Source organism: Bacteroides salyersiae, assembly GCF_031172035.1.
GTDB lineage: Bacteria > Bacteroidota > Bacteroidia > Bacteroidales > Bacteroidaceae > Bacteroides > Bacteroides salyersiae.
The window spans coordinates 3863986-4094671 of record NZ_CP133452.1 but is presented as its reverse complement, the minus strand read 5'-3'; the positions used below and the strand labels follow the sequence as shown (position 1 = coordinate 4094671).

The 230686-nt window shown below is 43.8% G+C and carries 204 protein-coding genes and 2 tRNA genes (1 of these 206 cut by a window edge); 133 read left to right on the top strand and 73 right to left on the bottom strand.

Annotated elements, in window-relative coordinates; all coding sequences use genetic code 11:
• From RB604_RS15390 to RB604_RS15375, 4 genes are all read left to right on the top strand, one after another.
• Positions 1-486 carry the 3' end of an NAD(P)/FAD-dependent oxidoreductase gene (locus tag RB604_RS15390; protein ID WP_055294486.1) on the top strand. Its footprint begins 819 nt before the window's first position, so 486 of the gene's 1305 nt are visible here — the last part of the coding sequence; its start codon lies beyond the left edge, outside the window; the stop codon is at positions 484-486.
• Positions 487-594: 108 nt separating this feature from the next.
• Complete coding sequence (locus RB604_RS15385) at positions 595-1032, top strand: DoxX family protein (protein WP_007480991.1); 438 nt, start codon at positions 595-597, stop codon at positions 1030-1032.
• Between the two features lie 194 nt (positions 1033-1226).
• On the top strand, positions 1227-1781 hold the full coding sequence (locus RB604_RS15380) for a DUF3332 domain-containing protein (RefSeq protein ID WP_005931878.1): 555 nt from the start codon (positions 1227-1229) through the stop codon (positions 1779-1781).
• Positions 1782-1860: 79 nt separating this feature from the next.
• A complete protein-coding gene (locus tag RB604_RS15375) occupies positions 1861-2310 on the top strand; it encodes a nuclear transport factor 2 family protein (protein WP_055294521.1) in 450 nt (149 codons plus the stop codon).
• Here RB604_RS15375 and tamL read toward each other — a convergent pair.
• From tamL to RB604_RS15360, 3 genes are all read right to left on the bottom strand, one after another.
• The gene (tamL, locus tag RB604_RS15370; RefSeq protein ID WP_005931882.1) at positions 2264-4576 is read right to left on the bottom strand and encodes a translocation and assembly module lipoprotein TamL; all 2313 of its coding nucleotides are present in this window, start codon (positions 4574-4576) and stop codon (positions 2264-2266) included. The two genes, RB604_RS15375 and tamL, sit on opposite strands and share 47 nt — an antisense overlap.
• 153 nt (positions 4577-4729) lie before the next feature.
• Positions 4730-6022 (bottom strand): M56 family metallopeptidase, encoded by a 1293-nt coding sequence (locus RB604_RS15365; RefSeq protein WP_055294489.1) that lies wholly within the window; start codon positions 6020-6022, stop codon positions 4730-4732.
• Between the two features lie 14 nt (positions 6023-6036).
• Positions 6037-6399 (bottom strand): BlaI/MecI/CopY family transcriptional regulator, encoded by a 363-nt coding sequence (locus RB604_RS15360; protein ID WP_309005998.1) that lies wholly within the window; start codon positions 6397-6399, stop codon positions 6037-6039.
• A 186-nt stretch (positions 6400-6585) separates the two neighbouring features.
• Between RB604_RS15360 and RB604_RS15355 the strand changes: the two genes are divergently transcribed.
• Positions 6586-7356, top strand: a complete 771-nt coding sequence (locus RB604_RS15355) for a TrmH family RNA methyltransferase (protein ID WP_055294491.1) — start codon at positions 6586-6588, stop codon at positions 7354-7356.
• Here RB604_RS15355 and RB604_RS15350 read toward each other — a convergent pair.
• The 5 genes from RB604_RS15350 to ileS form a co-directional block, all read right to left on the bottom strand.
• Positions 7301-7552 (bottom strand): hypothetical protein, encoded by a 252-nt coding sequence (locus RB604_RS15350; protein WP_082430606.1) that lies wholly within the window; start codon positions 7550-7552, stop codon positions 7301-7303. The two genes, RB604_RS15355 and RB604_RS15350, sit on opposite strands and share 56 nt — an antisense overlap.
• Complete coding sequence (locus RB604_RS15345) at positions 7549-8616, bottom strand: DUF4296 domain-containing protein (RefSeq protein ID WP_007480980.1); 1068 nt, start codon at positions 8614-8616, stop codon at positions 7549-7551. The genes RB604_RS15350 and RB604_RS15345 overlap by 4 nt, the downstream gene beginning before the upstream one ends.
• A complete protein-coding gene (locus RB604_RS15340) occupies positions 8613-9257 on the bottom strand; it encodes a lipoprotein signal peptidase (protein ID WP_055294493.1) in 645 nt (214 codons plus the stop codon). Before RB604_RS15340 ends, RB604_RS15345 begins: the two co-directional genes overlap by 4 nt.
• A gap of 113 nt (positions 9258-9370) precedes the next feature.
• On the bottom strand, positions 9371-9751 hold the full coding sequence (locus RB604_RS15335) for a TraR/DksA family transcriptional regulator (protein ID WP_005931903.1): 381 nt from the start codon (positions 9749-9751) through the stop codon (positions 9371-9373).
• Positions 9752-9784: 33 nt separating this feature from the next.
• Entirely contained in the window at positions 9785-13210 is a 3426-nt protein-coding gene (gene ileS, locus RB604_RS15330; RefSeq protein WP_055294495.1) for an isoleucine--tRNA ligase, read from the bottom strand.
• Between the two features lie 223 nt (positions 13211-13433).
• Here ileS and RB604_RS15325 point away from each other — a divergent pair, with 223 nt between their 5' ends.
• On the top strand, positions 13434-14483 hold the full coding sequence (locus RB604_RS15325; RefSeq protein WP_055294497.1) for a DUF2776 domain-containing protein: 1050 nt from the start codon (positions 13434-13436) through the stop codon (positions 14481-14483).
• Positions 14484-14562: 79 nt separating this feature from the next.
• Here the strand turns inward: RB604_RS15325 and RB604_RS15320 are convergent, their stop codons facing one another.
• From RB604_RS15320 to RB604_RS15280, 9 genes are all read right to left on the bottom strand, one after another.
• A complete protein-coding gene (locus tag RB604_RS15320; protein ID WP_055294499.1) occupies positions 14563-15645 on the bottom strand; it encodes a linear amide C-N hydrolase in 1083 nt (360 codons plus the stop codon).
• A gap of 165 nt (positions 15646-15810) precedes the next feature.
• On the bottom strand, positions 15811-16056 hold the full coding sequence (gene rbp, locus RB604_RS15315) for an RNA-binding regulator (RefSeq protein ID WP_005931915.1): 246 nt from the start codon (positions 16054-16056) through the stop codon (positions 15811-15813).
• 215 nt (positions 16057-16271) lie between these two features.
• Positions 16272-16904 carry a peroxiredoxin gene (locus RB604_RS15310; RefSeq protein WP_005931918.1) on the bottom strand — a complete coding sequence of 211 codons (633 nt, stop codon included), beginning with the start codon at positions 16902-16904 and terminating at the stop codon, positions 16272-16274.
• Between the two features lie 110 nt (positions 16905-17014).
• The gene (locus tag RB604_RS15305; protein ID WP_005931921.1) at positions 17015-18547 is read right to left on the bottom strand and encodes a carbon-nitrogen hydrolase family protein; all 1533 of its coding nucleotides are present in this window, start codon (positions 18545-18547) and stop codon (positions 17015-17017) included.
• Between the two features lie 218 nt (positions 18548-18765).
• Positions 18766-20220 (bottom strand): D-xylose transporter XylE, encoded by a 1455-nt coding sequence (xylE, locus tag RB604_RS15300; protein ID WP_007480966.1) that lies wholly within the window; start codon positions 20218-20220, stop codon positions 18766-18768.
• A 195-nt stretch (positions 20221-20415) separates the two neighbouring features.
• Positions 20416-21732 carry a xylose isomerase gene (gene xylA / locus RB604_RS15295; protein ID WP_005931926.1) on the bottom strand — a complete coding sequence of 439 codons (1317 nt, stop codon included), beginning with the start codon at positions 21730-21732 and terminating at the stop codon, positions 20416-20418.
• A 79-nt stretch (positions 21733-21811) separates the two neighbouring features.
• On the bottom strand, positions 21812-23302 hold the full coding sequence (locus RB604_RS15290; protein WP_021936081.1) for a xylulokinase: 1491 nt from the start codon (positions 23300-23302) through the stop codon (positions 21812-21814).
• A 64-nt stretch (positions 23303-23366) separates the two neighbouring features.
• A complete protein-coding gene (locus tag RB604_RS15285) occupies positions 23367-24098 on the bottom strand; it encodes an NUDIX hydrolase (RefSeq protein WP_005931931.1) in 732 nt (243 codons plus the stop codon).
• Between the two features lie 453 nt (positions 24099-24551).
• Positions 24552-24797 (bottom strand): hypothetical protein, encoded by a 246-nt coding sequence (locus RB604_RS15280; RefSeq protein WP_005931932.1) that lies wholly within the window; start codon positions 24795-24797, stop codon positions 24552-24554.
• Between the two features lie 503 nt (positions 24798-25300).
• Here RB604_RS15280 and RB604_RS15275 point away from each other — a divergent pair.
• The 3 genes from RB604_RS15275 to RB604_RS15265 all read left to right on the top strand — a co-directional run bounded on the left by RB604_RS15275 (position 25301) and on the right by RB604_RS15265 (position 28796).
• The gene (locus RB604_RS15275) at positions 25301-25864 is read left to right on the top strand and encodes a Crp/Fnr family transcriptional regulator (RefSeq protein ID WP_005931934.1); all 564 of its coding nucleotides are present in this window, start codon (positions 25301-25303) and stop codon (positions 25862-25864) included.
• Positions 25865-25941: 77 nt separating this feature from the next.
• Positions 25942-26982, top strand: a complete 1041-nt coding sequence (locus RB604_RS15270) for an acyltransferase family protein (protein WP_055294501.1) — start codon at positions 25942-25944, stop codon at positions 26980-26982.
• Between the two features lie 1370 nt (positions 26983-28352).
• Positions 28353-28796: a hypothetical protein gene (locus RB604_RS15265; protein WP_055294503.1), complete on the top strand. Its 444-nt coding sequence runs from the start codon at positions 28353-28355 to the stop codon at positions 28794-28796.
• 17 nt (positions 28797-28813) lie between these two features.
• Here RB604_RS15265 and RB604_RS15260 read toward each other — a convergent pair whose 3' ends face one another.
• The gene (locus RB604_RS15260; RefSeq protein WP_025819053.1) at positions 28814-29179 is read right to left on the bottom strand and encodes a winged helix-turn-helix transcriptional regulator; all 366 of its coding nucleotides are present in this window, start codon (positions 29177-29179) and stop codon (positions 28814-28816) included.
• A gap of 259 nt (positions 29180-29438) precedes the next feature.
• Here RB604_RS15260 and RB604_RS15255 point away from each other — a divergent pair, with 259 nt between their 5' ends.
• Complete coding sequence (locus tag RB604_RS15255; protein ID WP_025819052.1) at positions 29439-30311, top strand: arginase family protein; 873 nt, start codon at positions 29439-29441, stop codon at positions 30309-30311.
• A gap of 100 nt (positions 30312-30411) precedes the next feature.
• Here RB604_RS15255 and RB604_RS15250 read toward each other — a convergent pair whose 3' ends face one another.
• Together RB604_RS15250 and RB604_RS15240 are read right to left on the bottom strand one after the other, a co-directional pair.
• Positions 30412-31011 (bottom strand): DUF1062 domain-containing protein, encoded by a 600-nt coding sequence (locus RB604_RS15250; protein WP_055294505.1) that lies wholly within the window; start codon positions 31009-31011, stop codon positions 30412-30414.
• Positions 31012-31543: 532 nt separating this feature from the next.
• Positions 31544-32383 carry an RteC domain-containing protein gene (locus RB604_RS15240; RefSeq protein ID WP_055294508.1) on the bottom strand — a complete coding sequence of 280 codons (840 nt, stop codon included), beginning with the start codon at positions 32381-32383 and terminating at the stop codon, positions 31544-31546.
• A 573-nt stretch (positions 32384-32956) separates the two neighbouring features.
• On the opposite strand from RB604_RS15240, the gene thiD reads away from it, so the two are divergent.
• The 5 genes from thiD (at position 32957) to RB604_RS15215 (ending at position 39054) form a co-directional block, all read left to right on the top strand.
• Positions 32957-33790: a bifunctional hydroxymethylpyrimidine kinase/phosphomethylpyrimidine kinase gene (thiD, locus tag RB604_RS15235; RefSeq protein ID WP_005931950.1), complete on the top strand. Its 834-nt coding sequence runs from the start codon at positions 32957-32959 to the stop codon at positions 33788-33790.
• Positions 33791-33892: 102 nt separating this feature from the next.
• The gene (gene fabD / locus RB604_RS15230) at positions 33893-34780 is read left to right on the top strand and encodes an ACP S-malonyltransferase (RefSeq protein ID WP_005931953.1); all 888 of its coding nucleotides are present in this window, start codon (positions 33893-33895) and stop codon (positions 34778-34780) included.
• Positions 34781-35051: 271 nt separating this feature from the next.
• The gene (locus RB604_RS15225) at positions 35052-35510 is read left to right on the top strand and encodes a cold-shock protein (protein WP_005931956.1); all 459 of its coding nucleotides are present in this window, start codon (positions 35052-35054) and stop codon (positions 35508-35510) included.
• A 446-nt stretch (positions 35511-35956) separates the two neighbouring features.
• The gene (locus RB604_RS15220; RefSeq protein ID WP_309005949.1) at positions 35957-38590 is read left to right on the top strand and encodes an ATP-dependent DNA helicase; all 2634 of its coding nucleotides are present in this window, start codon (positions 35957-35959) and stop codon (positions 38588-38590) included.
• A 281-nt stretch (positions 38591-38871) separates the two neighbouring features.
• Positions 38872-39054 (top strand): zinc ribbon domain-containing protein, encoded by a 183-nt coding sequence (locus tag RB604_RS15215; protein WP_224203064.1) that lies wholly within the window; start codon positions 38872-38874, stop codon positions 39052-39054.
• Here RB604_RS15215 and RB604_RS15210 read toward each other — a convergent pair.
• Both RB604_RS15210 and RB604_RS15205 read right to left on the bottom strand, forming a co-directional pair.
• The gene (locus tag RB604_RS15210; RefSeq protein ID WP_172680677.1) at positions 39031-39603 is read right to left on the bottom strand and encodes a phosphatase PAP2 family protein; all 573 of its coding nucleotides are present in this window, start codon (positions 39601-39603) and stop codon (positions 39031-39033) included. The two genes, RB604_RS15215 and RB604_RS15210, sit on opposite strands and share 24 nt — an antisense overlap.
• Positions 39604-39836: 233 nt before the next feature.
• Complete coding sequence (locus RB604_RS15205) at positions 39837-41339, bottom strand: glutamine synthetase family protein (RefSeq protein ID WP_055294510.1); 1503 nt, start codon at positions 41337-41339, stop codon at positions 39837-39839.
• Between the two features lie 247 nt (positions 41340-41586).
• On the opposite strand from RB604_RS15205, the gene RB604_RS15200 reads away from it, so the two are divergent.
• The 17 genes from RB604_RS15200 to RB604_RS15120 all read left to right on the top strand — a co-directional run bounded on the left by RB604_RS15200 (position 41587) and on the right by RB604_RS15120 (position 59214).
• On the top strand, positions 41587-42306 hold the full coding sequence (locus RB604_RS15200) for a DUF169 domain-containing protein (RefSeq protein ID WP_007480950.1): 720 nt from the start codon (positions 41587-41589) through the stop codon (positions 42304-42306).
• A 183-nt stretch (positions 42307-42489) separates the two neighbouring features.
• Positions 42490-43686 carry an MFS transporter gene (locus tag RB604_RS15195; protein WP_007480949.1) on the top strand — a complete coding sequence of 399 codons (1197 nt, stop codon included), beginning with the start codon at positions 42490-42492 and terminating at the stop codon, positions 43684-43686.
• 11 nt (positions 43687-43697) lie between these two features.
• Positions 43698-44360 carry a SanA/YdcF family protein gene (locus RB604_RS15190; RefSeq protein ID WP_021936710.1) on the top strand — a complete coding sequence of 221 codons (663 nt, stop codon included), beginning with the start codon at positions 43698-43700 and terminating at the stop codon, positions 44358-44360.
• Between the two features lie 175 nt (positions 44361-44535).
• Positions 44536-46068 carry a sensor histidine kinase gene (locus RB604_RS15185; protein WP_007480946.1) on the top strand — a complete coding sequence of 511 codons (1533 nt, stop codon included), beginning with the start codon at positions 44536-44538 and terminating at the stop codon, positions 46066-46068.
• A gap of 183 nt (positions 46069-46251) precedes the next feature.
• Positions 46252-46668 (top strand): DUF3788 family protein, encoded by a 417-nt coding sequence (locus RB604_RS15180; protein ID WP_224203061.1) that lies wholly within the window; start codon positions 46252-46254, stop codon positions 46666-46668.
• A 278-nt stretch (positions 46669-46946) separates the two neighbouring features.
• Entirely contained in the window at positions 46947-47456 is a 510-nt protein-coding gene (locus RB604_RS15175) for a hypothetical protein (RefSeq protein WP_007480942.1), read from the top strand.
• A gap of 5 nt (positions 47457-47461) precedes the next feature.
• Positions 47462-47857 (top strand): phosphoribosyltransferase, encoded by a 396-nt coding sequence (locus RB604_RS15170; protein WP_005931986.1) that lies wholly within the window; start codon positions 47462-47464, stop codon positions 47855-47857.
• Between the two features lie 79 nt (positions 47858-47936).
• Positions 47937-48866, top strand: a complete 930-nt coding sequence (locus RB604_RS15165) for a DUF362 domain-containing protein (protein ID WP_055294736.1) — start codon at positions 47937-47939, stop codon at positions 48864-48866.
• 4 nt (positions 48867-48870) lie between these two features.
• Positions 48871-50388, top strand: coding sequence for a 4Fe-4S dicluster domain-containing protein (locus RB604_RS15160; RefSeq protein ID WP_021936712.1), 1518 nt, complete (start codon positions 48871-48873; stop codon positions 50386-50388).
• A 162-nt stretch (positions 50389-50550) separates the two neighbouring features.
• Positions 50551-51369, top strand: a complete 819-nt coding sequence (locus RB604_RS15155) for a patatin-like phospholipase family protein (protein WP_025819050.1) — start codon at positions 50551-50553, stop codon at positions 51367-51369.
• Positions 51351-52409, top strand: coding sequence for a Gfo/Idh/MocA family oxidoreductase (locus RB604_RS15150; protein WP_005931998.1), 1059 nt, complete (start codon positions 51351-51353; stop codon positions 52407-52409). Before RB604_RS15155 ends, RB604_RS15150 begins: the two co-directional genes overlap by 19 nt.
• A gap of 13 nt (positions 52410-52422) precedes the next feature.
• The gene (locus RB604_RS15145; protein WP_005932002.1) at positions 52423-54120 is read left to right on the top strand and encodes an alpha-amylase family protein; all 1698 of its coding nucleotides are present in this window, start codon (positions 52423-52425) and stop codon (positions 54118-54120) included.
• Positions 54121-54187: 67 nt separating this feature from the next.
• The gene (locus tag RB604_RS15140; protein ID WP_005932004.1) at positions 54188-55174 is read left to right on the top strand and encodes an aminodeoxychorismate synthase component I; all 987 of its coding nucleotides are present in this window, start codon (positions 54188-54190) and stop codon (positions 55172-55174) included.
• Positions 55158-55751, top strand: coding sequence for an aminotransferase class IV family protein (locus RB604_RS15135; protein ID WP_055294734.1), 594 nt, complete (start codon positions 55158-55160; stop codon positions 55749-55751). The genes RB604_RS15140 and RB604_RS15135 overlap by 17 nt, the downstream gene beginning before the upstream one ends.
• A 285-nt stretch (positions 55752-56036) precedes the next feature.
• A complete protein-coding gene (locus RB604_RS15130) occupies positions 56037-56702 on the top strand; it encodes a DUF2461 domain-containing protein (protein ID WP_172680686.1) in 666 nt (221 codons plus the stop codon).
• Between the two features lie 37 nt (positions 56703-56739).
• Positions 56740-57186, top strand: coding sequence for a NanQ anomerase/TabA/YiaL family protein (locus RB604_RS15125; protein ID WP_005932010.1), 447 nt, complete (start codon positions 56740-56742; stop codon positions 57184-57186).
• 15 nt (positions 57187-57201) lie between these two features.
• Positions 57202-59214: an alpha amylase C-terminal domain-containing protein gene (locus RB604_RS15120; protein ID WP_055294732.1), complete on the top strand. Its 2013-nt coding sequence runs from the start codon at positions 57202-57204 to the stop codon at positions 59212-59214.
• Between the two features lie 146 nt (positions 59215-59360).
• On the opposite strand, the gene RB604_RS15115 is transcribed toward RB604_RS15120, so the two are convergent.
• On the bottom strand, positions 59361-60095 hold the full coding sequence (locus tag RB604_RS15115; protein WP_005932016.1) for a hypothetical protein: 735 nt from the start codon (positions 60093-60095) through the stop codon (positions 59361-59363).
• 1153 nt (positions 60096-61248) lie between these two features.
• On the opposite strand from RB604_RS15115, the gene RB604_RS15110 reads away from it, so the two are divergent.
• The 7 genes from RB604_RS15110 to RB604_RS15080 all read left to right on the top strand — a co-directional run bounded on the left by RB604_RS15110 (position 61249) and on the right by RB604_RS15080 (position 72448).
• Entirely contained in the window at positions 61249-61821 is a 573-nt protein-coding gene (locus tag RB604_RS15110) for a DUF3575 domain-containing protein (protein ID WP_005932020.1), read from the top strand.
• Positions 61822-61827: 6 nt separating this feature from the next.
• The gene (locus tag RB604_RS15105) at positions 61828-63354 is read left to right on the top strand and encodes a DUF3868 domain-containing protein (RefSeq protein ID WP_172680681.1); all 1527 of its coding nucleotides are present in this window, start codon (positions 61828-61830) and stop codon (positions 63352-63354) included.
• Positions 63355-63445: 91 nt separating this feature from the next.
• Positions 63446-65137: an Mfa1 family fimbria major subunit gene (locus tag RB604_RS15100; protein ID WP_055294730.1), complete on the top strand. Its 1692-nt coding sequence runs from the start codon at positions 63446-63448 to the stop codon at positions 65135-65137.
• 319 nt (positions 65138-65456) lie between these two features.
• Positions 65457-66440 carry a FimB/Mfa2 family fimbrial subunit gene (locus tag RB604_RS15095; RefSeq protein WP_055294728.1) on the top strand — a complete coding sequence of 328 codons (984 nt, stop codon included), beginning with the start codon at positions 65457-65459 and terminating at the stop codon, positions 66438-66440.
• A gap of 3 nt (positions 66441-66443) precedes the next feature.
• Positions 66444-67496 carry a hypothetical protein gene (locus tag RB604_RS15090; RefSeq protein ID WP_229104143.1) on the top strand — a complete coding sequence of 351 codons (1053 nt, stop codon included), beginning with the start codon at positions 66444-66446 and terminating at the stop codon, positions 67494-67496.
• Positions 67497-67544: 48 nt separating this feature from the next.
• Entirely contained in the window at positions 67545-69185 is a 1641-nt protein-coding gene (locus RB604_RS15085) for a fimbrillin family protein (protein WP_055294726.1), read from the top strand.
• 35 nt (positions 69186-69220) lie between these two features.
• Positions 69221-72448 (top strand): hypothetical protein, encoded by a 3228-nt coding sequence (locus RB604_RS15080; protein ID WP_055294724.1) that lies wholly within the window; start codon positions 69221-69223, stop codon positions 72446-72448.
• Positions 72449-72679: 231 nt separating this feature from the next.
• Here RB604_RS15080 and RB604_RS15075 read toward each other — a convergent pair whose 3' ends face one another.
• Complete coding sequence (locus RB604_RS15075) at positions 72680-72985, bottom strand: helix-turn-helix domain-containing protein (protein WP_004303408.1); 306 nt, start codon at positions 72983-72985, stop codon at positions 72680-72682.
• A gap of 112 nt (positions 72986-73097) precedes the next feature.
• On the opposite strand from RB604_RS15075, the gene RB604_RS15070 reads away from it, so the two are divergent.
• The 48 genes from RB604_RS15070 (at position 73098) to RB604_RS14835 (ending at position 116994) form a co-directional block, all read left to right on the top strand.
• Positions 73098-73331 carry a hypothetical protein gene (locus tag RB604_RS15070; RefSeq protein ID WP_029425873.1) on the top strand — a complete coding sequence of 78 codons (234 nt, stop codon included), beginning with the start codon at positions 73098-73100 and terminating at the stop codon, positions 73329-73331.
• Between the two features lie 11 nt (positions 73332-73342).
• Complete coding sequence (locus RB604_RS15065; protein ID WP_309005915.1) at positions 73343-73894, top strand: hypothetical protein; 552 nt, start codon at positions 73343-73345, stop codon at positions 73892-73894.
• 122 nt (positions 73895-74016) lie between these two features.
• Positions 74017-74295, top strand: coding sequence for an SH2 domain-containing protein (locus tag RB604_RS15060; protein ID WP_004318158.1), 279 nt, complete (start codon positions 74017-74019; stop codon positions 74293-74295).
• Positions 74296-74314: 19 nt separating this feature from the next.
• Positions 74315-74515 carry a hypothetical protein gene (locus RB604_RS15055; RefSeq protein ID WP_004318042.1) on the top strand — a complete coding sequence of 67 codons (201 nt, stop codon included), beginning with the start codon at positions 74315-74317 and terminating at the stop codon, positions 74513-74515.
• A gap of 10 nt (positions 74516-74525) precedes the next feature.
• On the top strand, positions 74526-75008 hold the full coding sequence (locus RB604_RS15050; protein ID WP_029425872.1) for a DNA N-6-adenine-methyltransferase: 483 nt from the start codon (positions 74526-74528) through the stop codon (positions 75006-75008).
• Between the two features lie 17 nt (positions 75009-75025).
• Positions 75026-75274, top strand: coding sequence for a hypothetical protein (locus RB604_RS15045; protein ID WP_004318162.1), 249 nt, complete (start codon positions 75026-75028; stop codon positions 75272-75274).
• 117 nt (positions 75275-75391) lie between these two features.
• Positions 75392-75658: a hypothetical protein gene (locus RB604_RS15040; protein WP_022042327.1), complete on the top strand. Its 267-nt coding sequence runs from the start codon at positions 75392-75394 to the stop codon at positions 75656-75658.
• A 198-nt stretch (positions 75659-75856) separates the two neighbouring features.
• Positions 75857-76039: a hypothetical protein gene (locus tag RB604_RS15035; protein ID WP_004318165.1), complete on the top strand. Its 183-nt coding sequence runs from the start codon at positions 75857-75859 to the stop codon at positions 76037-76039.
• A 22-nt stretch (positions 76040-76061) separates the two neighbouring features.
• Positions 76062-78965: a hypothetical protein gene (locus RB604_RS15030; protein WP_117683867.1), complete on the top strand. Its 2904-nt coding sequence runs from the start codon at positions 76062-76064 to the stop codon at positions 78963-78965.
• On the top strand, positions 78962-79276 hold the full coding sequence (locus RB604_RS15025) for a hypothetical protein (protein ID WP_008640064.1): 315 nt from the start codon (positions 78962-78964) through the stop codon (positions 79274-79276). Before RB604_RS15030 ends, RB604_RS15025 begins: the two co-directional genes overlap by 4 nt.
• A gap of 594 nt (positions 79277-79870) precedes the next feature.
• Positions 79871-80359 carry a hypothetical protein gene (locus tag RB604_RS15020; RefSeq protein ID WP_004303399.1) on the top strand — a complete coding sequence of 163 codons (489 nt, stop codon included), beginning with the start codon at positions 79871-79873 and terminating at the stop codon, positions 80357-80359.
• Between the two features lie 87 nt (positions 80360-80446).
• Positions 80447-80881 carry a hypothetical protein gene (locus RB604_RS15015; protein ID WP_008775579.1) on the top strand — a complete coding sequence of 145 codons (435 nt, stop codon included), beginning with the start codon at positions 80447-80449 and terminating at the stop codon, positions 80879-80881.
• 61 nt (positions 80882-80942) lie between these two features.
• A complete protein-coding gene (locus RB604_RS15010) occupies positions 80943-81809 on the top strand; it encodes a S49 family peptidase (RefSeq protein ID WP_117816299.1) in 867 nt (288 codons plus the stop codon).
• Positions 81810-81833: 24 nt separating this feature from the next.
• Positions 81834-84035 carry a hypothetical protein gene (locus tag RB604_RS15005; protein ID WP_118049956.1) on the top strand — a complete coding sequence of 734 codons (2202 nt, stop codon included), beginning with the start codon at positions 81834-81836 and terminating at the stop codon, positions 84033-84035.
• Positions 84036-84094: 59 nt separating this feature from the next.
• The gene (locus RB604_RS15000; protein WP_004318175.1) at positions 84095-84901 is read left to right on the top strand and encodes a hypothetical protein; all 807 of its coding nucleotides are present in this window, start codon (positions 84095-84097) and stop codon (positions 84899-84901) included.
• Between the two features lie 114 nt (positions 84902-85015).
• The gene (locus tag RB604_RS14995; RefSeq protein ID WP_004318178.1) at positions 85016-85963 is read left to right on the top strand and encodes a hypothetical protein; all 948 of its coding nucleotides are present in this window, start codon (positions 85016-85018) and stop codon (positions 85961-85963) included.
• A gap of 156 nt (positions 85964-86119) precedes the next feature.
• Entirely contained in the window at positions 86120-86794 is a 675-nt protein-coding gene (locus tag RB604_RS14990) for a DNA-methyltransferase (RefSeq protein WP_120070038.1), read from the top strand.
• Positions 86769-87113: a hypothetical protein gene (locus RB604_RS14985; RefSeq protein WP_004318180.1), complete on the top strand. Its 345-nt coding sequence runs from the start codon at positions 86769-86771 to the stop codon at positions 87111-87113. Before RB604_RS14990 ends, RB604_RS14985 begins: the two co-directional genes overlap by 26 nt.
• A complete protein-coding gene (locus tag RB604_RS14980; RefSeq protein ID WP_004318181.1) occupies positions 87094-87774 on the top strand; it encodes a hypothetical protein in 681 nt (226 codons plus the stop codon). The genes RB604_RS14985 and RB604_RS14980 overlap by 20 nt, the downstream gene beginning before the upstream one ends.
• Positions 87734-89455 carry a hypothetical protein gene (locus tag RB604_RS14975; RefSeq protein WP_004318182.1) on the top strand — a complete coding sequence of 574 codons (1722 nt, stop codon included), beginning with the start codon at positions 87734-87736 and terminating at the stop codon, positions 89453-89455. The genes RB604_RS14980 and RB604_RS14975 overlap by 41 nt, the downstream gene beginning before the upstream one ends.
• A gap of 455 nt (positions 89456-89910) precedes the next feature.
• Complete coding sequence (locus tag RB604_RS14970) at positions 89911-90297, top strand: hypothetical protein (RefSeq protein ID WP_118023896.1); 387 nt, start codon at positions 89911-89913, stop codon at positions 90295-90297.
• Between the two features lie 382 nt (positions 90298-90679).
• Positions 90680-90931: a hypothetical protein gene (locus RB604_RS14965; protein WP_008640079.1), complete on the top strand. Its 252-nt coding sequence runs from the start codon at positions 90680-90682 to the stop codon at positions 90929-90931.
• Positions 90928-91278 carry a hypothetical protein gene (locus RB604_RS14960; RefSeq protein ID WP_118023898.1) on the top strand — a complete coding sequence of 117 codons (351 nt, stop codon included), beginning with the start codon at positions 90928-90930 and terminating at the stop codon, positions 91276-91278. Before RB604_RS14965 ends, RB604_RS14960 begins: the two co-directional genes overlap by 4 nt.
• Positions 91275-91631, top strand: coding sequence for a hypothetical protein (locus RB604_RS14955; protein ID WP_008775594.1), 357 nt, complete (start codon positions 91275-91277; stop codon positions 91629-91631). The genes RB604_RS14960 and RB604_RS14955 overlap by 4 nt, the downstream gene beginning before the upstream one ends.
• Positions 91628-92002 carry a hypothetical protein gene (locus RB604_RS14950; protein WP_118023900.1) on the top strand — a complete coding sequence of 125 codons (375 nt, stop codon included), beginning with the start codon at positions 91628-91630 and terminating at the stop codon, positions 92000-92002. The genes RB604_RS14955 and RB604_RS14950 overlap by 4 nt, the downstream gene beginning before the upstream one ends.
• Before the next feature lie 13 nt (positions 92003-92015).
• Positions 92016-92249, top strand: a complete 234-nt coding sequence (locus tag RB604_RS14945; protein WP_022042347.1) for a hypothetical protein — start codon at positions 92016-92018, stop codon at positions 92247-92249.
• Between the two features lie 155 nt (positions 92250-92404).
• Positions 92405-92632 (top strand): YfiM family lipoprotein, encoded by a 228-nt coding sequence (locus RB604_RS14940; RefSeq protein ID WP_120070034.1) that lies wholly within the window; start codon positions 92405-92407, stop codon positions 92630-92632.
• A gap of 19 nt (positions 92633-92651) precedes the next feature.
• The gene (locus tag RB604_RS14935; RefSeq protein WP_007478410.1) at positions 92652-93020 is read left to right on the top strand and encodes a hypothetical protein; all 369 of its coding nucleotides are present in this window, start codon (positions 92652-92654) and stop codon (positions 93018-93020) included.
• A gap of 13 nt (positions 93021-93033) precedes the next feature.
• A complete protein-coding gene (locus RB604_RS14930; RefSeq protein WP_182426360.1) occupies positions 93034-93555 on the top strand; it encodes a hypothetical protein in 522 nt (173 codons plus the stop codon).
• Positions 93543-93821, top strand: a complete 279-nt coding sequence (locus RB604_RS14925; protein WP_004318191.1) for a hypothetical protein — start codon at positions 93543-93545, stop codon at positions 93819-93821. The genes RB604_RS14930 and RB604_RS14925 overlap by 13 nt, the downstream gene beginning before the upstream one ends.
• Positions 93822-93825: 4 nt before the next feature.
• Positions 93826-95190 carry a hypothetical protein gene (locus tag RB604_RS14920; RefSeq protein ID WP_120070027.1) on the top strand — a complete coding sequence of 455 codons (1365 nt, stop codon included), beginning with the start codon at positions 93826-93828 and terminating at the stop codon, positions 95188-95190.
• Positions 95183-95884 (top strand): hypothetical protein, encoded by a 702-nt coding sequence (locus RB604_RS14915; RefSeq protein ID WP_120070024.1) that lies wholly within the window; start codon positions 95183-95185, stop codon positions 95882-95884. The genes RB604_RS14920 and RB604_RS14915 overlap by 8 nt, the downstream gene beginning before the upstream one ends.
• Complete coding sequence (locus RB604_RS14910) at positions 95868-96818, top strand: DUF6712 family protein (protein ID WP_120070021.1); 951 nt, start codon at positions 95868-95870, stop codon at positions 96816-96818. The genes RB604_RS14915 and RB604_RS14910 overlap by 17 nt, the downstream gene beginning before the upstream one ends.
• Positions 96819-96827: 9 nt before the next feature.
• Positions 96828-97640: a hypothetical protein gene (locus RB604_RS14905; protein ID WP_120070017.1), complete on the top strand. Its 813-nt coding sequence runs from the start codon at positions 96828-96830 to the stop codon at positions 97638-97640.
• Positions 97637-98071, top strand: coding sequence for a lysozyme (locus RB604_RS14900; protein ID WP_007478404.1), 435 nt, complete (start codon positions 97637-97639; stop codon positions 98069-98071). Before RB604_RS14905 ends, RB604_RS14900 begins: the two co-directional genes overlap by 4 nt.
• Complete coding sequence (locus tag RB604_RS14895; RefSeq protein WP_120070014.1) at positions 98068-98514, top strand: hypothetical protein; 447 nt, start codon at positions 98068-98070, stop codon at positions 98512-98514. The genes RB604_RS14900 and RB604_RS14895 overlap by 4 nt, the downstream gene beginning before the upstream one ends.
• Positions 98515-98518: 4 nt before the next feature.
• Complete coding sequence (locus RB604_RS14890) at positions 98519-98929, top strand: hypothetical protein (protein WP_117683870.1); 411 nt, start codon at positions 98519-98521, stop codon at positions 98927-98929.
• Positions 98930-98962: 33 nt separating this feature from the next.
• Positions 98963-99268 carry a DUF4160 domain-containing protein gene (locus RB604_RS14885; protein WP_117683871.1) on the top strand — a complete coding sequence of 102 codons (306 nt, stop codon included), beginning with the start codon at positions 98963-98965 and terminating at the stop codon, positions 99266-99268.
• Between the two features lie 6 nt (positions 99269-99274).
• Entirely contained in the window at positions 99275-99514 is a 240-nt protein-coding gene (locus RB604_RS14880) for a DUF2442 domain-containing protein (RefSeq protein ID WP_004318202.1), read from the top strand.
• Between the two features lie 5 nt (positions 99515-99519).
• On the top strand, positions 99520-99747 hold the full coding sequence (locus RB604_RS14875) for a helix-turn-helix domain-containing protein (RefSeq protein ID WP_004303369.1): 228 nt from the start codon (positions 99520-99522) through the stop codon (positions 99745-99747).
• Complete coding sequence (locus RB604_RS14870) at positions 99744-99980, top strand: hypothetical protein (RefSeq protein ID WP_117683872.1); 237 nt, start codon at positions 99744-99746, stop codon at positions 99978-99980. The genes RB604_RS14875 and RB604_RS14870 overlap by 4 nt, the downstream gene beginning before the upstream one ends.
• Before the next feature lie 110 nt (positions 99981-100090).
• Positions 100091-104392, top strand: a complete 4302-nt coding sequence (locus tag RB604_RS14865; RefSeq protein ID WP_117683873.1) for a phage tail tape measure protein — start codon at positions 100091-100093, stop codon at positions 104390-104392.
• Between the two features lie 9 nt (positions 104393-104401).
• Positions 104402-106555 carry a hypothetical protein gene (locus tag RB604_RS14860; RefSeq protein ID WP_008640107.1) on the top strand — a complete coding sequence of 718 codons (2154 nt, stop codon included), beginning with the start codon at positions 104402-104404 and terminating at the stop codon, positions 106553-106555.
• Entirely contained in the window at positions 106500-106808 is a 309-nt protein-coding gene (locus RB604_RS14855) for a hypothetical protein (protein WP_240059978.1), read from the top strand. The genes RB604_RS14860 and RB604_RS14855 overlap by 56 nt, the downstream gene beginning before the upstream one ends.
• A complete protein-coding gene (locus RB604_RS14850) occupies positions 106805-107971 on the top strand; it encodes a hypothetical protein (protein WP_117683874.1) in 1167 nt (388 codons plus the stop codon). The genes RB604_RS14855 and RB604_RS14850 overlap by 4 nt, the downstream gene beginning before the upstream one ends.
• A gap of 9 nt (positions 107972-107980) precedes the next feature.
• Positions 107981-114769, top strand: coding sequence for a leucine-rich repeat domain-containing protein (locus tag RB604_RS14845; RefSeq protein ID WP_309005640.1), 6789 nt, complete (start codon positions 107981-107983; stop codon positions 114767-114769).
• A 433-nt stretch (positions 114770-115202) separates the two neighbouring features.
• The gene (locus RB604_RS14840; RefSeq protein WP_117683889.1) at positions 115203-116498 is read left to right on the top strand and encodes a DUF8468 domain-containing protein; all 1296 of its coding nucleotides are present in this window, start codon (positions 115203-115205) and stop codon (positions 116496-116498) included.
• Position 116499: 1 nt separating this feature from the next.
• The gene (locus tag RB604_RS14835) at positions 116500-116994 is read left to right on the top strand and encodes a DUF4376 domain-containing protein (RefSeq protein WP_117683876.1); all 495 of its coding nucleotides are present in this window, start codon (positions 116500-116502) and stop codon (positions 116992-116994) included.
• 50 nt (positions 116995-117044) lie between these two features.
• On the opposite strand, the gene RB604_RS14830 is transcribed toward RB604_RS14835, so the two are convergent.
• The 5 genes from RB604_RS14830 to RB604_RS14810 form a co-directional block, all read right to left on the bottom strand.
• Entirely contained in the window at positions 117045-118190 is a 1146-nt protein-coding gene (locus RB604_RS14830; RefSeq protein WP_117683877.1) for a site-specific integrase, read from the bottom strand.
• Positions 118191-118348: 158 nt separating this feature from the next.
• Positions 118349-118422: transfer RNA gene (locus tag RB604_RS14825), tRNA-Arg, on the bottom strand.
• 89 nt (positions 118423-118511) lie between these two features.
• Complete coding sequence (locus RB604_RS14820; RefSeq protein WP_044094005.1) at positions 118512-119969, bottom strand: AbgT family transporter; 1458 nt, start codon at positions 119967-119969, stop codon at positions 118512-118514.
• A complete protein-coding gene (locus RB604_RS14815; protein WP_055294721.1) occupies positions 119959-120687 on the bottom strand; it encodes a DUF5932 domain-containing protein in 729 nt (242 codons plus the stop codon). Before RB604_RS14815 ends, RB604_RS14820 begins: the two co-directional genes overlap by 11 nt.
• A 66-nt stretch (positions 120688-120753) precedes the next feature.
• Positions 120754-125076 carry a DUF5113 domain-containing protein gene (locus RB604_RS14810; protein WP_055294717.1) on the bottom strand — a complete coding sequence of 1441 codons (4323 nt, stop codon included), beginning with the start codon at positions 125074-125076 and terminating at the stop codon, positions 120754-120756.
• A 293-nt stretch (positions 125077-125369) separates the two neighbouring features.
• On the opposite strand from RB604_RS14810, the gene RB604_RS14805 reads away from it, so the two are divergent.
• Entirely contained in the window at positions 125370-126308 is a 939-nt protein-coding gene (locus RB604_RS14805) for a ribose-phosphate pyrophosphokinase (protein ID WP_005932052.1), read from the top strand.
• Between the two features lie 304 nt (positions 126309-126612).
• On the opposite strand, the gene RB604_RS14800 is transcribed toward RB604_RS14805, so the two are convergent.
• From RB604_RS14800 to RB604_RS14780, 5 genes are all read right to left on the bottom strand, one after another.
• On the bottom strand, positions 126613-127764 hold the full coding sequence (locus RB604_RS14800; RefSeq protein ID WP_005932053.1) for an MORN repeat-containing protein: 1152 nt from the start codon (positions 127762-127764) through the stop codon (positions 126613-126615).
• Between the two features lie 88 nt (positions 127765-127852).
• A complete protein-coding gene (locus RB604_RS14795) occupies positions 127853-129136 on the bottom strand; it encodes a M16 family metallopeptidase (protein ID WP_025819044.1) in 1284 nt (427 codons plus the stop codon).
• A gap of 10 nt (positions 129137-129146) precedes the next feature.
• Positions 129147-129905, bottom strand: coding sequence for a 3-deoxy-manno-octulosonate cytidylyltransferase (gene kdsB, locus RB604_RS14790; protein WP_055294715.1), 759 nt, complete (start codon positions 129903-129905; stop codon positions 129147-129149).
• A gap of 289 nt (positions 129906-130194) precedes the next feature.
• Positions 130195-130605 carry a 2-amino-4-hydroxy-6-hydroxymethyldihydropteridine diphosphokinase gene (locus RB604_RS14785; protein ID WP_182422689.1) on the bottom strand — a complete coding sequence of 137 codons (411 nt, stop codon included), beginning with the start codon at positions 130603-130605 and terminating at the stop codon, positions 130195-130197.
• A gap of 7 nt (positions 130606-130612) precedes the next feature.
• On the bottom strand, positions 130613-132949 hold the full coding sequence (locus tag RB604_RS14780) for a transglycosylase domain-containing protein (RefSeq protein WP_055294713.1): 2337 nt from the start codon (positions 132947-132949) through the stop codon (positions 130613-130615).
• A 609-nt stretch (positions 132950-133558) separates the two neighbouring features.
• Here RB604_RS14780 and RB604_RS14775 point away from each other — a divergent pair.
• The 6 genes from RB604_RS14775 to glyA all read left to right on the top strand — a co-directional run bounded on the left by RB604_RS14775 (position 133559) and on the right by glyA (position 138271).
• On the top strand, positions 133559-133705 hold the full coding sequence (locus RB604_RS14775; protein WP_153837714.1) for a hypothetical protein: 147 nt from the start codon (positions 133559-133561) through the stop codon (positions 133703-133705).
• Positions 133706-133793: 88 nt separating this feature from the next.
• Complete coding sequence (gene pyrB, locus RB604_RS14770; RefSeq protein ID WP_025819039.1) at positions 133794-134732, top strand: aspartate carbamoyltransferase; 939 nt, start codon at positions 133794-133796, stop codon at positions 134730-134732.
• A gap of 98 nt (positions 134733-134830) precedes the next feature.
• Positions 134831-135292 (top strand): aspartate carbamoyltransferase regulatory subunit, encoded by a 462-nt coding sequence (pyrI, locus tag RB604_RS14765; protein ID WP_005932063.1) that lies wholly within the window; start codon positions 134831-134833, stop codon positions 135290-135292.
• A 142-nt stretch (positions 135293-135434) separates the two neighbouring features.
• Positions 135435-136001 carry a flavin reductase family protein gene (locus RB604_RS14760; protein WP_005932065.1) on the top strand — a complete coding sequence of 189 codons (567 nt, stop codon included), beginning with the start codon at positions 135435-135437 and terminating at the stop codon, positions 135999-136001.
• A gap of 119 nt (positions 136002-136120) precedes the next feature.
• Positions 136121-136885, top strand: a complete 765-nt coding sequence (locus RB604_RS14755; RefSeq protein WP_420921268.1) for a porin family protein — start codon at positions 136121-136123, stop codon at positions 136883-136885.
• 105 nt (positions 136886-136990) lie between these two features.
• Positions 136991-138271: a serine hydroxymethyltransferase gene (gene glyA, locus RB604_RS14750; RefSeq protein WP_055294709.1), complete on the top strand. Its 1281-nt coding sequence runs from the start codon at positions 136991-136993 to the stop codon at positions 138269-138271.
• Between the two features lie 278 nt (positions 138272-138549).
• On the opposite strand, the gene RB604_RS14745 is transcribed toward glyA, so the two are convergent.
• On the bottom strand, positions 138550-140217 hold the full coding sequence (locus RB604_RS14745) for a formate--tetrahydrofolate ligase (protein ID WP_005932071.1): 1668 nt from the start codon (positions 140215-140217) through the stop codon (positions 138550-138552).
• Between the two features lie 186 nt (positions 140218-140403).
• Between RB604_RS14745 and RB604_RS14740 the strand changes: the two genes are divergently transcribed.
• Both RB604_RS14740 and rfbD read left to right on the top strand, forming a co-directional pair.
• Positions 140404-140931: a hypothetical protein gene (locus RB604_RS14740; protein ID WP_055294762.1), complete on the top strand. Its 528-nt coding sequence runs from the start codon at positions 140404-140406 to the stop codon at positions 140929-140931.
• 12 nt (positions 140932-140943) lie between these two features.
• A complete protein-coding gene (gene rfbD, locus RB604_RS14735; RefSeq protein ID WP_005932073.1) occupies positions 140944-141831 on the top strand; it encodes a dTDP-4-dehydrorhamnose reductase in 888 nt (295 codons plus the stop codon).
• A gap of 15 nt (positions 141832-141846) precedes the next feature.
• Here rfbD and RB604_RS14730 read toward each other — a convergent pair whose 3' ends face one another.
• Complete coding sequence (locus tag RB604_RS14730) at positions 141847-142458, bottom strand: TetR/AcrR family transcriptional regulator (protein ID WP_005932074.1); 612 nt, start codon at positions 142456-142458, stop codon at positions 141847-141849.
• Between the two features lie 5 nt (positions 142459-142463).
• Positions 142464-146663, bottom strand: a complete 4200-nt coding sequence (locus RB604_RS14725) for an acyl-CoA dehydratase activase (protein WP_055294707.1) — start codon at positions 146661-146663, stop codon at positions 142464-142466.
• Positions 146664-146918: 255 nt separating this feature from the next.
• On the opposite strand from RB604_RS14725, the gene RB604_RS14720 reads away from it, so the two are divergent.
• Complete coding sequence (locus RB604_RS14720) at positions 146919-147461, top strand: flavodoxin family protein (RefSeq protein ID WP_005932076.1); 543 nt, start codon at positions 146919-146921, stop codon at positions 147459-147461.
• A gap of 362 nt (positions 147462-147823) precedes the next feature.
• Here the strand turns inward: RB604_RS14720 and RB604_RS14715 are convergent, their stop codons facing one another.
• Positions 147824-148738, bottom strand: coding sequence for a helix-turn-helix domain-containing protein (locus RB604_RS14715; protein ID WP_007480885.1), 915 nt, complete (start codon positions 148736-148738; stop codon positions 147824-147826).
• A gap of 546 nt (positions 148739-149284) precedes the next feature.
• Here RB604_RS14715 and RB604_RS14710 point away from each other — a divergent pair.
• Complete coding sequence (locus RB604_RS14710; RefSeq protein WP_055294705.1) at positions 149285-151177, top strand: TonB-dependent receptor plug domain-containing protein; 1893 nt, start codon at positions 149285-149287, stop codon at positions 151175-151177.
• Positions 151178-151507: 330 nt separating this feature from the next.
• On the opposite strand, the gene RB604_RS14705 is transcribed toward RB604_RS14710, so the two are convergent.
• Positions 151508-151581, bottom strand: a tRNA-Asp gene (locus tag RB604_RS14705).
• Positions 151582-151774: 193 nt separating this feature from the next.
• Between RB604_RS14705 and RB604_RS14700 the strand changes: the two genes are divergently transcribed.
• Positions 151775-153091 carry an aminotransferase class I/II-fold pyridoxal phosphate-dependent enzyme gene (locus RB604_RS14700; protein WP_005932080.1) on the top strand — a complete coding sequence of 439 codons (1317 nt, stop codon included), beginning with the start codon at positions 151775-151777 and terminating at the stop codon, positions 153089-153091.
• Positions 153092-153162: 71 nt separating this feature from the next.
• Positions 153163-153756: a YqgE/AlgH family protein gene (locus RB604_RS14695; RefSeq protein WP_005932082.1), complete on the top strand. Its 594-nt coding sequence runs from the start codon at positions 153163-153165 to the stop codon at positions 153754-153756.
• A gap of 26 nt (positions 153757-153782) precedes the next feature.
• On the opposite strand, the gene RB604_RS14690 is transcribed toward RB604_RS14695, so the two are convergent.
• The 4 genes from RB604_RS14690 to recR are packed head-to-tail and all read right to left on the bottom strand — an operon-like array spanning position 153783 to position 156626.
• Entirely contained in the window at positions 153783-154334 is a 552-nt protein-coding gene (locus tag RB604_RS14690; RefSeq protein ID WP_005932084.1) for a GNAT family N-acetyltransferase, read from the bottom strand.
• A 9-nt stretch (positions 154335-154343) separates the two neighbouring features.
• Positions 154344-155537 carry a glycosyltransferase family 2 protein gene (locus RB604_RS14685; RefSeq protein ID WP_055294703.1) on the bottom strand — a complete coding sequence of 398 codons (1194 nt, stop codon included), beginning with the start codon at positions 155535-155537 and terminating at the stop codon, positions 154344-154346.
• A complete protein-coding gene (locus tag RB604_RS14680; RefSeq protein ID WP_021936211.1) occupies positions 155534-155986 on the bottom strand; it encodes a hypothetical protein in 453 nt (150 codons plus the stop codon). Before RB604_RS14680 ends, RB604_RS14685 begins: the two co-directional genes overlap by 4 nt.
• Before the next feature lie 22 nt (positions 155987-156008).
• On the bottom strand, positions 156009-156626 hold the full coding sequence (recR, locus tag RB604_RS14675) for a recombination mediator RecR (protein ID WP_055294760.1): 618 nt from the start codon (positions 156624-156626) through the stop codon (positions 156009-156011).
• 98 nt (positions 156627-156724) lie between these two features.
• Here recR and RB604_RS14670 point away from each other — a divergent pair, with 98 nt between their 5' ends.
• Genes RB604_RS14670 through RB604_RS14660 form a run of 3 tightly spaced genes read left to right on the top strand, consistent with a single transcriptional unit; the run spans position 156725 to position 159397 of the window.
• On the top strand, positions 156725-158200 hold the full coding sequence (locus RB604_RS14670) for a sodium:solute symporter (RefSeq protein ID WP_055294701.1): 1476 nt from the start codon (positions 156725-156727) through the stop codon (positions 158198-158200).
• Positions 158181-158786, top strand: a complete 606-nt coding sequence (yihA, locus tag RB604_RS14665) for a ribosome biogenesis GTP-binding protein YihA/YsxC (RefSeq protein WP_005932094.1) — start codon at positions 158181-158183, stop codon at positions 158784-158786. The genes RB604_RS14670 and yihA overlap by 20 nt, the downstream gene beginning before the upstream one ends.
• Before the next feature lie 14 nt (positions 158787-158800).
• Entirely contained in the window at positions 158801-159397 is a 597-nt protein-coding gene (locus RB604_RS14660) for a DUF4923 family protein (protein ID WP_005932096.1), read from the top strand.
• Between the two features lie 223 nt (positions 159398-159620).
• On the opposite strand, the gene RB604_RS14655 is transcribed toward RB604_RS14660, so the two are convergent.
• Positions 159621-160754, bottom strand: coding sequence for an aldose epimerase family protein (locus RB604_RS14655; protein ID WP_055294699.1), 1134 nt, complete (start codon positions 160752-160754; stop codon positions 159621-159623).
• Between the two features lie 105 nt (positions 160755-160859).
• Here RB604_RS14655 and RB604_RS14650 point away from each other — a divergent pair, with 105 nt between their 5' ends.
• The 5 genes from RB604_RS14650 to RB604_RS14630 all read left to right on the top strand — a co-directional run bounded on the left by RB604_RS14650 (position 160860) and on the right by RB604_RS14630 (position 168280).
• Positions 160860-161252: a DUF1573 domain-containing protein gene (locus RB604_RS14650; RefSeq protein ID WP_025819035.1), complete on the top strand. Its 393-nt coding sequence runs from the start codon at positions 160860-160862 to the stop codon at positions 161250-161252.
• A 114-nt stretch (positions 161253-161366) separates the two neighbouring features.
• Positions 161367-163355: an OPT family oligopeptide transporter gene (locus tag RB604_RS14645; RefSeq protein ID WP_055294697.1), complete on the top strand. Its 1989-nt coding sequence runs from the start codon at positions 161367-161369 to the stop codon at positions 163353-163355.
• Positions 163356-163510: 155 nt separating this feature from the next.
• Positions 163511-166738: a glycoside hydrolase family 2 TIM barrel-domain containing protein gene (locus tag RB604_RS14640; protein ID WP_055294695.1), complete on the top strand. Its 3228-nt coding sequence runs from the start codon at positions 163511-163513 to the stop codon at positions 166736-166738.
• Positions 166739-166740: 2 nt separating this feature from the next.
• On the top strand, positions 166741-167520 hold the full coding sequence (locus RB604_RS14635; RefSeq protein WP_007480868.1) for an N-acetylmuramoyl-L-alanine amidase-like domain-containing protein: 780 nt from the start codon (positions 166741-166743) through the stop codon (positions 167518-167520).
• Positions 167521-167584: 64 nt separating this feature from the next.
• Positions 167585-168280, top strand: coding sequence for an SGNH/GDSL hydrolase family protein (locus RB604_RS14630; RefSeq protein WP_025819033.1), 696 nt, complete (start codon positions 167585-167587; stop codon positions 168278-168280).
• A gap of 5 nt (positions 168281-168285) precedes the next feature.
• Here the strand turns inward: RB604_RS14630 and lipB are convergent, their stop codons facing one another.
• The 5 genes from lipB to RB604_RS14605 all read right to left on the bottom strand — a co-directional run bounded on the left by lipB (position 168286) and on the right by RB604_RS14605 (position 174666).
• Positions 168286-168945: a lipoyl(octanoyl) transferase LipB gene (gene lipB, locus RB604_RS14625; protein WP_007480866.1), complete on the bottom strand. Its 660-nt coding sequence runs from the start codon at positions 168943-168945 to the stop codon at positions 168286-168288.
• A 104-nt stretch (positions 168946-169049) separates the two neighbouring features.
• On the bottom strand, positions 169050-171266 hold the full coding sequence (locus RB604_RS14620) for a heavy metal translocating P-type ATPase (protein ID WP_007480864.1): 2217 nt from the start codon (positions 171264-171266) through the stop codon (positions 169050-169052).
• Positions 171267-171363: 97 nt separating this feature from the next.
• On the bottom strand, positions 171364-171675 hold the full coding sequence (locus RB604_RS14615; protein ID WP_005932120.1) for a heavy-metal-associated domain-containing protein: 312 nt from the start codon (positions 171673-171675) through the stop codon (positions 171364-171366).
• Positions 171676-171718: 43 nt separating this feature from the next.
• Positions 171719-173947 (bottom strand): TonB-dependent receptor, encoded by a 2229-nt coding sequence (locus RB604_RS14610; protein WP_172680683.1) that lies wholly within the window; start codon positions 173945-173947, stop codon positions 171719-171721.
• Between the two features lie 323 nt (positions 173948-174270).
• Positions 174271-174666, bottom strand: a complete 396-nt coding sequence (locus RB604_RS14605; RefSeq protein WP_081504163.1) for a hypothetical protein — start codon at positions 174664-174666, stop codon at positions 174271-174273.
• Between the two features lie 175 nt (positions 174667-174841).
• Between RB604_RS14605 and RB604_RS14600 the strand changes: the two genes are divergently transcribed.
• Together RB604_RS14600 and RB604_RS14595 are read left to right on the top strand one after the other, a co-directional pair.
• Positions 174842-175726, top strand: coding sequence for an FtsZ/tubulin family protein (locus RB604_RS14600; protein ID WP_055294691.1), 885 nt, complete (start codon positions 174842-174844; stop codon positions 175724-175726).
• A 161-nt stretch (positions 175727-175887) separates the two neighbouring features.
• Complete coding sequence (locus RB604_RS14595) at positions 175888-176439, top strand: PD-(D/E)XK nuclease family protein (RefSeq protein ID WP_055294688.1); 552 nt, start codon at positions 175888-175890, stop codon at positions 176437-176439.
• Between the two features lie 242 nt (positions 176440-176681).
• Here RB604_RS14595 and RB604_RS14590 read toward each other — a convergent pair whose 3' ends face one another.
• On the bottom strand, positions 176682-177320 hold the full coding sequence (locus tag RB604_RS14590; RefSeq protein WP_007480856.1) for a hypothetical protein: 639 nt from the start codon (positions 177318-177320) through the stop codon (positions 176682-176684).
• Positions 177321-177669: 349 nt separating this feature from the next.
• On the opposite strand from RB604_RS14590, the gene RB604_RS14585 reads away from it, so the two are divergent.
• The 5 genes from RB604_RS14585 to gcvP all read left to right on the top strand — a co-directional run bounded on the left by RB604_RS14585 (position 177670) and on the right by gcvP (position 184738).
• Positions 177670-179436, top strand: a complete 1767-nt coding sequence (locus tag RB604_RS14585; RefSeq protein WP_055294686.1) for a CotH kinase family protein — start codon at positions 177670-177672, stop codon at positions 179434-179436.
• A gap of 209 nt (positions 179437-179645) precedes the next feature.
• Positions 179646-180497, top strand: a complete 852-nt coding sequence (locus RB604_RS14580) for a DUF3298 and DUF4163 domain-containing protein (protein ID WP_007480853.1) — start codon at positions 179646-179648, stop codon at positions 180495-180497.
• Between the two features lie 33 nt (positions 180498-180530).
• Positions 180531-181151, top strand: coding sequence for a 16S rRNA (guanine(527)-N(7))-methyltransferase RsmG (rsmG, locus tag RB604_RS14575; protein WP_007480852.1), 621 nt, complete (start codon positions 180531-180533; stop codon positions 181149-181151).
• 24 nt (positions 181152-181175) lie between these two features.
• Positions 181176-181814, top strand: coding sequence for an MBL fold metallo-hydrolase (locus RB604_RS14570; RefSeq protein WP_025819030.1), 639 nt, complete (start codon positions 181176-181178; stop codon positions 181812-181814).
• Between the two features lie 74 nt (positions 181815-181888).
• Positions 181889-184738: an aminomethyl-transferring glycine dehydrogenase gene (gene gcvP, locus RB604_RS14565; protein ID WP_055294684.1), complete on the top strand. Its 2850-nt coding sequence runs from the start codon at positions 181889-181891 to the stop codon at positions 184736-184738.
• Positions 184739-184890: 152 nt separating this feature from the next.
• On the opposite strand, the gene RB604_RS14560 is transcribed toward gcvP, so the two are convergent.
• From RB604_RS14560 to RB604_RS14550, 3 genes are all read right to left on the bottom strand, one after another.
• Positions 184891-185460, bottom strand: a complete 570-nt coding sequence (locus tag RB604_RS14560; RefSeq protein WP_007480848.1) for a nitroreductase family protein — start codon at positions 185458-185460, stop codon at positions 184891-184893.
• A gap of 93 nt (positions 185461-185553) precedes the next feature.
• Complete coding sequence (locus RB604_RS14555) at positions 185554-186642, bottom strand: HpaII family restriction endonuclease (RefSeq protein WP_007480847.1); 1089 nt, start codon at positions 186640-186642, stop codon at positions 185554-185556.
• 27 nt (positions 186643-186669) lie between these two features.
• A complete protein-coding gene (locus tag RB604_RS14550; RefSeq protein WP_055294757.1) occupies positions 186670-187458 on the bottom strand; it encodes a C39 family peptidase in 789 nt (262 codons plus the stop codon).
• A gap of 125 nt (positions 187459-187583) precedes the next feature.
• Between RB604_RS14550 and RB604_RS14545 the strand changes: the two genes are divergently transcribed.
• Entirely contained in the window at positions 187584-187790 is a 207-nt protein-coding gene (locus tag RB604_RS14545; protein ID WP_005932150.1) for a CDGSH iron-sulfur domain-containing protein, read from the top strand.
• 110 nt (positions 187791-187900) lie between these two features.
• Here RB604_RS14545 and RB604_RS14540 read toward each other — a convergent pair whose 3' ends face one another.
• The 13 genes from RB604_RS14540 to RB604_RS14480 form a co-directional block, all read right to left on the bottom strand.
• Positions 187901-188509, bottom strand: coding sequence for an IMPACT family protein (locus RB604_RS14540; RefSeq protein ID WP_055294681.1), 609 nt, complete (start codon positions 188507-188509; stop codon positions 187901-187903).
• A gap of 117 nt (positions 188510-188626) precedes the next feature.
• The gene (locus RB604_RS14535) at positions 188627-189874 is read right to left on the bottom strand and encodes a DUF1015 domain-containing protein (RefSeq protein ID WP_055294678.1); all 1248 of its coding nucleotides are present in this window, start codon (positions 189872-189874) and stop codon (positions 188627-188629) included.
• A 66-nt stretch (positions 189875-189940) separates the two neighbouring features.
• Entirely contained in the window at positions 189941-190273 is a 333-nt protein-coding gene (locus RB604_RS14530; protein ID WP_005932158.1) for a four helix bundle protein, read from the bottom strand.
• Between the two features lie 31 nt (positions 190274-190304).
• A complete protein-coding gene (locus RB604_RS14525) occupies positions 190305-191225 on the bottom strand; it encodes an NAD(P)-dependent oxidoreductase (RefSeq protein ID WP_055294676.1) in 921 nt (306 codons plus the stop codon).
• A gap of 125 nt (positions 191226-191350) precedes the next feature.
• Positions 191351-192418 (bottom strand): 3-phosphoserine/phosphohydroxythreonine transaminase, encoded by a 1068-nt coding sequence (serC, locus tag RB604_RS14520; protein WP_005932163.1) that lies wholly within the window; start codon positions 192416-192418, stop codon positions 191351-191353.
• Between the two features lie 397 nt (positions 192419-192815).
• Positions 192816-194150 carry a DEAD/DEAH box helicase gene (locus RB604_RS14515; protein ID WP_007480842.1) on the bottom strand — a complete coding sequence of 445 codons (1335 nt, stop codon included), beginning with the start codon at positions 194148-194150 and terminating at the stop codon, positions 192816-192818.
• Between the two features lie 142 nt (positions 194151-194292).
• Positions 194293-195564, bottom strand: coding sequence for an NADH:ubiquinone reductase (Na(+)-transporting) subunit F (gene nqrF, locus RB604_RS14510; protein ID WP_005932169.1), 1272 nt, complete (start codon positions 195562-195564; stop codon positions 194293-194295).
• Positions 195565-195586: 22 nt separating this feature from the next.
• Positions 195587-196213 (bottom strand): NADH:ubiquinone reductase (Na(+)-transporting) subunit E, encoded by a 627-nt coding sequence (nqrE, locus tag RB604_RS14505; protein ID WP_007480841.1) that lies wholly within the window; start codon positions 196211-196213, stop codon positions 195587-195589.
• A gap of 124 nt (positions 196214-196337) precedes the next feature.
• The gene (locus RB604_RS14500; RefSeq protein ID WP_005932175.1) at positions 196338-196970 is read right to left on the bottom strand and encodes an NADH:ubiquinone reductase (Na(+)-transporting) subunit D; all 633 of its coding nucleotides are present in this window, start codon (positions 196968-196970) and stop codon (positions 196338-196340) included.
• A 16-nt stretch (positions 196971-196986) separates the two neighbouring features.
• Positions 196987-197664: a Na(+)-translocating NADH-quinone reductase subunit C gene (locus tag RB604_RS14495; protein ID WP_055294674.1), complete on the bottom strand. Its 678-nt coding sequence runs from the start codon at positions 197662-197664 to the stop codon at positions 196987-196989.
• 14 nt (positions 197665-197678) lie between these two features.
• Complete coding sequence (locus RB604_RS14490) at positions 197679-198851, bottom strand: NADH:ubiquinone reductase (Na(+)-transporting) subunit B (protein WP_005932181.1); 1173 nt, start codon at positions 198849-198851, stop codon at positions 197679-197681.
• Positions 198852-198904: 53 nt separating this feature from the next.
• Positions 198905-200254 carry a Na(+)-translocating NADH-quinone reductase subunit A gene (locus RB604_RS14485; RefSeq protein ID WP_005932185.1) on the bottom strand — a complete coding sequence of 450 codons (1350 nt, stop codon included), beginning with the start codon at positions 200252-200254 and terminating at the stop codon, positions 198905-198907.
• 326 nt (positions 200255-200580) lie between these two features.
• A complete protein-coding gene (locus RB604_RS14480; RefSeq protein ID WP_055294672.1) occupies positions 200581-201981 on the bottom strand; it encodes a C1 family peptidase in 1401 nt (466 codons plus the stop codon).
• Positions 201982-202311: 330 nt separating this feature from the next.
• Between RB604_RS14480 and RB604_RS14475 the strand changes: the two genes are divergently transcribed.
• The 7 genes from RB604_RS14475 to RB604_RS14445 all read left to right on the top strand — a co-directional run bounded on the left by RB604_RS14475 (position 202312) and on the right by RB604_RS14445 (position 211492).
• Positions 202312-203562, top strand: a complete 1251-nt coding sequence (locus RB604_RS14475) for a BamA/TamA family outer membrane protein (RefSeq protein WP_085930793.1) — start codon at positions 202312-202314, stop codon at positions 203560-203562.
• A gap of 129 nt (positions 203563-203691) precedes the next feature.
• Positions 203692-204441: a TolC family protein gene (locus RB604_RS14470; RefSeq protein WP_025819026.1), complete on the top strand. Its 750-nt coding sequence runs from the start codon at positions 203692-203694 to the stop codon at positions 204439-204441.
• Positions 204442-204449: 8 nt separating this feature from the next.
• On the top strand, positions 204450-206684 hold the full coding sequence (locus tag RB604_RS14465) for a GumC family protein (RefSeq protein ID WP_055294670.1): 2235 nt from the start codon (positions 204450-204452) through the stop codon (positions 206682-206684).
• A complete protein-coding gene (locus tag RB604_RS14460; protein WP_021936190.1) occupies positions 206674-208044 on the top strand; it encodes an O-antigen ligase family protein in 1371 nt (456 codons plus the stop codon). The genes RB604_RS14465 and RB604_RS14460 overlap by 11 nt, the downstream gene beginning before the upstream one ends.
• Positions 208035-208940: a glycosyltransferase family 2 protein gene (locus RB604_RS14455; RefSeq protein ID WP_055294667.1), complete on the top strand. Its 906-nt coding sequence runs from the start codon at positions 208035-208037 to the stop codon at positions 208938-208940. The genes RB604_RS14460 and RB604_RS14455 overlap by 10 nt, the downstream gene beginning before the upstream one ends.
• A gap of 67 nt (positions 208941-209007) precedes the next feature.
• Positions 209008-210276: a glycosyltransferase family 2 protein gene (locus RB604_RS14450; RefSeq protein ID WP_055294665.1), complete on the top strand. Its 1269-nt coding sequence runs from the start codon at positions 209008-209010 to the stop codon at positions 210274-210276.
• A 70-nt stretch (positions 210277-210346) separates the two neighbouring features.
• Positions 210347-211492: a glycosyltransferase family 4 protein gene (locus tag RB604_RS14445; RefSeq protein WP_055294662.1), complete on the top strand. Its 1146-nt coding sequence runs from the start codon at positions 210347-210349 to the stop codon at positions 211490-211492.
• On the opposite strand, the gene RB604_RS14440 is transcribed toward RB604_RS14445, so the two are convergent.
• The 3 genes from RB604_RS14440 to RB604_RS14430 all read right to left on the bottom strand — a co-directional run bounded on the left by RB604_RS14440 (position 211455) and on the right by RB604_RS14430 (position 213050).
• Positions 211455-211892: an N-acetylmuramoyl-L-alanine amidase gene (locus RB604_RS14440; protein ID WP_007480831.1), complete on the bottom strand. Its 438-nt coding sequence runs from the start codon at positions 211890-211892 to the stop codon at positions 211455-211457. The two genes, RB604_RS14445 and RB604_RS14440, sit on opposite strands and share 38 nt — an antisense overlap.
• A gap of 23 nt (positions 211893-211915) precedes the next feature.
• A complete protein-coding gene (locus RB604_RS14435) occupies positions 211916-212161 on the bottom strand; it encodes a hypothetical protein (protein WP_005932210.1) in 246 nt (81 codons plus the stop codon).
• Positions 212162-212558: 397 nt separating this feature from the next.
• Positions 212559-213050, bottom strand: a complete 492-nt coding sequence (locus RB604_RS14430) for an HU family DNA-binding protein (RefSeq protein WP_007480825.1) — start codon at positions 213048-213050, stop codon at positions 212559-212561.
• Positions 213051-213276: 226 nt separating this feature from the next.
• On the opposite strand from RB604_RS14430, the gene RB604_RS14425 reads away from it, so the two are divergent.
• The gene (locus tag RB604_RS14425; protein ID WP_021935383.1) at positions 213277-213534 is read left to right on the top strand and encodes a DUF4248 domain-containing protein; all 258 of its coding nucleotides are present in this window, start codon (positions 213277-213279) and stop codon (positions 213532-213534) included.
• Positions 213535-213565: 31 nt separating this feature from the next.
• Here RB604_RS14425 and RB604_RS14420 read toward each other — a convergent pair whose 3' ends face one another.
• The 4 genes from RB604_RS14420 to RB604_RS14405 form a co-directional block, all read right to left on the bottom strand.
• The gene (locus RB604_RS14420) at positions 213566-215287 is read right to left on the bottom strand and encodes a PD-(D/E)XK nuclease domain-containing ATP-binding protein (protein ID WP_195558432.1); all 1722 of its coding nucleotides are present in this window, start codon (positions 215285-215287) and stop codon (positions 213566-213568) included.
• Positions 215288-215616: 329 nt separating this feature from the next.
• A complete protein-coding gene (locus RB604_RS14415) occupies positions 215617-216543 on the bottom strand; it encodes a PD-(D/E)XK nuclease family transposase (RefSeq protein ID WP_195558438.1) in 927 nt (308 codons plus the stop codon).
• A gap of 133 nt (positions 216544-216676) precedes the next feature.
• The gene (locus RB604_RS14410) at positions 216677-218494 is read right to left on the bottom strand and encodes a DnaB-like helicase C-terminal domain-containing protein (protein WP_055294658.1); all 1818 of its coding nucleotides are present in this window, start codon (positions 218492-218494) and stop codon (positions 216677-216679) included.
• Positions 218495-218685: 191 nt separating this feature from the next.
• A complete protein-coding gene (locus tag RB604_RS14405; protein WP_224203028.1) occupies positions 218686-219567 on the bottom strand; it encodes a DUF7833 domain-containing protein in 882 nt (293 codons plus the stop codon).
• A 114-nt stretch (positions 219568-219681) separates the two neighbouring features.
• On the opposite strand from RB604_RS14405, the gene RB604_RS14400 reads away from it, so the two are divergent.
• From RB604_RS14400 to RB604_RS14360, 9 genes are all read left to right on the top strand, one after another.
• The gene (locus tag RB604_RS14400) at positions 219682-220002 is read left to right on the top strand and encodes a hypothetical protein (protein WP_005932229.1); all 321 of its coding nucleotides are present in this window, start codon (positions 219682-219684) and stop codon (positions 220000-220002) included.
• A gap of 406 nt (positions 220003-220408) precedes the next feature.
• Positions 220409-221473: a glycosyltransferase family protein gene (locus tag RB604_RS14395; RefSeq protein ID WP_055294656.1), complete on the top strand. Its 1065-nt coding sequence runs from the start codon at positions 220409-220411 to the stop codon at positions 221471-221473.
• Positions 221463-222920, top strand: coding sequence for a lipopolysaccharide biosynthesis protein (locus tag RB604_RS14390; protein WP_007480809.1), 1458 nt, complete (start codon positions 221463-221465; stop codon positions 222918-222920). Before RB604_RS14395 ends, RB604_RS14390 begins: the two co-directional genes overlap by 11 nt.
• A 29-nt stretch (positions 222921-222949) precedes the next feature.
• Complete coding sequence (locus RB604_RS14385) at positions 222950-224119, top strand: glycosyltransferase family protein (RefSeq protein ID WP_005932237.1); 1170 nt, start codon at positions 222950-222952, stop codon at positions 224117-224119.
• Positions 224116-224865: a glycosyltransferase family 32 protein gene (locus tag RB604_RS14380; protein ID WP_055294654.1), complete on the top strand. Its 750-nt coding sequence runs from the start codon at positions 224116-224118 to the stop codon at positions 224863-224865. The genes RB604_RS14385 and RB604_RS14380 overlap by 4 nt, the downstream gene beginning before the upstream one ends.
• A gap of 16 nt (positions 224866-224881) precedes the next feature.
• Positions 224882-225733 carry a glycosyltransferase family 2 protein gene (locus RB604_RS14375; RefSeq protein ID WP_055294652.1) on the top strand — a complete coding sequence of 284 codons (852 nt, stop codon included), beginning with the start codon at positions 224882-224884 and terminating at the stop codon, positions 225731-225733.
• Between the two features lie 19 nt (positions 225734-225752).
• A complete protein-coding gene (locus RB604_RS14370; protein WP_005932244.1) occupies positions 225753-226523 on the top strand; it encodes a class I SAM-dependent methyltransferase in 771 nt (256 codons plus the stop codon).
• A 10-nt stretch (positions 226524-226533) separates the two neighbouring features.
• Complete coding sequence (locus RB604_RS14365; RefSeq protein ID WP_055294646.1) at positions 226534-228036, top strand: polysaccharide deacetylase family protein; 1503 nt, start codon at positions 226534-226536, stop codon at positions 228034-228036.
• Between the two features lie 64 nt (positions 228037-228100).
• Positions 228101-229324 (top strand): glycosyltransferase family 2 protein, encoded by a 1224-nt coding sequence (locus RB604_RS14360; protein ID WP_007480804.1) that lies wholly within the window; start codon positions 228101-228103, stop codon positions 229322-229324.
• Positions 229325-230686 lie beyond the last annotated feature (1362 nt).

The following is a 230686-nucleotide window of genomic DNA, read 5'->3' as shown; positions in this document are numbered from 1 at the left end:
AATAGTCTGGAAGGACTGCCCGTAGATGCTTACGGACCGGGAAATCGTTTGAAGGTAGATGCTTTCAACAAAGTATCCGGAAGCGATCATATATTTGCTATTGGCGATACGGCCTTGATGATTTCCGAGGATTATCCGCGTGGGCATCCTCAAGTGGTACAGCCGGCCATTCAGCAGGCAAGGTTGTTAGTACGCAATCTGAATAATATAGAAAAAGGGCTTCCTCTAAAACCGTTTGTCTATCATAATAAAGGATCGATGGCTACCGTAGGCCGCAACAATGCTATTGTCGAGTTAAAGAATATCCGTTTCGGGGGATTCCTTGCTTGGGCGGTCTGGCTTTTTATCCATCTGATGAGTATTGTCGGGGTTAAGAATAAACTTTTCATCTTTACCGATTGGATGTGGAGCTATTTCACTTACGATCCGTCTTTAAGGCTGATAATAAAGCCGGTAAAGAAAGAAAAAGAGGATGAAAACGAATAAAATACTTTGTATCTTTATTTTTGTGTCATATTATTCCACTGAATTTGAAACAATGTGAGACCGGCTGTTGTTTATATATATAAATTACAAACTAATAAATGAAACTTTATGATTTATAAATTCTTATTTCCTTCCAATCCCAATAGTACGGGAGCTTCCCTGTTTTTATTGATATTACGTGTCTTTTTCGGTCTGCTTTTAATGAATCATGGTATACAGAAATGGAGTAATTTTCAGGAATTATCCGCTGCTTTTCCCGATCCGTTGGGAGTAGGAAGTCCTTTGTCTCTGGGGCTGGCCATTTTTGGAGAACTGGTATGTTCTATGGCCTTTATCGTGGGGTTGCTCTATCGTTTGGCGATGCTGCCGATGATTTTTACAATGGGGATGGCTTTCTTTGTTATTCACGGTAACGATGCTTTTGCCACAAAAGAGTTGGCACTTATCTATCTGGTGGTATTTATACTGATGTATATTTCCGGTCCCGGTAAGTTCTCCGTTGATTATTTATTAGGAAAAGAACTGGGCAAACGAAGGAAAAGCTAAGCCTGCTTTAATTTTGCTCCAAATAAACTCATAAATGCTTTCTATAGGAAAATTTAAATAGCCTCTAAAGTAGAAAAACAACAGTCTTTTGCTTCTATTAATTAAAAAGTATATATTTGCATTCTATTAAGGGAGGTTTATGGCTTACATAAATCTTACACGTTTTACAAAATACCAACTAAAAAAACAAAATTATGAAGAAAAACAGATTTACACTGGTTGCTGCTTTTGCTCTTAGCGGTACCATTTTGTTTAGTTCATGTGTAGGTTCATTTGGTTTGTTCAACCGCGTTTCTTCTTGGAACCAGTCAGTTGGAAATAAGTTCGTTAATGAACTTGTATTCCTGGCAATGAATATCATACCGGTGTATGGTGTTGCTTATCTGGCGGATGCGTTAGTGATTAACTCTATTGAATTCTGGAGCGGTTCTAATCCGATGGCCAATGTGGGAGATGTTAAGAAAGTAAAAGGAGAAAACGGTAATTATCTGGTAGAAACTCTTGAGAACGGTTATTCAATCACAAAAGAAGGTGAAAAGGCTACTATGGACTTGATCTACAACAAGGAAGCGAATACTTGGAATGTAGTGGCTGACGGTGAAAGTACTGAAATCCTGAAGATGAACAACGATGGTACGGCTCAGATGTATTTGCCTAACGGTGAAACGATGACTGTTACTCTGGATGCTCAAGGTACCCTTGCTGCACGTCAGATGACAATGAACGGCCTGCTGTTTGCTGCTCGTTAATCTATGTCATAAAGAAACATCCAAAGATGAAACATCCTTTTATACAAGTATGTTTCATCTTTTTTATTTATTATGGATTATGAAAAAAATACGTCTCTTTTACCTTTCTGTTTTTATAAGTTTGACTGCTTGTCAAGATACCCCTCCACCCCATGAAGCTACCGTAAACGCTGTTTCATTCTGCGAAGCCGTCTATGATCTCGATTATATGGCTGCTAAAGATATGGCGACTGCCGCTTCCTTTCCGTATATCAGTTTTATTGCCACCAATACCACACAACAACACGTTGATAAAGTAAAGGCGAGAGGGCCGGTTGCAGTTAGTGTTGTCGATACACAGGTGAATGAAGAAAAAGGGGATGCCACTGTTGTCTGCTCCGTAAAAAACAGCTTGAGCATCAATTTCTTTAACGGTGCATCTGTTATTGTACCGGAAAAGCAGGATACTCTCCATTTGATAAAGGAAAGTGAACGGTGGCTGGTTAAAATGGATAACCCACTGCGAAATGGAATGCAAAGTCCCGACTGAATTTGGGATGAATGATGGGCCAATGGTCCTTTTGGGTTTCATACGCCGGATTGATTGCTTTCATACCTCCGTCGAAACGTAATACAAAGAAATCAAGATCCAGACGCAGGCCTATTCCGTAGGCTACGGCAATCTGCTTGTAGAACTCATTAAACTTAAAGACACCTCCGGGCTGGTTGGCATAGTCGCGAATGGTCCAGATATTACCGGCATCTACAAAGACTGCTCCTTGAAACTTCCAGAACAGTTTACTCCGGTATTCAATACTGGCATCCAGCTTGATATCTCCCGATTGATTCAGGAAGTTTCCATCTCCGGGAAATGAACCGGGGCCTAAATCGCGTACAGACCATCCGCGAACGCTGTTGGCACCTCCCGAGAAATATTGCTTCTCAAAAGGAATCGTTTTTGCATTGCCATACGGAACAGCTATACCGAATCCTGCATGAAATGCCAATGAATTACGATGGTCTATCCGGATATTCTTCGCAAAATCAAAATCTCCCTTTAGATATTGTGCATATGGAATGCCCAAAATGGCATATTCATTATCATCATTCTTCCGTATACCGGTTGCTTTCGAAAAAGCGTATAAAATATTTCCTGCCGATTCTATATTGGCACGGATAGAATATGAATTGGAGCTGATAGTATTGTTGACCAATGAATTTCCCGCGCTATTGAAATTATAACTATATCCCATACGGGCGATGAGACGATTCTTATAATTGTACTCAAAAATATGATTTTGTCCTTTGTTGATATAGTCTTCACGGAATTTATTCGAGATCCAAGGCAGGTAAAGATATCCGATGTCTATCAGGTCGATGCGGTGCTGTGCCCGTTGGCGTTGTGTCCATTTATAGCTCCATGAAGCAGATGCAACGGTGCGTGAGAATTCCGGACGCAACTGATAACTGTATTGTAAACCGAATTCAGTCGTTGCCTTTATCTTACGCTTGAAGTCAGAATTCAGAAAAGGAAATAAGAAACTGGGGAAATTAATACTGGTCTCTACTCCGTATTCCGTATAATTATTGTTACGATAATCTCCTTGCAGACCGGTGATGGCTTCGTATGCACCACGGAATTTCATCATGAATGTTTCCGAGCCATGAAACAGATTCCGGTGTTGGAAAGATACCGAAGCGGCTGCTCCCAAGTCACCCGCCGAGTTGGTGCCTTCCAGCTCAAAGGATATCGACTTGTGTTTGCTCTTGGTAAGCATCACATAGCAATTCAGCATTGTGCTGTCTCCCGCCATTGTTTCAAAAAAACGGATATTGGTATACTTGAGTGCCGGCAGGCGGCCGAAATTAGAATACGTACGTTGCACGTTACGTTCGTTAAATAAATCCCCGGAAAAGAATTGCAGATTGTCAGCCAGTATTTTAGGGCGTAAGTAAAGTTTGTCTTTATAATAGATCGGGTAATTATTATAATGTATCGAGTCATTGATCTCGATACTGCTCAATGCGGAAGATTGAAGTACATCATAATCCGTAATGAAGTTTATTTTATTGATGTGATATTGATTGTGTGGTTTCGGAGTGTCATCCGCATGTGTCGTGTAGGGTTGCAAATGCAAGGTAAGGTCTACAAGATAAGTATTACGTACCGTATCCGCCGTATATGAAATGTAATCTTTGTTGAACTTGTAATATCCGTTTCTCAGCAGGTTGTCTGTAATCCGTTGTCTTTCCGCATCCAATATATTCACATCAAACAACATGCCTTCCTTCAATAAAGTATTGGCAGAGTCTTTCCGCATGTATTCGCCGACCTTTGCATCTTGAATGTCGTAGTTGAGTGAACGGACAGTATACGGTTTTCCGGTGGTCACTTCATAGTAAAGCTTTAGTTTCTTTTTCTTTGTTTTGGTCACTCGCTTTACGGAAGCTCCCATATAGCCTAAATTCTGGACAGCTTTGGTTATCTCTTCTTCTGAACGCCTTGCTTCATTTTCATTATAAATAACAGGAGCATCGCCTATTTTCCGGAGAAATTTATTGTACCATTTACTCGAATCGCGACCGGAAAGATCATATACATACAACTGCATTTTGATCAGGCTGAACCATTTGGCATTGGGATTCTGCCTTACGTACATTCGCAGGCCGGAGGGTTTTACTTCTTTGTTATCAGTGGATATCTTTACTTCGTCCAGCAGATAGGAACCTTCCGGTACAAATTTTGTAGCGGAACACGAAGCCAGCAGCACCAAGATAGCAAAAGACAGTAACGTGTAAAGATATCCTCTCCTCATAGGGTTTTATATAGTTGCCTCAAATAGTCTACAAATATAAACGAATTTTTCTGTATGGGGAAATAATAAATGCTAATTCGCCCTTGCGGAGTTGTTTACAACCTCACAAGGGCGAACTATTGGTAATTTCAATGTTTTATCTCTGTCTGCCGCTTATTTCAGGCGGAACATGATGGGTACGGTATACTTCACACGTACTGTCTTGCCGTCCTGCATTCCCGGTTTCCATTTCGGCATTGTGTTGATTACACGTATGGCTTCCTGGTCCAATAAAGGATTGACTGCACGGACTACTTTGGCATCTTCGATGCTGCCGTCTGTATTAACAACGAATTGTACGACAACACGTCCTTGCATACCTGCATTTTCTGCTTCTTTCGGGTATTCGATGTTTTTTGCCAGATAGCTCATCAATGCCTTAACTCCTCCTGGAAACTCCGGCATTACTTCTACCATATCCAAAACTTCATCTTGAGTGTCGATTGTATCCGATTTCACTTCTGTCGGTACAAATTTCACATCCACTTTTTCTTCTTCCTTCGTTGCTTCCTCGGCAGTATTCGTACAGTTACTGAATAAAACTAATAAAGCGGCTACGGGGATAAACATCAGGTACTTGCTTTTCATGATGTTACGGGTTCTTTTTCTGTTTAACATTTTAATTCGGTTCTTTAAGGGTAATACACTAAAGTTATTATATAAATTTGCTGCAGCCAGTTGAGTATGTTCCAGTCCCAAAAGATGATATTGATAAGTCTTCTTGTCATATCCGTTTGCTATCACCTTTCTGTCTGCCAGATATTCGTGATTGATGCGCATTTCGCTTCGGATAAGCCAGGCGAACGGATTGATCCAGCAAATGATAATGGCAATCTGTGCCAATAAGATATCTGCCGAGTGGAGTTCACGCACATGTGTCTGTTCATGTACCAATATTTCTTTTATCTCTTTCACATTGTGCCTGTCCGGATGGATGTAAATCCATTTGAAGAAAGAATAAGGTTCTTGTTTTGCATCCGCCAGACATACGCGAATACCGTCTATTTCCGTTTTCTTACTGCGATGAAGTGTGATGCTGGTTTTCCAGATTTCCATCAATGTGCGTGTCAATAAGAATATTACTCCCGTTAGGTAAATACCCGCAAGAAGCATCATAGTCCACGAATAGACGGTAGGTTCGGTTGTTACATTGCTGAAGACCGTTATTTCCGGCAATACCTTTTTATATAAAGTACTTACGACTTGTCCCGTGACACTGCCACTATCCGTTATTATCCAGTTGGAAAAATTGAGCAATGGATAAGTGAATGCGGTGATGTAAATCAATATCAGCATCAGCCTGCGTAAACCAAAAAATGTATCTTTACTAAACAGCAGTTTATAAAAGAGGTATAATACGGCTAATGCCACATTTACTTTGATAAAGTATAAAATGAAAAGTGTCATATTGCTGGCTTTATTTAGGATTCTTCATCTTCGATTATGTCAATAAGATCTTCCAGTTCTTTTTTACTGATTTTACGGTCCCGTACGAAGAATGAAACCATTTCCTTGTATGAACCTGTGAAGTAATTGCTGACCACTCCGCTCAGGAAGTATCTTTTGTAATCACTTTCTTTAATAACGGGGTGATACTGGATCGAATTACCGAGTTTGAAAGGAGACAGATATTCTTTCTTCTCCAGATTACGTACTACCGAAGCCACACTGGTATATGGTGGTTTAGGTGTGGGCATCTGATTTAATACATCTCTGATGAAACTGGGGCCTAACTTCCAAAAGTAAAGCATTATTTCTTCTTCCTGTTGTGTAAGTCTTTCCATTATTTTTGTATTTATTGTTGATAATCAATCTACTATTTTTAAACAAATCTACGAAATTTAAATAGATAGTATATATTTATCGTTATAAATATTGTTAATCATAAGAAAATAGTTATAGAAAAAGAAGTAAGAGTAAGAGGAATATTGCGAATATCTTTATAGCTTTGCCGTAAATAAGGAATGCATATGTTATCATTAAGCAAAAATAAGATCAAGTATATCCGTTCATTGGAACAGAAAAAGATTCGCAAGGAAGAGAAAGTTTTCTTGGCCGAGGGTCCTAAGCTGGTCGGTGATTTGTTAGGTTGCTTCTCTTGCCGTTTTTTGGCAGCTACCTCTTCCTGGCTGCGAGAGCATCCGTCGGTTGTGGCAAACGAGGTGGTAGAGGTCAGCCAGGACGATTTATCGCGTGCCAGCCTTTTGAAAACGCCGCAGCAAGTACTTGCCATATTTGAACAGCCCGAATACTCTATAGATAGAACTGTTTTTCAAAATTCCCTTTGTCTTGCTTTGGACGATGTTCAAGATCCGGGTAACTTAGGAACAATTATCCGTTTGGCCGATTGGTTTGGGATAGAGCATATATTCTGTTCGCCCAATACGGTGGATGTATACAATCCTAAGACCGTACAGGCTACTATGGGCGGGATAGCCCGTGTTAAAGTGTCTTATACTCCCCTGCCCGATCTGATTCGTTCACTTGCTGATCTTCCTGTTTATGGTACTTTTCTGGATGGAGAAAACATGTATGAACAGCAATTATCCCGTAACGGACTGATTGTAATGGGAAACGAGGGAAATGGAATCAGCAAAGAAATAGAAACATTGATTAACCGGAAATTGTACATTCCTAACTATCCGCAAGAGCGTGAAACCTCCGAGTCACTTAATGTAGCGATTGCTACGGCAATTGTCTGCGCTGAGTTCCGGCGACAGGCTGCATCGTTTGGAAATTGAAAGGGTATAGAAGATAGGCACGAAATTTTCCTTTTTCCGGAACTAATTCTATAACACCGGGCATCCACTCTACTGATTCTATTTCTTCTGTGAGGGGGAAGAAATTTACGACATATTCTTCTTTCACCTCTATTACGTGTTGTTTCAGAAATCCGGTATCCGGTACATATAAATAATGGGAAGCGAAACGTTTCATTGTTGTACTTGCTTCTGCAAGCGGCGACGTTGGTTCATTTGCCGATCCTGCTTTAATTCTAACTTTTCTGTCTGTATATGCTTCTTTTCTACTTTGAGCTGCTCCGGTTTTACCTCCTCCCGTTGCTGATTACTACGACGGCGGTTCATTTCCTCCGGACTAAGTCTCTGTGGATGTTGCAAATTTGTCTTTACTGCATCTGTGTTCTCTTCGGGAGCTTTTTCTTTTTCCTCTTTGGTGGTATCCGGTTTAGGAGTATCGCTGTTTTGCAATGAATCATTCAATGCTTTCAGGGTGTCGTTAGAGTGATAGCGCATCAATGTTATTTGATCGAGCACTAAAGTCTGAGGAGTTTTTTCTCTTGGGTAATATATGAACCCTTTCACCTCTTTGATAGCTCCTAAGGTATCCGATTGTAAACAGATACTTTGTATACCGGAATTTACTACTTTTTGAGTTCCACTGATAATACTGTCGTTTTCAAATAGGATTTGCATGGCCATCAAAGCGGCTAAAGTCGTATCCGGTCCATTTTCAAGGAACTGATAACGCACTTTCCATATCAATGTGTCACGTTCTTTGAAATTACTGTCCGAAGGCAATACAAAGGTCAGTTTGTCGTCTGTAGGCATCCCCGTCAGTCGTTTCATACGCTGCCATGCCCATACATCGATACTGTCTCCAGGAGCAGATGTCATCGGTTTTTTATCACGTATGGCAATCAACTGGTTTATTGCGTTTTGCTGTGTTTTCAGTCTTTTGCTTACTTTCTCATATACTTTAGCTAAAACTTCCATATTACGTGTATACCATACCATTGATGAATCGAAAACTGCTTTAGTCGTACCGTATTTATTGAATACGGCATCCGTATACAGCACTTTCTTGTAATTTTCATTATATGGCAAGTTGTCTCCCATTGCTTTGGCAATGTGATAATCATACAACAGATTTTCCATTGTTGATTCCGGAAGAACCTCACTGGGTCTTTTCACCTTACAACCTGTTGCAAATATTATCAGCAAGCATAGGATACACCATTGAAACCGGAAGTCTTTTTTCATTTTCTGTCTTCGTCTTTTTTTTCGTGTGAGTGGTAAGACTCGTTCAGATATTTGCTATAAAAAAGAAGCAGCGCAATGATACCACAACTGATGGCGGCATCGGCAAAGTTGAATATAGGGCTGAAGAATATGAAGTGCTCCCCACCTACAAACGGCATCCAAGTGGGCCAGGTGGTGTCGATTATCGGGAAATAGAACATGTCTACCACTTTACCATAAAACCAAGTGGAATATCCTCCTCCTTCGGGCATAAAGCCGGCAATTTGCGAATGGGTGCTTTCATTAAAGATTACCCCATAGAATACACTGTCGATAATGTTCCCTAATGCTCCGGTCAGAATTAATGAAACACAAATGATATAACCGGTTTTGAATCCCTTTTTTACTATTTTATAAAGATACCAGCCAATTAAAGCGACTGCAACAATACGGAAGGTGGTGAGGAATAGTTTCCCGAAAATTTCCATACCGAATGCCATGCCATTGTTTTCAGTGAAATAGATATAAAACCAATCGGTGATGCGGATGCTTTCGTGCCAATACATGTGGGTTTTAATCCAGATTTTGATAATCTGATCTATAATCAGCACTGAAAAGATGACGAGCAGGGCTATCTGTCCTTTCGTAAGTAGTTTTTTCATTTTTGTTGAGTACAAGTTATATAAGTAACGGGCTATAAGTCACAAGCTACAAGTACCCTATCGTTTTATTATATACGGCGACTTGTAGCTTGTAGCTCCTGACTCGTTGCTAATTATTTCTTTCCACTGTTTTTAGCTTCAATGCTCAGTGTAGCATGAGGCACAGCGCGGAGACGTTCTGCCGGAATTAGTTTACCCGTTTCACGGCAAATGCCATAGGTTTTGTTTTCAATACGGACAAGTGCTGCCTGTAAACCTTGGATAAACTTCAACTGACGTTGTGCCAAACGAGTTGTTTCTTCTTTTGATAATGTATTGGCTCCTTCTTCCAATACTTTATATGTGGGCGATGTATCGTCTGTATCGTTGCCATCAAGGCCCATAAGACTCATTTTCAACTGGTCATAGTCACGTTGCGCCAACTCCAGTTTCTCCATAATAATGGCACGGAATTCTTCAAGTTCCGCATCTGAATATCTTGTCTTTTCTGCCATAATCTTGTTTTTTTAAAGTTATTAGTATTAGAGTTATTCTTTCACTACATTGACAAGCAAAGAGAAGTCGTCGAAATTCAACTCCGTACCCTCTTTTACTTCGTCTGCCAAATCAAGGGATGTTCCCAAAACTTGGTTACAAATATAGTCTTTATATTCGTTTACTGCATCATCCGTTTGCAGATTTTTAGATATTGTTATTCTTATCTTATCGGTTATCTCAAAACCGTTTGACTTACGAATATTCTGTATACGGTTCACCAGTTCACGGGCAATGCCCTCACGACGAAGTTCTTCGGTTACGGTAACTTCCAAGGCAACAGTCAGTTTTCCTTCATTGGCAACCAACCATCCCGGAATGTCTTCACTGAAGATTTCTACATCCGACGCTTCGATGATGGCTTCCGCTCCATCCAGATTCAGCGTATATTTGCCGTTCTTTTCCAGTTCGGCGATGGCTTCCTGTGACATTTCCGCTACGGCTGCTGCTACGGCTTTCATCTGTTTTCCAAACTTAGGGCCGAGTTTTTTGAAGTCACATTTCACTTTCTTTATCAGTACACCGGCAGCACCGTCTACGAATTTGACATCTTTTACGTTTACTTCGTTCATGATCAATGCTTTCACGGCTTCTATGTGAGCTTTTTGTTCTTCATCTACTACCGGAATCATGATACATTGTAACGGTTGGCGTACTTTGATATTCACTTTCCGACGTAGTGCCAATACCATGGAAGTTACGTCTTGTGCCATTTGCATACGGGCTTCCAACGCCTTGTCTATCATTTCCTCTTTGTATTCGGGGAATTTGGCAAGATGAATGGAAACAACCGTGTCGCGCCCGGTTGCAGAGATCAGATCGCCATACAAACGGTCGGCATAGAACGGTGCGATAGGCGCCATCAGTTTGGCGACGGTTTCCAGACAGGTATATAATGTCTGATAAGCCGACAGCTTGTCTTGCGTAAACTCGCCGCCCCAGAAACGTTTGCGGTTCAGGCGGACATACCAGTTAGACAAATTGTCGTTTACAAAGTCGGAAATCAGGCGTCCTGCTTTTGTTGGCTCATATTCGTTGTAGCAAGTATCCACTTCTTTGATCAGCGTATTCAATACCGAAAGAATCCAACGGTCGATTTCCGGACGTGACTCCATCGGAACGTCTGCTTCTTTATATTCGAATCCGTCTACATTGGCATACAATGCAAAGAATGAATACGTGTTATACAATGTACCGAAGAACTTACGGCGCACCTCTTCAATGCCATCCATATCGAACTTCAGATTATCCCATGGAGAAGAATTCGTAATCATATACCAACGCAATGGGTCGGAACCGTATTTCTCGATCGTAGAGAACGGATCGACGGCATTGCCCAAACGTTTGGACATTTTATTACCGTTCTTATCCAATACCAGACCGTTGGAAATAACAGCCTTATAAGATACACTGTCGAATACCATTGTCGCAATGGCGTGCAGAGTGAAGAACCACCCGCGTGTCTGATCCACTCCTTCCGCAATGAAATCGGCAGGATATACCTGATGGCTGTCCAGCAATTCTTTGTTTTCGAACGGATAATGAATTTGTGCATACGGCATTGCACCGGAGTCAAACCATACATCGATAAGGTCCGTCTCGCGTTTCATCGGCTTTCCGTCTTTTGACACGAGGATGATGTCGTCTACATAAGGACGGTGCAGGTCGATCTTATCGTAATTTTCATCTGTATAAAGCCCAGGTATGAATCCTTTGTCTTTATAAGGGTTCGATTTCATGAATCCGGCAGCTACCGACTTTTCTATTTCGTTATATAATTCTTCAACAGATTCGATACATATTTCATCACTGTTGTCTTCTGTACGCCAGATCGGAAGTGGAGTCCCCCAATAACGGGAACGACTCAAATTCCAGTCATTCAGATTCTCCAGCCATTTGCCAAAACGTCCGGTACCGGTTGATTCGGGTTTCCAGTTGATCGTTTTGTTCAGTTCTATCATACGCTCTTTGCAAGCGGTAGAACGAATAAACCAGCTATCCAACGGATAGTAAAGTACCGGTTTGTCTGTACGCCAGCAATGCGGATAATTGTGTACATGCTTCTCAATCTTAAATGCCAGATTATTGGCTTTCATCATCATACAGATACTTATATCCAGAGTTTCGTCCTGATCAGTCAGATTCGGATCGTATGCGTTCTTCACGAAGCGTCCTGCATATTCTTTGTATAATTCTACGTTAACACGCTCTTTTACAAATGTTTCATCTATCTCATCTAAAGTATAGAATTTACCGGTAAGGTCCACCATCGGACGGAGTTCACCTTTCTTATTGATCAACTGCAAGGGAGGAACTCCGGCAGCTTTGGCTACTTGAGCATCGTCTGCACCGAATGTCGGGGCGATATGTACGATACCTGTACCGTCTTCAGTCGTTACGTAATCACCCGAGATGACACGGAATGCACCTTCACCCGGATTCACCCATGGGATAAGTTGTTCATATTCCATTCCTACGAGGTCGGGTCCTTTGTATTCGGCAATCACTTTGAATGGAACCAGTTTGTCTCCCTGCTTATAATCTTCCAGTTTCAGATCAGCAGCTTTGGGATTGAAATGGGTATTCAGTAACGCCTTTGCCAATACTACTGTGATGGGTTGCCCTGTATAGGCGTTGTAAGATTGTACGGCTACATAATCGATTTTCGGACCTACACACAATGCTGTGTTTGATGGTAAAGTCCATGGAGTGGTAGTCCACGCGAGGAAGTATGGAGTTCCCCATTCGGTCATTTCCGGCTTCGGGTTTTTCATTTTGAATTGTGCCACGACGGTCGTATCTTTTACATCGCGATAGCAACCCGGTTGGTTCAGCTCGTGCGAACTCAAGCCTGTTCCGGCAGCCGGAGAATAAGGTTGGATAGTATATCCTTTATATAGGAATCCTTTCTTATGCATTTGTTTCAGTAGCCACCACAATGTTTCGATGTAGCGATTATCGTATGTGATATACGGGTGTTTCATATCCACCCAATACCCCATTTGGTGAGTAAGGTCCTCCCACTCTTTCGTGAATTTCATCACGTCCTTGCGGCAGGCAGCATTGTATTCCGCTACAGAAATCTTTTTGCCGATATCCTCTTTGGTGATACCCATTGCTTTTTCCACACCTAACTCTACAGGCAGTCCGTGTGTATCCCATCCGGCTTTACGCTTTACCTGATAGCCTTTCATCGTTTTGTAGCGGCAGAAAATATCTTTTATAGAGCGAGCCATCACGTGGTGAATGCCCGGCATACCATTAGCTGATGGAGGACCTTCGTAGAAAACAAACGAAGGGCAGCCTTCACGTTCTGTCATACTCTTGGCGAAAACCTGGTTTTCGTCCCATTTTTTCAATACGTCCTTGTTTACCTGTGAAAGGTCGAACTGTGAATACTCGGCGAACTTCTTGCTCATGACTATATCTCGATTTTTACTATTTACAATTAAGACTGGAGGTACCCTCCTTATTTTAAGGGTGCAAATGTACAAAAACATTCGTTTTCATACAAGAAAAGGCTTTTTAATTTCAATCGGTAGAAAGGTGTCTCTTGTGAAAAGACCCAAAAAGGAAGAATAATTCAAAAACAAATAACGTTAAACCTTGTTTTACAGGGAAATTTAAAAACTATATAAGGATATGAATTATGGTATAAGTGTACTATTCAGAGCCATTCCGTTGATAATGGCTCTGTTCTGTTTCGGATACGGAACATTTATTTATGTATTGGGAGACGACCCTAACCGCTTGGTGGCAGGTCCTGTTGTATTCTCATTAGGTATGATTTGTATTGCACTTTTTGCAACGGCGGCCACTATCATACGCCAGATTATTCATACGTATGGACGAAACTCCAAATATGCTTTGCCAATTATCGGTTATCTGGCTGCTGTGGTTACCATTATTTCCGGTATAGTTATTTTTTCTTCGGCAAATAATCCTTCTTCTTTCGTTGCCGGACATGTGGTGGCCGGAGTGGGATTAATCACTGTTTGTGTGGCAACTGCCGCTACTTCTTCTACCCGCTTTTCTTTAATTCCTGCCAACGCGAAAGATACCGGACATGATGTTCCGCAAAATGCATTTACTGCCGGACAAGAGCGGGTATTGAAAGGCATAGCGGTTATCGCGTCTGCTGCTGCTTGGATATGGGCATTTGTTTTATTGGGACAAAGTGAAATGCATGTTGCTTATTTTGTTGCCGGGCATGTAATGATAGGACTGGCGTGCATTTGTACCAGTCTTATTGCGTTGGTTGCCACCATTGCCCGCCAAGTACGAAATGTATATTCGGCAACGGAACGTAACAGATGGCCCAAACTGGTATTATTGATGGGGACGGTTTCCCTTGTTTGGGGAGTATTCGTTGTTTTTGCGGATTCCAGTTCAACGAATGGAGTTATCGGTTTCATTATGGTCGGCTTAGGCTTAGTCTGTTATAGTATTTCAAGTAAGGTCATTCTGCTGGCAAAAATATGGAGACATGAATTCAAGTTATCCAATCGTATTCCTATCATTCCCATACTGACTGCATTAACCTGTTTGTTCTTAGCCGCTTTTGCATTTGAACTCGGTACAATTCATGAAGACTATTTTATACCTGCGCGTGTGTTAACCGGTTTGGGAGCCATCTGTTTCACTCTGTTTTCAATAGTCAGTATCCTGGAGAGCGGAACATCGTCTAAATAATGTTGTAGTACAAAAGAAAGGTACGGATGATCGCAAACAACTGAATTGTATTTGCGATCATCCGTGCTGTTACAAACATTTATTTTATTTTTATTGTTTCTACAGGTTGTTGTTTTACGATGTCCATTGGCTTTGCCTGATAATGGACTTTGGTAAAATCGATTGTATTGAGATCGATACTACGGATTGCGCTATTATACATTGTGCGAAAATAGATTATCCGGTTTGTCATATCTGTGGCTGAAGTCCATTGCGTTGCGCTGGGTATGTCACAGGGAACTTCTCCCGGTTTAAACTCTATTCCTATGGGAATGTCGAAATTATTCAGAATTTGAAAACACTGGAGAACTGTTTTCAGAGGAGTGTCTTGTTGTGGAGCCGAAGTTTGATAGAAAGCGGCACGCACAAAACGTGACGGAGGAGTAACATCACCGGGAATACCTAAAAAGCCGCTTCCTGCACCAAAAGAGGATAATTCAATGTTTCCTAAATGTTGTGCGGGAGCTGTACCCGGGAACAGGTTGACATAATTATTAAGATTGGTAAGTTGCCATTCGAAACCGGGAGAGTTTGTAAGTACACCTAACTTGTTCTCGTAAAACTCGGGAACTCCGTTAATGATTTCAAGTACTAATTGATGGCCTGAAGTATCGGTAAATCGCCAATGAACGGTTGATGCACGTGGGTCGATGTTGATAATGCGAACCTTTTTAACGGCTTCTTTTACTTCATCCACCGTCTTGCATTTTCCCAATATCCAGGAAACGAGTTGCAGGTCGGATATGCTTTTCTCTTTTTCTGTAAAATCGTAATCCTGATATTTGCCATAATTGGGAAAATAAAATAATCCGGCAGAAAGCCCCACTTCATTTAGTCCTTCGGCAACAAAATCTTTTTGTTCGACAGCAAATCCTACGTATCCATAGCGGGATGTGAAAGTCATACCATTCATTCCGTCGGGAGTATATGACTGCTCGGTATGTCCTCGGGGTACGATGACGTACTGGCTGTTCAGATTACTTCCGCCCCATTCGATGGTACGGGCTACAATGGTGGTTTCCCCTTTACTTTTTAGAGTTATGCCTGTACAGGCCTTTGTTGGAAGAGAATAAATGAATTGGCCGGCAATGGCCACTAATACAACTGATAGCTTTGTTTTCATGTTTACCTTTTTTTAAATAAACAAATGGGAAAAATATATGTTCGGTTGGATTTATAACTTTTAGTGGAAGACTGGAAAGGGAAAATTAAAGCAGATTCTAAAAAACAGCGAGGGGATGTATTTTCACAAATACATCCCCTCGGCAATTAATTTTATATAAATGGATTAGTTGCGAGGCAAAGCTTCTTTTACTACCATTGCGCGGCCTTCATATTCGGCACCATTCAGTTCTGAAATAACGTTCTTAGCTTCAGCATCGTTCGGCATTTCAACAAATGCGAATCCTTTAGATTTACGAGTGTCGCGGTCGATAATCAGTTTTACTGAATCTACTGTTCCATACTCTTCCATTACTTGTCTCAGATCAGCTTCCTTAACACGATAGCTAAGGTTTCCAATGTACATGTTCATAAAATACAAAAAATAAAAATTGATAAATAAAATTAGAAACAAGAGAAGTTTGAAATTAGATCTGAAATTCGACTGATTAGGTAGAAAGAAAGAGTAAAATAAAACAATCCTTTGTTTTCGGTTACAAATAACGTTATAATATTTGGATTCTCAACTATAAAAGAGCATTTATTTTTCAATAAACGCCCTTTTTCTTACAATTTCTTTTTTATTGGTCAATGCTTGCTTAAATAATCGGCTACTCCGTCTTCGGTGGCTTTCATGGCATCTTTACCTTTTGACCAGTTGGCCGGGCAAACTTCACCATATTCTTCGAAGTGCTGTAAAGCGTCTACCATACGTAAAACTTCATCCACATTACGTCCTAACGGGAGGTCGTTGATGACGCAATGACGTATGACACCTTCTTTGTCGATGAGAAATAATCCACGGAAGGCAACCGGAGCTCCGTCGCATATCCAATTACCGTTTTCATCGGGAGCATAGCTTCCTGCCAATACTCCGTAGCTTTCGGAAATCGATTTGGAGAAATCAGATACGATAGGATATTTCACACCTTGAATGCCACCTTCATTTTTGGGCATTTGCAACCATGAGAAGTGCGAATATTCAGAGTCTACCGAGCAACCGACCAAAGCTACATTACGTTTTTCAAATTCAGCAAGTTTCTCTTGAAAGGCATGCAATTCTGTAGGACATACGAAAGTAAAGTCCATCGGATAAAAGAAAAATACTACATATTTTTTTCCTTTATACCGGTCCAATGAGAAATTCTGAACGATTTCATGCCCATTGATTACAGCCGTGGCATTAAATTTCGGCGCTTGTTTTCCAATTAATGATCTCATAATGATCTATTTTTAGATGTTATTTAATGATTTGTATTGAAAAACAAAGCATCGTCAATCTTTGTTCGTCGGTCAAAGATTAACGATGCATAATATTTTCGTAATAGCTGTTATTTCTTGAACCGCACTTCGTACAAATCACTTCTCCGATCTTTCAAATTGCGTACACTGCCGTATGTATGCAATTCATTCAGTAAGTCGAGATCTACATCCGATACAAGAATCATTTCGGTGTTGGGAGTTGCTTCGGCCCTTTTGCCATCTGTCGGGAAAGCAAAGTCGCAAGGAGTGAAGACTCCTGATTGTGCATATTGGATATCCATGTTGTGAACCCTCGGCAGATTGCCCACACTACCGGCAATAACCACGAAGCATTCGTTTTCTATGGCACGGGCCTGTGCACAAACCCGGACGCGTGAATAGGCATTCTGTGTATCGGTAAGGAAAGGGACGAATAATATTTGCATTCCTTGATCTGCCATCAAGCGGGATAACTCCGGAAATTCAACATCATAACAGATTAATACGCCTATTTTAGCGCAATCCGTATCGAATGTCTGCAATATTTTGCCACCACTCAATCCCCAACTTTTCATTTCATCGGGAGTTACATGCAACTTTTCATACATCTCGTAGCTACCATCGCGGCGGCAGAGATATCCTACATTATAGAGTAAGCCGTCTTCTTTGATTATCGGCATACTACCGGTGATGATGTTAATGTTGTAACTGATTGCCAGTTTGATAAACCGTTCTCGTATTTCTTGAGTATATTCAGCCAATCCACGGATGGCTTGTGATTCTCCTTTGTCATTAAATCTTGCCATTAACGGTGCATTAAAATACTCCGGAAACAATACAAAGTCACTTTTGTAGTCGGATACGGAATCTACAAAAAATTCCACTTGCTCGAATAGGTCGTCCAAACTGTTGTAACTACGCATCTGCCATTGTACAAGCCCGACGCGAACGGTTGTTTTAGGTGATATATACTCTTGTGTAGGAGCTTGATAATAGATATTATCCCATTGTAGAAGGCAGGCAAAGTGTTTGGATTCCTCATCGTTTGGCAGGTAATTTTTCATGACTTTTCGTACGTGGAAGTCATTGGATAACTGAAATGTAAGTACAGGATCGTATATTTCTTTTTGCCGCACCTTATCAATGTATTCTTTCGGCCGTATTTTGTCGGCATATTTGTGATAGTTCGGAATACGTCCGCCGAACATGATGGCCTTCAGATTCAGTGTTTCGCATAGTTCCTTGCGGTATTCGTACATACGGCGTGCCAGTCGCAGTCCCCGGTAATCGGGGTGGATAAACACTTCAATGCCATAAAGGATATTACCATCGGGATTGTGCGTGTCGAAAGTTTCCTTTCCGGTCACTTGTGCATAGGTATGGTCGTTTTTCACTTTATCATAGTCAAGGATGATCGAAAGTGCACAGCCCACTATTTTTTCGTCAACCACTGTCACAATCTGGCCTTCCGGGAAAATTTTGATAAGTTTTTCAATTTGTTTATGTGTCCAGAATACATCACTTCCGTCAGAATATACACGTTTGAATGACTGGGAGAGTTGGGTATAATCTTCTATTTGCAGATTTCGAATTTGTACTTTATTAATTTTAAGAGACTCCATAATAATAAGATTATTTTAAAAAGATGTTGCAAAGGTAAAGTTTATCTATATAAGTTGTTTTAAAAGGATAGGGCTTTTAATTTTTTATGTTGTGTTTGCATATTGTTTATAAACGAAGCAGTCGCCTATCACTGTCAAAAAATACTTTGAACAGAGATAAGCGACCGTTTCATTTATATATTCCTATTTTAGCCGGCCTATGACGGCGTAAAGGATCTTTATTTCCTTTTTTTCCAGAGTTTACTCATGTCTTCCAGTGTTTTACCTTTCGTTTCCGGTACCCAACGCCATACAAAGATGGCAGCAATTACACAGATAACTCCGTAAAGGCTGTATGCGAACATCGGACTGAAATCGTAGAGCGCAGGGAAAGTAGAAGATATAATGTAATTGAATATCCACTGGAATGCTACGGCAATGGCAACCGCTTTGCCGCGAATCGTATTAGGGAATATTTCTGCAATAAGTACCCAGCAGATTGGTCCCCATGACATCATAAAGAATGCAGCATAAACAATTACCGACAATACGGGGAAGATGCCTTTAATGGCCATGCTGTCGCACAAAGCTACTGCAAAGGCACCGAAAGCCATACCGATAGAACCGACGATTAATAACGGTTTACGTCCGAATTTGTCCACTGTAAAGATGGCAACCAATGTAAAGACGATATTTACTATACCCATGATCACTGTCTGCATCATACCACCACCCTCAGCACCGGCATTTTCAAAGATACGCGGAGCATAATAAAGTACGGCATTGATACCAATAGCCTGCTGGAACACAGAGAGTAAGATACCGATTACAATAACCGCCACACCGTAAGTAAACAGTTTCTCTGTTTTTTCCTGGGAAGTAGCTTTGATTTCTGCCAGAATCTCTTTTGCTTTTGTTGCACCGTTTACTTTCTCTAATATAGAGTAGGCTTTTTGATCCTGATCGATCATCACCAGATAGCGGGGAGTCTTAGGAACAAAGAACAGCAGTAAACCGAACATGGCAGCTGGGAAAGCTTCGGAACCGAACATATAGCGCCAACCTTCATATACCGACCACATATCTGATGCGCCATTGACGGAGAGAACACCCGTGACGGCATCTTTGTCGATAATCGGATTCTGATGACCGCCCAAAATCATGTAGTTCACAAAATATACCACCAACATACCGAAGATAATGGCAAACTGGTTGCACGAAACCAACGTTCCGCGAATGTTGGAGGGTGCAATTTCTGCAATATACATCGGACAAACAGCCGAAGCAAGCCCTACTCCGATACCCCCGAGCACACGATACAGATTGAATGCAATGAGCAGATTCATATCGGCTTTTCCATATTCGAAAAACAGGAATTCCGGATAATAAGAACCTAATGCGGAAAGAAAGAAAAGTACGGCAGCCAGTCGCAATGAATTGCGACGTCCCAAACGGGAAGCAAAGATGCCGGAAAGCGCGCCACCAAGAACGCAGCCTATCAGAGCACTTGAAGAAGTGATGCCGTGCATAACCTTGTCATACTGGAAATCGGTTGCCGTGAGGAAGAAGGCTTCGAGCCCTTTCTCTGCACCGGAGATTACTGCGGTGTCGTAACCGAACAGCAATCCACCCAGAATGGCTACTGATGTTATGGAATATAGGTAGAGTTTACTACCGTTGTCTGTATTTGTCATGATAATAAGATTATAATTTTAGTAGTCAAGTAGTAAGTAGTTAAGTAGTAAGTAGTCAAGTAGTTAAGTAGTAAGTAGATAAATGATCAAAGTAATCAAAAGAATAAAACGAAAATTTTACAGTTACAAATCTATCCTACTTAACTACTTACTACTTGACTACTTAACTACTAAAATCACTCACTACTAAAATCACTAACAATACATATTTACAATTGCTTCATACAATTCTTGTTTGCCACTGGTCTGTTTCGGTTCGCCGTTTGCTTTTGCATAAGCAACCAAGTCTTCTAAAGACAATTTGCCTTCTTCGAAATCCTTACCTTTACCGCCATCGAATGAAGCGTAGCGGTCGGCCAGCATCTTTTTGTATGGAGATTCGTTCAGCAGATTGGCTGCACTTTCAAGAGCACGGGCCATTGCATCCATACCAGCGATGTGGGCAATGAAGATGTCTTCCAGATCGGTAGAGTTGCGGCGGGTTTTGGCATCGAAGTTTGTACCGCCGTTACCCAATCCGTCGTTGCGGATAATCTGCATCATAGCCTGTGTCAGTTCATAGTTGTCGATGGGGAACTGGTCTGTATCCCAGCCATTCTGATAGTCACCACGATTGGCGTCGATAGAGCCCAGCATGCCGTTGTCTACAGCTACAGCTAATTCATGTTCGAAAGTATGGCCTGCCAATGTGGCGTGGTTTACTTCGATGTTCACTTTGAAATCTTTGTCCAGTCCGTGAGCTTTCAGGAAGCCGATAACGGTTTCTGTATCTGCATCATACTGGTGTTTGGTCGGTTCCATCGGTTTCGGTTCGATAAGGAATGTACCTTTGAAGCCACGGGCACGAGCATAATCGCGGGCGATAGTCAGCATTTGTGCCAAGTGTTCTTTTTCGCGTTTCTGATCTGTATTCAGCAATGACATATATCCTTCGCGTCCTCCCCAGAACACGTAGTTAGAACCACCTAATTCGATGGTTGCGTCGATTGCATTTTTTATTTGAACAGCAGCGCGTGCCACTACATCGAAATCAGGATTGGTTGCAGCACCGTTCATATAACGTGCATGACCGAATACGTTGGCTGTACCCCACAACAGTTTGATTCCTGTTTCTGCCTGTTTTTGTTTAGCGTAAGCAACGATTTCTTTCAGATTGGCTTCGTATTCTTCAATCGTATCGGCTTCTGTCACCAAGTCTACATCGTGGAAGCAGTAATATTCGATACCCATTTTCTGCATGAATTCGAAACCGGCATCCATTTTGTTTTTTGCAGCCTGCACGGGGTTGTTGTCGCCATTCCAAGGGAATTGTTTAGTACCGCCTCCAAACTGGTCGCCGCCTTCTGCACAGAGAGTGTGCCACCATGCCATAGCGAACTTCAGCCAGTCTTTCATCTTTTTACCATTGATCACCTTCTCAGCATCGTAGTAACGGAATGCCATCGGGTTCTTACTATCTTTACCTTCAAATTTAATCTTTCCTATTCCGGGAAAATACTCTTTTGTTGCCATAATTTAAATAATTGATTTATGTGGTGAGCTTGCTCTGACAAGTAACTCACACACGGGGTTTATACTTTGTTTCTTTAGATTATTTGTTCATTGATTGTTCAAGGCAGAATTTCCAACGTTCATAGGCGTCGGCATATTCCTGTTGTCTGGCGGTATCCGGTTCGATGACTTCCAGTTTCTCCAAAGTGGCAAATGCTTCATTGTTGTCTTTGTAGATACCTGCTCCGATACCTGCTCCTTTGGCAGCACCGACAGAACCGTCTGTGTCGTACAACTCGATAGTAGCTCCTGTCACTCCTGCCAGTGTGGTGCGGAAGATAGGGCTTAAAAACATGTTTGCTTGTCCGGCATGAATCTTTTGTACGGGGATTCCCATTTTTTCCATGATGTCGATGCCGTATTTAAAGGAGAATACGATTCCTTCTTGTGCCGCACGAATGATATGGTGTTTGCCGTGGGTATTAAAATCCAATCCGCGGATGCTACAACCGATTTCTTTATTGCACAACATACGTTCCGCGCCGTTACCAAAGGGCAGAATGCTAAGTCCGGCACTTCCGACGGGCGCTGTTGCTGCGAGCACGTTCATGTCATTGTAAGAGATACCTTCGGGGGCGACATTGCGTTTTACCCATGAATTCAGAATGCCGGTTCCGTTGATGCAGAGCAGTACTCCCAGGCGGGTTTGTTCGGTGCTATGGTTGACATGAGCAAAGGTATTGACGCGTGATTGCGGGTCATAGTTCACTTCACCGTTTACACCATATACTACTCCCGAAGTTCCGGCGGTCGATGCGATTTCTCCCGGATTGAACACATTCAGTGAGAGTGCATTGTTGGGTTGGTCACCTGCGCGGTAAGTGATAGGTGTACCTTCCTTCAATCCTAATTCTTTTGCCGCAGCGGCATTTACGCGTCCTTGCTCTGCGAAAGTCGGTTTGATGTCGGCAATCAGTGATTCATCGAAACCATAATATTTCATTAGAAAATCAGCAATCCGGTTGTTTTTGAAATCCCAGAATATGCCTTCCGAAAGCCCTTCTACGGTCGTGCAGATGTCTCCGCTCAGTTTCATGGCGATGTAATCGCCCGGAAGCATAATCTTGTATATCTGTTCGTAGATGGCCGGTTCGTTTTCTTTGATCCATGCTAATTTGGAGGCAGTGAAATTGCCCGGAGAGTTCAACAGGTGCGAAAGACATTGCTCCTCTCCTATGGTTTCGAATGCTTTTTGTCCGTAGGGAACGGCACGTGAGTCACACCAGATAATAGCCGGACGAAGCACTTTTTGATTCTTGTTTACGCATACCAATCCGTGCATCTGATAAGAGATACCGATTGCTTTGATCTCGGCAGCATCCACTCCCGATTCCGTCATAATAGCTTGGGTGGATAACTTGAGGTTCTCCCACCAATTTTCCGGTTCTTGTTCGGCCCAGCCCGGATGAACAGCAATAATATTTGCTTCGGTTTTCGGGAAGAATGCCGACGATACGCATTTGCCCGTTTCTGCATTTACCAGACTCGCTTTTACAGACGAGCTACCTATGTCATAACCTAATAGATACATGATGTTGATTTATGAATTATAATTTATGAACATGAAAAGAGGAATATGATTTATACAATCCTTTTCATCTTCTTGTTTTATTATATATTTTCTTATCGAATTTGTAATAGCGTGCTGCCCGGTGAGCTACTCCCTGTTGTTTTTCTTCCAAGGGGACGACGTATTCCATCATTGCTATTTTTTTGTGGAAGTTGCGTACGTCTACCGGTTTGTCGTATACCAGTTCAAATAATATACGCAGTTGGGATGCTGTAAATTTGCGTGGCAACAGGTCGAAGAGCATGGAGGGATTAAATTCCACAAACTGCCGGATGTAAGTCAGGGCCTCTTTGATAATCAGGTTATGATCGAAAGCAAGAACCTTTATATCTTTTAAAGCAACCCAACATGCCTGATGTTCGTCAAGGCTTTTATCCAGTGCCCGGTCTATTTTCACCATCGACAGGTAAGCGATGGTAACAATACGCTCCACTCTCGACTGCATGGCTCTTTCCAGCCAATGTACATCTTTCGGGTTACTGGTTCTGTTTTTGGAGCCGAAAGCTTTGAATTGCATCAGATTTACGTTCTTAAGCCCTGTCAACTCGCACAACACACGTTGGGCGGCTTCATCCAGATCTTCATCCATGTAGATCAGACTTCCGGGAAGTTTCATGTCATGATATACTTCGCCGTCTTCCTCTCCTATTCGTTTTACTAACAGTACTTTTAGCTGTTCTCCGTCAAAACCGATCACTACACAGTCTACTGATATGTGATTGTTTGCCAATGGGGGTTGCTTCTGTATGTTCTGCATAATACTTTAATTTTGAACGGTGCAAATATAGAAGCGTTTTTTGTATCTGCAAATAAAAAATAATATGTTCTAAAGCATTGTTTTTCATAGATATACATATCTTCTATTTTACAGTAACTGCAATTCGTCTTATCGTATGCTTTACAATATGTATTTCACGCTTTTGTAAGGGGTACTAATTGTATAAAGTACGAAAACTACGGGAGGCTTTATTATCAATTGGTTTCGTCGATTTATTTCTGTATTTGGCGGGAAGTACTTATTGTACTTTATATGATATATCATTTTGTATTTATAGCGGTACTGGAGAAGCGTTGTGTGAAGATTGTTAAAAAAACAAAAGAACCAAAATGGCTGTTGTTTCTTATTGTTTTAAAGTGAAGACGGGTAAACAGAGACTTTTCCGAAACCGATATGATTTCGGAAAAAATCAGAATTGAAATGATAATTTCTTTATGGTCTGGGATTATCTATTTTATCAAATAGTTCATGCAGACACATTGAATGGATGACGGCTTTCTCTGTCATTTGACGACATTCCATTTTTGATATCTTCATGCGGAGATTTCGAATGGTCTCATCTTGCCTTTCGATATGCATCCACATGGCAGCGATGATAAATAATAATACAATGTATAATAAGATAGCTATTATGCCTATTGTACGAAGTTCATCGGAAGAATAAAAATGGTGTCTCATATATTCATTATATTTAAATGATTATGATCGGGGACACAAAAAAACGCACCCAATCCAATATAGACTACTTGAGGTGCTGCAAACAACCTGGATATCCTAATACTGAACGAGTGCGCATATCGTAGTTCGAGAACATACAAATGGCCGTTCAGTTTAGTGGTATCCATTTAAAAATTGCAGCTTTCAAGTAGACACTAAACTGAATAATTAATGATACTCTCCGAGTATCGATACAAAGATAGTCAAAATAAAATATATTGTAAAAAAGAGATGTAGATATTGTTGCATTTTGTCTGTTTTATAAAATTGAGGAATGACATGATGATACAATATTTCTTATGTATTTAAGATATTCGCAGCGATTGCGGTCTATATATTGTCTTGAAATACAATAGAGTTAATACAAATTAGATTTGTTATATATCATATATGCGTATATCTTTGCAGAATAAAATCACGAGTTTACAAAAAACAGTTTGAGTAAACTCTATTGTAATAAAAATATGCAGAATATAATAGATGGTATTCGCAGATATTATCCTGTGTCCGATAATTCTTTAAATATACTATTCAGTAAAATGAAAAAGTTAGAACTCCCCAAGAAGCATCTTCTTATAAAAGAGGGAGTTATTGACAGGCATGTGTATTTTATTGAAAAAGGATTTACACGATCCTACTGTCTCCATGATGGAAAAGAAATGACGATTTGGTTTTCTCGTGAGGGGGACATAACTTTTGCCATGAAAGATTTATATCATAATGAACCGGGGTATGAATATGTGGAGTTATTAGAGAACTGTACTTTGTATGCAATAGCTATAAATGACTTGAATAATCTGTATGAAACAAACATAGAAATCGCAAATTGGGGTAGAGTCATTCATCAAGAATGTTTGTTGTATATGGATCAACACCATAACGATCAATTATTTCTTTCGGCCAAAGAGCGTTATGCCCAACTATTAAAAGAGTTGCCGGATGTTATCCATCGGGCAAATCAGAACTATATATCTTCTTATTTAGGAATTACTCCACAACATTTAAGTCGGTTACGGGCAGTAAAGTAGTTTTTTAATCTATGTGAATATTTTAGTCGGGCGAAATGTGTACCTTTGTATCCACATTTATTAATTAGCTATATTGTATGATTAATGCACTGACTTCTTTGCGCTTTATATTTGCCTTAATGGTATTTGGAGCCCATTGTTACATCATAGAAGATCTTTTTGATACTCATTTTTTTAAAGAAGGTTTTGTTGGAGTAAGTTTCTTTTTTGTGTTGAGTGGTTTTATTATTTCTTATAACTACCAAAATCGTTTGGCAGAACATATCACGACAAAACGTTCTTTTTGGGTAGCACGTATAGCACGTATTTATCCGTTACATTGGTTCACTTTATTTCTTAGCATTGTATTGGGCGGATATGTTATATATGATGGTGGCTGGGATTGGTGTAAACATTTCCTGGCATCCCTTACGCTCACTCAAGCTTATATTCCCCATGCCGATTATTTCTTTTCATTCAATAGTCCGTCATGGAGCTTATGTTGTGAACAATTGTTTTATTTTTGTTTCCCTTTTTTAGCTGTCTGTTTTAAAAAGAATCAAAAGCTATTGATGCTTTTCATACTGCTTCTTGTATTGACTGTTTGTGGGATGTATTTCACGCCGGAGGAAAATATCAAAGGATATTGGTATGTGAATCCGATAGCGAGGATTCCAGATTTTATAGTGGGCATGCTTCTGTTCAGGTTTTACACGTATCTTATAGATAAAAAGATGACTTATAGGACCGGGACCTTACTCGAAATATCGTCCATAGTGATATTTTTATTCTTTTATTTATATGCTGCTGACGTTCCTAAAGTGTATCGATATACCTGTTACTATTGGTTTCCTGTGGCATTGCTTTTATTGAGCTTCTCTTTGCAAAAAGGTTTTGTTTCACGGCTGTTGTCTAATCGTTTCTTGATTATTGGTGGAGAAATTAGTTACAGCTTCTATCTGATTCACCTTTTTGTATTGTTGTCTTATGCAGAATGGCAAAAAGGAAGTGCTTCCCATATAGATTGGTACATTTCTATTCCGATTCTCTTCAGTGTCACTATTCTCCTCAGTCTGCTTTCTTACTATTATTTTGAGAAACCGATGAATAAACTCGTTAAAACATTGTTAAACAAATAACTCATGAAACTTAATTGATTTAACCGAGTGGGGATGAAATTGCATGTGGTAATCGTAATACATGGGTAGCGCAGAGAAGCGTATGGGTGTATACTAATTTATATATCACATTGTCAAAATGGTATTTCTACTTCGGTAAAATCATTTTTTTAAGGTTGATGGATACAAAAGACCGAAAATCTTCTCTATTTTCATATAGAAAATTTCAGAGAGTCATTTCTGTAGCCGATTAGCTGTTGTCCAGTTTGTTATTTTGTGTGTTTTATGTGCAATTTGTCTTGAAAATCTGTATATATCAAGCCTTATTCTATTATGAAATGATTTTATTTTTTCATCAGTTAGTCTAAAAGGACTACTTTTAAAAGGAAATAAATTTTTCTCGTAGAGTTTCTTATGGTTCCTCGTAGAGTTTTGAGTCGTTGCTCGTAGAGGAACCGGAATTATCTCCTAAGAAAAAGTAAGTTAACATCTTGGAATAAAATGCATATCTATCCTTTTTATATGGAGATATGCAGAAAAAAGCGTATTTTATTTATTTGTTTATACGCTTTTTTCTCTATTTGCTGCCTTTTGATTAAAGTATGTGTTATTAGAAATCGTGATATGAAAGCATTATGTCGGTTTATTCGTATTTCTTGTAGCTTTTGTGCAGATCAGATTTGGTAAAGTAGAAAGTTCTTCCCTACTCTACGTTGTCCGGTTAGTATTTTGGCTATGGATTTTCGTATAAAAGGTTTTATTTTTATCGGTATATCCTTTTCTTTTTATTAAGATTTTTGGGGGAAACTCATAATCTAAAAAAATTAATTATACTTCAAACTTTTCCGTATTTCACGGAAAGTTTTAATTATACTTTAATCATTAGAATACATTAAGCATGTTATTTTTTTGTGCTTTAAACCCAAAAATAGATGATAAAAGAGAGAGGTGGTAATTAACATTGTTAATCGCTTTTTTTATATACTGTTTCCTTCTTTGCAAAACATTAATCTTTTGCAGTTAAGAAATGCATTTCTTAGCTGCAAAGAATACGATTTAACATAGTATTAATATTAATTTCTTGTACGTAGGTATTAGACTATCTTTTTTTGTAAAACAAAACATTTATATTGTTGATATACAATGATTTGTGTGTTTGTAAATCGGTTATTCCAGACAAATGGACTTCATTCGAATAGAAACTGCGTTTTACCTGAACTTGTCAATTTAGCAACTTCAATAGTTGTATTTTTCATTGCGCACAGTTTTCATACCCATCAGTGTATTCAAAAGTATGTAGATATGATTGAGTGACAAAAACAATCATTATCTTTACAGATATTTTTATGTAAATAGAAAACATGGATTTAATAAATTGAATATGAAAGATTATGCCATCTAAGAAAAAAACTCTTAACTACTTCGAACGTCAGCAGAAGAAATTGCATCCGAAGAAATATCGTTTTTATTTCTTCGATTACATGTATTATTGCGGTGAGAAATGGGGTGAAAAAAGTTTTAGAATAAGTGGAATGATTGTGTTCTTTTCATATTGGAGTTTTTGCTTTGTCCTGCCATTGAGCCTTTATCTTTCTTCAATTTCTGTATTGTCACATACGGATGGATGGCACATTGTCGGAGTAATGGCATTTGGAATTATTCCACCTGTTCTTTTCTGTATACTGCGCTATCGGAGTGGACGTCGCTCCGCCCTTATGCGACATTATCGTCAGAGCATATGGCACAAAGGAATTCCGGTATGGTTGATCTGTTCAGCGTGGTTTCCACTTCTTATAGTGGAGTTTTGGGTAATAAAAGAGATGGGATGGATTTAGACATTCCTCCGCCTGTGCTAACTTTGTATCTCGTCCTCCATATCGAGAAGTTTTTTCATGGTCGGTCGGAAGTGATCTCCCCATTCTTCAAGCTGTTCGATAATCGGGAGTAAACTTTTGCCGGTTTCGGTTATGGAATATTCGGAATGAGGGGGAAGTTCCGAGAATATCTTTTTCTTCACTATGCCGTGCATTTCCAATTCTTTGAGTTGTTGATTGATAACTCTCGGGCTGGCTTCTTCAAACAATCGGTGAAGTTCGCTGGGGCGTTTTGCACCTAAGCTTAACTCTTGGATAATGCAACTTTTCCATTTTCCACCCATTACCTCCATCGTAATTTTTATTCCACAGTCTATATCAAAGGGTATTTTCTTTTTGTACATAAGCATTTGTTTTGGAGACAAAAATAACATTAATTGCGGTATTGACAAAAAATAATCTCTGCTGTTGACGCTTCTCTCCGGTATATGGGTGAATTTATCAGTATATGAATAATTTAGCCGTACTTGTATCTTTGTCGGGATCACCCTATTTTTGCACTAAAAATCGGAAGATATGAGAAATGTTTTGTTATCGACGGTGTTGTTTATGGGAATAATCTCTGTACATGCACAGAATAAAGTATCAATTAATAATCAGAATATGGAAAAGAAAACATCTGCAGTCCGCTTGATTTATCCTCAGTGGCAAGGTGGCATTGTTGCTCATTGGATGCCGGACATCCCTGCTGAAGATGCTTCGAGAGGATATTATCTGGGAGCACAATTGTTGAATATGTTAGCTCCGGAAAGTTCCCAGGAGGTAATTGAAGTTCCGGTATCATTGGATATCAATGACAGGGAGACGGAAAAAGGGATCAGTTCGCGGCGGGTCATCTTGAAACAAACGAAGGCGGCCCTCGAAAAGCTGCGTGAAAAAGCACCGGACAGGATAGTAACGTTAGGAGGTGACTGTTCTGTGAGTGTAGTTCCGTTCACTTATCTGGCCGAAAAATATCCTGGTGAGGTGGCTGTTGTCTGGATCGATGCACATCCTGATGTGAATCTGCCTTATGATGAGTATGAGGGGTATCATGCGATGGCGCTTACTGCTTGTCTGGGAATGGGCGATGAAGAGATAATGGGATTGTTGCCCGGTAAATTCGATGCTTCGAAAGCGCTGATTGTCGGGCTGCGTTCGTGGGATACGGGCATGAAGGAGCGACAGGAAAAGTTAGGTATTAAGGGATTGTCTCCCGAAAAAGTAGCCGGCGACAGTTCGGCCATTCTGGAATGGCTGAAAGAGACCGGAGCTTCGAAAGTGGTTATCCATTTTGATCTGGATGTATTGGATCCTGCTGAAATCATTGCCGGCGTAGGCGTCGAACCCGATGGCATGAGGATAGACGAAGTGGTTCGTGTAATAAATGATATTGCTTCCAAGTACGATTTAGTTGGTCTTACAGTGGCGGAACCGATGCCACGTATTGCCATTAAAATCAAAAATATGCTTCACCAACTACCTCTGTTAAAGTAGTATGTGATTTTAAATGTAATCGGGTTGTGATGATTTTTACCGTATGCATGAAGATGTGCTTTCAAACAATCTTCATGCATACGAAAAAGTTAAAGGGACGTTACTTGTTCTCTAAGAAAAAAGATTTTTGTATCAGGATGATATCTCCGTTTTTTATCTTTTGTCTTTGCGGTAATTTATTGTCTGAAACGGAAATAATCTCTTGCTCAAAGATACGTTTTAACTGATTGGCTGACAGAGAAAAATAGCCTCGAAGGAATGAAGACAATCTCAGGTTGAATTCGAAATCGCATTTAATTTGTATTTTTAGTGTTTCTTCCATCGTGTTGGCAATATCCTTTTCGGAGATATTGCTGATCACTTCATACCCGACATTACTGTAATCTAATTTTATATTGTTTTTTCTTTCAAGTTCCGTAGAAAAAGCGTATCTCCAGGCTATATTCCTGTCATTCATTGAAAAACCGTGGAATAGCGCTTTGTCGATCAAGTCCGGTTTACTTCGCGACAATATAGTAAGGTTACAGGTGTTATCACACTTTGTGCATCTATATATTAGCCATACATCGATATTTCTTTTTTGAGCATTCATTCTAAACTTGTCGCTACAATAAAAACGTTCATTGTTACAATGACTGCATCTCTTTATTAATAAAGGACTGTTTTTTACCTTTATTTCCCATGTGAACATTGTATTCATACCAAAGCTGATTTTTTCTTTGCGGATTCTTGATTTTTTCGCAAAGCTGTGTATTAGCTGGTTGTACAATTCACAAGATGTCACAAGATGCTATCAACTTTTTCCTGTTTTTACTTTAGCTTGTCAAGTTTATCATAAGAAATCGTCCCGCCGTTTTCTCTTATTATAAGAGGTATTGGCGGGACGAAAAAAGGTATTTTTCGACTACATAACTTACTGCAAGTAATGCTTTGCGATAGAACATTGATTCATTTAAAATAAAATCGTTCAAATCTACATCACCACAGTCGAACGATTTTATAATTTTTTTTATTTTAAACGACGTACATTATAGCTCTTTTGAAAAGCTTCTTCCGTTAGAATCATATTGAATTATTATTCTTTAAATACGTTCATAACGGCTTTGTACCGTTTCAATCGTTTTTCCCTTTGTTCCGGAGTCTCTTTACGGACTTGCTTCATTCGTTCTTCAAATTTCCGGGCATCTTCTCCGAAAAGTATCGGGTTTTTAGTAGTTCAGTGTGAATATAGTTTATCCATCAAGTTCATCCATCATTTGAGTTATTTTTTCTTTTAGTTTATCCAAAAACTGTGTCCTGTTCTTCTTTCTGTTTCTGATTTCCAGAAATATCCGGTAGAAATCGCCTATTTCGATGTTGAAAAGCGTTTCGCAACAAAAAGCGATATCTTTCAGGCTAATGTCGCCTTTATTGAAACATTTACCGGCATATAGTGCATAGATGAATTCAACCAGCGCAACCTTGCTATCGGTCCATTGTAGTAAATTATTCTCGACAATTGAAATAAGTTTGAGATGCAGTTCATCTGATAACAATTCTATTTCGCCTGCCAGATAATGCATTAATTGGTTGTTTGCGAGAATCTCGGCAACACTCGAATCATGCAGGGTAGAAAAGGACAGATCCCTGTCTGCCGATAGGCAATGAACATCCGAAAGAATATCATAATACTCTCTTGTGAAAAACAAGTGATCCGATTCTGTCTTTCCGGATTGATAATAGTTGTAAAAAACTTCGTCAGGATGGCCTTTCTTCAAATGATCGTATTCGTTTTTTAAATATTTGCATTGGGCTGACGGTGATTTTCCGGTACGGTTGTTTTCTATCCGGTACAAACGTACATAATAAATCAGCAGACTGGAAATTTCCGGTTTCCAGACTTTGAAGAAATGAATCTCTTCTTGTAGGTTTTCAAATCGATATTTGGTAATAGCTGCATGCAGTGACGAGAGAGCGGCTTGTATGCAGCTGACTATCTGCTTTATCTTGTCAAGACGGTCAGTGCGTTGTTGCTCGATCCTGTCAATTTCTGCTTCTATCTTTTGCTTAATGTTCTTTACGAAATTTTTCATCTGTATCCGATGCTTTCATAACTTTCAGAGAGACAGTATAGATATTCTGCCTTGAAAAAGCTGAAAAACAAGTTACAATTGTCTCTGAAAAAGACATTGCTGTGAATAATAAAGTGGTATAATGAAAAACCTGCCTGAGTAGGCCTACTCAGACGAAAGAAATTAGCCTGCGGTTTATAAGGCTAATATTAAGCGATAACAAATTTAAGAATAGTACCCAAAATTATTGCTTTTAGAATTCGTTGGCGAAGATAGGATATCCAGTCCGCCCTTCCAAATAATTTGCTGCTTTTTCTTTTAAGGAGATTCTTTTTATTCTGTTTGGCCGCAAGGGCCTGTTCCTTATTAGTAAATTATCAAAAATAGCCCCTAATTTAAAGTTTTGTGTTACAATACAGGCATCTTTTTATTTCTTCTGAAAATAGCATAAATACAGTTCGTATTTAGAGTCTGTTTAAATTTCGCTCAAAATAAGCTGATAAAAACTTTTAAGAGGAAAATTTAGACGGACTCAAAGAATCAAGCGGGATTTTTATGCTAATTTTGTTTTCTGAAATTATAATAAAGAAGAATATGAAGCATTATCCGGTTATTCTTTCCATTGCAGGTTCCGATTGTTCGGGTGGAGCCGGCATACAGGCAGATATTAAAACCATATCTGCTTTAGGGGGGTATGCGGCATCTGTGATAACGGCGGTGACCGTACAAAATACGATGGGTGTACATGCCGTGCATGCTGTTCCCATCGAAATTATTCGCGGACAAATCGAAGCCGTAATGGAAGATTTGCATCCGGAAGTCGTTAAAATAGGTATGGTCGGTGATGCCGAAACAGTTAGAGCTATCGCCGGCTGTTTGCAAAAGTATCACCCGAAATACATTGTATACGATCCGGTAATGGTATCTACCAGTGGCCGAAAATTAATGAATGACGATGCCATCGAAATTGTAAAAAGGGAGCTTTTTCCATTAGTCAGCCTTATCACACCCAATCTGGACGAAGTGGAGGTGCTGACCGGCAAGACGATAACTGCTCCGGAGGAAATGCAACGGACAGCACAGGAGCTTTCTACTCTTTACCAAACTGCCGTATTGATAAAAGGAGGGCATTTGCAGGGAGAAGAGATGCAGGATATTTTATGCGTGGATGGCAATATTTTTATTTATAAAGGACGCAAAATAAAGAGCCATAACCTACATGGTACGGGGTGTACCCTCTCCTCTTCTATCGCCACTTATCTGGCTCTGGGATACATAATGGATAAAGCGGTAGGTAAAGCGAAAACGTATATTGGTGGAGCTATCAGTGCTGGTAAAGAGGTAGTTGCCGGCCATGGAAATGGGGCATTATGCCACTTCTGGAATCCGGTGAAGGCACAGATTATTGATGATAAGGTAGATAGATAGTGGGAAAAAGAGATTGCCATTGCACAAAATTGCTGATTTTGTGCTACTGTATTATAAAAATATGTAACTTTGCCCCGCAAATTTAAATTTTAGAACGAAAATATGAAAGCATTTGTATTTCCCGGTCAAGGTGCTCAGTTTGTGGGCATGGGTAAAGACCTGTATGACAACTCTGCATTAGCAAAAGAATTGTTTGAAAAAGCAAACGATATTCTCGGATATCGCATTACAGATATTATGTTCAACGGTACTGATGAAGATCTTCGTCAGACAAAGGTAACTCAGCCTGCCGTGTTTTTACACTCGGTAATTTCCGCTCTTTGTATGGGTGACGATTTCAAGCCGGAAATGACCGCCGGTCATTCGCTCGGTGAATTCTCTGCATTGGTAGCTGCCGGTGCTCTTTCATTCGAAGATGGTTTGAAGTTGGTTTATGCACGTGCTATGGCTATGCAGAAGGCTTGTGAGGTGACTCCTTCTACAATGGCTGCCATCATTGCATTGCCCGATGAAAAGGTGGAAGAAATTTGTGCGTCTGTTTCTGCCGGAGGTGAAGTTTGTGTTCCTGCCAATTACAACTGTCCCGGACAGATTGTTATTTCCGGTTCAGTGCCCGGTATCGAAAAGGCTTGCGAATTGATGAAAGCTGCCGGTGCCAAGCGTGCTCTTCCGTTGAAGGTAGGTGGTGCATTCCATTCTCCGTTGATGGATCCTGCAAAGGTAGAACTGGAAGCTGCTATCAATGCCACGGAATTTCATACTCCCAAATGTCCGGTATATCAGAATGTGGATGCTTTGCCTCATACCGATCCTGCTGAAATCAAAAAGAACCTGGTGGCTCAGTTGACTGCTTCCGTACGTTGGACTCAAACAGTAAAGAACATGGTTGCCGATGGTGCTACGGATTTTACAGAATGCGGACCGGGTGCTGTACTTCAAGGATTGATTAAGAAAATAGATTCTACCGTTTCTGCTCATGGAATAGCATAAGCATTTTTCTTATTAAATAAATGGAAATAAGACAGGCCGTCTCAATTGGATAAATTGGGACGGTCTGTTCTTTTTTGCCATTGTTCTAAAACATTCTTTCCATATACCGTTCCGATTCTCACTTTTTTTCGTATCTTTGCTTTAGAGTGTGAGTTACGATACTGTTATCGCATAGTTTCTCCTTCTTTATAGATCAATTATTAAGAACAAGTTTCTTCCTTAGTTATCTCCTTCACTCTGAAATAAATAATTAGTAAAAATAAAAGTTTATATGGCAAAATCCGTAACAACAGACAAACGTGAAAATGAAAAAAAGAAGCTCGCCCGTCGTGCTGAAAAACAAAAAAGAAAAGAAGAAAAGAAATTAGCTCCGAAAGTGAACAGTTTGGATGACATGATTGCTTATGTCGATGAGAATGGTATGATTACCTCCACTCCACCGGAAGAAAGCGTAAAGAGAGAAGAAATCAAGCAGGAAGATATCATGATAGCGACTCCTAAGAAAGAGAAGGAAGCTCCGACTATAATGAGAGGCCGGATTGAGTTCTTCAATACTTCCAAAGGATTTGGTTTTATTAAAGACCTTTCGGGTACTGAAAAGTATTTTTTCCATATAAATAATGTAACGGGAGATATTTCCGAAAATGATATTGTAACGTTTGATCTGGAACGTGGCATGAAAGGTATGAATGCAGTAAACGTTCGCCTTGAAGAGACACCGGAAATTTAATTATAGGAAAATGGAATATCTTTGAATTATAATTATGTGTACAGAAAAAGGATTCTTTTCTACTCGTGTAGCGTAGTGCATTTTTTTAATTCTTATTATATAAAACCTTAAATATCCGATTGAAGATTCTTAATATTAATAGTTTTTTCTCAGTATGAGCTTTATTTAAGCCACATATTGATTAATGGTATGAAAATGAGATCGTGTAAATTAAAACAACTTATTCTGTTTACTTTGTATGTTTGTTGTGAAATTTCATAATTAGGTAAATAATATAGCTAAAGATAGAGATGATATTGATATAGAATGTGAGATTTTTACTATATTTGCATAATATCATATCTTCATTCCATATTTACAATTATGAATTTTGACCAGTATATCATCAATTGCGATATATATATATATGTTCATGTATTGACCAACTTAAGGCAGACCATCGCGGATTGCTTTCACAAAGTATTTTAGGACATCTTAGAAACTTTGTAGAGCATGTCTCCGCCAAGATTTATTTGGCAGCCGGAGGAGTACCGGCTGCAACAGAATACGAGACATTGCGTAAAGCTAATAGTTATGTAATGAAGTGTGGTAATCTTAATTTTATAGCCAAATTTCATGACTTGTTACAAATATCGGCCTCTCATTATACTTTCGACCCAGAGAGTTCCGAACGGTTGATGTTAAAATATTATGAGTATTTGTTAAGGATTAAGCAATATATGAAAGGCCGGTTTGGTATGGAGTTGTTGCATAATCTCTATTTATTTCCCCTTAATCTTGATCCTGCATTCAAAATATATCATGAAGCAATTGCATATCGGATCGAAAATCAAGACTTAAAGAATGCAGTAACACATACCGGTAAATTCTATATCTACAAAACCAAGCCTATATTTGTAAATGATTCCATATATTATGAAGTTTCATTCAGCCGGGCTAACGAACATGCCAGTAAATTTGAGCGTCTTATTGCTTTTACTAAATATGAAATCACGTCTACCTATGCAGTTGATCTTCGTCTTGTTTCCACAGGAATTAGTGTGTTTGGGGTTAAAATGCCTATTTCAATCATAATTGACTGGGAGGTAGCTATACGTGCATGCGAACTGAAAAATTTTGCTAAAATTCTTAATATTTCTCTTCCTCCTAATAAAAATAAAGAGTACACGAATCTTATGGCATTTATTAAACAATCGGGCACATCGCTTCCGAAACTTTTAACACTCCCATTTGATGAGTTTACACAATTTATAGAATATGTCAAAGACGGTGCGGCTGTTCACAATCTCTCAGCTATGTTGACTGAATGTCGTAGCCGAATTGAAAAGGCTGGTGGCAATGTTTTACTTTATCTGCTGTATCGGCTGAATAATAAAATTATCAAAAAGCAATATCACAGTGATGCATGTGATTTGTTGTCAGAATTATATTTAAACATCAAATGTGTGCCATTTGACCGTATGCCTTATAAATTTTCGTTAGTTAGACATAATCCGTCGATAGATGATATCTTGGCATCCATTCCTATTGAAGGACATAAACATGAATTGTTGGCACGCCACATCACAGTCAATACTGAGCATAATGGAATACTTTACACTTCACAAGAAGAATTGATTGCTTACGGGGATATGCAACCATTGGTTGATGCTTATAATGCCAATCTTTATTATAAACACAAACTTGAGAACAACAATCTCCAATTGGAATGTTGGAATGGTTATTATTACATCCAGAAATACGAAGATAATGTGATGAAGATACTCCAACGATTAAAAGAGTTGAGTAGTAAAGGGATATTTAGTTATACTCATACGGTCAATTCTTGGCTTTCCAAGCCAGGAGTCGCCGTAGATTCAGATGAAAAACGAAAAGCACTGAAAGAATTATTCTCCAATTCGAGAGTTGCTTTGGTTTATGGTGCAGCAGGTACAGGAAAATCTACTTTTATTAATTATATCTCACGCATTTTTGGTGATAAAAATAAAATTTACTTAGCCAATACTAATCCAGCTGTTGAGAATCTACGTCGAAAAGTTGATTCATATGATGGAACATTCATGACCATCGCCAAGTTCTTGGCTGGAAAATCCATAAAGCAGGAATGGGATCTTCTGTTTATTGATGAATGCAGTACTGTAAGTAATCAAGACATGAATGATATACTAAAACAGGGGCAATTCAAATTGCTCATTCTTGTAGGAGATATGTATCAGATTGAATCAATTCTCTTCGGAAATTGGTTCAGTATAGCATATTATGCCATTAAAGGTAGCTGCCGTGTAGAATTGAAGCAAACCTATCGTACTTCCCAGAGTGGTTTGCTTGCTGTATGGAATAAAGTAAGAACTCTTTCCTCTGACATTCTTGAATACTTGACAAAACATGGTTATACAAAAAATCTTGATAACTCAATATTTACAAAATCACATGATGACGAGATCATTCTTTGTTTAAATTATGACGGTTTGTATGGAATAAATAATATTAATCGTTTTCTTCAAAGTAATAATCCTAACCCACCTGTCCAATGGGATATATTGACATATAAAGTTGATGATCCGATTTTGTTTAATGAAACCGAACGCTTTTCACCCTGGATATACAACAACTTAAAGGGAAAAATTCTTGGGATTACTAAACACGATGATTTGATTGAGTTTACGCTTGAGGTTAACACTATTCTTAATGAACTTGATCTTGAATATTCGGAATTGGAGTTATGCCCGCCGGTGTCCGAAACGACGTCAGTGATAAAACTTACAGTGGAGAAAAACGATGACGGAGATGAAGATATAGAATCGGATTCTACGGTAGTGCCTTTTCAGGTGGCATATGCAGTTTCAATACATAAGGCTCAAGGTTTGGAATTCCAATCAGTAAAAGTTGTGATAACCCATGATGTTGAAGATATGATAACTCATAATATTTTTTATACAGCTATTACTCGGACATGTGACAGGCTCCAAATTTATTGGAGTCCTGAAACGGAAAAAAAGGTACTTTCGTCACTCTCTCTACAATTCAACTATAAAGATTATGGATTGCTCAAGGCCAAATATTCTAATATTTTGAAATAATAATATAGTTTATGCTAATATCTGTTCATGCTTTTGGAAAGTCTGAATAGGCTCTCCGCAGCCAGATAGATTGGTAAAGAATGCTCCGGAGATATATCAAAGGTGCTATCGGAGAGTTTTTTTATATGCATTTTGGTTGTTTGCTCTTTTTTCTTTAAATTGCCATTGTTTATCAATTGGATGGAATAAATTTCTATTCATAGAAGATTGTCAAAGATCGGGAAAGTAATTATTAATAAATGAACCGGGTCAATCAAAAACTAACTTCTTAACAATAAAAAATGATGAGTGAATCGATTTGCCAAAGTTGTGGAATGGATATGAAATCCGCAGAAGAATTCGGTACTAATGCCGATTTGTCACAAAACGCAGAATATTGCACCTACTGTTTTAAGGATGAGGTGTTCACCAGAAATGTGACGATGGAAGCAAGTGATGATCTATTTCCCTTTTTCTTTGAATAACAAACCGGATAAACAGTATCCCACTTCTACCATCAGAATTCCAATGACAGCGCCGCCTACCACATCACTCAACCAATGCCTGTTGTTCAATTGACGGCTAAGCCCTGTGATGAATGCAGGCAAAAAGGCTGCTACACCTATCCATGAACTCTTAGGACCATACTCTTTGTATAGAAGGCAGGCCGAGGTAAAAGCCGTTGCTGTGTGTCCGGAAGGAAAGGATAGGAAGTCGGAACCATCGGGTCTGAGTACACCTGCCAATGATTTGATAGAGCAGATAGTGATGCCCATAAGTGCAAATGAAAAAACGGTGGATATCAACATCGGCTTCCATTGGCTCCGGCTTTTTATTCCCGCCAATTTCATTCCGAACATGATCACTACCGGAATATAGGGCAAAAAATCATCATAGCGATAGGCAAAGGAGGGAAAATGTGTGTTACGCAAATTATAGATATATTGGTTGGCACATTCTAATATGCCATACCTTAATGCACACAATATTATTATACTAACTAATATCCAAAGAAGTAATTTACGTAAATTCATCATACTTTTATCGGGCATTATTACAACAACAGTTTTTAAAATGTGATAAAGGTATCAAAGATAACGGACATAATGCTGTATATTATTAAACAAAAACATATTCTATATGTTTTTAAGTTCGAAAAGTAGATGACAAATCCGGGACGAATATTTGTAATATGTATAGAATAATATAAAAATATCCCGGTATTGCAAAAGTAGTACCGGGGTATTAGAGTCTATAAATTCTATGACTATCCGCAATGGAAATATTCTTCAACCAACTCCATCATTTCGATGGGTTTATCTTGAATATCGCTGCGTAGAGTGGCATCGTTATAAGTACGTAGTTTGGTAATGATACCATCTATCATGGCCGGACTGAATACATTGTATTTTTCGAAGAACGAGCGCTGCTTTTCAAGGCAATCGGCGGATGCGGCACAGCTATCCGGCAATTGGGCCAAAGTTTTTAGTTTGCCGGCATTTTCCTCCTTGTGTATATTGACATTTACATAAGTTTTTTCGGCTATTGCCAGTGCATCCTGTATCTCAAAACCATGGCGGCAAGCTACGGCCAGTCCGGCTATTAACTGATAGATATCTGCCGAACCGTCCGGTGAGCGCATTTCTACGGTTTGTTTTTGTGTGGTATCATAATTGGCTGGACTTTCCAGCGGATTGGCCAACATACACATATCGGTCTTTGCCGACCACCCTAACGGTACTCTTACTAATACCGAACGATTGCGGTCACCCCAACAAATATTGGTAGGTGCTTCCTGATGTGGCACTAACCGGAAATAAGAAGTCGGATTCGTATTTCCAAAAGCAGTAATGGAAGGTGCCAATTCCATCATACCGGCAATGGCCTTGCGGGCTGTTTCGGACAATACACCGTCCTTTAGCATTTGGTTTTGTCCGTCTTTCATGATGCGCATATGGATATGCAGTCCGGAACCGGCTTTTCCTGTAGTAATTTTCGGTGCGAACGTAATGTTGTATCCATAAGAAAAAGCCAGATTACGAATCACCCATTTGGCAATCATCAATTGGTCGGCTGCTTCTTCGGCACGTACCGGAAGGAATTCTATTTCATTCTGTTCGTAGATCATGCCGTCCAGTGTAAAATTACCTACTTCAGAATGACCGTATTTTATTTGACCGCCTGTTTGTGCGATGTATGCCATACATTCCGTACGGAAATCATTGAATTTGGCATAAGGAGTCGATTCGTGATAGCCGCGCTGGTCGGTCGCCGGAAACATGTCTTCATCCTCTGATATGACATAATATTCCAATTCGCCCATTGCTTGAAACTCCATGCCGGTCACCTCTTTAAATGCTTTACAGGCTTTACGCAAGGTATATTCGGGAGAACTTTCCAATGGTTCGCCATCTTTATTAAAGAAAGAGCAAAGCATGGTTACGGTGGGTAATTCGGCAAACGGATCGACAAAAGCTGTCCGGAAACGGGGGATTACATATAAATCACTGCTGCCAGCTTCGATAAACGGGAACAGGCTGGAACCATCCACACGCTCGCCGCAAGTCAGAATTGCATCCAGATAGGCGGCATTGTTGATTGCAAAATTGAGTGTTTTCAATCGTCCGTCCGCAGCGGGATACATGAAGTTAACCATACGGATGTCGTTTTTTTGAATATACGTGATGATGTCTGCTTTCGTAAATTCGGAAGCCGGTTTTTGGAGAAAAGCCACTAACAAATGCGGGCTCATTACTAATTCCTGATTCATAATACGTCGGTTGTTTTTTATTATTACACGGTTAACGAGTTTATTTTGTACCAAAGATAACAAAAAGTTAGTAAAACAAATGGAATGCCCGGATAATTAAATGTAATTACTATACAAATATTAGTAATATGGCACTTGATTTTCTTTTTTCTTCTATTTAACTCCTGTTTATAAGGAAGTGTCATTCTTTATTTTATCTTTGCAGGAAATGCTTTTCTTTAATGTGGAACTTTTTAAAACTCGACTCATGGAAATAAAGACGTTTATAGCAAATTACAAAGCGGCTTTCGGAGAAAACACGGAGCTTCCTATTGTATTCTGGTACTCTGATACGCTCGAAAATCAAACAGAAAAGATAAACGGTTGCTTTTTCAAAGACATGAGAAAAGTAAGGGAAGGACATACGGTCAGTTTGAATGCCGATGTTATCGGATGTGGCGGCGGTAAATTCTATACAGGTTTTACCGATATGCCGGAACGTGTACCGACTTTTGTTTCTTTAAAAGAAAAATATAAAGAAACGCCGGAAATGGTAATTGAGTATATCGACCGGTTAGGGGTAACAAAAACAGAGAATCGTTATCTGCATTTTGCACGTATGGATAAAGTGGATTCTTTGGATCTTATTGAAGGTGTCTTGTTTCTGGCAACTCCCGATATACTTTCGGGATTGGTGACATGGGCCTGTTATGATAATAATTCGGAAGATGCTGTTGTCACACAATTCGGTTCCGGTTGCAGCGTTACAGTGACACAGACTATTCTGGAGAATCACAGGGGAGGCAGAAGAACTTTTATCGGTTTCTTTGATCCGTCTGTACGTCCTTATTTTGAGCCGGATATTTTAAGTTATACAGTGCCGATGTCCCGATTTAAGGAAATGTATCACACGATGCGTAGTAGTTGCCTGTTCGACACACATGCTTGGGGAAAGATAAAGGAACGGATACAATTATCTGATAAATAATGTTTTATATACTATATTCATTGGAGAGAATAAGCAGATGTTTTTAGGTATCCTGTTTAGTATGAACTATTATGCTTGATCGGAAGAGGAGAAAATAATAGCGTTTTTGTTCGCTTAGACTATCTGTGTTTTGTACATTTGCAGCCGATTTTGCAAAACTAAGAATAACAAAAGGTTGTCAATATGATACAGAATCCGCAACGTCCAGTCAGTTCCATCGCTTTTCCTATACTTGTAGCATTGAGTATCTCTCATTGCCTGAATGATTTATTGCAATCTGTAATAACGGCGGTATATCCTCTGTTTAAAGACGATTTGGGCCTTAGTTTTGCTCAGATCGGACTGATTACACTGGTTTATCAGATGTCAGCTTCTGTTTTTCAACCGATTTTCGGACTTTTTTTTGATAAACGTCCAGTGGCATGGACACTTCCGGCAGGAATGCTTTTTACGATGACCGGTATGCTGAATCTCGCTTTTGCTTCTAATTTGCATTGGGTGCTCTTTTCTGTGTTCCTGATAGGTATCGGTTCTTCTGTGCTTCACCCGGAAGCCTCACGTATCACTTCATTGGCTTCGGGTGGCAGACGGGGACTTGCCCAGTCTTTGTTTCAAGTGGGCGGAAATCTGGGAGGCTCATTAGGACCTTTGTTGGTTGCTTTGTTAGTTGCTCCTTACGGACGTAGCCATATCTCTTTATTTGCCATTCTGTCATTGATTGCTATTTTAGTAATGATTCCTGTGTGCAGATGGTATAAAGGTTACTTAACTCGGATAAAAAGTGCTCCTGCAGCGATGAAACCGCATTTGGCAATGCCGTTGCCTATGAATAAAACAGTACTTTCCATTAGTATCCTGCTTGTTCTGATTTTTTCTAAATATATTTACATGGCAAGTCTCAACAGTTATTATACGTTCTATTTGATTCATAAGTTTGGGGTGAGCGTGCAGCAATCCCAGCTTTTTCTTTTTGTGTTCTTGATTGCTACGGCTGTCGGGACATTAGTCGGTGGCCCCATCGGTGATCGGATCGGACGGAAATATGTAATTTGGGTATCCATTCTCGGGACAGCTCCTTTTAGCATGCTGATGCCGCATGTGGGGCTTGCAGGTACGGTGATACTCAGTTTTTGCGTTGGTCTGATGCTTTCTTCCGCTTTTCCCGCTATCTTGCTATATGCACAAGAGTTGCTTCCTAATAAATTGGGGCTTATATCCGGATTATTCTTTGGTTTTGCTTTTGGAATAGCCGGTATTGCTTCTGCCGTATTGGGAAATATGGCGGATAGGTTCGGGATTGAAGCTGTTTACAATGTTTGTGCATTTATGCCATTGTTAGGATTGGTCACTTGGTTTCTTCCTGATCTGAAAAAAGTATAAAAGAAAATGATATGAGAAGTCCGATAAAATTACTTAAACGGCGGAGAATAATAAAATGGGGTATTCCGAGTGGAATCATTCTGATAGTTGCTATTACGATTATTGCCAATTATACGGTGGAACATAAAACGGATACATTGATATACAAAGATGCCGCTACTATCCCCTGCAATAAAACGGGGCTTTTATTGGGTACTTCCAAAACCCTCCGTTCGGGTGCTCCCAATCAGTACTTTCAAAACAGGATACAGGCTGCTGTTGCTCTTTTTAAAGCCGGAAAGATAGAAACCGTTGTTATCAGTGGCGACAATAGTAGTGAGGGATACAATGAACCCGAAGATATGAAAAATGAACTGGTAAAAAGAGGGGTGGCTGAAGATAAGATTTATCTGGATTATGCCGGATTCAGGACATTGGATTCCGTAGTACGCATGGAAAAGATATTCGGACAACATCGTTTTACGGTTATATCACAGGATTTTCATAACCGCCGGGCCATATACATTGCACAGGCAAAAGGTTTGCAGGCTATTGGTTATAATGCGCAGGATGTGGATGCATATAGCGGATTCAAGACCCAACTTCGGGAGAAGTTTGCAAGAGTTAAACTGTTTATGGATTTATATACGAATAAGAGCCCGAAATTCTTGGGTGATCCTGTTATTATTAAATAAATATCCGAAACTGTTTTTTGTTCCCTGTAATAAAATAATGGGCCGTTTAAGGCAAAATTATCTTCTTAAAAACTTTTTAATCAGAGTTTTGTTCTAATTAATGCTATGCGATAAATAGGCTTTGGCAGTCCTACTATTATCGAGAAGGATAATTGATACAAAAATAAGCAAGATAATGAATAATGTAATTTTTGCAGACGCACATGAACATGCGATAAAAACGGTTCCGGAGATGATTTTAGTGTATAATAAACAAGCCACACTTTTGAATATTGTCAATCCTGGCGGTAACTTACCTTTCAATCCGGAGGGAATGGTCGGTAAGAAAATAGATGCTTTTCTTGATTGGGAAACAGGACGGGTATATATGAAACATTTCCAGACAACAGTTTCGTCCGGGAAATCCGAGATATTCGAACTTAATATGGAAGAGAACGGCAATCAGCATTGCTATGAAATACAGATGTCTCTGATAGACAACGACCGGGTAATCGTTACGGCACGTGATCTTCCGGAAGAAAATGCGTCTCAACTGGAATTAAAAAGGGCACAGCTTTCATTAAGACAGGCAAAGGAAGAACTCGAAACGAGTAATTCGGTGCTTTCATCCGCTCTGAATATTGCCGGCGTACTTCCATGGAGTGCCGATTTTATAACTCATACTTTTTCTACCGACTATAACTTTTATCATCATGAAGATTCGCCGGGTCCTGACGGGCATGGAAGGTATAACATTTCTATAGATGAATACCTGAAAAAAATTCATCCTGATTTTCGTGAACGTATAACAAAGGTGTTTAGTGAGTTACGGGAAGGCAAGCGGACTGAATTTCATGAAATATATCAGATACATTGGTATAATGACCGTGAATATGAATGGGTACACAAACAGGGAACCGTATCCAGATATGATGCGAAAGGGCGTCCGGTTAGTATAATCGGTTCGGGAATGGTGATTACGAAACAGAAAGAAATGGAGCATTTTCTGCGGTTAGCCAAAGAACAGGCGGAGCAAAGCAATATGTTGAAATCTGCTTTTCTGGCTAATATGAGTCATGAAATCCGTACACCGCTTAATGCCATTGTCGGCTTTTCTGAACTACTGACAGAAACGGATGATCCGGAAGAAAAAAAAGAATATGCAGATATTATACTGAATAATAATGCCTTGTTGTTACAGCTTATCAGTGATATTCTCGATTTGTCGAAAATTGAAGCAGGCACGTTAGAGTTTACTTATTCTGAGATCGACTTGAATAGTCTATTGACGGAAGTAGCTCAGACAGCTCATCTAAAAGCAAACAATTCAGAACTGGATATTGCATTTACAGATCGTATATTCGAATGTGTTGTGCACAGTGATCGTAACCGTCTTCTACAAGTAGTACACAACTTTGTGAATAATGCCATTAAATTTACTCCTAAGGGCCATATTCATATAGGTTATAAATTGAAGGATTCCGGTGATCTTTACTTTTATGTGGAAGATACAGGATATGGTATACCGGCCGATAAAGTATCGGATGTCTTTGACCGTTTTGTCAAATTGAACAGTTTCATACAAGGAACCGGACTCGGGCTTTCCATATGTAAAACAATCATATCCCATTTAGGTGGAGAGATAGGTGTCAGTTCTCAAGAGGGTAAAGGTTCTACTTTTTGGTTTACTCTGCCGGCAGGAGGTATTGTAAGAATGCATGAAGACTAAGAAAAATAGCTTCGTATTCTTGATCTCAAAACTTTTTATAATATAGATTACAGATATACATACCATTATTACTGATTTAAGAGTAGTAATGGTACAAACAAAGAAAAAACTGTTATTTTTGTATCGGCATGGGATTGTATGGGATGTTTGCAGAATAAATATAGGGATACAAAACTGACAGATATGGAAATTTTAGCATTAAAAGACAAGCATGTTCTTCCGACACCGGAAGTCTTGAACAGTGTACTTCACGATAGCTATCCGGCTTTTGAAGAATGGGATAATGTACTCTCCGGATTGGATATAAAGCCGGAATGGAATTATTACAAAGATGGTAATGCATGGTTGTGTAAAATGATGTTCAAAAAGAAGAACTTGGGGTGGATCGGTGTTTTTGATGGTTATTTCAAAGTATCGTTCTATTTCACGGAGAAACATTTGAATGCTATTGTTGATTCTGACATCTCTGATATTATAAAGGAGGATTTTTATAATGCAAAACCCAGTGGAAGACTGTTGCCAATGACGGTTGCCGTTACGGATAAGGAAAAGCTGAAAGAGGTTTTGCCGGTATTGTTGTTTAAGAAAAACCTGAAATGATAATGTTTGCCCTTTATTAGTAAATGAAAAGGTGATTTAATGATGAGCCTATCAATATCCTCTCGTTCTTTATAAAAAACGTATCAATCTTATTGACTGATATATATCGGTCGGATTATGAAAGTAAATAATTGATATCTTTGTAATAACTGATTTTATTTTGCTGTGATTTAATGATATATTTGCTACATGATTTAATTCATAATCCGATTAAACCATTCCGGTGGAATGCAATCTTATATTTTATAACGCTACTAACCAAAAAACAAAAAATAAAAATGGAAACAACTGCTAAGCTTTATTCACTGAATTACAGCAATGTGAAAACGTACCTGTTTGCTTTGCTATTTGTGGCAGGCAATATTGTATTACCCCAATTATGTCATTTGATTCCGGCCGGAGGTCCTACCCTATTGCCTATTTACTTTTTTACACTGATAGCTTCTTATAAATATGGTTTTCGGGTCGGTTTGCTGACTGCTGTATTATCTCCGGTTATTAATCATTTATTATTTGCAATGCCTTCTGCTGCTGTACTTCCGATTCTTCTTATTAAATCCGTATTATTTGCCGGATCGTCTGCGTTGGCGGCTCGTTATGCAAAGAAAATTTCATTGCCGGCCATTCTTGTGGCGATACTTGCTTATCAAGTTGTAGGTACAGCTTTTGAATGGGTAATTGAAAGAAATTTTTGGATAGCTATACAAGATTTCCGTATGGGAGTTCCGGGGATGTTGATTCAGTGGCTCGGTGGTTATGCCTTACTAAGAGGAATTGCTAAAATATAACTGATATGGCAAGAACTTTTAATGAAGTGATGGATCGTTTTCGTTCTATCACTTTTGAAGATGAATTCGATATCATAGTAGCTATAGCCAATGGTGGGATTGTGCCGGCAGGTATTATTAATCAACGTCTGCAAAAAGAGGTTCATTTATTGAAGATAAACTTGCGGGATGAGTATCAGCATCCCAAATATGACCGGCCGAAGCTTTTGGCACCTATTGATTTCGATTTTAGAAATAAACGTATTCTTTTGGTTGATGACCGTATAAAAACCGGTTCTACAATAATGCTGGCTAAAGAACTGATGCAAGATGCCCGGATGATAAAGACTTTTGCCGTTAATGGGAATGCGGATTATGCTCTTTTTGATGAAACTTGTTTTAAATTTCCGTGGATAATTTGAATTTGTAAATCTTGAACATACCTATGTGATGCGAGCTTGCATTATTGGTTGTGGGTAATAATCATAGAAAATAAATAAGATGGACAGGAGGGATTTTCTAAAAACTGTAGCAGTTTCCGGTGCGGCAATGACGATACAACGTTCTGAAGCGATGGAGATATTGACGCAAGCTGTAAATAGCACGGGCAAGCCTGATCTTGTGGCTGTGATGGGTGATGAACCGGAGCTTATGTTTCAACGTGCCATTGCCGAATTAGGAGGGATGAAACAGTTTGTGAAGTCCGGTCAAAAGGTAGTTGTGAAACCCAATATTGGATGGGATAAAGTACCGGAATTAGCAGGAAATACGAATCCGAAACTGGTTGCAGAAATTGTAAAACAATGTTTTGCTGCCGGTGCGAAAGAGGTTACCGTATTCGATCATACTTGTGACGATTGGCAGAAGTGCTATAAAAATAGTGGTATCGAATCTGCCGCCAAAGCTGCCGGAGCCAAAGTAATGCCTGCCCATCTGGAGTCATATTATCGTCCGGTAGATTTGTCTGAGGGTAAAAATATGAAAAAGGCCAAAATACACGAAGCGATTCTGAATTGCGATGTATGGATTAATGTGCCTATTCTGAAAAATCATGGCGGTGCTAATCTGACCATTGCAATGAAGAATCACATGGGAATTGTATGGGACCGCGGTTATTTTCATCAGAACGATTTACAGCAATGTATTGCTGATATCTGTACCATGCAGAAGAAAGCGGTTCTGAATGTAGTCGATGCTTACCGTATTATGAAAACTAATGGTCCGCGCGGACGATCGGCTTCGGATGTAGTATTGGCAAAAGGGCTTTTTGTATCGCCGGATATTGTAGCAGTGGATACTGCCGCCGCAAAATTTTTTAATCAAGTGCGCGAAATGCCGCTCGATACGGTAGGTCACCTTGCCAAGGGAGAAGCATTGAAGGTGGGAACAATGAATCTGGATAAACTGAATGTAAAGAGAATCAAGCTATAACACCATGTTGAGAAAGATACGTATAGGTATATCAGTGGTGCTGTTTTCACTGATTACATTCTTTTTTCTGGATTTCGCAGGCATATTGCCTAATAGTTTTCATCGGTTGGCTCACCTGCAATTTATACCGGCACTTCTTTCTTTTAGTGTCGGTATACTTATATTCTTAATTCTATTGACATTGCTTTTCGGACGTTTCTATTGTTCTACCATTTGTCCGATGGGAATTTTTCAGGATATAGTGGCACGTGTATCGAAATCTGTAGGAAAGAAAAGGAAAAGATATGGTTATAGTCCGGCAAAAAATATTCTTCGATGGGTAATTGTAGGTGTTACGGTCCTTGCATTTGCATGTGGCTTTACATTAATACTCGGATTGTTGGATCCTTATAGCGCATATGGTCGGATTGCGGTCAATGTATTTAAACCTGTATACATGTCCGGGAATAATTTGCTGGAATCTGTTTTTTCACGATTTGAAAATTATACTTTTTATCAGACCGATGCCTCTATTCTGAGTATGACCTCTTTTATGATAGCATTGGTCACTCTTGCGATTATAGGAATTCTGGCCTGGAAACATGGGCGCACATGGTGTAATACTATTTGTCCGGTAGGCACTGTCTTAGGGCTTTTGAGCCGTTTTTCTCTCTTCAAGGTTCGTATCGACAAAAATAAGTGCAATGGATGTGGTCTGTGTGCTACCAAATGTAAAGCTGCTTGTATCGACAGTAAAAAACATACAATCGACTATAGCCGTTGTGTAGATTGTTTTGATTGTCTGGAGTCTTGCAGCAAGCATGCGTTGGTTTATTCTCCTATTGTTTCAAAGAAGAAACAGGATACGGATACAGCTAAACGGCGTTTCCTGATGACTGGCGTAATGACAGCTGTTGCCGCTCCTAAAATTTTGGCTCAGATAAAAGAAACGACCGCTACATTGGGTGGTAAAAAGGCATATAAGAAAGAGAATCCGATCACTCCTCCGGGATCTGTCAGTCTTGAACACTTTCAGGCGCATTGTACTTCTTGTCACCTTTGCGTCAGTAAGTGTCCTTCGCATGTACTTAAACCGGCGTTAATGGAATATGGTTTGGAGGGAATGATGCAACCTACGGTTAGTTTTGAAAAAGGATTTTGCAATTTTGATTGTACCGTGTGCGGAGATGTATGTCCCAACGGGGCTATAAAACCTTTGACCGTAGACGAAAAACATCTGACGCAAATGGGCCATGTGATTTTTATCGAAGAAAATTGTATTGTACATACTGATGGTACGAGTTGCGGGGCTTGTTCGGAGCACTGTCCTACGCAGGCGGTGGCAATGGTTCCTTACAAAGACGGACTTACCATTCCACAGGTAAACACGGAAATCTGTGTAGGTTGCGGCGGTTGTGAATATGTATGTCCTGCACGTCCGTTCCGTGCTATTTATATTGAAGGCAATCCGGTACAAAAAGAAGCTAAACCCTTTAAAGAAACGGAAACGGAAAAAATAGAAGTGGACGACTTCGGATTCTGATCGTACGCATTATAACAGATCTTTTCGGTTAGCACAGGCTTTTCTTTAAAAGTAAAGATGATCTGTACTAATCTGTGTAATTTGGGGTGAGTTTTTTGTCTATATCCGGTTCATCTTTGCAGAATTTTACTAATTTCGTGGCGAACAAGTAAAATGAAGTAAATGGAAGATGTAATGACGAATAATTGGGATCATCAAAAGTACCAGATCGGGTATGCACTCAGTGGCGGATTTATTAAAGGTTTTGCGCATCTGGGAGTAATGCAGGCTCTTCTGGAACATGACATCCGGCCGGATATCATTTCCGGTGTCAGTGCAGGAGCACTGGCAGGTGTGTTTTATGCCGACGGTAACGAACCTCATCGGGTTCTGGACTATTTTTCGGGGCATAAATTTCAGGATCTTACAAAAATGGTAATCCCTAAAGTCGGGCTGTTCGAACTGGGAGAATTTATAGATTTTCTGAAAAGTAATCTAAAAGCTCAGAAATTGGAAGAGCTACAAACTCCTCTTATTATTACTGCGACGGATTTGGATCACGGGCGAAGCATGCATTTTCGTAAAGGTAGTATTGCCGAAAGGGTGGCTGCTTCCTGTTGCATGCCTGTCATGTTCACTCCCGTTAAAATAAATGGCGTTCATTATGTAGATGGCGGAATATTAATGAACCTTCCGGTATCTCCTCTGCGGAAAGAGTGTGAGAAGGTTGTTGCAATCAATGTGAGTCCTTTGGAAGCAGAAAAATACAAGATGAATATTGTAAGTATCGCTATGCGTTCTTATCATTTTATGTTCCGTGCGAACACATTTCCGGAACGTGAGATATGTGATTTACTGATAGAACCCTATAATCTGAACGGATATAGTAACCGGGAACTGGAAAAGGCGGAAGAGATATTCGACCAGGGATATAAAACGGCGAATGAAATACTGGATAATCTGTTGCAGGAAAAAGGAAACGTATGGAAAGAATTAAAGTAGGGTTGGCAGCATATGGCATGTCGGGGCAAGTATTTCATGCTCCGTTTATTCATACAAATCCTCATTTCGAATTATCAAAGATAGTGGAACGTAGCAAGGAGCTTTCAAAAGAGCGTTATCCGTATGCTATGATTGTGCGAAGCTTTGAAGAATTGATACAAGATCCTGCTATCGAACTTGTTGTAGTGAACACTCCGGATGCTACGCATTATGAGTACGCCCGCATGGCTCTTGAGGCCGGAAAGCATGTGATTGTGGAGAAACCGTTTACATCTACTACAGCACAAGGTGAAGAACTGATTGCATTGGCGGCCGCAAAAGGATTAATGCTCAGTGTATATCAGAATCGCCGTTGGGATGCAGATTTTCTGACAGTACGGGAAATAATCTCCAATGGGCTGTTGGGCAGGTTGGTGGAATATGAATCGACTTTTGCACGCTACCGTAATTTTATCAAGCCCGATACGTGGAAGGAAACGGGTAACTCCGGCGGAGGACTGACTTATAATCTCGGCTCTCATCTGATAGATCAGGCTGTCCTGTTGTTCGGTATGCCGGAAGCTGTTTTTGCCGATATAGATATTTTGCGTACCGATGGAAAAGTGGATGACTATTTTATGATCCGCTTTATTCGTCCGTCATTGGCGCCGGATGTAAAGGTGACATTGAAAGCCAGTTACTTGATGCGGGAAGCCGAACCACGATTTGTGCTTCATGGTACTCTCGGTTCTTTTGTAAAATGCGGGACCGACAAGCAGGAAGCGGCTTTACTTCGCGGCGAGATGCCTGACCAACCCTGTTGGGGAGAAGAAACGGAGGCTGAATTAGGATGGATACATACGGAGATCGACAGACAGGAGATCAGCCGGAGATATCCCGGTATCCCCGGTAATTATGGTGGATTTTACCAAAATATTTATGAGCATCTTCGTCTTGGAAAGCCATTGCAGACCGGTGCACATGATATATTAAATGTGATTCGCGTGATTGAAGCCGCTTACCGGAGCCAGCAGGAAAGAAAAATAATAGAGTTGAAATAAATTTTATATACACATGAGCGACGAAAAGAAAATGATAATCTATCAGGTGCTCCCCCGCCTGTTTGGAAACAATAATAACCACTGTGTCTATAACGGTGATATCACTGTAAATGGCTGTGGGAAAATGGCTGATTTTACAGCCAAAACATTGGAAGAGATTAAAAAACTGGGGACTACTCATATTTGGTATACCGGTATCATCGAGCATGCTACGCAAACTGATTATCGCCGGTATAACATCAGTCCGGATCATCCGGCTATCGTAAAGGGGAAAGCCGGATCACCTTATGCCATTAAAGATTATTATGATGTGGATCCCGATCTTGCTACGGATGTCCCCGGGCGAATGAAGGAATTTGAGAATCTGGTGAGCCGGACACATCGTGCCGGGCTAAAGGTCATTATCGATTTTGTCCCGAATCACGTAGCCCGTCAGTATCATTCGGACATGCAGCCGGACGGTACTGTGGAATTGGGAGCGAATGATGATCCCAACTACGCTTTCAGTCCATACAATAACTTCTACTATATTCCGCAATCGGAACTTCACGGCCAGTTCGACATGAAAGGAAGTGCTGCAGAGCCTTATCGGGAATCACCGGCCAAAGCTACCGGGAATAATCGTTTTGATGCCTATCCCAATATAAACGATTGGTATGAAACGATAAAGTTAAATTATGGAGTGGACTATCAGAATGGTGGTACTTGTTGTTTCTCTCCCATCCCGGATACTTGGATGAAGATGCTCGACATCCTTCTTTTCTGGGCTTCAAAACGTATAGACGGATTTCGCTGTGATATGGCAGAAATGGTGCCGGTGGAATTTTGGGAATGGGTGATTCCGCAGGTAAAGGAAAAATATCCCGACTTGTTGTTTATAGCGGAAGTTTATAATCCGGCCGAATATCAGAATTACCTGTTCCGTGGGAAATTCGATTATTTATATGATAAAGTGGGATTATATGATACCTTGCGTAATGTAGCGTGCGGTTATGATTCGGCTACTGCCATAACCCGCAGTTGGCAGCGATTGGGGGGTATTGAGAAGCGCATGCTTAATTTCCTTGAAAATCACGACGAACAACGTATCGCTTCGGATTTCTTTGCAAGTAACCCGCGCAAAGGTATTCCTGCTTTGATCGTATCTGCCTGCATGAATACGAATCCGATGATGATCTATTTCGGGCAGGAGTTTGGAGAACTGGGTATGGATACCGAGGGCTTTAGCGGCCGCGACGGACGTACTACCATTTTTGACTACTGGAGTGTTGACACTATACGGCGTTGGCGGAATGGTGGGAAATTTGACGGCAAAATGTTGACGGAAGAACAGAAACAATTGTATGCCGTTTACCGGAAAGTGCTCACTTTATGCAATGAAGAACAGGCTATAGCTCAAGGAGCCTTTTTTGATTTGATGTATGCTAATGAAAACGGATGGCGTTTCAATGAACACAAGCAATACACTTTCTTACGCAAACATGAGAAAGAACTGCTTTTTATAATTGTCAATTTCGACAATCAACCGGTAGATATTGCAATCAATGTACCGTCACATGCATTCGACTTTCTGCAAATCCCTCAGATGGATGTTTATGAGGCTACGGATATACTGACCGGAAAGAAAGAAAATATTTGTTTGCTTCCTTATAAAGCTACTGAAGTGTCATTAAGTGCGCATAGTGGAAAGATTCTGAAAATAACTTTATAAAATCAAGTGTTCAAAGAGTACGTATTTGGCGCCATCGTTAAATACGTACTTTTGTTTTTGATATCTTATGTTACAATCATATAATAAGGAACAAGCCATTCTACGAATAAACCGATTATCGGAACAAGGCAAAGAGTTTGTCTTTATCATTGATTATTTACAAGATTGTTCGTACATAGAAGAAACAAACCGATTGGATTCTTCGTTTGTCTTGTATAATCTGAATGGATTTACCAATCAGGATTCTATTTTCCCTCTTCGTAAAACTGCCGTGCAATGGAATATCGATTTCCCACCTTTTGACCAATATAAGCCATCTTTCGATTATGTTCTGGAAAATATCCGGGGTGGCAACAGCTTTCTCACTAATCTGACTTACCGGACTCCGGTCACGACCAATCTAAGTTTGAAGGAGATTTTTTATCACTCAAAAGCGATGTATAAGCTATGGTTGAAAGATGCTTTTGTGGTATTTTCTCCGGAAATTTTTGTGCGGATAAAAGGGCGGAAAATCTATTCTTATCCGATGAAAGGCACTATAGATGCTTCTCTTCCGTCTGCATACAATCAATTGATGAACGATCCGAAAGAAACGGCGGAACACGCTACGATTGTAGATCTGATACGAAATGATCTGAGCATGGTGGCGGAACAAGTTTCCGTGACGCGTTATCGTTATGCTGATATCCTGCAAACCAACTCCGGTTCTATTTTGCAGACCAGTTCGGAAATCTGCGGTATCCTTCCCGATGATTATCGGACGCGGTTAGGGGATATCATCTTTAAATTGTTGCCGGCCGGTTCTATCACAGGTGCTCCTAAGTTGAAAACAATGGATATTATAGCTCATGCTGAGAACTATAAAAGAGGTTTTTATACAGGAATTTCCGGATATTTTGATGGTAATAATCTTGACAGTGCTGTAATGATACGCTTTATCGAACAGCAAGGAGACAAACTTTATTTTAAAAGTGGTGGAGGAATAACTTGTAGAAGTAATCCGGAAAGTGAATATAATGAAATGAAACAGAAAATTTATGTGCCCATTTATTGAAAGTATACGGATAGAGAACGGAGTAATATATAATCTGCCTTATCACAATGAAAGGCTAAACCGTACCAGAAATGTCTTTTGGAAAGATTGTGCACCGATAAATCTTATTGATTACATCCGGATGCCGCATGAGAAAGGGATAGTGAAGTGCAGAATCGTATACGAGAAAGAGATTAAAGAAATTGTGTATACCCCCTACTCTATGCGTGAGATTGATACACTCCGTATTGTTCACTCTGGTGGGATAAACTATACTTATAAAAGTACTGATCGTGAAGAACTGAATCGGCTATATGTGGGAAGAGGAGATGCCGATGACGTTCTGATTGTCAGAAACGAACTCATTACCGATACTTCCATCGCTAATGTCGCTTTTTATGATGGGTGTGAGTGGCATACTCCTCAGACACCATTGCTCAAAGGGACTCAAAGAGCTTTTTTATTGGACAGACAAATTATAAAGGAAAAAGAGATAACGTTGAAACAACTTTTTACCTATTCGAGAATTACCCTGTTCAATGCTATGATTGAGTTTGGGCAGATTGAATTTCCTGTGAAGAAGCACATTATTGTATAACTATTATTAACAACAAAATAGATTCCGTACCCGAACAAAAGTCTCGGAAGGCGTGTTATATAGATGTGTTTTTCATAGTATTAGATATAAGATTAATTAAAAGAGATTGTACCGGCTTGTGATAAGTAAGTACGTCAGAAACAGAAGAGTCTGTTTTTTTGATAAATGTGTAAAAGCATCGACTTTGAGAAGTCGGTGCTTTTTTGCTGTGTTTTTGTTGCATTCTTTAGTTAGTTACAAATAAAATTCGTACGTTTGTAGAATAAAAAATAGAAAAGAATGACAATGAATATACCTGTTATCTTTCAATTTTTAAAAGATCTTGCTGCTAACAACAACCGGGAGTGGTTTAATGAGCACCGTGATGAGTATGAAACCGCCCGTTTGGAGTTCGACAAACTTTTGGCTGCTGTAATTTCCCGTATTGCCCTTTTTGATGAAAGTATCAGAGGTATACAACCCAAAGATTGTACCTACCGCATTTATAGGGATACCCGTTTTTCATTGGATAAAACTCCGTACAAAGTTCATTTTGGCGGATATATCAATGCCAAGGGGAAAAAGTCTGATCATTGTGGATATTATGTGCACATTCAGAACGATGCATGTATGTTGGCAGGTGGAAGCCTTTGCCTGCCTTCCAATATCTTGAAAGCAGTACGTCAGTCTATTTATGACAATGTAGATGAGTACGTTTCTATTGTGGAAGATCCTGAATTTAAAAAATATTTTCCTGTTGTGGGAGAAGACTTTTTGAAAACCGCTCCCAAAGGTTTTCCAAAAGATTTTAAGTATATCGATTACCTGAAGTGTAAAGAATATACCTGCTCTTATAACGTTTCTGATGATTTCTTTCTGAAGCCTGATTTTTTGGATAAGACAGAAGATGTATTTCGACAGTTCAAACGTTTTGCTGATTTTATTAACTACACAATAGACGATTTCGAATAGTACTTAATCATAAATAATAACTAAAACTTTTTCAATTATGGTAGTAGATACATTAGAAAACTTAGAAAAATACGCGTCACTGAATCCTTTGTTTGCACAAGCTATCGAGTTTTTAAAATCTCATGATCTTCATGCAATGGAGGTAGGTAAAACGGAATTGAATGGTAAAGATCTGGTTATTAATATAGCCCAGACTACTCCGAAAACAAAGGAACAAGCCAAATTGGAAACTCATAATGAATTTATCGATATTCAGGTTCCTCTTTCAGGAACAGAGATAATGGGATATACACCGGGTAAAGATTGTGTGCCGGCTGATGCTCCCTATAGTGCCGAGAAAGATATTACTTTCTTTGAAGGGCTGGCCGAAACATACATTGCTGTCAAACCGGGTATGTTTGCCATCTTCTTTCCGCAGGACGGACATGCTCCGGGTATCAGTCCCGACGGTGTAAAGAAAGTGATTGTTAAAGTGAAAGCATAATCAAATGATCCTGATATGGAAAAGACACTGAATCTTATTAAAAATGACCCTTGGCTGGAACCTTATGCAGAGGCCATCACAGGAAGGCATGAATATGCCATGTATAAAGAGGCCGAACTGACAAATGGTGGAAAACAGACTTTATCGGACTTTGCTTCGGGATATTTGTATTTCGGTTTGCATCGTACAGATAAAGGATGGACTTTCCGCGAATGGGCACCCAATGCAACCCATATTTATATGGTTGGTACATTTAATAATTGGGAAGAAAAAGAGAAGTATAGCCTGAAACGTCTGGAAAATGGCAATTGGGAAATCAATTTGCCTGCAGATGCCATTCAGCACGGTGATCTTTATAAATTGGTTGTATATTGGGAAGGCGGACAAGGAGAACGTATTCCTGCTTGGGCTACGCGAGTGGTTCAAGATGAAAACACAAAGATCTTCAGTGCACAGGTTTGGAATCCGGAAAAGCCTTTTAAGTTTAAGAAAAAAACATTTAAACCTTCTACTAATCCTTTGTTGATTTACGAATGTCATATCGGCATGGCCCAGCAAGAAGAGAAGGTTGGTACTTACAATGAGTTTCGTGAAAAGATACTTCCCCGTATAGCCAAAGCCGGTTATAACTGTATTCAGATCATGGCTATCCAAGAGCATCCGTACTATGGAAGTTTCGGTTATCATGTTTCCAGCTTTTTTGCCGCTTCTTCCCGTTTCGGTACACCTGATGAGCTTAAGCAACTTATCGATACAGCTCATGGTTTGGGGATTGCCGTTATCATGGATATTGTCCATTCTCACGCAGTGAAAAATGAGGTAGAGGGTTTAGGGAATTTTGCCGGTGATCCTAATCAATATTTCTATCCAGGAGCACGCCGGGAACATCCGGCTTGGGATTCTTTATGCTTTGATTATGGCAAGAATGAAGTGATACATTTTTTGTTATCCAACTGTAAGTATTGGCTGGAAGAATATCAGTTTGACGGTTTCCGTTTCGACGGCGTAACTTCCATGTTGTATTATAGCCATGGGCTGGGTGAAGCTTTTATGAATTACGGTGACTATTTCAATGGTCATGAGGATGATAATGCCATTTGTTATCTGACGTTGGCTAACGATCTGATTCATCAGGTGAATCCCAAAGCAATTACCATTGCGGAAGAGGTATCCGGGATGCCGGGATTGGCTGCAAAGGTAGAAGATGGCGGTTATGGCTTTGATTATCGTATGGCCATGAACATTCCAGACTATTGGATTAAGACGATAAAGGAGAAAATTGACGAAGATTGGAAACCATCCAGTATGTTCTGGGAAGTAACAAATCGTCGTCGGGATGAGAAAACGATCTCTTATGCCGAGAGTCACGATCAGGCATTGGTCGGAGATAAGACGATCATTTTCCGTTTGATTGATGCCGACATGTATTGGCATATGCAGAAAGGAGATGAGAATTATACGGTAAATCGCGGTATTGCTCTTCATAAAATGATTCGTATGCTTACTGCTACCACTATCAATGGCGGTTATCTGAACTTTATGGGAAATGAATTCGGGCATCCCGAATGGATTGACTTCCCGCGTGAAGGTAATGGCTGGTCATGTAAATATGCCCGTCGTCAGTGGGATTTGGTAGATAATAAGAATCTGACTTATCATTATATGGCTGACTTCGACGAAAGTATGTTGAAAGTTATCAAAACTGTAAAAGATTTCCAAGCTACCCCGATACAGGAAATTTGGCACAACGATGGTGACCAGATATTAGCATATCAGCGTAAAGACCTTATTTTTGTGTTCAATTTCAATCCTAAACAATCATTTACGGATTACGGTTTTTTGGTTGCACCGGGGGCATATGAGGTTATTTTGAATACAGATGACGTTTTATATGGCGGTAACGGACTTACAGACGATACAATCATTCATTTTACTATATCGGATCCTTTGTATGAGAAAGAGAAGAAAGAGTGGTTGAAACTTTATATTCCGGCACGTACAGCAATGGTGTTGCGGAAGAAGAAATAAAAAAAACATAGTTGGTAACAATTAGGAAGTATGGCAGTAGGAGATTTTTCTATTGCCATATTTTTTATCTTAATGTAAGTGCTATAGTATAAAAAAACCGCCTTCCATTAAAGAAAGCGGTTTCCGTATTTCGATTAATGCTATTTTTAATTCAAGCTCTCCTGAACTTGCGTCAACATTTTTTTGATTTCTGCTCTTTCCGGAGACAAGGTTGCGGCTTCTTGAAGATAATCGGCTGCCTTTTTAAAATCAGCATCGGCAGCAGCTTTTTCTGTTGCGTATTTATCTGCATCCGAGTTGGCTAAAGGAGCAGCTTTTTTTAATACAGTAGCACCATTATTATAAAATAATACACCTAAACTGTAAAGAGCATCCGTCTTCCATTTTTTTCCGCTTAATGTAGTCACCTTCTTATAACTTTCTTCGGCTTTTGCGATATCATTCGCTTTCTGGAATTTTTGTCCTTCTTTCAGATAATGGATTGCATATAATTTTTCCATAGTCTTATTACCCGGAGCTATTTTTAATCCAGCTTCCAGTGTTTCTACCATTTCTGCATTTTTTTTTAAATCCTTCAAGGCACCGGCTTTGCGTGCATACGCATTGGCTACATTATAGTTTTTCTGAATGGCAACATCAAAGTACTTCACAGCATCGGCATATTTCTTTATTTGATCTGCACATACACCACAGTTGTATGCCATTACGGAGTCCGAATTGTTCGTCTGTTTCAGATACGCATCATACTTAGTGAAAGCAACTTGATAATTCTTTGCATTTAAAGCATCATTTCCTTCTTTTTTCAATTGGTTAGGATCGGTTTGAGCAAAAATACTGCCAGTGGCACAGCACATGGCAACTAATAAAATAAATTTTCTCATGGTTTTTATGTGTCTTTTTAATTGTTTATCGTTCAAATGTAACAAGAAATGAAATAAACAGCAAAGCTATTTAATTTTTTATAGGCTCTTTCACACTACGAAACATACAATTTACCGTATATTCAATATGACATTGTTTATTTTATCTTCCAATGAGATAACCTTTTCCATAAATTGAAAACTTTCTCATGAAATTTCAAATGAAATTTCATCCAGCTTTTTATACAGATAGATACATGGGTAATAAAGAGGTTGGATTTTACCTGAATGGAGGTATTGGTAAATGGTAAACAGGTGATGTAGGGCTTTACCGTTTCTAAAATACTTTTTGAATATCTGAAAATCTCTTTTATAATTGGGGCAGATTAAGAAACAGATATCGGTCTTTTTCACTGTTTTCGTAATGCTTTTTGAAATGAATACAAAATTGCATTAGGTGCTTTATGATAAATTGAATTATATTCTGATGTAATTTGTATGAAGTAGAAAGTCTTTTTGCCTTATATGTATTATAATGTGATATTCTGTCATGGAATTATTTCGGGATGAATACTGGAATGTCGAGCGTAATGGGTAAGAAAATGATACGGATAAAAGAATGGTTGTGTTATTACGTTATTTGACGGTTAATTTTAGATTTTCTGTTTGAGTATTTTCGATTATTGAAAATATCCCCTACTGATTTGTTTGAATATTGTAAAGTGCGATTTGATATGCTGTTTCTTTTGTGTATAAAGTAATGTTTATTTTGTGTAGCCCCGTTATTAGTTGCTTCATTATTTTTTTATTATCCATTTCAGAAATTGATATGTTTTATCTTATCTTTTAATACTCCGATCTTTGTAATGTCGAATTAGTGTAATTTTAGATGTCATGTCAAAGGGAAAAAACGAGTATAAATAGTGCATATAACTTTTTGTTAGAGATTGCAGTTTTATGTTCGATGATTGGACAAGTTTGAATACACTACACTAACATTTACTTAGATGTATATCTCGGCAAAGGTAGTGAAAATTTGTAATATTTATCTAATTAAGAAATTTAGTTTATTTCAATGATAATAGAAGATGCTTATAGCAATAGAGTTACAGTTATGTTTGATGGGAAAGGATCTGATCACGGACATAACTTCATAAATATAAAAGCGGTATAGATGAAAAAAGTATTGATGCTTATACTTATTATAGTCGGATGTTCTGTTTCCGAAACGAAAGCCCAGAAGGTGGCACTTAAAAGTAATCTTCTGTATGATGCTACTGCTACCATGAATCTTGGTTTGGAGTTTGGATTGGCACGTAAATGGACATTGGACATTCCGGTGAATTATCATCCATGGAAACCGGCGGATGGTAAACGTTTACGCCATTGGGGAGTACAACCGGAAGTTCGATATTGGTTTTGTGAGCGTTTTAACCGTACCTTCATGGGATTGCACGGACATTATGCCGAATTCAATGTAGGAGGATGGCCGGACTGGTCGTTTATCAGTAAAAATATGCAGAATAACCGTTATCAGGGACATCTATATGGTGGTGGTGTTTCTATTGGACATTCGTGGATATTGAAGAAACGCTGGAGCCTTGAAGCATCTGTCGGAGTGGGTTATGCACGTATTGTTTATGATAAATATCCATGTACGCAATGTGGGACAAAGGAGAAAGAAGATAATAAGAACTATTTTGGCCCTACAAAAGCAAGTGTATCACTTATTTACGTAATTAAATAAAATAGAATGATGAAAAGAAATATACAATTCATCGTATTGGTACTGGCTGCTTTATGCCTGAATACAGAGGAGGCATTTGCTCAAAACCGCTCTTATAGTGGAGATATTGGGATTGAACCTGTACGGTTGGAGCAAAGTGGAGACTTTCTTTATATAGATATGAATTTTATTCTGAAAGATGTGAAAGTAAGGACGGCACATGGGGTAGATTTTATTCCTCAATTGGTTGCCCCGGCGAATACATATAATCTTCCAAAAGTATCGGTTAAAGGAAAAGATGAATATCTGGCTTATGAACGCCGGCTTTCATTGATGAGCCCGAAAGAGAAGAGAAAGCATGTAGCACCTTATCTGGTTAAGAAGAGTAATAAGCGGACAAATGATACGATACGTTACCGGTATGTATTACCGTACGAATCCTGGATGGCCGATGCGAAACTTAATGTGCAGCGTGATGAATGTGGCTGTGGGGAAAGTACATTGATGAGCGTGCAGCCTGTGATTGACCAAGTGACACTCGAACGTATTTTATCTCCTTACATTGTGAATCCTCATTTTGCTTATGTTGAGCCGAAGGTAGAGGTAGTGAAGAGCCGTGAGATACAGGCTGAATGCTTTTTGGATTTTGAGGTGAATAAAATCAATATTCGTCCGGAATATATGAACAATCCCCGGGAATTAGCAAAAATCCGTGTAATGATCGATGATTTGAAATTGGATCCCAGCATAAAAGTAAATAGACTGGATATCATCGGGTATGCCTCTCCGGAAGGAACTTTGGCTACAAATAAACGTCTTTCTGAAGGACGTGCTATGGCTCTTCGCGATTATCTGGCATCTCGTTATGATTTTCCGCGTAACCAATATCATATCATATTTGGTGGTGAAAACTGGGATGGCCTGATAGACGCTCTTGAGACACTCGATATGGACTATAAGAATGAAGTGCTTGACATTATTCAGGATATTCCCATTGAGAAAGGACGGGAAACAAAACTGATGCAGCTTCGTGGAGGAGTGCCATACAGATATTTGCTGAAAAATGTTTTCCCGAGTCTTCGTGTTGCTATTTGTAAAGTGAACTATGACATTAAGAATTTTAATGTGGACGAAGCGAAGGAGGTGATAAAAAGACGTCCGCAAAATCTGAGTTTGAATGAGATGTTTTTGGTGGCTAATACTTATCCGAAAGGTTCGCAAGAATTTATCGATGTGTTTGAAACGGCTGTCCGGATGTATCCCGACAGTGAAATAGCCAATATGAATGCCGCTACTGCTGCACTTTCGCGTAATGATCTGATTTCTGCAGAACGATATTTGAAAAAGATGGAATCTCAAGAGTATTGGCCGGAATATAATAATGCGATGGGAATATTGACCTTGTTGAAGGGAGATTATGAATTAGCAGAAGAATACTTGAATAAAGCCCGGGAGTTGGGGCTGGATGTAGCTACGGATAATCTGGAAGAGTTAGCGAAGAAAAAAGCGAATATGAACGAAATAGAGAAAGCGAATAGAATGAGAATTAAATAAAATGACAACGTATAGAAGAACTTTTTCAGATAAAAGATTCTATGAAAGTGAATGACTAATCTATATTAATTACTAATAATTATTTTGTGTTATGTTGAAAATTAAATCAATTTTTGTGTCATTGCTGGCTGTGGCGGCATTGGCGAGTTGCTCGAACGAGAATGACGACATCACTGATGGCGGCGAAAAAAGAGACTACGATGTGGCTTACATGTCGGTTAGCGTAGCCGTTCCTCAGGGAACGAGAACACGTGCTGCCGGTTCATCTGGTGAAACAGACGCACTGGACTCTGAAACTAAGATCAAGGAGCTTTATTTGGTTCTGTTTGATGACCAAAAAAAGGTGGTAAAGGCTGATGGTGCAACTGCGTATTATACTATATTGGGCGAATCGCAGCTTTCACAAGTTGATAATGCTCCTGTTAGTCCTTTAGAACCAATTAAGGTATCTACGGAGTCTGCATACTTACTTACTATTGCTAATCCGGGCGCTAAGTTGAAAGCTCTTTTAAATGGTATAGTAGCAGGTAATGGATATGCGGATATTAACAAAGAATTTTCTGTAGCAGAAGATCTTGCTGAAGATGATAATTCTTACCTCATTGCGGAGGTTGCAGACCTTGCTGATAAAGGACATGGCTGCACAATGATTAATGCCGGTGCATTTGATGATCTTATTTCTGATGAATGGAATGCCGATTGTTTAGTTGATGTTGCAGCTTCTGTAGTTAAAGCGAGTGATTATAAAACTGATACCGAGGCAAAAGAAGCAGCAAAAGGAAAGAAGGCAACGATTCAGATAGAACGTCTTGCATCCAAACTGGCAGTTACACTTAAAGGTGATGGTCTTACCATAGAAATAGTACCTTCTACTGCCAAATTTGAATTCAAAGAATGGACAATTGATTATGTGAACTCCAGATTCTTCCCATTTGCTACGAAAACAAAGCTGACAGCGACTCATACTGGTGCTGCGTATAAGTCTAATTTCTATACCGAAGATCCAAACTTTGATGCTGATGGTACTGGTAAACATCTTGTTGGTATTATCAGTAACAAAATTGTGGACTATAACCCTAAGGCGAAATGGTATAAGCACAACCTGTTAACTGTAGCAAAAGAAGAGGACAAGAATGTTGCTTATTGTACGGAGAATACAATGGCGGCGGCTGACCAGGATTTTGGTGCTGCTACCCGTTTGGTTCTTAAAGCTGTGTACACACCTTACACTGATTTTGATGACGATTGGTATCAGACTTTTTTCAATGGTACTTATATCAATTACAAAAATCTTGGTGAATTGCAAACTGCTTATAATGATGCTACTGATATCGATGAAGCGGATAGAGATGCTGTAGAAAAGTTATTGGTGGAATCCTGTGACAAATTTATTAATAAGTTAAATAGTGCGTTCCCGACAGCTGGACTTGCTGCTGATTTTAAAGATCTTACCCAACAATCGCTTGACGATCTTACTATTACCAATGGTGGTGAAGTTGCTAAAGAAACAGGTATTCGCTGGTTCCAGAAAAGCTTGAACTACTATTACTATCAAATTCGTCATGATAACACTACTGACATCGGACATATGGCATATGGAAAGTATGGAGTCGTACGTAATAACTATTACACACTCAACTTGACAAAAGTTAATGGTGCAGGTACACCGTGGTATCCCGATGTAGAGGAGCCGGAGGAAGAAATCGATAAAAAAGGTGCGTACCTTCACTTTGAAATTGAGGTGGCTCCGTGGATCTCTTGGGGTACTGATTTCGAAATCTAATAAACAGTTTGTTTGACTAAAAAGTCAGTTTTTGGGAGCTGACTAAAAAGCAAGTATAAAATGCTTTTTGATCAGCTCCTTCAACTTTTTATTTATGTAAGATGTTCTGGTCGATATCGACCGCTCAAGATAAACCAAGCCGTGTGACAGGCTTTTCAAAAACAGCACGAAGATACACTGGCGTACCTTTTCGAGAAAGAAATGAGTGATAAAGCAGCGCCCCTAAAACAGAAATAACCGGAGACCGCTTAAAACAGAGAGGCTCTGACTATATAACCGGTAATCCGGCAATAAGGATACCCCTAAAAATAAAAGAGAGATGTTCGGAAAAACCAAAATGCAGTTCCTTGTCGTTGTTTCGATGTTCTTTATGGCCTCGTGCGACAGTATATACGAAGATTTGCCCCGTTGCGAACTTTGGTTGGAATTTACTTTCGACCACAACATGGAATATGCAGATGCATTTGATCCACAGGTTAATTCAGTGGACGTATTTGTGTTTGGTGATGACGATAAGCTACTTTTGACTAAAAGAGCCGAACCGACTGCATTGGTGGGTGGAAACCGTATGTCATTGGCTGATGAGCTTTCTTTTGGAAGCTACAAAATACTTACCGTGGGCAGTCTGTCCGATAGCCACCGGGTGGCGACTCATACCGGACAATCGCCGATTGTGGGAACTACCACTCTTCAAGAGATGGTTGCCGCTCTTTATCGTGAAGTAGATATGATAGATTTTCAATTTCCACATTTCTACTTTGCTCCGGTAGTGCAATTAGACTATTTCGGCACTAACGATGCCGTATGTCGTGTGAATCTGATGCGTTATACGAACCGGTTCAATATCGCTTTGATGCGTACCAATGGAACTGGTAACACGCGATACTCTTTTGAAATAGAAACACCGGACGATGCCGTTTATTCCTGGATGCAGGATGCGCCTATGGGAGAAGGCCCTGTTACGTACAGAGCCTACCATACTGATTGGACAAGATCCACTGATGTGGAGATGGTCTCGCGTCTGAATACCATGCGTCTGTTTAATATGGCGGGTTATCGGTTTATTATAAAAAATGAAGAAACAGGTGTCGAAGTTTGGGACTACAATCTGATGACTTTACTGAACATCGCTCGTCCTACTCTCCGCCCTGACAATACGTCACTTCCTTTTCAGGAATACCTTGACAGGCAGAGTGATTGGAATCTGGTGTTTACTGTGACCGAAAAGCCCGAAGGAGGATTCCTCCAGATAGGGCTTGTAGTCGGTCCTTGGATATACTGGCTTCATGACATGGAAATATAAGGAATGGTGATAATGAGATGTAAACCATTGTATAGTATTATTTGTCTGTTGTTGGTAGCTTTCTTGTTTTCGTGTAGCAAAAATGCAGTTGAGTTTGATGAGCAGTTGTCCAATACCCGGGCTTTGCTTAGCATCGACTTGACGCAGAATGCAGGCGAAGAACAGGTTGCTATTAAGACTGTACGGTTTGTCATATTCGGCAATGCGTCGAGTAGCATTCCGTATTTGGATGTCAATGAGTTTCACGAAGAAGCCACTCCACTCGAGACTACGGATATTAAAGCCGTTATCGAAGTGAAAGGCAACAGTGATATCATGGCAATTGTTATTGTGAACGAACCGGCCGGGCTTAAAAGCGATCTTGATAATATTGGCAGTTTATCTGATCTGAAAAATATAGAGTTTACTATTGCTCAATTACTGAACAATAGTAAAGAAGAAATTGCTTTAATGCCTATGACGGGAATAAAACAAGGTATATATGTAAAGCCTGGCGAGGCGGTTAATCCGGTAAGCATGACCGTGGAACGTGCCGTATCACGAGTGGATGTCTATCTCCAAGTCACGGATGGCGGAGCGCAGACGGGATATATTAATGGCAGTACTACAGTCACTATGCACAACCTTTCTCATGAGAGTGTTTTGGTGAATGGATTCGGAAATATGAAAGCAAATGCACTTCTGTTGGATAAGACATGGACAGCAGGTTCGAGCGATACATGGATATACTCATCTGCTGCTGATGCGAAAAACCGGAGATTGCTTTGTTCATTCTATACCTCCGAGCGTGCTTTCACCGACTCCAATAAACCTACTATCAGCATGACGAATATCCGGAAAGGTGCACAGCCTACAGATGTCATCGGAGTGACCCGGCAGGAGTTGGGACAGATTACACCTACCGGTGGTGGGCAGTCACAAGATTTTGAGGGATTTCAACGGAACAATGTATACCAGATAACGGCTAAGGTAGGTAAACTGGGCATACAAATAGTGAGAGTATCGGTGGAGCCATGGGGTGATCCGAAAAATATAGACGTGGATGTGGAACTGTAACATACTGGCTGCTGATAGGTAAAGTTTTCATTCGGAAAAAGAAAAAAGATGATAAAGTTAAGAAATGATAGTATCAAAACGATGATGATGGTAATCCTCTTTCCGGTTATTTTCTTTTCGTGCATCGAAGAGGAAATGACGTGTGAAAGGGTGCCAATGGCAGTGCATTATGTGGGCGCTGGCGGAAGTGTCGTGACCAGAGGTACGGAAATTTCTTCGGCAGACGATCTGAAAGGGACTAAATTCGGTTTGTTTGCTTCTTTGACACCGGCTTCTCTCGTTACGGAAACATACTTCAACGCGAGTGCCACAGTAAATGATAATTTGACGGCTACGATATCGCCGGGACAGTTTTGGCCAACCGTGCAGAGCTCCATGAAATTCTTTTCGTGGTATCCTTTTGATGGCGGCAACCACCCGATTGCCAACTTCGACAATCCTGCAGAGATGGTGTTGACATATAGTGCTTCTACTGATGCTGCTGCCCACAAGGATGTGATGGCGGGTGTGACACAGACATCTCAATGGGGTGCCGGTATAAATGTACATTTCTATCATACACTGACTAAAGTCTCCTTTACATTCAAAAAGAAAGATCCGGCACCCGAAGAGTTAATAATCGAAAAGATCCAGTTCCAAGGTGTGGGAGCAGAAGGGAAACTGACCGTACCCAGCATACCGACTGCAACAACAGAGAGTGGCAAACCTGCTTTTGTCTGGAACAATATCACTACGGGGACTGTAACTTCCGATCTGGCTTCTACCCCTACGGCTCAAAAAGCGGTGGGTACAGTTGCTACTCAAATAGGTGACACGTTCTTTATGTTGCCTGCCGTTACCTTTTCGGATGCTGCTAAAATGATAGTCACCACCAATCATGGTATTCGGGAATTTCTGCTTAAGGATATTGCCGAAGCTGTTGGCAGCAAACATTCCTGGCAGTCGGGCGAGCACATTAACTATAATATGACAATGTCTAATGAAGAATATACGATAACCGCTACCCCCTTACCATGGGAATGGGATGAAAACTCGGTAAATGTGATTTTCGACGGGCAGTATTACCTTAAGCTTTCACAAGGCAAAGTACGGTTGGGAGCCAATGGAGCCACAGTAAATATAACTGCTGAAACAAATTATGATGCGGATCCGAATACCGGATATCCGGTAGGTGCATTACTCAATAAGACGGGGATGGCTACGTGGGCTACGGTAACGATGGGTACTCCTACACTCTCGGGGACAGTGCGTACTTATGACATTACGGTTGTAATTCCTTCATACACAGCAGTTGCTACGGAAAAACGGGAGACACAATTTTATATTGATGCAGGTAATCTACACCACAAGATACTGCTGGAACAGTGGGGTGGCACCGGGGTATGGCTCACTTCAAGTGAAACTTTGGATACCAATGATTTGGGAATCGGACTGACGAAACGGCGTGTACTTACCTTTACTTCGGGCAATCCGGGAAATTGGACTTGGGAAGTAACCGGCGTACAAGATCCTGATAAGATTCTGCTCAATTGGGATACGATGTTCGGATCAAAAGGTGGAAATGGCGGAGTAATCTATTTTTATTACAATGCCGGTACCAAGGAAGGCACAACTGCTACGCTGACAGTGAGTAATACGAATGGCGATAATCCGGATATAACGGTGACATTGACCGTTCCGCAGTGGTAAATGATAGGTTACGCTTTAAGAAAAGGAGACGAATTATGATGAAATATATATCTTTAGTACTCAATAGAAGTTTTCTTCTATACACTTTGGTAGCAGCAATTTGGCTCACCGGTTGTGTAGAAGAAGAGTATACGAATTCTCCTAAAGGGACCGGCGTCAATATCCCGTTTGCTCTAACGATTCCCGACGTAGATATCCCCTCTCCCATTTCCCGTTCAATGACGGGAGCGGCCGGAGGATACAGAGAAGACGAGATAAAGAATGTAGACGTTCTGGTGTTCGAAGAGTCGGAAAACACCCCCGGACAGTATTTGTTTATGGAATGGAAGCCCGTCAGCACTAATATTACACAAACATTGGATGGTGGTACCTCTGCGGCAGAATTTTCTGTTGCGCTTACTCCTACTTCCAGGCCCACTTACGTTGTGCTACTTGCTAACAGACCACTCGGCACTGCAGCATATGAAAATATCTTGAAAGGTTTTGTGAAAGGATCAACAACGAAAGCTGCTGCAATGGCGCAGATGATTCATAGCGGTGATCCTACGCAATGGCCGGCCGACGGACCGAATGACAACGGTAAATATCTGCCGATTCCCATGTATGGAGAGGTAAAGGTGTCGAAACTTGCCTATGCTGTCTCTATACCCGATATCAATATGAAACGGATGTTGGCACGTATTGACATTGCCAATTCCGTATCGAATTTCACAGTGGAAGAAGTATATCTTGTCAATTATAATAATGCCGGATATTTGTCTCCGGTATGGGATGCGAACGGAGTGGTAGATATTGCATCAGGTGATCTTAATATTCCTGTTGCCAATGATAAGAAAGTGGGCATCGATCCTGCCAATTATCATCTTGTAGCAGGCAATACGCCCTATGTCGGCAACATCTATACTTTCGAAGCCTCTGCTGCCGTAGATGATGCCGGTGGCAATGACGGAGCTGCGAGCCGTAAAGACGCTGTGTGTCTGATTGTAGGAGGACGGCGTACCGGAGAAACGTCTACAACTTATTATCGGGTGGATTTCACCCAAACAGGAAAGACGGGAGAAGATGTAGAATACCTGCCTTTGTTGCGAAATCATAAATATATCATCAGTATTACAGAAGTGTCGGGCCCCGGTTATGATGATAAACAGAAAGCACTGGAATCTTATACGGTAATGTCCAATCTTAAGATGAGACTGATCACCTATGATCGTGATAAGATAAAAGACGTGGTATACGACGGGCAGTATATGCTCGGAGTGAGTGAATCTGATGTACAACTGACTCAATACCAGATTGATAAATATGTGATAGATGTTTTTACCGATGTTCCTTCGGGATGGAAAGCTACCGTCGCTTCTGATGGCGATTGGCTTAAATTTAATGGTGGTGGGAATACCAGTACCGATGTCATTACAACGACAGGTGGAGCGAATGGCGATACCAGTTTTGCACTGCGTATACCCTATTGGTATCATGGAATAACCGGAGATGCGCGCACGGCCACTATTACGTTGCAGGCAGGGAGACTGACTCATGTTATCACTTTGACACAGACAATGATAGAGCCGGGAGTAATTCGTTTTGTAGACGGCTACGGGAATGAAATAGTGGATGGATATGTTTTTCCACTCAGGAGTGACAACCCCAATAATCCGGAAGAAGCTCTTGAACCGCAGGTTTTGTACGCCGTGTTCTCTACGCCTAAGATTGCCGTACGTCGTGGGGGTGGCACTATTTTTTATCCTAACGGAGGTTTAATCCCGGCTTTGAATACCTCGACTTCCCAGTTTTTTGTAGACAGGGTACAAGCATTCAGTATCCAGCCGGATCCGTTGAGGGCCGGTGATGGAGGAAATCTGTATTGGCGTACGGATGCATTGAATTTTGACCTGTATGATGAAGCAGACAAATACCTCGGTAACAGACCTTTGCCAATTATCCAGCAGGAACGGACTTTTTCATTCCGTTTTCTTGCAAATACGGCAACCCGTACATTTGACGTTGATTTGGGTGCAGAACAATATCTGCAGTTATTTGTGAATCATAATTGGAAGATTGCAGGTATAGAAGAAGTGAGTGGAACTGAATTGATACGTTCTACTGCTGATACAAATGACAATGATATATTTGTAGGTAGAAGTAATGCAGATTCTAAGATGTATCAGTCATCCGTTGTCGGTTCGGATGAAGATGACGGCAAAGGAAATGCTGTGAATGGCCGTGGATACGACTTTAGATTAAAGATTATTCCCGGAAAATGGGCAGAGGGAAAAACAGGAATGATCAAGATTGATTTCGATAACGTATTCTATGCAGGATCGGGTGTTTTAAGTAAGTATCCGTTCCGTCTCATTATGTACCTGAATATGGTGAGCAGGAAATTGTCTTATACGGATGCTTCTTCACAACCTCAATTTTATCTTTATCCGCTTCGGTTTGAGGAACGGAAGTCGTCTGAAACTAATAAAGGACTTCAGTTGAGTGCTGCCAATGCGGCCGCTACGTGCGCAGAGGTTGGTGATGGATGGCGGTTGCCTAATGCCAATGAGTTGATATTATCGTATATTTATCGCGATGTCTTAGGAGGAGTTGCTGCCGGTGAGGACAGCTATACGAGTCAAAATATAGAAGGATGGTATATCAGTGAAACTCCGGCGAGTTACGATTACTATTGGTCTGCATCGACTTATTCAGATGGTTCGGGTTTTCCTTTAAATTTAGCAAGTGCTGCTTCTGGGAAAAAGAGCACCGGTGATAAGGCTAATTTTCGTTGTGTTCGAAACGGACCTGCCAGTGGAACGAAGTATCCTTATCTGAGTGGAAAAACGATTATATCTCGTGATGCGGCAGGGGGAGTTCAGTCTTCAGTATTGTTAGGCTCAGAAAGTCCGTCGCAAAGTAATAAAGTTGCCCCTAAATTGGAAGTAGATCTTACCAGTAGTGTTGGTAATTGGACGACGGCTAATAGCGTTTGTACAGCAAAAGGCTGGCGTCTGCCCACTCAACGGGAAATGTTGCTCATTCTCAGTATGGGCGGTGGAACGATTCCTCTTACACAAGGGACTGGATTTAGTAATACGACAGCTTGGTCAAGTGGATTTCAGGCAATTGCCGGATTTCATTGGACGCAAACTCTCCACAGTGGTAGCAATTATTATGCAATTAATCCCAGTAATGGTACTAATGGATATGAACAAAACGCTTGGGATGTAGCAACGGGTCCGGACTGGATGAATTATAGATGTGTCAGAACAGTGAACTGACCTAAGGTTGTGCAAATGTGTTACGTAAATCCTGTTTTATAGTGATTTTAAATCTCAACTGAGCCGACCTTAATGTTGTGTAATCATAAAAAATAAAACCGCAAGAGCTTTATAATTAGCTGTTTGCGGTTTTATTTCGTGATTCAAGTAACGTTCTTTAATCGCCTGATTATTAATTGTTTGTATAAACGTATGGCCTACAATATGCCTACATTTCTTATCTATTACAGGTTATTTCTTACTTAATAAGACTTGTATTAGACGTTCCTTCTCCTCAATTATCCTTTCTAAATCAGCTATTTTTGCATCTTTATCAAGTTCATTTGATTTTATTCCAGTTATGGGAATATCATCAAAGAATACACCTACAGGAACCTCTAAAACCTTTGCTATTGCCTCAATGGTTTTTGTGTTCGTTGATCCATTTCTAACAATAGCCTGTATGCTACTATCTTCTTTTCCTATACGTGAAGCAAGTTCTCGTATAGTGATTTTCTTTAATTCACATAACTCTCTTATTAACAAAAAATTAGCCATATTACACCTTTGTTATAACTTTTATTAACGTGAATTTTATTCACCTGTGGTAAAAATAATTATACCTTTGCTATGTAAAGTTAACAATAATGAGTATATTTATCACAAAGGTATGACGAAAAAAAAATTAAAAAGGAATGATGACGGCGAGAAACTAAGAATGTACCTTTTGAATTTGCCGGTAAAAGAATCTTCTGAAATGTCCCTTAAATTGGCAGAAGCATGTAAAGTGCCATTACATACCTTTCGTAATTGGCGAGGTAGTCGTTGTCGTATTCCCGAACTTGCAAAGGATAAGATCGAGGAAGTAACAGGCGTAAAAATCTTCCATAGTGAAAACCAATAAATAAAAGAAGAATGAAATCAAAGAAATTAGAAATCGAAATTCCGGAAGGTAAAACAGCTGTCTGGAGAAATGGAATCTTAACCCTTATTGATGAACCAGAAAAAGACGTAAGAAAACGTATTAAGACGTTTGAGGACGCCTGCCATGAAATTGGCATCGATGCAGAAGCATGGAACCGAGATAAAATATCCCTCGGTCTTGAACCTGACGTTTTGGCTTTTCTGAAACTCCGTATCATTGTCAAAGCTTTAAATGAAGGCTGGGAACCTCGATTTACAGAGGATGAATGCCGTTATTATCCTTGGTTTATTCTTTATACAGGGGAAGAATACAATAAGTTGGACGAGGAAGAAAAGTCTCGTGTGGTGTATCGGTCGTACTACTTCGCGAGCGCGTTAGGCGGTGTTTCGTATGGGAGCGCGAATTACGATTCATCGTACACGGGTGCGAGCATCGGTGTTCGGCTTGCCTTCAAAACGTCGGAACTGGCAGCATATTGCGGTCGACAATTCCTTGATATTTGGGCAGACTTTGTTTTTCTTCCGGAAAAGAAAAGTGAATAAATAACCGGGGCGGCTTTTGCCGCTCCATATAATAACCGCCGGAGTGTGGAGATAACCCCGAAGGGCGAAAGCGGGTGTTATTGGTAGTTCGATGCTATCCTCCGGCACAGCTATAAACAACAATGAGCAAAATTTACATAGTAACTAAAAGGGAATCCGGAATATACGAAGAAGACGGCGTTTGGTTTTCTATCCTTGCCGCATTTGATACGAGAAATAAAGCAGAAGAATATTTAAAGGAATATGAAAAAACAGCTCCTAAAGAAGCTTACTACACTTTCTATCGAATAGAACCTGTTCCGTTGTTTCTTTCTTCTCATAAAGTGAAAATAAACAGACCGAAACATACGACCTATCCTATTGGTGAATTGGTAAAATTAAAAATAAGTGGTGAAAAATAATTCAAATCAAGAAAAGATAATGAGCAAAGAAGAAGCTATACAAGCAATGAAAGAGGGTAAGAAGGTTACGCACCGTTTCTTTTCCTCTGACGAATGGATGACTATTGAAAACGGATTTCTTCTTTTAGAAGATGGTGTACGTATCTCTTTGGAAGATTTCTTCAATTTTCGCAGTGATAGTCTTTGGGATAATGGATATGAATTGTATAACCCCTCATAACATGATAGATATGAATACAACCTTTGAAAAATCGGCTAATACCACTGATGAGTGGTATACACCCAAAGAAATTATAGACGCATTAGGAAAGTTTGATTTAGATCCATGTGCTCCGGTTAAACCGCTTTGGCAAACGGCAGAAACCATGTACAACAAAAACCATGACGGATTAACTAAAGATTGGGTAGGTCGTGTCTGGTTAAATCCACCTTATTCCCGTCCGCTTATTGAACAATTTGTTCGTAAACTGGCACAACACGGCAATGGCATTGCGCTGTTGTTCAACCGCTGTGATAGTAAGATGTTCCAGGATATTATATTTGAGAAGGCAACGGCAATTAAATTTCTACGCGGAAGGATTCGTTTTTTCAGGCCGGACGGAATACGGGGGGATTCGCCTGGTTGTGGTGCTGTTTTGATCGCTTTTGGAGAAGAAAACGCAGAGATACTAAAAACTTGTAACATAAGTGGCAAGTATGTAAGAATCAATTAGAGTAAAACAAATTAAATATGAGTGAATATTCATTGAAAGAAAGAGTTCAGATGTTAACATCATCGCTTGTATATGGCGGTCCTATGACATTTGAGCAAATCAAGAAATTAGATTGGTTGAAAAATACATCTGAATACGGAATATTATTTTATCTCCGGGAAGCTGAAAGATATGAATGGATAAAGACTAAATGTTTCAAAGGTGATAAACCGAATATCTATTCGGCAACGGCTAAAGGCCGAAAAATGGCTGATGCAAGAGATTAAATAAAAATGGATAAGAAAAATAAAAGGGTGTATCTTTCTAATACAAAAGAAGAAAGAGCGATAAATATAAATCAGTTTTTTACACTTTATGTGGACTTTTCTAAAAATAATACAGCAATGAAATCAACAATTACCACCCCCGATGAATTAACCACGTTACGAATAGAAGGCAGTAGTGGAACCTATAAAATATTCAGTAGCTTCCGCCCCATGGAATCCCCTGCATTCGTGGATGCAATGGACCGGAAGTATAATCTGGCGGAAATAAAGAATCTTTCCGACGGAAAAGGTTATTTCCTGGTACACCTGAACAAGAAGCAACAGGAAACCATACAGGAGGATTTAAACGCTATCCTTTGTGATAGTGTGCCATGCCTTCTATAAACTAAGACGATCTTAACGAAATGCCATGAAAGAAGACAGACGCCTAAGAAACCTACGTTATCAGATGCGGAAGAAAGGTTACCAGTTCGATACAAAGAACCTGGTGGTCATTATGCCTTCACATGACAAACGTTCCCTTCTCCAGGAAAGGAGATTAAGCAAATTCGGTTTTTCAATTCAGTATAACATGTTTGAACAATGAAAGATAAAAATTTAAAATACATCGCCCACGCTATTATCGTGGTTGCCTTTATGGGACTGATTGCCTTTGTCATTTATTATACGGGTAAAACCGCTTTTCTTTGGCTGTTATTATTCGTTTTCCTGTATCAACCTTGGGGAGACTTGAAAACAAAGCAGGAGGAAAACAACGAAAAATAAGTAACTATGTAACTTTATAACGATGATAAAGGCAGAAGACATCTACAAAGTAACCAACAACGGGCTGGATATTATTCTACATTATTATCCGCAAGCCCGGGATTGTGTCGGAACCAACCGCCATTTCAAACGCCGGCCGTCAGAAGACGACGCGTCGGCCTGTATCAAGCTATTCGGAAAGGAAGGTTCCCAGCAGGTTTATAAGGTAACGGATTTCGGTGATACCGGAACGGCTCAAAGCCCTGTCGATATCTGCATGTATGAGGAAGGCCTCCGGTTTAACGAGGCGATCCTTAAACTTGCATCCATGTACAACGTAACCGATGAACTCAACCGTAACGTAAACAAGCCGGATATCCGTAAGGTTCCGGCCTCCCAGGATCAGAAAGACGGTACTAAAATTTTCGAGCTTGCCGATCATCTCACCCCGGATCAGTTACGCATACTCGGCCCCCGTGTCACCCAGGAGAACGCCGAGGCTCTGCACTGGTATTCGGCCAAATATATAGGGTATGTAAAAAATCGCGAGGTAACCTATAAATACGCGACTGCGACATACCCTATCTTTATGCGCGAATGTCTGGTAAAACCGGCCGAAGGCGACACGCCCGAAGTGAAGTTCTATAAAATATACGAGCCTCTGAATCCGGACAAGCAGTGGCGTTTTTCCTACACCCCGGAAGGTGTCAAGCCGAAGGACTATATAAACGGTCTTTCCGAACTGAAAGCCTTATACTGGGAGTTTAATTCCAGGGAAGAAGCCGCCTTTAAAAAGAATCCGGCCAATGCGGAAAAGCCTTATAAGGAACAGAAGCTGCAGGAGGCGTTTATATGTTCCGGAGAGCGCGACGCCCTGTGCGTTAAATCGCTGGGCTTTTCCCCAATCTGGTTTAATTCGGAAACATATAAACTTTCCGAACAGGACTACAAGGAGATCATGAAATACGTTGAAGTCCTGTATAACATACCCGATATCGACACGACGGGCAGGGTAAAGGGTACGGAACTTGCACTACGTTTTATCGATATCCACACGATCTGGCTACCGGCCTGGCTTACCACTTACCGGGATCAGCGGGGCAAACCCCGTAAGGACTTCCGGGACTTTATGGAATTACGAAGCAAGAACGAGGATTTCCGTAACCTTATGACGCTTGCCATGCCCGCCAAATTCTGGTATTCCAAGTTTAACGAGAAATCCCGGCAATGGGATCACAATATAGACGCGGACTGCCTTCACTACTTTTTACGTCTTAACGGTTTCTATTCGCTTCATGATGAAAATTCCAGTTCAACGAAATACATCCGTATTACCGGCAATATTGTAAAACTGATAAAGGCAAAGGATATCCGGAAGTTTATCCGCGGTTGGGCCCAGGATAGTTTTTTATCCCGCGATATAAGAAACCTTATTCTGAACAGCCCCAAACTGTCAGATACGGCCCTGGACAATTTGCAGGAAATAGAACTGGACTTTACCAATTATACCCATAATACGCAGATGTTCTTCTTTCCCGGTTGCAGCATGGAGGTAAGCGGTACCGGTATAAAGGAACATCCGGCCAACGGCAGCACATTGTCCCACTACGTTTGGGAAGAAAACGTACTGAAACACAAAGTTCGTCTTATGGAAGACATGTTTACCATTTCCCGTAAAAAAGACATAGAGGGCAACGATGTGTTTGATATCCGGATAAATGCCGTACCGTCTAACTTTTTCGGCTATGTAATCAATTCGAGCCGCGTTTACTGGCGTAAGGAACTGGAATACAATTTCGACGACAAGAGCGTGGGGGAAGCGGAATCCTACCGGGAAAAACATAAATTCGATATCGAGGGGGAAGGCCTCACGGAGGAAGAAGTGGTCGAACAGAAAAAGAACCTTATCAATAAGATATTTACTATCGGTTATATGCTGCATCGGTACAAATCCCCTTCGCGTGCCTGGGCACCACAGGCCATGGATAACAAGATCGGTGAAGACGGTGAATGTAACGGACGTTCGGGCAAATCATTCATGTTCAAGGCCCTTTCCTACTTTATGAAGAGCGTCAAGCTTTCCGGCCGTAATCCTAAGTTAATGGATAATCCGCATGTGTTCGACCAGGTGAACCAGCATACCGACTTTATTCTGGTGGATGATTGCGACCGGTATCTTAATACGGGCCTGTTTTACGACATCATCACGTCAGATATGACCGTGAACCCGAAGAACAACCAGTCGTTTACTATACCTTTCGAGGAATCGGCCAAGCTGGGATTTACAACTAATTACGTTCCTATTGATTTTGATCCGTCTACGGAAGCCCGTTTGCTGTACTTGGTATTCTCCGACTACTACCACCAGCGTACGGAAGATAACGACTACCGGGAAACGCGTTCTATCCGGGACGATTTCGGTAAGGATTTGTTTTCCAAGACTTACAGCGAGAACGAGTGGAACGCCGATATAAATTTCTTCTTGCAGTGCTGCCGTTTTTACCTTTCCCTTTGCGAGGAATCTATAAAATTGCTTCCGCCCATGGAAAACATTATCAGGCGTAAATACAAGGCCGATATGGGCAATAACTTTGAGGACTGGGCGAACTCTTATTTCTCTCCGGACAGCGAGCACCTGGACTGTTTTATCGTCCGTGAAAAGGCCTTCGCCGATTACAAAAGCTTTTCCGGTGTGAATAAAATCACGATGCAGCGTTTTACAAAGGCCCTCAAAGGTTTTGTGGCCCTTTGCCCCTACATTGACGAACTCAACCCGAAGGACCTTTGCAACTCCCAGGGGCGTATCGTACGCAAGGATAACGACGGCAAGGCCGCCGACATGATCTATCTGCGTTCATGCGGCACGGCGGAAACGGCTGCCGGTGGTGGAACGGAACCGGCCGATCCGACACTCATGTTTGTACCTGATGAACGACCGGATGAATGAATAACGCGCATTTGAAATTAAACAGCATGTCCGAGTTTACCGCGCTCTGGAACAGCGGCGAGAGGTTCCGGAAATTCGCCGAACAGGTCTACCGCTATCTGGAACGTATGAAACCCGGTACCGTCCTGGCACTGGAACGCTATTCGGGCGAGCAGCTCGAATGGATCATCAAAACGGCCTGTGTTTTTATCCTGGAAGGCGACAACTACCTGGAGTATGAATTTAACGAAGACTATACGGCCGTCGTGCACCGCTATATACCCCCGGATGTAAAGGAATGGATTTTAAGCAGGTGCAAACATCGCGTATAAGACGGATCGGAGCCGGTATAAAATACGAAAAGAGGGACCAGATACGAATGTGTCGGTCCCTCTTTTCGTATGGAAACAGATGCGCCCCGCCCGGCTTCCCTCCCCATACCCCACCTCTATTTCATACAAAATTTTAGTAACCTTGTAACCTTTGTTTGCTTGAAAGAAAAAAGTCTGAAAATCAAATAAATAAATAGGAAATAAAGGTTACGGAGTTGCAGTTACAAAACGGTTACGAATTTTTCCGGTTTGTAACACCGGCCTTTTTATCTTCTACCGGTAAGCCCGGTTACAAACTGTTTTCCTGCCATTTTTTTGTAACGGAAATTAGTAACGTTACTAAGTTGCTAAGATACAGGATTTTATCTTTGCCGGTTGCCCGGTTACGAAATTACAAAAATTTAGTACCGGATTATATCAGCACAGCCTGGCGGAGAAAATTCCGGGCGTGTGGCGGCATGAAAAAGTGTATTATAATTATTCTCCCGGAGTATATTTATCAAAATGGCGGTCGAATGCCTACATTTTCCCGTAAATGGCAGACCAACAGCCGATAAAGGAATATCTTTGCCTTTAAAAAGGAATGTTATTGCTATGATTACCACCCGAATACAGATCGAATCCTACCTGGCCGAATACGTCCGGGGCAAATATTACGACGAAACGGTCGGTACCGTCCGTTTTCCTTCCTCGTCCGATATTTATGTGACCGTTTACGACCTCATGGAGAAACGGCCGGTAAATTGTCCGGCTGACCGTGGCAACCTGGAGTTTATGCTGCCTGACCGCCGGGAGGCCAATTTTGCCGGCGGCAAGTCTCCGGAACAGTTCAATTACATTTCCGTACGCGGTACCGCCATTCTTGAAAAGCGTCTGCGTGCCCTGATGTGGGCCGAGCTGCACGAACTCATGGACGAAAACAAGCACCTGCACGGAATCGAGTTTAAGGAAACCGTTTTTACCTTCCTGAAAAAGTATGATATCTCTTCCATTCAGGAAGACGGACTGCTGAAAAACTACCAGCGGTGGCGGGACAGTTTCAGGCGCAAGAAGAAAAGGGCCTATAACCGAAAAAAAGTGTAAAAAAGCAAGTTATTTTTTACCTACCAACTGTATCTGTTTGTCCTTTTTTGTCCGGTTTTTGGCTGAAAAACGTCCGAAAAATGCTGAATGTTTGATTATCAATACTTTATATCTGTAATTATGTCAAGAAAGTTAATATCCGCCGCCCATAGCCTGCAACTGGTTCCCGTTTACAACATTATCCATTTTGGCGTCGTGCGTTCGAAAGTCGTTATCCGCTCTATCGGAAAACCTGATATTCTTATGATCGTACCGGGAACCTTAAAACCGGGTGACAGCAAAAATGAAGACGTCTATACTAAAAAACATACCTTCAAGCTTGCCGACGTGTCGCAAAATAAGACGCTTTACCTGGAAAATCTGAAAGCGACGCCCTTTGTCGCTCTCTATACTGACGAAACGGGTAATACCCGTGTTTCCGGTTCTCCCGATTACCCGCTTACCTTTTCTTTTGAGATCGGCGGGGGGCTGTATAACTGCACCCTGTCCGGTACGGGGCCGGGTGTTGATGCGTTCCTGTAGGTTCCTTTCAGTCCTTCTCTACCTATGATATAGGCGTTTTCTTTGTCGTAAAAAAGAGAACGTGGACAAAATACAGGAGATTTTTACAGCACCTTGGGCAATCGCTGATAATGATTATTACCGGTTGCTTTCTTTACTTGTGCCGTGTGTTGCAGCCGGCAACCTGGATGCGATCGAAAAACGGCTCGACAATAATAAAATAACCGCCTACGCTACTACGCCTTACCTTGCCAACCGGTGGGAACTGGACGATGAGACGCTGCCGGCTGACAGTGTGGCCGTCATTATCCTGGAGGGCACCTTGTATTCCTGGGAGACTTACCGCCTGGAAAAGCAGCTCCGGGATGTTTTCGATAATCCTAAGATTTGCGGTGCGGTCCTGTGGATCAACGGTCCGGGCGGAATGGTTGCGCATGTGGACCTGGCGGCTAAAATGATTGCCGAATCTTCCAAACCTATAGCTACCTATGTGGCCGGTACCATGGGGAGTGCCCATTTCTGGCTGGGAACCGCCGCCGGCAGAACCTTTATCGCTTCCCCTATGTGTGAAGTCGGTTCCGTCGGTATCATGCTTACTTACCAATCCTTTAAGAAATATTTCAAGAAACAGGGCATTGATTACCGGGAAATCTATCCGGATAGTGCCGATCTGAAAAACTATGAAACCCGCGCGATTGAAGATGACAACAACGAAGAGCCTATAAAGCAACGTCTGGCCGTCATGCACCGCATTTTCTGCGATGCGATCAGTCGGAATCTGGGTATTGCCTACGATCCGGAACTTCCCCTTTTCCGGGGACAGATATTCACCGGCGACGTAGCCGTGGCAAACGGCTATATCGATCAGTTCGGTACGCTGGAAGACGCAGTAAAGTGGGTACTGGCACAGGCTACCGTCAGAAAAGTAAATGCGATGTATAACATATAGTATTAACTTCAAAATTTTGTATATATGAAATTTAAGAGCTTTTCCGCTCACATTCTGGCCCTGTTGGGCCTGTCGGAATGGAGCAAGGTAGAGGACAAAAACTCTATCACGGCCGAGGAAGTGGCAAAACTGAAAAATTACGGTTTTACCGAAAAATTCCTCACGGACTTTAAAGCGTCTCTCGAAAACGATTTCCAGGACGAAGCCGAAGACGGGAACCAGGGAGAGGAAACCGAGGAACCCAGAACTACCGCTTTCCTTCGCGGTTTGTTAGGTGATACTGCCGCCCGTTTGACACAGGCACAGGAACAGCTTGAAGCCTTGCAGACGCAACAGCGTGACGAAAACCGGAACAACACCGCGTTAATTGCCAAGAAGGATGCCGAAATAACGAAGCTTTCCGGTATTATCGCCCAACTTTCGGCCGCTGCGGAAGATGATCCGGGTAAAGGGAAGCAACACAACGCCCAGGCGGACGGTAAGGGAAAATTCAATCTCCAGGATGAAAAGCAGCTGGGAGGCTTGCAGGGTGAAATGTTCTCACTGGACCGCCCGTATAACCTTCGCGCCAAAGCTGCGTTAATGGAGGCTGCCGGTTTTGAAATGATCGCTCTTCCGAAAGCAAGTTCCATTGACTACAGCCGTTTGAAGGAAGACCTCGGTGCCTTTTACCGTATTCCCTGGCAACAGCGTTTGCAGTCGTTTTTAATGGAACTTCCTTCCATTGAAAGTATTTTCCCGCTTGAATCCGGTTATCAGGATTTGGCTACGCTGGTTAATATCTGGCTGGGTGAGTTCTCACAGGCCGGTAATGAGGAATCCGACTTCGACAAGGTGACTAAAGGTTCCTACGAGTTCGACGATGAAACCTTGCGCATGTTCAACGTGATGTTTGCACACCGTTTCAAAAATTTAAAGGCTCTGGAGAAAACCTGGATCGGCACTTTGAACAAGGAAGGTTCAAACCCTATCAAGTGGTCTTTTATCGAGTACATCCTGGCCGAAACCGCCAAGAAGTTGCATAACGAGCGTGAACAACGCCGTATTAACGGAATCCGTAAGGACCCGAATCTGAACGAACCGGGCAAAGCACTTGCTGCAGCTGACGGTCTGTATGAGTTCCTGAACAAGAAGGTGAACGGACATACCGATATCAATAACGGAAAGTTCGTTTACCAGATCAAGCCGTTCGAGCTGGGAGAACTTACCGAAGCAAACATCGGTGAGAAGGTGTACAAGGGTACTTCCATGATCCCGGCGGTTCTTCGTGACAGCGGTAACCTGGCACTTTATATGCCTTCGCACTTTATTGTATTGTATCATAAATACAATGAACTGCATTACGGACAGAACCAGGATTACAAGGCTAATATCATGTATGTAAAGGAATATCCGGCGGTGAAGATTATCCCGGTTCCCAATGCTGACAACCACCACCGTATCTTCTGGACATTTGAAGGCAACATTAAAACCTACGAGGACAAACCAGGCGAAATGACGGCTTTCAACCTGGAACAGGAAGACTGGAGCCTGAAAGTATGGAGTAACTGGCGTGAAAGTATCTGGGCTATTGCCGTGGGCTTCAAGTACACCAAGAAAGAAGATATGGACTATACGCGCCAGATGATCTTCTGTAATGAGTATGACCGCCCGGCGTCTTACTTTGTGGACGCTGACAAGGACAAGAACCCGTCGGCCAAGCTTCATACCTCTATTGTTACCGTAGCCAATACAGCCGAATTTGCTATTACCGATATTGAAGATGCACCGGTAGGTACGGTTATTTCTCTGAAATGCGGAAGCGTGGATAAAGGCGTTAAGATTGAGAAAAGCGGAAAATTTGACCTTATTTCCGCTACCTGGCAGCCGGGTAAGGGGGATGTTATCAAACTGATGAAACGTGCCGACGGTAAATTTATCGAGATCGGCCGCGAAAACGCTTCTTCCGATGCGTTGCAGTTTGCGCCGGATGAAACGGATCCTTCTTTGCTTGACGGTGAAGTATTCGTAACCGGTGAGAATACAAAGGCAACGGCAATCACTAACTTTACCGATGCGGAAGCCGGTGTCGTTTACACGATCTACGGAAGCGGTTCTGAATTTGCTTCCACCATTGCAGCCGGCGGAAACTTTGTCTTAACCGAAGCTATGACGCTTTCCGAAGGCAAGTTTATCAAGCTGGCGAAAGCCGCCGACGGTAAATTCTACGAAGTGGCAAGAGGCTAATTTTTGGCGGAAGGGATACTTTATCCCTTCCATTTTATAACCTTATAAATCATTAAGTTATGACATACGTAAAAGCAAGCGTAAGAAGGCCGGCCGGCAATCCCGGTAACGGTATTCAGCCCAAGGATCAGCTCGTAATTTACGACGTTGACGATATTCTTTCCTTCCCGCAGAGAAACGATGCCGGCGTGGTTATCGAGGATGATATCGTAATGAAGGCGGGACGTTACGCGATCGGTATTTACCTGACACCCGGTACCGCTGAAATCAGTTCCAACAGTGACGGGGAAACGGACGCCGAAGGTTATACGCCTTCCGTTAAGTTCAATCATCCCGGTAACGAACAGGAAATTCGCGAGTTTAAGACAAACTGGCTGTCCAAGAAATGTATCGTTGTGCTCCGTTATTGTAGCGGAAAGCCTGCCGATCTGATCGGAACGCCCTGTAACCCGTGTAAGTTATCCGTTTCTTATACCGGTTCCAATGAATCGAATACGAACGAACTTACTTTCACCCAGATCAGCAAAGGGGATGATATCGCCATTTACCGGGGTACCGACACTCTGGAAGAACCGGTGGCCGTGGTGGAAGCCGGAGCCACGGATATAGATTACCAGACGGACGGGCAGTACCAGCTTTCCGCGGGTGCGGCTAAGATAGCCGGTGTTACCGGTGGAAGTCACGGCTCGGTAATTACCCTTATGGGATGTTCGGGTGTTGCGCCTACGGTGGAAGCGGGCGGTAATTTCCTTCTGAAAGGTGGTAAGACGTTTACCGCTTCCGAAGGTTCCCAACTGACGTTGCGGGCGTTTAACGACGGTTCGGAGGCTATGAAATGGATTGAACAAAGCCGTTATGAGGCGTAAGTAAACGGCTTTCATGTAATTCAAAGGGTGACCGGCAGCACATGCCCGGCCACCCTTTGTCCTTTTTAGGGTAATTGCCCCTTTTTTCCTTTGTATCATCAAATTTTATATAGTATGAAACAGGAAATTATTACCTATCTGGCCGGTCCGCGTAACTTTATTCAGGGCGTGGAACTGTACGAGAAATACGGTATCAACCGTATGTTAAAGAAGTCATTCCGCCGGCAGGGAGAAACGGAAACGATGAAGGCCATTCTTTTAGAGGAACTACGGAAGTTGGCCGGGCTTTCTGAACGTGAATTTAAGACGATCCGGCGAAACTCCAAACAGCTGACCGCGGTAAAAATGGAACCCGCCCGGGAGGAAACATCCAAAACGCCGGTAAAATACAGCGATGATTTGCTGCTGGAACTTGCCGAATCTTTCGGCGTCAGTGTGGAAGAACTCGTTTCGTCCGATTTCCGGGATAAGGTTCTTTCCATGGATGAAAATGCCGACCGTGTGGAAGAGCTGGAAGAGGAACTGGAAGAGGCGGAGAAACGATACAAAGCAGCCCCGGAAACCGTAACCAAAATGATACGTTTCCGCGAGAAATTTACCTTCCTGAATTCTCCGGATTGTCCCGACATTCTGAAAATACTTGTTTCCGACATGTTCACCGCATACGGGAAGTATAAGGAAGCTTTCGCCCGCCTGGAAGCTACGCCGGATGATGTCAGTTCACTTTCTACAGCACAGGAAGCGCAGGCGGTTGTGGAAAACTTCATCGCTAACCGCGAGATGTGGGATGAACTGGAATATTACCGGGAGAACGGAAAGATTCTGGGTAAATGTGAGAAGGTAAAAAGTTTGTCCGTCCGTAAGGGCGTCGAGAACCTTTCGGATATCGACATACAAAAGGCACTGAATAACGCCCGCGCCAACCTTTCAAAGAATAAGGCGAAACTGGAACAGGCCGGGGATGATGAGAAGAAGAAAGCGAGTGCCCTTGCATTGATCCAAAAGTGGGAAACTACACAGAAGGCCATAGAGGAAGAAATTGAGGCGCGAAAAAAAAAGTAATTGAACTTATTGCCAGTCTGACAGGGAAACGGCAACGGATCACAAAGAACCTGGGCCGTTTCTCTCACCCTTGCGACCGCTCGGAGCTGGGGCACCAGCTCAAGACATTAACCCTCCGGATAGAAAAAGAAGAAAGCCGGCTTAAACAACTTTCCAATGATTACAAACCAAATATATAACGAGGATTGCCTGGAGGCGTTGAAACGTGTTCCGGACAATTCCGTAGATTGTATAATAACCGATCCGCCTTATTTCCTGGGAATGACACACAACGGGCAGAAAGGCAGTTTTAAAGATTTGTCTATCTGTAAACCCTTTTACCGGGATTTGTTCCTGGAGTTTAACCGGGTGAAGAAACCCGGTGCTTGTGTGTACTTTTTTACGGACTGGCGCGGGTATGCTTTTTATTATCCGTTGTTTGACTTGTATTTAGGTGCGTCAAACATGATCGTCTGGAACAAACAGTCGGGCCCGGGTAATCATTACGCCTTTATACATGAGCTTATTTTGTTTCATTGCGGAAAGGGTGTTTCTATCGGTGCCACAAACATAATAGATAATATCCGGTCTTTTGCTTCCGGTGCGAAACTGGTAGAAGGTGAAAAGGTTCATCCCACACAGAAACCGGTGGCGTTGATCCGTAAACTGATTGAAGACAGTACAAAGCCCGGCGATCTGATCCTGGACACTTTCGGCGGTTCCGGTACTACGGCCGTGGCAGCCATTGAAAGCGACCGGAACTTTGTATTAATGGAACAGGACGAAATTTATTATTTCACGGCACAGAAACGAATAAAAGATGCGTATGAACGATTTAACGGTGGTGGATAGTATTTACCTGGATGCGCAGCAAAAGGAGGATGTACGGCGTTTGTCTTCTTTAGGGTATTCGCCGAAAGACATAGCCGTTTCCCTGGGGCTTTCTTTGGAGGATGCCGGGCTTTTTGTCCGGGATGCGGAAACGGTAGGAACTTCCGTTAACTTCCTGATCCGGGAAGGGATTCTGGTAGCACGTGCCGCGCCTGAAATAAAACTCCATGAAGCGGCGGAAGGCGGAAACGTGGAAGCTATAAAACAGCTGGAGGCCGTACGGAAAAGACATACTTTTGAACGTTTAATCGAACAAATGGATGACGACGAATTTAATTAAGCCCTCACGAATAGACTTTGACAAGGTGGATATCAACCAGATTCAAAGGATTCTTTCTACCGGTACGCTGGAAGCCCTCGCGCCCGATGAAAGGGAATATTACAGCCTTATGGAAATGGTACGGGGCCTTCGTGCCCGTATGCGTATAAATGGTAAGCTGGTGACAAAGGCCGGCATCATCCGCCTTTTGAAGTCGGAACCTTACGGCCTTTCGGACTGGATGGCCCGCCAGGTGTACGCTGACAGTCTCAATTTCTTTTATACGCAGGATAACGTACGCCCGCAGGCTTTCGCTAACTTGTATGCGGAAAAGGCCGAAAACTGGGCGAATACCGTCTTTCTTATGGGAAATGTGAAGGAGGCTAAGAACCTGCTGAAACTGGCGGCGGAACTTCGCGGATGTTATAAGGATCAACAGGCCGAAATACCGGAGGAACTGCTTTCACAGAAAAGCACGGTTATTTATACTACCAGCCGTAAGGATCTGGGTGTTCCTGAAATCGACCGTAAGGAACTGGAAGAGTTTATCGACGCGATCCCGGAAATTCCTGTTATTGTACGTGATAATATAAAAGAGGACGCGCGTATTAAAGCTTTTGACCTGAAAAAACGTATGTTGTATGATATCAAAGAGTTCGGGGAAGATAACGAAGGTGAGTAACGCCGATGATGTGGAAATCAAATACGGCCATATAATCCAGGTTCTGACGGACTGGATCGATACTACTATCCTTGTATCTGTTGACGGGCGCGGTACGGCCAAATCGACCGTTATACAAGCCAGGCGTTCCGCCCGTTGTGTGGAAGAAATGCCCGGCGGTGCGTTCGCTTTTGTTGCCAATACCTACAGTAACCTGGAAGATAATATAATGCCGGCCGTACAGAAGGGCTGGCAGCTTATGGGCCTGATCGAAGGGGTACACTATGTAAAAGATACCCGCCCGCCTGAATCCTGGCGGCGTAAATGTTCGGTTATCGTGGATGATTACAAGCATGTTTACAGCTTCTGGAACGGATGTGTTATTTTCATGGGATCACTGGATAACCCTTCGCTGCTTGCCGGAAAGTCTGTAATACATCTGTTTTATGATGAAGCGAAGTACGACAAGGAAATGAAAGTAAACCGCGCTATGCCTATTCTTCGCGGTGATGCGATCACTTACGGACATTCCCATTTATTCCTGGGGATAACCATTACTACCGATATGCCGGATATCGACGAAAACGAGTACGACTGGTTTTTCCGGTATGTCAAGCAAATGGACCCGGAACGGATCATTAAAATAGTACAGGCGGCAAGTATGCGTAATGACCTGGTAATTTCTCTATTAAAAGAAGAAAGAAAAAATAAGCCTTCCCCTTTGAAACTGAAACGTTTGAAACGGGATATTGAATATTACGACCGGGCTTTGTTGAAGTTGAGAAAAGGACAAACGTTCTTTCTTAACGCTTCTTCATTCGCTAATGTTGAGATACTTACGATTGATTATTTAAAGCGGTTGTATAATGGTACGCTGGAGCTTCACGAATTTAAAAAGTCGGTGGTGGGTATGCGTCCCGGTCTTCGCAGGGATTTACGTTTCTATGTGTTGTTTGGTGAAGGACATAAGTATTATAACGGTACCATGTCCGGAGAAGCCGCTTACAGCTCGCGGGAGCTCCGGTACCTGCACCATGATAAAGCGATTGAAGGTGGTATGGACTTCGGTAATATGCTTTCTTTGGTGATCGGTCAGCCGGACGGTGCTTATTACCGGGTACATAAGAACTTTTTTGAGATACCGCCGGGCTGGTTCCGGGAGATCGCCGACCAGTTCCTCACTTTCTTCCAGAACCACGAATATAAAGAACTGGATTTGTACTATGACCGTGCAGGTAATAACTTTGAGAAACAGAAGGAGGATTACGCGGGTAAGATCAAAGACGCCATAGAAAAAGACGGTAGCGGAAACCGTACCGGCTGGATCGTAAACCTAAAGAGCCGCAAACAGGCAGTTATCCGGCAGGATACGGAATACGACTTTATGCAGGAGATTATGGGCGGTACCAACAAGAACCTGCCTATCTTGCTGGTTGATGCGATGAACTGTAAAGAAATGGTTAGTTCCGTAGAAAAGGCAAAGGCTGAAATCAAATACCGGGGTAATTCTAAGGTAGTGTTCAAGGTGAAGAAGTCCGAAAAGCTGGCACCGAAAAAACTACCGATGTTATCCACCAATTTCTCCGACGCTTTCAAATACTTACTGATGCGCCCCGGCTGGATAGCTTTGGTACGAGGCAAGCGGACACTGCAGGCCGACTCGTTTGTGGATCAATGGATAGAGAACAGGCATAAAAGGTAATTGCCTTGTAACGCTGGAAAATCGGTTTTCCGGCGTTTTTTGTGTTACCAGGTTACGGGTACCCCTCCGGGAGAGGTCATATTTCACCTTTTAAGGGGAGGGCAACTGCTTTCCGACTTCTGAGCGGCTCGGTCTTCGGAAGGTGTCATTTTTTAAGTTTCTGAAATTTTCTCCGGTTTTTGACTGTTTTTCAGTCGTTTATCTGCATTTAGACCAAAATTTTACGCGAAAAATCGTGTTTTTTATGCGTTTTTGCTCGTTTTTTGCCCGTTTTTGGGTGAATTACCGTGTGTTTTTGGGCGGTTGCCTTCCATTTTTGATTGATTTTGGGGTAATATTTTTTATAAATGTATATATTTAAGTACTTTTGCAATCGTCAAAATTACACTGCATACATACCGTCAGGGCTTACGGGTGGTACAAACTAAAGTACACACTAATTTTAAGTTACTGATATGAAAAGATTTTTTTTAGTTATTGTATTGGCTGTACTAACAATGGCGGCCATTGCACAAGAACCGTATAAGGCTTATTGTGAAATCGTAGGTACTGGAAATATAACCGGTACAAAAGTAAAAATAGAAGTAGATTTCGGGCAAAAGGCAAAATGGGCAGCACCAAATGCTCGTTTTTTAGTAGATGAAAACGGTGAAAAGATGAATTTTAATTCAATGATAGACGCCGTTAACTATTTGGCTAAATTGGGTTGGGAACTAATACTGGCTTATCCGATTACACCTACACAAGGAATGAGCAAAGACCCTGTTTATCATTATATTCTTTGTAAGAAGGTAACTTCTGATGAACAGATAAAAGAGGGAATTAATTTAAAAGACAAATAGAATATTAATTATAGTGTGTAACGCTCACCCTTAATCAGGTGGGCGTTTTTTTGTTACGAAGTAACGAATCGTAGAGTCGATAAATTTTCTTTTCTGATAAACTTTTATTAACGTTTTTTTTTTTTTGTTCAGATTTTAATGCCGACATTTGCCCCTGTCAAAATTGCTACCGCTGGTGCGGTCCGGTGAGTCTCGGTTATTGGCTCGAATAAACAACGGGCTTTTTTTATGCTCGGTATTTATCTATTTTAGATATATAAGGCGGTTGCCTTTCCCTATTACTTTTAACCCGTTCATCGGACGGTTTGCGGTAGTGATTTTGACGAATTAGGGGAAATGGTAGCCGCCTTTCTCTTTTTTAATAGTCAAAATCACTATCATTATGAAAAAAGAATTTCAATCCGGCACAAGCTACGTGCCTTCGTTCCGTACTGGTAGCACGGACGTAAACACGATCCAACATCGTTATTTCCAGGAACCGAAACAGGAATGTACTGTTTGTTCAACTTCTGGGGCTTATTACTTATCTGCTATCGCTTGTTTCTGTCTTACTTTTATCTATCCACCGGCTGTCATTGGTGCAGTTATATGTGTGTGTCGTGCCAAGAAAGCGAGGAAAGGAGGCCGAAAATGACATCTTATTTTATAGAGCTTAACGAGTATAAGCCACAGAATCGAAAATGTGCTGAAATGGCAGAGTTTGCAAACCAGTTTGGTAATACGCTTTGCCCTGATAAAATTTCCTTCGATGCTTTTAAAACTGAACTGGAAGCAAAGGTAAAGGAGCTGAACGAGAAATACCCTAAAACAATGCCGCTGAAGATATCTTCCGGTAGCGGGTTTATTCATATAGACCAGGACACTAAAACACATAATAACGGCTGTGACAAGCCGGTAGCCTATTTTTTTATTTACCGGGTTAAAAGAATATATAGGTTTTCAGAGCGTCCCCAGATAGAAAAGAAAGGAGGTTCCGAATGATATATACTGAATATCAGCAAGTGTTACTTACCCAATTACAAAACAATGATAAAAGAATTGAGGAGATAAAGAAGGAACAGGAAGAAATACAGGGGATGTTTCTACAAGAAAGTAAATTTAAACCGGGTGATCTGGTACAGGTTGATTATAAAATAAGTAATGCTACTTTTAAAGTTCGTGGCTGGATTTTCCGGATTACATTCTGGAGGAATCGCCCGTATTATCACCTGAATTTACCCAAGAAAGACGGTTCCCGCGGATTAAGGGTTAAAAGTATATGCGACGGGGTACTGGAAAGTATAACAAGTATTTCACATATTAAATTAGAAGACTTAAAAGGAGGTGCCAAATGAATACAAATAATCCTGATATCCTATTTTTCGTTAGACGTGAATACGGTGCGCCTTCCATTGAACTAAGGGCTTATAAGGTGGAGAAGGTTAACAATGAGTTTGCTTTCCTCGAACTGGAACGTTTGCGGTTGGTTGTTTTCTCCGGTGATTTTCAGTCTGTATCACTTCATCACGAGTACGGTAAAAACAACTGTATGTATAATAGTGCTAATAATATACCGGATTTGATGAAAGACATGAAGAGGTGGCAGTTATCGCCCATTGACAGACGTAATTATGAACGCTTTAGAAAAGTCGCCCTCGGGATATACCGGCAGGCCGGAATAATTGATTTCACTACCTTAGAGACTACACCGATTAAGAACGTTTAAAGAAAGATTTGTTATGAAAGACATAGAAGTAAACGGCGCACATATCACAGATGAAAGTGCCGAAATATTGAAACAGTGGCAAATTAAGACAGAACCGGTTTCCGCTTGTTACATACGGGTAATAGAGGAAACGATCGACGATTTGACCGATGAAGAGAGCGAACCTCTTTCTCCGGAAAAAATTGTAGGGCGAATCAGGACTTTACGTATGATGAAAAAAGACATCGAAAAGTTGTCTAATCCTTAATATTAATAATTTAGCATACCGGCTGAAAAGGCAGCCGTTGGGTTTAAGTCCCAGGTTAGGGTTTGTTTGTGCCGGGGTGGTTCCCGGCACTTTTTTTATGTCCTTTTCGTCCGTCTCCGTTCTTCCCACCTTTGCAGTAACCAATCATTCAAATTATGAAAATAGGAACGGACAAATGGAAGCATTTCGGGATTAATTACGCTATATGTGCCCTGTTGGGTAATTATGGTGTTCCCTTTGCCCTGGGTGCTTCATTGGGTAAGGAATACGGGGATAAAATGTCACCCGGTAATAAATGGGACTGGAAGGATATTCTGGCAGACCTGGCCGGGATCGTGGCGGGTTATTTGACGCATGTATGTATAGTTTGGACCATAATGTAGAATTTTCAACTTTATCAATATGACGGAAACGATAATTACAGCGATTATTACGGCTCTTTGCACGGGTGGCCTGACCTGGTTATTTACTCTCCGATATACTCGTAAACAGGCAGAAGCTGATGCCATGAAGTCAGTACAAGAGGTTTACCAGGAACTAATAGAAGATATGAAGAATGACCGTAAGGAGCTAAAGAACGCATACCAGGAACAGAAAAAACGGTTTGACGAAGTGGATAACAAGTACAAGGAAGTCCTGCAGAAATGTAACGAAATGGAAAAGGCTATCAAGCAGAACGCTCGTGTAATGGACACTATGAAGCCGTTTCTTTGCGGCGTGAAGAATTGCCCGAACCGTAAATCTATCACTTTTGACACTAATAATAATTAACGACTTAATAAACATGAGACATGGAATCGTACACCTACTTATTTTTATTTGTTTTGCAGCTTGTTTTTACGGTTGTCGTTCTCCTCACTCTGTTACACGAAAAACGGTTACAGAAGCAACTGGAGAAGAAAAACAAACAACTACTGACGGAGCTATTGAACTTGCGCGAAGAGATTCAAGCAATGAGGAGCACGTACTTGACGTTTACCGGGAAGATAGTACGCATATCCGTATCAACTACGACAGCCTCGGAAGAATTAAAGAAATTGATTTCAGCAACCGAAAAACTGAAAAAAGAACTGGAAAGAATCAAAGCAGCTCCTTCCAGGATCATAAGGAAACTACCAGTAAAGCGGAAACAGTCGTTACCCGTAAATCCGACGTTAAGCAACAAAGCCAGGAAAAAGAAAAGGTTACAAACGGGTGTAGCTTATGGACGTTCCTAAAATTCATGTTTCTCTTTCTATCCTTTTGTCTGGTCCATGATAACTGGGGCAGGATTAAAAGTTTTATCCGCCGGCTATGGAAAAAATAAACCTTTATGTAGCGGTAGAACAGATGAAGCGGATTACCATTTCTGGGGGAACCTTTTCTATCAAGTTCCGGAAATGGAACCGGCAGACACGGGACGGCGGCGACATGGTGATACTCACTGCCGCCCGTTTGAGGAAAAAGGCGACGGATGAAAGCATTGAAAATTCAAGCTATAAACTATTTCTGACGGACACCACAACGGGCCGGCCGCTGAATTGCTGGGAATGTCTGGTAATGGAGTTCAACGGGAAAAGAATAACGATTTAAGATTATGGAAATAAGACGAAGTGGCAACTTTGGAATTATAGATACCGGCACTGACAAGGGTTTGATCTCCTTTTCTATCGGTGGCCGCGGTAAAGGTTGGGAACCTTCCAGCATCCAGTTGAACCGGCGGGGTGCTTTCTTTTCGCGGAAGATCAGCGTAAACGGTACCTTTATCGTTCCCATGGGTGACAATAACGACATGCCGGGCGAGGTCATGCGTTTACTGGATAAATTCTATGCCGGTGAAGGTATTATGGGTAAAATAGCCGGTTTGCAGTGGGGAGAAGGCCCGCGGCTGTATGAGGATGCAATCGACGAAGAGAATAACCGTTTTTACCGTCGTTGGAAACTCGATCCGGAAATAACCGCCGACCTGGAGTCGTGGGATTACACGACAGTTCTTCACCGCTCACTCGTAGACTTAACACACATGCAGGGCTTTTTTATAAAGTTTGTCCGGAACCGTGCGCCGCGTGTGGGCAATCCCGGGCGTTTGGTACGGCTGGAACATATTCCCTATCAGAAGGCCCGCCTGGTATATCCTCCCGACGGCGAGGATGAACCGCAGGAAGTACTTGTGGGCGACTTTCCTTATCCTGATCCGGCTTATACTTACCGTTACCCGGTCTTTGATCCGGCCCACCCGTTCAAATATCCGGTTTCTGTGAAATACTATAATATCTATTCCTTTTGCAAGGATTTCATGAGTACGCCACGTTTTCTGGGTGCGCTTGACTGGCTGGAGCTTGCCGGCGGTCTGGCCGCTATCCTAATCGCCTATAACGAAAACGCTTCGGCTATTTCCCTACATATCGAATCGCCGCAGTCTTACTGGGACCGCGCGGAAGCACGTATAAAACAAGTTTGCGACCGTACGGGCGAAAAATACACGGCCCAAATGCTGGAAGATTTTAAGGACGAAGCTATGGAGAAATTCGCTTCCAACATTACCGGAAGGCAGAACGCCGGGAAATACATGCACACGACTAAATTCTGGAATCCGGAAGCGAATAACTTTGAGGGCTGGACGGTGGAGCCGCTGGATAAGAAGATAAAGGATTATGTGGACGCCCAAATTAAGATATCAAATAAGGCGGACGCTGCCGCTACTTCCGGCTTCGGTCTTGATCCGGTACTTTCAAATCTGATTATAGAAAACAAGCTCTCTTCCGGATCGGAGAAATTATATAGTCTGAAAGTGTATAACGCTTCCGAAACGGCTATTCCGGACATGATCCTTTGTAAACCGTTACAGCAGTATATTAATGCCAATTTTCCGGGTACCACTACGAAAGTAGGGCTTTATCGTACCATAGTAGAAGCGGAACAGAACGTTTCACCCTCTAACCGTATGAAAGAAAATGCGTAGTCTGTTTTTCACACCAAAACCGGAAGATGTGCCGGAAGAACCGGTAAACGACCGGCAACCGGAAGAGAACCGGGCCGACAACATCCCGGACAAGCATATAAAGGCCCACCGGACGAAAAACGTTCATTTTGACCGGCGAGTAAAATCGGAGCTGCACCTGGAAGAGTGTTTGCCCTGGCATTTTGAGAAAGGGGCAGCTTATCACTGTATCAGTCATGGGGACGTTGACAGCCTTACTTATCTTCGCGTGATCGTGAAGCAACAACCGGTAGAATATGTTCTAATTTCTACCTGGTGTATGGCAATTACCGATGTTAAGGAGGTGGAGAAATGGCTGGAGAGAAAAGACATAGGGCACGCAGATTTTTATGTAGGTGAAATTTTTCAAGGTTCCTATGCGGATGTTTATTTATACTTAAAGAAGGTGGCGGAACGTTTTGGATCACGTGTCTGTATCTTCCGTAACCATGCTAAAGTAATGGCCGGTTTTGGTAATGCTTTTGATTTTGTAATAGAAAGCTCGGCCAATATAAACACCAATCCGCGCACGGAGCAGACCTGTATAACGATAGATACCGGGCTGGCCCGCTTTTATAAGGAGTTCTACGATGAAATAAATAATTTCACGAAAGATTTTGATAATTGGAAACCATATACACTAAAAAGAGATCGAGCAAATGACGAGGTTATTTAATAAAGGCGGTGACGGTGCCGGTGAAATAGTCCGTGTTCTGGGCCTGATTGATAATGATCTTGATTTTACCAAGTGGGAACCTATCTTACCGCTGGGGATTCGGGATTTACAGGCTATCATCGGTGCGGAACCTATAGACGCGGTAGATAAGTATTACCGTGAAGATCATGCGGATGTTACGGAAACGGATAGCATGGCGGAAACTTTGCGGCTGATGCAGCAGGCGGTGGCGATGTTTACCTGGTTAAAGGTCATTCCCACTTTGGACGCACAACACGGAACGGCCGGACGTGGCAAACACCTTGGAGAGAATGAAACGGGTATGACCGCCTTACAGGAGTTCAAGGATGAAGAGAATATCCGGAACCTGGCTTATGAAGCCGTAGACGCGTTGGTGGAGTTAATGGACCGCGAAAAGTTTGATTTCTGGATGAATGGCATTAAGAAAAAGGCTATAAACCGGCTTCTTATTCAGAATAAGGAAACGTTCGATGAATATTACAATATCGGAAGTCACCGGCTTTTCCTGGTGCTTATTCCTATGATCCGGGAAGTCCAGGACGGGCAGATAATACCTGTTATCACCCGGAACCGTTATAATAAACTGATTGAAGGCGATACCGTTTTAACGGAAAATTTGCTGGAGTATGTACGCCGCCCGCTTGCACTTCTTACCATAAAAAAAGCCGTTGAACGTTTACCGGTGGAAGTTCTGCCTAATGGAATCGTACAGGTACAACAGAGCACAACCGTACGGGATAAATTGCGGGCGGAAAAAGAGGCCCGGCAATCGGTTGCTAACAGTTTGGAGCAGGACGCGGCGGCTTACCTGGATGTATTGCAGGATATCATCAGGGAACTGGATGCGCAGTCGGAAACGGTGGATTACTATATACCGGGCGTTACCGTACAATCTAAGGGAATAACTTTTTAATGTCCGGACATGGAGAAGTTTACATATAATAGTAAGACGGTGGAGGTTCCTTCTTGCCTGGATGAAGTCAGTAGTGATCAGTACCGGCAATTTCTTATATTGTCGGTACTGATGAACCGCGGTACGATCAGCCCCGGACAGTTCCGCGTAAAATGGCTTTCTTTCCTTCTGGGCATGAAAGCGGATTACACCATGTATCGGCGTGAGATCATCCGGGAGCTGGACGGGCAACTGGAAAAGCTGGACGGCTTTTTCTCTTATACAACCGGTAAGGAGGGCGAGCGGATCGTTACGCCCATTCTGAAAACCGGTCGTAACCTGATGCAGGATTTCGGGGGTTGGCATGGTGTCGGTGACATGCTGAACGGTCTTACTTTTGGTAACTTTTGTGATTGCCTGGATTTGTTGCAGCAAAGCAAGCAGGCAGCGGCAGAAAAGGACGAACCGGCTATAAATGAAATCTTCCAGGATATCACGTTAAAGCTTTACCGGTATAAGGACCCGGAGAAGATACCGGCCGTTCCTTCCTTGCTTGCCATTCATGCGGTAAACTTCTTTTCTGCCGTTTGGGAAATGGTTCTTTCCGGACCGGTTTATATCAGCGGTGAAGCTATCGACTTTCGGATATTGTTTCAGAAGCTGGCATCCGAGGACCGGAAGGTGGACGATAAAACCGGCTGGACCGGAATAGTCTTTGAAGTGGCGGCTTCCGGTGTGTTTGGAAATAAGAAGGAGGTGGACGATACGCCCTTTTGGGATGTATTGCTTTACCTGTATAAATGTAAGTTTGAGTATTTGCACCAAAAACGTAACAAGAAATGAGAACGACAACAAGAACAAAAAACAAGATCAAGAAATTTGAAGGGTTACGCCTGAAAGCGTATGTATGTGCCGCGGGAGTATGTACGATCGGTTACGGTCATACGGCCGGCGTAAAACCGGGTGATGTTATCACCGAGGCCCAGGCCGATGCTTTCTTTGAATCGGATATCAGGGCGGTAGAAAACCAGGTAAACGCGCTTCCCCTTGATTTGGGACAGTACCAGTTTGACGCGGTAGTAAGCTTTTGCTTTAATGTAGGTATCGGAAAATTAAAGAAATCAACGCTTTATAAGAAGATCAGAGCAGATGCGTATGATTCATCCATACCGGCAGAGTTTAAAAAGTGGATATACGGAGGCGGTAAGATTCTTCCGGGGCTTGTTACCCGCCGTGAATGGGAGGCAAAACGTTATCAGGGATTGACGATATGATAAATATAAAGGTTTACCGTGAATACTGGGAAGGCGTACAAAAACGTATTCCTGAAATAAAGAAGGTGCTGCCCGTTACCATTGACGAGGAAATGAGTAAGACGATACAGGGACTATCTAAAGAAGAATGTCCGGTGCTCTTTATTCTGATCCCGTCGGGAACGGGCGCCAGCCTTTCGGCTGATAATGTGAGGGAAAATAATTTATGCGTTATTTTCCTTATGAGCAAGTACGATCCCCAACGGAAAGGGGCTTATGAGACTATCGAAGAGGTGCAGCCGGTTATGGAGCGTATCAAACAAATGCTGATAGAAGATTCTGCCACCGGTTGCCCTGTCACTAAGGAACTGGATTTAACCAGCCTTTCCACTCTTCCGGAATCCGGCTTTTACCGGACGTTTGCGGGGTGGAGCCTGGCTTTCTCATTTAAAACAAGATTCTAACTGAATGGCCGAGAATTTTAAAACGGATTTTTTTACCGACCGGATCGGGCGTGGAATACAGGACATATTTCAAGCCCAACTGGATATCGCTACCAAACGGATTTACCAGAAAGGCCGTGAGCGTAGGAAAGTACAGGGAACCGGGGAGATCATACAAGGGCGATCCGGTGCATTAATGGCCGCACTACAGAACCCGAATTATTCGGTCATTCCGGACGGCGAAGGAGTAATCGCACATTCTAACCTTCCATTATATACCCGCTTCCTGGATATGAAGAAACACGGTAATTACCAGATTTATAACCGGCAGATATACGGGATTCTATATCATGACACACTCGGGAAGATTAAATATGAATATCAGGATTATGTAAGGGAAAGGGTAAAAGAAATGTTTGCCAGTTCGCTAAAATAGGTAATAAAATTAATACCTAAATATTTGTAGGTAATGATTTTATTACCTATCTTTGTTTCAGTAACCAATAAAACAAAGTTTATGCCTGAAATTTGTAGATTCTTCGGTATTATTATATTCCTCTATTGGAAAGATCATAATCCGCCACATATTCATTTTACTTATGGTGATTATGAATGTTCTATTAGCGTATTGGATCGGATTGTAGACGGTCGGGCTCCAGCTAAAGTTATTGCAAAAGTAAATGAGTGGATTAACTTGCATGAAGCAGAAATACTTTCTCTTTGGGAAAAGGCCCAAAAAGGGGAAAAAATAGATAAAATTGAACCATTAAAATAAACGCTTATGTTACGAGTTATAGATGTGGATTATATTAGGAATTACGAGCTTCTTGTTACTTTCAGCGACGGGAGTAAAAAGATCGTAAATTTGGAACCTTATCTTACAGGTGAGGTTTTCGGGGAGTTATTGGATAAGGAAAAATTTGTTCAATATGGTTTAACCCGTGCTACTATTGAATGGGCCAACGGTGCCGACCTTGCACCGGAGTTTTTATATGAAATTGGTATAGCTGCATATTTTTAGACCCTATGAATGATTGTTTAGCTATTCAAGATAAGAAGGAAGAAACTTTCTTATATCGGATTTTTATTTCTCACCCGGAACTAAATGCTTCTGCGGTGGCTCGACGTATGGGAATAAGTCAAAGCCTTATGTCTCAATATATAAGTGGAATAAAAAAGCCCTCACAAGAACGGGAGGCCCTAATAGTAAATACTATTAAAGATATCGGTAAAGAACTAACGATGATTGTATGACATACGAAGATATTTTATTTTTGATCGGCTTTTTCCTGGTAATAGTTTTTTTCGTAGGATGTAAGCATAAACCGGCTACTTTATCCGGGTGGCTTGCTTTTGCCTTTCTTTCCTTTATCGTGACGCCTCTTATATCAGTTCCTTTAACCTGGTACGTTTGCCGGATGCTTGATCGGGCAACAATTAAGGATAAAGGATATTTTGATCCTTCGGATTTTACATTTAAGAGATAAAATACTTTCTTCTTAGTATAATAAGCCTGTAGAATGGTTCTACGGGCTTTTTTTATGTCCTTTTCCGCCACTTTACACCAGGATAATTTTGCCTTATAAAATTTACTCTTATGGCAAAATTAAAACCTGACTATATCGAATGGGTGTTAACCCTGAACGCCTCCGATGCGCAGAAGGAAATACATAATCTTTCAGAAAAGAACAAGGAGCTCCGGGATAGCAATAAGGAGATAAAAAAGTCTATGACCGATTTAATCGCCACTGGGAAAGCTGGCGGTAAACAATGGAAAAGGCTTGATGATCAACTGAAAGAAAATAATAAGACGATCGGTGAGAATAACAAGAAGATTGCCGAATGCGAGAAACGGCTGGATAAAACCACCATGAGCGCAAACCAGCTGGCAAGGAAAGCAAACGCCTTGCGAAAAGAGCTTCGCAATACGGTGAAATCCTTGCAGCCGGAAAAATATGCCGCCCTGGAGAAGGAACTGAAAGAAGTTGAAAAAGCATACGGGCAGGCAACGAAGAAGGCGGAAGGTTTCGGCGGTTCCCTTCTTTCCTTGAACAAGATAAAAACGGTTCTGGCCGGTGTGTTTGTCACTATCGGCGCAATGATAACCGGGCAGATTGTCGGCGGGCTAAGGGATGCGATCAGTACTATTATAGAGTTCGAGAAGAAAAACAGTACGTTGGCCGCTATCCTGGGAACTACGAAAAAAAGTATCAAGGATTTAACGGATGAAGCGCGCCGGCTGGGTGCTACTACTTCTTATACGGCCGCACAGGTAACGGCACTTCAGATAGAGCTTGCCAAGCTGGGATTTTTCAAAGAGGATATTAAAGCGATGACGCCTTCCGTGTTGAAATTCGCTAAGGCGGTGGACACGGATCTTGCCTCGGCTGCTACGCTTGCCGGTGCAACATTGCGTATTTTCAATCTTGATGCAGAAGATACGGAACGGGCTGTTTCTACTATGACTATGGGATGTAACGCATCCGCTTTAAGTTTCGAGTACTTAAATACGGCAATGTCTATTGTTGGGCCGGTTGCAAATTCTTTCGGGTTCACGATTGAAGAAACTACCGCCCTTTTGGGTGCTTTGGCAAACAGCGGTTTTGACGCTTCATCGGCAGCGACGGCAACACGTAATATTTTGCTTAACCTGGCTGACAGTAGCGGCAAACTCGCACTTGCTCTCGGTGGTCCGGTGGATAATCTGGAAGACCTGGTAAAAGGACTTAAAAAATTAAACAGTGAAGGAATAGACCTTAATAAGGCACTGGATTTAACGGATAAACGTTCGGTTGCCGCATTTAATACCTTTTTAAATGGTACTGATACCGTTTTAAATCTCCGTGATGCAGTAACCGGAGCCGAAGAGGGATTTAACGCCATGTCCGAAGAAATGGGTGATAACGTTCAAGGTGCATTAAACCGGCTAAGTTCAACTATCGAAGGGGTAGTTTTACGTTTCTATGAATCAAAGGGTATTCTCCGGGATTTAATAGACCTTGTTACGCTTATGGTGGAAGGTGTAGGGGGTATGATTGACATGTTTAATAAATGGGGTGTTGTCACTTATACCGTTACCGCTTATCTGGTTTCTTACTATGGAGGACTGAAAATCACTACCATGTGGCACGCCCGTTTTAAAACGGCGACCCTTGCTTCGGTCGTTGCAGAGAAAGCGCACGCCGTACAGCTTTATATCAGCCGGGCGGCTACTCTGACTTATGCGGCAGCCCAGGCACTATTACACAAGAATACTACCAGATGTACCGCTGCACTCCGGTTAATGAGGATCGAACTTTTGAAGAATCCATATACGGCCCTGCTCGCGTTACTCGTGGCAGCCGGTGTTGCTATCTACCAGCTTGCAAAGAAGACGGAACAGGCTTCGGCGGCGATGAAGGCCCACCAGGAAGTCGTAAAGAAAGTGAATGAAGAATATTCCAGCCAGGAAGCAAAAATAAAAACTCTTGTAGCTGCTATCAATGATGAGAACCTTTCCAACTACACCCGTAAACAAAGGCTTGCGGAATTAAAAGAACTGATACCGGATTATAATGCGGAATTGAATGAAGAAGGCAGGCTCATAAACAACAACAAGGAGGCCATAGATCAATATTTAGTTTCCTTGGAAAAACAAATCAAGTTGAAAGCTTACCAGGAGGAACTGGAAGAATTGTACAAGAAAAAAAGGAATCTTGAAAGCCAGGAATCAGAGCAAAGCGACGCTTATTGGGACACCCGCCAGCAAAATACATTGTCAGGATATAACCGGAACAGTCTTACCGCTAAAATAAGCCGTTTATTTGGTACAGAAAAAGAGGCTAACCAGTTGAAAGCTCTACAAACAACACAGAAGGATTTGGCCGGTATAGAATCAGCAATCGCCCAGATCAATAATGATATCTTAAAAACAGAGGCGACGGCCACTTCATTAACCGGAACCAATAAAGAAAATATAAATACTGAAACATCCCTTATAAAGAAACTGGAGGCCGAAAAGAAAAAGGTTCAGGAACAGTGGGCGGAAGACAGCGAAGCGAATATCGCCAAGAAAAACAAGGAAATAGAACGTATCGACACCGAAATAAAACGTTTAAACGAACTGGGGAAGGTCAAAAAGAAAGCGGAAGCCGGGGAGTATAAAAATACAGAAACGGACGCTACATTAAAACCTCTGGAGATCGAGCACGAAAAACGTATGCTTCTAATCAAAAAGAACCGGGAAAAGGAAAATAAGACGGAAGCCCAATACATTCTCGAAGGAACAGCGGAAAACCTTCGCTATTACCGGGAACGTATCGACGCACTCCAGAAGCTGGAAGCAAAAACGCCGGCCCAGAAGAAGAAGTTACTCGATGAAATCCACAAGCTCGAAACAGAAGCACAGACGGCCATTTTTACGGAAACCGGCAAGCAGGAGGACGCCCGTATAAAACTGGTACAGGAGAAACGGGACGAACGGTTAAAGATTGAAACCGCCTATTACAACGTCCAGAAGGACACCATGGAAAAAGCGGTATTAAACCAAAGTATCACGCAGGAAGCCGCCGACGCCTATATGTTGAAAGTTGAAGCGGAGCACGCTGCAGAACTCCTGGAGATAAACCGTACTTACCTGGATGATGTAAACGCCCTGGAGATCACCAGTAAACAAAAACGTATAGATACTGTTACGGAAGCCGCCGACGCCGTGCGTGAAACCGAGATGCAGCTACTACGTGACCAGGCGGCCATTGCTCAAAAAGTACGTGAAATAACTTCCGTTCCGATAGGAATAACCGGTATGCAGGAGGCACACCGGAAGCAGGTTCAGGATGTAGAAACGACTTATAATGCCATAATTGAGATAGCGAGACAGGCGGGGATTTCTACCGTTGGTTTGGAGAAACAGAAACAGCAGGAAATTAGCCAGCTTGAATTTGATTATCAGAATAGTTTATATCAGATTCAATCCCAGATCGGCGTATCATGGGCACAGGAATACCAGAATGAACTGGCCCTGTTAAAGAATCTGCACGATCAGGAATTAATAGACGAAAAGACATACCAGCGTAAAAAGCTGCAAATGCAGATGAATAACGCTAAAAAATACTTTGACTATTATTCCGGCCTTTCCTCTTCCATGGTGGAAGCTATTCAACAGGCCGAAATCGACCAGGTGGAAGCAAAATACGATGTTCTCATACAGGAAGCCGAGAACAACGGGGAAGATACTGCCGCTCTGGAAGAAGAGAAGGAAAATAAGAAACTGGAAATTCAAAAGAAGTATGCGGATGTAAACTTTGCTATCAAGTGTTCCCAGATCATAGCAGATACGGCCGTTTCGATTATGAAGGCGTACGCGGACCTCGGGCCGATCGCCGGAACCGTTGCTGCAGTAATGCTTGCGGCTACCGGTGTGGCCCAGCTTGCATCGGCCAAAGCAGAACGGGACAGGATTAAAAACATGTCCTTGAAAAACACTACCGGCAGCAAGACTGCCACGGCTGAACGTGTTGTTTCCGGTTCTTCTGGAAGCGGGTATTATGAAGGCGGTTACACCGGTTCCGGTGGACGTTATGAAGTGGCCGGCGTAGTTCATAAGGGGGAATATGTGGTACCACAACCGGAAATGAATAATCCTAAAGTAATCGACGCCGTTAGTACTATCGAAGCGATCAGGCGGCAACGTACCAATGCCAACCCGTTGCCACAGAATCCGGGTGAATATGCGGAAGGCGGTTACGTCACTTCCCCTGCAGGTGATTCTTCCTACCGGGAGTTCCTGGAAGCAGCAAAGGAGCTTCGCGCCTCCTGTGAGGCTATCAAATTGATAAAGGCCTATATCGTTTATCAGGATTTGGAGAAGGCCAAAGAAACTATAGATAACGCCCGCGACACCTTTACACGCGGAAAATAAGTAATCATTATGCTAAAGATAAAGACGAACAAAGGTTATCTGGATTTAGGGGGAGACTTTACCGTACAGATTGATGAAAAATCCCCTGTCATGAACGACCGGGGATCGCAAACCGTACCGGTTACGGTTCCATGTACCGGCAACAATGCTAAAATAACCGGTTTTGCTCACCGTCTCGACATGGGTATAAAGCCGATGAATGAAGATCAGGCATGTACGGTATTGGACGGAGCATATAAACGTACCGGGAAGATAAATATTGTTTCCGCCGGTAAAAAAGAAGGTATTACCCTTAACATCGGCTTTGACAATTCGGAAGCCTACAGCGCATGGAAAGCAAAAAAATTAAATGCTATTACATTACCAGTGAAGGAGTATAGCAGCGTTAATTCTCTTTGCGCACATTTGCAACAAGTTTTAGGAGGTTATCAGACTGATTATGCCGTATTTCAGATTATGACCGGTAACGATTCGAAAGATAATCAGTTTTACCCTAAATACTTGAACTATATCACACCTGTATCAGAAGGAAGCAAAGTTTATCGGTTACGTTATCAAGCAAGAACAGAAACTTTTTTAGTAAATGGAACTCCGACTGCAGTAACACTTCCGGAAGGTTACGGCGTGACAGCCTTTTTATATGTATGGCGTGTACTGGAACTTGTTTTTTCCGAATTTGGATATACAATAATGGAAAATCCTTTTAAAACAGATAAACAACTTTATAACTTGGTAATCCTGAATAATGCGGCCGACTGTTGTGTTAAAGGAAAACTTTCTTACGCGGATTTGATGCCGGATTGTACGGTCGAGGACTTTTTAAACGCCCTTTATGTGCGTTTCGGACTGGTTTATAATGTTTCTTCCGATACGAAAACGGCCACTTTAAGACTGATCCGGGATATTGTGGATGATGTTCCGGACATTGATTTATCCCGTAGCCTGACAGACGAACCTTTAATAACTTATGAAACGGCCCGGCAAATGAAGTTATCGGCCAAAACTTCCTTTACCGGTGCGGCCCCCTCTGTTGAAAGACTTGAAGATTACTTGAAAGATCAGAAAGTCGCAAGGTTAACTAAAGTTGATGTATCTAAAAGGGTGATACATCTAAATTATGAGGAAACAACAGGACGGTGGTTTAAATGGGATGAAGATAATAACCGCCTTACTTATTCTTCATCGAGTTTCTTTTCCTGGGATCGGAAAACCGACAATATCGAAGATAACGAATTAACCAGCGACGACGAATGCGTTCCAATGGATTTTGCCCCGAATGATATTCTTTCCCCTCAATATCTTGCTGATTACGTGCACCGTTACACGTATCTTAAAACTTCCTCTAATAATAACGATGAAGACTCGGAGAAGGTGGAAACACCGTTATCCTTCGTGTTTGCGTTTACGTCTTCCCAAAATAGTAAATATCCTTTCGGTTCTGTGTTACCTTACACCTCTGACGCCGAAGAGGTTATATTAAGAGACGGAAGCAAGCATACAATGTCGCTATTTTTTCAATATGATAATGGCCTGTTTTTTAACTTCTGGAGGAAATACGACGCTATATTAAGACATTCATTCAATAAGATAGAGGCAAACGTTTTGTTACCGGTTCACCGGCTTACGGGTATGGATATCTTAACACCGGTAATACTTCGAGGACAATATTTACTTTTTGACGGGCTTTCTTATTCTCTTCCGGCAAATAAGATTGTACCCGTTGATCTGACATTAAGAACACTCCGGTTGATTGGTCCGTACGATTTGGATAAGGAACAGGAAACACCCGTTTTTGGTTCCAGGCTTTTTACGTGGGAATTTATAAGTTCAAATATAGAAACAGCCAAAGAAAATGAAAGGAACAGGATTTTACAACAGGCGAGGGATGAATGGAACAAAAGGCCGACCGCTGTGAACGAAATGAAATCAATAACTTACTCGCTTGACGGATATACAACTCGTAATGATGATAAATACTTGGTTGAAAACTATCCCCAGGAAGCGGGAATTACATTACAAAGGAACTATAAATGTAAAGCGACAGCAATAATAAGTATTTACTACGAGCCTGGAAGTTTTACTCCCGGTACATATCGGGATGTTACGTATGAATCCGAATTTGAATATACAGATACTTTTGTTTCTGTTGTCTATTCCGGTTAATCCCGTCCTTTATTCTTCCTTTGATAAACCCAACTTTTGCACCATGGAAAAGCAGAATAACATCATCCTTGCCCCGTCTTCTTCACAGGTGACGGAGCTTTATAAGCTTTGGAGGGAAAACCATGCGGGGCGGCTCTCGGACTTTTACAAGTTCCTGACGTCTCCCACGGATCAGCGCGACCGTTTCCTCTCCGGGCTTGAAAATAAGAGTGAGTTTAACGGAATATTCATCGTTAACACCTTTGAATTATGAGTTTGACAGCAAGCATCGACCCGACGGAAAACGCCTTTACCAGAAATCCAGTCTATCTTTCGGTAGAAACTACTTCTATGGTGACGTATAATATTATGCACTGTTTAAACTTTGAATACCGGAGGTCTTTATTTACCGGCAACGGTAACGGAAGTTTCAAGGTAAATATTGCCGAAGTTCTGGAAACAGTGTTTGAGGATATCCCCGTTTTAAGTGGAAGTAGTGATATATTGATAAACCTTTCCTCCGGCTGGTACAACAAGGCTACTATCATGATTATCATGCAGAATGAAGAAGCGGAAACGGAAACCCTGGTTTTAGCCGCCTGGCGTGGAGGTATCGGCAAACGGGCTTTTAAGAAGCTGCATGAAGAGGGTAATAATATCTTTTCCTTGAAGTTTCTGAATGAATCCTGTAATTTCTTCTTTACCACCCGGAGCAACGACTGGCGTATAACGATGCGCGAGACGGAGCTTTACCCGCTCTGTTTCATCTATCCGGAGCATGAGCTGAAAATAACGGAACTTCTTACCGGGCAAAGCCTTGCAGTGCCAGGCCGGGTAGAGAACTTTTGCGCCTTGAACCTGGAGGCCGTAAGACTTAAATTCTTTACCGATTACGGGGTACTGGGCAACCTTTTTGACGTGTATAGCGGTGAAACGTTCGCCTGCCGGATCGGGATCGAGCAAAGCCCGACGGTCCGCGAGCATTACCGGCTCCGGTTCCTGAACAGTTACGGGGTTTACGAGGTGTTTTCCCTGGAAGGCGAGGCGAGCGTAACTCCCGGCATGGATGAAGACGAAGACGCTGTTTTCCGGCGTTACGATGAAATTACCGATGATTATTATTCGGATCGCATACGGACGGAGATACAGGAAGTCGTAACGATTAAGACGGGATTCAAACGCCCGCAGGAAATACGCTTTCTTCTTGACCTGCTTTCCTCCGATGATGTCTACCTGGCAGGTTACGGCCGGGAAGAGATCAAAGTAATTCCTTCGGCGGAAGAGTTTTCTTACCGTGTCCGTCCGGACGCGCCGCAGAACGTGACGTTAAAGCTCACGTTTGCCGACAAGGAGTCCAACTGGACGGGAGAAATCACGGAAAGCGGCTACCGGAAACCGCGGGTTCATTCCAAAGAGTTCAGCAAACAATTTAATTAATGTATCTATATGGCAACACAGGAGTATATCGATGATCTTATTATAGTCATTGAAACCGCGGAGGACGCGGAAAGCGTTACTAACCAAATGGTGGCGGCGGTTCTTGGCTTCTTGAACGAACACCTGAAACTGGTTTCCCAGGGTAAGGAAGTCGAGGCGGAGGAAGCCGCCCGCATTGCCGCCGATGCAGCATTACAGAAGGCTATAGACGCCGTTTCTTTACGTATCGACCGACTTGTCGGTAACAACGCTTCGCAGGCAATCGACAACTTTAACGAGATTCTTAATTTTCTGAACGGGCTTAAAGACAGTGATTCGCTTGCCGCATTGCTGGCTGATATTAACGCCCGTATCGGCAGTGAAGACGGTTCGGAGAGTGAAGACGGTTCCCTTTGGGGAAAACTGAAAAGTTTGTCCCAGGATATAACCAGTTGTTCCGATGACATAAGCACATTGCAGATAGACCGTGACAAAATGAAACAGGGGTTACAGGAAACGGACGGGCGTCTGTCTTCCACCTTTACCAATGTAAACAACCTTTTGAACGCCGGTACCGTTTATAGTGATCTGTCGGGGGTATTTGCAGCATTGAAAACGGCGGGAAAGATTAACAATGTACGGAAAAACGGTGTAATCCTTTCTTTTCTTACTGCCGACGGCTGGGTGACGAAACAATTTAGAGGTAATCCGGACACGGATTTTGAAAATGTCGAAAAGTGGGAGGATTTCGGCAGCGGCGGTTCGGCCGGCGGGAATACTTATAACGTAACCGGTAACATACCACTTGCAGAAGGTTTCTATACTCTTGCTTCCGCCATTGCCGCGGTACCGGAAAAACAACGCGGCCGGGGGCGTGTTATCACCTTTGAAACATCGCTCGGTAAATGGGAGACGTGGCAATTTGCCGGAACCGATCCGGCTGTCTGGGATCAGGAGGCGAGCTGGGAAGAGTTCGGCGGCAAAGGAACGGTAAAGAGTGTAACGGTAAACGGCGAGAAGCAGACGCCGGACGCGGCCGGTAATGTGAATGTAAACGTGGATATCCTGGAAGTGGACGAGACTTTGTCCGCCGATTCTACCAATCCGGTAGAAAACAAGGTAGTAACCGCCCGTTTTAACGAGGTGGACGCTTCCACGCTGTTTAATGTAAATGCGGAAGTAAGCGAGGATGAAACATCCGTCCGTCTGTCTTTCCAGAACAAAAGCGGCGCGGAAATTACCGCCGTGGATATCCCGGCCGGTTCCGGTGGAGGTTCCGGCGAAACGGTGGCTACTAAAATTGCCTTAAATGCGGCTGTAGATAACACCATAATCAAGGAAGGCGGAAACGCCCGTCTTACTTATACGTACGATCACCAGTACACCACGGGGGACGAAAAAGGGGAATCCACCGGGCAAAAGGCAGATATAACCGTTACGATTAGGCGTGGAACAACTACCATGTATTCCCAAACAGTCAGCGATGTTTCTAAAGGTAGTTACGAACTGGACCTTTCAAGTTACTTGCTTGTGGGAAACACGGATATTTACGTAGTGGCAACCACTACCGATCCGACTACTGGCAAGAAACAAACCCGGCAGGCATTTACATCCGTAAAGGTTGTCAGCCTTTCCCTTACCAGCTCTTATAATCTGGCCGGGGCCATAGCCGCTGGCGGTTATACGCTGGCCGATACGATTAATATTCCTTATGCCGTCAACGGTTCCGGAACAAAGGTCGTCACGCTTTATCTGAACGGCCAGCAACAGAACGCGCACACCATTACAAGATCGGGAACGACAAACGGCAGTTTCAGTTTGTCCCCGTCTTCGCTTGTAACCGGTCGGAATACCGTTCAAATGGTTGCCGAAATGGAGGCTTCCGCCGAGCTCGTGTTAAAGTCTGAAAGTATCTACATTGATATCCTGAAATCCGGAGGATCGGCACCGTTCATCGGCACGATGATAAGTTTTCCGGACGGCCGTATTTTTACGGAGGATCATCTTGTTCCGCGCCTGGAAGCGGGGCAGTACGAACAGGTGAAATTTAACTTTGTGGCTTATGATCCCGCCGCGACGCCGGCCAAAGTGGACGTTTACCGGGACGGGGTGAAAACGCAGTCTGTCAGTGTGGCCCGTACTACGCAGACATATACCAACCGTTTTACGGAACAGGGTGAAATCAATATGAAATTTAAGACGGGAGCCACGGAATACCCGTTTTATATCGACGTGACGGAAAGCGGCATCGACTTGCAAGAAACTACTGCCGGGCTTGTACTGAAACTTTCGGCAGCCGGGCGGAGTAACAGTGAATCCGATCCGGGAGCCTGGGATTATGGCGACATACATACAACGTTTGCGGGTTTCGACTGGAACAGCAACGGCTGGACGGGTGACGCCCTGAAACTTACAGGAGGCGCGAAGATTGAAATCGGGTACCAGCCGTTCTCCACAGATGCAACCACTACCGGGGCTACCTATGAAATGGAGATTCTTTGTTCGTCGGTAACGGACCGGCAGGGGGTAATACTGGACTGTATGGCCGGCGATATCGGTTTCCAAATGACAACGGAGCAGGCCCTTATGCGTGTTTCTGGCGGTACGGAAGTAAGTACAAAGTTTGCAAGTGATATGAACCTGAAAATAGCCTTTATTGTCGGGTCCAAGGCTGGCAAACGGTTGCTGGAACTTTATGTAAACGGAATCCGTTGCGGGGCTGTACAGTATGGGGCTACCGAAGGACTACTGCAGGCGGAACCGGTGAACATCCGTTTATTCAGTGATACGGCGGATGTGGAGATCAGGAATTTCCGTATTTATAACCGTGCGCTTACGGATGATGAAGAACTGAACAATTACATGGTAGACCGGACTACGTCGGACGAAATGGTCCTGTTATTTGAAAAGAACGATGTTACGGGGGACAACGGTACGGATATCGACATAGACAAGCTACGCGCCCAAGGAAAGGCGGTTATGCGAATTGTCGGCGATGTGAACCTTGTCAACGCCACCAATAACAAGAAATTCGAGGTCCCGGTCGATATCTATTTTTATAGCCCGTACGGTAAGGAGTATGACTTTGTAGCAAGGAATGTCGGTCTAAGAATACAAGGTACATCATCCACCACTTATCCGCGTAAGAATTACCGTCTTTATTTCTTGCGCTTGGAGAAATACGGTACCACGCTGGAAGTTAACGGCGTGGATGTGCCGTCTCTTGAATACAGTTTCAAACCGGGAGCACGGCCGATCAGTATATTCTGTTTGAAAGCGGACTTTTCCGATTCTTCCGGTACACATAATACCGGTGCGGTGCGTATTGTGAATGACATTTGGAAGAAGTGCGGGTGGTTGACGCCGCCGCAGGCTGCATATAAGGGGGAATATGACGTACGTATAGGTGTAGACGGTTTCCCTATGGACCTGTTTTATGATAACGACGGCACCGGTACGAATACTTATCTGGGAAAATACAATTTCAATAATGAGAAGTCGGAAAGTGCGATCATTTACGGTTTTGAAGGAATTGAAGGATTCAACGACGAAGCGTCCCTGAACGGGCAGCGTAACAAATGTATCTGTCTGGAGTTCCTGAATAACTCCGAGGCCCTTTGTTTGTTCGGGACTACCGACATGTCTTCTTTTGATGATGCGCTGGAATTTCGTTTCAAAGCAGATACTACCTGGGCGGATGCACACGAGGACGACAAGGCGGCAGTTATAAGACTTTGGAACTGGGTAGATTCATGTAAAGGTAATCCCGCCAAGTTCCTGGCGGAATATAACCAGTATTTCGGTAATGACAGCCCGTTTGCATGGTATCTGATTACCGATTACTTTATGGCCGTGGATAACCGGGCAAAAAATATGATGCTGGCGACCTGGGACGGCCTGATCTGGTATTTCCTTCCTTACGATATGGACACGTTGTTCGGTGTGCGTAATGATTCGGTACTGAAATACGAATATACCATTACCCACGAAAGTTTTGACGATAGTATCGGTAGTTATGCTTTTGCCGGCCATGATTCCGTTTTATGGGAACTGGTACGATCTTGTCCGGACAAATTGCGTGAAGTGGCGGAAACCTTGCGTAGCAATATGAGCCTTGAATATGTCCTGCAAGTATTTAACGAGGAACAAATGGGCAACTGGTGCGAGCGGATTTATAACAAGGATTCGGAATATAAATATATCCTTCCGCTTACCGAAGGGGTGACAACCGGCAGCGGAACCAGTTATTATAATTATCTGTATGCCTTGCAGGGAAGCCGTTACGCGCACCGTACTTATACCATTCAGAACCGTTTCGCCCTTCTGGATAGTCAATACGTGGCCGGTACTTATCGTCGTGACAGCTTCGCAGCTTATTTCGGGTATAAGTTCGGCAGCGATAACCGGAAAATTCGGATTACGGCCTCCGAACGGTATTATTACGGGTACGGTTACACGTCCGGAACACCGCACCAAAGCGCGGTACTTGCAGAAACGGCCGGGGCTGTGGTGGAACTGACAATGGACACGGATTTAATAGTAAACGATCCGCAATATTTCTACGGTGCAAGCCGTATTCGCGGGCTTGATCTGACGGATGTAGCCCACGCCATTGTCGGCACGTTGAACCTGAACAACTGTACGGCCTTGCGTGAACTGAATGTTAGCTGTGAGGCCGGACAGATGACACTTAATGCCCTTCTGGTGGGTAATTGCCGTAACCTTCGACAACTCGACATATCCGGGCTTAAATCCTCTTCCTTTACCGGTATGGACCTTTCAAGCAACACCAAACTTGAAACCTTCCTGGCCGGTGATACATCCCTTACCGGTGTGACATTCGCCGGCGGTGCGCCTCTGGCCGTTTGCGTCCTTCCCGCAACTTTGCAGACGCTGGAGCTCCGGTACCTGAACAAACTGACCAATGCAGGGCTGCAGCTGGAAAGCACGGCAAATATCACGCGCCTTGTGATTGATAACTGTAGCCTGATCGACTGGAACACGTTGTTACAGCAATGCAGCGCGACCAGCTATCTACGAATTACCGGTATAGATATGGACGGGGACGGAAGTTTGCTTCGCGGGCTTATGACAATGGGCGGTGTTGATGAAGACGGGGGAAACGTGCAGACGTGCCGCCTGGTGGGTACGTACCGGCTGACCCAGTCCATGTCGGACGAAGAGTACGCCGCCACCTGTGCGCACTTCCCGGAACTGAATATCATTCAGCCGCAGTTTGTCTGCATAAAAATAGACCAGACGGTAGAGGACGGGGAAAAGATTACAAACCTGGATAACTCTACCGGATATGACTATAATACGGAATTTACCCCGTCTTCCCATATCCTGGAGGTGTTGGCGAAAAGACATTGCGTTCTGGCCAAAAAGACGGCGGAGGGTGAAATGACCTGTTATCCGCTTCATGATGAGAGCCGGAACAAATACGCCGACAGTGACAGCGTGGAGAACGCCACGGATGCAGTATTAACCGGATCGGAAGGCGAAGTTTACGTATATGAGCCTCATTACTGGTACAAGGGAGTAACGGACGTGCTGAACCAATGTCTGTACGGTTTTATTTCAAGCAATGAGGATGCGCCGGCAGCGGCAGGGTACACCAGTGTAAAACTTACCCGCGAAGAGCTGGAGGTAACGGAAGGGATCGGGATTCGTAAGAATACGGATTACACGACCCTTGAAGAGGCGAAGAATGAATACGAATCCGGATCGTTCGCCCTGGTGGACGTGCGGGATTACAAGCAGGTCCGTTTCCCCGGTCTGGCTTCCACTCTTTACGGGGCTGCATTTATAGATGATACGGGCAAAATAGTAAGTCGGGTAAGCGTTTCAAACGCGAACGGTTTTATTAATGGTATGTACCTGTTTTGTGCTGTTCCCGCAGGGGCTACTTTCCTGGCCTTTACTTTCCTTAATTCGGCGGCCTTCGATTTCGTTTTACTCACAACGTCGGAAAGTGTGGAAGCGATCGAGCCGGACTGGGTAGAGCATACGGAATGCCTGGGCGGTGCTTATGAAGCCTACCTGATTGATGATGTGCTGCGTTCTGTCAGCGGTGTTTCAAGTGTAGGAACCATTTCACAGAGCCAGGCAGTCAAATACGCCCAGAATCGGGGCAAAGGTTTCCAGCTGTTCGACTGGGAGATGCACAAGGATGTGGGTAATCTGCATTTCTTTAAATACGGTAATACCGATTCGCAGGGAGTTTGCGGATATGGAACAAACAATTACCAGAAAGTGACAGGCCTTACCAATGCGCTGGGGATGCGTGATACGGTTTCTTATTATAAGGAAAAGGGCGGTTCCAATCCACAGGCGGAAGGTGCTTATCGGGACGGTGTAAATTATCAGTCCGTCAATGTGCTGGGATATGAGAATTTCCAGGGAAACAAGGCGGAATGGTTGCAGTATGTCACAGTAAACAAGACGGCGGCGGACGGAAGGTGGTTTATTACCATGCCGGACGGAACGGAACGCATTGTACAGGGAATTACTGTTTATAACGCGGATATTTATCCTACCCACATGGTTTGGGGCCAGTATATGGATTTGATTGCAGCTAAAGAAGGCGGTTCCACTTCCTCACATTGGTTCGATAGGTTCTATGTGGGTACCGGTCTTTCTCGTGTGGTGTGTCGGTCGAGCAGCTACGCGAGCGCGTTGGGCGGTGTTTCGTGTGCGCACGCGTATTACGATTCATCGTTCACGTATGCGGTCATCGGTGTTCGGCTTGCCTTCAGGGGCATAATACGCTGGGCGGGCAGCGTCGCGGCCTTTAAAGCCATAAATCAGGCAGATTAAGAGAAAAAACAGCAACGTAAAACGTTGTGCGGGTAGCGCGGGCGTCCGGAAAGTAAGACGGGCGCCGGTACTTCCGAAAAGTACAAAGGCGGATTTCCTCATATACACTCGTGTGGTGTATCGGTCGAACAACAACGCGAACGCGTTAGGCGGTGTTTCGTATGCGAACGCGAATAACGATTCATCGAACACGAATGCGAACATCGGTGTTCGGCTTGCAAACAATTAGAATAAAGAAAAAGCGCATAAGCCTTGAAAATTGGCGTACAACAGTGGGAACGTGTTCCCGGCGTGGAGCCAAGAGGAATGAGCCTCGCCAACAGCAGCCGTTTACGGTTGGAAAGGGGAAAAATAAAGCGCAGGGCAATGGGGTTTGGTAGGAAGTTTTTTCGAAGAAGCCCGGCCCGGGGAATTGAAGGCTGATTTAATTATCATGTGGAGAGAAGATAATATTATAGAAGAGATTGTCGAGGACGCCAATATAGAGGACGCCATAAAAACGGTATTGCGCAAAAGAAGACGAAAGCGCAGCTTTGCCGGGCGTAGAATACTGGCGGATGTCCCGAAGGCGGTAGAGAGGATCAGGCAGCGGATCAGGAGTGGGCGGTTCAAGCTCGGAGGATATCGGGAAATGACCGTAGACGACGGGCCGAAAGTAAGGATCGTACAATCGGTTTCCCTGGAAGACAGGATCGTTCTTAACGCCGTTATGAATGTGGTGGACCGGCATTTGAAAGTACGTTTTATCCGGACTACTTCCGCATCCATTAAAAACAGGGGAACGCATGACCTTTTACAGTATATCGTTAAAGATATAAAGGATGATCCCGAAGGAACCCTGTTCGGGTACCAGTTCGATATAACGAAATTCTATGAGAGCGTAGACCAGGACGTTTTGCTGGATGCAGTGAAAAAGATGTTCAAGGATAAAATATTGATCGGAATCCTGGAAGAGTGCATCCGCATGATGCCTAAAGGCGTGAGTATCGGACTAAGATCATCGCAGGGGCTTTGTAATTTGCTTCTGTCTATTTATCTGGATCACCGGTTAAAGGATCAGGAGGCAGTAGCACACTATTACCGGTATTGTGACGACGGTCTGGTGCTTTCTGGTAGCAAGAAATACCTTTGGAAGGTTAGGGATATCATTCATGAACAGGCCCGTAAAGCCCGCCTGGAGATTAAAAGTAATGATACCGTTTTCCCGATTACCGAAGGTATCGACTTTCTGGGATATGTAACCCGCCCGGATCATGTGCGGTTAAGGAAGCGTAACAAACAAAAGTTCGCCCGCAAGATGCACAAGGTTAAAAGCAAGAAACGTAGGCAGGAGTTAACCGCTTCATTTTACGGGCTTACAAAACATGCTGATTGCAAGAACTTATTTTATAAACTAACAGGAAAGAAAATGAAAAAATTAAAAGATTTGGGCTACAAGTACAAGCCTAAAGACGGACGGAAACGATTTACCGGGGCAAGGATCAAGTCGCCCGAACTGATGAACAAGGATGTGATCGTACTTGATTATGAAAAGGATGTTCCGACGAAAAACGGAAACCGGACTGTTATAAAGCTGGAACTCGACGGCAAGGAGAGAAAGTATTTTACCAGCCTTGAGGAAACCCTTTTCATTTGTGAATCAGCGGCAAGAGACGGAGAACTGCCTTTTGAAGCACATTGCGAAGGTGAAGTAAGTGAAAAAGGATTGATAATTATACATTTTACTTGAAATGATACGAATTTATGCAGACAGCAAGGCGGAACCGGTAAGATGTACCAACCGCCGCCGGGGAATCTGGCGCATTACGTGGGATTACCAGGAAACAGAGACAGCAGAAGGAGTCCAACGTAGTTACATGGAAGAGACGTTCGATCATCTACCCGCACTGGCAGAAATCAAGGCGGTTATTAATGAATGGTATAACCGGAAGATAACCGACACGATCGAAAGCGGGTACATATGGAACGGTCTGAAAGTCTGGCTTTCCATGGAGAACCAGATGAATTATAAGACGGCGTACGATCTTGCCTTGCAGACAGGCGGGGAAAACCTTCCTGTTACTTTCAAGCTCGGGGAAGAAGACAACCCGACGTTTTACGAGTTTGCAAGTATGCAGCAACTACAAGAGTTTTACACCGGTGCCGTGAAACATATACAGGAGACACAAAAGGAAGGCTGGGAACTTAAAAAGGCGATAGACTGGAGTGTTTATACGTTGGAGTAGAAAAGCGAAAGGGGGAAGCGGGAAATACGGTTCCCCCTTCACTCTTTTAGTTATAACATATCATCAAAGGCGTGTATTCCCGCTTCGCGTTCATCTTCCAGAGCATGTGCGTAAACCATTGTCATAGTTATAGAACTATGTCCCAAAAGGTGGGATAGCGTTACGATATCATGTGTTTTCTTATAATACAAGGTAGCGAATGTATGCCGCCCGGTCTTTGAACTGATATCCTTTGTTATTCCTACTTTACCGGCTATTGTTTTCAATACCCGGTTTATATCCTGATCCGTGGGAAGGTTCATAAACAAGTTACCTTTTGTACGTCCGGCCCGGTAATATTCATAAATATAACGTGCCGGGTCCGATAAGGGTACAGTTACCGGTATTTTGGTCTTACCTCGTGTGTAGTGTAGTTCATTCCCTATGAACTGGTTTATCTGCAATGCTTTTGCATCGCCTATATGCAAAGAAGTAAAACAAAGAAACAGAAAAAAACGGAGTACGTTCTGGGTACATTCTTCCAGGCGGCCGGACCGGTACAAGGCGGTCAGACGGAGGAGTTCTTCTTCCGTCAGGTATATAACTTCACTTTTGGGGCGACGTATCTTTATGGCCGCGAACGGGTCCTGGTCCATATAACCGCCGCGTATGGCGGCACCTACATATATTTTGATAGTAGCCATGTTACGCCATGCCGTAGAATCCATGTTACCTATTTTGCGAAGATATGCAAAGAAAGACAGGAGAAATTCATGGGTAATCTCTGAAAATACAAGGCCGGGGGCGAATGTTTCCAGTTTCTTGATGATAGAAACGTGATGTTTCCAGGTACCGAAAGAAATTGTTTTGCTAATTTGTTTGAGGTAAACCCGTGCAAAATCAAAGAAGGTACCAAAATCGGAAGGATTGTTATACTGGCGGAAGAAACTTTCTTTTGTCAGCGTCTCATTTTTAAGACGGGTACGAACAAATATGTCGCTTACACGTGACCGGATGTTTGAGATGATTAAATTTTTGTCTTTACTCTCTTTGTCCCGGCCTTTTATCACTTCGTTTTGCTCGTCCCATTCTTTGGACGTGACACTTAACCTTACCGCGATCCTTATTTTCTCACGGTTGATATAAAATTCCACATACAGGGGGAGCCGGTCGGTTTTGCCTTTTTTGCCTTGTCTTACAACTCTTATTGCCGTCATTTTTATATGCCTATTTTATGCCTGTAGAGGGGATATGCCTACAAATATGCCTACACAGGCAGGTTATTAAAAGTTAAACGGGGCGAAAGTAAAACGTTTAATATCAGCTATTTAAAAGAAAAATCCGATAACATTTAACTGTTACCGGATGTTAATAGTGATTCCGAAGCGATTCGAACGCTTGACCCACGCCTTAGAAGGGCGTTGCTCTATCCAGCTGAGCTACGGAACCATCCTTAATTGCGGTGCAAAGGTAATGCTTTTTGTGAAATATCAAAAACATTTCTATACTTTTTTTGTATCCATTTGTCCGGGAAAAGGCTATAAACCTAATGGTAAGCCTGTTAAATACCACAGAATAAACAACAAAGTCCAGCTTATCAATATGTAGACAGAATACCGCCATGTATACCTCAAAAGAGAGAGATAAGAGGATTGCTTATCGTATTGCTGCATATAAGTCAATACTAAGGGCATATAAAATAAAAAGGGAGTAATGGCATTGGTGGCACTGTCTCCGATGCGGAAAGCACATTGCACCACATCGGGCGTAACTCCCATTTTGGCAAATATAGGAACAAAGATGAAAGCCATAAATGTCCATTTGGAGGTGGCGGATACCATGATGAGGTTTATCATGGCACTGAACAGGATAAACAGAACAAGGGTAGGCAAATTGCCAAACTCGACAGAAGAGAGCAGATTGGCCCCCATAATGGCGAGGCATTTGTCTAAGTGCGAATATTCGAAACAGGCGAACATTTGTGCCGCAAAGAAGGCGATGACGAAATAAACGCCTAACAATTTCATCGGCTGGGCCAGTCCGTCTATGACATCGGCATCCGTGCGATAACGACCGGAGCTGAAACCGTAAACCGTACCCATCAACCCGGCTCCCAATGACAGGAGGAATAAAATACCCATAATGAAAGGAGATCGCATCAAGTTACCGCTTACTCCGCGTAAAATGCCATAAGAAGAAAAGGTGGACCACAGTACGATAGCCACATAAATCACCCCCACGATCACCGCCATCGTCAAAGCACGGCGTTCTTTGCGGGAGAGTGGCTTATAACCGTCGAAGTGCGTGCTACCTTCATAAGTGCCCATTGCCGGAAGCAGCTTCCGGCGGGTCACCCAATAGGCTACGGCCGTTATGAGAAAGGTAGAAGCAAACATAAAATAATAGTTGCACAACGGCCCTGTATCACCGTGTTCTATCCCGCCGGCCACGGCAGCTTCTTCCGTAGTCCGGGCAAGTAGCGGATCCATGGTGCTCAATACGATATTGGCACTGTATCCACAGGCTACAGAGGCATAAGCCGTTATGATTCCGGCTACCGGATGCAAACCGACGGAATGAAACAAGGTGGCGGCAATGGGAAGCAAAATAATATAACCGGCATCACCCACTACATTCGAAAGCAATCCGAGGAGGATCACCCAGAGAATAATCTTGTCTTTATCCTGCTTGCCACGAATTCCATGACGAATGCATGCATTTATAAATCCGGAATGCTGTGCCACACCGATTCCGAACATGGCTACAATCACCATCCCCAAAGGGGCAAAACCGGTGAAGTTGGTGACCATGTGCCGTAACAGCCAGCGAATCCCTTCCGGACTGAGCAGGCTCTGCACACGGATCTCTTCTCCTGTCTGTGGCAGCGTCACACTCAATCCATAGATTTCGAATATCCATGAAAGAAGTACGACCACCATCGTGAGCACAAAAAACATAGTGGCCGGATGGGGCATGCGCCATTTGCTACTCTTCATCGGCTTCGAGGTTGTCAAGATCGAGAATTCGAAGTTCGAGCGCACGCACTACCAGACGGGTGGCATTCACCCCTACCCGCTCGCCGTTCGGAAACAGCCGGCCTACCAAGTCGTTCTGTCGTTTTTCGAGTGATTTTACTCCAAAAGGCATGCCTTTGAGGTTGGCGATCATCTCTTTGGTGTATCCCAGTGCCAGATGGCGCAGGAAACGTTCGTCGTATTCGTCTATATCATAATTGATAACTGCTTCCTGACGCTTTGCATCGTTGGCAACAGACGCTTTGAAGCGGTCCACAATCTTTTCCAGTATGGGATAATTGAACACCAGCTTTTTGCCATCCATTACGGCCTGCACGTCTGTTTTGGTCAATAGCTCACCTGTTTTGAGGATAATGCCGTCGGCACCGGCATCCAACACATCGACCCAGAGTTTTTCGTTCAATATTTCGCCGGTAAAGATAAGTACACGAACTCCTTTGTATCGTTTGAATATATTGCAGCAGATATCGACTCCGATTGTTGTCGAGCCTCCCAAACCGAGATCGAGCAGTACCAGATCCGGTAGCCGGGCTTCTATCAACGGCCAGAATTCGGCTTCGGTCATGGCGGTTCCGATTACTTCCGCATTGGGTATTTCGTGGCGGAATATCTCCTCCGTGCCTTTCAATTCGAGTTTTACATCTTCTACGATAATTACTTTAAATTTCTTATCTTCCATCGTTTCGTTACATATATTGTTATGACTCATTAGATATATTGTTATGTGGCTTTACATCGGTTGTCATTACCGTTTCGGTAGAGTGAAGTAAACGGTAAAGCCTCCTTTCTGTGCCGGTTCGGCATTGATACGGCATCCGCGGCGTCCGGCAAATTCATCATGGTCCCGGATGATCTGTTTGCATATCAGGTATTCCGTTCCCCTCAGTTCCCCTTTCTCACCGGAGGTCATTCGGGCCAGATTGGGATAGAATAACTTATTGAGTTCGTCCACACTCTTTTCGCGACGCGTATCGGTAAAGAGGAAACGGATGTAATTCCCGTCTTCTGCAGCATGCAATTTTAATATCCCGTCTTCATGGACGGTGAGCGCTTCGTCGATCAGATTTTCAAGAAGAAAACGAAGCTGGTTGATGTCTCCGATGATTCTTTTTTCTATCGGCTCCGTCAGAAATTCGATCCGGCTTGTTTTCCCTTTGCTTGCTTTCCGGAAATATTTCACGGCATATTCGCACAGGTCGGCTACGGAAATCGTGCTGCGGCGGAAGGTTACCTCTTCCAATTGCCGGGCAGCGCACGAACTCAGTATGGTAAAAATACCTTTGTAATATTCTATCAATTCGCTGATGGCTTCTACATTTTCCCGTTCTTCCTCTTCCGAAAGGTTTTGTGTATTCAGGCGTCCTACGATCTGTTTGATTTTGTTGGGGTAGTATATCGTTTCGTGCTTGATCGTCGAAAGGCAATTGTCGAGCACCATATTTTGCACATGCAGCATGCTGTCTTCCCACGAGGCACGTTGCGCTTCTTCGTGTGCCGATTCGATGTCACGGTACTTTATTGCCAGTTTGACTACTGCATTAAACACCACGATGGCCACATAGCGGGCCACCAACTCGAACAGCAGACGGTCTGTTTCCTGCGTTGTCCCTTCCCGGCGTTCCAGATAGAGTACGCCTACACATTGATGTTCTCCACCGGCATCCACCACCAGCGGAATGGCTTGTGAAAGCCCGTCGGACAGATATTGCTGTCCGTTGAAACATTGCTGCATAAGTTCCGGCATCCTTTCAAGTCCGGGATTGGAGGCAAATTCGAGCCGGTGTGTCGTTTCATTGTATACGGCAAGGCTGAGCCGGTCGATTGTAAGCAACTCGTTGATGGAGTCGAAAGCCTCATTGACCAGCCGTTGGGGGATTTCTTTCAAGGTATCCTCTTCGCGTTGCAAGGCTTCGGCAGATTCCTGCGCACGGATCAGGGAAGAAGCAAATACTTTTTTATTGATTTCGAGAATCTGTTCCAGATTGAGCCTGTTGAGCAAACGCTTGCGTATATAGATGAGATAGTAACCGGCCAGCGAGATGACGAATAGCAGAATACAGAGGATAACTCCTACAATCTTATTGGTAGTGGAACGCTCCAGTTCGCGGCAATATCCTTCCAATGACTGGTCTTCGCTCTGCAATTTGTAGAGTGCCGTGAAAGCTGCATTGTTATAGTTGTATCCTTTCAACTGTTTCAGTGCCAGAAAAGCGACGGCTGCTTCATTCCGCACATCCAGGATGGCATGGAAGTCCGAATCGAACATTTCGTTCCACCAAGTCAGTTCGGCGGGTATTTCTTCGCCGACCAGTTTCATATATTTCTGCGGATGGCGGGCATATTTTTCATAATGCCTGTTCAATATCATGATGGCCGAATCGGCATATACCAGCGCATCTTCGTAATACCCGTCTACGTTGGCAAAATAGGCGGCATTGGCATAGTCGGATGCTTCATTGAGCAGAGTTTCATAATCCGGATCCGTTACCGTTGCGATAGAATCGCCTGTCACCGGACCGGTAGCCTGTCCTGTCCCTCCGGTGCAGGAAGAAAACATGTAAGCAGGCAGTAGGATGCACAATAGTACACCTATGGCCTTACGTATTCCCAATGGCAGCCGGAAATAAAACCGGCTTCCATGTCCCGGTTCGCTTTCCACGTTGAACATGCACACCCGGAACAGGTTGTTTGTTTTACGGTATTTCTCAATAATCCCTTTGCAATTCATCAGTCCGAAGCCGCTCCCCTTGCTCAACCGCAGGGCTTCCGCGTCTTCGGCGGTTTTCGTGACGTTCATGCCGATGGCGCGCGAATCGTATACTTTCTCGCCGATGATGCAGGATACGTCTTCGGCCGAAAGGCCGCGTCCGTTATCTTCCACCGATATTTCCACGTATTCCTCTGTCTGACGGGCATAGATTCGCACGACTCCTCCTTCGGGAGTATATTTCCGGGCATTTTCGGCCAGTGTATTTATCATGAAAAGAGTCAGGGCCTTGTCGGCTTTCACTAAAATTGGAGCCGGCTCTATATCGAGTGTCTGTCTTTTCATTTCGAATGCCCTCCGGCCTTTTGACAGGAGTTCGAAAAGCTCGTTCAGGCTGAAAGTCTCGATGTTCAGGCTCAGTGTACCTTGTTTCATTTTGATCCACAAGGCGAGGATGTCATTGTATTCGTTGATGGTGGTTACCAGTTCGTCGATGTACTGGTATTTTTCTTTTTTGATAAGCGGATCATTGATAAATCCTTTGTCCGTCAGTTTGCGTACCTCGTTGAGTATGCGGTCGATATAGGGATTGATGCCGTTGACAATGGCAAGGCATGCCTTTTTTATCAGGTTCTGGCGTTTGTTGGCAGCAATGTGTTGTTCGTAGACATACCGTTGCTTTTCCAATTGGTTGCGTTCGTCGCTCAGCGAAGCGATGGTCTGTTCGTTGTCCATAGCCCAATCCACATAGGGAGTCAGTACATGTATCAGGGCCTGTTCGTCGCGGTTTAACCGGTGTTTGGGGATGAAACTTGCTTTGCCCTCTTCATTGACTTCAAGAATTATCCTGTTCGGCCCGAACAGGCGGTCGATCCCTTCCTGAACAAGAGGAAGATTCATTGGGATGGAAGCCGTTATATCCCGGCATAATGTCAGGGTTTGTTGTAACCGCTCCGTATAGATACGGTTTCTTACTTTAGAACGCTTATTGAAGATCCAGAATAAAATGACAACCAACAGCAATCCCACCGCAACAAAGAAAAGTACGATATTCAGTTGCTTCGATTCCGCTTCCAGATAAGCGTAGCGGCTTTCCAGTTCTTTGTCCTGACGGGTATCGTTCAGGATATCCAGATAGATATTCCGGTTATAATCGGATTCCGGCTTCATACCCAAACCGGCGTAAGAGACGCTGAGTTGTTCGCGGATACGGGATATCCATTCAGGCACGGTCTTCACCCGTTCCTGCCCTATCCACGTCATCTCGGTGAAAATCGTATCTGCCTTTACAAAAGGCTGCAACTTGTCCAGCGTATCCGTAGCGTGGTGGTAATATAGAAGATGATGCTGATTGACACATTTCAGGGCTTTGCTCAGCGAATCGAGGGCTTCGGAATAGCGGCCGTGGGCATTCAGATATTTTCCGATGGAGACGTATGCACCGGCTATCTGATACAGATCGTCATATTCTCTGAATATTTCCAGCGCTTTCTCTGCCAATCTCAACGGCAGTAGGGAATCGACGGGCATACCCAACTGTTTCAGGGCGTGCGGACGTCTGGAAAGAAACAGTTCGAAATTATCTTTTGGGGTCAGCCGGTCGGCCAATCCCTGCATACCGTTTCCGGCAAAATAGAGATACCCTTTCCGGGAAGCCAACCGCCAAGTGGTGTAGAGCTCGTCGAATTCACCGAGTTTACGTTCGTCCGGCGTATCTCCATCGCACAAAGAAGCCGATCCTTTGATGTAATGAAAATACAGGTATTGGCTGGTATCTGCCCGTAAGGATTCGTCCTGGGGGATTTTATCGAGCGAAGCCATTGCTTCGGGGCGTTGCTGGAGATAATAGTAATAGACGGCGGAAACGATGAAAAATTCCGTAAAGGCGAAATTCACACGCAGCATTTCATATTTGTCGGTGAACACGGTGCTGTCTTCACGAATACGTTTCATTCGCCGGACGGCGCTGTTACGGTAGTCATAATATTCTTTATTCATGCCTGTGCGCTGATAGATTTTCATCAGCCCTATATCGGCAATGAGCAGTTCCAGCTCGTTTTTGGTAAGGCCATACACCTCCTTATATATTTTTTCGGCACGTTCAAAGTCCATTTGCATAAAAGCACAAAAACCCAGATTGTTGCATGCCTCCGCTTTCCCCTGTTGGTAAAGGCGTGCCTGTCCGTATGCCTGTTCTGCCGGAAGATAAGACGAATCAAGGTTTTTATAACGGTAAGCATATGCCCGCCGGTTTAAAGAATCGATAAAGCGCACCTCTTTGGTCGGTGCTGTGCCGACGCATGAGAAAAATGCCGTCAACAACAGCACGCATAAGATATACAAAGGAGTACGATGATTCATTATCAATAATTATTCAATGTGCTAATGTGCCAATAAAATAATGTGCCAATATGCCAATGTGATCAATGTGCCAATTGGCTGCGCCGTGGCAATATACCGCACGGCATTGGCACATTGATCACATTGGCATATTGGCACATTATTCACCGGCCCATTATTCTTTTCGCAAATCTACAAATATTTCCTGTGAAATAAGAATGAATATATATTTTTTCTACAATAAGTCTTTTAGATTGTCGGGAGATTTCATACCTTTGCACGCAAATTAACAAATAGGTAACAACTATTATAAAATGAGCGAAAAAGCACCCTTTATGGTATTCTCGGGAACCAATTCGAGATACCTGGCAGAGAAAATCTGCGCCAGCCTCAATTGTCCTTTAGGAAACATGAACATCACCCATTTTGCAGATGGCGAGTTTGCTGTTTCTTATGAAGAATCAATCCGTGGTTCACATGTATTCCTGGTTCAATCCACATTCCCTAACTCAGACAATTTAATGGAACTGCTCTTGATGATAGATGCGGCAAAAAGAGCATCGGCAAAGAGCGTAATTGCGGTTATTCCTTATTTTGGTTGGGCACGTCAAGACAGAAAAGACAAACCTCGTGTCTCTATCGGCGCTAAACTGGTGGCCGATCTGCTTTCGGTGGCCGGCATCGACCGTTTGATAACAATGGACCTTCATGCCGATCAGATTCAGGGATTCTTTAACATACCGGTAGACCACCTGTATGCGTCGGCTGTATTCCTGCCTTATATACAGTCATTACACCTTGAAGATCTGGTTATTGCCACGCCGGACGTGGGTGGTTCCAAACGTGCAAGTACATTCTCTAAATATCTGGGTGTGCCTTTGGTGCTTTGCAATAAATCGCGTGAAAAAGCCAATGAAGTAGCTTCCATGCAGATCATCGGTGATGTGAAGGGTAAGAATGTAGTATTGATTGACGATATTGTAGATACGGCCGGTACCATTACGAAAGCTGCCAACATTATGCTGGAAGCCGGAGCCGCATCTGTCCGTGCTATTGCCAGCCACTGTGTAATGTCAGATCCGGCATCTTTCCGTGTGCAGGAATCCGGTCTTACCGAAATGGTATTTACCGACAGTATCCCCTATGCTAAAAAATGCGCTAAAGTGAAACAGTTAAGTATTGCCGATATGTTTGCCGAAACAATCAAACGTGTGGTAAACAACGAATCAATCAGTTCACAGTATATTATTTAGTAGTTAAGTAGTCAAGTAGTAAGTAGTCAAGTAGTTAAGTAGTAAGTAGTTTAGTAGTTAAGTAGAATGGATTCATTCTGTGACTATTTATTACTTGATTCTTTTTGAGATATATTTGATCTTAAGATATGAGAAAGCCAACTGATCCATTGCGAATTAGTTGGCTTTCATTTTATTTGTAAATTGATTGATCTATCTGACCTATTGACTATTTCTTCTGTACTGCTACCCCATTTACGGAGTATCCCCTACTTACTACTTAACTACTTTACTACTTGACTACTTTCTTGGCTACTTTCTTGACTCATTCCAGCCTTCCGAATTTGTATGTTCCTTTCCGGGTTACTTCTCCTTTGCTGTTTTTTTCTACAAACGGGCCGTGTTTTTTACCTTGTTTGAAAAAGCCTTCATAGCGATTTCCGTCTTTATCTTCCTGGATACCTTTTCCTTCTTCCAGGCCGTTTACAAAGCCGCCTTTGTATTTCATTCCGTTGGTGAGGATTAATATTCCTTCTCCGTTGGGCTGGTTGTTTTCCCATTCTCCCTCATAGCTGTCGCCGTTGCTCCAGGTGTATTTTCCGTGCCCGCTACGTTTGTTTTCTTTCCAGTGACCTTTGTATACAGCTCCGGTAGCCCAAGTGAATGTACCTTCGCCATCCTGCATGCCGTTTCTGAAATTGCCTACGTATTTGTCGCCGTTGGCATGGTAGTAAACACCGGCTCCGGTACGTTCGCCTTGGATATACGCACCTTCGTAGCGGTCGCCTCCTAAATAGAATACGCCCTTGCCATGTTGCAGATCGTCTACCCAGTCGCCTACATATTTTTCTCCGTTGGTATATTCGAATGTACCTTTGCCTTCGCGGACATCATTCTTCCATTCTCCGTCGTATTTGCAGCCGTTGCTCCAAGCCAGCACCCCTTTACCGTCTTTCTTGTCGTTTTTCCAGGTTCCTACATATTTGGAGCCGTCTTTCCAGGTATATGTCCCTTCGCCTTCGCGCTTGTCATTCACCCAGTCGCCTTCATAAACATCCCCGTTGTGATAATACATGATACCCTTTCCGTGCTGGTAGTCTTGAAACCACATACCATCGTAGCGGTTGTTGTTCATGAAGTAGAAAATACCCTTTCCGTGCTGTTGGTCCTGAAACCACTGGCCTTCATATTTCTCTCCGTCCGGGAAGATATAGGTGCCGAAGCCCTCTCTTTTCCCTTTTACGTATTCGCCTTCGTAGACATCGCCATTCTTGAAAACGGTTTTCCCTTTACCGTTAGGCTTTCTGCCTTTCATCTCTCCGGTGTATACGGAACCGTCTTTGAACGTATAGTTTCCGATTTTGATTTCTGTGGAGAAGGTGTCTTTAATTTTACCAAAGAAGCCCCCCTTGCTTTGCGCCACAGCGCCTTCTTGAGAGAGAAAAACCAATATGAGTGCAGTATATAGATATTTCATTGATTTATACAAATTACTGTTTACAGATTACATGTGTTGTGTACAAAGATACGATTTATCAACCAAAACATGCGACTTTGCTACCTTTTTATGATAACTTTTTACCAGCTATGACCTCTTTTAATGTCTCTTTGCACAAATAGCGATTGGCCAGTTCTCTGATCTCTTCGGGTGTGACCTCCTTGACGGCCTGCAGCGAACGGGTGAAATAAGCATCGTCCAGTCCGGAGGTATGGATAAACATCCAGGCATCTGCCAATGAGAAAGGCGATTCGTAGTTGCGGCACATTTCCCCCAACATATAATTGCGGACCATGGACAGCTCGGCTTCCGATACCGTTCCGGTATGCAACTTGTCTATTTCATGGTAGATTTCACGAATCAGAGGTTCGACGTATTCATTGTCCGTTTCCGTGCTGATAAGCAGAATGCCGCTATCGGGATAGAACATGGTACCGGCCGAGATGCCGTAGGTGTATCCCTTGTCTTCCCGGATATTAGACATCAGGCGGCTGCCGAAATATCCGCCGAAGAGAGTCATCAATACCCGTAGTTTCAAGTAATCGGGGTGTTGCCGGGGGATGGTGACGGTTCCTAATTTGACGGCACTTTGCAGGGCATCGTCCTGTTCCGTGAATATCCGTTTTTCTGTAGAAGTGGAGATCGTGTATTCTTTCTTAATAAAAGAATGCTGCCGGTTGCCGAAAGGAGCATCGAAAGCGGATTCTACCCGGCGGATGATTTCATCCGTGATTTTTCCGGATAAGAAAACGGCACAATTGTCCGAATGGTAATATTCATTATAAAATTCGCGGAGCATGTCGGGGGTTACCAGCCGGTAATCCGTCTCTTCAATCAGCCGCCCGCAAGGATGCCCGGGGCCATACAATGTCTTCAGCAGGCTTCTCTGGGCAAGGAAATCCACTTTGGACGAATTGACGAGGAATTGCTGGATATTGGCATCCAGCACGGTATTCAGCTCTTTTTCCGGGAAAGTGGGTTCCTTGAGGATCGATTCTATTATTTCGAGTGTTTCTGCAAAATATTTGTTCAGGGAATACAGGGTGATATAGGCATACTCGGAAGAGCTCGACAACTCCAGCCATGCTCCATAGTAATCCAGTTTTTCCGCAATATCGGCGGCGGTGTATTTCCGTGATCCTTCGCGAAGCATCCGGTTGGTGAAAAGGGCTTGCAGCTTGTGTGCCTGTTGCCATCTGCCACCGGCAAAAAGAATATCCATACGAACCACGTCCTGCTCTCCGGCATCGATTATGGCAAGAGGTATGCCGTTGGAGAGTGTGGTCCGTCGGGGAAGCGGGACAGTCAGATTGTCCAGGTCCTGTATCTCGGGTTGCAGTGATCTGTTTATCATTGGTTTGTCAGATTATTTTCCGGTTTTTCAGGAATGCTTCCGCGCGTGCGAGGTCTTCGGGGGTGTCGATACCGATCGTTTCCACTTCGCTGATGCCTACCTTGATCGTATAGCCATTCTCCAGCCAACGGAGTTGTTCCAAAGATTCCGCCAGTTCCAAAGAGGATTGCGGAAGAGAAGTGATCTCTTTCAATACTTCCGCACGGTAAGCGTAAAGTCCGATATGTTTGTAGAAAGTATGGCGGCGAAGCCATTCCGATTTATCCACGCCACGCAGGTAGGGTATGACGGAACGGCTGAAATACAAGGCATTCCAATTGGCACTGACCACTACTTTCGGGGAGTTGGCATTTTCCAGAGCTTCCAACGGGGCATCCGCACTGAATGGTTTTACCAATGTGGCGATCTGTGTGGCGGCATCGTCAAAACAGGCTTTTATAGCATGCAGTTGCGACGGCTGGATAAAAGGTTCGTCTCCTTGTATGTTGACTATTACATCGAACCCCTGTCCTATCTTTACCATTGCTTCGTAGCAACGGTCTGTTCCGCTTTTGTGGTGCACGGATGTCATCACTACTTTTCCGCCGAATGCTTTTACGGCAGCTTCGATACGTTCATCGTCTGTGGCCATGTATGCATCGTCAAGCACACCGGCCACCTGCTCGTACACACGTTGTATCACGGTTTTCCCTCCAAGCATGGCCAATGGCTTTGCCGGAAACCGCGTAGAGGCATAACGGGCAGGAATGATTCCTAAAAATTTCATATCTTTATGTTATTTAGTAGTCAAGTAGTTAAGTAGTCAGAGTAGTTAAGTAGGATAGATTCATTCTATGAGATATCTATTTAACGGCTTGAATTATTTCAACCATTTGTCTACTTTCTACCGGATTATTTGACTGAAGATCATCTACTTACTGCTTATCTGCTTGACTACTTATTACTATTCATCTACTTACTACTTAACTACTTGACTACTTAACTACTCTCTTGGCTACTTATTACTATTCATCTACTTACTACTTGACTACTTAACTACTTGACTACTCTACTGACTACTCTCTTGGGCACTCTCCTACTTCCTCTCTTGCCAAGAGAGTGCCTAATTCTTCCACTCCTTTCTGGATATACTCCCGTCTCAGATCTTTCGGCTTCAGTATTTCATTGCCATACACCAACAAGTCTATATCCAGAGGAATTTTTTCTGCCGTCTTATCTTCGGGGCGGCGTCCGGCTTTCATTTCGATTTCTTTCAGTGCATTCACGACGGCTTCTTTTTCCATTGCAGTGACAAACAAGGCCACTTGATTGGAGAAGCGCGCGGTATTCTTTAAATATAGCGGCTCTGTCTCCATTTCTGTTGCAAAGTAGATGGAAGGAAACAGAGCATACAAATTTTGACGTGCCAGAAGAAGGTTCTCCTTCCGGTGATCATTACTGCCGATACATATGAGACAAGCACTCAAAGCAGAATCAATTAAAAAGATCGTCAAGTCCCGTATCACCGGAATCGTCATATCCTACTTCCGAACCGGCACATGGATCAAACCCCTCGGGCAGTTGGAATTCCTCTGTCGGATCGTATCCCAAAGTAGGGTCGGCAAATACCTTGTTCATGTATTTGGCCCAAATCGGCAATGCCAAAGAAGCACCCTGTCCGTAGGTCATGGTGTCGAAATGGATATCACGTTCCTCACCTCCTACCCAGCAGCCGGACACCAGAGAGGGAATGAATCCCATAAACCAGCCGTCGGAATTGGAATTGGTAGTTCCCGTCTTACCGCCCATATCGGCTGTGATGCCGTAGCGGCTGCGTACACGTCCACCGGTTCCTTCGTTGATAACGGCACGAAGCATCACCAGCATTTTGTATGCGCTCGATGCACTGATGACCTCTTCCATTTGCGGAGAGAAAGTAGCAAGCACATTACCCTCGCTGTCTTCGATGCGGGTAACGAACAGAGGGGCTACACGGATACCCTTGTTGGCAAATGCGGTGTATGCACTCACCATCTCCCCTACTGAAATTTCGCATGGGCCGAGAGCAAGCGACACGGTCGGCATGATCTCTTTGTTGCGGACACCGAAACTGTGGATCAGACGGACCATTGCATACGGATTCAGTTTACTCATCAGATATGCAGATACCCAGTTGCTGGAATTAGCCAATCCCCATTTCAGTGTGACGAGCTCGCCGTAACGTTTCTTGGTACTGTTGCGCGGCGTCCAGGGAATACCGTTTTCATCCAGTAAGGTCTGTTCCACATGACGGGTTTCGTCGCAGGGTGAGAAACCGTTTTCCATGGCATATGCGTAGAGATACGGCTTGATCGTAGAACCCACCTGGCGACGGCCTACCATGGCCATGTCATATTGGAAATAAGTATAGTTGGGGCCACCGACGTAGGCTTTCACATGCCCGTTGAACGGATTCATCGACATGAAGCCGGCACGTAGGAAATGTTTGTAATATTTAATGGAATCCATCGGAGTCATCAGGGTATCCTTTTCGCCGGTCCAACTGAATACGGACATCTCTTCGGGCGTATCGAATGCCTTTTTGATCTCCGCTTCCGAAGCTCCCGCCTTTTTCATCAAGCGGTAACGGTCTGTTTGCTTTAAGGTCCTTTGCAGGATTTCGTCTACCTGTGCCTGTGTCAGATTGTTGCTGTACGGGGCTTTTGAGCGTCCTTTTTTCTCTTTGAAGAATTGTGCCTGCAACTCTTTCAAGTGCTCCTCCACCGCATCCTCCGCATACTTTTGCATGCGCGAATCGATGGTTGTATAAATCTTCAGTCCGTCTGTGTAGATATTGTAGTTCGAACCGTCTTTTTTCCGGTTTTTGGCACACCATCCATACAGAGGGTTGGTTTCCCAATCAAGCGAATCTTCATAGAATTTTTGCATCTGCCATCCCCGGTAGTTGCTCTTGTCCGGTTTGTTGGCGGTCATCACTCCACGCAGGTATTCGCGGAAGTAAGTGGCAAGGCCCTCTTTGTGATCCACCCGGTTGTAAGTCAGTTTTAATGGCAATGCCTGCAATGAATCACGTTCTGCGGCAGTGATGAATCCGGCCTTTTCTATTTGGCCGAGTACTACGTTTCGGCGTCCCAAGGCATTTTTGCGTATCTTTTCGTTCCGGGATACCGGATTGTATAGAGACGGATTCTGGCACATGCCTACCAGCATGGCGGCTTCTTCGATTTTCAGGTCTTTCGGTTCGCAGCCAAAGTAGGTCTGGGAGGCCGTCTTGATGCCGACCGCATTATTCAGAAAGTCGAACTTGTTGAGATACATGGTCAGGATTTCCTCTTTGGTGTAGTAACGTTCCAGCTTTACGGCAATCACCCATTCGATCGGTTTTTGAAGCAGGCGCTGGAGGGTGTTGCTCGCCACTTTTTCCGTGAAGAGCTGTTTGGCAAGCTGCTGCGAGAGCGTGCTGCCGCCACCGGCGCTTTTCTGCAACAAGATGCCGCGTTTCACCAGCGCGCGGAAAAGTGCTTTGGCATCGATGCCCGAATGCTCGGTGAAGCGCACGTCTTCGGTAGCGATCAGCGCATGGATGATGGCAGGTGACAGATCGGCATAACTGCTGTAAACGCGATTGTTCTTTTGCAATGAGAATGTGCCGAGCACCTTCCCGTCTTCCGAAAATATCTCGGCGGCAAATTTATAATCCGGATTCTCAAGTTCTTCCACGGGAGGCATATAGCCGATCCAGCCGTTGGAGATAGAGGTGAAAATACCCACACAGAGCAAAACTATTATTACAAGAAAAATCCAGAGGAATTTTATTATTTTTTTTATCATTATGTCTGATTACGAATTATCTGGTTATTGAATGTGCAAAGTTAGTCATAATTTAGCGAATGCGCAAAAAAAAGTGATGCTTCCGCACGGAGAAATATACAGGATGGCAGGATACCTTTCGGACGGGAAAACGCAAGGACGGTGCATACTGCTTTCAAGGATGATGCATCGAAGCTCCGGGTACGGTGCATATCGGTTTTAAGGACGGTGCATGATTACTTTAAGCGCTGTGTCCGGAGAGTGCGAATAATGTGCTTATGGAAATACGGCGGATTGCCAAACCGGATGTTGAAGTATGCAAATTTGAGAAGAAAAAAACGATAAATTCCCTACGATTATCAAGCGGAATTCCGGTTGTTTTTACAGTGTTTCTCCTCGCAAGTTCGAGGCATTTGCGAGGAGAAACGCGATCAACGAGGGGGTAGTCTCTAAGGATTTGCCCTCGAGCTGTTTGCATAACTTGCTGACACTCAATGTTGTTTTGGTTCACTAACGCGCTCGCGCGAAACGCGCGTAAAGAAGAGAAGAGAAGAATATAAATAACTCTCTCTCAAGAAAGAGTGCGTGCGAGCCGTTTTTTATTTGTTATCGAAATCAATAACAGCATCGATGAAAAAGCACCCTATATTTGCCGCATCAATCAATGCAGCCAAAAAACAGAAAAGTCATGAAAAGAAGCACGTCGGTCCGGCATGGATCATTACCAATTCCTTGTGGCACGGCCAAGAGACCGTCGCCGGCAGAAAAAAAGCATAACTTTGCTTTTTATTTTGTTGTGGATGCCGCATTTTATCTCTATCTTTACAGTCTGAAAACAAGTTCTATCAATATTAAAGATAACAGAATGGAAAACAGAAGTTTAGTAACCATTGCCGAACATTCGAAAGAGAAAATTCTCTATATGCTCGAAATGGCGAAACAATTTGAACAACATCCCAACCGCCGGCTGCTCGAAGGCAAAGTAGTGGCAACCCTGTTCTTCGAACCCTCCACCCGCACCCGTCTGAGTTTTGAAACAGCGGCCAACCGGCTCGGTGCACGTGTTATCGGTTTCACTGACCCCAAAGCCACCAGCTCGTCTAAAGGGGAAACGCTGAAAGATACCATCAAAATGGTAAGTAATTATGCCGATATCATCGTGATGCGGCACTATCTGGAAGGGGCGGCGCGATATGCCAGCGAGGTGACGGCGATTCCGATCGTAAATGCCGGTGACGGTGCCAACCAGCACCCCTCGCAAACGATGCTCGACCTCTACTCCATCTACAAAACGCAGGGAACGCTCGAGAATCTGAATATTTATCTGGTGGGCGACCTCAAGTACGGACGTACCGTTCATTCACTGCTGATGGCCATGCGCCACTTCAATCCGACTTTCCATTTTATCGCTCCCGATGAACTGAAAATGCCGGAAGAATACAAGATTTATTGCAAAGAGCACGATATAAAATATGTGGAGCATACCGACTTTACGGAAGAGACGATTGCCGAAGCGGATATCTTGTATATGACCCGTGTACAACGCGAACGTTTCACCGATCTCATGGAATACGAACGGGTGAAAAACGTGTATATCCTTCGCGCCCGGATGCTCGAAAACACACGGCCGAACCTCCGTATCCTGCATCCGTTGCCCCGTGTCAACGAGATTGCCTATGATGTGGACGAAAGCCCCAAAGCCTATTATTTCCAGCAGGCGCAAAACGGGTTGTATGCCCGTGAGGCCATTCTTTGCGATGTACTGGGCATCACGCTGGAAGAGGTGATGAACAGTGACAAGTGAATTAGTGACAAGCGATTAGCGACAAGAGAATTAGTGAAAGGTGACTGGCAACGAGGGAGGCCTTGCTGCCATGAATCAAAAAAAAGAAGATATAAGTTATGAACGAGAATAAACAGGCCCTGCAAGTGGCTGCCCTCAGAGACGGGACAGTTATCGACCATATCCCCAGTGAAAAGCTGTTTACGATAGTGCGATTGCTCGGATTGGAACATATGACGAACAATATCACAATCGGCTTTAATCTTGAAAGCAAGAAACTGGGAAGAAAGGGGATCATAAAGATTGCCGGTAAGTTTTTCTGTGACGAAGAGATCAACCGTATCTCGGTAGTGGCTCCGCATGTGAAACTGAACATTATCCGCGACTATGAAGTCGTGGAAAAAAAAGAGGTGCAAATGCCGGATGAACTGAAGGCGATCATCAAATGTGCAAATCCGAAATGCATTACCAACAACGAGCCGATGGCTACCCTTTTTCATGTGGTGGACAAGGACAATTGCATCGTGAAATGCCATTATTGCGAGAAAGAACAGAAAAGAGAAGAGTTTACGATCATTTAAGAGACTTAAGAGATTTACGATTGGACGATTTACGATTGGGATTACTCCTTTTGTCATTTACTCCAATCGTGATAGAGGCATGATCCATCAATCGTAAATCGTAAATCGTCCAATCGTAAATTTCGTAAATCCCATTTAATGTATGCGTGTCGACTGGAAACCGGGAACAATGATTTATCCGTTGCCTGCCGTTATGGTGAGTTGCGGAAACGATGAGAGTGAATACAACATTATTACGGTGGCATGGACGGGAACGATTTGTACGAACCCGCCCATGTGTTATATATCCGTACGCCCGGAACGCCACTCTCATTCTATTATAAAGAAGAATATGGAATTTGTCATTAACCTGACAACGGCGGATATGGCCTTTCCCACCGACTGGTGCGGGGTACGTTCCGGACGCGATTACCATAAGTTTGAAGAGATGGGGCTGACACCGGGCAAATCGACCGTGGTGGGTGCGCCGCTTATTGAAGAATCGCCGCTTTGTATCGAATGCCGGGTGAAAGAAATCCTGTCTTTAGGGTCGCATGATATGTTTATAGCCGATGTGGTGAACGTGCGTGCAGACGAACGGCACCTGAATGCCGAAACCGGCAAGCTTGAACTGGCAGAGGCCAACCCGTTGGTGTATGTCCATGGCGGCTATTACGAACTGGGCAATAAAATAGGAAAGTTCGGCTGGAGTGTAGAGAAAAAGAGATGATTGAATCAAAAAACGGATCATTTAAACTGAATAACCAAACCGGGCAATCAACCGGATTAATTAACTGAATAACCAATACCGATATGCCAATCAGAAAAAAAGAAAACCGTAAAGGCGGCATGCATCTGAAGCGACGCCTGGCTTTGTATCTCTGCAGGGCGGTGGCGATATGGATATGCGGTATTGCCGGCGTGTGGCCTGCCTTTGCACAAAGAAACATGCAGGATATCATCGAGCGTCCCAATAACAGTAAATTCAATATCGGGGTGAAAGCCGGCTTCAATGCCTCTATGTTTCTGGTGTCGGATTTTAAGATTCAAGACGTCACGATCGACGAAATTCAGAACAATTACAGAGTCGGCTATTTCGGCGCGCTTTTCATGCGCATCAATATGAAGAAGCACTTCATACAGCCCGAAGTATCCTACAACGTCAGTAAATGCGAAATAACGTTTGACAAATTAGGGTCGCACCACCCGGATATAGAACCCGACTATGCATCGGTCATTTCGATGATACACAGCGTCGATTTCCCGGTACTATACGGTTATAATGTGGTGAAGAACGGGCCGTACGGCATGTCCATTTTTGCCGGCCCCAAACTGCGCTACATCTGGGGAAAGAAGAACGAAATCACTTTTGAGAACTTTGACCAGAAGGGTATCGATGAACGGCTTTATCCTTTTAACATAAGCGCGGTGATCGGCGTGGGAGTCAACATCTCGCGTATCTTTTTTGATTTCCGATATGAACAGGGGTTGCACAACATTTCCAAATCGGTGACCTACGACAATATCAATTCCGATGGAAGTACAGGAGTAAGCAATATCACCTTCCGGCGGCGCGATCAGGTACTCAGTTTCTCGCTCGGGGTGATATTTTAATAGATAAATCTGGATATTTTTGTCGGATTATCATTCTTTTTCCATAAATTTGTGCGCTTAATAAAGAATCTCGCATTAAGAAACTTATTTTTATTATAAACCAGAATGAAAAGAGACGATTTAATTTTCGATATTATCGAAAAAGAGCATCAACGTCAGCTCAAAGGCATCGAGCTGATCGCATCAGAAAACTTTGTGAGTGACCAGGTAATGGAGGCAATGGGCTCCTGCCTTACCAATAAATATGCCGAAGGCTATCCCGGCAAGCGTTACTACGGCGGTTGCGAGGTGGTAGACCAGAGCGAACAGATCGCTATCGACCGGTTGAAGCAGATTTTTGGCGCCGAATGGGCCAATGTACAGCCACACTCCGGCGCACAGGCCAATGCAGCCGTGTTCCTTGCCGTTTTGAATCCGGGAGATAAATTTATGGGATTGAACCTGGCACACGGCGGACACCTTTCTCACGGTTCGCTGGTAAATACTTCCGGTATCATCTATACTCCATGCGAATATAATCTTAATCAGGAAACCGGCCGTGTAGACTACGATCAGATGGAGGAAGTTGCCCTGCGCGAACGTCCGAAAATGATTATCGGCGGCGGTTCGGCATACTCTCGCGAATGGGATTACAAACGCATGCGTGAAATTGCAGATAAAGTGGGCGCCATCCTTATGATCGACATGGCGCATCCGGCCGGGCTGATTGCCGCCGGGCTCCTCGACAATCCGGTAAAATATGCGCACATCGTCACTTCAACTACACATAAAACACTTCGCGGTCCTCGTGGCGGCGTTATCATGATGGGAAAAGACTTCCCCAACCCATGGGGAAAGACAACCCCGAAAGGAGAGATCAAAATGATGTCTCAATTGCTTGATTCTGCCGTATTCCCCGGCATCCAGGGTGGTCCGTTGGAACACGTTATCGCTGCAAAAGCCGTGGCTTTCGGCGAATGCCTGCAACCGGAATACAAGGAGTATCAGAAACAAGTACAGAAAAATGCCGCCGTATTGGCACAGGCCCTGATTGATCGCGGCTTTACAATCGTTTCCGGTGGTACGGACAATCACTCCATGCTGGTAGACCTGCGCTCCAAATACCCGGACCTGACAGGTAAAGTAGCGGAAAAAGCATTGGTATCTGCCGATATTACAGTGAACAAGAACATGGTTCCGTTCGACAGCCGTTCGGCATTCCAGACTTCGGGTATCCGTCTGGGTACTCCTGCCATCACAACCCGTGGTGCGAAAGAAGATCTGATGCTCGACATTGCCGAGATGATCGAAACAGTGCTTTCCAATGTGGATAATGAAGAAGTGATTGCACAGGTACGTGCACGTGTCAATAAGACCATGGAGAAATATCCGATTTTCGCATACTAAGAAATCAGACGAATAGCAAGGAGGTATCTTGCAAATGGAGGGTGTGTCAAAACTAAAATGACCACTCTAAAAAGTTACAGATTGTAACTAACAATTATAAAAGAGCCATATCATTACTCAAAAACAGAGTTTGATATGGCTCTTTTCATCATTGATTTAGGGAGTCAAGTTTCAGATTAAAAGTTGTCTTTTCATCAAATTACGTTTTGACACACCCTCTTTTTTTATCCGTTTGTGAACCTTAGCTCCCTCTCCCACGGAGAGGGCTGGGGAGAGGCTCAGCTCAACCCGTCTATCTGTCCGTCGACAATATCGATATGTTTGGCTTGCGGCTCTTTAGGAAGCCCCGGCATACGCATGATTTCTCCTGCAATGGCCACGATCATTTCGGCCCCGTTGTTCAGTACGATGTCTTTTATGTGGAACTCGAAATTATTGACCGCACCGTAGATTTTCGGGTCAGCAGAGAAAGAGTATTGTGTTTTTGCTATGCAGACCGGATAACGGGTGATTCCCATCTCTGCGGCCAACTTGATTTTCTTACGGGCTATCGTGCTGTAAGTGATGACACTGGCGCCATAAATGTTGGTAGCCACTTTCTCTATTTTCTGTTCGATGCTGTCATCATCCTTATAGGTGAACGACAAAGGAGCGGACGGCTTTTTCTCGATGGTTTCTACCACAAGGTTGGCCAGATCTATAGCCCCCTCTCCCCCTTCGTTGAAGGCGTTGTTGATGGCAAATCCTACTCCCAATTCTTCGCAATGTTGCCGTAGAAGTTCCATTTCTTCATCCGTGTCACTGGCAAACTTGTTGAATGCCACGATTACCGTCTGCCCGAAGGAATGCAGGTTGCGCACGTGTTTGTCGAGGTTGCGCAGTCCCTCTTTCAGCCCCTCCATATTAGGCTCCTTGATACGGTCGAGACTGACTCCTCCGTGCATTTTCAGTCCTTGTGCAGTAGCCACAATCACAGTCAGACGTGGCTGGATGCCGCTTTTACGGCATTTGATGTTATAGAATTTCTCTGCTCCGAGATCAGCACCGAAACCGGCTTCCGTCACTACATAATCTCCGAAGGTCATTGCCATTTTTGTAGCAAGTATGGAGTTGCATCCGTGTGCGATATTCGCAAACGGGCCGCCATGCACGAAGGCTGCCGTATTTTCCGTTGTCTGCACCAGATTGGGATGGATGGCATCTTTCAGCAACACGGTTATGGCACCGGCCACACCGAGGTCTTTTACCGTAAACGGCTTACCGTCATAAGTGAATCCGAGGAGGATGTTTTCGATGCGTCGGCGGAGGTCTTCCACGTCACTGGCCAGACAAAGGATAGCCATGATTTCCGAAGCGGGAGTGATGTCGAATCCCGACTGCATGGTGATGCCGTCCGTCTTGGCTCCCAGTCCGGTGACAATGTTACGCAACGAACGGTCGTTCACATCGAGAACCCGGCGCCAAAGAATTTCTTTCAATCCGAAACCGTTTGCCTGATTCTGATACAGGTAATTGTCGAGCAACGCGGAAATCATGTTGTGTGCCGAGGTGATCGCGTGAAAATCACCCGTAAAATGGAGGTTGATCTTATCCATAGGAAGCACCTGTGCATATCCTCCTCCGGCAGCTCCCCCCTTCATCCCGAAGCAAGGGCCTAAAGAGGGCTCGCGCAAGGCCACAATCGCCTTCTTGCCAATCCTGTTGAGCCCCAAGGCAAGGCCGATGGAAACGGTAGTCTTGCCGATTCCGGCTTTTGTGGCGGTGATAGCGGTGACGAGTATCAGATTGCTTTGTTTCACTTTCTCCTCATCAATCAGCTGTTCGGGGATTTTGGCGATGTAGCGGCCGTAGTTCTCCACCTCTTCACGAGGGATGCTGATGCTTTCTGCAACTTGTTTTATTTTCTTAAGCTCCGTACTGCGGGCTATTTCTATGTCTGATTTCATACGGGGTTGTTATTAGTTACTTTTAAAGGCTGCAAAATTAACAATTAACTTTGGATAAAAGTTGCATAGGTATAAAAAATGAAACAGGCTTTCATTTTTCTTCGGGTTTGCCGGGAAAGGAAATTTCTTTCATGAATGGATTATCGGCAAATATTTTCTATCTTTGCGTTTATAAAACCTACGGATATGAAAAAGCTGATATTGTCTCTTTCCCTGCTGCTGGCAACGGTTGCAGTGTCCGCACAATCGGAACTGCCGTCGGACAGCATACCGCGCTCTCCCAGTGAAAACTACAAGGAGTTCGGTGGCTTTTTGCTTGATATGGGCTTGATGAGTGTCATGCCCCCTCAATTGCCAAAAATGAATTTCGATATATCCGATGCCGGTAAAGACTACAACCGATTGTTCCGGCTTCATCCGGATGTAACTTATTCTCAGGGATTGTCGGACGTGTTTTCACCTTTTTATTCCGGATTCGGATGGTCGGGTTTCGGTTCGTCACAAAACCTGCAAATGGGCTCGTTCAAGTTGAAAAACGGTATGCGTATCAACACATACGGAGAATACAATGCAGACGGATACAAAGTGCCTGACCGCAGCGCGCTGCCGTGGGAGAAAAACACGTTTAAAGGCGCTTTCGAACTGAAATCGGCCAACGGTGCCTTTGGCATCCGCATTGAAGTGCAACAGGGAAAAAATCCCTATTATCCTTAAAACCAAGAAGTAATGAATATATTGATTATCGGTGCCAATGGCTTTACAGGACGCCGGATGCTGGATGACTTGGTATCGTGTGGAAAATACAACATGACCGCCAGCTCACTGCGCGACGACATAGCACCGGGAGACGGTTATCGGTTTATTCGTGCGGATATACGCCGTGCGGCAGAAGTGCAGGCTCTTTTTAAGGAAGTTTGCCCGGATGTGGTTATCAATACCTCCGCCTTGTCTGTGCCCGATTTTTGTGAAACGCATCACAGTGAGGCCCGTGCAACCAATGTCATAGCCGTAGAGCATCTGGCGCATGCCTGCGAGCAATACGGCAGCCGGTTCATCCATCTTTCTACCGATTTTGTTTTTGACGGTAGAAGCGAATGTCTGTATACCGAAGAGGACGCCCCTAATCCGGTCAATTATTATGGTGTCACCAAGCTGGAAGGTGAGCAACGCGTGAGTGAATATTGCAGTAACTATGCCATCGTCCGCGTAGTAGTGGTGTATGGGAAAGCGTTGCCCGGACAGCACGGTAACATCCTGCAATTGGTGGCCGATAAACTCCGCAACGGTGAAACGGTTCGTGTTGTTTCCGACCAGTGGCGTACTCCTACTTTTGTCGGTGACATATCCGAAGGAGTGGAACGTCTGATGCACCATCCCCGCAACGGCATATATCACATTTGCGGAAGCGATTGCGTTTCCATTGCCGAAATCGCTTATCGGGTGGCGGATGTATTAGGACTGGACAGGTCTCTTATTCAGCCTGTCACCACGGAGGAAATGCAAGAGGCCACTCCCCGGCCCCGTTTCAGCGGATTGGACATAGCAAAAGCCAAACGTGAAATAAACTACCTCCCGCATACTTTGGAAGAGGGAATCAAGGAGATGTTCTCATAAACGGCCATTGTAAGCTCAAGGGCAGAGCAGATGTTCCATTTGTCCGATGATATGTGATTTCCAGGTTTGAAGCATTTCATGGAAGTCTTCATCGCCATTGAGAAAGACCGAAGTGCTTAGTTTTTTTGCCAGGAAAGGAAATACCAGAAGCCCGTAGAAGGTATAAAATACAAAATGTATGGGAACCTGTTTCAGTTTTCCGGAATCCATTTCTTTTTGCAGCTTGACGCCTATCTCATGAAAATAGCGTTCCAGTTCCAATGCACGAGCCGTACTGATCAAATGTGGCATATCCCGTTCTATTTCCCTTACTATGAATATCGGGAGGGAAGGATTATCGGTAAATATTTTGAAATAGGCATCGACTACCCTGCCTATCCGTTCGGATATGGGTTTGTCCTGCACCATAATCCCTTGAATTTCGGGAGCCAAAGAAAGTATGATGTTTCCAAAAACGGCTTGGAACATTTTATCTTTTGTCCGGAAATAATAATGCAATGTAGGGCGGTTTATACCTACGGCTGCTGCAATATCACTCATGTTGGTGTCTGTAAACCCGTTTTTCACAAATAATTGCTGGGCTGTTTCTATTATCTTGTTTTCTATGTTATTGTCATTTGTAGCCATATCCATTATTTTTTTAGATTATCCATAAACAGGAGCATTCGGTTCACTATATTGACTTCGCTGACTCCACTGTCAAAGTCCAAAGATAAGAAATTAATATCCGGATAAAAATTTCTAACACGTTTTTCTATTCCTTTTGCAACAATATGGTTTGCAATACAGCCAAATGGCTGAAGGCTGACCACATTATTTACTCCTTCACGGGCAAATGCAACAATTTCGGCAGGAAGAAGCCAGCCTTCTCCAAATTGTGCATGCAGTGAAACCAGCTTCTTTGTTTCTTCAGCTTCTTCGAATATATCACCGAACGGAACGAAATAACGGAATCGGGCTGCTATCGCATTGATCTTGTTTATCTGCTTTCTTGCTATCCTGTATCCCCCATTCAGAACCAGATCCGATAGCTGCCTGTTCTCCACATGTGCCTCTACATTGACCTTGCGATTGACAAAACTCTGCATGAAGAAGTTTGATAAAATCGGAGGAACCACTTCTACGCCTTTTTCTATCAGCCAATCGATCAGGTTCTTTTGGGCGAAAGGATTAAACTTCAAAAAGATTTCTCCTACCACTCCTATTTTGGGTGCGTCGCAGTCCATGCATGCGGCATTGAATTCATCGGCAGCAGACTGCAACAGCAGAAGCAGTTGCTTCGTGTCCCTTCTGCCGATAGCTTCGGCTGCAAGCTCCAGATATTGATCCCGCAATCTGGCTGAAATGCCTTTTTCTTTTTCACGGACTACCGATCCGTAATAGAATTTGGCGATGCAGTCGCTATACAAGATTGAATAGAAAGCCACCGGAAGTATTTTCAGCCAGTTAACACTAAATCCCGGTTGATTGTTCTCTATCCCACCGCCGAAAGAGATGGAGATAACCGGTACATCCGTATATCCGGCATCAATCAATGCTTTCTTTATCAGAGAAATATAATTGCTGGCACGACATTGCCCGCCTGTTTGAGTGATGGCGACAGCCGTCTTTGCCGGATCGTATTTCTTACTCTTGAATGCCTTTATAATATCACCGACTATCAATGTAGCCGGATAACAGACTTCATTATTGGCGTATTTCAATCCCCACTCGCATGATTCACTGTTACTCAAAGGCAGGTTTTCTACATCATATCCGGCCACTTTCAGAATGGAAGGAATCAAAGGCGACATAAAGGGTGTAAAGAATGGTACCAGTATCTTACGGTTGCGATAAGTCTGATCGTATATCGGGACAGTCACAAAGTCTTTGATATCCGGCGTTTCGGCAGGGTGTTCGTCTATCAGCTTCAAGCTTTCGATCATAGACCTTACCCGCAATTTCATGGAACCGATGTTGCTTATATCGTCCAGCTTCAGTAAAGTCAGTGATTTATTGTGCCGCATCAACACTTCACGCACTTCGTCGACAAGGAAAGCATCCGGCCCGCAACCGAACGAAGTCATTTCAATGAATTGTATCTCTTTGCCTTGGGTAGCACACCATTTGGCGGCTTTCAAAATACGATTGGTATATGCCCATTGCGCAACGAAATGGATGTCGTCGATCCCGACCTCTTTGTCTCTTACCAGATCATCGGTTATGACATGGACTCCCATCTCCGAGATCATGTCGGATATTTTGTGCTGTATCAGTGGGTCGCTGTGATAAGGGCGACCGGCAAGCATCACGGTCAATGTTTTATTTTTCCCGATGTCTTGCAATACTTTTTCGTTATAGGAAACGATTTCCTTCTCAAAAGCGGCTTGTTCGTATTCTGCTTTCTTGAAAGCCGTCCGGATGGTATTTATATCTACGTTCAGGCCGATAAGGAAATCTCTGCATTGCTTGAAGAGCAACTTTCTGTCCTTGAAAGTGATAACCGGAGAGTCTATCGGCACACATCCGGAATCCACGCTTTTGATTACTTCGGAATATCCCGATACGATGGGGCAATTATAGCTGTTCTGTTCTTTATCTTTCTTCTCGAACACGACAAAAGGCATGAATATCCTGTCCACTTTCTTCTGCAGCAAGTTATTGATGTGGCTATGTACCAACTTGGCAGGAAAGCAGATGTTATCCGACATGACCATGCGTGCACTGTTTTCATAACTTAAAAAGTTAGAAACATCAGACAAACAGACTTGGATATCACAGGCGGTAAAAAGGGTGTGCCAGAATGGATATTCTTCATACATATTCAGGCACCGGGGAATACCGATGGTCATTCGGGGATGGATGATCTCCGTATTGCGGTTGAACAGAAGTTCATTTTTCTGATGGTACACGTTTTCACTTTTGCAGCCATTGTTTTCACCATTGGTAAATACCTTCTCACACCTGTTTCCGGAATAATACTTCTTTCCGTTGCCAAACTGATAACAGGTGACAAGACATTGATTATCACAACCCTTGCAACGCAGAAAACGCGACGTGTATTGCGCTTTCGCTATAATCTCATCCAGACGGATTGAAACACCCTGATGCTGCATGGCGTACAATGCACACCCGAAGGCGCCCATCAATTCCGGTTTGTCGCATCTCGACACTTCTGCACCGGTGAGTATTTCCAGGGCGCGGACAATGGCATCGTTGCGCATGGTTCCTCCCTGTACCACGATATTTTTACCTAAAGTAGATATATCCTTTAGTTTTAATACCTTGTAAAGACAGTTCTTGACTACCGAATAGGCCAATCCGGCAGCTATATCATTGACGGTAGCTCCATCGCGCAACTCCTGTTTTACCTTCGAGTTCATGAACACTGTACATCTCGTCCCTAAATTGGAGGGCACGGATGAACGGCAGGCAGCCAAAGAGAAATCACTTACCGTATATCCTAATGACCTGGCAAAGGTCTCGATAAATGATCCGCAACCGGACGAGCATGCTTCATTGATTTCTATCCGGTCGATAACTCCCTTGTTCACGAAAATAGCTTTCATATCCTGTCCGCCGATGTCGAGAATAAAAGAGACTTGCTTATCCAGATACTGTGCCGCCATATAATGTGCAATGGTTTCAATAATACCCGAATGGAGTTGGAAGGCGGATTTTATTAAATCTTCACCATAACCGGTAGAGCAACTTCCCTTTATATGGAGTATTGCACCGCGTTTCCGGCATGTTTCATACAATTCGTTCAATCCCTCCTCGACTGTTTTAATCGCATTGCCGCCGTTATTATTATAATATGAATACAGAAGCCGTGAATCGGTATCTATCACAACGATCTTGGTAGTGGTAGATCCGGAGTCGATGCCTATAAACACGTCTTGTTCGCCGGCTTTCATTTCTGCCTTTTTTATCTTGTTGCCTGCCATTCTGTTTTTCCAGGCAGTATATTCCGTTTCATTCTCGAAAATTGCTTTCAGATCGGTGGATGCATGAGAGGAGGTGCCCAGGCTCTTATCGATTTTCTCCAGTAAATGAGACAATTTATAGCATTCGTCTTGATCCGTATTGGACAGCGCCGTGCCTAAGGCCGGTAACAAAGTTCCATGATCCGGCAGAATCACATCCTTCTCATCCAAAGACAGATAATTGATAAAGGCCTTGCGTAACGCAGGGATAAAAGTCAAGGGGCCGCCACAGAACAAAACCGGTACTTTTATGTCATAGCCATGAGCCAATGTTATTACCGTCTGCACCGCCACGGCATGGAATATAGAAGCTGCAATGTTCTCACGGCTCACGTTCTTGGCAATGAGATTCTGAATATCCGTTTTGCAGAAAACCCCGCAACGCGATGCGATCGGATATACCTGATCTGCATGCATCGCCAGAGCATTCAGCTCATTGACATCCACTCCTAAGATGATTGCCATCTGATCGATGAAAGCTCCCGTCCCTCCGGCGCAATTCCCGTTCATTCTTAAATCGGTGGGCTCACCGTCTTTAAAAAAGACGACCTTAGCATCTTCACCGCCAATATCTATCATGGAAGCCATGGCAGGATGATCCTTCTGTATTGCTTTTGCTGCTGCTACCACCTCTTGTACAAAAGAGATAGCACATTTTTCAGAAACTCCCATACCGATAGAACCGGTGATTCTTATGGATATTTCTTCGTCCCCAACCTGAGACAATAATTCCTTTAAGAAGGAAATGACTGTTTCTTTTACTTTTGCATTATGTCTTTCATATTTTGAGAAAACAATATTACCGTTCTCATCGAGTACAACCATCTTTGCAGTTGTAGAGCCAATATCAAAGCCAATTCTAAACATTTTATTCAAATATAATGTAATCAGACATCTAAGTTTGACATAGTAGTCAGACGCAAATCTATGAATAAAAAATGGAATATTCCTCTCTATATACCCGTTTATTTAACCAACTTTCACGCTAAATAAAGGGCCTTAAGGAAGGAGAACTCACCGGAATATGAATTTCTGTAATTCAGGTTGCTTTTTCTGTAATTCATCTACGGCAAATTAGCATATAACAAGCTATTTTTGTACCGTAAATAGATAAAAAGAGTTATGGCAAAAAGAATTCTGATAATATCGTCCAGTCCGCGTCGGAAAGGAAACTCCGATACACTGTGTGATGAGTTTATGCGTGGTGCTATTGAAGCAGGCCACGAAGTGGAAAAGATTTTTTTACGCGACAAAAGAATTGAGTATTGCACCGGTTGCGGTACATGCAGTGTTCATAACAAGCCTTGTCCGCAGAAAGATGATGCTACCGGAGTAATAGACAAAATGGTGGCTGCAGATGCCATTGTTATGGCCACTCCGGTTTATTTCTACACGATGAGTGCACAGATGAAGACACTGATAGACCGCTGTTGTAGTCTTTACACGAAGATGAGCAATAAAGATTTCTATTTTATAGCCACTGCTGCCGAAGAAGATAAAAAACTGATGGAACGTACAATCGATACATTCCAGGGATTTCTTGATTGTTTGGAAAATCCGACGATAAAAGGAGTAGTATTATGTGCGGGGGCATGGCATGTAGGTGAGGTAAAAGACAATCCGGCCATGTCAGAAGCCTATGAGATGGGAAAAGGTATACGGTAGTTGGGTATAAAGGTATGCGGCAGTTGGATATAAAGGTATGCGGTAATTGGATATAAATGAGTTATTAAGGGCAAAGCCATTGATAGATACTTTGATTTTAATAACTCATTATTTTTCTTTGAGGGTGTGTCGAAACTCCTATAAACTAAAAAACACCCTCGCCACAGTCTGAACTGCACCCCAAAAGTTGGACATAAAACTTTAGGAGTGCAGTTCAGTCTGTTGTAGCGAGGGTGATTTCGATAAAAGGGGAGTTTTGACACGTCCCCGTACAGTTTCTACGTTAATCTATTTTTCTCCATAAACGTAATAATGCCCAAAAGGGGTTGATGACGAACTCTTTACGTTCAATATGTCTTTCTTCATAAACCGGTTTCACTGTTTTGTCGCCGGTATTCGTTCGGTGTACACCCTACCCTTTTTTTAAACAACCGGCTGAGATGCTGCGGATACTGGAATCCCAACGCGTATGAAATTTCACTCACTGTATTATCGGTTCCGATTATACGTTCCTTAGCCAATTCTATGATTTTTTCCTGGATATGTTCTTGCGGTGTTTTGCCGGTATCCTTTTTAATCATATCGCCAAAGTAATTGGGAGAAAGATGAATCTTGTCTGCAAAATATTTCACAGACGGCAAACCGTCTTGCATAGGTAGCTGACTTTCAAAGTAATCGTCCAATAGCTGTTCGAATTTTGTGAGAGCATCTTTATTTACGTTGTTGCGGGTAATGAACTGGCGTTCATAAAAGCGCATGCAGTAGTTGAGCAATAGCTCGATATTCATTGCGATCAGTTCTTTGCTATGTTTATCGATGGCATGTTCCAATTCTATCTGTATCTTTTTCAAACAGTCCATTACGATCTCTTTTTCCTGTTCGGACAGGTGCAACGCCTCACTAACGGCATAAGAAAAATACGTGTATTTTTTTATACTCTTTCCCAAGGAAGTGCCACGAATCAGATCGGGATGGAAAACAATACCGAATACTTGTGGTTGGATTTCGTCTTCGAGCATTTCTACGCTGGCGGATTGACCGGGAGCAAAGCAGACAATCGTTCCTTCCTGATAATCATAATACTGACGCCCATATTTGATATCACAACTTTTTGTTTCTTTCAAAAAGAGTGCGTAAAGGCCATAATTCATTTGAATGTGATTGATCGACTTTGTTGCTTTTGTCAAGTCTACAACACTTACCAACGGGTGCAGGGTTTCAAGTCCGTACAGACTGTTGTATTGATCGACACTTTCCAGTTTGATTATCTTATTCATAAGCAGTGTTTTTTATTAAAACCGTACCAAAGATACAAATTAAAAATATACTTTGTGCAGGGTGATGAAGTGAATCGGTAATCCGGGTTATCATATCCGTAATTTGTATACAAAAGACGTCTCCTTCCCTCTTGCAATTTTGTGGTATGGCAAAATGATAAAAGCAGGAGAAGTATGAATAAAGAACTACCCTGTTTTTATTCATGCGGTCAAAATCAGTAATTTGGGTAGTAATAATAGTAATTTGTCTACAAGTGGAAAGAAAAAAAGTCTCTATTTTTGCGAAGTGGAAGGTTCGGATTGAAAAACCGAATAGTAATCTTCCGGAATTTTATTCTTTTAGAGCCTGTTTAAATCGTGCTCAGTATTATTTTGAGAGTTATTTTGAGGATATTTCTTCATTTTTATGGGGAGGATAACGGTAAGCCTGACGAATGAAAATGGGAAAATAGACCGAAAACAAGCTCAAAATAAGCTGATGAAAACCTCAGAAAGGAAAATTTAGACAGATTCTTAATATTACTAGAAACACCAGAACTATTTACAATGAAAAGAAAGAAAAAGGAATCAGTCACCTTATTGGCCTGCATGTTTTTAGGTTCGTCCCTGTCTGTTTATTCACAAAATGACACCATCCATACAACTAAAAATTATAGAATAGACGAGGTGGTTGTGACGGGAACACGCAGCGAGACGGATATTCGTCATTTGCCGATGACAGTTTCTGTTGTTGGCCGTAAACAGATAGAAGACAGCTATCAACCCTCTTTATTGCCGACATTGGTTCAACAAGTACCGGGATTATTCATTACCGGCAGAGGTGTAATGGGATACGGTGTATCAGACGGTGCGGCCGGAAGCATGAACTTGCGTGGAATCGGAGGAGCGGCAGGTATGCTGATTCTTATCGACGGACATCCGCAATACATGGGATTAATGGGGCATCCGATCGCTGATGCTTATCAGTCGATGCTGGCCGAACGGGTGGAAGTATTACGTGGCCCGGCTTCTGTCCTTTATGGTTCAAATGCGATGGGTGGTGTTGTCAACATTGTTACCCGAAAGATACAACAGGACGGAGTGAAAACCGGTGCCCGGATAGGTTACGGCTCTTACAACACGCTTCAGAGTGAATTTTCGAATTTTGTGAAAAAAGGGCGTTTCAGCAGCGTGGTCACAGGATCGTATAACCGGACAGACGGGCATCGGGATAATATGGAGTTTGAGCAATATGGCGGTTATGCCAAATTAGGTTATGAATTCAATGATTTCTGGAATATATATGGCGATGTAAACATCACCCATTTCAATGCCTCCAATCCGGGGAAAACAAATGAACCGATGTTTGATAATGATTCCCGCATTACACGAGGAATGACTTCGTTTGCTTTACAAAACAAATATGAAAATACATCCGGAGCATTGAGCTTTTTCTACAACTGGGGACGGCATAAAATAAACGATGGATATGGTACGGGAGAAGAGCCGATTGATGACCGTTTTAATTCTAAGGACCGGATGATGGGGCTGTCATGGTATCAAAGTGCTACCCTCTTCACAGGAAACCGATTGACTCTCGGTTTTGACTATCTTCATTTTGGCGGTCATGCATGGAGTCATTATTTGAGCGATGGCCACAATGAAGACATTGCCAATAAAAATATGAATGAACTGGCCGGCTATATTGACTTTCGCCAAGCTATTGGTAATTGGTTGACCCTGGATGCCGGTATACGTGTGGATCATCATACACAAGTAGGTACAGAATGGGTACCACAAGGCGGTTTGTCTTTTCATCTGCCCGAAAATGCAGTATTGAAAGCAATGGTCGGTAAAGGTTATCGTAATCCTACTATCCGCGAAATGTTTATATTTCCTCCCCAAAATCCGGACTTAAAGCCGGAAAAGTTGGTAAACTACGAATTATCATATTCACAGCATTTATGGAACGGTGCATTGGCTTACGGTGCAAACTTTTATTATATTAATGGGGATAATGTGATTATTACCGACCGCTCCACCCGTCCACCCCGTAACATCAACTCTGGCGAAATAGAGAATTGGGGGATAGAAGCGAATATTGCTTACCGGATAAACTCTTTGTGGAGCGTTTCTGCCAATTATAGCTGGCTGCATATGGAGCATCCGGTACTTGCCGCTCCTGAGCATAAACTTTATGCCGGCATCAGTTTCTCAAAAGGCAGATGGGGAATTTCTACTGATTTACAGTACATAAAAGGACTCTATACCTCAGTCGATACCGGAAGTGAGAAACAGGAGAATTTTGTATTGTGGAATCTGACCGGCAGTTACAAACTTTGTAAATTTGCCAGTCTGTTCGCTAAGGGAGAAAACCTGCTGGCACAGCGATACCAGATAAATGACGGATTCCCTATGCCGAAAGCGACTTTTATGGGTGGTGTGAATATTAATTTCTAAAAATGTCACCATAAATGCGGAAAAGGGAAAAAAGAGACCGTTTGAATAGGGAAAATTATCAACAGTTAAGCCTGTTTGTAAATTATTGATTATCAAAATGTTGTGTAAGCAGTTATTTTGCCGTAGAGAATCGATCCGTTGCTCTACGAGGAACGACTCAAAACTCTACGACAAATGGGGCGAAACTCTACGAGAAACGAATTGAATATTCATAAGATATGACAATTGGCATAAATACAAACAGAAATATTTATTCATTGTAGCAATAAAGAAAAAGCTCTGTAATTCATGAATTACAGAGCTTTTTCTTTATTTCGCTTTCTTCGAAAGCGGTCCGGACGGGACTCGAACCCGCGACCCCATGCGTGACAGGCATGTATTCTAACCAACTGAACTACCGAACCAATATCTATTTTAATTAGTCATCTCTCTCGATTGCGGATGCAAAGGTAGATATTTTTTTTATATTTGCAATAGTTTGAAAGAAAAAAAGAGAATAATTTTGTTCGGGATAACTCTCGAAAGAAAAAGATTCTACAGATAAATTAATTCTTTATCTTTGTACCACAGAAACATATTATATATAAAAGGAAAGGCATGAAAAATACACCTATCGAACGACATTTGATCGATGAAACGATTGAAGAATTTCAAATTGCGGATTTCTCTAAAGCTACCATTCGCGAAGTTAAGGCTATTGCCGTTAAAGCGGAAGCAGAATCCGGAGTCGAATTTATTAAAATGGAAATGGGAGTACCCGGTCTCCCCCCCTCGACTGTCGGTGTAAAGGCAGAAGTAGAAGCGCTACAAAAAGGAATAGCAAGTTTGTATCCGGATATCAATGGACTTCCGGAACTAAAACAGGAAGCTTCACGCTTTATCAAAGCATTTATTAATGTAGACCTGAAGCCGGAAGGATGTGTCCCCGTGACGGGTTCCATGCAGGGCACTTTTGCTTCATTCCTTACTTGCAGCCAGTGTAATGAAGAAAAAGATACGATACTCTTCATCGATCCGGGATTTCCGGTACAAAAACAGCAGCTTGTGGTGATGGGACAAAAATATGAAACATTCGATGTATATGATTTCCGTGGAGACAAGCTAAAAGAGAAACTGGAAAGTTACTTGGAAAAAGGAAATATATCTGCCATCATTTATTCTAACCCTAACAATCCAAGCTGGATTTGCCTAAGCGATAAAGAACTCAGAATTATAGGCGAGCTGGCAACCCGGTATGACGTCATTGTTTTAGAAGATCTGGCATATTTCGCAATGGATTTCCGTAAAGATCTCAGCACTCCGTTCCAAGCACCTTATCAGCCGTCTGTAGCTCACTATACCGATAATTATATATTGTTGATTTCCGGTTCCAAGGCATTCAGTTATGCAGGACAGCGTATTGGCGTCAGTTGTATTTCTGATAAATTATATCACCGCAGTTATCCCGGATTGACGAAGCGTTACGGTGGCGGTACATTCGGTACGGTATTTATTCATCGTGTTCTTTATGCCTTGTCTTCCGGTACCAGCCATTCGGCACAGTTTGCTATGGCTGCAATGCTGAAAGCGGCTAATGAAGGAAAATATAATTTCCTTGATGAAGTAAAGATATACGGAGAACGGGCGCGAAAGCTGAAAGAGATTTTCCTGCGTCATGGTTTTCATCTTGTCTATGATAAAGATTTAGGTGAACCTATTGCCGACGGTTTCTATTTTACGATTGGCTATCCGGGCATGACAAGTGGCGAGTTGGCAAAAGAATTGATGTATTATGGGGTAAGCGCGATTTCGCTTGTCACTACGGGAAGCCATCAGCAAGGATTACGGGCATGCACTTCTTTCATAAAAGATCATCAATATGTACAATTGGATGAAAGAATGAAAATTTTTAAGGAAAACCATCCCATATCATAAAAAGTACACGGAAAAGTAAAAAAAAAGAGAAGATAGTTTGTTCCTGTGAAAAAAATATTTATATTTATCGCATGAACAATATCAATGCCGACATATTCAAGATACAATCGAATAATGTATTGCCGTCACGGGGAAAGATTCTGATCTCGGAACCCTTTCTCTGTGATGCTACATTCGGTCGTTCGGTAGTACTGCTTGTCGATCATACCAGCGAAGGCAGCATGGGTCTGATAATGAACAAACAACTCCCGTTGTTAGTTAATGATGTCGTTAAAGAATTTAAGTATCTGGAAGACATCCCTTTATATAAAGGCGGGCCGATAGGGACCGATACCCTGTTCTATCTGCACACTTTATCCCAACTTCCCGGAGCGCTTCCGGTAAGTAACGGATTATATCTGAATGGAGATTTTGATGCACTGAAAAAGCACATTTTACAAGGTAATGAGATCAACGGGAAAGTAAGATTCTTTTTGGGATATTCCGGTTGGGAATGTGAACAGTTGATACAGGAGATCAAAGAAAACACTTGGATTATAGCTAAGGAAGATCCTTCTTATTTGCTTGATGGAGAAGTAAAAGATATGTGGAAAAACGCATTGGGCAAGTTAGGCAGTAAATATGAAACCTGGTCACGTTTTCCACAAGTACCTTCACTAAATTAATTCAACACTTATTTGGATAACAGCAGTTATTTGCCGCTTTCATTCAGCGTTATTTTTATGCGTTGCATCAGAGCGGCATCTTTATAGCCTTCCGATGTCGAAAGCCAATCTTTCAGCAGTCCGCATTGCGCAAAACCACAGGATGCAAATAATTTCATACTGGCTTCATTCTCCGTGGCTACATGGGCATAAAGCTGATGGATTTGTAAAAAATCAAAAGCATAATCGCATAACAGGTTTAGTGCATCGGAAGCGTATCCGGCACCACGACAATCTGCATGTAAGGCTATTCCTACAGCGCCACGCGAATGTAAAGGAACAAAATCGGTTATATCGATCGTGCCGATCGTCCGGTTGTCCTCCCGGCGGATAATCATAAGGCGCAACTGCTTATCGGCGAACATATCGCTTTGAGAGCCCTCAATGTACTGGCGCAGCACATAACGGGAATACGGTACGGTGAAACTACTGATATCCCACATGGACGGATCGTTTTCCATTTCATACATTACGTCAATATCTTCCGGTTCGACTGCGCGAAGGTAAATACGGTCGTTTATTAAATAAGATTGTTTCATGTTGTCTACTTATACATAGTTTCTTTCAGGAGTTACCAATACGCGGCTTTTCGGATTATAAATACCTAACAAAAGCTTTTCCTCCTGACTTTGGGATAGTAAAGAGAGTATTGCAGAATAAGAAAAGACGCTGCTATCATACACCACATGTGTGAAACCGCCAAAATTCTCTTTCTGCAAAAGATTATGGCCTGCAACAGTCGATCTTTCATTTGAAATCACATAATGATGGGATTCGTTTAATTGATTCGATTGACAAATAGCGCGGATGCTGTACATGTTTTTTTCACTGGAAAATATAAGAAAGCGGGGTTCACATTTTCCTCTATCGGCGTATAAAGCCGGTACATGCTTTTTTATGAAAACGATGCTTAGCTTCAGCCAAGTTTGCAGTTTAATACCTGCCCGTACCATCCAACGGTATAATAATGGATAATGTGTACCATGTTTGCAGAAGAATATATCCATCGCTCCGTAGAATACGCGTACATACCGATAAGACTCTTTCGATGTACTCTCTCCCTTGTAATGTAAAATAGGATACGGCAGATAATAGTTTTTGTACCCAGCTTCGGTTATGCGACAGGATAAATCAATGTCTTCACCGTACATGAAGAAATCTTCATCGAGTAAACCGGAACTGTTTAGAGCTTTTCTGCGAAGCATCATATAGGCTCCGGCCAATACGGGGACCGAATGAACGGCGTTCTCGTCCAGACGGGAAAGATAATACCCGTCAAAACGAGGGTTATCAGGAAATATGCGATGCATGCCCGTAAGTTTCCAGAAAGAAGTTGCCGGAGACGGATATCCCCTTTTTGATTCCGGCAAGAAATGTCCATCCGGTGCAAGCATTTTCACACCACAGGCACCTGCGTCGGGGTGGGTATCCATAAACTCAAGCACTTCAGCGATATTTGTTTCCGGAAGCAGCGTATCGGGATTTAATAACAGTACATATTCTCCCCGGGCTTTCTCCATAGCTTGGTTATTGGCACAGGCAAAGCCTACATTCCTTTTATTGTAGATATAGGTCAGCTGGGGAAAACGTTCGACGATGTATTCCGGAGAACCGTCGGTAGAAGCGTTGTCTACCACTATTACTTCTGTCGGGATGTTTTCTACGGCCCGGTAAAGAGATAGAAGACATTGTTCCAGATAATACTTTACGTTATAATTAACAATGACAACTGTGAGCTTCATTCTTCTTTATTTATATGGAGTTCATTACGGAGTCGTTTTTCACTGGGCAGACAAAAAAACGAAGCGGTCAGAGCGCATAAAGCGCAAAGGGCACCGGTACTGTTTAGTGTCATATAATAACACAGAAGATTATAGACAACTACGATAGCAAGCAGTCCCAAACGTATGTGACTCCACACTGCATAACGACTGAGAGCCACCGGAAAAGTAAGATTGTCAATCTTGCGTGTCAATACGAGAGAAAATAATTTCATGGAAAAGGGAATATTGATCGCAGTAAGCAAAATCCCTATCGTCTCAAGATAATAGGAGGTTCGCACATCATCGGCAAAAAGGCCGACAGGCAAGAGTTCTGTTTCACCGCCAACTACCAGTAATATGGCAACTGCCCAGAAAATGACATAAACGATTCTCTGGCTTTTCGCAATGTGTTTTATTTGTTCTTCCATCTAAATGATTTTCTTAGCTTAATTATACGGTTCCGGTAAATACCGTCCGGTTAACAATACTCCTGCCCAATGTCACCTCGTCGGTGTACTCCAATTCATCGCCTATGGAGACACCACGGGCCAAGACACTGAGTTTGATACCCATCTTCTCCAGCTTGCGATAAATGTAAAAGTTGGTCGTATCTCCTTCCATCGTGGTACTCAAAGCCAATATCACCTCTTTTATTCCACCTTCCGCTACCCGTTGCACCAGACTGTCTATCTGCAGGTCGCTCGGCCCTACCCCATCCATCGGAGAAATGACGCCGCCCAACACATGATACAGTCCGCGAAATTGCTGGGTGCCTTCTACCGCCATTACATCGCGGATGTTTTCTACTACGCAAACCGTGGAAGCGTCACGGGCGGGATTCGCACAGATCTGACAGGTGTCGGTATCGGATATATTATGACATACGCGGCAATATTTCACTTCGTGTTTCAGGGTGATAATGGAATTTCCAAAAGCTTCGACCGTGGCATTATCTTGCCGTAACAGATGCAGTACCAGCCGCATAGCGGTTTTTCGTCCGATTCCGGGAAGTTTGGAGAATTCTCCGACAGCCTTTTCAAGCAGGACGGATGGATATTGTTGGTTCATATATATTTCTAACTCGGTTCTATAATTCTGCGCAAATATACTCATTGATTTACAGATAGAAAATAAATTGCAAAATAAATCGTACCTTTGCGCCCGTTATGAGGATACTGGTCACTATTATCTGCTATTTTGCAGTACTGCTTTTGATTGCCCGGCTCACCGGAAAAGGAAAGAAAAGCAGTTCGGATGCTGCATTCTTCCGGGGAGAGAACCGGTCGCCGTGGTACATCGTTTCCTTCGGAATGATTGGCGCCAGCATATCGGGAGTGACGTTTGTTTCCGTGCCGGGGATGGTGCGAAGTATGGATATGACATATATGCAAACTGTCTTCGGATTCTTTTTCGGTTATCTGGTGGTGGCGCACGTGCTGCTTCCGATGTACTACCGGCTCAATCTGACAAGTATTTACAGTTATCTCGGCACTCGGATCGGTGTGCAGACTTACCGTACAGGCGCTTTCTTTTTTCTGCTTTCGCGAATGCTCGGTACGGCTGCCAAACTCTATTTGGTTTGTCTTATTCTCCACACGTATGTATTCGGGCATATGGGCATACCTTTCTGGGCTATTGCTGCCGGTTCGGTGGCGCTGGTATGGGGTTATACACACAAGAGTGGTATCAAAACCATTGTCTGGACAGACACGTTGCAGACATTCTGCCTGATAGCGGCATTGATTTCCATTATTTATTTTACGATACAGAAGCTGGATACGGGAGATGGAGGAATAATGACGATGATCGGTAATAGCCCGCACAGCCGCGTATTCGTTTTTGATGACTGGATGTCGCGGCAGAATTTCTTCAAGCAATTTCTAAGCGGTATTTTCATCGTGATCGTGATGACGGGACTGGATCAGGATATGATGCAGAAGAATCTCTCTTGCAAGAATCTACGCGAGGCACAGAAGAACATGTATTGCTACGGATTCTCTTTCATCCCGCTAAATCTTCTGTTTCTATGCTTGGGCATACTGTTGCTGACGCTGGCCGGACAAATGAATTTAGCGCTTCCCGAGGTGAACGATGATATCCTTCCCTTGTTCGCCACTCAAGGCTATTTAGGGCAAACCGTACTTGTATTATTTACCATCGGCATCATTGCGGCGGCATTCAGTAATTCCGATTCTGCACTGACGGCTATGACCACCAGCGTATGTGTGGATTTACTCAGAACGGATAGGGATGTCGAAGAGGTCGCGCTCCGCCGTCGCGGAAAAGTACATATCACCTTATCCGTCATACTCGTTTTTTTCATCTGTCTGGTAGAAGCACTGAACAGTAAAAGTGTGATCGATGCTATCTATATAATTGCTTCCTACACTTACGGCCCGTTGTTGGGGATGTTTGCTTTCGGGCTGTTCACCCGGCGTAGGACGCGGGATCGCTGGGTGCCTTTTATTGCGGTGGCTTCTCCGATACTATGTTATGCGCTCGACCGCTTCGCAATGCAGAGTTATGGATATAAGTTCGGCTATGAGTTGCTTATGCTAAACGGAATGCTTACTTTTGCAGGGATGTACGCTTTATCTTCAAAAGAATTAAAAAACAAAGAACATGGAAATATCAAATGCTGAATTTATCATCAGTAACACGGACGTGAAGAAATGTCCGGCCGGACGCCTTCCCGAATATGCTTTTATCGGCCGTTCGAATGTGGGCAAATCCAGCCTTATCAATATGTTGACCGGCCGTAAGGGGCTTGCCATGACATCGGCTACTCCCGGGAAAACGATGCTTATCAATCATTTTCTTATCAACAACGGCTGGTACATCGTCGACCTTCCGGGTTATGGCTATGCCCGTCGCGGCATGAAAGGTCAGGACCAGATACGTACCATCATCGAAGATTATATTCTGGAACGGGAACAGATGACTAATCTTTTCCTTTTGATAGACTCCCGGCTGGAACCGCAAAAGATCGACTTGGAATTTATGGAATGGCTGGGTGAAAACGGGATACCTTTCTCTATCATATTCACAAAGGCCGACAAACTGAAAGGCGGACGATTGAAAATGAACATCAATGCCTATCTGCGGGAACTGCACAAGCAGTGGGAAGAACTCCCCCCCTATTTTGTTTCGTCGTCGGAAGACCGGACGGGGCGTGAGGAAATATTAGATTATATCGAAAGCATTAATAAGGATATTAATTCAAAATAAATTAATAAGAAACAATGAAGAAGTATGTTTTATCATTAGCAATCGTGTCGGCTTTATTGTTTGTAACAACAAACATCCAGGCGCAATCATGGGCCGATTTATTTAAAAAAGAAAACATCGAGAAAGTAGTGAATGCCGTAACCGGTAACAACGCGATAGATATGACCGGTACATGGACTTACTCGGGTTCGGCCATAGAGTTTGAATCGGACAATCTCCTGCAAAAAGCCGGTGGTGCGGCTGCCGCTTCTCTTGCCGAGAACAAATTGAACGAGCAACTTGCCAAAGTCGGTATTAAAGACGGACAGGTAAGTTTTACTTTCAATGCGGACAGCACTTTTACAAGCACCGTAGGAAAACGCACGATGAACGGAACGTATTCCTATGATACTTCCGACAAGACGGTACACCTGAAGTATTTCAGATTGTTGAACCTGAACGCTAAAGTAAACTGTACGAGTAGCAGCATGGAGTTATTGTTCAATTCGGATAAATTACTGAAATTGATATCTTTCATATCCAGTAAAAGTAGTAATACGACTCTGAATGCCATCAGCTCATTGGCTGATAGTTACGATGGAATGATGTTAGGCTTTGAATTGAAAAAATAGAAAAAAGGTCAGTAATGAAAAATGCCGGTTGCATTTCATTCGGATGCAACCGGCATTTTTTTAAGTCTTCCGGTATATCGGGATCGATTTCTTTTACATTAATATATACGGAACCGGTTTTCACAAGCACCGGGATCAGTGTCCGTAAGCACCGGTAACAACGCTCTTAAGCACCCTGCTTATATTATCTCCTTCCGGTGCTTACCCCCGGCAAGGACGCTTGTTATTTTTCGATGCCGAAACGATAGGTACAACGGCTCTTATAATTTTCGCCCGGCCGAAGTACGGTCGACGGGAACTGCGGCTTGTTAGGGCTATCCGCAAAATGCTGCGTTTCCATGCATATAGCACTTCTTTTTTGATAGGCAATGCCTTTTTTCCCCACCATTGCGCCGCGCAATCCATTAGCTGTATATATTTGTAATCCGGGCTCGTTTGTATATATTTCCATTGTACGCCCACTTTTAAAATCAATCAGGCGGGCTGCCAATTTCGTGTCATCCCCATCCGTATTCAGCACCCAATTGTGGTCATAACCTTTCACGATATTGAGTTGCATGACATCTTCATCGATCCGTTCGCCAATCACATGCGGTGTGGTAAAATCAAACGGGGTTCCGGCTACCGGTAAGATCTCTCCGGTCACACATTTCAGCGAATCATAGGGTGTATACATATCCGCATTGATATAAAGCGACTGGTCCTCTACTGTCGTATTGAAGTCACCGGAAATATTAAAGAAGGAATGATGAGACAAATTGATGACAGTCGGCTTATCCGTTTCAGCTTCATAATGAATATCCAGTTCATTGTCTTTTGTCAATACAAAAATAACGTGTACTCTCAGGTTTCCGGGGAAGCCGTTTTCTCCATCGGGAGAGAAAAGGGACAATTTCAATGCATTTTCATCCAATTGTTCCGCCTGCCATATTTTGGAAGCAAACCCCGGATCCCCACCGTGGGCACAATGTGTATCCGTATTCGGCATCAGATGATAAGTAACCGAATCCAGCGTAAACGTTGAATTCACTATCCTGCCGATATACCTCCCGATAGTCGCCCCGAAATTCTGTTTTGTTGCCAGATAATCGGCAATCGTAGGATAACCACACACGATATCCTCCATTTTCCCATTTCTGTCCGGAACCATCAGTGAGACCACACGCCCACCGTAGTTCGTAATACAGGCTTCCATCCCGTTCTCATTTCTAAGTACATACAAGTCTGTCAATTGCCCGTCCACTTCTGTCTGAAAATCGCGTATGTTCAGTCCGGAAAGTGTCATTTCTTTTTCCTTTTTACAGGAAACGCATACCAATAATGCGAAAGCCGTTAAAATGATATCCCTTACGTTCATTGTTATTGTTTGTCTCTTTTTTAATACTATTTCGCAAAGATACAGTATTATTTCTAAAAAAAAGCTTTACCTTTGTCTTTCGTAAACAATAAAAAGGAAATAAGTATGAAAAAGATATTATTTTTCGCAGTAATGTTAGTGATGGGGATAAGCTATGCGTCTGCGCAGTCGGCCCAAATCAAGTTTGACAAAACGACCCATGATTTCGGGACATTCTCTGAAAACAGTCCGGTGGTAACTTGTGTATTTACTTTCACTAATATCGGTGACGCTCCTTTGGTGATTCATCAGGCAGTAGCATCCTGCGGATGTACGGTGCCCGATTATACAAAAGAACCGATTCTTCCCGGAAAGACAGGTACTATTAAGGTAACTTACAACGGGACAGGTAAATATCCGGGACACTTCAAAAAATCAATAACCCTTCGCACGAATGCCAAAACGGAAATGATGCGTTTGTATATCGAAGGCAATATGACAGCCAAAGATGCCAAATAATAAGAAATAGATAACAAGAGTTAAGGAGAATCTTTCGATTCTCCTTTTTTTTTGCTTTCTTTGATGCTTATTTACAAAGAACACAATAACACATTAAAATTTTATATGTAAGGTATGAAACAAGAAGAAGACAAATTCACCGGCTTGCCCGAAAACGCGTTCAGGGAATTGAAGCCGGGCGAAGTGTACAACCCACTGATGAGTCCCGGAAAGAATTATCCGGAAGTAAACGTATGGTCGGTAACCTGGGGTATCGCCATGGCCATCCTCTTTTCGGCGGCGGCCGCCTATTTGGGATTGAAAGTCGGCCAGGTATTCGAAGCCGCCATTCCTATTGCCATTATAGCGGTAGGTGTTTCGGGAGCGGCCAAACGCAAGAATGCATTGGGAGAAAATGTGATCATCCAGTCCATCGGAGCCTGTTCGGGAGTAATCGTGGCCGGAGCTATCTTTACCCTTCCTGCCCTGTACATCCTGCAGGCGAAATATCCGGAGATGACCGTTACCTTTATGCAAGTATTCATCAGTTCTCTTTTAGGAGGTGTCTTGGGTATTCTGTTTCTTATACCTTTCCGTAAATATTTCGTAAGCGATATGCACGGTAAATATCCCTTTCCGGAGGCTACGGCAACAACACAGGTGCTTATATCCGGAGAGAAAGGCGGCAGTCAGGCAAAGCCGTTGCTTATGGCCGGCATTATCGGTGGTTTGTATGACTTTGTCGTTGCCACTTTCGGTTGGTGGAACGAGAATTTTACCACCCGTGTATGCAGTGCCGGTGAGATGCTGGCAGAAAAAGCCAAATTGGTATTTAAAGTAAATACAGGGGCTGCCGTACTGGGTTTGGGGTATATTGTCGGATTGAAATATGCTTTCATCATTTGTGCCGGTTCGTTGGCGGTATGGTGGATTATCGTTCCGGGGATGTCTATGTTCTGGGGAGACAGCGTGCTGAATGCATGGAATCCCGAAATCACGAGTACTGTGGGGATGATGAGTCCTGAAGAGATCTTCAAATATTATGCGAAAAGTATCGGCATCGGTGGTATCGCGATGGCCGGTGTGATCGGGATTATCAAGTCATGGAGCATCATCAAGAGTGCCGTAGGATTGGCTGCCAAAGAGATGGGCGGCAAAGGAAACGTAGAGAAAAATATGCTCCGCACGCAGCGTGACTTATCCATGAAAATTATCGCTATCGGTTCCATCATCACGCTGGTTCTGATATTCTTATTCTTCTATTTTGATGTAATGCAGGGCAACCTGATACATACATTGGTAGCTATTGTTCTGGTGGCGGGCATTTCGTTCCTCTTTACTACAGTGGCTGCCAATGCCATCGCTATTGTCGGCACCAATCCGGTATCGGGCATGACGCTGATGACGTTGATTTTAGCTTCCGTCGTGATGGTAGCTGTCGGGCTGAAAGGCCCTTCGGGCATGGTAGCGGCTTTGGTTATGGGTGGCGTGGTCTGTACGGCATTATCCATGGCCGGCGGTTTTATCACCGACTTGAAAATTGGTTACTGGTTAGGTAGTACTCCTGCCAAACAGGAAACGTGGAAATTCCTCGGAACAATTGTTTCTGCCGCTACCGTAGGCGGAGTAATGATTATCCTCAACAAAACATATGGCTTCACCAGTGGAGCACTGGCTGCACCGCAGGCAAATGCAATGGCAGCCGTTATCGAACCGTTGATGAGCGGTGTAGGTGCGCCGTGGCTGCTTTATGGTATCGGCGCTATACTGGCCATTATACTTACTTGTTTCAAAGTTCCTGCGCTCGCCTTTGCATTGGGTATGTTCATTCCGCTTGAATTGAATGTTCCTTTGGTAGTGGGTGGAGCTGTCAATTGGTATGTGACAAGCCGCAGCAAAGATGCTTCATTAAATACCGAACGCGGAGAAAAGGGTACTTTGCTTGCTTCCGGTTTCATTGCCGGCGGCGCTTTGATGGGTGTGATCAGTGCAGCCATGCGTTTCGGAGGAGTCAATCTCGTAAACGATGCCTGGCTAAACAACACTTGGTCGCAGGTATTGGCCCTCGGTGCCTATGCTTTGCTGATTCTTTACTTTATCAAGGCTTCGATGAAAGTAAAATGATAAATAATGCGGCAATATGCCAATGTGCCGATTGGCTGCGCTATCCTGCCGGATGGCAATCATGTATTGGCATATTGACACGTTGGAATGTGGATGCATTTACGTATCGATATTGACATATCAACCATTGTTCTAACTTAATAAAACCCGTCTTCATGAAAAACCTATTAACGGTTGTATGTCTTGTAATACTCCCTCTGACTTCTATCGCTCAGGGGGAGCGTTATAAACAGATAACCGATCCCCAACTGACAAGTATACGCAAAGAAGCCCCCTGCAGTAGCTTTACATCGTATACGAACGAGAAAGATGCTGCCGTAAACAACCGGAAAGACGGAACTTTCCGCCTCTCGTTAAACGGCAAATGGAAATTCAACTATGTAGACAGTTTCTCAACCCGCCCGACGGACTTCATGCTTCCGGAAAAGAATGTAAGTGACTGGGCAGATATCCAGGTACCCGGAAACTGGGAGCGGCAAGGCTTCGGAATTCCTATCTATGTGAACACGTCTTATGAATTCTGCTCACCGGGATATGCCCCGTATTGGGATCGGCCCAATCCTCCGTATGTACCCGAGGAATGGAATCCGACAGGAACCTACCGGCGTGATTTTACGCTTCCTGCCGATTGGAATGGAAAAGAGATTTTTCTCAGTGCCGACGGAACTAAAGGAGCTGCATTTTTTTATCTGAACGGACAGTTCGCAGGAATGAGTAAAGATGCCAAGACTCCTGCCCGCTTCAATATCACCCAATTTGTGAAACCGGGTAAAAACGTGATTGCCGTGCAAGTTCATCGTTTCTCGGATGCCAATTATCTGGAATGCCAGGACTTCTGGCGTTTGAGCGGATTCGAAAGGGAGGTTTATCTTTATGCACAACCCAAGCTCCGGATTGCAGATTTCAAAGTAGAGAGCCCACTGGATGCCGATTATAAAGACGGTATACTGAAACTCAAGGTGAAGGTGGCCGATAGCGGCAAGCCGGTATCGACTTCTTACGTCCTTTCTTATAAGCTTCTCGACAAAGACGGAAAGCAGGTAGCGACTTCGGATTATGCAGTGGAAGCAATGCCGGTTTCCGTTCCTTCTCAAAGTACAAATGAATTTATTTTTGATGACAATATCATCAGGAACCCGAAACAATGGACTGCCGAAACTCCTTATCTGTATACTCTCATTATCAGTTTAAGAGAACCGGAAAACGGAGAAGTACTCGAAGCCACCAGTGTAAAAGTAGGATTCCGTACTGTAGAAATGAAGAATCATCAGCTATGCGTCAACGGCAAGCCTATTTTGGTGAAAGGTGTCAACGTACATGAGCACAATGAGTACACCGGACATTATGTTACGGAAGAACTGATGCTGAAAGATTTCGAACTTTGGAAAAAATACAATGTAAATACTGTGCGTACTTGCCATTACCCTCAACAGGAACGCTTCTATGAGCTATGTGATGAATACGGTATGTATGTGATCGATGAAGCCAATATCGAATCTCACGGAATGGGATATAACCGTGAAGTAGGCGGTACACTTGCCAACAATCCGTTATTCATGGATGCACACGTGGCGCGCACTGTCAACATGTACGAGCGCGATAAGAACCATCCCTCCGTCATCGTATGGTCATTAGGGAATGAGGCCGGAAACGGAGTGAACTTCTACAAAACTTACAGCTTGCTGAAAGAGCTGGACAGCCGTCCCGTACAGTACGAACAAGCCCACTTGGAATGGAATACGGATATTTGTTGCCCGATGTACTCCCGCCCTGCCGATATCGAAAAGTACGCAAAGAATCCCAAACATACCCGTCCGCTTATTCTGTGCGAATATGCACACGCAATGGGTAACAGTTTAGGAAATTTCCAGGAATACTGGGATATTATCGAGAAATACCCTCTTCTGCAAGGTGGTTGCATCTGGGATTGGGTGGATCAGGGATTTGCCGAGAAAACGGCAGATGGCCGCAAGTATTGGGCGTATGGCGGCGATTACGGTGCAACCGGTACTCCATCCGACGGTGATTTCTGCATCAACGGCGTTGTCTATCCCGACCGTTCGGTAAAACCGCAAACCACGGAAATGGGCAAGGTATATCAGAATATCAAGTTCGTCAATTTCAAGAAAGAAGCCGGAACGGTAGATGTGCGCAATGATTTTAGTTTTACCAATCTGGATAAATACGATTACCACTACGTCATCCGCGATCATGGAAAAGAAATCTATACCGACAAGTTCCGTGCAAGCGGTGCTCCGGGCGAAACCGTCACGGTGCAACTGAAAGGTATTCCGCAAGAACAGACGAATACCGGAGATGTACGCATTGAGTTCTACGCTACTGTGCGTACGCCCGAACCTTTCCTTCCGGCAGGCACTGTGATAGCCCGCGAACAGAACTACATCTACACTTTCCATAAGGACAATGCTGCTTTGCAAGCAGCTGCCCCCGTGAAGGAAACAGAGACGCAAGCCATCTATTCCGGCAAAAACTTCAAAGCGGTATTCGACAAGAAGAGCGGCATGCTGGTTTCTTACAAATATAATGGAATGGAGTATATACTCAACGGACAAGGATTGCATCCTAACTTCTGGCGTGCACCGATCGACAATGATTATGGTGCCGGATTACCACATAAATTAGGAGTGTGGAAAGAAGTCAGCTATGGAGAAGTGACGGCTGCTGTCTTTAATTCCCGAAACGGTGAAGTAACCTGTTCTTACAAATTCCCGAAAGCGGATGCAAGTTGGGACATCACCTACAAGATATATGCCGACGGAGTGATCAAAGTAAACAACCGGTTTGTGGCAGCGAATGAAAAGACTCCGATGATACCGCGTATCGGTTTACGTATGCAAATGCCGGAAACATTCACAACATTGACTTACTACGGACGCGGTCCGGAAGAAAACTATCGCGACCGTCGCACTTCTCAGTTCTTCGGAGAATATTCGTTACCGATCAAAGACATGTATGAACCTTACATCCGTCCGCAGGAAAACAATCACCGTACAGACATCTATTGGTGCGCTTTCACCAACAAATCCGGTGCCGGTCTGTTACTCGTTGCCGACCGTACGTTCGAATTGAACGCTTCGAACCATCCGCTCGAAACTCTTGACAGTGGAGATGACCTGCACAACGCAGCACCGCGCACAGCCGAAACAGACCATCGCCACCTCACCGATCCGAAACCGGAAAAGGTGGTAGATGTATTTGTGGACTACCGGATGATGGGTATTGGCGGAGACAATAGCTGGGGTGCCCTGCCACACGAACCTTATCTGATACGTACCGGTAGCGGGAATGCCATAGAATATGGTTTCACGCTGGTTCCATTTGGGCGCAAGGTTGATTTTAGAAACTTAATTTATCAATATTAATAATGAAAACGATTCCAACCTTTTTGCTGGCTGCCTGTTTTATAGGCAGCCAGGCAAAAGCACAACAGGAAGCAAATCCGATGTTGGCTAATGCCCAAACTTTTATAGATGTTCCTTATGTAGCTCATACTCTTGAAACGGATGGTGAAGAAGATTTAGTCATCAATTGTGATGAAGTGGATTGTACTACTTTCGTAGAATATGTCCTTGCCCTGTCTCTTCCTTCGGCATCGGGAAACAAGATGAGCGAAAGTGATTTTGCGGCTAATCTGCAACGTATCCGCTATCGTGAAGGAAAAATAGACGGGTATACTTCCCGTCTGCACTACACTTCCGATTGGATCAACAACGGGGTACGCGGCGGATTCATGGAAGATGTTACGGCAGCCAATAGTCCGTATACCCAGAAATTATCGCTTTCGTACATGTCTTCCCATCCGAAATTATACAAACATCTGAGCAATTCTCCGGAAAATGTGACGAGAATGGCAGAGTATGAGAAAGCATTGTCGGGACAGGAAATACATTGGCTGCCCAAAGATAAACTGCCCGCAAACGGACTCCCCTGGATAAAGAGTGGAGACATCATCGTTCTGACTACAAACATACCGGGATTGGATACAGCGCATATGGGGATTGCCATCTATGTGAAAGACACTTTGTGCCTGCTTCATGCCTCTTCTTCAAGAGGGAAAGTATTAGTAGATAAACTTGCATTAAGCCGCTTGCTCGACCGTAATAAAAAATGGACGGGAATACGGGTAATAAGAATGAAAAAATGAAAGAATGAATTAAAGAGTGAATAGAAAAATGAAAACGACAAAAAAAATGGAAGCAACAAAAACAATGGAAACGACAAAAGTGATGAGGACTATTTATCTTTTATTTATCAGCCTGTTCTTACTGGCCGGCAATCTGCCTGCGCAGGATTGGGCCAATTTAAAACAATTTCAAAATGACAACGCAGCACTGGGCGCTCCTGCCAAAGGAGAAAAGCGCGTAGTATTTATGGGTAATTCCATCACCATCGGGTGGTTGAACAATTGTCCGGAATTCTTCAAGGATCGTCCCTATATCAACCGGGGCATCAGCGGGCAGACAACTCCACAGATGTTGCTGCGTTTCCGTCAGGATGTGATCGATCTGCAACCCAAAGCAGTAGTGATTCTTGCCGGTACCAATGATATCGCCGGAAATACAGGCCCCTCTACGCTCGAAATGATAGAAGACAATCTGGCATCTATGGCCCAGTTGGCAAAGGCAAACGGTATCAAAGTAATCCTCTGTTCTGTGTTGCCTGCCTTCGATTATCCATGGCGGCCGGGTATGGAACCCAACGTCAAGATTCCGGAACTGAACAAATGGATCAAGGCTTATGCCGAAAAGAACAAGTTCATTTATGTGGATTATTTCTCCGCAATGGCTGACGACAGGAACGGACTTCCCTCCGATCTGTCAAAAGACGGGGTGCATCCCAATAAAAAAGGGTACGAAATCATGCAACCGATGGTTGAGAAAGCGATTGCAAAAGCACTGAAATAGTCAGCTTATTTTCGCGTAAGCAACCTGCTTAATTCAAGTTCAAGGCGTTGCTTCACTTCGGACATCGGGAGTTCTCCTCCCAGTTCCTGACGCAGTGAAGTGACGCCTTTGTCTATAAATCCGCAGGGATGGATGTAACTGAAATAACGTAAGTCGGTATTCACATTCAAGGCAAGGCCATGCATCGTGACATAATGGCTGCTCCTTACTCCGATCGCACAAATCTTGCGTGCCCGGGCAGTATCTCCTTCCAACCACACACCGGTGGCTTTTGCCAGCCTTCCCGTCTTGATTCCATAAGAGGCACACACGCGGATAACCGCCTCTTCCAGCAGATGCACGTACTCTTTCAGGCCGAGACCGAACTCTTCAAGATTAAGAATGGGATAACAGACCAATTGTCCCGGACCGTGATAGGTAATATCTCCTCCCCGATCGATATGATAAAGCGTCGCCCCTATTTTTTCCAATTGCGCTTCGCTCAATAACATATTATTCTCCTTTCCGCTACGTCCTAACGTATACACATGCGGATGTTCACAAAAGACAATATGGTTTTCATATACGTCGTTATTCTGCTTGGCTTGAATCAGAGAATCAAACCATTCAGTCTGTCGTTGCCAGGCTTCGGCATACGGAATAAGTCCCCAATCGGAAAAGAACATTTGAATGATGATTTATGAATTATAATTTATGCCCTGCAATTTACAAATTATACTGCAAAAAAGCAGCATGCCGGGAAAATAATTCATAAATCATCATTCATAAGTCATTTCCTTCTTCCTAAGCTAAGTGAGTTCAGAACGACACTCACACTTGAAAATGCCATAGCTGCACTTGCCAGCATTGGATTCAAGAGTAGCCCGTTCAGAGGAAAAAGTATGCCTGCTGCAATGGGAATTCCTATGAGATTATAGATAAACGCCCAAAACAGGTTCTGATGAATGAGCTTTACGGTCTGTTTGGACAGATCGAATGCTTTCGGTAACAATAGAAGATCGGAAGTCATCAGTGTAACCATAGCTACATCCATGGCAATATCGGTACCTTTCCCCATAGCGATGCTGACATCGGCCAGTGCCAATGCTTGCGAATCATTGATGCCATCCCCCACCATTGCCACAGTCTTTCCCTGCAACTGCAATTCGCGGATAAAGTCTTCTTTGTCATCCGGCAGCGCATCGGCTACAAAACGGTCGATACCCAATTTTCCTGCCACAGCCAAGGCTGTACGTTGCCCGTCGCCGGTCAGCATGCAAATGTCGATTCCTTGCCGTCTCAGCTCTTTCACAGCTTCGGCAGAGGTGGACTTGACAGGATCGGTGACAGCGATGATGGCTAATAGTTGATTCCGGCGGCCAAAATAAATGATGCCGTTTCCTTCGGATTCATATTGCACCAACATATCGGCCATAACATCCGTTACGACGGCATCGAAATCCTTCAACAGCTTATGACTGCCTACCCAGAATAGATCGCCTTCATAGACAACCTTAATTCCTTTTCCGGTGATGCTTTCAAAGCTTTCGAGCGGTGCCGGCACTACCTTCTCTTCGTCTTTCAAAGATGCAACGATTGCTCCGGCAAGAGGATGTTCCGACTTCAGCTCGGCAGCGAGAAGTACATTCTTGAAACACTCTTCCTGAGTCTGCGCCCATAGCCAACCACTGACAGTAGGATGGCCTTCGGTCAATGTTCCGGTTTTATCGAGTACCACGACATTTACTTTCCGCATCTGTTCCAGAGCGACGGCATCTTTTATCAAGATATGCTGGCTGGCCGCTTTGCCGATACCTACCATCAGGGCAGTAGGCGTGGCCAGTCCCAAAGCGCACGGACAAGCAATCACCAATACGGAAACGGCAGATAGCATGGCATATGAGAAATATTCCGTTCCGCCTATTACCATCCAAAGTACGAAAGTCAGTACGGCGATGCCAAGCACCACCGGAACGAAGATACCCGTCACACGGTCGACAATACGCTGTACGGGGGCTTTACTTCCCTGTGCTTCCTGCACCATGCGGATGATGCGGGCAAGAACCGTTTCACTGCCTACCTGTGATGCCTTGATGATAAATGAGCCACGTTGATTGATGGTGCCGGCAAGCACTTTATCTCCCTTCTTCTTATCTACCGGAATCGGTTCACCGCTAATCATGCTTTCATCCACAAAAGAATCTCCTTCGGCAAGAACCCCATCTACCGGAATCTGTTCGCCGGGGCGGACAACTACCAGATCGTCAACCTGTAACTGGTCGATTAAGATTTCTTCCTCAATTCCATTACGTAATACGCGTGCAACTTTCGGCTGCAACCCCATGAGCTTTTTAATCGCAGCAGTTGTGTTGCCTTTTGCACGCTCTTCCATTAATTTGCCGGTCAGCACGAAAGCAATAATAACTACGGAAGCCTCGTAATAGACATGCGGCTCCAAACCGCGACTATACCAGAACTCCGGAAAGAAAGTATTGAATGCACTGAACAGAAATGCGATGGACGTGCTAAGGGCTACTAACGTATCCATGTTACTACGTCCTAACTTCGCCTGCTTCCATGCGCCCGTGTAAAACGAACCGCCGAAAAGAATCATCACCGCAAGGGTCAGTAATAGCTGTATCTCGCTTGAATATGGCACATGCATGAAGACCATAGACAAAAGCAACATCGGAACAGCGAATACCCAAGCACCGACGACCTGCATTTTCAGCTTGCGATAGTGCTGGTGTTGTGCTTCCTCGCGCCGTTCCTCTTTCAGGTTTTCTTCTTCTATGATAAGGTCGTACCCTCCGGAAAGCACAGCCGCCCGGATCTCTCCGGGAGCCAGTTTGTCGGCTTCATACGAGACGGAGAGTGTATTGGTGGCAAGGTTTACTGAAGCATCTACAATGCCCGGCAGCTTGCGAACTGTTTTTTCAACATTATTGGCACATCCCGCACAGTGCATGTTCAGTACGGGAAATGCCTTCTTTGTAATAGTACCCATAATTTATTTAGTGATTAGTGGTTAGTGATGAGTGATAAGCATTGGCTGCTATTCACTCATTACTAAATAAACAACATTTACGGGCCGTTTGTTCAAATTACTTCTTTTCCGCCTGCTTTGTTTCTTCTACAAATTCCGCTTCGTAATTGAATTTCTTGAAACCGGCCTTGAGTTTCTCTACATTTGTTTTGTCAGCATCGTAGGTAATGGACACCGTCCTTGTTTTCAAGTCCGTAGAGAACTCCTTTACTCCTTTCTCAAACTTGATATTATTCTTCACTTTCCGTTCACAATTTTCACAATGCATCTGTGATACTTTGAATACTGCTGTACGGATGTCTTTGGCCATAACGGCTGTTACGCTCAATAATGTTATCACCAAGGCTGTCAACATTCTTTTTGTTTTCATATTTTTTCCTCCAATTTATAATTAATAATATTACTTTTTAATTTCATTCACTGTTTCTTGCCAGATTAAATCTGATGCCGATATAGGCTTTTGCACCATGCATCGGCCCCCATATCATAGTAGAATCAAAATTATCTCCCCAAGGATTTGCCGCATCTATGATCGGATTCTTCTGCTTAAAATTAGTAAGGTTCTCTCCTCCTACGTAGATGGACCAACGGCGGAAATAACGGGTCACCTGCGCACTCAATTGTTCAAAGCTGCCATACCGTTTTTCCCATGACAGTCCGCCATCTGTCAGGGTATACGGATTCGGCATTCTTCCGCCGCCGTTCAGTTGGAGTGTTGCATCAAACTGCCATAATCCCAACGGCGTCTGATAAGAAGCTGTCAGAAGCCCTTTATATTTTCCGGTCAAAGGTTTCTCCAGCAATTCTCCGTTATAAGTGGTCTTCGCATCCGTCAGGCGGTAAGCCGCAGTCAGAGTAAAACCTTTGAAGAGCGGATAATTCGCCTCTACCTGCAATACTTGTGAATAAGAACGCCCATTCAGGTTGTAAAACGACACTTCATGAGGATTCGTATCCATATCCACTACCACTTGTTTCTGAAAATCAGTATAATAATATTCTGCGTTGATATTCAGCGTCTTGCCAAAAAGGGGAATGTAAGTTGAAACACTTGCTCCATAATTCCAGGCTTCTTCCTGATCGAGATGACCGGCTATTTTCACTTTACGGCTACTGGCAAGCAGATAATTATTTTCTGCAAGTACATGATTGGTCCGGTAGCCTTTTCCGGCCGAGAGACGCATGTGCAGATACTCATTCGGATTGTACTTGATATGTGCACGGGGAGTGATAAAGAACCCGTGCTCGCTGCTGTGGTCGCCGCGTATTCCTCCCATCAGCATCAGTTTATCGTTCAAATTGAAAGTATACTGAATGTATGCCCCCGGAACAGATTCTTTTACGAATGCGTTTGTTAATCCCGACTCCGTATTGTTGGTCAGGCGATAATGCTGGTCGTATCCATCGTAATTGAAACTCAATCCGGTAGAAAGGCTGTGCTGCTTACTGAATTCGGTCTCAAACAATAAAGATGCGTACACATTGCTCTGATCCACATCGTAAAGTTTATGCCCGTATACGGCATCCTGATTATGGATCGTCCCTTGCAGGATAAGGGCGAGATTGGTATTCTTCTCCTTATCAAAGATGTAAGCGTTCTTAGTGAAGGCTTCGTAACGGTTGGTTTTGATACCTATCTCATAGAGATCGTGTGCCGGTTGGTCATTATGTCCGTCCTGTCCGCTGTTACGCTGTTCCGACATACCCTTGATGCCTGCCTGAAACACATAACGGTCGCCCATATATGCCCAACGATTCCACAAATTATACTGCTTCACACGGGGAATATCGACAAAGCCATCGTCATTGCTGTCATGTGTTTTGGTTTCATTCTCATAATGTGCAAGCAATGAGGTGCTCCATCGTCTGGAAAGTTTTACCGTAGCGTCGGCATTCGCTTCATAACGGGCGGTACTGCTGGCAAAAAGATTGGCTGATACCCAGTCGGCATCCGGAAGTTGAGGTTTTTTGAACTCTACGTTTATCTGCCCTGTGATCGATTCGTACCCGTTCTTAACCGATGAGCTGCCTTTGCTAACCTGAATACTTTGCATCCAGGGTCCTGGTACATATCCGAGACCATACGGTGCCGCAGCTCCTCTGTAATTAGGGATGTTTTCCGTCATCATCTGTACATACGTACCCGAAAGCCCCAATAACTTAATCTGCTTGGCTCCCGTTGCCGCATCGGAATAACTGACGTCTACCGAGGGGTTGGTAACGAAGCTCTCGCCAAGATTACAGCAAGCCGCACGGGTGAGTTCGGCGCTACTGATGATATCTTCGTTCATAACACTGTTCCGCAATTTCATCGTTCCGAGTTTTCTGCTTACGATATTGACTTCATTCAATTCCACCCCCTCGCGGAGCACAATATCAAGTTCCTGATTTTTATCACTGACGTGGATCGTATCATTTTCGAAACCGATAAAGCTGACCACAAGCATATGGCTCTTTGCCGGTTTGGATATCGAGAACCGGCCGTCTTCAGCAGTTGTTACGCCATTCGTGGTATTCATCCAAAACACATTGGCACCGGGGATAGGTTCTCCGGTATTGTCTTTTACAATTCCTTTTACTTGTGCCTGCGCAGTATAGAAAGTAAAGAAAGCAAGAAATAAGAATATATATTTTATATACATAAATTGTTTCATGATGCAAAATTACACGATAACCAGTGCAACAGGGTTGCACAATGGTATATTACTTATCTATGGATTAATATTACTCTTCATATCTCAGATATAAATATCCCGACTCTTCAAAGTATAAGATATAATCAGAAAACATGGGGATGTTCTCATGTACAACATCCGGATGTTCTTGTACACAACATGGGGATGTTCTTAATGAAAACATGGGGATGTTTTGAATCTTAAGATATAAAGAAATAGGTATTAGAAATAATGAAAACAGTATCATTGAATACTATTCTCATGCATTCCTTTCTTAGCACACTTGGAGTCTAAATAAGCAGGACAGAATATAAAGCCAGATAATGTCGCGAACTGACAGGATGTGGAGGAACGTTGTAGGATGTCTCCTGCCACTCTCCCATAAACAATATACTGCGAAATTGAGGTAATAACTCACAGAATAATTGCATGACAGGAACGCTGACGGAAGCTTCACATGAATGCTTCATCAGATCTACCTTATAGATCGTGGCTGTGCATCCCTCTTCTTTACATGATTTATCTGACTGTTGATGAGACTTACGGCATTTGGGACAACCATTACTGCAACAGTTTTGTGCGGTTTCGCATGCAGCGCAGCAATAATCAATAACAGAAACTCCTGCCCCGACATATATGATTGTCAGGGAAAGTATTACAGCAAATATGTAACGGAATCTCTTCATATCGGTTGCAAAGATAGAAATAAAAGATGAAATTCGAATCAAAATGAAGATAAAAGGTTATGCAGCTCTCATGAGGTTAATAAAAATTATATGATTATTATGAAATGTTTTGGCATATCCTATCTGTTTATTTGCAAAAAGAAATGGAAATATATAAAATTCAAAACAGAGGCTAATGGATAGCAATGCTTTTTCTTCTCCGATAAATTCTTCGGTTCAGGAGAACTTAATCAAAGTCATAGGTATCGGAAGCGGTGGTTGTGGCATCGTGCGTTTCATACGGCAGGTAAGACTGGAAAATATTTCGTTTGCCACATACGATGCAAATGTTATTGCTTTGGACAAGTATGAGGATATTTTTATGGAGATACAATTTTCAAAAATCTTATTCATCATAGCATATATGGATGAAGTAATTGGAATGGAGACGATTCCGGTTATAGCACGTGTTGCAAAGGAACTTAATGTTACAACAGTCGGAATTTTAATTATTCCTCCTTCGTATGATACCACAGACGGGAAAATCTTAGAACAGAATAAATCCATAAAAAACGTAATGCAGTATACCGATTCTCTACAAATAATTCATGGCAAATCTATCGTATCTTCTTTAGGAGCCGATTTTAATATTCAGAACATAATTAACCAACACGTATTGACAATCATAGGTGATATAATGAATATCATCACAAGAAACAACATGGTTGCTATGGATTTTGCAGATATAAACTGGGCTTTGAAAGGAGGAGGATTAGGCTTTGTAAGTTCAGGGATAGGTAAAGGGAGAAAACGGATAGAAAATGCCATTCAAGATGCATTAAAATTGCCCCTGTGCGATGGTCTTGATATATCGGAAGCAAAGCGTTTATTACTCAACTTCACTTATGGCAAGGAGGAAAATGTTTCTTTGTTAAAAGATATGGATACGATAAAACATTTCATAGAAACGATGTCTTTCGTGGAGACAACTTTCGGATTTGAACGTGGTTCGAACAACATATCAGAGAATGCGGTTAAAGTAACCGTTGTGGCTTCCGGATTTGAAAAAAATGAGAAATAAAATAATAATTTTATAGCTTATGTGATATTTTAGCACATTAAATTATTTCCTTTGCTTTTAAAGGGAAGGAGGAAAAGGAAAATGCTGCATCTTTTTCTTTTATATTAGCAGCCGGAAAGCCTAACCCCGTAAGAATAGGCAGGTTCTAAATATAAACAAACATGAATGTATCTTTATTAATGAAAGACTCTTCTTACGGAGATTGCCAGAAAGAAACAATGCTGGATTTTATTCTTTCATGGACTTTGCGACGCGCGTCTTCTGCGTATGCTAATGAGAAAACAATCTTATACAATTATTGCCGGGAAATTTTATTTCGCCTGTTAGACATAAAAGAGTATGATAACATTGAAGTTTGCAGCGTTGAAACTTGGAAACAATGGGAGCATATTGATTTGCATACTAACATTGAACTGAGTATTAATGGAAAACCAGAATGGCATGCTATTTTGATAGAAAACAAAATATACACCCCAACTCACGATGATCAATTGAAACGTTATCGCCAAATATTTGATGAAGCCTATAAAGACGGAAATTTTTGTCTACATTATGTATTAATAACCTGTCATGAATCTCCTTCCGAACAGTTACGGCACGATTGTAGCGAAAATGGATTTATTTGCTTTCCTATACTGGACTTGTTTCCTAATGATCGGGGGAAAGATTCCGAAAGCGACATATTCAATGAATTTTGGTTAAGGGAATGGTAAACAGATATAGTCTCTATTTGTGATATTATAACAAAGCACTATGCCGTAACGTGGTAGCCATTATGTAGTTATGTTACGGATATTATGCAGTAATATTATAGTAATACAACGTTGAAAAACAATATTAATCCGATTCGTATAAAATAAGAGGAGAAGCATTGCATTTATAAGTATTGTCTTCTCCTTTGATTTATTTTTTCTTTGACTGTTTGCCGATTATTTTTCCGGCAGTAACATTGCTTCTATTTATTAATTTCTATTTTAATTTCAGTATTAAATTTCCTGACATAAATAAAATCGGTAAGGGCAAAGTTTGTATGATCAAAGAGATTATGAAATGCATTGATTAGCTGCAAGTCCTTTGTTAGTTCACGATCAAGTCCTTCATTCCAGTTGGGTGGTGTACAATTCATACCGATGAAAGATTCAAAAGACTCCTCCAAATCAAATGGTAAAACCAAAGCTTGAGTCACTCCGGATTTATATAATGAATTCCATCCGGAATCACAAATAGCTTCCCACAACCTTTGGCGGTCTTCACCCTGCACGGGATGTGATTGGGGATAGTCATCACTCAAATAGCATTCTGCAGTCAATCTAACAAATTCATCGTAATCATTTCTGTCTTTTATGTCATTCCAAATGTAGTGAGCACGTTCATACATCTCTTGCAAAGCACTTCTTAGGGTATCATTGAATTCAACGATTGTTGGTAACAATTCTGCTTGGCATCGCAAGGCATAGTGGTTGAGGATATCCTTGCGCAACTCAAGTAGACATGCTTCATCTGTATAGTTATGATGCTTTTTAAATGGGCCGTTATAACTAAGAAGAATAGTATCTTCGAGCTTCTTTATGGGATATTCGTTGTACTTCATCATATTTTCAATTCTGTTATACCATTAATACTACTACTCTTTTCTTATTTTACAAAACTACCATAACAGTATGAAAAATTGTAGCATAGTCCTGACCTTTTTTACAGTATTCTCTAAATTACTTGATCGGTGAAATACGATAAAGGCAGGTTGGTCATATTCTCTATAATCATATAACACCAACTATGTTTACAGAAACACGGTACATACCCATATAAATTGCATTATTCTCTTTTGGTAATAATATGTTTCATTATTATTTTCTAATATTAATAGTTTTTGTAGCTTTGCAAACAAACATCGTAAATTTATATTCTCACATTGTCAATCAAGAACTATTAAAATAATACTTATGAAAAAATTACATCATCTATTTCTTTTTATTGGAATTTTATTTTCATGTCAAAACGAGGACGATCCGGATATTATAATCAATATACCTAAGAAGGAATATACAGTAGAAAGTACAGGCGGGATTGTCGATATCATTCTGCAATCCAGCATGGAACCAAGCATTGATATTGAAAAAAAAGAATGGTTGCATTCTGTAAATACAAGATCGGAACAGTTTAATATAAAAAGTTTTATATGCGACCCAAATCCTCTATCCCAAGAAAGAACTTCCAAAATAATCTTTACCATACCGGGGTCAGAAATTATACAGACTATTTTAATCACCCAAAAGGCATCTGTAAGTAGTGAGCCCTGTATCACGTCATTTGTTTTCGAAGCGGATAAAAATCCTCAGTTATTAATTTCTGATATTGTTGCAACAATTAATAAAGACGGAACTATCTCCGCACATGTTCCATATGTGTTACCTCACAAACAATTAATTCCTACCATAAAATTGGACAATGAAAAGACATGGGTAAAAGTACCGGAAAACATGGAAGGACTTAACTTTTCTTCGCCTTTGAACATCACAATAGAAAACACTGAAGGAAAAACGAAAGAATACAAAGTTTTAGTATATGCTTTCACGGGATTGCCTGTGATGTATATCAATACGGAAAATGATACAGAAATTACTTCCAAAGAAGAATATGTCAACGCACATCTACGAATTGTAGAGGATATCTATACCCGCTCGGGAGAAATATTCGAAAGCGATGTAACAATTAAAGGAAGAGGAAATTCTACCTGGTCGCTGCCTAAGAAACCATATGCGTTGAAATTTGATAAAAAGACTTCGCTGTTGGGTGAACCAAAAGATAAATCATGGGTGTTATTGGCCAATTACACGGATAAAACCAATCTGCGAAATGAAGCAAGTTTCTTTATGGGAAGAATCAGTAATTTGGAATGGACACCAAGGACTCACTTTGTAGAATTATTCATGAATGAAGTATATTGTGGTACTTACCAATTGTGTGAGAAAATAAAAATAGCAGATTCGAGAGTCAACATTACAGACGATGGATACTTAATGGAAATAGATCAACCTGACAGGATCGGCCCGGAAGACATATCATTCAAAACGAAGAATTTGACGTTTTGTGTCAAAGATCCCGATATAGAAAAAAATGGAGAGCGTCATAAATGGATATCTGATTATGTAAATAAAGCGGAAGAAGCATTATTGGGAAGTAATTTTTTAGATGAAACTGAAGGGTATGCCAATTACTTTGATAAAGTGAGCTTTGTCGATTGGTATTTGATTAATGAAATAACGAAGAATAATGATGCATGTTTCTTCAGTAGTTGTTATTTAAACATTACTCCGGGAGGAAAGCTAAAAATGGGACCATTATGGGATTATGATATTGCATTAGGCAATGTTAACTATAATGACAATCAAAGCTACGAAGGGTTTTGGATAAAGAAGAAAGTAACTTGGTTTTCCCGAATGTTCGAAGATCCTTCTTTTGTGGCATTGGTAAAAGAACGGTTTGCATACTTCAAATCCAAAGAAAATGATATGCTGACTAATATTAACGAAAATGCAACTTATTTGAAGTTTTCTGTTATTGAAAACAATGCGAAATGGAATACGCTATACGAACAGACGTGGCCTAACTATGCGGTTTGGGGATCTTATAATAATGAAGTGCAGTATCTGAAGCAATGGTTGAGTAAACGTTTGGCATGGCTCGAAAGTGCTTTCTCGGAATTGTGATAATCGAATCTATATATTCTTTATTCAAACCATTGTTATGAACTTTCCAACGCCCTCCGCAAGTTCCATCATCTCTCTGCTGTGAATGAGAGATTTTACTTTCAGAGGGCGTTATTTTTTTCTTTTTTATTCGTTGTATTCGTTAATATGTTCTATATTTGTCGATAGGGAATAACGATACAAATGTTGAATTTAAAGAAGAAACCCTTATGAAAAAACAATATGTCAGCCTACTTGCAATAATGGTAGCTGTAAGTGGCTTTTTATTTTCTTGTGGTGACAAGATGAACAAGAATACCGGTTCGTTAGAGTTCGATAGCATACAAGTGAATGAAACTGCGCATCTCTTTAGTGATACAGCCAGGCCGGCCTGCAATCTCGTGATCGATTTTACCTATCCGGTCAAAGCATCGGATGAATTGCTGAAAGATACCCTGAATAAATATTTTATATCTGCCTGCTTCGGTGAAAAATACATAGGAGAAAACCCGAAAGAAGTAGTGAAACAGTATACGGAAGCCTATATTCGGGAATATCGTCGTGACTTGGAACCGATGTATCTGGAAGATGAAAAGGATAAAAAAGATGAATCGTCTATAGGTGCATGGTACTCTTATTATAAAGGTATAGAAAGCCATGTACAGTTGTATGAAAAAAATCTGCTTGTATACCGCATAGATTATAATGAATATACCGGAGGGGCACACGGGATCTATATGACCACATTTCTCAACATGGATCTCGGGCTGATGCGTCCCTTACGTTTGGACGATGTTTTTGTGGGAGAATACCAAGAGCCCCTTACCGACCTTATCTGGAACCAGCTTATGGCGGACAATGAAGCCAAGACACGTGCTGAACTGGAGGATATGGGATATGGTTCGACAGGAGAAATCGCGCCGACAGAGAATTTCTATCTCGACAAAGACGGTGTTACATTCTATTATAATGTATATGATATTACTCCGTATGCAATGGGACCGGTTACAGTATCCATACCGTTTCAGATGTTGGAACATATGTTAGGCAGTAACCCGGTTGTCGGAGAATTGAAAAATTAAAATCATAACCTATAACTCATATATTTTTAAGAAGTGGAAATCATACTCAAATATTTTCCCGATCTCACGGAAGAACAGCGCAGGCAATTCGCTGCCCTATACGACTTATACATCGATTGGAATGCCAAGATAAACGTCATTTCCCGCAAAGACATCGAGAATCTGTACGAACATCATGTGTTACATTCGCTCGGTATTGCCAAAATAATCAATTTCCGTCCCGGAACCAGTATCATGGATTTGGGTACGGGAGGAGGTTTTCCGGGTATCCCGTTAGCCATACTTTTTCCGGAAGTAAAATTCCATCTTGTAGACAGTATCGGCAAGAAGGTGCGTGTAGCCACTGAAGTAGCCAACGCTATCGGACTAAAAAATGTCACTTTCCGCCATGCGCGCGCCGAAGAAGAAAAGCAGTTGTTCGATTTCGTAGTAAGCCGTGCTGTCATGCCATTGGGCGATCTGATTAAAATCATCAAGAAAAACATCTCTCCCCGGCAACAAAATGCATTGCCCAATGGTTTAATCTGTCTCAAAGGTGGAGAGCTCGAGCATGAAGCAATGCCTTTCAAGAATAAGACGACTCTACACAGCTTGAGTGAGGATTTTGAAGAGGAATTCTTCCAAACTAAAAAAGTGGTATATGTAACCGTATAAAAAGATGCGTAATATCAAAAAGCCATGAAAATAAAAAGATTTGAATTTAATATGTTTCCCGTAAACTGCTACGTGCTGTGGGATGAAACAAAAGAAGCGGTAGTGATTGATCCGGGATGTTTTTATGATGAAGAAAAACAGGCATTGAAAAACTTTATCATTGCCAACGGACTGACTGTAAAACATTTACTAAACACACACCTGCATCTGGATCATATTTTTGGAAATCCGTTTATGCTAAAGGAGTTCGGTCTTTCTGCCGAAGCCAATCAGGCAGATGAGTATTGGATAGAAGAAGCGCCCAAGCAGAGCCGCATGTTCGGATTCCAGTTACAGGAACCTCCTGTCCCGTTGGGAAAATACCTCTACGACGGAGACACCATTACGTTTGGCAACACCTCGCTGGAAGCGATTCATGTGCCCGGACATTCACCGGGTAGCCTGGTATATTATTGCAAGGCGGATCATTGCATGTTTTCGGGCGATGTCCTGTTTCAAGGAAGTATCGGCCGGGCCGATTTGACCGGAGGGAATTTCGATGAGCTGATAGAGCATATTTGCAGCCGCCTGTTCACGCTTCCCAATGAAACAGTGGTCTATCCGGGACATGGTGCCCCTACCACTATTGGAATGGAGAAAGCGGAAAATCCTTTCTTCCGCTAAGTGCTTTCTCTGCCTGTCAAGGGAGCGCACCGGATGATTATAAATGCATTTGGACTACTTAAAAACTAATTAATATGAAAACCGATTCATTTGCCAGCCGTCATATAGGCATCAGTGAGGAAGACATACAAGTGATGCTTCGCAAGATTGGTGTAGCCACTCTTGATGAACTGATAGATAAAACAATACCCGCCAATATCCGCCTGAAGGAACCGTTGGCATTACCGCCTGCCATGACGGAATATGAGTTCAGCAACCACATAGCCCAACTGGCAAGCAAAAACAAACTGTTTACATCATACATCGGAATGGGATGGTACAATACCATTACCCCTGCCGTTATTCAAAGAAACGTGTTTGAGAACCCGGTGTGGTATACTTCTTACACTCCTTATCAAACCGAAGTTTCACAAGGGCGTCTTGAAGCCCTTATGAACTTTCAGACAGCCGTTTGTGACCTTACCGCCATGCCATTGGCCAATTGTTCCCTGTTGGACGAAGCTACGGCAGCAGCAGAAGCCGTGACGATGATGTATGCTCTCCGTCCGCGCGATAAACAGAAAGCAGGAGCTAACGTCGTGTTTGTTGATGAAAACATTTTCCCACAGACATTGGCTGTAATGACCACACGTGCCATCCCTCAAGGTATCGAATTGCGTATGGGAAAATACGCTGAATTTACACCTGCTCCGGAAGTATTTGCCTGTATCGTTCAATATCCCAATGCCGACGGAAGTATTGAGGATTATCGGATATTCACGGAGAAAGCACATGAAGCCGGTTGCAAAGTAGCTGTAGCCGCCGATTTGTTAAGCCTTGCAATGATAGTTCCTCCCGGTGAATGGGGAGCGGATATCGTATTCGGCACTACCCAGCGATTTGGAACGCCTTTATTCTATGGCGGGCCTTCGGCTGCTTATTTTGCTACCCGTGACGAGTATAAGCGCAATATGCCGGGACGTATCATAGGATGGTCAAAAGATAAATATGGAAAGTTATGTTATCGCATGGCTCTTCAAACCCGTGAGCAGCATATTAAACGCGAAAAAGCGACTTCAAACATATGTACCGCCCAAGCATTACTGGCTACCATGGCAGGATTCTATGCAGTCTATCACGGACAAGAGGGCATTACCGGAATCGCTTCACGCATCCATAATATTAGTGCTTTTCTGGAAAAAGAGATAAATAAGTTAGGATATAAGCAGGTGAACAAGTATTATTTCGATACTCTCCGTTTTATCCTGCCTGATAATGTTTCTGCTCAGCAGATACGTACCATTGCTCTCAGCAAAGAGGTGAATCTGCGTTATTTCGATAATGGTGACGTTGGCTTCAGCATTGATGAAACCACTGATACGGCTGCTGCCGGCATATTGTTGTCTATTTTTGCCATTGCAGCAGAAAAAGATTATCAGAAGATGACTGTGATACCGGAATCTGCCGCCTTTCCGAAAGAGCTGAAACGGCAAAGCGCATTTCTGACTCATGAGGTATTCAACAAATATCACACCGAAACAGAGATGATGCGTTATATAAAGCGGCTGGATCGCAAGGATATTTCATTGGCACATTCAATGATCCCATTAGGGTCGTGTACAATGAAGCTTAACGCGGCTGCCGAGATGCTACCGCTAAGCCGTCCGGAGTTTATGTGCATGCATCCGTTGGTTCCTGAGGATCAGGCTGAGGGATATCGCATGTTAATAGAAAACCTTAGTGAAGAATTGAAAACCATAACCGGATTTGCCGGTGTCAGCCTCCAGCCGAATTCCGGTGCGGCAGGAGAATATACAGGGCTCCGGGTTATCCGCAGCTATCTCGAAAGTATCGGGCAGGGACACCGCAACAAGATACTGATCCCCGCATCAGCTCACGGCACAAATCCGGCATCGGCTATTCAGGCAGGATTCGTGACCGTCACCTGTGCCTGCGACGGGCAAGGGAATGTAGACATGGAGGATCTTCGCGCCAAAGCTGAAGAAAACAAGGAGGATCTGGCTGCACTGATGATCACCTACCCTTCCACGCACGGTATCTTTGAAACAGAGATTGTAGAAATCTGTAACATCATTCATGCATGTGGCGCACAGGTATATATGGATGGTGCTAATATGAATGCTCAGGTAGGATTGACCAATCCGGGCTTTATCGGTGCCGATGTTTGTCATTTGAATCTGCATAAGACGTTTGCTTCTCCTCATGGCGGCGGAGGTCCGGGTGTAGGCCCGATATGCGTAGCCGAACATCTGGTTCCTTTTTTGCCGGGACATGGATTGTTTGGTGATCCGATGAACGAAGTATCCTCTGCTCCTTACGGAAGTGCGGGAATATTGCCGATTACTTACGGATACATTTGTATGATGAGCACGGAAGGTTTGACGATGGCTACAAAAGCAGCTATTCTTAATGCAAACTATTTAGCAGCTTGTCTGAAAGACACTTATGGTATTGTATACAGAGGAGCTAACGGATTTGTAGGCCATGAAATGATATTGGAATGCCGCAAAATACACGAAGAAACGGGCATCAGTGAGAATGATATAGCCAAGCGTCTCATGGATTACGGTTATCATGCTCCTACCCTCTCTTTCCCTGTTCACGGTACGCTGATGATTGAACCTACCGAGAGTGAAAGCCTGTGGGAACTGGATAATTTCATTACAGTAATGCAGACTATCTGGAAGGAAATACAGGAAGTGAAAAACGGTGAAGCAGACAAAGACGACAATGTATTAGTGAATGCCCCACATCCCGAATACGAAGTGGTAGGCGATAATTGGGAACACTGCTATACCCGTGAAAAAGCGGCTTACCCGATAGAAAGCGTACGGGAAAACAAATTCTGGATAAATGTGGCACGTGTAGACAATACTTTGGGAGACCGGAAGTTATTGCCTACCCGGTATGGTACTTTCGAATAAACTAAAAGTAATAGGTGCAAAATAAAATCTCCCGGATATGAAAATAGTTCTTTCTATCCGGGAGATTTTGTTTTATGACTTCACAAGGATCAGCATAAAAAACAATCGGAGAATAGCACTCCTTTGATCATTCGAGCAGGTAATAGCGGGTATTATTCTACAATTGTCACAGTTCCCTCCTTTACTACCTTTTCTTTCAGCGGTGCTTTAGGATCAGCATAACCCAATGCCACACAGCCATAAACCTGATGATCGGCCGGTACACCGAGAGAAGTTATAAATTCACGAACTTCAGGATCATTGCAGGTTGTTCCCAACTGATTGATCCAACATGACCCGATACCTAACGAATGAGCCGCCAAAAACATATTTTCAATGGCACATGCACAGTCCATGCCCGCCCACCATTGGGTAGGTTTGTTGGAAACGATCACCAATACCGGCGCATGATAATAGCAACAATACGCTTTATTGTGTCCACGTTCCTGTAAGTGCTTGTCATCACTCTTTGCAAACGCGCCTTTAATGCGTGAATTCAGTTCTTCCAACTTTTCAGCGTTTTGGATAGCTGTAAAATGCCAACTTTCCAGATGCATACCGTTAGGAGCATACTTGGCAGCTTCAAGTATAGTCACCAGGTCATCTGTCTCCGGTGCTTGTGCAGTATAAGCACGCACGCTACGCCGCGTTTTGATAGTCTCTAAAACTTCATTTGTTTTCATGATGAATCTTATTTAAATGCATTGCCAATATGCCTTGTTCCAATCAAGGATACCGCATGGTAATTGGCACATTGTGTTATATTGGTACATTATTTATCTTTTCACTAATCCGATTTTCACATTCAACTTAAAGTAATAAACCCCGTTCTCACGTTCCAGGAAGCCATACTTATCTTTGTCCAAAGAACCTTTCTCCAAACGGGTATTCAAATACAGAAAATCTTCAAATACTTTTTTCTCCGATTTGTGATAACAAAGCACCTGCCCGCTTCCATCCACCAATAAGATGCCTTCTACGGCCGAATCTGTCCCGTTGTATATTTTTGCCGGACGCATACCCAATGCCAGTGCAAGCAGGAATTGCTTCATTTTAAATTCATAAAACCCATGTTTATTGATCAGTTCATCCTTTATCTTTAGAGGATTGATTGCTTTTATTTCCTCTGTCAGCTCACTGATACGAGTAATACCATCAAGATGCATTATACGTACCATTTCAGCCAATACACGAGGAAAATGCAGATCAATCATCGAAAGGTTACAGCGAAATACACGATCGGCCACATCCGAATATTTCAATATCCCGCCCAGACGCTCTATCATCATCATGCGTTCCGCCACTTCCGTAGGCGACTCGGGCAAAGCATTAATTTTATTCACTGTAGGTACAGCAAATTTCACACCGGTCTGCTCCAATTTAAGATTGGCGCTTCGCCCACCGTCCAATAACGGATTCATTGCACTAAGACGTGAACGGACATTCAACCCTGTGAGCGGTGCCTCCGGGTGCCAGAATGCGACCGAGAAGTCTGTACGATCGTCCGTTTTTGCCTCCAGATCGAAAATTGCAGCTTCGTCCAGAAACTCTTCCACTCCTTCCGGAGAGGTTACATCATCCTCGGATGAGGATTTCATGGCGGTGAGAATTAATCCGGATACTATATCAAAATCTTCACGAGCGATCCGTTTATCTATGTTTTCGCCTACAATATGAATATCTTCTTTTTCTATATAATAACGGCGCGTTCCGTCATGCTCTTCCCTTTGTATCATAGCGATGGGCCAACACCTCTCTTCATCTGCTTTCACTTGCGGCGTGCCCAATGCGACTTGCCCGTCCGCCAGCAAGCGGAAAAAAGCATAAAGTTCGCTCCATTCTCTTTTTGTTGCTTCAAATGCCATATATTTTTATTTGTTTATTTTACAGATTTACAGATCAATTATTTCCGGAAGTTCTTTCCAAGGAATAAACGGAGGTTTTATCGCTATTGCTTCCTCCACAGGAGGTAATTTACCGATCCGGGCCATGGTCAATGGGATACGGGGAGTTATCACGATATATCTTCCCGTCCAGCATCCATCAAACCAGGCAGGATTACCTCGTTCTTTTTTTATTGGAAAACACTGATTTTCTCCTTTATTACGCATCGTGGCCGAACGTCCGGGATCATTGATCCACACATGAGTATCATTTATACCACGAAGCACCATCCAATGGCGGTGACTACCCGGTTGCAACAACCCACGGGTAGAGCCACGATGACGAACATTTATCAGAACGGGAATTCCCCGATCGATATAAGACTTCAATATCCGATAATCCTTATTCATAAAATGTTCTGCGCTCACCATATGCTCATAATAACGCGTCAGGGAATCTATTTCAAAAGAGTAATATCCTCCCTGTCCCACTGATGTCCGTCGCTTGAAAGGAGCACGTTTCTTTAAAAAATAGTTTTTCTGATATTCCACCAATTTTGCTTCGGCTTCACTTGCCGAACGGCAACTGTCTGAAGTCATCCCTTTAAAATAGTCATACACCATCAAAGAAGAGGCCAGCGAACAATGTGCATAGGGACATCCGCTAATTTTCTGTGAATACCAAGGTAGAGGTATGTCGTTAAGAGCCACTTTCTGTGCTTTAACAGACTGTGCCTTAACAGAAGAGAAAGTGCTTCCCAACAAAAACAAACCGATATATATAAAGAAAACTTTCATTTTCACATTGTACGTCATTCGGTGCAAAGATAAGGAAAACTGATAAAAACAAATGAAGAATAGGAAAAACTATTTCCAATCCGGAATGTTATATATACATACTTAATTACTTAAATGACAAAGTTATGGATAAAATTGAAAATCTGATTAGCATTACAGAAGTACCCGCAGGGCCGTATATTATTAAAGGTGAATTTAAAATAATCACCAAAGACGGAAAAGAAAATATTCTAACAGGAACAAATGCCTTATGCCGCTGCGGTCATTCAAAAAACAAGCCGTTCTGTGACGGTACACACCGCAAAATAAACTTCGAAAAGGGAGATGAATAAAAGAGTCTCACATTTTGTATACAGAAACTCAATGTGCGTTCATTCCGGATATCTATTTTGAAGAAACGCACATTGAGTAAGTAAACCAATAGTATAAATAAAAAACTTGTTTATTCCTCCTTATCGTCAATAATACGTGCTGTTTCTACCTTTTCCAACCGTGCCATCAGACAGGGCATCATCGATCGACGGATGCGGAGTGTCATGCTACAATCCATGTCATAGGATTGTTGTATTATTTCCGGTTCTTCTTCTTTCACAATACGCATAATGTCATTCATGAACGGATACTCGAATAATACAGTAACCTCGTCATCTACCGTTTTTTCAACAATCGTGGCGGAGGCGATGGCTTCGGCAGCAGCAGCCTTATAGGCAACGATAAGACCACTTGTCCCTAATTTAATTCCACCAAAATAGCGTACTACTATAATTAGTATATCTGTCAATTCGTTAGAATTAATTTGCCCTAAAATCGGTTTGCCGGCTGTACCGGAAGGTTCTCCATTATCATTTGCACGAAAATCTTTGCGTTCATGACCCAACATATAGGCATAACAAACGTGACGTGCATCGTAATACTTTTTCTGATAAACTTCAAGATGCGCTTTTATTTCTTCATGAGTGCGCACAGGCAGGGCGATAGCAATGAACTTGCTACGTTTCTCGGTATAGATACCTTCGGATGGTTCGGTAATAGTCTTATATGTATCTTCCATGTGTGCAAAGATACTTATAAAATTAAAAACCGAGAATTAAAAACTAAAAATAGGCAGTACAATCCATGTATCAACATGCTGTACCGCCTAATCTTTTATCATTTACAACGTACGGAATCAGTCTAATTTATGAATCACCAGTCCCGATCGAAGTTTCGGTTCAAACCAAGTAGTCTTTGGCGGCATGATGTTGCCTGTATCAGCAATATCCATAAGCTGTTTCATTGAAACAGGATAAAGAGCAAGGGCTACTTTCATTTCACCGCTATCTACACGTTTGCTTAATTCGCCCAAGCCACGGATACCTCCGACAAAATCAATACGTTTGTCGGAACGCAAATCTTTGATACCTAAGATTTCATCCAATATCAAGTTGGACGAGATAGTGACATCCAATACACCTATCGGGTCATTGTCGTCATATGTTCCGGCTTTTGCTGTAAGGCTATACCATTTGCCCTCCAGATAAAGAGCAAAATTATGCAATGCATTCGGTTTATAAATATCCGCTCCTTTTTCTTCGACGATAAAATTCTTTTCGAGAGCTTCAAGGAACTGTGTGGGAGTCAGCCCGTTAAGGTCTTTCACTACACGGTTATAATCAATGATAGTCAATTGATTGGCAGGGAAACACACAGCCATGAAGTAATTATACTCTTCGTCACCATGATGGTTCGGATTCTGTTTTGCCTTCTCAGCACCTACCAGTGCAGCAGCGGCAGAACGATGATGACCATCGGCGATATAAAGTGCCGGCATTTTGGCAAATTCTGCTGTAATAGAAGCAATATCTCCTGCTTGGTCCACAATCCAGAAAGTATGTCCGAAACCATCACCGGGAGCTATAAAATCATATGCAGGCTTTTGAGAAGTATATTTCTTGATTATTGCATCCAGAACAGCATTATCAGGATAGGCAAAGAACACCGGTTCTATGTTGGCATTATTTACGCGAACATGCTTCATACGGTCTTCCTCTTTATCACGACGGGTCAACTCATGCTTTTTAATGATGCCATTCATATAATCAGGAACGTAGGCACCTACCACCAAACCATACTGTGTTTTACCATTCATCGTTTGGGCATAGATGTAGTAATTCTCTTTGTCATCTTGTACCAGCCAACCCTTATCCTGAAATAATTTAAAATTCTCGGCAGCCTTTTCGTAAACGCACGCATCGTGTTCGTCAGTACCTACCGGAAAATCGATTTCCGGTTTTATGATATGGTAAAGTGATTTCTCGTTTCCTTTTGCCTCTTCCCGTGCTTCTTCCGAATTTAATACATCATAAGGGCGCGAGGCAACTTGTTCGACCAACTCCTGTGGGGGACGAATCCCTTTAAACGGTTTAATAACAGCCATAATTATTAGATTTATGATTGATGAATTATGATTTATGATTGATGGGGAAACATCTTTGCTTTGAAGTCAATATGCTGGAAACCAATATTTTCTTATCTCTGTGCAATCAGATGACATGGATCCATGTTGTATACCAGATAAATATCCGGTCTTTTCCAATAGAGCTAACCAGTAAATCGTCTCGTTAGCTTCCTTTTGAGCAATTGACAATTTATGGACAAAGTCTGCCGAGGATTCTGCCGAGATCGTTTCACTGATATTAGCTCCAATAGACGTTCCGCTACGCAAGAGTTGTTTACTCATGACATACTCTTTTTTCTCATCCACCAGATACTTATATAAGTTAACTATACGGACAGCATACGATAATGCCTTGTCATACGTTTGGTTTTCCCTCATAATTCATAAATCATAATTCATAAATCTCTTATTATTTATTGACACGGAATTTCTCACAACCGTCTTTTAAGAAACCGACAATTTGCTTGGCAGCAGCAATACCGGCATTAATATTAGCTTCGGCGGTCTGTGCACCCATTTTTTTCGGAGTAGAGAAATAACGTCCGACAAAAAGTTCTGCAAACTTAGCGTTAGCGGCAGGCATGATATCGGTGATATATTTAAAATCAGGACGGTCCTGCATTAATTGGATGAGTTCGTCTTCGTTGATGACTTCCTTACGGGCTGTATTCACGAGAATGGCACCCTTCGGCATATCTTTCAACAAAGCATAGTTGATGGAGTTCTTTGTTTCAGCAGTAGCAGGAATATGCAAAGATACCACATTACACGTTTTATAAAGTTCTTCGGCAGAATCAACAGCTTTCACACCGTCTTTCTCAATAACTTCTTTCGGGCAGAATGCATCGTAAGCATAAATATCCATTCCGAAGCCTTTAGCTACACGGGCTACATTACGGCCTACATTTCCATAAGCGTGAATACCTAATTTTTTCCCCATCAATTCGGTTCCGGATGTTCCATTATAGAAATTGCGGACAGCATATACCAACAGACCGAAAACAAGTTCGGCTACCGCATTGGAGTTCTGTCCCGGAGTATTCATTACACATACACCGTGTGCAGTGGCAGCAGCCAAATCTACATTGTCATAACCGGCACCGGCGCGTACTACAATCTTCAGTTCTTTAGCAGCATCCAGCACTTCGGCATCGATAATATCACTACGAATGATGATGGCATTAGCATCTTTCACTGCATCCAGCAATTGTGCTTTTTCTGTATATTTCTCAAGTAGGGCAAGCTCGTATCCGGCTGCCTCGATCTCTTTACGAATACCGTCTACAGCTACTTTGGCAAACGGTTTATCAGTAGCAATAAGTACTTTCATAATTCTTTGTATATTTGTATATATAATATAAAACGTTTTACTTTAAAATGACACAGAGTCTCACGGAGTTCTTTCTGTTTTAACAGTCGCTCTGTGAAACTCTGTGAATATTGGTAATGAGAATATTAATGAAGTTTCTCAAATTCCTGCATACAGTCAATCAATGCCTGCACACTTTCTTTCGGCATGGCATTATAGCATGATGCACGGAAGCCACCTACTGAACGGTGTCCTTTGATTCCTACCATCCCTCTTTCTGTTGCAAACTTCATAAAGTCAGCTTCCAGATCTTTATATTCGGGAGCCATTACGAAGCAGATGTTCATACGTGAACGATCTTCTTTTGCAGCAGTACCTACGAACATTTTGTTACGATCGATTTCTGCATACAGCATGTCGGCTTTTTCAGTGGCACGGCGCTCCATCTCTTTTACGCCACCTTGAGCTTTCACCCAACGTAATGTCTGTAACGCTGCATAAATAGGAACAACAGGAGGAGTATTGAACATGGAACCGTTATCTACATGTGTCTGATAATTCAGCATCGTAGGAATATAACGGGATACTTTACCTAATGCATCATTCTTAACAATGACAAATGTTACACCTGCCGGAGCCAGATTCTTTTGAGCACCACCATAAATACAGATATATTTGGATACATCGATAGGACGTGAGAAAATATCGGAAGACATATCGGCAACCATCGGAACCGGAGAATCCAAGTCTGCTTTCAATTCTGTACCGTAAATCGTATTGTTAGTAGTAATGTGGAAATAATCAGCATCAGCCGGAACAGTATAATCTTTCGGAATATAAGTATATGTGGCTTCAGCAGAAGAGGCAACCTCTACAACCTCACCAAAGGCTTTCGCTTCTTTCATTGCTTTCTTGGCCCATACGCCAGTGTTCAGATAAGCAGCCTTTTTCTCGAGGAAGTTGAAAGGCACCATGCAGAACTCCATACTGGCACCACCACCCAGGAACAGTACCGAATATCCCTCGGGGATGTTTAGTAATTCCTTAAATAGTGCTACCGCTTCGTCAACCACAGGTTGGAAGTCTTTAGCACGGTGACTGATTTCCATCAATGAGAGTCCGGAGCCATTGAAATCTAAAATAGCTTTCGCTGTAGCTTCGATCACCTCACGCGGAAGAATAGAAGGTCCTGCATTGAAATTATGCTTTTTCATTTGAAGTTTGTTTTTGATTTAACAATTTCGTTACTTTGTGTCTTTAGACATTGCGAAATTACGGAATTATTTCCGTAAAACAAATCTTTCCTTATAAAAATACAGCCAGTTCACCGATTTATCTATCTTTTTATTGGTTTATGCAGGATATATACACCATTTTGTTATGTATAGATATCAAGAACAGACATTATAAACAAAGTAATAGTATTGGATTATTTTTACTTAAAGATTAAAAGAAAATAGAAGGGAAATCAGATGTTTGTTAGTTTTAAGGGGGGGCGGCCTCTCCCCAACCCTCTCCGGGGGAGAGGGGGTATAAGATACTCTCGGTTATTAATTAGTTGCAAAACTAACTTAGCTCCCTCTCCTCCGGAGAGGGCTGGGGAGAGGCCTGTCAATCTGCTTCTTCTATCACAGTTTTCATTCCTTTTATCTTTTCTCCACGGATTAGAGTCAACAGCTGTTTCACTTTTCCACGACGGACGGCGACAAAGGCATAATGGTCTTTTACATCGATTTGTCCGACATCCTCACGGGATAAGTTTCCTTTTTTATAGAGAAATCCGGCGATATCCATCCGGCTGAGTTTGTCTTTTTTCCCTTTACCTATATATAATGTTACCCAAAGCGGCTTTGGTGGCTTCGGCGCATTTTCGGGCAATGCCAGCACTTCAAGCTCTTCGGGTATATACTCCGGCAGGTTTTCTTCGGTACTTACTATGAGATAGGAGCTGCCGGTAGCATCCCAACGTGCGGTACGTCCGTTACGGTGTGTGAAAGCTTCTTCATTTACGGGAAAATGGTAATGGATGATATGCTCTATTTCCGGAATATCCAGACCACGGGCGGCAAGGTCGGTCGAAATCAGTACATGACAACTGCCATTACGGAATTTGTACAAAGCCCGCTCCCGGTCCGGCTGTTCCATACCTCCATGAAAGCGTTCGGAATACAGTTTCTTATCCGCCAGTAATTTGTGTACACGGTCTACTGCATCGCGGTGGTTACAGAAAACAATGCAAGAGCTGTTTCCCAATGTGCATAACAATTTATACAAAGTATCAATCTTGTCTTTCGAGGGGGAAATGACCTTCATCAGTGTTAACCGGGATTCTTTTCCGGCAGAAGTGTCTTGCAGGAAATCCAATCTCACGGTATGTTCCATTCCGGTGAACCGGGGGATCTCCTCGGCATCCGTGGCCGAAAGCAGAAAGCGCCGTTGCAGATTGGGAAGCTGGCCTATAATGGCAGCCATTTCCTCTTGAAAACCAAGTTCAAGAGATTTGTCAAATTCATCGATTACCAGCATACGAACGGTAGCAGCATCGAAATTCTGCTTTGAGAGATGATCGTTCATACGTCCGGGAGTAGCAATGATGACAGCCGGTTGTACTCCTTTTATCGTACGGTGTTCCTCCATGGCAGGGCGTCCGCCATAACAGCTCACAGATTTGAATCCGGTATTCATGGCTTTGAAAACCTGATCGGTCTGTAAAGCCAGTTCGCGGGATGGAACCAGCACTACGGCCTGTACTCCTTTCTGTTCCGGTTTTAAAGAGCCGATAAGCGGTAACAGGTAGGCCAATGTCTTTCCGGAACCGGTGGGTGAAAGTAATATCTGATCTTTTCCCTCTTTCCACGCATCAATGGATGCTTCCTGCATGGGATTCAACTGTTCGATAGCTAAAGCAGCCAGTACATCTTTTATATAAGTAGGTGTTATTTCCATTGTTATATGATTTTGTGTAAAGATAAGAATAAATAAACTTACGTGAGATACGGACAATAAAAAAGCAGCCTTTTTTGTGATGAAAAGACTGCTTTCTATGATTTATTAAGATTTATCTGATCTTAGAACCTGTTTGAATCCCTTATCCTCCGAAATTATCGAACATCAGGTTCTTAGCAGGAACACCCAGGCTGTCGAGCATATTTTCGACTGCTTTAGACATCGGACCAGGACCACACATGTAGTATTCGATATCTTCCGGTGCTTCATGGTTCTTCAAATAAGTCTCATAGATTACTTGATGAACGAAACCTGCCGTATAGCTAACGCCTGCTGCATCTGCTGCAGGATCCGGACGGTCGAGTGCCAGATGGAACTTGAAGTTCGGGAAATCTTTTTCTATTTGCAGGAAGTCTTCCAGATAGAACACTTCGTTCAGCGCACGTGCACCGTAGAAGTAGTTCATGGTACGATCTGTGATGTGCAGTGTCTTTGTCAAGTGCATGATTTGTGCACGTAACGGAGCCATACCGGCGCCACCACCGATCCACATCATCTCGTTCTTAGAATCGAGAATAGGATGGAAATCTCCATAAGGGCCACTCATCGTTACCTTATCACCCGGTTTCAGCGTAAAGATATAAGAAGAAGCGATACCCGGCATTACATCCATAAATCCAGGGCCCTGATCTTTCGGTTTGAAAGGAGGCGTAGCAATACGTACAGTCAACATGATACGATCTCCCTCAGCCGGATAGTTGGCCATAGAATAAGCACGGATAGTCGGTTCATCATTACGGCATTTCAAGCCCATCAAGCCGAATTTCTCCCATGCAGGCAGATATTCGTCACCGATAAGGCCCTTGTCGATATCCTTATCGTAATCCATTGAGAATGCAGGAATCTTGATCTGAGCATACGAACCCGGTATAAAGTCCATGTGTTCGCCTTTCGGAAGGGCCACGATGAACTCTTTGATAAACGTTGCAACGTTCTTGTTGGAGATAACCTCGCACTCCCACTCTTTCACACCCAAGATCGATTCGTCGATCTTGATCGACATATCCTGTTTCACTTTCACCTGGCAACCCAGACGCCAGTGATCGGCCTGTTGTTTACGGGAGAAGAAGCCGGTTTCCGTAGGAAGTATTTCACCACCTCCTTCAAGAACCTGGCAACGGCACTGTCCGCAAGAACCTTTACCACCACATGCTGATGAGAGGAAAACACCGTTGGCAGACAGCGTACCCAGCAATGTGCCGCCGGGGTTAGTCTTCAATTCCTGTTCTCCATTCATCGTAATCGTAACCTCGCCCGAAGGGGTCAGATACCCTTTCGCAACGAGCAGTATAATGACAAGCAGGAGGATCACTCCAAGGAATACTCCGATACTCGCTAATATTAAAGACGTCATTGTTTTATTCTTTTTACTTTAATTATATTTTCAATCCAGAGAAACACATAAAGGCCATTGCCATCAGTCCTACCGTAATAAACGTAATACCCAAACCTTTCAACGGAGCGGGAACATCAGAGTAAGCCATCTTTTCACGGATAGCAGCCAGACCGACAATGGCAAGCAGCCAGCCGATACCGGAACCTAAAGCGTAGACCACTGCACCACCTACTCCGGTGATAGCCTGCGGATTGGACGGGTCCATCGTAATTCTCTGTTGCATGAACAGGGAAGCACCCATGATAGCACAGTTAACGGCAATCAACGGCAGGAAGATACCCAGCGATGCATACAGTGACGGCGCAAAGCGTTCTACCACCATTTCTACCAACTGCACGATACCGGCAATAACGGCAATGAAGAGAATAAAACTAAGGAAGCTGAGGTCGACACCCGGAATTATGGCATCGGCAGCCAGCACCTTTGTCTGGAGCAAATAGTTCACGGGAAGCGTAACTACCAAAACGAAAGTTACCGCAATACCCAGACCTACAGCAGTCTTCACATTCTTCGATACGGCAAGGTAGGAACACATACCCAGGAAGAATGCAAATATCATGTTGTCCACAAAAATGGAGCGGACGAATAAACTTAATAATTGATCCATGTTATATTGATTTATGAGTTCTGATTTATGATTTATTATTTTAAAATAAGGCTACGATCTATGCCTGTGGAACATTGTGATGAAACATTGTGATGTGACAGGGCATAAACCATAAATCTTAAAATCACGACTCTTGTAGTTCTTTATGTTTAGCACGCTGATACCAGATAATGCAGGCACAGATAATCAGTGCCATAGGAGGCATCAACATCAAGCCGTTATTCAGATACCCCATTTTATAGAATGCTTCCGGAAGAATCTTAAAGTTCAGCAACGTACCCGAACCCAACAATTCACGGAAGAAAGCTACGATAATCAATATCTTGGCATATCCCAATCCGTTGCCAATACCATCAAGGAAAGATTCCCACGGAGCATTTTGCATGGCAAAGGCTTCCAGACGTCCCATCAGGATACAGTTGGTAATGATCAGACCTACATAAACAGAAAGCTGTACGCTTACATCGTAAGCAAATGCTTTCAGAATCTCACTCACAATCGTAACCAGGGCAGCTACCACCACCAACTGTACGATAATACGGATACGGTTCGGAATGGTCTTGCGCAACAAGGAGATAACGACGTTAGAGAAAGCCGTAATCACTGTTACCGAGAGGCCCATCACGATAGCCGGTTCCAGTTTGGCTGTTACCGCCAGTGCCGAACAGATACCGAGCACCTGTACGGTTACCGGGTTGTTCATTCCCAGCGGAGCAGAGAATACCTCTTTATTCTGTTTAGAAAATAATTGGCTCATATTCTATCGTTCCTCCTTAATTATTAGTTAAAAATTTATCATACTGGCTCAGGCAAGCTTTCAACATATCGTCTACACCTTTGGAAGTGATTGTACCGCCTGAGATACCGTCCACCTGATAAGCGGGATCAGTTACTTTGCCATTTTTCTCTACTGCCAAAGCTATCTGTCCGTCTTTCATTACTTTCTTATCCGAGAATTCGTTCTGGAAAGCAATCGTTGCGATTTCAGCACCTAAGCCCGGAGTTTCACTGGCGTGCGAGAAATATACACCATAAACTGTATCTTTATCCGCATTCAAGGCAACATATCCCCAGATAGCTCCCCAAAGGCCCGCGCCATATACGGGAATCACATATTTTGTTTCTCCATTCACTTCAGCAACAAATACGTGCAAACGATTGTTTTCCTTTGCCTCTTTCTCATAACTGATAGAAAAACCATCGGTGTTTTCCGTAAGATTTCCGTCAACAGTCATCAGCATATCACCTTTTACATATTTATTATATTCGGTTTCCGCATCTTTCACATCCCGGATGTTCAATGCTGCCAGAATCTGCTTCTTCGTATCCAGTTCCTGGTTCTTATTCTGAATATCTTTCAGAGACGAACTGACGAAAGCCAGCAGGAATGCCACGATAACAACCATTACCGAAGCATAAATGATAGTATAGGAATTACTATTTGTATTCATCTTTTCGTTCGGTTTTAATTGTTAGACTTAATGGCACGTTTTTCACGACGGCCGATATTGCTTTGTACCACACAGTAGTCGATCAACGGTGCGAAGATGTTCATCAGCAAGATGGCAAGCATCATACCTTCGGGATAACCCGGATTGAGCACACGGATCACGATAGCCATGGCACCGATCAGGAATCCGAATATATACTTACCGGTTTCTGTACGGGCAGAAGTTACCGGATCGGTAGCCATAAACACAGCACCGAAGCAGAAACCACCCAGAATAAGGTGCTCGTACCAAGGCATCTGCGCCATAGCATTGGTTTCCGAACCGAATTGGTTGAAGATAAATGCCATAAAGGCACCTCCTACGAATACGGAGATCATGGTCTTCCAGCTTGCAATGCCCGTCCACAACAGGATAACGGCACCGATCAAGATGGCCACAACGCTTGTTTCACCGATAGACCCGGGAATGAATCCCCAGAACATGTCGCTCAAAGAGGCTTCTACCGGCATTCCTGTAGCAGCCTGTCCCAACGGAGTGGCAGCAGTCAATCCGTCTACTGTATTTCCCAATCCGAAGATGCTGTCTTGCGCTACCCAAACGGCATCACCGGACATCTTGGTAGGATATGCGAAGAAGAGGAACGCACGAGTCACAAGTGCCACGTTGAATACGTTCATACCTGTACCGCCGAATACCTCCTTTGCAAATATTACAGAGAATGCAACGGCAATAGCAAGAATCCACAACGGACAGTCCACAGGAACGATCATCGGGATCAGCATACCCGAAACAAGGAATCCTTCCTGAATTTCTTCCTTTTTCCATTGTGCCACCACGAACTCGATGCCAAGACCGACTACATAAGAAACGATTATTTTAGGCAATACAGCCAGGAATCCATAGGCAAACATTTCCCAGAAACCGCCCTCGGTACCTGTATGGGTGAAATGCTGGTAACCTACGTTGTACATACCGAACAGCAAAGCCGGCATCAACGCGATAACCACAATCGACATAATACGCTTGCTGTCGATTGCGTCATGTATATGCGTTCCCGTTTTCGAAGTGGTGTTGGGCACGAACAAGAATGTTTCGAAACCATCGAACACCGAACGAAACGCGTGGAATTTGCCGCCTTCTTCGAAGTTCGGCTTTATCTTGTCGAGATAATTTCTTAACGCTTTCATTAATGTATTTACTATTTTACTATTTACAATTTACTATTTGATACCTCCGATGCTTACATCATTTCGGCACGAAGCATATCGAGTCCTGCACGGACGATGCGTTGCAGTTCCAATTTTGACGAATCGACAAATTCACACAAAGCGAAATCTTCCGGAGCCACTTCGTAGATACCGAGCGCTTCCATCCGGTCGATGTCTCCGGCAATGATCGCCTTGATAAGGAACTCGGGCAGGATGTCCATCGGGAATACCTTGTCATATTCACCCGACATGATCATGTGACGTTCGCCACCTTTGATACGTGCGTCGATGGTGTATTCCTTCTTGCCCAGCAACCAGCTGAAGTAGGAGTGATTCACACTGAATTGGTTGAAACGCGGCATGATCCATCCCAACATTTCGTGGATGTCGTTGCCTTCGGGGATAACAGATACCTGGCTATGGAAAGCGCCAAGGAAACCATTCGGAGATACCTGCTTACCAGTCAGCACGTTGCCGCTGATGTAGCGTAGTTCTTTGTCTTTTGTTACGTTTCCGGCGAAGACACTGGTGAGCAATGCACCTACACGCAGTTTGGTGTAAGCCGGTTTCAGAACTTCGGAACCTGTCACGGCCACTGTACGGGTCATATCTACGCGGCCCGTATTCATCAGCCGTCCGATGAAGATGACGGCTTGCGGGTCGATCGTCCATACGGTTTCCCCTTTCACGACAGGTGCAACGCGGTTGATCTGCACACCTACGTTTCCGGCGGGATTCGGACCGTCAAAAGCAGTGATGGTAACGTTCTTAGCCTGAGTCAAGGCTGCTGATTTCTGTTTCACGCTGATACCGAGATAGGTCTTTGCGATCTTGGCCAGCGCATCGAGTCCTGTTTGGAAATTGGCCTCTTCTCCCTTCAAAGCAAACTCGAATTCGGGAGCCAGTGGATTGCTGTCGAATGCAGATACGAAGATTGCTCTCGGGGCAACTGCCGGATCGGCAATTACATCGTACGGACGCTGCTTGATGAAAGCAAACATACCGGACTGCAACAACAGTTCTTTCACCCGGTCGGCATTCATCCGGGCAACATCCTGCTTGCCGAACTCTTCATAGTCCTGCTCTGCAGCCGCTTCCACGACGATGTTCATCACCTTACGACGAGCACCGCGCTCCACGCTGGTTACCACGCCGCTAACGGGCGAAACAAATTTCACTTCAGGATGATTCTTGTCGATAAACAAGGGTCCTCCAGCCATCACATACTCCTGTTCTTTCACAACTACTTTCGGAGTTACTCCCGGAAAGTCGTCGGGCACGAGCGCATAGAATCCCGGCTCCTTTACAGTGACGAGTTCTTCGGCAGCTTTACCTTTCAGGTTGATGTCAAGGCCTTTACGTAACTTTATTACATTTGCCATGTGTTATATAAAATAATGGTTTTTATAATTTGCCCGCAAAAGTAATAAATAATAATGTGAAAAAGGAGGAAAAAAGAAAGGAATTACGGAGATTTTTCCGTAATTCCTTTTGTTAACGTACACGGGGGAAATAATGTGCCAATTGGTCAATATGCCAATGTGCCAATGAAAGAGGGAATGATGTGCTAATTGGCTAATGCACCAATGTGCCAATGAAAGAGGGAATGATGTGCTAATTGGCTAATGTGCTGATGTGCCGGTGTACCAATTGGGAGATATTACTTGATAAATGCTTTCCGGGGTCGATCGGTACACGAAGCCTGATTTTATTCTTCCGGAGCAAACATAGGATCCCATGCCGGGAGACGTATCGGCTTCTGTTTCAAGATTTCCTGTACTTTGGGAGTCGTGAATTTTGTTTCTACGACAAGACGGAACATGTATTCGTCGAACCATTTGTCTGTCATGATGAGATGTCCCTGATAACCACTGGCGGCGCCCCAACTATTCTCTACCATCCATTTCACGGGTTTTCCGTTCTTATCGAGATCGACTGCCATCAGCGTCATGGCATGGCTCGAGCCGCTTGCAAAAGTCTGGATGCGCTGTTTCTTGTCCATGCCGAACGTGGTGCCCATCAGAGACTCGTAGTCATAGTTATTCACATCGAGCAGGCCGCGCTCCGAATGGAGGAATTTGCCCACATCGCATGAGAAATACATCATCGTGCTGTCTTTCAGGGAGGCGATCGCCATCGCTTTTATCTCCTCTACCGGCAGGTTCACATATGTCCAGTTCTTGCCATCATAGCGGTGACGGTCGAAATCGATCTCGTAGCACTTGTAATATTCGCGGCTCGGATCATTCATCAGCATCACGTAGTTACCGATCAGATTTTCGTCACCATATTTTTTCAGGAAAGTCATCGGGGTATGTTTTTCTGTCTCTACCGGTTTTCCACCCGCATCATAGCGTGTCCATGTGAACTCCGTAGGAGGTACACCCAAATTCAACACCAACATGCGGTAGATGGTACCTAACATCTCAACTTTGCTCTTCTCCAGTGCGGCCGCTTTGGCACCTTTCGAAAACTGATCACGCAATTGCAGGCCGAACTCGCGCAGCTTCAATGAAACCAAGTTCGCCATGCGTGCGGTATTCTCACTGCTGTTGGTTTCCGGCATGATGTCTTTGGGCACCAGGCCGTATTTTCCTACAATATCGGCTACCCCTGTGAAAGTGCCGCCATCACTCAGAGGATTGCGGAAAAGCCACTCCACCATTTTGTCATCCATCGGTTTCTCACGCGTATCGATCACTCCTTGAAGGAAAAGGTTCGCTTTCTCCAACTGATCGTAAAAGAAAGGATATGATTCGGAAAATTCAAACGAACCGAGCCCGTATTTAGCAATTGCCTTGGCACGCATCACGTTCAGTCCGGTGAACAGCCAGCAACGGCCCGATGACTTCTGGTCTGTAATGCCTTTGGAATCTACCTTGATGGAGAAATGGGTATCCATTCCTGTCATGTTCTCCTGATTGAGGGCGAGTTTACGGATATCGTTGTTGCCGATGGCATTGCGCAGCGCTTTATCTGCCGATGTCCCTTGATAGCTTTGTCTGATCTGGTCCAGCATTTCACTGCTGATTCCTCCTTTGTCCTGTTGTGCCTGCACCGAGAAGAAGGCGGCACCCAGAACAAACAATGATAAAATTCGTTTATTCATAAAATAATAATTATTTAATGTGTCAATATGCCAATGTGCCAATGAAAGAATGTGCCAATATGTTAATGTAATCAATGAAAGAATGTGCTAATATGTTAATGTGATCAATGTGCCAATTGAATAATTCACCATGTCGTACAGTATATGTTCTTGAAAAAACAGCGCAGCCAATTGGCACATTGATCACATTGGCATATTGACACATTATTAATCCAACCACAAAAATAGTATGCTTTTTGGAACTTTTATCCATTCCTTTAGAATTATTATCAATCCAAACGAAAACTATTCCAAATAAAACGGTTTTCTTTGCACCCACATTCAGAGAATATGAAAAGATATATAATAAGTATGTGCATGGCGATTATACCCGCCATAATCATTTTTGGCCAGGAAGAAGGCATCACGATAGTAAAAGACGGCAAGCTGGAAGTAAACACGGTATTTGATCCCGACAGCCTTCGCGACGGTTCCCCTTCCCTATCCAAGCGTGAACTGCGTAAACAACGGGTGGCACAGCGCAATCTCCATTACAACATACTTGGCGGCCCCAGCTATACTCCGGATTTCGGGGTGCTTGTAGGCGGTAGCGCACTCATGACGTTCCGTATGAACCCCAGCGATACGACACAGCAACGTTCTGTTGTCCCTGTCGCTATTGCCTTTATGTTCAAAGGGGGATTGAACCTTTTCTCCAAACCGCAGCTTTTCTTCAAGGGCGACCGTTTCCGTATCTTCGGGCAGTTTAGTTATAAAAACACACAGGAGAACTTCTATGGCATCGGCTATGATACCAATAAAGATTATGTACGGAGCGATACGACCAGCCAATACCGTTATAGCGGCGTACAGGTAAATCCCTGGTTCCTGTTCCGTCTGGGCGAAAGCAATTTCTTTGCCGGCCCGCAGATAGACATCAACTATGACAAAATAACCAAACCGGCGAAATATCTTGTAGACCAGCCCGACTACATGGCCGCAGGAGGAACATCGCACGGATACAGCAATTTCAGTTCCGGACTCGGTTTTCTGCTGACGTATGATACGCGGGACGTTCCCGCCAATGCCTATCGGGGTGTCTATCTTGATTTCCGGGGGGTGATGTATCAGAAATTCTTCGGCAGTGACAATGAATTCTACCGCCTTGAAATAGACTACCGGCAATATAAAACGGTGGGCCGGCGCAAGGTCATCGCCTGGACGGCACAAACGAAAAACGTATTCGGAGACGTGCCTTTGAACAAGTATGCCTTGAGCGGAACTCCGTTCGACCTCCGTGGTTATTACATGGGGCAGTATCGCGATAAGTCGTCTCACGTCGTGATGGCCGAATACCGCCAGATGTTCAATACCGACAAGACGAGCTGGGTAAAAAAGATGGTCAGCCATCTCGGTTTCGTGGCATGGGGCGGATGCGGATTCATGGGGCCTAACCCCGGCAGGATAGAGGGGGTGCTCCCCAACTTCGGCGCCGGAATCCGCATCGAAGTGCAGCCCCGCATGAATGTCCGTCTCGACTTCGGCAGAAACCTGGTTAACAAGCAGAATCTCTTCTACTTCAATATGACGGAGGCCTTTTAGATATATTTTTCCGGTATTTTTGGGCATAAAACAATAAAATGAGGAGGGATGAAGAATCATAAGTGAATAATTTGCTTATATTTGCGACTAACTTATTAAAGTATACAAGCAAATATCAATATATCAATGATGAAGCAATTTTGCTACTTACCTTTTATATGTCTGCTTATTTTGTGCGCAATTCCCTTGACGATATCTGCGCAGGAAGTACACGATGGCTCGGAATTCACAACAACCGATTACAAAAACCTCGTCCTTCCTCCACTCGATTTGCTTTTTGAGAACGCCAAGAAAGGCCCCATTTATGAGGCGGCTTACGTCAAAGAACAGATAGAACGTAAAATACTGGCTAAAGAAAAACGCGCTTTTCTTAGCTTTTTTAGTTTAAGGGGGAGTTACCAATACGGTATGTTCGGCAATGAATCTACTTTTACCGATATTGCCATTGCACCTTATCTTACTTACACGACCCAGGCACAAAAAGGATATACCATCGGCGGAGGTGTAAACATTCCGTTGGACGGGCTTTTCGATCTGGGCTCTCGCATCAAACGGCAGAAGCTGACCTTGCGAAATGCAGAGTTGGAAAAGGAAATAAAGTTTGATGAAGTAAAGCGGGAGATCATAGAATATTATGCCACAGCAAACTCACAACTCAGTGTATTGAAATTGCGGGCGGAAACCCTCGAACTTGCTACTCTACAATATGAAATAGCAGAAAAAGACTTCATAAATGGAACGATAGATTCCGGAGCTCTTTCGGTTGAGAAACAGCGTCAGTCCGTTGCTCTGGAAGCATATGAAAAGAGTAAGTTTGAAGTGACAAAGAGTCTGTTAATATTAGAGGTAATCACCCGTACTCCCATTTTACGAAAATAAGAAATACCATGGACTATATACTTTATATCTTTCGTGCCCTATACCGCAAAATGTGGTGGATCATCCTGGGAACAGCATTGGTCACCGGGCTGGTGATCTACAAAACCAAAGGAATGAGGGGAGGTTATAACGTTGAATCGACTTTGTATACAGGCGTCGTTTCCGGGTATAGCATTGAAGAGAACAATGCCGGTGTCAATTGGGCCATTGCCCAAAATGCCATTGACAACCTGATTCACATCATTGAATCCGAAAGCACCCTGAAACGTGTTTCAATGCGTCTGTTCGCACGCGTACTCGTAAAAGGGAGTCCCGACAGAGACCAGAACGAAATCACTGCCGCCAGCTATAATTACACCTATAACCACATGAAAAACAGTAAGCATGGGAAAGAACTCGTTGCATTGATAGACCGGAGCAGCGAAGACAAAACCATGGAAAATTTCATGAAATACGAAAAGCCGGACGCCGATAACTATATTTACGGTTTATTCTATTATCAGCATCCTTATTATAGCTATGGCACATTAAAGAGAATTTTAGTGACGCGTTTGGGAAACAGCGACTTGCTGAAAATCAGTTATTCGTCGGGCGATCCGGGCATTACTTACAATACTCTTGAGATTCTGATGAAAGAGTTCGTCAATGAATACCGTGTTCTTCGTTATGGCGAGACCGATAAGGTGATTGAATATTTTAAATCGGAACTGAACCGCATCGGCGGTGAACTGGCGAGACATGAAGACGATCTCACCAAATATAATGTGGACAACCGTATCATAAACTATTATGACGAAACCAAGGAGATAGCCGCCATCAATAAGGAATTCGAGTTAAGAGAGCAAGATGTGTTGTTCGCTTATAACAGTTCGAAAGCGATGGTTGAAGAGCTGGAACGGCAAATGGATGAAAATACCAGACAAGCTATCACAAACCTGAACCTGGTGGATAAACTGAGGGAAGCTTCAGACCTTACCGGAAAAATCACAGAAATGGAAACGGTTTCCAATACAGATACCGGTTCGGACCAGCGCTTGGAAGAATATCGGGGGGATCTCGTCAAAACCCGGAAGGAATTATCTGATATTTCCAATCAGTACATCAGCGGCAAATACACCAAAAGCGGCATCGCCAAAAACAACATTGTAGAGCAGTGGCTGGACCAGACGCTGCTGTTCGAAAAAGCCAAGGCAGAGCTCAGCATTATCCAGAAAAGCCGTAGCGACCTCAATGGCAAATACGTGTTTTATGCTCCCGTAGGCACCACGATCAAGCGCAAAGAACGTGTTATCAACTTCTCCGAGCGCAACTACCTGACCACTCTGCAAAGTTATAACGAAGCATTGATGCGAAAGAAGAATCTGGAGATGACGTCGGCAGCCTTAAAAGTTCTGAATCCTCCGGCCTATCCCCTATCTCCGGGTGCCAGCAACCGCAAGAAGATTGTAATAATGACTTGTGTTGCCACTTTTCTGTTACTGTTGGCTTTCTTCTTATTGGTGGAATTCATAGATCGTACTTTGCGTGATTCGATCCGTGCCCGTAAGTTGACCGGATGTCAAATATTGGGCGATTTCCCCTATTCCAGACGTTCTACTCCATATAGCCAAATATATGAGAGAGACTCGACACGTTATCTCAGCAACAGCATCTTCCGATTCTTTACGGACCGGAAGAAAGGTGAGCCATATATTCTGAATCTTCTCAGCGTATGTCCCGGCAGTGGCAAGACCTACATAGGAGAACATTTGGAAGAATATTGGAAAAGTATCGGCATCAACGTGCGGAGGATCTCTGCGGGAACAGACTTCAATGCTGATTCTTCGCAATATCTGTTAGCAACCGGCATCAATGAGATATACACCCCCGGCAATGAGGATGTATTGATCGTAGAACATCCGGAATTGAGACAAATCAATATCCCTACACCGTTGCTCCGCAACGCCCATATAAATTTGATGGTAGTTTCGGCAACCTATGGCTGGAAATCGATCGACAGGATCTTGTTGCGGAAACTGGAAGCCCAGATTGAAGGTAAACCCTACCTGTGCCTGAACCGTGCACCGAGATACGATTTGGAGAATTTCACAGGCATGCTTCCTCCTTATACCCAATTGCGGAAGTTGATATATCGCTTATCGCAGTTGGCGTTGACGGAGACCTTCATCCAATGGAAAGGCATATGGAAAAGAAAGCGGCAACCTTGTCCGTCCGCCATAGACAAAGAGAACGATGACGACTGATAACGGCGAAGACAACAGCAGATACACCCCATTACAGACCGGTCATTCCGAGTCTGGTTTCTATGTATTGTTTGCCCTCCAGTTCCTGTTGGTTGCCGCCAGCATGTTTATGGATGTCAAGACAGGAGCTTTTACGCTGATCCTTGTTTTGATCATGACATTCGTCATCTTGGTGCGTTGTTCGTCGCAGGGGTTTGATATGTCGAGAGCCAAAAACGGCATGATGTGTCTTTTTGCGGTGACCGGTGTGTTTTATTTTCTGGAGATAGCCAACCCCAACAATGTGCAGGAAGCGTGGAATATCGGTATCACCCATTACTGGCTCTACCCTTTTGCGCTCTCCTTGATTGTTCCGATAGCTATTCGCGACCGTAAAGGCATTGAATGGCTGTTGTTCATCTGGTCGGTCTTCATCCTGATAGCCACCCTGAAGGGATATTGGCAAAAGAATCACGGGTTCAGTGTCCGCGACCGTTATTTCTTATTTGTGCTCGGAGGATACCGCACTCACATCATCTGGTCGGGAATCCGCTATTTCTCTTTCTTCTCCGATGCCGCCAACTACGGTGTGCACTGTGCCATGGCCCTGACCACATTCCTCATTTCGGCTTTCTATGTCCGTCGCGGATGGATGAAAATCTATTTTATCCTCATCGCCCTCGGTGCAGCCTATGGTCTGGGGATTTCGGGCACGCGTGCGGCAATGGCTGTCCCCTTGAGCGGAATGTTAGTATACGCCGTCCTGTCCAAGAGTTGGAAAAGCATTATCATCAGCTTCGTTGCAGTCGGTGCTATCTTTTCCTTTTTCTATTTTACGACGATAGGCAGTAGCAATCAGTATATCCGCAAGATGCGGACAGCTTTCCGTCCTACCGAAGACGCTTCTTATCTGGTGCGGGTAGAAAACCGGAAAAGAATGAAAACGCTTATGGACGACCGCCCTTTCGGCTACGGCATCGGGCTGGCCAAGGGCGACCGTTTCCCCTCCAAAGAGCGGATGCCTTATCCGCCCGATTCCTGGTTGGTAAGTGTATGGGTAGAAACCGGAATCGTGGGATTGGTTCTATATCTTGCCGTGCATGGTGTGCTTTTTGCATGGTGTGCCTGGATATTGCTGTTTAAGATCATGAGCAAGCGGCTGCGCGGACTCTTGGGCGCGTGGCTATGCATGAACGCCGGTTTCTTTGTGGCTGCCTATGCCAATGATGTGATGCAGTATCCCAATTCAATCGTTGTATATACCGGATTCGCCCTCTGTTTCGCAGGCCCTTATCTTGACAAAGAGATGCGGAAAGAGGAAGAAGACGAAGAGAAAGCCAAGGAGAAAAAGAAAGAAGAAAAAGCGACTTTATGGACATAAAAGAAACACCGGTCATCTCTTTTATCACAATTTGCTACAACGGGTTGGCAGATACATGTGCACTGATCGATTCACTGCAAGCTGCGGTACATTCGGTCAGTTATGAAATCATTGTCGTGGACAATGCTTCGCGCCAGAACGAGGCGGCTGTCATCAGCCGGCGTTATCCCTTTGTCAAGACGATACGCAGCAAGCGGAATTTGGGTTTCTCCGGCGGCAACAACTTAGGAATCAGAGAAGCCGGAGGAAAATATATTTTCCTCATCAACAACGATACCTATATCACTGATGACGGGCTCCCGGCCCTCATCGAACGACTTGAAAGCCATCCGGAGATCGGTGCCGTATCACCGAAGATTCGTTTTGCATTTCCTCCGCAACATATTCAGTTTGCCGGATTCACCGCATTGTCTCCTGTCACGCTGCGCAATACGGGCATCGGCTGCGGTTGCCCGGACAACGGAGCATACGACACGGCCAGCCCCAGCCCCTACCTCCACGGTGCCGCCATGCTGGTCAAGCGTGAAGTGATAGAACGGGTGGGGCTTATGCCCGAAGTGTATTTCCTTTATTATGAAGAGTTGGACTGGTGCACGGCCATGACCCGCGCCGGATACACGCTGTGGTATGAGCCGCGTTGCACCGTATTCCATAAAGAGAGCCAGAGTACCGGGCAACTCAGCGTTTTGCGCACATACTACCTGACGCGAAACAGACTGCTGTATGCCTGGCGCAACCTGAGTGGTGCGGACCGCCTGCTTTCATTGGTTTACCAGATGACGTTTGCCGCCACAAAGAACAGCCTGCAGAATCTTTTGCAACGCCGTGTCCGGCAGGCCGGTGCGGTATGGAGAGGAGTTTTCGGATTCATCATTTTGCCCGGAAAGCAAAGTTGAAGTCCTATAAATGACCGTTATGAATATAAACAGCCATGACTAACAAGAATACAATGCCGTGACGAACATGAATGCCGTAATTTATATAATCGATTGGATATTATTTGTGCCATTGGCATTCTGCGTGTCCTACCTGTTGTTTTATGCCGTCGCTTCGCGCTTTTACCGCTCGCCTCAATATCCTGCAGCACGGAAACAACACCGCTTCGCGGTACTCTTTCCGGCTTACAGGGAAGACCGGGTAATCGTGAATGCCGTGCAGAGTTTTCTCGGGCAGGAGTATCCCGCGGAGTTGTATGACGTCATTGTCATCTCCGACCAGATGCAGCCGGCCACCAACGATGCGCTGCGGCAGCTCCCCATACACTTGCTGGAAGCCGATTACACCGACAGCTCGAAAGCCAAAGCTCTCGTGCTGGCAATGGAGCATATAGCCGGCGACGCTTATGACATCGTGGTGGTGATGGATGCCGATAACATCACGACAAGCAATTTCCTGTCGGAGATGAACCGTGCCTACGACTTCGGCTTACCGGCCATCCAGGCGCGCCGTACAGGCAAGAACCTGAATACGGATGTCGCCATGCTCGATGCCGTCAGTGAAGAGATCAATAACGGCATATTTCGTAGCGGGCACAATGCCGTAGGGCTTTCGGCCAGCCTGTCCGGTTCGGGAATGGCATTCGATGCCGGCTGGTTCCGTCGGAATGTGAGGCAACTCCAAACGGCAGGTGAAGATAAGGAACTGGAGACGATGCTTTTAAGGCAGAATATCCATATCGGATACCTGCAATACCTGCCCGTTTATGATGAAAAGACCCAGAAGACGACTAATATCAAGAACCAGCGCAAACGTTGGATAGCAGCCCAGTTCGGTGCCCTGGCAACGGTGTTGCCGGATTTGCCCAAAGCGTTCATGCAGGGCAATATGGATTATTGCGATAAGATATTCCAATGGATGCTTCCTCCCCGGTTGCTGCAATTGGCGGCCGTTTTCGGGCTGGCTTTGGTGGCTTTTATCGTCTGCCCGCCGGAGGCGAGTATCAAATGGGGGATACTCGTCTTAGCCCAGATAATGGCCATGCTACTGCCTATCCCTCGAAAGCTGCTGAACAGACAACTGCTCAAAGCAGTGTTGAAAGTTCCGCAATTGGCATTCGTCATGGCAGGAAACCTCTTTAAGCTAAAAGGAGCTAATAAGAAATTCATACATACAGAGCATGGAGAAGGGGAAAGAGAGAGAGAAAGAGAAGGGAGAGTGGAGAGTGGAGATGGGAGATGGGAGAAAGAAGATGGGAGAAGTGCCATGCAGCGTAAGGATGGTGCGGATCACTAATTATTGCCATTAATCATTTATCACTAATCATTTGTCACTAATCACTAATCATTTTTATCACAAATCAAACATGAAGATTGCCATTGAAGCCCAGCGTATATTCCGTCCCAACAAGCATGGGATGGATTTTGTGGCTCTGGAAACGATCCGGGAGCTGCAAAAGATAGATCATGAGAATGAATATTTCATTTTTGTCAGTCCGGGGCCGGACCACTGCCTGAACGATTCGGACAATATGCATATCGTTGAACTGCGTTGCCCTTCGTATCCTCTATGGGAGCAGGTAGCGTTGCCCCGTGCTGTGGCGCGCGTGCGTCCCGACTTGTTGCATTGCACGAGCAATACGGCGCCGGTCAAGTGTCCGGTACCGCTTGTGCTGACGTTGCATGACATTATTTTTCTGGAAAAGCGGCAATCGTCCAGCCGTTCGTTGTATCAGGAGATGGGCTGGCATTATCGCCGTCTGGTAGTGCCCCGCATCCTGTCGGAGTGCAGGAAGATCATCACTGTTTCCAATTTCGAATGCAACCGGATCCGTGAAGCGCTCAATCTTCCCAAAGACCGGCTGACGGCAGTCTACAACGGATACAGCCCGCACTTCAGGCAGATGCCGCCGGCACCGGAAATCGTACATAAGTATGTCCCGTCAGACGACTACCTGTTCTTTTTAGGAAATACAGACCCCAAAAAGAATACGCCGCGTGTGCTCAAGGCATATGGCTTGTATCTGCGACAGTCGAAGCATAAACGTCCGCTATTGATAGCCGATCTGAAAGAGGAAGCAATAGACGGAATACTTTCAGCAGAAGGAATAAAGGAGGTAAAGCCTTATCTCAGTTTTCCGGGATATATTCCTAATGCCGACCTGGCAGCCCTTTACAACGGCGCATTCGCTTTTCTGTATCCTTCGCTTCGCGAAAGCTTCGGTATTCCGATGCTCGAATCGATGGCATGCGGTACTCCTGTCATTGCCGGAAACACATCGGCCATGCCCGAAATAGCCGGAGAGGGGGCACTGCTTGCCGATCCTCTGGATGAAAATGACATAGCCCGCAAAATACTGCTGCTGGAAGAGGATGATACTTTCTATCAGCAACAAGTAGATTACGGGCTGGAGCGCGTCAAGCTGTTCTCATGGAGAAAAAGCGCGGAGGCGCTGCTGAAAATTTACAAAGAAATCATAATTCACAAACCTCAAAGCAGGGGCATTCTTTGATCCACTCTTCGGGTTCTATCTCCCCGTTTCCGTTCAGATCGGGGCTCAGGTCGCGATGACCGCAGACGCGGCTGCCGGGATAGTCTTTTAAGAGTTTACCGACCAGTGCTTTGAGCGATTGTTTCTGGGCTTCCGTGCGGGTATCTTTGGCTTTTCCTTGGCAGTCCAGCCCTCCTTCATAGCAGATGCCGAGGGAGTTTAGATTGAAGCCGCGCACGTGGGCGCCTATCTTCTCGATGGGGCGCGTGGCTTTGACATCACCGTTTTTTCGGATGTAAAAGTGGTAGCCGGTGCCGTTGAATCCCCGGCGGCGGTGGCACACTTCCAAGTCTTGCTCCGTAAACGTACGGTCTTCGCGGGTGGCCGAACAATGAATGACGATCAGGTTGATTTTTCTCATCGGTGTCTCTCCTCCTCTCCTTTTTATTTGCGTAATTCGCACTCCGTATTCCGGCAACGCTGTTCGCGCAACGAGAAGATTTCCGCATGCATCTCTTTTACTTTGGCGCTTAAGTCAAAATAATCTTTCAACGCTTTTTCCAGTTGCACCATCAAGAAACCGTATTGATCGGTTATCAATTCACTGAATTCTTTCGCCGTTCCTTTCTTCCGAAAGAACGGCAGGATTGCCACGAGGCATTCCACTACTTTCTCTATTATCTTTTTCATTTTGAATAATTAAATAATTTGCCAATGTGCCAATGTGCCAATATGCCAATGTGCCAATTGGCTGCGCTATGGGTTAAATAATTTGTCAATGTGCCAATATGCCAATGTGCCAATTGGCTGCGCTATGGGTTGAATAATTTGCCAATTTGCCAATGTGCCAATATGCCAATTGGCTGCGCTATGGGTTGAATAATTTGCCAATGTGCCAATATGCCAATGTGCCAATTGGCTGCGCTATGGGTTGAATCATTTGCCAATATGCCAATGTGCCAATGTGCCAATTGGCTGCGCTATGAGTTGGATAATTTACCAATATGCCTGCTGCGTATATTCTAAAAAACACAGCGCAGCAATTGGCACATTGGCACATTGGCACATTGGCATATTGACACATTATTTACGCTGCCGGATCTTCCCCTTCTCCGTCTCCGCCGCCATTGCCGTTGTCGTTGCTTTTTGCGTCGGGCGATACGATTTCGAAACTGATGTTATTGTTTCCGCCACGCGTGTCGGCTGTGGAGTCATTCACGAGACGCAGCGTATTGTCTACCTTGAAGCGGAGATTGACACGTTTGATATTCTTCACTGTGCAATCCTTTTCCACCTCCACACCGGGACAGGTCAATGAGGTATAAAAAATACCCAGACCGTCTACTTTCACTTTATCGCCGGATACGAGTACCTTCCGCATGGCGCGTACGAAAGATTTCATCACATGGATCACGTCTTCTACAGACAGCGAGCCGATGGCTTCTATTTCGCTGGCCAACAGGTCGATGGTATATATCTTCGCATCTCCGGGTTTGGGTCTCAGCAGATAAATCAGAGGTGAATTCTTGTCACCGATCTTTTTGTTGCGCGAGTAGCGCACTACAGGAACTGTTATCATATGTGTGGATACCGGAAGGGATAAGAGCATGGAGAAGACGTTTCCTCCACTCTGACTTCCGATATGACAAAGATAGGGGATGCGAAAAGGATGAAAACAAGCAACATCGGACAACTGCGCACAACTGCATGATAAATCGGATAACGTCGTAATAAAGTGAGAAAACACTTGCTGATTACCATATAAATCATTATCTTTACATGGTAATCATACTGTACAATATTCAATGAAAGAGGAAGATAAGTCACAAAAAAAAGAGCCGGAGGATGTCCTTTTCCGGTATCGGAGTTATGGAAAGAGCGAGTTGGCTTCGCTCTATCTGCCAGATATCCTGCCGGGCAGTGCCATGAGGGAATTCAACGAATGGATAGCCGCCTTTCCGGGATTGATGGAGGCTTTGTATGCCACCGGACTGGCACGGAAGTCAAAACGTTACACTCCGGCACAAGTCAGGCTGATAGCGGGGGCGCTGGGGGAACCGTGAGGAAATGGGAGATCTCCCATCTCCCATTTCTTTATGTTTCCCAGCATTTCCATCCCCGGTTGGCACAGATGTAAACCACATATGTGCGCACCTTGTAGTTGGGGAAATGCCGCAGTGTGTCTTCGGCATAACGGTGCACCTGCTCCACGTGTTCGGGCAGAGGTGCATCCAGTTCTAACATCTTTTCCGCCTCTTTGGCTTTGTAATATTTGAATTCCACCAGGCGGTCGTCCGTGTAGTAATCCGTGCCCGGTATGCCGGTCATTTCGAAGTCGGCGCGTCCTTCCGAATTGTTCTGTTCGATGGCGAAGGTATAGCAACTGCTCAGGTAGCGGGATACCAACTCGAAGAAAGAGCAACGGATGAAATTTTCATTGATCTTGTCGAACACCTGCGCGGGGAACTGGCCGAGGTATTGCTCGAAATAGTTCCGGACAAGCGATTCGAAATCACGCTCGTCGACGAAGCGTTCGTAAGTGGGGACATACCGGTTGGCGCCGCCGTCTATACGGTTCAACACGTTGTAGTAGTCCATGTAGATGCTGCGCATGGTCAGGTTGGGGAGCGTCATGCGGAAACCGTTCTGCAGGGTTGTCATACCGAGATAGAAAAGGCTGACGGGATAGAAATTCTTGTCGAAGAACTTCTGCTTGTTGAATTTGCTGGAGAGGTCGGCTACGTTGTAAGCCAGTCCGTTGTCTATCACTAATGCATCCAGCATGGCTTTCGAGTTTTCCAGCGAGAGGGTGAGCCGTCGCAGCCAGCCGATGTCGGTGCGCAGGTTCTCGTCTATCATCTCTTCGGGAACTTCACCGTGACGGGTAGCAAAGTTTTTCAGAAAATAGGTCAGTATCGTTGCATTGAACAGTTTTTCTCCTTTGGGGCTGAAACGGTAGCCATCATAGTTGTTGACGATGAGCTGCCATATTTCATCGTAGCGTTCCTGGCTTCCGGTATACTTGTCGAGCACGTAGCGCAGATAAGCATCCGCTTCGGCATGGGTAAAGCCCAGCATGTTGATGAAATCGGGATGCAGTGTCAGTATCTCGGCGATGTTGTATCCACTGGTCAGATCGTCCATCGTTACGGGCAGCACACCAGTACAGAAACAGGTGCGGATGCTGCCCTCACCGATACCTGCCTTGATTACTTTAAAAAAGGTGCGCAGGAAACTGTCGGCGGTGGTTACTTTCTCGTAAAGTGGGTCATTGTAAGAGGTCAGTAACTGGTTGGTGAAGTTGTCGTATTCGTCTATCAGAATGTAAACCGGAGGCAGTCCGTGTTCACGGGCATAAGTCAACGCTTCTTCCAGCATCTGCGCGGCATTTTCGCGGGTGGAAAACTGAAAGTCTCCGAAAAGGTCACGGTTGTGTGTCACCATGATTTCCACGGGGCCGCGATTCAGAATATTGAAGTTCTTCTCCAGCCCTTCCATGCTATCCGCCATCACCATTTTCGAGAAGTCGTAGCGGGCGATCATGTACCGGTTGCGCTCCGGTGTGGGATGGCTTCCGATGTATGTTCCGCCAAAGAGATCCTCAAACCGGTGGGCCAAGGTACGGTCGTAATAATGCGCCAAGGTAGATACCAGCAGGCTCTTCCCGAAACGGCGGGGACGCAGGAACACGGGGGCTTTATAGGCCTCGAGACGCGGGATGTAATCCGTCTTATCCACATAATAAAAGCCACGGTCACGCATTTCGGCATAGTTGGCCACGGCATAGGGAATCGTTATACTTGCTTGAATTTTCATATCAGTCACAATTTATAAAAAGCCTCTCCCCAGCCCTCTCCGCAGGAGAGGGAGCAGGGAGATACTCCTGCCTATATTAACTACTAAACTAACTCAGCTCCCTCTCCCACGGAGAGGGTTGGGGAGAGGCTCTTCCCACGGAGAGAGCTGGGGAAAGGCTTTTCCCGCGGAGAGAGCCGGGGAGAGGCTTCCAACAATTACAAAGTTACAAAACTTTTTCGTATTTACCCCGGGGCCGGTATAAACTTTTATCCCTCATGTTTTCCCTTTTCCTCCTCTCCCCTCTCCATTCTCCCCCTCTCCATTCTCCCATCTCTTATCTCCCTCTCTTATAGTTTTTTTATCTCGTCAATAGGCAGACCCGAAATTTGGGCAATGGTTTCGTCAGGAAGATTTAGTACGTTTTTCATATTACGGGCAATGGTAATTTTACTTTCTTTACGGCCTTCCTGAAGTCCTTCTTCGCGCCCTTCTTCGCGCCCTTCTTCACGTCTTTCCTGAAGTCCCTCCTCACGGGCTGTTCCCAACACATCGTTTTGTATCATGATTGCATCTATGTGCCGGTCATAGGCCTGCCGCTCTGCAGGTTCCAGATTATAGTAGATCAGCTTTCTTCTCGCTTCCTCCAGTCCCGGTGCTTTGGTATCGGGACGTATGATGCCGGTTTTGAGATACTCGATCCACTCTTCCAACGGGGTGACTGCCGATTTATTGAACTCATTGACGCGAATGAGGAAATATTCGGGAAAGATCTCGGCCGGCAGCTTCCTGACGATGACTCCTTTCTCCTTGGTGGTCACTTGGAGGAAATCTCCGGTATGCACTCCCACGAAAGTGTTCTGACCGTGATACAGGTAGTCGTTGCCCTGCCCTATGTCAACCTGCCCTATGTCAAAGTAAAGGATACTGATGGAATATACCTTTTTGACATCCGAGTAAATGCGTCCCAGTCCGATATGCTCGGTGATGGTTTTGGCCACTCCGTAGAGGATACGTTCCAGATAATAAATCTCGCGGGTATTCTGTATTTCTACAATGATAATTTCGTCCTTACTGTTGCGGGCTTTGATGTCTACCCGGTTGAACTTGTCTTCCGGACTCAGCTGGTTGCTTTCGCTCTCAAGAATCTCCAATATACGGATATTCTCTCCCAACAATACGGTAAGGAATCCCTCGAGCACCCCAAAATTAGCCTTATTCCTCAACAGGCGCTTCGCCGCCCAGTCAAAGCGTATGTATCTGTCTTTCTGTTCCATATTCATATCCTCCGTTTTCTGCAAATATACGCAATAAAAATGAATGATGATTTATGAATGATGATTTATGAGTTATGATTTATGAGGTGCGGGGTGTGAATTACGTCCACAAAAATAAGTCATAATTCATAAATCATAATTCAAGAACCCCTTCTTCCGTGTTTTCCGGCAGCCAGCAGGCATTGTCGAACCGGGTCTCCCGCACCCTCCGTTCGGGTGGGGTCTGGGGAGACTTGTCCTCCTCACAGGGCAGATAGCGGCCGGACACGGGATCGTAGACGAATTGCGCTTCTCCCGGATGCCCCAAGTGCTTGAATTTCACTTTCTCCACATGGATGCGCACGACGCCCGTCGCATCATCCCGCTCCACCACCACTCCGAAATCGGCCTTGTTGTAAAAATCGGCCGAACCGTTTATGTCATACATTTCCGGTCGGGGCGTCTGCCCTGTTATCGCATTGCGGTTCATCTTGCGCGGATGGGCCACGAGCACTACCAGGCAGTGGTTTCGGGTGGCAAAGCCGGAGAGCCGGTTGAGCAGGGTCGAGAGATATTGCGTTTCGGTCTGTCCGGGCCGCATGTCGTGTTCGATCCGGTTCAAGGGGTCGATGACGAAGATGCGAATCCCCCGCCTTGCCACCAGTTCCCTACCCTTCGACAGGATGGCATCCACCGTGAAGTCCTCTTTGGGCAGGATATGGCATACGTGCTTTGCCAAGTAACGGGTGATACGCTCGTAAAGCCCCTCCGTCATTCCGAGACCGGGCTGGAAACGCCGGGCGGTGAGCTTCTCCGCCAACTTGCGGAGGTGGTAGACGATCGGGATGTTCTCCGGACTGAAGAAGCCGGCCGGCCAGTCGTGGCGCAGGCAAAGGCGGAGGACGAGCTCGTCCACCCATTCGGACTTTCCGGAGCCGGGAGTTCCGGTCACGATCAGCAGGCGCTGCAATTCGAGGGTGCAGAGACTGTCGAAATTCTCCCATCCGGTCTCGGCGCCCGGACCGAAGCCGTTTTCGTAAAGGGCACGCAGCTCCACGGCAAGATCGTCGGCCGTGAAAGCGCCCTCAAGCGGCACCTCTTCGGCTTGCGACAGGGCGATGCGGAGACTCTCTACGCCATACTTCACCAGATGCTCGTTGGCATCCTTACACTCCGGCCCGTAGGTGACGATGCGGCAGCGTTCGGGGCCGAAACGGCGGAGAAGTTCGGCACGCAGCTTCAAGCCTGCGGCATCGGTATCCACGGCGATGTAGATGAGCCGTTTGTTCTCGAAATGGCTCTCCACAAAACGGTCGAGCCAGGTGAGGTTTCCATTGGCGCCGGAGGGCACGGATATCGCATCCGCACGGCCGGTGGCGAGGAAGGAAGCGGCATCGAGCTCGCCCTCGGTGACGATGCATTCGGGGGTATCCGCGATGGCGTCGATGTTGTACGGGATAAGCTCGGCACCGGCGACCATCTTGAAATGCTTGGCGCCGCTACGATACTTGACATTGACCAGTGCACCCTCTTCGAAGTAGTTGAAACAAAGGCAGTTCTCCTGCTGTCCGGTCTGCGGCATCGTTTCCGTCTGTTCCGTGAACCGCAGCGCGGCGATGACGGACTGGGGGATGCAACGCTCTTCCACCAGCCAGCGCTCCATCCGTTCGGAGAGCAGCAGCGCGGCGGGATTGAACGTCGGGCGGCGGAAATGTGCCGGCACGGAAGAGGAGGAAGAGGCGGTTTTCCGCTTGCGGGCCTGCCGTTCTTCGCGTTCGCGCAGCTCGGTTTCGTCGGGCACATGGGCGCTCCATCCGCAATGATGGCAGTGGCACAATCCGGTGTCGAGGTTCACGGAAAGGGATTTGTCGCGTTTGTTGCGCCGCAGGTCGTGGCACTGCGGACAGTGAGTCTTTATTTTGCCGCCGGTACGTCCGGAGGTTTCGATGTTGAAAGAATGAAAATTTCTCATATTTGGAAAAAGGCCTCTCCCCGGCCCTCTCCGTGGGAGAGGGAGCAGGGAGATACTCCTGTTTATTAATTAATTAAATAATTGTTTGCTAAACTAACTTAGCCCCCTCTCCCACGGAGAGGGCTGGGGAGAGGCCTCCCACGGTTCTTACCGCCCCTAATCACCGTTTCCGGCACTTGCAAGGACGGTGCTCAGCGTGTCCATGCCTCCGTCTGGTCGTCCCACACCGCCCATGAGTTGGGGCGTGGCGGTGCATCGGCCGGAATGGGGCGTCCCATATAAGTGCGCTGCTCTCCGGCCAGCGTCTCGTAGCGGTAGGGATCGTTTTCTTCTCCGGCATCGGCCGTAATTTGCAGTTGCTTCACCGCCTGCCGCCCTTCATCGGATTTCATCCAGTACATGAACCGCCGTTTGGCATCGCTCAGTCCGGTCACCGTGTGCTCTTCGCCCCGCAGACGGAGAAAGGCGGTAAACGACGGGAGCAGTTGCGGCAGATCGGCGGCGAACTCCACTCCCCGCCCCGACAGGCGTGCCATGTCTTCGCACCACACCTGTTCGGAGGGCAAAAGGGCGATGGCTTCATCCATCGAAAGAACTCCCCTCACACGCTCTCTTGTGAGAGAGTTATTTTCTTGTTCTTCTCTTCTCTGCTCTTCTTTACGCGCGTTATGCAGGAAACGGGAGTTGATTATCAGCGCATTATCCTCCAAGCTCCCCCCGAGTTCCTTCGACATCTCGTCACGTTTGCTCAAGAAATTCTCCATTCTTTTTATCAATCCGACAGAAAAAAACATGCCGTTTTCTTCCGAAAAAAGATCATAGTTTTCGATAACGCGAACCACCACCGTTTTTTGCGTGTACCCCAATCTTGACACCAAGCCTGCGGTCTCGGTGACAGGCAGGCTAAAATCTGTCTGCAGCCGCAACAGTTCAATCAAAAGCCAATAGACGCCATATCCTCTCGCCCCTTCTTTTTGGAGAAGTTTTGCTAATTTCGGGTTGGTAGCCGAAGGGGCGTCGTGCTTGAAATAAAAATTCTGCTTCATAAATATATTTTTTAATGACGGACACAAATATCCGGCAGCAAAGCTCGGAAGTTGTTTTCATATATCTGTTACGGTTTTTAGTAACAAATATTTCCTTTTTATTTTGTCACTTTGCACGGTTATTTAAAAAGTGAAATCATTATGAAGAAAAAAAAACTTAAAAAAAGAATCATTTACCAGAGTGATACCGACATGATACGTCGGACAGTTCAGGAAATCAGCCGGATAGCTGGAAGAAACCTTTTGCTCTACCGGTGTCACTGCCATCTCACCCAACGGGAAGTCTACTATCAGACCGGAATCAATTACCCTTTGATCTCCAATTATGAAAAAGAGATAAAAAACATGTGCGTCTACTCGTTCCTGATCACTTTTTATCGGGATACGTGCAGGTATCTCGAGATAGGCGATCCGGAAGGGATCGTACAAATTTCGAACAAGTTGCTGGAGATACTGTTTTAAAGCCTCTCCCCGGCCCTCTCCGTAGGAAAAGCCTCTCCCCAGCCCTCTCCGTGAGAAAAGCCTCTCCCCAGCCCTCTCCGTGGGAGAGGGAGCTGAGTTAGTTTAGTGACCGATTAATTTAATATTAGTGACCGATTAATTAATAAACAGGAGTATCTCCCTACTCCCTCTCCTACGGAGAGGGCCGGGGAGAGGCCCTCTGGGGAGAGGCCCCATTATTTATCAATAATCCGCTAATCCGTACCGGTTTCTTTGAATTTATCGATTATTATGCTTAAATTTGCCTTTATTATAAAAGGCTGTTTTGCTTCTTAATTCCGGAATGAGGGAGGTTATGGATTAAGAAAAAAGACAAACTCCGATTTTTTATTCCATTAAAAACGAATTTCAAGAGAAACCCATCTATATGAAAGTGTTAATTGTATTCAGAGAAGACGACACAGACAATCTCTTCGTCCCTGTACTCTGCGAAGCCATCCGCAAGCAGGGCATCGACGTGCATTGTTCCGGCCGGGATTTCTGGGAAAAGGATGAACCTTATGACATCATCCATTTTCAATGGCCCGAAGAGGCGGTGGGATGGAACTGTACGGACATCTCCGTGATAGACCGTCTGCGGCAGCGCATACGCCACTTCAAAGACGGCGGGAGCAAGATCGTCTATACAAGGCACAACGCCTGTCCGCACTACAATGCCAATCCGGTCATCCGGCAGGCATACGGGCTCATCGAATCGTGCAGCGACGTAGTGGTGCATATGGGGCGATACAGCAAGGAGGAATTTGGAAAGGCGCATCCCGGCAGCCGGAATGTCATCATCCCCCACCATATCTACGAAAACACCTACAACGAAAACATCTCACGCGAAGAAGCCCGCAGGCACTTAGGGCTTCCGGCCGATAAAATGATCATCACCGCTTTCGGAAAATTCCGCAACCGCGAAGAGATCCGCATGGTGCTGGACGCCTTCTCCGCCTTGCGGAATAAAAGAAAGTTCCTGCTGGCCCCCCGGATGTTCCCGTTTGCCAAACATCCCGGGCAGCGCAATCCGCTGAAAAGGCTCCTTTCGCTGGCCGGCTACTACCTCGTACCGGCTCTGCTCCGCCTGAGAAACATCCGGGCAGGCGCCAACGGCGAACTGATCGACAACGACGAGCTCCCCTACTACATCGCCGCGTCGGACGTGATATTCGTGCAGAGGAAACGGATACTGAACTCGGGCAACGTCCCTTTAGCTTTCCTGTTCCGGAAAGTGGTGGCAGGCCCGGACAACGGGAATGTGGGCGAACTGCTGCGCGAGACCGGAAACCCGGTTTTCTCTCCCGACGACAACGCCGGCATCGTACGTGCGCTGGAACAGGCCGGACGGCTGGCGGAACAGGGCAAGGGAGAAGAGAATTACCGCTACGCCCGGCAGCATATGAATCTCGAGGTGGTGGCAAACGCATATATCGACGCTTATGGCAAGTAATCTCAAGCAACAGCTCTTTTCCGGTGTCTTCTACACCGCGCTCGCCAAGTATAGCGGCATCGTCATCTCCCTCGTCGTGGCCGGAGTACTGGCCCGCCTGCTCACGCCCGACGACTTCGGCATCGTAGCCATCGCCACGGTCATCATCGCCTTTTTCAGCATCTTCACCGACATGGGCATCTCGCCCGCCATCGTGCAGAACAAGGCATTGACGGAGAAAGACCTGTCGGACATCTTCTCCTTCACCCTCTGGATGGGCGCCGGCCTTTCGGTACTTTTCTTCGCCGCCTCGTGGCCCATTGCCGCCTATTACGAAAGCCCCATCCTGCGCACCCTGTGCCAACTGCTCTGCGTGAACCTCTTTTTCGCTTCGGCCACCATCGTGCCCAACGCCCTGTTTTTCAAGAACAAGGAGTTCAAGTTCATCGCCCTCCGCAGCTTCGCCGTGCAGGTGGCCAGCGGCACGGCCGCCGTCATAGCCGCCTTGAACGGCGCGGGACTGTATGCGCTGATCATCAGCCCGATCCTCTCCAGCATCCTCCTTTTCATCATCTCGCTGAAACGCTACCCGCAACACCCCGCGATGACGCTCGGATGGGGCGCCCTCCGCAAGATATTCTCCTACTCCGCCTACCAGTTCCTTTTCAACGTCATCAACTACTTCAGCCGCAACCTCGACAAGCTGCTGATAGGCAAGTACATGGGCATGTCGGAGCTGGGATATTACGAGAAGTCATACCGCCTGATGATGCTGCCGTTGCAGAACATCACCCAAGTCGTCACCCCGGTGATGCACCCCATATTCAGCGATTACCAGAACGACCTGAACCGGCTTGCCTCGGCCTACGAACGCATCCTGCGCCTGCTCGCCTTCATCGGGATACCGCTCAGCGTGCTGCTGTTCTTCACGGCCGAAGAGGTGACGCTGATCATCTTCGGTCAGCAATGGCTGCCGTCCGTGCCGGTGTTCCGCATACTCACGCTCTCGGTCGGCGTACAGATCATCCTCTCCTCCTCCGGAAGCATCTTCCAGGCTGCCGGAGACACGCGCAGCCTGTTCGTCTGCGGGGTATTCTCGTCCGTGCTCAATGTGACGGGGATGCTGCTCGGCATCTTCTGGTTCGGCACGCTGGAAGCCGTGGCATGGTGCATCGTCACCACGTTCTGCATCAACTTCATCCAGTGCTACTGGCAGATGTACCGCGTGACGCTCCGGCGAAGCATGTGGACACTGCTGCGCCAGTTCACATCGCCCATCATTGCAGGCATGCTCATAGCGGCCGCCCTCATCCCGCTACATTACTTGACAAACAACGGGAATATTTTTCTCACGTTTATATTGAAAAGTATCGTAAGTTTCACTATCTTTGGGATTTATATACAAATCACGCGCGAGTATGACCTGATGGGAAAGATACAAAAAATAGCGCACAAACGAAAAAAGTAAAATAACTAAAGAAATCCTTAAAGCAAACAATGAAATTATTATTTCTTATCTTTCACGGATTTGACGAAGCAAACGGTATCAGCAAAAAAATCCGATACCAGACAAAAGCACTGCGCGAATGCGGGGCGGACGTACGGATGTGTTATTACCAGATCACAGACGACGGCAACCGGCGTTGGATGGTAAACGATGAAGTGATAGCCGATCTCGGATCGGGAAAGATGGCAAAGGCCAAAAAAAGGTTTTTCTTTCGTCCCATCTGCGAGTATGCGCAACGCGAAGGCATCGAGCTGGTATACATCCGGTCTTTTCACAACGCCAATCCTTTCACAATCAACCTGATAAAAGAACTTAAACGGCAAGTGAGGCATGTGGTCATGGAAATCCCCACGTATCCTTATGACCAGGAGTACGCCAGCACCGGAATGAAGCTGAAACTCTACATCGACCGCCTGTTCCGCAAAAAACTGGCGAAGCAACTGGACGCAATCGTCACCTTTTCAGCAGCAAAAACCATTTTCGGCATTCCGGCCATACGCATTTCCAACGGCATCGACTTCGATGCCGTGCCACTCAAGCAGCACATGAACGACACTTCGGACGAACTGCATCTGATAGGGGTGGCCGAAGTGCATTATTGGCACGGATTCGACCGCCTGGTGCGCGGACTGGCCGCCTACTACGACCGCGGACGATCCTACAAAGTGTATTTCCACATCGTAGGCGAACTGACGGGCGAACGCGAACGGAAAGAAATACTGCCCCTCATCCGTGAACACGGGCTGGAACCCTACGTCATTCTGCACGGAGCCCGGCATGGCCTCGAATTGGACGAGCTCTTCGAACATGCCGATTTCGGGATAGGCAGCCTGGGCCGCCACCGGAGCGGCATCACCCACATCAAAACATTGAAAAACCGTGAATATGCCGCACGCGGGCTTGCGTTCGCCTATTCGGAAACCGATGAGGACTTTGACGACAAGGCATACGTGATGAAAATTCCGGCGGACGAGACAGCAGTGGACATCGACGGCATAGTGGCCTTCTGCCGGTCGCTGCCGATGACCGGCCGGGAGATACGCGACAGCATCGGAAATCTGTCGTGGAAGTGCCAGATGCAGAAAGTATTGTGCGAAGTAGTGCCGTGCACGAAGACGCCGGCACTGCCTGTTCCACCTCAAAACATCAGAAAAATATGATACCCAAACGAATACACCTCTGCTGGCTGAGCGGCGACCCTTATCCTCAGAAGATACAAAAATGCATCGACAGTTGGAAAGTCCATCTGCCGGACTATGAAATCATGCTATGGGACTTGAAACGGTTCGACATCGCGCAAGTGCCCTGGGTAGAGCAGGCCTTTCGGGTCAAGAAGTATGCTTTTGCCGCAGACTACATCCGCCTGTACGCCCTCTACAACTACGGCGGCATTTATCTGGACTCGGACGTGGAAGTCTTGAAGAGCTTCGACCCGTTGCTGGATCTCCCCTACTTCGTCGGTGCGGAAAACGCAGGCACGATCGAAGCCGCCATAATCGGGGCCGAAAAAGGATGCGACTGGATAAAGGCCTGTCTGGACTACTATAAAGGAAGAAATTTCATACAGGAAAACGGACAGATGGATATCCGCATGCTGCCGGAAATCATGAACGAAACCATCCAGCGCTTCAAGCCGGTGGTCAATCTGACGGACAGCAACATCGACGCACTGAAGGGCCTGGATATGGAAAAAGCCGTATATGTGCTGCCCAACGATTTTTTCTCTCCGAAGATATTCGACTCCAGAGAGGTGATCGTCACCGGCAACACCTATGCCATCCATCACTATCAGAATTCCTGGTTCTCACACCAGGCGTTCATTTACTACCGCACGAGAACCTTCTTTATAAAGTTATTCGGATACAATTGTATCCGGCGCATCGAGAAACTGATTCTAAAAAGATAACCTCAAAAAGCAGAATATGAAGAAATGGTACAGCAAATATCTGCAAGTCTACGAGAAACCCTTCTCCTATGTACCGGCAGCAGTCGTCGAAGAAGTACGCGGCAAACTGGCCGGATTGCAGTCCGAACAGCCACTGGTCACCGTATCCCTGATCGGATACAATGAAGAACGGCATCTGCTGGCCTGCCTGTGGTCGCTGAGCGAGATGCAGTGCCGCTATCCGGTAGAAATCATCGGGGTAGACAACGAATCGAAAGACCGCACGGCCGAGATATACCGGGCCACCGGAGTGCCTTATTACACGGAAACGCGGCACAGCTGCGGTTTCGCACGCCTGTGCGGGTTGAACCATGCAAGGGGAAAATACCACATCAACATAGATTCGGATACCCTGTATCCGCCCCGCTACGTAGAAACGATGGTGGAAGCCCTCGAACGTCCCGGTATCGTGGCCGTCAGCTCACTGTGGAGCTACATCCCCGACAAGGAGCACTCATGGCTGGGACTGAAATTCTATGAATTCGCCCGTGACACGCACCTGTGGCTGCAAGCATTCAAGCGTCCGGAACTGAGCGTGCGCGGACTGGTGTTTGCTTATCGCACCGATCTGGCGCAGAAAACGGGTATCCGCACGGATATCATCCGTGGCGAAGACGGCTCATTGGCACTGGAATTGAAAAAGTATGGAAAGATCGCTTTCGTACGCAAACGCCGGGCACGCGCAGTGACGGGATATGGCACGGTGGGCACTGACGGAACCCTGCTGAACAGCTTTAAAGTACGCGTAGCCGGAGCGATGAAAAACATCGCCGGATTGTTTACTCAAAAAGAAAAATATGAGGATGAGGATTCCAACTTGATAAAATAACCGGTAAAACTCATAAAGTATGAAAAGAAGAACACCATACGACAGAGATAATTTGCACATAAAAAAGAGAGACTGGGTATTGGAAGTCGGTCCGGGACACAACCCGTCTCATCGCGCCAACGTTGTAACTGAAAAGTTTACAGACCAGAATTATCACCGATGTGGAGATATGAAGATCTATCCACACCAGATATTTGCCAATGCGGATGGTGAAAACTTACCGTTCAAAGACAAAGAGTTCGATTATGTCATCTGCAACCAAGTGTTGGAACATGTAGAGAATCCCGAAAAATTTATCAGCGAACAATGCCGGGTAGCATCCCGGGGATACATGGAAACTCCCAGCCTGTTGGGGGAATTTCTATTTCCGAAGAAATCGCACCGATGGATTATACTGGATATAGACAACAAACTCGTACTCTTTGAGAAAAGTAAAATGCCCGACCATTATGAAAATAACTATGGTGAGCTATTCCTGAATTACCTGCCTTACCAATCGTTGATATACAAGCTGCTCTGGTTTACCGAAGGAGACCTGATGCTGAACCGGTACGAATGGGAAGAAAAAATCGATTTCATCGTAAACCCGACGGATGAATACTATCTGCGCTTTTTTACCAAGCCGTGGAACAAAGAGATGGTAAGGAAACTATACCCGCCACGTAGTCCTTTTAAGGAATTACACAAGACCTTTGCTGCGTTATGGTATATCATGTGGACCAAATTCAGGCACAAATTCTTTGAACGCCACCAACCTATACTTTTAAGCGAATATATGAAAAATAAATAAAGCTACAAATATGAACCATAAACTGATATTTTATTGTATCTGTATGTTGCTGTTCACCTCCTGCATAAAACAAATCAACTTGTATACCGGAGATGATGAACAACATGAAGGCGGCAATAATGATGATGACAAGGAAAAGCCTCAGGAACAGACCTATCTTTATCCTTTCGGCAACGAAGTGCAGGGAGATATCACAGCCGGCATCTTCATAAAGGTAAAGGATGCCCCACAAGTTCCACTGAAAGCCGGTATGCCTTGTTTGAAATACAACAAGCCGCTTCTGCTGCTGTTGGTGCAGGACGACTGCAAGCAATCGGCCTACTGCCGCACGTGGGCCGCCATCAACGGAAAGCCGGTATCCAATTCCGACCCGTATCCCACCCCCACCGTTCAGGAACCGGATAAAACGGCACAACTATATTACAACTCCGCCCATCTGAGAAAAGGAGACCTTCCACCCAATGTACTCCCTGCCGTCCGCACTTTGGGAAGCACTGACGGAACGGGGAAAGAGGTCAGGTTCGCATTCACCACCACCCTGTCCGCAGAAGAAGAGTGGATGGACCAAGACGTGGATGTGAATCCCGGATACGAGAAGGATTATTACCGCTTTTTCATGAAAAGAGGGCTGAACTGGGACGAAATAAAAGAGATGCTGAACTACGGTGTCGGAATCGCCTTTCATGATGTAATGGCCGAAAATGTAAACGACGTGGAGGAAATCAAACAGCATTACGGCATAGCGCAAAGCAAAATACAGGAACAACTGGCAGGGAGAAAATGCAAGATGCTGGCCCGCCCTAATGGAAACGACACCTATATAGATGCCGCCCTGCAATATGAAGATATCCGAACTATGGCAACCGAATCGAACGGAGAAGACTTATACCCGTTCAGAGCAATAGAGAGCCTGGACAAAGTGGCGCTCAACAGATCGTTCGAAGAGGTACAGGAAAACATAAAAGACGAAATACGGCAGCAACGAAGAGCACCCGAGAGGAACCGCAAAGCCGTCCATATAGGCGTGCACAACACCGACAATGACTGGATAAAGTTGCTCGAATGGATCAATGATAACTACGGGAAAGACGGTGACGACTCCGTCTGGTTCCCCTCACAGGAAGAGTATTACGAATACAATTATTATCGCACGCACGGAAATGTGAAAGTCGAACAGACTGACGAACATACCATCAAGCTGACCGTACACTTGCCAATCGGGGAATGTTTCTATTACCCTTCGGTCACCGTCAATCTGAGCGGTCTGAAAAAAGAAGATATCGTTTCCGTCGAATCGGATGATGCCGTCAGCGGGCTTTCCTACAATAACTTCGAAGAAGGAATCATGCTGAACATCGACTGCCGGAAACATTTGGCAGAACATGCCACCCACTTTGTAGAGCAATACGAGAAAGACCGAAGCAATGCCTTCAACAAAGCGGATGCCCTCTACTTCGTGGGGATGCTGAAAGACTCGGAAAGAAAAACCGCATTACTTAATAGAATACAATAAAAATAATTATCCGGCAGAATAATATAATGAAACAGATATGCCATGAATACAAAAAATATATACCATGAATAATTCCCTTTGGATCGAAATCATCTTTTGGACAGCCCTTTTCATCGTGTTCTACACCTATTTAGGCTATGGCATCGTGCTCTGCCTGCTCGTCAAGCTCAAAGAGCTTTTCGTGAAGCCCGTGAGACGCGTGCTGCCGGCAGCAGACCGGGATCTGCCCGAAGTGACCCTTTTCATCACCGCCTTCAACGAAGCGGACATCGTAGACGAAAAGATGGCGAACTCCCTCGAACTGGACTATCCCGAGGAGAAACTGCACATCGTGTGGGTGACGGATGGCAGCGACGACGGCACGAACGAGCGTCTGCGCACCCGTTGGGAAGGGAAAGCCACCGTCTTCTTCCAACCCGAACGGCAGGGAAAAACCGCCGCCATGAACCGGGGGATGAAACTGGTGGATACCCCTATCGTCGTGTTCACCGACGCCAACACGATGGTGAACCGGCAGGCGGTCCGCGAAATCGTGCTCGCCTTTGAAGATCCGCGCGTAGGCTGCGTGGCCGGAGAAAAACGCATTGCCGTACAGGCAAAAGACAATGCCGCCTCCGGAGGAGAAGGCATCTACTGGAGATACGAATCCACCCTGAAAGCGCTCGATGCACGGCTGTACTCCGCCGTAGGAGCTGCGGGAGAATTGTTTGCCGTGCGCCGGGAGCTGTTTGCAGAAATGGAACGCGACACGCTGCTGGACGATTTCGTACTGTCGCTGCGCATCGCCATGCAAGGATACATCATCGCCTACTGCACGGAAGCATATGCCATCGAAAGCGGTTCGGCAGACATGCGCGAAGAAGAAAAACGGAAAGTACGCATCGCCGCCGGCGGACTGCAATCCATCTGGCGGCTACGCCCCCTGCTGAACCCGTTCCGCTACGGAATACTGAGCTTCCAGTACGTATCCCATCGGGTGCTGAGATGGTCCGTCACCCCTTTCCTGCTGTTCCTGCTGCTGCCGCTCAACGTGCTGCTCCTGCTGATGAAGGGGCTTGCAGGTGATTCCTGCACCTTGTACGGTGTCCTGTTGGTACTTCAAATCCTGTTCTACGTCCTCGGCCTGTGGGGTTACTATCTGTCTACCAAACAGATAAAGAACAAGCTCCTGTTCATCCCCTACTACTTCCTCTTCATGAACGTCAACGTACTGAAAGGAATCGGCTACCTGAAGAAAAAACGCGGAACAGGCGTGTGGGAAAAAGCCAAAAGAAGTTCCGAATCATGATTCATAAGTCATAAGTCATAAATCCTATAAATCTATACACACATGAACAGAATATTGCATCATCCGCAAAACGCCCGGAGAATTCTCCGGATAACGGCCGATACAATGCTATTGGTCTCGCAGGAAGGCGTTTGCATAGACATCGACACACACAGCGATCTTTGGTTTTTGAAGGAGGAGCTCCTCCTGGGAAAGAACGTATTCGACCTGTTGCCCCTGCACACGCGGGAGAAGCTGGTACCGACTTTCCGGAGCGTGGTCGACGAACAAAAGACCGTCAGCCGGAATTACAGGCTGGAGCTGCCGGACGGCACCTATTATTTCAAGTGCATCATGCATCCGTATGATGACATGGTGCTATGCCAATACCGGGACATCACTGCACGGAGCAACGTCAAGCTGCAACTGGAACGCACAAACCGTGAGCTGAAAGCCATCCAGAAAGCAGCGCAGATCGGCCGGTGGAAATATGCCAGCAATGAACGCATCTTCTACTATCAAGGCTATACCGATATCCTCTGTTCCGAAGAATTGCAGTCCATCCCCATCGACCGCTATTGTGAGCTGGTGGTGGAAGAAGACAAGGCCGTGTTTGCCCAATGGCTCGAGAACAACGAACGGCAACCCGACGAGAATGGCGCAAGCTACCGCATCAGCCACAAAGGCAGCATCTATTACCTGCAAATCCAGACCTGCGTCCGGGAGGAACAGCCCGACGGCACGTACTATATAGAAGGCTATATACAGAACGTGACGGACATACAACGCCACCGGAATGACATCAACACCCTCACACATGCCATCGACAATGCCAAAGAGAGCATATTTGCCGCCCGCGAAGACGGCACGCTGATATTTACCAACAGGCTGTTCCGGCAGAACCACAGGATACAGGGCGACCGGGAACTCAGCTCTTATAAGATTTACGAGTTGGCAGGAGACATGTCCGGCTCGAATGCCTGGCAACGCAGATGTGAACAGACGAAAGAGAAAAACTACACCGACTTCATCGCCTATCATCCGGTGCCGGACAATACGGAAATACAAGCTTTTGAAGGGACAATGTATCATGTCACCAGTGATGAGGGCGAGGTCAGTTATTGGTCGTTCACGCATGACATTACGGAACGCCTGCGCTACGAGTCGCAGATCAAACGGCTGAACCGGATCATGGACACCACGATGAAGAATCTCCCGGCAGGCATCGTTGTGAAAGATATCAATAACGACTTCCGCTACGTATACCGCAACCGGGAAGCGTATACTCAGGAAGCATATAACCGGAAAGCATCTGATCAGGAAGCATCTGACCGGAAAATATCTGATCAGGAAGCATCCGATCATGGATCATACAGTCAAGGA

Bases quoted from the DNA above. Each gene is read 5' to 3' on its own strand.
- RB604_RS15385 (WP_007480991.1), top strand. From the start codon at position 595: ATGATTTATAAATTCTTATTTCCTTCCAATCCCAATAGTACGGGAGCT.
- RB604_RS15380 (WP_005931878.1), top strand. From the start codon at position 1,227: ATGAAGAAAAACAGATTTACACTGGTTGCTGCTTTTGCTCTTAGCGGT.
- RB604_RS15375 (WP_055294521.1), top strand. From the start codon at position 1,861: ATGAAAAAAATACGTCTCTTTTACCTTTCTGTTTTTATAAGTTTGACT.
- tamL (WP_005931882.1), bottom strand. From the start codon at position 4,576: ATGAGGAGAGGATATCTTTACACGTTACTGTCTTTTGCTATCTTGGTG.
- RB604_RS15365 (WP_055294489.1), bottom strand. From the start codon at position 6,022: ATGACACTTTTCATTTTATACTTTATCAAAGTAAATGTGGCATTAGCC.
- RB604_RS15360 (WP_309005998.1), bottom strand. From the start codon at position 6,399: ATGGAAAGACTTACACAACAGGAAGAAGAAATAATGCTTTACTTTTGG.
- RB604_RS15355 (WP_055294491.1), top strand. From the start codon at position 6,586: ATGTTATCATTAAGCAAAAATAAGATCAAGTATATCCGTTCATTGGAA.
- RB604_RS15350 (WP_082430606.1), bottom strand. From the start codon at position 7,552: ATGAAACGTTTCGCTTCCCATTATTTATATGTACCGGATACCGGATTT.
- RB604_RS15345 (WP_007480980.1), bottom strand. From the start codon at position 8,616: ATGAAAAAAGACTTCCGGTTTCAATGGTGTATCCTATGCTTGCTGATA.
- RB604_RS15340 (WP_055294493.1), bottom strand. From the start codon at position 9,257: ATGAAAAAACTACTTACGAAAGGACAGATAGCCCTGCTCGTCATCTTT.
- RB604_RS15335 (WP_005931903.1), bottom strand. From the start codon at position 9,751: ATGGCAGAAAAGACAAGATATTCAGATGCGGAACTTGAAGAATTCCGT.
- ileS (WP_055294495.1), bottom strand. From the start codon at position 13,210: ATGAGCAAGAAGTTCGCCGAGTATTCACAGTTCGACCTTTCACAGGTA.
- RB604_RS15325 (WP_055294497.1), top strand. From the start codon at position 13,434: ATGAATTATGGTATAAGTGTACTATTCAGAGCCATTCCGTTGATAATG.
- RB604_RS15320 (WP_055294499.1), bottom strand. From the start codon at position 15,645: ATGAAAACAAAGCTATCAGTTGTATTAGTGGCCATTGCCGGCCAATTC.
- rbp (WP_005931915.1), bottom strand. From the start codon at position 16,056: ATGAACATGTACATTGGAAACCTTAGCTATCGTGTTAAGGAAGCTGAT.
- RB604_RS15310 (WP_005931918.1), bottom strand. From the start codon at position 16,904: ATGAGATCATTAATTGGAAAACAAGCGCCGAAATTTAATGCCACGGCT.
- RB604_RS15305 (WP_005931921.1), bottom strand. From the start codon at position 18,547: ATGGAGTCTCTTAAAATTAATAAAGTACAAATTCGAAATCTGCAAATA.
- xylE (WP_007480966.1), bottom strand. From the start codon at position 20,220: ATGACAAATACAGACAACGGTAGTAAACTCTACCTATATTCCATAACA.
- xylA (WP_005931926.1), bottom strand. From the start codon at position 21,732: ATGGCAACAAAAGAGTATTTTCCCGGAATAGGAAAGATTAAATTTGAA.
- RB604_RS15290 (WP_021936081.1), bottom strand. From the start codon at position 23,302: ATGTATCTATTAGGTTATGACATAGGTAGCTCGTCTGTAAAAGCGAGT.
- RB604_RS15285 (WP_005931931.1), bottom strand. From the start codon at position 24,098: ATGCAGAACATACAGAAGCAACCCCCATTGGCAAACAATCACATATCA.
- RB604_RS15280 (WP_005931932.1), bottom strand. From the start codon at position 24,797: ATGAGACACCATTTTTATTCTTCCGATGAACTTCGTACAATAGGCATA.
- RB604_RS15275 (WP_005931934.1), top strand. From the start codon at position 25,301: ATGCAGAATATAATAGATGGTATTCGCAGATATTATCCTGTGTCCGAT.
- RB604_RS15270 (WP_055294501.1), top strand. From the start codon at position 25,942: ATGATTAATGCACTGACTTCTTTGCGCTTTATATTTGCCTTAATGGTA.
- RB604_RS15265 (WP_055294503.1), top strand. From the start codon at position 28,353: ATGCCATCTAAGAAAAAAACTCTTAACTACTTCGAACGTCAGCAGAAG.
- RB604_RS15260 (WP_025819053.1), bottom strand. From the start codon at position 29,179: ATGTACAAAAAGAAAATACCCTTTGATATAGACTGTGGAATAAAAATT.
- RB604_RS15255 (WP_025819052.1), top strand. From the start codon at position 29,439: ATGGAAAAGAAAACATCTGCAGTCCGCTTGATTTATCCTCAGTGGCAA.
- RB604_RS15250 (WP_055294505.1), bottom strand. From the start codon at position 31,011: ATGAATACAATGTTCACATGGGAAATAAAGGTAAAAAACAGTCCTTTA.
- RB604_RS15240 (WP_055294508.1), bottom strand. From the start codon at position 32,383: ATGAAAAATTTCGTAAAGAACATTAAGCAAAAGATAGAAGCAGAAATT.
- thiD (WP_005931950.1), top strand. From the start codon at position 32,957: ATGAAGCATTATCCGGTTATTCTTTCCATTGCAGGTTCCGATTGTTCG.
- fabD (WP_005931953.1), top strand. From the start codon at position 33,893: ATGAAAGCATTTGTATTTCCCGGTCAAGGTGCTCAGTTTGTGGGCATG.
- RB604_RS15225 (WP_005931956.1), top strand. From the start codon at position 35,052: ATGGCAAAATCCGTAACAACAGACAAACGTGAAAATGAAAAAAAGAAG.
- RB604_RS15215 (WP_224203064.1), top strand. From the start codon at position 38,872: ATGATGAGTGAATCGATTTGCCAAAGTTGTGGAATGGATATGAAATCC.
- RB604_RS15210 (WP_172680677.1), bottom strand. From the start codon at position 39,603: ATGAATTTACGTAAATTACTTCTTTGGATATTAGTTAGTATAATAATA.
- RB604_RS15205 (WP_055294510.1), bottom strand. From the start codon at position 41,339: ATGAATCAGGAATTAGTAATGAGCCCGCATTTGTTAGTGGCTTTTCTC.
- RB604_RS15200 (WP_007480950.1), top strand. From the start codon at position 41,587: ATGGAAATAAAGACGTTTATAGCAAATTACAAAGCGGCTTTCGGAGAA.
- RB604_RS15195 (WP_007480949.1), top strand. From the start codon at position 42,490: ATGATACAGAATCCGCAACGTCCAGTCAGTTCCATCGCTTTTCCTATA.
- RB604_RS15190 (WP_021936710.1), top strand. From the start codon at position 43,698: ATGAGAAGTCCGATAAAATTACTTAAACGGCGGAGAATAATAAAATGG.
- RB604_RS15185 (WP_007480946.1), top strand. From the start codon at position 44,536: ATGAATAATGTAATTTTTGCAGACGCACATGAACATGCGATAAAAACG.
- RB604_RS15180 (WP_224203061.1), top strand. From the start codon at position 46,252: ATGGAAATTTTAGCATTAAAAGACAAGCATGTTCTTCCGACACCGGAA.
- RB604_RS15175 (WP_007480942.1), top strand. From the start codon at position 46,947: ATGGAAACAACTGCTAAGCTTTATTCACTGAATTACAGCAATGTGAAA.
- RB604_RS15170 (WP_005931986.1), top strand. From the start codon at position 47,462: ATGGCAAGAACTTTTAATGAAGTGATGGATCGTTTTCGTTCTATCACT.
- RB604_RS15165 (WP_055294736.1), top strand. From the start codon at position 47,937: ATGGACAGGAGGGATTTTCTAAAAACTGTAGCAGTTTCCGGTGCGGCA.
- RB604_RS15160 (WP_021936712.1), top strand. From the start codon at position 48,871: ATGTTGAGAAAGATACGTATAGGTATATCAGTGGTGCTGTTTTCACTG.
- RB604_RS15155 (WP_025819050.1), top strand. From the start codon at position 50,551: ATGGAAGATGTAATGACGAATAATTGGGATCATCAAAAGTACCAGATC.
- RB604_RS15150 (WP_005931998.1), top strand. From the start codon at position 51,351: ATGGAAAGAATTAAAGTAGGGTTGGCAGCATATGGCATGTCGGGGCAA.
- RB604_RS15145 (WP_005932002.1), top strand. From the start codon at position 52,423: ATGAGCGACGAAAAGAAAATGATAATCTATCAGGTGCTCCCCCGCCTG.
- RB604_RS15140 (WP_005932004.1), top strand. From the start codon at position 54,188: ATGTTACAATCATATAATAAGGAACAAGCCATTCTACGAATAAACCGA.
- RB604_RS15135 (WP_055294734.1), top strand. From the start codon at position 55,158: ATGTGCCCATTTATTGAAAGTATACGGATAGAGAACGGAGTAATATAT.
- RB604_RS15130 (WP_172680686.1), top strand. From the start codon at position 56,037: ATGAATATACCTGTTATCTTTCAATTTTTAAAAGATCTTGCTGCTAAC.
- RB604_RS15125 (WP_005932010.1), top strand. From the start codon at position 56,740: ATGGTAGTAGATACATTAGAAAACTTAGAAAAATACGCGTCACTGAAT.
- RB604_RS15120 (WP_055294732.1), top strand. From the start codon at position 57,202: ATGGAAAAGACACTGAATCTTATTAAAAATGACCCTTGGCTGGAACCT.
- RB604_RS15115 (WP_005932016.1), bottom strand. From the start codon at position 60,095: ATGAGAAAATTTATTTTATTAGTTGCCATGTGCTGTGCCACTGGCAGT.
- RB604_RS15110 (WP_005932020.1), top strand. From the start codon at position 61,249: ATGAAAAAAGTATTGATGCTTATACTTATTATAGTCGGATGTTCTGTT.
- RB604_RS15105 (WP_172680681.1), top strand. From the start codon at position 61,828: ATGATGAAAAGAAATATACAATTCATCGTATTGGTACTGGCTGCTTTA.
- RB604_RS15100 (WP_055294730.1), top strand. From the start codon at position 63,446: ATGTTGAAAATTAAATCAATTTTTGTGTCATTGCTGGCTGTGGCGGCA.
- RB604_RS15095 (WP_055294728.1), top strand. From the start codon at position 65,457: ATGTTCGGAAAAACCAAAATGCAGTTCCTTGTCGTTGTTTCGATGTTC.
- RB604_RS15090 (WP_229104143.1), top strand. From the start codon at position 66,444: ATGGTGATAATGAGATGTAAACCATTGTATAGTATTATTTGTCTGTTG.
- RB604_RS15085 (WP_055294726.1), top strand. From the start codon at position 67,545: ATGATAAAGTTAAGAAATGATAGTATCAAAACGATGATGATGGTAATC.
- RB604_RS15080 (WP_055294724.1), top strand. From the start codon at position 69,221: ATGATGAAATATATATCTTTAGTACTCAATAGAAGTTTTCTTCTATAC.
- RB604_RS15075 (WP_004303408.1), bottom strand. From the start codon at position 72,985: ATGGCTAATTTTTTGTTAATAAGAGAGTTATGTGAATTAAAGAAAATC.
- RB604_RS15070 (WP_029425873.1), top strand. From the start codon at position 73,098: ATGACGAAAAAAAAATTAAAAAGGAATGATGACGGCGAGAAACTAAGA.
- RB604_RS15065 (WP_309005915.1), top strand. From the start codon at position 73,343: ATGAAATCAAAGAAATTAGAAATCGAAATTCCGGAAGGTAAAACAGCT.
- RB604_RS15060 (WP_004318158.1), top strand. From the start codon at position 74,017: ATGAGCAAAATTTACATAGTAACTAAAAGGGAATCCGGAATATACGAA.
- RB604_RS15055 (WP_004318042.1), top strand. From the start codon at position 74,315: ATGAGCAAAGAAGAAGCTATACAAGCAATGAAAGAGGGTAAGAAGGTT.
- RB604_RS15050 (WP_029425872.1), top strand. From the start codon at position 74,526: ATGAATACAACCTTTGAAAAATCGGCTAATACCACTGATGAGTGGTAT.
- RB604_RS15045 (WP_004318162.1), top strand. From the start codon at position 75,026: ATGAGTGAATATTCATTGAAAGAAAGAGTTCAGATGTTAACATCATCG.
- RB604_RS15040 (WP_022042327.1), top strand. From the start codon at position 75,392: ATGAAATCAACAATTACCACCCCCGATGAATTAACCACGTTACGAATA.
- RB604_RS15035 (WP_004318165.1), top strand. From the start codon at position 75,857: ATGAAAGATAAAAATTTAAAATACATCGCCCACGCTATTATCGTGGTT.
- RB604_RS15030 (WP_117683867.1), top strand. From the start codon at position 76,062: ATGATAAAGGCAGAAGACATCTACAAAGTAACCAACAACGGGCTGGAT.
- RB604_RS15025 (WP_008640064.1), top strand. From the start codon at position 78,962: ATGAATAACGCGCATTTGAAATTAAACAGCATGTCCGAGTTTACCGCG.
- RB604_RS15020 (WP_004303399.1), top strand. From the start codon at position 79,871: ATGATTACCACCCGAATACAGATCGAATCCTACCTGGCCGAATACGTC.
- RB604_RS15015 (WP_008775579.1), top strand. From the start codon at position 80,447: ATGTTTGATTATCAATACTTTATATCTGTAATTATGTCAAGAAAGTTA.
- RB604_RS15005 (WP_118049956.1), top strand. From the start codon at position 81,834: ATGAAATTTAAGAGCTTTTCCGCTCACATTCTGGCCCTGTTGGGCCTG.
- RB604_RS15000 (WP_004318175.1), top strand. From the start codon at position 84,095: ATGACATACGTAAAAGCAAGCGTAAGAAGGCCGGCCGGCAATCCCGGT.
- RB604_RS14995 (WP_004318178.1), top strand. From the start codon at position 85,016: ATGAAACAGGAAATTATTACCTATCTGGCCGGTCCGCGTAACTTTATT.
- RB604_RS14990 (WP_120070038.1), top strand. From the start codon at position 86,120: ATGATTACAAACCAAATATATAACGAGGATTGCCTGGAGGCGTTGAAA.
- RB604_RS14985 (WP_004318180.1), top strand. From the start codon at position 86,769: ATGAACGATTTAACGGTGGTGGATAGTATTTACCTGGATGCGCAGCAA.
- RB604_RS14980 (WP_004318181.1), top strand. From the start codon at position 87,094: ATGACGACGAATTTAATTAAGCCCTCACGAATAGACTTTGACAAGGTG.
- RB604_RS14975 (WP_004318182.1), top strand. From the start codon at position 87,734: ATGATATCAAAGAGTTCGGGGAAGATAACGAAGGTGAGTAACGCCGAT.
- RB604_RS14970 (WP_118023896.1), top strand. From the start codon at position 89,911: ATGAAAAGATTTTTTTTAGTTATTGTATTGGCTGTACTAACAATGGCG.
- RB604_RS14965 (WP_008640079.1), top strand. From the start codon at position 90,680: ATGAAAAAAGAATTTCAATCCGGCACAAGCTACGTGCCTTCGTTCCGT.
- RB604_RS14960 (WP_118023898.1), top strand. From the start codon at position 90,928: ATGACATCTTATTTTATAGAGCTTAACGAGTATAAGCCACAGAATCGA.
- RB604_RS14955 (WP_008775594.1), top strand. From the start codon at position 91,275: ATGATATATACTGAATATCAGCAAGTGTTACTTACCCAATTACAAAAC.
- RB604_RS14950 (WP_118023900.1), top strand. From the start codon at position 91,628: ATGAATACAAATAATCCTGATATCCTATTTTTCGTTAGACGTGAATAC.
- RB604_RS14945 (WP_022042347.1), top strand. From the start codon at position 92,016: ATGAAAGACATAGAAGTAAACGGCGCACATATCACAGATGAAAGTGCC.
- RB604_RS14940 (WP_120070034.1), top strand. From the start codon at position 92,405: ATGAAAATAGGAACGGACAAATGGAAGCATTTCGGGATTAATTACGCT.
- RB604_RS14935 (WP_007478410.1), top strand. From the start codon at position 92,652: ATGACGGAAACGATAATTACAGCGATTATTACGGCTCTTTGCACGGGT.
- RB604_RS14930 (WP_182426360.1), top strand. From the start codon at position 93,034: ATGAGACATGGAATCGTACACCTACTTATTTTTATTTGTTTTGCAGCT.
- RB604_RS14925 (WP_004318191.1), top strand. From the start codon at position 93,543: ATGGAAAAAATAAACCTTTATGTAGCGGTAGAACAGATGAAGCGGATT.
- RB604_RS14920 (WP_120070027.1), top strand. From the start codon at position 93,826: ATGGAAATAAGACGAAGTGGCAACTTTGGAATTATAGATACCGGCACT.
- RB604_RS14915 (WP_120070024.1), top strand. From the start codon at position 95,183: ATGCGTAGTCTGTTTTTCACACCAAAACCGGAAGATGTGCCGGAAGAA.
- RB604_RS14910 (WP_120070021.1), top strand. From the start codon at position 95,868: ATGACGAGGTTATTTAATAAAGGCGGTGACGGTGCCGGTGAAATAGTC.
- RB604_RS14905 (WP_120070017.1), top strand. From the start codon at position 96,828: ATGGAGAAGTTTACATATAATAGTAAGACGGTGGAGGTTCCTTCTTGC.
- RB604_RS14900 (WP_007478404.1), top strand. From the start codon at position 97,637: ATGAGAACGACAACAAGAACAAAAAACAAGATCAAGAAATTTGAAGGG.
- RB604_RS14895 (WP_120070014.1), top strand. From the start codon at position 98,068: ATGATAAATATAAAGGTTTACCGTGAATACTGGGAAGGCGTACAAAAA.
- RB604_RS14890 (WP_117683870.1), top strand. From the start codon at position 98,519: ATGGCCGAGAATTTTAAAACGGATTTTTTTACCGACCGGATCGGGCGT.
- RB604_RS14885 (WP_117683871.1), top strand. From the start codon at position 98,963: ATGATTTTATTACCTATCTTTGTTTCAGTAACCAATAAAACAAAGTTT.
- RB604_RS14880 (WP_004318202.1), top strand. From the start codon at position 99,275: ATGTTACGAGTTATAGATGTGGATTATATTAGGAATTACGAGCTTCTT.
- RB604_RS14875 (WP_004303369.1), top strand. From the start codon at position 99,520: ATGAATGATTGTTTAGCTATTCAAGATAAGAAGGAAGAAACTTTCTTA.
- RB604_RS14870 (WP_117683872.1), top strand. From the start codon at position 99,744: ATGACATACGAAGATATTTTATTTTTGATCGGCTTTTTCCTGGTAATA.
- RB604_RS14865 (WP_117683873.1), top strand. From the start codon at position 100,091: ATGGCAAAATTAAAACCTGACTATATCGAATGGGTGTTAACCCTGAAC.
- RB604_RS14860 (WP_008640107.1), top strand. From the start codon at position 104,402: ATGCTAAAGATAAAGACGAACAAAGGTTATCTGGATTTAGGGGGAGAC.
- RB604_RS14855 (WP_240059978.1), top strand. From the start codon at position 106,500: ATGAATCCGAATTTGAATATACAGATACTTTTGTTTCTGTTGTCTATT.
- RB604_RS14850 (WP_117683874.1), top strand. From the start codon at position 106,805: ATGAGTTTGACAGCAAGCATCGACCCGACGGAAAACGCCTTTACCAGA.
- RB604_RS14845 (WP_309005640.1), top strand. From the start codon at position 107,981: ATGGCAACACAGGAGTATATCGATGATCTTATTATAGTCATTGAAACC.
- RB604_RS14840 (WP_117683889.1), top strand. From the start codon at position 115,203: ATGTGGAGAGAAGATAATATTATAGAAGAGATTGTCGAGGACGCCAAT.
- RB604_RS14835 (WP_117683876.1), top strand. From the start codon at position 116,500: ATGATACGAATTTATGCAGACAGCAAGGCGGAACCGGTAAGATGTACC.
- RB604_RS14830 (WP_117683877.1), bottom strand. From the start codon at position 118,190: ATGACGGCAATAAGAGTTGTAAGACAAGGCAAAAAAGGCAAAACCGAC.
- RB604_RS14820 (WP_044094005.1), bottom strand. From the start codon at position 119,969: ATGAAGAGTAGCAAATGGCGCATGCCCCATCCGGCCACTATGTTTTTT.
- RB604_RS14815 (WP_055294721.1), bottom strand. From the start codon at position 120,687: ATGGAAGATAAGAAATTTAAAGTAATTATCGTAGAAGATGTAAAACTC.
- RB604_RS14810 (WP_055294717.1), bottom strand. From the start codon at position 125,076: ATGAATCATCGTACTCCTTTGTATATCTTATGCGTGCTGTTGTTGACG.
- RB604_RS14805 (WP_005932052.1), top strand. From the start codon at position 125,370: ATGAGCGAAAAAGCACCCTTTATGGTATTCTCGGGAACCAATTCGAGA.
- RB604_RS14800 (WP_005932053.1), bottom strand. From the start codon at position 127,764: ATGAAATATCTATATACTGCACTCATATTGGTTTTTCTCTCTCAAGAA.
- kdsB (WP_055294715.1), bottom strand. From the start codon at position 129,905: ATGAAATTTTTAGGAATCATTCCTGCCCGTTATGCCTCTACGCGGTTT.
- RB604_RS14780 (WP_055294713.1), bottom strand. From the start codon at position 132,949: ATGATAAAAAAAATAATAAAATTCCTCTGGATTTTTCTTGTAATAATA.
- RB604_RS14775 (WP_153837714.1), top strand. From the start codon at position 133,559: ATGAAAAAGCACCCTATATTTGCCGCATCAATCAATGCAGCCAAAAAA.
- pyrB (WP_025819039.1), top strand. From the start codon at position 133,794: ATGGAAAACAGAAGTTTAGTAACCATTGCCGAACATTCGAAAGAGAAA.
- pyrI (WP_005932063.1), top strand. From the start codon at position 134,831: ATGAACGAGAATAAACAGGCCCTGCAAGTGGCTGCCCTCAGAGACGGG.
- RB604_RS14760 (WP_005932065.1), top strand. From the start codon at position 135,435: ATGCGTGTCGACTGGAAACCGGGAACAATGATTTATCCGTTGCCTGCC.
- RB604_RS14755 (WP_420921268.1), top strand. From the start codon at position 136,121: ATGCATCTGAAGCGACGCCTGGCTTTGTATCTCTGCAGGGCGGTGGCG.
- glyA (WP_055294709.1), top strand. From the start codon at position 136,991: ATGAAAAGAGACGATTTAATTTTCGATATTATCGAAAAAGAGCATCAA.
- RB604_RS14745 (WP_005932071.1), bottom strand. From the start codon at position 140,217: ATGAAATCAGACATAGAAATAGCCCGCAGTACGGAGCTTAAGAAAATA.
- RB604_RS14740 (WP_055294762.1), top strand. From the start codon at position 140,404: ATGAAAAAGCTGATATTGTCTCTTTCCCTGCTGCTGGCAACGGTTGCA.
- rfbD (WP_005932073.1), top strand. From the start codon at position 140,944: ATGAATATATTGATTATCGGTGCCAATGGCTTTACAGGACGCCGGATG.
- RB604_RS14730 (WP_005932074.1), bottom strand. From the start codon at position 142,458: ATGGCTACAAATGACAATAACATAGAAAACAAGATAATAGAAACAGCC.
- RB604_RS14725 (WP_055294707.1), bottom strand. From the start codon at position 146,663: ATGTTTAGAATTGGCTTTGATATTGGCTCTACAACTGCAAAGATGGTT.
- RB604_RS14720 (WP_005932076.1), top strand. From the start codon at position 146,919: ATGGCAAAAAGAATTCTGATAATATCGTCCAGTCCGCGTCGGAAAGGA.
- RB604_RS14715 (WP_007480885.1), bottom strand. From the start codon at position 148,738: ATGAATAAGATAATCAAACTGGAAAGTGTCGATCAATACAACAGTCTG.
- RB604_RS14710 (WP_055294705.1), top strand. From the start codon at position 149,285: ATGAAAAGAAAGAAAAAGGAATCAGTCACCTTATTGGCCTGCATGTTT.
- RB604_RS14700 (WP_005932080.1), top strand. From the start codon at position 151,775: ATGAAAAATACACCTATCGAACGACATTTGATCGATGAAACGATTGAA.
- RB604_RS14695 (WP_005932082.1), top strand. From the start codon at position 153,163: ATGAACAATATCAATGCCGACATATTCAAGATACAATCGAATAATGTA.
- RB604_RS14690 (WP_005932084.1), bottom strand. From the start codon at position 154,334: ATGAAACAATCTTATTTAATAAACGACCGTATTTACCTTCGCGCAGTC.
- RB604_RS14685 (WP_055294703.1), bottom strand. From the start codon at position 155,537: ATGAAGCTCACAGTTGTCATTGTTAATTATAACGTAAAGTATTATCTG.
- RB604_RS14680 (WP_021936211.1), bottom strand. From the start codon at position 155,986: ATGGAAGAACAAATAAAACACATTGCGAAAAGCCAGAGAATCGTTTAT.
- recR (WP_055294760.1), bottom strand. From the start codon at position 156,626: ATGAACCAACAATATCCATCCGTCCTGCTTGAAAAGGCTGTCGGAGAA.
- RB604_RS14670 (WP_055294701.1), top strand. From the start codon at position 156,725: ATGAGGATACTGGTCACTATTATCTGCTATTTTGCAGTACTGCTTTTG.
- yihA (WP_005932094.1), top strand. From the start codon at position 158,181: ATGGAAATATCAAATGCTGAATTTATCATCAGTAACACGGACGTGAAG.
- RB604_RS14660 (WP_005932096.1), top strand. From the start codon at position 158,801: ATGAAGAAGTATGTTTTATCATTAGCAATCGTGTCGGCTTTATTGTTT.
- RB604_RS14655 (WP_055294699.1), bottom strand. From the start codon at position 160,754: ATGAACGTAAGGGATATCATTTTAACGGCTTTCGCATTATTGGTATGC.
- RB604_RS14650 (WP_025819035.1), top strand. From the start codon at position 160,860: ATGAAAAAGATATTATTTTTCGCAGTAATGTTAGTGATGGGGATAAGC.
- RB604_RS14645 (WP_055294697.1), top strand. From the start codon at position 161,367: ATGAAACAAGAAGAAGACAAATTCACCGGCTTGCCCGAAAACGCGTTC.
- RB604_RS14640 (WP_055294695.1), top strand. From the start codon at position 163,511: ATGAAAAACCTATTAACGGTTGTATGTCTTGTAATACTCCCTCTGACT.
- RB604_RS14635 (WP_007480868.1), top strand. From the start codon at position 166,741: ATGAAAACGATTCCAACCTTTTTGCTGGCTGCCTGTTTTATAGGCAGC.
- RB604_RS14630 (WP_025819033.1), top strand. From the start codon at position 167,585: ATGGAAACGACAAAAGTGATGAGGACTATTTATCTTTTATTTATCAGC.
- lipB (WP_007480866.1), bottom strand. From the start codon at position 168,945: ATGTTCTTTTCCGATTGGGGACTTATTCCGTATGCCGAAGCCTGGCAA.
- RB604_RS14620 (WP_007480864.1), bottom strand. From the start codon at position 171,266: ATGGGTACTATTACAAAGAAGGCATTTCCCGTACTGAACATGCACTGT.
- RB604_RS14615 (WP_005932120.1), bottom strand. From the start codon at position 171,675: ATGAAAACAAAAAGAATGTTGACAGCCTTGGTGATAACATTATTGAGC.
- RB604_RS14610 (WP_172680683.1), bottom strand. From the start codon at position 173,947: ATGTATATAAAATATATATTCTTATTTCTTGCTTTCTTTACTTTCTAT.
- RB604_RS14605 (WP_081504163.1), bottom strand. From the start codon at position 174,666: ATGAAGAGATTCCGTTACATATTTGCTGTAATACTTTCCCTGACAATC.
- RB604_RS14600 (WP_055294691.1), top strand. From the start codon at position 174,842: ATGGATAGCAATGCTTTTTCTTCTCCGATAAATTCTTCGGTTCAGGAG.
- RB604_RS14595 (WP_055294688.1), top strand. From the start codon at position 175,888: ATGAATGTATCTTTATTAATGAAAGACTCTTCTTACGGAGATTGCCAG.
- RB604_RS14590 (WP_007480856.1), bottom strand. From the start codon at position 177,320: ATGATGAAGTACAACGAATATCCCATAAAGAAGCTCGAAGATACTATT.
- RB604_RS14585 (WP_055294686.1), top strand. From the start codon at position 177,670: ATGAAAAAATTACATCATCTATTTCTTTTTATTGGAATTTTATTTTCA.
- RB604_RS14580 (WP_007480853.1), top strand. From the start codon at position 179,646: ATGAAAAAACAATATGTCAGCCTACTTGCAATAATGGTAGCTGTAAGT.
- RB604_RS14570 (WP_025819030.1), top strand. From the start codon at position 181,176: ATGAAAATAAAAAGATTTGAATTTAATATGTTTCCCGTAAACTGCTAC.
- gcvP (WP_055294684.1), top strand. From the start codon at position 181,889: ATGAAAACCGATTCATTTGCCAGCCGTCATATAGGCATCAGTGAGGAA.
- RB604_RS14560 (WP_007480848.1), bottom strand. From the start codon at position 185,460: ATGAAAACAAATGAAGTTTTAGAGACTATCAAAACGCGGCGTAGCGTG.
- RB604_RS14555 (WP_007480847.1), bottom strand. From the start codon at position 186,642: ATGGCATTTGAAGCAACAAAAAGAGAATGGAGCGAACTTTATGCTTTT.
- RB604_RS14550 (WP_055294757.1), bottom strand. From the start codon at position 187,458: ATGAAAGTTTTCTTTATATATATCGGTTTGTTTTTGTTGGGAAGCACT.
- RB604_RS14545 (WP_005932150.1), top strand. From the start codon at position 187,584: ATGGATAAAATTGAAAATCTGATTAGCATTACAGAAGTACCCGCAGGG.
- RB604_RS14540 (WP_055294681.1), bottom strand. From the start codon at position 188,509: ATGGAAGATACATATAAGACTATTACCGAACCATCCGAAGGTATCTAT.
- RB604_RS14535 (WP_055294678.1), bottom strand. From the start codon at position 189,874: ATGGCTGTTATTAAACCGTTTAAAGGGATTCGTCCCCCACAGGAGTTG.
- RB604_RS14530 (WP_005932158.1), bottom strand. From the start codon at position 190,273: ATGAGGGAAAACCAAACGTATGACAAGGCATTATCGTATGCTGTCCGT.
- RB604_RS14525 (WP_055294676.1), bottom strand. From the start codon at position 191,225: ATGAAAGTACTTATTGCTACTGATAAACCGTTTGCCAAAGTAGCTGTA.
- serC (WP_005932163.1), bottom strand. From the start codon at position 192,418: ATGAAAAAGCATAATTTCAATGCAGGACCTTCTATTCTTCCGCGTGAG.
- RB604_RS14515 (WP_007480842.1), bottom strand. From the start codon at position 194,150: ATGGAAATAACACCTACTTATATAAAAGATGTACTGGCTGCTTTAGCT.
- nqrF (WP_005932169.1), bottom strand. From the start codon at position 195,564: ATGACGTCTTTAATATTAGCGAGTATCGGAGTATTCCTTGGAGTGATC.
- nqrE (WP_007480841.1), bottom strand. From the start codon at position 196,213: ATGGATCAATTATTAAGTTTATTCGTCCGCTCCATTTTTGTGGACAAC.
- RB604_RS14500 (WP_005932175.1), bottom strand. From the start codon at position 196,970: ATGAGCCAATTATTTTCTAAACAGAATAAAGAGGTATTCTCTGCTCCG.
- RB604_RS14495 (WP_055294674.1), bottom strand. From the start codon at position 197,664: ATGAATACAAATAGTAATTCCTATACTATCATTTATGCTTCGGTAATG.
- RB604_RS14490 (WP_005932181.1), bottom strand. From the start codon at position 198,851: ATGAAAGCGTTAAGAAATTATCTCGACAAGATAAAGCCGAACTTCGAA.
- RB604_RS14485 (WP_005932185.1), bottom strand. From the start codon at position 200,254: ATGGCAAATGTAATAAAGTTACGTAAAGGCCTTGACATCAACCTGAAA.
- RB604_RS14480 (WP_055294672.1), bottom strand. From the start codon at position 201,981: ATGAATAAACGAATTTTATCATTGTTTGTTCTGGGTGCCGCCTTCTTC.
- RB604_RS14475 (WP_085930793.1), top strand. From the start codon at position 202,312: ATGAAAAGATATATAATAAGTATGTGCATGGCGATTATACCCGCCATA.
- RB604_RS14470 (WP_025819026.1), top strand. From the start codon at position 203,692: ATGAAGCAATTTTGCTACTTACCTTTTATATGTCTGCTTATTTTGTGC.
- RB604_RS14465 (WP_055294670.1), top strand. From the start codon at position 204,450: ATGGACTATATACTTTATATCTTTCGTGCCCTATACCGCAAAATGTGG.
- RB604_RS14460 (WP_021936190.1), top strand. From the start codon at position 206,674: ATGACGACTGATAACGGCGAAGACAACAGCAGATACACCCCATTACAG.
- RB604_RS14455 (WP_055294667.1), top strand. From the start codon at position 208,035: ATGGACATAAAAGAAACACCGGTCATCTCTTTTATCACAATTTGCTAC.
- RB604_RS14450 (WP_055294665.1), top strand. From the start codon at position 209,008: ATGAATGCCGTAATTTATATAATCGATTGGATATTATTTGTGCCATTG.
- RB604_RS14445 (WP_055294662.1), top strand. From the start codon at position 210,347: ATGAAGATTGCCATTGAAGCCCAGCGTATATTCCGTCCCAACAAGCAT.
- RB604_RS14440 (WP_007480831.1), bottom strand. From the start codon at position 211,892: ATGAGAAAAATCAACCTGATCGTCATTCATTGTTCGGCCACCCGCGAA.
- RB604_RS14435 (WP_005932210.1), bottom strand. From the start codon at position 212,161: ATGAAAAAGATAATAGAGAAAGTAGTGGAATGCCTCGTGGCAATCCTG.
- RB604_RS14430 (WP_007480825.1), bottom strand. From the start codon at position 213,050: ATGATAACAGTTCCTGTAGTGCGCTACTCGCGCAACAAAAAGATCGGT.
- RB604_RS14425 (WP_021935383.1), top strand. From the start codon at position 213,277: ATGAAAGAGGAAGATAAGTCACAAAAAAAAGAGCCGGAGGATGTCCTT.
- RB604_RS14420 (WP_195558432.1), bottom strand. From the start codon at position 215,287: ATGAAAATTCAAGCAAGTATAACGATTCCCTATGCCGTGGCCAACTAT.
- RB604_RS14415 (WP_195558438.1), bottom strand. From the start codon at position 216,543: ATGGAACAGAAAGACAGATACATACGCTTTGACTGGGCGGCGAAGCGC.
- RB604_RS14410 (WP_055294658.1), bottom strand. From the start codon at position 218,494: ATGAGAAATTTTCATTCTTTCAACATCGAAACCTCCGGACGTACCGGC.
- RB604_RS14400 (WP_005932229.1), top strand. From the start codon at position 219,682: ATGAAGAAAAAAAAACTTAAAAAAAGAATCATTTACCAGAGTGATACC.
- RB604_RS14395 (WP_055294656.1), top strand. From the start codon at position 220,409: ATGAAAGTGTTAATTGTATTCAGAGAAGACGACACAGACAATCTCTTC.
- RB604_RS14390 (WP_007480809.1), top strand. From the start codon at position 221,463: ATGGCAAGTAATCTCAAGCAACAGCTCTTTTCCGGTGTCTTCTACACC.
- RB604_RS14385 (WP_005932237.1), top strand. From the start codon at position 222,950: ATGAAATTATTATTTCTTATCTTTCACGGATTTGACGAAGCAAACGGT.
- RB604_RS14380 (WP_055294654.1), top strand. From the start codon at position 224,116: ATGATACCCAAACGAATACACCTCTGCTGGCTGAGCGGCGACCCTTAT.
- RB604_RS14375 (WP_055294652.1), top strand. From the start codon at position 224,882: ATGAAGAAATGGTACAGCAAATATCTGCAAGTCTACGAGAAACCCTTC.
- RB604_RS14370 (WP_005932244.1), top strand. From the start codon at position 225,753: ATGAAAAGAAGAACACCATACGACAGAGATAATTTGCACATAAAAAAG.
- RB604_RS14365 (WP_055294646.1), top strand. From the start codon at position 226,534: ATGAACCATAAACTGATATTTTATTGTATCTGTATGTTGCTGTTCACC.
- RB604_RS14360 (WP_007480804.1), top strand. From the start codon at position 228,101: ATGAATAATTCCCTTTGGATCGAAATCATCTTTTGGACAGCCCTTTTC.